Raw genomic sequence first — 230,686 nt, 5'->3', positions numbered from 1 at the left:
GCCCAAGGCCTGGAAGAGAAGAAACAGATCCTCTACCTGCTGGGCCCGGTGGGCGGCGGTAAATCGTCGCTGGCCGAGAAACTCAAGCAGCTGATGGAGAAGGTGCCGTTCTACGCCATCAAGGGCTCGCCGGTGTTCGAATCGCCCCTGGGCCTGTTCAACGCCGCCGAGGACGGCCAGATCCTCGAAGAGGAATACGGCATCTCGCGCCGCTACCTCAACACCATCATGTCGCCCTGGGCCACCAAGCGCCTGCAGGAATTCGGCGGCGACATCAGCAAGTTCAGGGTGGTCAAGCTCTACCCGTCCATCCTCAACCAGATCGCCATCGCCAAGACCGAGCCGGGCGACGAGAACAACCAGGACATCTCGGCCCTGGTGGGCAAGGTGGATATCCGCAAGCTCGAGGAATTCCCGCAGAACGACGCCGACGCCTACAGCTATTCGGGCGCGCTGTGCCGGGCCAACCAGGGCCTGATGGAATTCGTCGAGATGTTCAAGGCGCCGATCAAGGTCCTGCACCCGTTGCTCACCGCGACCCAGGAAGGCAACTACAACAGCACCGAGGGGTTGGGCGCGATCCCCTACTCCGGGATCCTGCTGGCCCACTCCAACGAATCGGAGTGGCATACCTTCCGCAACAACAAGAACAACGAGGCCTTCATCGACCGGATCTACATCGTCAAGGTGCCGTACTGCCTGCGTGTCAGTGACGAGATCAAGATCTACGACAAGCTGCTGGTCAACAGCTCCCTGGCCAAGGCCCATTGCGCGCCTGACACTTTGAAGATGCTGGCCCAGTTCACCGTGCTCTCGCGCCTGAAAGAGCCCGAGAACTCCAACATCTACTCGAAGATGCGCGTGTACGACGGCGAGAACCTCAAGGACACCGACCCGAAAGCCAAGTCGATCCAGGAGTACCGCGACGCCGCGGGCGTCGACGAGGGCATGAACGGCCTGTCGACCCGCTTCGCCTTCAAGATCCTCTCCAAGGTGTTCAACTTCGACCCTCACGAGGTGGCGGCCAACCCGGTGCACCTGCTGTATGTGCTGGAGCAGCAGATCGAGCAGGAACAGTTCCCGGCCGAGGTGCGCGAGCGCTACCTGCGCTACCTGAAGGAATACCTGGCGCCGCGCTACATCGAGTTCATCGGCAAGGAGATCCAGACCGCCTACCTGGAGTCCTACAGCGAATACGGCCAGAACATCTTCGACCGCTATGTGCTGTACGCCGACTTCTGGATCCAGGACCAGGAATACCGCGACCCGGAAACCGGCGAGATCCTCAACCGCATCGCCCTCAACGAGGAGCTGGAGAAGATCGAGAAGCCAGCTGGCATCAGCAATCCGAAGGACTTCCGCAACGAGATCGTCAACTTCGTGCTGCGCGCCCGGGCCAACAACAACGGCAAGAACCCCAGCTGGCTCAGCTACGAGAAGCTGCGGGTGGTGATCGAGAAGAAGATGTTCTCCAACACAGAGGACCTGCTGCCGGTCATCAGTTTCAACGCCAAGGCCAGCAAGGAGGATCAACAGAAGCACAACGACTTCGTCACCCGGATGGTGGAGCGTGGCTACACCGACAAGCAGGTTCGACTGCTGTCGGAATGGTACCTGCGGGTCAGGAAATCGCAATAAAGCGACACGCTACACGCCGTGCGTCCGAGGCTGGCCTTGCCAGCCCGGGCGGCGGCGGCTGCTTTTACGTGCAGCTCGTAGCTTGAAGCGTGCAGCTGTTCCCAGCTACCGGAGGGACCATGAGCTACGTAATCGACCGACGCCTGAACGGCAAGAACAAGAGCACGGTCAACCGCCAGCGCTTCCTGCGGCGTTACCGTGAACACATCAAGAAGGCCGTCGAAGAGGCCGTGAGTCGCCGCTCCATCATGGACATGGAGCATGGCGAACAGATCAGCATCCCGGGTCGCGACATCGATGAACCCGTGCTGCACCACGGTCGCGGCGGCAAGCAGACCATCGTCCATCCCGGCAACAAGGAATTCACCGCCGGCGAACACATCGCCCGGCCACAAGGTGGTGGCGGTGGCGGTGGCCGCGGCAAGGCGGGCAACTCCGGCGAAGGCATGGACGACTTCGTGTTCCAGATCACCCAGGAAGAATTCCTCGAATTCATGTTCGAGGACCTGGAGCTGCCCAACCTGGTCAAGCGTCACCTGACCGGGGCCGACACCTTCAAGACCGTGCGCGCAGGCATTGCCAACGAGGGCAACCCGTCGCGCATCAACATCGTGCGCACCCTGCGCTCTGCCCACGCCCGGCGCATAGCCCTGACCGGCAGCAGCCGTGCCCTGTTGCGCGAGGCGCAAAAGGAACTGGAGCGGCTCAAGGTCGAGGAACCGGACAACTTCACCGACATCCAGGACACCGAGAGCGAGATCGAACGCCTAAAGGCGCGCATCAACCGCCTGCCGTTTCTCGACACCTTCGACCTGAAGTACAACCTGCTGGTCAAGCAGCCCAACCCCAGCTCCAAGGCGGTGATGTTCTGCCTGATGGACGTGTCCGGCTCCATGACCCAGGCCACCAAGGACATCGCCAAGCGCTTCTTCATCCTGCTGTACCTGTTCCTCAAGCGGAACTACGACCGCATCGAGGTCGTGTTCATCCGCCATCACACCAGCGCCCGCGAAGTGGACGAGGAAGAGTTCTTCTATTCCCGCGAGACCGGCGGCACCATCGTCTCCAGCGCGCTCAAGCTGATGCAGGAAATCATGGCCGAGCGTTACCCGGCCAGTGACTGGAATATCTACGCCGCCCAGGCCTCGGACGGCGACAACTGGAACGACGACTCGCCGATCTGCCGCGACATTCTCGCCAATCAGATCATGCAGCACGTGCAGTACTACACTTACGTCGAGATCACCCCACGCGAACACCAGGCGCTGTGGTACGAATACGAGCGCATCGGCGAGGCGTTCCCCGACACCTTCGCCCAGCAGCAGTTGGTATCGGCCGGCGACATCTACCCGGTCTTCCGTGAACTCTTCCAGCGCAGGTTAGCCACATGACCGCCAGAGAGCAGAGACGCCAGCCCATTTCCACCGGTTCCGAATGGACGTTCGAGCTGATCCAGACCTACGACCGCGAGATCAGTCGCCTGGCCGCCCGCTACGCCCTGGACACCTACCCCAACCAGATCGAAGTGATCACCGCCGAGCAGATGATGGACGCCTACGCCTCGGTGGGCATGCCGCTGGGCTATCACCACTGGTCCTACGGCAAGCAGTTCCTCAGTACCGAGAAGTCCTACAGCCGTGGCCAGATGGGCTTGGCCTACGAGATCGTGATCAACTCCGATCCGTGCATCGCCTACCTGATGGAAGAGAACACCATGTGCATGCAGGCACTGGTGATCGCCCACGCCTGCTACGGCCACAACAGCTTCTTCAAGGGCAACTACCTGTTCCGCACCTGGACCGACGCCAGCTCGATCATCGATTACCTGGTGTTCGCCAAGCAGTACATCGCCCAATGCGAGGAGCGCCACGGCATCGATGCCGTCGAGGACCTGATCGACTCCTGCCATGCCCTGATGAACTACGGCGTGGACCGCTACAAGCGCCCCTACCCCATTTCCGCCGAGGAAGAACGCCGCCGGCAGAAGGAGCGCGAAGAGCACCTGCAACGGCAGATCAACGACCTCTGGCGCACCATCCCCAAGGGCGCCGAAAAGGGCGGCGAGAAAGACGACGCGCGCTTCCCGGCAGAACCCCAGGAGAACATCCTCTACTTCATCGAGAAGCACGCCCCGCTGCTGGAGCCCTGGCAGCGCGAAGTGGTGCGCATCGTGCGCAAGATCGCCCAGTATTTCTACCCGCAGCGCCAAACCCAGGTGATGAACGAAGGCTGGGCGACCTTCTGGCACTACACCCTGATGAACGACCTCTACGACGAGGGGCTGATCACCGAAGGCTTCATGATGGAGTTTCTGCAGTCGCACACCAGCGTGGTGTTCCAGCCAGGCTTCGACAGCCCGTATTACAGCGGTATCAACCCCTATGCCCTGGGCTTTGCCATGTACACCGACATCCGCCGCATGTGCGAGCACCCTACCGAGGAGGATCGCCGCTGGTTCCCGGACATCGCCGGCAGCGACTGGCTGTCGACGATCAAGTTCGCCATGAGCAGCTTCAAGGATGAGAGCTTCATCCTGCAGTACCTGTCACCCAAGGTGATGCGTGACCTCAAGCTGTTCAGCATCCTCGACGACGACCAGCGCGACGACCTGCTGGTGCCGGCGATCCATGACGAGGACGGCTACCGCACCATCCGCGAGCAGCTGGCCGCGCAGTACAACCTGGGCAACCGCGAGCCCAACGTGCAGATCTGGAGCATCGACCGGCGTGGCGACCGCTCGCTGACCTTGCGCCACCAGCAGCACAACCGCAAACCCCTGGGCGACTCCACCGAGGAGGTGCTCAAGCACCTGCACCGCCTGTGGGGCTTCGACATTCACCTGGAGACCGTGCAGGGCGATCAGGTGATGAAGACCCACCACATGCCACCGCGCAGCGAGCACAGCGAGGCCGGCGACTACGGACGCATGGACCTGGCCGTGGTACACCACCTCTAGCCATCACACACCTCCATTTCTGCCGACAGGGTATCCTGTCGGCAGAAAAGGAGGTTTCACATGCAGATCTACAAGGTTGGCGGCGCTGTACGTGACCGCCTGCTCGGCCGTCCGGTCAGCGACGTCGACTGGCTGGTGGTTGGCGCCAGCGTCGAACAGATGCAGGCCCTGGGCTACCGCCCGGTGGGCGCGGATTTTCCGGTTTTTCTTCACCCCAGGTCCGGTGAGGAGTACGCCCTGGCCCGCACCGAGCGCAAGAGCGGGCGCGGTTATGGCGGTTTCACCTTCCACGCAAGCCCCGACGTCACCCTCGAAGAAGACCTGATTCGCCGCGACCTAACCATCAACGCCATGGCCGAGGACGAACACGGCCAGCTGTACGACCCCTACCACGGCAAGGCAGACCTGGATAACCGAATCCTTCGCCATGTTTCCCCGGCATTCGCAGAAGATCCACTGCGAGTGTTGCGTGTTGCGCGCTTTGCGGCGCGCTATGCACCTCTGGGTTTCGAGGTGGCCGACGAAACCCTTGCCCTCATGCGGCAGATCGCCGAGTCGGGCGAACTGCAGGCGCTTACTGCCGAACGCAGCTGGAAGGAGATCGAACGGGCATTGATGGAAAACGAGCCACAGGTGTTCGTCGAGGTGCTGCGCAGTTGCGGCGCACTGAAAGAGCTGATGCCAGAGCTGGAGCACGGCACCGATACACTGACTGCACTGCACCAGGCGGCTAGGCACCAGCAATCCCTGCCTGTGCGTTGGGCTTGCCTGCTGCGCGGATTGGAATCAACGGCGATCAAAGCACTCAACCAGCGCTTCAAGGTCCCACGCGAATGCCAGGAACTGGCGATACTGGTGGGGGAGTTCGCCGAACAGGCCGATCAAGCTCTGGCACTTGAGCCGACAAGCCTGCTGGAAATGCTGCAGAAGTTTGATGTGTATCGTCGGCCGCAGCGTTTCGACGACTTCATTGCCGCGTGTGAAATGGCGGCAGTGGACTCGAGTTATCCACAAGGCAGGTATCTGCGCGATGCAGCTGCGGCGGCTCGGGCCGTGGATGTGAAGCCGCTTGTGCAACAGGGGCTGACCGGCCAAGCCTTGGGGGAGGCGCTGAAGGCGCAAAGGCTTGAGGCGCTGAAGGCCTACACGCAGCAGTGAGCCCATCGCAGGGAGCAAGTCCGATTGGTGGAAGAGGGCTTGCTCCGCGATCGCAAGTGCGGCTCAGACCTGCGTGAGTTGCAGCCCACGCCACTCGAACGGCACCGGCGCCAGTACCTGATCGATGCTCGCCTCTTCCCACAACTGCGCCATGGGCTTGCCGACCCCAGGGTGCACCCGTTGGGGCGCCAGCAAAGACAAGGGCCACAGCACGAACGCGTTCTTCAGGATCTCCGCCCGCGGCAGCACCAAGCCGTTGAAGGTGCCATGCAGATCGTCGTACAGCAGCACGTCGATATCCAGCGGAAGGCCCTTGCGGTCGGGTGCGTAGCGGCCATTTTCCGCTTCGATGAACTTCAGCCGGCGGTCCAGCTCCAGCAGCGGCAGGTCGGTCTTGCCGGTCACCACGAAGTTGATGAATGGCCCGCTCTTGATACCCACTGCCTGGCTTTCGAACGCCGGCGAGCAACGCATGTCGATGAGTATCGCAGCCAGGGCATCGAGCCCGGCGCACAGGTGCCGCTCGCGGTCGATGTTGCTACCCAGCCCGAGATATACGGTACTCAGAGACATCCGCGCTCGATCTCCACGCCAACGCCGCCCCGGGCCGCAGGCACCGCACCCGGCTTGGTCAGTTTCAGCCGCACCCACGGGATCTTGAACTCTTCCATCAGTACGGCCACCAGACGCTCGGCAAAGGTCTCCACCAGTTCGAAGCGCGCCTGCTCGGCGAAGGCCTGGACGCGCGCCGAGACACTGGCGTAGTCCAGGGCCAGCGACAGGTCGTCACCGGCCGCCGCCGGGCGGTTGTCCCAGGCGAAACTCAGGTCAAGGCGCAGGCATTGGCGAATATCCCGCTCCCAGTCATAGGCACCGATGACGGTATCGACTTCCAGGCCTTCGATGAACACTCTGTCCAAGCACTTCTCTCCACAGCACGACAAGGGCGACGGGCGCCGTTAGAATCAGGGCGTCCTCGCCCGGAATAGTTAGCATGTTTTGGTCACTGGCGCTGCTTGCCTACCTGCTCGGCTCTCTGTCCTTCGCCATCGTCCTGAGCCGCCTCAGCGGCAGCCCCGACCCGCGCTCCAGCGGCTCGGGCAATGCCGGCGCGACCAACATGCTACGCCTGGCCGGCCGCAAACTGGCGATCCTGACGCTGCTCGGCGACCTGTGCAAGGGCATGTTGCCAGTACTGCTGGCCCGCCTGGCCGGGCTCGACCAGCAGGAGCAGGCCTGGGTCGGCATCTGCGCGGTGCTCGGCCACCTGTTCCCGGTGTACTTCCGTTTCCAGGGCGGCAAGGGCGTGGCCACTGCCGCCGGCATGCTCATGGCGTTGTACTTTCCCGCCGCGCTGCTGGCCATCGGCGCCTGGCTGCTGACCTTCTACCTCACCCGCACCAGCTCGCTGGCGGCGTTGATCGCCACGCCATTGACGCTGCCGCTGCTGGCCTGGCGCGAACCCGAAGCGCTGCTGCCGATGACGGTACTGACGATCCTGATCGTCTGGCGCCACCGCAGCAACCTGCGCGACCTGTTCGCCGGGCGCGAGCGCCATTTCTGAGACGCCCGCACAAGCCGGCACCTTTCACACCGCCGGCAACTGCTCCATCGGCCAGCGCGCCTGCACGCTGATGGCCAGGTCCTGCCGCTGCCCGGCCAACAGGCGCTGGCAACCGGCATAGGCGATCATCGCGCCGTTGTCGGTACAGAACCGTGGACGGGCGTAATAGACGTTGCCCTTGATGCTGGCCAGCATTTCTTCCAGCGAAACGCGCAAGGCCTTGTTGGCGCTCACGCCACCGGCGATGACCAGGCGTTTGAGGCCAGTCTGCTTGAGCGCACGCTTGCACTTGATGGTCAGAGTCTCCACCACCGCCTGCTGGAACGCCAGCGACACGTCGCAACGGGTTTGCTCGTTGTCGTCCCCGGCGTCGCGGCATTGCTGCCAGGTGTTCAGGGCGAAGGTCTTGAGGCCGCTGAAGCTGAACTGCAGGCCCGGCCGATCGCACATCGGCCGCGGGAACACGAAGCGCCCGGGCGTGCCTTGCTCGGCCAGGCGGGCGATCTCGGGGCCGCCCGGATAATTGAGGCCGATCAGCTTGGCGGTCTTGTCGAAGGCTTCGCCAGCGGCGTCGTCCAGGCTCTCGCCCAACAGCTCGTACTGGCCGATGCCATCGACGCGCACCAGCTGGGTGTGGCCACCGGACACCAACAAAGCGACGAACGGAAATTCCGGCGGCTGCTCCTCGAGCATCGGCGCCAGCAGGTGGCCTTCCATATGGTGCACACCGATCGCCGGAATATCCCAGGCAAAGGCCAGCGCCTGGGCGCAGGAGGCGCCCACCAGCAGCGCGCCGACCAGGCCGGGACCTGCGGTGTAGGCGATGGCGTCGATCTCGGTGGCGACGCAGTCGGCTTCCTGCAGCACCTGGCGAATCAGCGGCAGCATGCGCTTGACGTGGTCGCGCGAGGCGAGCTCGGGCACCACGCCGCCATAGACGCGGTGCAGGTCGATCTGGCTGAACAGCGCGTCGGCCAGCAGGCCGCGCTCGCTGTCGTATAATGCGACGCCAGTTTCGTCGCAGGATGTTTCCAATCCCAGTACTAGCATGGGTCCGTGCCTTGTTGAGGCTGAATTCGAAGGCGCGCATGATAGTCCCCGTGTCCGGTGCCGACCAGCGGTTTTCGATCAGAGGCTTTGCATTCCGGCCAGCTAAGGGTTAACATCCGCAACCCTTGAAAACCGACGTTCTCCAGCACACCTTATGTTTTGCCAGGAGCACGTCTACCCCGGTAATGAATTAAGGTAGCCCTGGATGCCAGCCGTCAAAGTTAAAGAGAACGAACCCTTCGACGTAGCTCTGCGTCGTTTCAAGCGCTCCTGCGAAAAAGCCGGTGTACTGGCTGAAGTTCGTAGCCGCGAGTTTTACGAGAAGCCGACCGCCGAGCGCAAGCGCAAAGCCGCTGCCGCTGTAAAGCGTCACGCCAAGAAGGTTCAGCGCGAACAGCGCCGCGCCGTTCGTCTGTACTAAGTACAGCCGTTCTACGCAAAGCTTCTGCCATGCCCGGCCTCGTGCCGGGCTGATGGCAGCGGTCGCTTCAAACCCTTGGCCATGCGCCTTGGGCGCCCCGGCAAAAGCCATGGGCAACCCGCATCAACGCGTCAGAACTGGTCCTCGACCAGGCGTGCACGTCCTTTCTGACGAGCCCTTCATGGGCTGGTGACGAGCACACTCCTCTTCCTGCGAGATACCCCACGCCAAACCCGCGCACAAGCGTTTAGACTTGCCAGTTGCCAGATGACGAGACTGCCATGGCCGGGCTGATTCCCCAGAGCTTCATCGATGACCTTCTCAACCGCACCGACATCGTCGATGTGGTGAGTTCGCGCGTCCAGCTGAAGAAGACCGGCAAGAACCTGTCCGCCTGCTGCCCGTTCCACAAGGAAAAGAGCCCCTCCTTCACCGTCAGCCCCGACAAGCAGTTCTACTACTGCTTCGGCTGCGGCGCCGGCGGCAACGCGCTGGGCTTCATCATGGACCACGACAACCTGGACTTTCCCCAGGCGGTCGAGGAGCTGGCCCGCGCGGCCGGCATGGAGGTACCCCGGGAAGAGGGCCGCCGCGGACAGAAGCCGCGCCAGCCAACCGATTCACCGCTGTACCCGCTGCTGGAAGCAGCCAGCGAGTTCTATCGCCAGGCCCTGCGCGGCCATGCCACTCGCAAGGCGGCAGTGGACTACCTCAAGGGCCGCGGCCTGTCCGGCGAGATCGCCCGCGACTTCGGCCTGGGCTTCGCCCCGCCGGGCTGGGACAACCTGCTCAAGCACCTGGGCGCCGACGCGTTGCAGCAAAAGGTGATGATCGACGCAGGCCTGTTGATCGAGAACGCCGAGAGCGGCAAGCGCTACGACCGTTTCCGTGATCGGGTGATGTTCCCGATCCGTGACAGCCGTGGCCGGGTCATCGCCTTCGGCGGCCGGGTACTGGGCGACGACAAGCCCAAGTACCTGAACTCCCCGGAAACCCCGGTATTCCACAAGGGCCAGGAGCTGTATGGCCTGTACGAGGCGCGCAAGCACAACCGCAACCTCGACGAGATCATCGTGGTCGAGGGCTACATGGACGTCATCGCCCTGGCCCAACAAGGCCTGCGCAACGCGGTGGCCACCCTCGGCACCTCCACCAGCGAGGAGCACCTCAAGCGCCTGTTCCGCGTGGTGCCCAGCGTGCTGTTCTGCTTCGACGGCGACCAGGCCGGCCGCAAGGCCGCCTGGCGCGCCCTGGAGGCGACCCTGTCGAGCCTGCAAGACGGCCGCCGCGCGCGCTTCCTGTTCCTGCCCGAGGGTGAAGATCCGGACAGCCTGGTGCGCGCCGAAGGCACCGACGCCTTCCAGGCCCGCATCAACCAGCACGCCCAGCCTTTGGCCGACTACTTCTTCGAGCAGTTGAGCAACGAAGCCGACCCGCGCTCGCTGGAAGGCAAGGCGCACATGGTCACACTGGCCGCGCCGCTGATCGAGAAAGTGCCGGGCGCCAACCTGCGCCAATTGATGCGCAACCGCCTGAAGGACATCACCGGGCTTGACCCGCAGCAGATGGAGCAGCTGGCGCAGAGCGCGCCAACGCCAAGCGTGCCGGACTACGACCCCGGCTACGATTACGACGCCATGGCCAGCTACACGCCTGACCATGGCGACATGCACTACCCGCCCGACTATACGCCGCAGCAGCAGGAGCAACGTCCCTGGACGCCAAACAAAGGCGGTAGCAAGAAACAGTGGGACGGCAAGCCATGGGACAAGAAAGGCGGCAAGCCCTGGCAGCGCGACGGCCAGCGCGGCGAAGCCCCGCCACGGGTGCCAGCGCCGGTCGAACCGCCGACACTCTCGGCCCTGCGCACCTTGCTGCACCACCCGCTGCTGGCCGGCAAGGTCGAGGACGCCAGCCACTTCGCCGACGAAGAGCAGATGTACAGCCAGCTGCTGGTGGCGCTGATCGAGGCCGCGCAGAAAAATCCTAAGCTAAGCTCAATGCAGCTGATCGCACGCTGGCACGGCACCGAGCAGGGCCGCCTGCTGCGCGCCCTGGCGGAAAAGGAATGGTTGATCGATGCCGACAACCTTGAACAACAGTTTTTCGACACTATAACTAGTTTGTCAGCTCGCCAGCGCGAGCGCATCTTGGAACATTTGATCAGAAAATCGCGTCAAATCGAGTTGGACGGGGAAGAAACCGCCAAGCTTCGCGAACTGCTCAGACGCAATGTTCCAGCACAAAACCCGACCTCATCTGGCGCGTGAGGTCCAGGTTCGGGTATAATCCTCGGCTTGTTTTTTGCCCGCCAAGACCTTCAGTGGATAGGGTGTTATGTCCGGAAAAGCGCAACAGCAATCTCGTATCAAAGAGTTGATCACCCGCGGTCGTGAGCAGGGCTACCTGACTTACGCGGAGGTCAACGACCACCTGCCTGAGGATATTTCAGATCCGGAACAGGTGGAAGACATCATCCGCATGATCAACGACATGGGGATCAACGTATTCGAGAGTGCTCCGGATGCGGATGCCCTGTTGTTGGCGGAAGCCGACACCGACGAAGCCGCAGCCGAAGAAGCCGCAGCCGCGTTGGCGGCAGTTGAGACCGATATCGGCCGCACGACCGACCCGGTGCGCATGTACATGCGCGAGATGGGTACCGTCGAACTGCTGACCCGCGAAGGCGAGATCGAAATCGCCAAGCGTATCGAGGAAGGCATCCGTGAAGTCATGGGCGCCATTGCTCACTTCCCGGGCACCGTCGACTACATCCTCGGCGAATATGATCGCGTCACCAGCGAAGGTGGCCGTCTGTCTGACGTTCTCAGCGGTTACATCGACCCTGATGACAACATCGCCGCGCCGACCGAAGAAGTGCCGATTCCAGGTGCCAAGGCCGCTGCCGCGAAGGAAGAGGAAGACGAAGAAGACGAAGAAAACGCCGACGGCGATGACGAGGAAGAGGCCGAAAGCGGTCCGGATCCGGTCGTTGCCGCGCAGCGTTTCGGTGCGGTCAAGGATCAGCTGATCGACACCCTCAAGGTGCTGAAAAAGCACGGTCGAAGCCACAAGGACAGCATCGGCGCCATGCAGGCCCTTGCCGACCTGTTCATGCCGATCAAGCTGGTGCCGAAGCAGTTCGACGCACTGGTCGAGCGTGTACGCAGCGCCCTGGACCGTCTGCGCCAGCAGGAACGCGCCATCATGCAGCTGTGCGTGCGTGATGCCCGCATGCCGCGCGCCGACTTCCTGCGCCTGTTCCCGAGCAACGAGACCGACCAGACCTGGTCCGGTGACCTGGCCAAGCGCAACACCAAGTGGGCCGCCGCCCTGGGTGAGAAAGACGCCGCCATCGTCGCCTGCCAGCAAAAGCTGATCGACCTCGAGACCGAGACCGGCCTGACCGTCGCCGAGATCAAGGACATCAACCGTCGCATGTCCATCGGCGAAGCCAAGGCCCGCCGCGCCAAGAAGGAAATGGTCGAGGCGAACCTGCGTCTGGTGATCTCGATCGCCAAGAAGTACACCAACCGCGGCCTGCAGTTCCTCGACCTGATCCAGGAAGGCAACATCGGCCTGATGAAGGCGGTGGACAAGTTCGAATACCGTCGCGGCTACAAGTTCTCGACCTACGCCACCTGGTGGATCCGCCAGGCGATCACCCGCTCGATCGCCGACCAGGCGCGCACCATCCGTATCCCGGTGCACATGATCGAGACGATCAACAAGCTCAACCGCATTTCCCGGCAAATGCTGCAGGAAATGGGTCGCGAACCGACCCCGGAAGAGCTGGGCGAACGCATGGAGATGCCTGAGGACAAGATCCGCAAGGTCCTGAAGATCGCCAAGGAGCCGATCTCCATGGAAACCCCGATCGGTGACGACGAAGATTCGCACCTGGGCGACTTCATCGAGGACTCGACCATGCAGTCCCCGATCGACGTGGCCACGGTCGAAAGCCTCAAGGAAGCGACCCGTGACGTACTCTCGGGCCTGACCGCACGTGAAGCCAAGGTGCTGCGCATGCGTTTCGGCATCGACATGAACACCGACCACACCCTCGAAGAGGTAGGCAAGCAGTTCGACGTGACACGCGAGCGGATCCGTCAGATCGAAGCCAAGGCGCTGCGCAAGCTGCGCCACCCGACGCGAAGCGAGCATCTGCGCTCCTTCCTCGACGAGTAAAGACGAACCCCGGCCCAGGCCGGGGTTTTTCTTATGTGACAGAAGGTCGTTGCCACTGTCTACCCAGCGGGTGGAATGCCCGTCTACACTCGAATCAGACCCCCTGATCGAGAGGCCGCTATGCCCATGATGCCGGCCTTCCTGTTGCTGCTCCTGCTCACCTGGAACACAACGGCCGGCGCCCTGACCCTGACCGACGAGGAACAAGCCTGGCTCAGCGCCCACCCCGAGCTGCGCCTGGGCGTCGATGCTTCATGGCCGCCGTTCGAATTCCGCGACCAGGAAGGTCGCTACCAGGGATTGGCCGCCGATTACATCGCCGTGATCCAGGAACGTCTGGGGGTCACCCTCAAGCCGATCGAGCCCAGCAGCTGGACAGAAGTGCTCGAACAGGCGCGCAGCAATCGCCTCGACCTGCTCCCCGGTATCATGTCCACTCCGGAGCGCCAGAACTACCTGGCCTTCACCCGCCCCTACCTGGACTTCCCGATCGTCATCCTCGCCCACTCCGGCGGCGCGCAACCACGCAACCTCAAGGACCTCTACGGCCTGAAGATCGCCGTGGTGGAAAACTACGCCCCCCACGAGCTGCTGCGCACCCACCACCCCGACCTCAACCTGGTGGCCATGCCCAATGTCAGTTCGACCCTGCAGGCCCTGGCCACCGACGAAGTGGACGCGGTGGTCGGCGACCTTGCCTCGAGCATCTGGAGCCTGCGCCAGCTCAAGCTGGACGGCCTGTACGTCAGCGGCGAGACACCGTACCGCTACCAGCTGGCCATGGCCGTGCCCCGGCAGCAGAAGGTGCTGGTCGGCATCCTCGACAAGGTGATGGCCGACATGAGCAGCAGTGAAGTCAGCCGTATCCAGCAACGTTGGGTGGGCAACGTCGTCGATCAGCGGACCTTCTGGCACGATGTCCTGCTCTATGGCCTGCCGGCGGTGCTGGTGCTGATGGCCATACTGGCGGTGGTGATCCGCATCAACCGGCGCCTGAGCTCGGAGATTTCCCGGCGCATAGCCCTGGAGCAGGAACTACGCAGCAGCGAGTACCACTATCGCGGCCTGGTCGAGAGCCTGTCGGCGGTGGCCTGGGAAGCCGACGCCAACGACTTCAGCTACAGCTATGTCTCGCCCCATGCCGAAGACCTGCTCGGCTACCCCACGGCGCAATGGCTCAAGCCCGGCTTCTGGCGCAGCATCCTGCACCCGGAGGACGCCCTTTGGGCGCAGGCCTACTGCGACAGCGAAACGGCAGCCGGGCGCGACCACAGCCTCGACTACCGGGTGATCCGCGCCGACGGCCATACCCTGTGGGTACGCAATATCGTCAGCATGATCGAGCACGGCCACAAGCCGCTGATGCGCGGACTGATGATCGATATCAGCGAAACCAAGCACACCGAGGATGCCCTGCGCCTGTCAGAGCAGAAGTTCGCCTCGGTGTTCCAGCAGTGTCCGGACATCCTGGTCATAGCCCGGCACAGCGATGGCTGCCTGCTGGAGGTCAATGAAGCCTTCGAGGAGCTGATCGGTCTGAGCCCCACCCAGGTGATCGGTCGCACCGCCACCGAGCTCGGCCTGTGGGGCGTGGCCGGCACCGGCCCGGCGCTGCTCGAACGCCTGCACCGGGGCGGCATTCGCAACTTGGAAATGACATTCCGCCGCAGCAACGGCGAACTGTTCACCGGCCTGACCTCGGCCGAAACCTTCGAACTGGACAGTATGCCGGCACTGGTGGTAGCGATCCGCGACATCAGCCAGCTCAAGGAAACCCAGCAACAGTTGCAGACCTCCGAAGAGAAGTTCGCCAAGGCCTTCCACGCCTCCCCCGACGGCCTGCTGCTGTCGCGCCAGAGCGACGGCCTGCTGCTGGAGGTCAACGAAGGCTTCTGCCGCCTGACCGGCTACGACATCAGCACCACGGTCGAGCAGACCTCGCTGGACCTGGGCATCTGGGTCGACCTCAACGAGCGCCAGCGCCTGGTCGACCAACTGCAGCGCGACGGATTCGTGCGCGATTTCAGCTGCCATATCCGTCGCAGCGACGGGCAGATCCGTCTCTGCGAGCTGTCCGCCCGGCCACTGCCGATCGGCGGCGTCGACTGCATGCTGACCATCGCCCGCGACATCACCGAGCGCCACCTGATGCAGGAAAAGCTGCAACTGGCCGCCACGGTGTTCGAGAACACCGCCGAGGGGGTGCTGATCACCGACACCGACCAGCGTATCAGCGCGGTCAACCGCGCCTTCAGCGAGATCACCGGCTACAGCGAGATCGAAGCCCTCGGCCAGACCCCGCGCCTGCTCGCCTCCGGCCAGCACGACAGCGCCTTCTACGCCGCCATGTGGCACCAGCTGACCGCCGAGGGCCACTGGCAGGGCGAAATCTTCAACAAGCGCAAGAACGGCGAGCTGTACCCCGGCTGGCTGACCATCAGCGCCGTGCGTAACCACGAGCGCGAGATCACCCACTTCGTCGCCGTGTTCGCCGACATCTCAAGCCTCAAGCACGCCCAGGCCAAGCTCGACTACCAAGCCCACCACGACCCGCTCACCGGCCTGCCCAACCGCGCCCTGTTCGAAAGTCGCCTGCAGGGCGCGCTGACCTGCGCCCAGGTGTCCAACCGCCAGGGCGCGGTGCTGTTCCTCGACCTCGACCGCTTCAAGCACATCAACGACAGCCTCGGCCACCCGGTGGGCGACCTGCTGCTCAAGGGCATCGCCCAGCGCCTCAAGGAGCAGGTGCGCGACGTGGACACCGTGGCCCGCCTCGGCGGCGACGAGTTCATCATCCTCCTGCCCGGCCTGCACAAACCCAGCGATGCCAGCGCCATCGCCAACAAGCTGCTGGCCGGCTTCCATGCACCGTTCCAGGCCGGCGAGCACGAATTCTTCACCAGCGCCAGCATCGGCATAAGCCTGTACCCGCAGGACGGTACCGATGTCGCCAGTCTGATCCGCAACGCCGACGCCGCGATGTACCGTTCCAAGGCCAAGGGTCGCAACCGCGTCGAGGCCTACACCCGCGAGCTCACCACCCAGGCCAGCGAACGCATCGCCCTGGAGCACGAACTGCGCCGCGCCATCGAGCGCAACGAGCTGAGCCTGTGCTTCCAGCCCAAGTTCAGCCTCAAGACCCAGAGCCTGGTCGGCGCCGAGGCGCTGGTCCGCTGGACCCACCCCACATTCGGTGAGGTGCCGCCCGAGCAGTTCATCCACCTGGCCGAGGAGAACGGCACGATCCTGCAGCTCGGCGACTGGGTGCTGGAGCAGGCCTGCCGGCAGATGCACGCCTGGAAGAAGGCCTACCACGCCTTCGGCCCGCTCTCGATCAACCTGGCCGGCGCCCAGTTGCGCCAGCCCAACCTGGCCCGGCGCATCGAACAGCTGCTGCGCAGCTACCAGCTCAAGGCCGGCGACCTGCAGCTGGAGATCACCGAGAACTTCATCATGAGCCAGGCCGAGGAAGCGTTGAGCGTGCTGCACCAGCTCAAGCTGCTGGGCGTTCAGCTGGCCATCGACGACTTCGGCACCGGCTACTCGTCACTCAGCTACCTCAAGCGCCTGCCGCTGGACATCCTCAAGATCGACCAGTCGTTCATCCGCGGCCTGCCCGACGATCCCCACGACGCCGCCATCGCCCGCGCCATCATCGCCCTGGGCCGCAGCATGCAACTGACGATCATTGCCGAGGGCGTGGAAAACCAGGCGCAGCAGCGCTTCCTGGCCGCCGAAGGCTGCGAACAGATCCAGGGCTACATCGTCAGCCTGCCGCTGCCGCCGGACGAGTTCGCGGCGACCTTTCTTCGCATAGCACAAACGGATCTTTCGGATGGCACCCTATCGAAACCCTCGTTATAATCCAGCGCTCCTGCTGAGGGCCTATAGCTCAGTCGGTTAGAGCAGAGGACTCATAATCCTTTGGTCCACGGTTCGAGTCCGTGTGGGCCCACCAGAAATGAAAAAGCCGCGCAGTTGCGCGGTTTTTTTTGCATGACGTCCTGCAACTTGCCCGCTTGTGCAGGCGCAAATTTCGTACTTCTCCCATGGCAAGGCAGGCACCGGTGGCAGCGGCAAAATGCCTTTAGCACACCCGTTCTATTTCGCCGCCGATGCCACGTTTCTAGAATCCCTCCATCGCTTCGGCACCGAGTCGGAGCCCAGTGATCGAGGGAACGACACATGAATATCCAAGGAACGCTTGGAGCCCTGCTCATTGCACCCATGCTGGTAACACTTGCCGGTTGCGTGGCGCCGGGTTCCTACAACCAGGGCCAGCAGCCCAGCCAGATGGCCGGCGGCAATGCGCCCTGCACGCCCAGCGCTACCGACAACCTGATTTCCACCGGCCGCAGCCTGCTGAGCATCGCCAACTCGGTGCTGGAAACCAAGCACAGCATGAATGGCACCTCGGCCACCTATGACCAGCGCATGCAGTTGGCGGAGAACGCCCAGAAGGTCAACCAGGGCAACCAGATGCTCGACAACGTCGAGAGCATGACTGTCGGCCTGAAGTCGCCTTGTGCGACCACGGCGCAGACCAGCGCTGCGCGGTGACCATCGACGACCTTTACATTCTCGCAAACATGACAAAACCGCGCATTGGCGCGGCTTTGTCATGTTTGCGGGGATGACAAATGGACACAAGCACTACGCGATAGTCCTTGCTAGGATGACGCCGCCATCACGGCATCTCGCAATGAGGCCTGCCAACACATCGACCCAGACGAAGGAACCGTCATGCTCAACGCCGTACTAGCCGGCAAGAAACGGGGTACCGGCCTACTCGATCAGGCGCTTGCAATCGAACGTAGCGAAGGCGCCGAGGATGTGTTGACGTCCACGCTCTTCGAACGCTTGGCCTACCTGCCTGACGTACAGTTCTGCGCCATCTTCGAAGCGTTGCTTGGTGAGCCGTTCGGCCCACTGGAAAGCATTGCCTTCTGGCCCTCCTGGTACCTACCCGAGGCTAAACGCGTAGAGCCCGACGTGGTTATGAGCGACGGTAAGCGCACCCTTGTAATTGAGGCCAAGCGCTACGATCACTGCCGCCAGCAGGAGCCCGAGCAGTTGGCACGCGAGCTCAGAGCCGGCTGGCACGGCGGCCAGTTGGAAGCAGCCAGCATCCTGCTGACGCTGGGAGGGCTTGAGGATACGTCTACACAGACATGTCAGCTGTTGCTCGATGCACTGCACAATGAACTGAATGGCCAGCCCCAGAAAACATTCAATCTGGTTTGCCGCAGTTGGCAGCAGTTGTTCCAGGTGGTGGAAAACGAGCTGGCAGAAGGATCCACAGGCGGCCAGCGTTTGCTCGACGATCTTTCACGGTGCTATGCCTGGCACAACCTTAAAACCCATCCGGTGCAATGGCTCGACGCCTTGCGACCGGTTCACATTGAAACGCCACCTGGTGCTTTCGCGGCATGGAGCCTTGCATGACCGATCCTCTGAACAACGCACTGCTCGACGTGCGTCGCGCCTATAGATTGCTCGCCGATTATCAACAACGGATGTTCGAGTTGCTGGGCTATATCCGCGACCGTCTGGGCGCCAAGGACTATCACCAAGCGTACGTCCACTCGCTGCCACAAAGCGTGGCCGGCCTTGAAAATCGCACGGCCAGTGGCCTGCGTTACCTGCCGTTCTATGACCTTTCGGTGATCTGGTTACGCTGCCCGCAGAATCAGGCCGATAAACCACATACCCACCTCAAGGGTGACCTGATGTTCGGAGCGTGGGTGCGCAGCGATACGGGGTACAACAAATACACTGGCCAGTTCAGTGACACGCCGGTCGTCGCAACAGAGAGCGAGCTGCTGATTTCGGTAGTCATCTGTGATGTGCCAGCACCGGGCAACTGGTACTTGAACGTCTGGTCGGCTATCAGCTACCCAGCTGATGGAGAGGTCAACGACAAGGACAAGCCAGGCTATCGCTGCTTCGCCAAAGCAGTTCCCCTGGCGCAACTAGCGGACAAAGTAGCGATCGACTCAGCGCTGCACCGCTGGTGCCTGGAGGCCAGCCAGAAACTGGACGCAGAAATCACGCTCCACCCGGTACACTCTTGATCCGAGCAACGGGCCACCCTGTAGAAAGCGCGGCCAACTGGGCAATTCAAATCCGCACTGCCATCTAGTGTCTTGCCCTGCGCGGCCGGTGCTGGCTAGTCTAGCGGGCCCACTGCCGAGACTCGCCATGCCAGACGCCCGCGCCATCACCCTCGACGAAATCGACCGCCAGTTGATCGCCCTGTTGCAAATCAACGCCCGCGAAAGCGTCGCCACCCTCGCCCGCCAGCTGGGCATCGCCCGCACCACCGTGAATTCGCGCCTGGCGCGGCTGGAGAAGAGCAAGGTCATCACCGGCTATGGCGTGCGCCTGGGCCAGCGCCTACTGGGCGGCGGGCTGCAGGCTTACGTGGGGATCAAGGCGCAGCCGCGCTCGGGCAAGGACATCGTGCGTCGCCTGGGCGCCATGGGCCAGGTACAGCAACTGTGCGCGGTGAGTGGCGAGTTTGATTATGTGGCGTGGCTGAACAGTGATTCGCCAGAGCAACTGGACCAACTGCTCGACCAGATCGGCAGCCTGGATGGGGTGGAGAAGACCACCACGTCGATCATCCTCAGCAGCAAGGTAGACCGCGGCCAGCCGGGCTGACCACGGCCCCCGACCATCAAGCCTCCATCGCGTCGAGCAGCCCTTCCAGCAGCGCGCGTACCGTTTCCGCCGAATGCAGGATCGACCAGATCATCGCCCGCCCCGCCTCGGGGGCATGGTGCTGGGCGTAGTCGTCGGCGATTTCCTGGATGGCCCGGGCCAGCATGCTGGCGTGGACCAGGGCGTCGGCGGCATCGACGCCGGGGCGCACGGTGAAGATGGGGGGATGACTGGACTGGCAGGAGCAGAAGGACTGCTCGGTGGTCGGGTTCAGGGCGAGGGGTGGGTCGGGGACGATCTTCTTCATGGGTATTGCCTCCATTACCGGCTCAAGAAGGCCGCCACGCAACCTTCTCACGGGAATGGGTGGCAGCCATGCGCGGGGTGAGAACCGGCGAAGTTGGAGGCTACATTCCGGCCAGGCAGAACCTGCCCGCGCACAGCTGCCATGACAGCATGCCTCCAATTTGATCGCCGGGTTCTCACGCCCGATCACCGAATAGGCGGTGACCGGCCGAAGTTAACCGCGAAGGGTTCTCCCAAACTGCCAGACCGAGGCTACATGGCTCGTAGGATACTTCCTGTTATTACATGTCTCTGTAGGACCAAGCTGATTCTCTCCAGCGCGAAGCAGATTTTGTGGGAACGGGCTTGCCCCGCGATGCGGTGTATGGCACCGACTTCGCCGGTGATCGCGGGTCAAGCCCGCTCCCCCAAAGAGAGCAGCTGATACCGGGTCAAAATCGTCATTTTATGCAAAAAATAGAACACTATGACGAAACAAATCACATAACGACGCCAATCTGCACCTTAATAACGAACACCCCACTTCATAAAATGGCCACCAGGCATTCTCTATACTCAGGCTCCGCCCCCTGCGCAGCCCCTGGCAAGGTCATTACATGAACAAGAAAAACCGCCACCCCGCCGACGGCAAGAAACCCATCACCATCTTCGGCCCCGACTTCCCGTTCGCCTTCGACGACTGGCTGGAGCACCCGGCCGGCCTGGGCAGCATCCCCAAGGAGCGCCATGGCGAAGAGGTGGCGATCGTCGGTGGTGGCATCGCCGGGCTGGTGGCGGCCTACGAGCTGATGAAGCTGGGCCTCAAGCCCGTGGTGTACGAGGCCTCCAAGCTGGGTGGCCGGCTGCGCTCGCAGGCGTTCAACGGCACCGACGGCATCGTCGCCGAACTGGGCGGCATGCGCTTCCCGGTGTCGTCCACCGCGTTCTACCACTACGTCGACAAGCTTGGCCTTGAGACCAAGCCCTTCCCCAACCCGCTGACCCCGGCTTCGGGCAGCACGGTGATCGACCTGGAAGGCCAGACCTACTACGCCGAAAAATCCGCCGACCTGCCGCAGCTGTTCCACGAAGTGGCCGACGCCTGGGCCGACGCCCTGGAGAGCGGCGCGCAGTTCGGCGATATCCAGCAGGCCATCCGCGACCGCGACGTGCCGCGTCTCAAGGACCTGTGGAACAAGCTGGTGCCGCTGTGGGACGACCGCACCTTCTATGACTTCGTCGCCACCTCGCGCTCGTTCGCCAAACTGAGCTTCCAGCACCGCGAGGTGTTCGGCCAGGTCGGCTTCGGCACCGGCGGCTGGGACTCGGACTTCCCCAACTCGATGCTGGAAATCTTCCGCGTGGTGATGACCAACTGCGACGATCACCAGCACCTGGTGGTCGGCGGCGTCGAGCAGGTGCCGCAGGGCATCTGGCGCCATGTGCCGGAACGTTGCGCCCACTGGCCGGCCGGCACCAGCCTCAGCGGCCTGCACGGCGGCGCGCCACGCACCGGGGTCAAGCGCATCGCCCGGGCCAGCGACGGGCGCCTGGCGGTCACCGACAACTACGGCGACGTGCGCCACTACGCGGCGGTGCTCACCACCTGCCAGAGCTGGCTGCTGACCACCCAGATCGACTGCGAGGAGTCGCTGTTCTCGCAAAAGATGTGGATGGCCCTGGACCGCACCCGCTATATGCAGTCGTCGAAGACCTTCGTCATGGTCGACCGGCCGTTCTGGAAGGACAAGGACCCGGAAACTGGCCGCGACCTGATGAGCATGACCCTCACCGACCGCCTGACCCGTGGCACCTACCTGTTCGACAACGGCGACGACAAGCCTGGGGTGATCTGCCTGTCATACGCGTGGATGAGCGACGCCCTGAAGATGCTGCCGCACCCGACCGAAAAGCGCGTGCAGCTGGCCCTCGACGCGCTGAAGAAGATCTACCCCAAGACCGATATCGCCGGGCATATCATCGGCGACCCGATCACCATCTCGTGGGAGGCCGACCCGCACTTCCTCGGCGCCTTCAAGGGCGCGCTGCCGGGCCACTACCGCTACAACCAGCGCATGTACGCGCACTTCATGCAACAGGATATGCCCGCCGAACAGCGCGGCATCTTCATCGCCGGTGACGACGTGTCGTGGACCCCGGCCTGGGTGGAAGGCGCTGTGCAGACTTCGCTCAATGCCGTGTGGGGTATCATGAACCACTTCGGTGGCCAGACCCACCCGGACAACCCCGGCCCGGGCGATGTGTTCCACGAGATCGGCCCGATCGCCCTGGCCGACTGAGCGAAGGAGTAGCGCCATGCGCATCGCCCTGTTCCAGGGCACGCCCAAGCCGTTGGACGTGCCCGGCAATCTCGAGCGCCTGCAGCACCAGGCCCAGCAGGCTGCCGCCCAAGGTGCGCAGTTGCTGGTGTGCCCGGAAATGTTCCTCAGCGGCTACAACATCGGCCTGGACCAGGTGGAACGCCTGGCCGAGGCCGAGGACGGCCCCTCGGCCATGAGTGTCGTCGAGATCGCCCAGGCGCACCGGATCGCCATCGTCTACGGCTATCCGGAACGGGCCGAGGACGGGTCGATCCACAACAGTGTGCAACTGATCGACGCCCATGGCCGCAGCCTGTGCAACTACCGCAAGACCCACCTGTTCGGCGAGCTGGACCGCTCGATGTTCAGCCCGGGCGACGATCACTTTCCGGTGGTCGAGCTGGACGGCTGGAAGGTCGGGCTGCTGATCTGCTACGACATCGAATTCCCGGAGAACGCCCGACGCCTGGCGCTGAACGGCGCCGAGCTGATCCTGGTGCCGACGGCGAACATGGCGCCTTACGACTTCGTCTGCCAGGTGACCGTGCGCTCGCGGGCGCAGGAGAACCAGTGTTATCTGGTATACGCCAACTACTGCGGCAGCGAAGGCGAGATCCAATACTGCGGGCAGAGCAGCATCGTCGGGCCGGATGGTGATGTGCTGGCGATGGCCGGGGACGAAGAGGGGCTGTTGCTGGCGGATCTGCAACGCGAGCGGGTATTGAGAGGTCGGGAGGCGTTTCCCTACCTGGCGGACCTGCGTCGGGATCTGCATTAACAGCGACAGGGCCAGAACAGACAACCTCGGCATTGCACGCTAGCATGGCGTCATGTCCGACGCCATTCGCCACCTCACCCTCGCCAACGGCCTGCACCTGACCCTGCGCCACGCGCCACGCCTCAAGCGTGCGGCGACGGCGTTGCGGGTGCATGCCGGCAGCCATGACGCACCCGCGCGCTGGCCGGGCCTGGCGCACTTTCTCGAACACCTGTTATTCCTCGGCAACAGGCGTTTTCCGCTGGACGACGGCCTGATGCGCTACGTCCAGGGCCTGGGTGGCCAAGTCAACGCCAGTACCCGCGAACGCACCACCGACTTCTTCTTCGACGTGCCCCCCATAGCGTTGGCCGGTGGGCTGGAGCGTCTGTGCCAGATGCTCGCCGAGCCGGACTTCGCCATCGCGCGCCAGCGCCGCGAGCGCGAGGTGATCCATGCCGAGTTCATCGCCTGGTCGCGCAATCCCGACGCCCAGCGTCAGTTCGCCTTGTTGCAGTCGGTGTCGGCACGCCATCCGCTCACCGGCTTTCACGCCGGCAACCGGCACAGCCTGCCGCTGGAAAACGATGCCTTCCAGCAAGGGCTGAGGCAGTTCCACCACGACTTCTACCAAGGCGGGCAACTCACCCTGAGCCTGGCCGGCCCGCAGCCGCTGGATGAGCTGGCGCACCTGGGCAGGCAGTTCGGTGGTCTGTTCGCCAAGGGCGAAAGCGTCGCCCGGCAACGGCCACCCGCCTTGCTCGACACGCCGCTGCGCCAACCAGGCGGCTGGGGCAACCGCCACGACCTGCTGTTCGCCCATGATGGACTGCCGGATGGCGCAGAGCAGGCACTCGAGCTGTTGCTGGCCCAGCTCACCGACAGCCGACCCGGCGGTTGGCTGGATGCCTTGCGCCAGCGCGGCTGGCTGCAGGGCTGCAAGGCGCAACAACTTCACGCCCATGCCGGGCAGTTGCTCTGGCATGTCCAGTTGCAGCTGTCGGACCAGGCTTGTCTGGACAAGACCCGGGAGCTGCTGCACGGCTGGCTGGGTTTTCTGCGCCAACAGGACCACAAGCCGCTGAACGACCGCTTCGCCCGCCTGCAGCAACGCCACGAACAGGCCGCCAGCGCAATGGAACTGGCCCAGCGCGACAGTGCCGGCCGGCCTTTCGCAGGGCTGGGAACACAAGGCCTGGAAGCCTTCGCTGCACTGCTGTGGGACCTGCCTTCCGCGGATGCCGGAGACTGGCAATTGCCCCCCGATGAAGCGCTGCTGGCAACCGAACTTCCCATGATCGACACGCCGTTGCCAGCAGGACTTGGTCTCGGTGACTGCCTGCCGCCCTCTCGTCAGTTTGCGAGCCTCGACCTGCGTTGGCACATTCCTTCACCGCTGCGTCAGCGCATGCAGGTCGTTCTGCAACATAGTCTGCAACCCCTGCGCGAGCGTGCCGACCAGGCAGCGTTGCGACTGGGCTTCGAGGCCATTGGCGATTACTGGCAGTTGCGCCTCGCGGGGCACCCGCTGGCCGTGATCAATGCCACGCACGAGGCCCTGGCCTTGCTGCGCACGCCAGCCCAGGAGCATTGGTACTCGCCAGCGGCAGCCGCAGCGCCGCTGATACCGATCCGTGCGCTGCTGAAGGCACTGCCGGACGCTTTACTGATGGGTGAAGAGCAACCGCAGCCGGCCTGCACCCTGGACCAGCCGCGGCTCGACGCACTCTGGCAGCACGCCCGCTGGCAGGGTTTGGCGCAAGGGTTCGCCCCCGCCCAACAGGGCGCCTTGGGCACGGCACTGCAAGGCCTCATGGGACAACCGATCGCCCCCTCGCCAGCGCGCCCGATCCTCGGACGCCACTGGCGGCAGATACCGACTTCGGGCAGCGAGCCCGCGCTGTTGCTGTTCTGCCCGCTGCCGGCTGATCTGCAGGCCGCCGGCCGACTGCTCGCCCACGTGCTGCAAGGCCCGGTCTATCAGCGTCTGCGCGTCGAGCTGCAGCTGGGTTACGCCGTGTTCAGCGCCTTTCGTCAGTTCGAAGGCTACGGCGGACTGCTGTTCGGCGTGCAATCGCCGCACGCCAGCCACGCACAGATCCTGGGCCATCTGCTGGACCTGCTGCGCGAGGGCGTCGCGCTGGCCCCAGCGGCGCGAGCGCAGCTGGCCGATCAGTTCGACGAGACAGCGATGACCAACGCCGATGTCACGCAATGGGCCTGGCAGGCACATATCGCGACACACAATGCCGACCTGTCGCGCATGCGAAGGTCTATCCTCAATGTCGAACAAGGCCAGCTGGATGCGTTGCTCCAGCAGTTGCTCGATGCCAGGCACGGTTGGTTGTGCCTGGCCAATGCCAGTGCCCCGGACGCCAAATGGCTATGAAAAAACGGTGAGATTGTTACCGCAAATGCAATGGCGCTTTTCGAAGAATTAACCTTTCGGTACAAATTTTTCTTGTAAGATAGCGCAATCTCGGCCAATGGAACCTCTCTCTGCGGGGAGTACCCAATAATGAGCCGACCACCCCAAACCCCATCCGGAAGGAGCAAGCCCATGTGGACCAAACCTGCATACACTGACCTGCGTATCGGCTTCGAAGTGACCATGTACTTCGCCAACCGTTAAACGGCTGCGCAGTTAGACGCCCCGGCCCGCCGGGGCGTTTGTGTTTTTCCGATATGGCTTTCGGGCTAACCTTTCCGGCTAGAGAGTACCCATGTACATCCAGATCCTCGGTTCCGCCGCCGGTGGCGGGTTCCCCCAGTGGAACTGCAACTGCGTCAATTGCAAGGGCTACCGTGACGGTACCCTGCGCGCCACCGCGCGCACCCAGTCGTCCATCGCCCTGTCCGACGACGGCGAGCACTGGATCCTGTGCAATGCCTCGCCGGACATCCGCGCCCAGCTCCAGGCGTTCGCGCCGATGCAGCCGGCCCGCGCCCTGCGCGACACCGGTATCGACGCCATCGTCCTGCTCGACAGCCAGATCGACCACACCACCGGCCTGCTCAGCCTGCGCGAGGGCTGCCCGCACCAGGTGTGGTGCACCGACATGGTCCACCAGGACCTGACCACCGGTTTTCCGCTGTTCAACATGCTCAGCCACTGGAACGGCGGCCTGGTGTGGAACCGCATCGAGCTCGAAGGCAGCTTCGTCATCGACGCCTGCCCGAACCTGCGCTTCACCCCCTTCCCGCTGCGCAGCGCCGCGCCGCCTTATTCCCCGCACCGTTTCGATCCGCACCCGGGCGACAACCTCGGGCTGCTGGTGGAAGACACCCGCACCGGCGGCAAGCTGTTCTACGCACCGGGCCTGGGCCAGGTCGACGCCAAGTTGCTGGAGATGATGCACGGCGCCGACTGCCTGCTAGTCGACGGCACCCTGTGGGAGGATGATGAAATGCAGCGCCGCGGCGTCGGCACCCGCACCGGCCGCGAGATGGGCCACCTGGCGCAGAACGGCGCAGGCGGCATGCTTGAGGTGCTGGATGGCTTCCCGCGCCAGCGCAAGGTGCTTATCCACATCAACAACACCAACCCGATCCTCGACGAAGACTCGCCGGAACGCGCCGAAGTGCAGCGCCGGGGCGTGGAAGTCGCCTTCGATGGCATGAACATCGAGTTGTAAGGAGGCCCTGTGAGCGACGCAACGCCGATGTCCCCTGCCGAGTTCGAGCAGGCCCTGCGCGCCAAGGGCGCCTACTACCACATCCATCACCCCTACCATGTGGCGATGTATGAAGGCCGCGCCACCCGCGAGCAGATCCAGGGCTGGGTGGCCAACCGCTTCTACTACCAGGTCAACATCCCGATGAAGGATGCCGCGATCCTGGCCAACTGCCCGGACCGCGAAGTGCGCCGCGAGTGGATCCAGCGCCTGCTCGACCACGATGGCGCGCCCGGCGAGGACGGCGGCATCGAAGCCTGGCTGCGCCTCGGCCAGGCCGTGGGCCTGGATCCCGACCAACTGCGCAGCCAGGAGCTGGTGCTGCCCGGCGTGCGCTTCGCGGTCGACGCCTACGTCAACTTCGCCCGCCGCGCCAGCTGGCAGGAAGCCGCCAGCAGCTCGCTGACCGAACTGTTCGCCCCGCAGATCCACCAGTCGCGCCTGGACAGCTGGCCGCAGCACTATCCGTGGATCGACCCGACCGGCTACCAGTACTTCCGCACCCGCCTGGGCCAGGCCCGGCGCGATGTGGAGCACGGCCTGGCGATCACCCTGCAGCACTACACCACCCGCGAGGGGCAGGAACGCATGCTCGAGATCCTGCAGTTCAAGCTGGATATCCTGTGGAGCATGCTCGACGCCATGAGCATGGCCTATGAACTGAACCGCCCGCCGTATCACAGCGTCACAAGTGAGCGGGTCTGGCACAAGGGGATCGCCCTATGAGTTTCGACCGTCAACAGGTGCCCGCCTGGCGCCCCGGCTACCGTTTCCAGTACGAGCCGGCGCAGAAGGGCCATGTGCTGCTGTACCCCGAGGGGATGATCAAGCTCAACGACAGCGCCGGGCTGATCGGCGGGCTCATTGATGGCCAGCGCAGTGTCGCTTTGATCATCGCCGAACTCGAGCGGCAGTTCCCCGGTGTGCCCGAAGTCGCCGACGACATCGAGCAATTCATGGAGGTGGCCCGTGCCGAACACTGGATCACCCTCGCCTGAAGTACCGGTAGGACTGCCGCTGTGGCTGCTGGCCGAACTCACCTACCGCTGCCCGCTGCAGTGCCCGTACTGTTCCAACCCGCTGGACTTCGCCGAGCAGGGCAAGGAGCTGAGCACCGAGCAGTGGTTCAAGGTGATGGCCGAAGCCCGCGAGATGGGCGCCGCGCAAATCGGCTTCTCCGGTGGCGAGCCGCTGGTGCGCCAGGACCTCACCGAGCTGATCGGCGAAGCCCGTCGCCTGGGCTACTACACCAACCTGATCACCTCCGGCATCGGCCTGACCGAGCAGAAGATCGCCGCGTTCAAGCAGGCCGGGCTGGACCATATCCAGATCAGCTTCCAGGCCAGCGACGAGCAGGTGAACAACCTGCTGGCCGGCTCCAAGAAAGCCTTCGCGCAAAAGCTGGAGATGGCCCGGGCAGTGAAGGCCCATGGCTATCCGATGGTGCTCAACTTCGTCACCCACCGGCACAATATCGATAAGATCGACCGCATCATCGAGCTGTGCCTGGCCCTGGAGGCCGACTTCGTCGAACTGGCTACCTGCCAGTTCTACGGCTGGGCGCACCTCAACCGCCTGGGCCTGCTGCCGACCCGCGCCCAGCTGGAGCGGGCCGAGCGCATCACCAACGAGTACCGGGACAAGCTCAAGGCCGAAGGCAAGCCGTGCAAGCTGATCTTCGTCACCCCGGACTACTACGAAGAGCGCCCCAAGGCCTGCATGAACGGCTGGGGCAGCCTGTTCCTGACCATCACGCCGGATGGCACCGCGCTGCCGTGCCATGGCGCACGCCAGCTACCGGTGCAGTTCCCCAATGTGCGCGACCACGACCTGCGGCATATCTGGTACGACTCGTTCGGTTTCAACCGTTTCCGCGGCTATGACTGGATGCCCGAACCGTGCCGCTCGTGTGACGAGAAGGAGAAGGACTTCGGTGGCTGCCGTTGCCAGGCCTTCATGCTCACCGGCGATGCCAACAAGGCGGACCCGGTGTGCGGCAAGTCGCCGGACCATGGCATCATCCTCAAGGCCCGCGAGGAGGCCGAACACGCAACGCTGGAGATCGAACAGATGACCTTCCGCAACGAGCGCAATTCCCATGTCATCGCCCGTGGCTGAGTTCAGCGCCGCCCAGGCGGTGGCCGCTGGCACCGATTTCGCCGAGCTCAAGGTCGGCGCGCAAGGGGTGTTCTGGAACGAGTTCCGCCCCGCCGATGGCGCCTGCCGGGTCTGGCACTGGCGCGATCAGCAGGCCCGCTGCCTGACCCCGGACGGGTTCAGTGTGCGCAGCCGGGTCTATGAGTACGGTGGCGGCAGCTTCTGCCTGGGCGACGACGGGCTGGTGTTCGTCAACGAAAAGGACCAGCAGGTCTACCTGCAGGCCCTGGATGGCAGCCCACCGCGCCCGCTCACCCACGCCGACGACTGCCGCTATGGCGACGTGCAGTGGCAGGCCGGTCAGGTGCTGGCCGTCGAAGAGCAGCATGGCGAACAGGTTGTGCATCGCCTGGTGGGTCTCTCGACGCAGCATCGGCAAATCCTGGCCGAAGGGGCCGACTTCTACGCCTCACCCACGCTGAGCCCCGACGGCTGCCGACTGGCCTGGATCGAATGGAACCGACCTGCCCAACCTTGGACCGTCACCCGCCTGATGTGCCGGGAACGCGAACCCTCTGGCGCCTGGGGCCCGGCATGCTGCATCGCCGGGCAGGACGAATCGCTGCAACAGCCGCGCTTCGATGAGCAAGGCCGCTTGTACTGCCTGTCCGACCGCGACGGTTTCTGGCAGCCCTGGGGCGAACTCGACGGACACTGGCAACGCCTGCCCGCCGCGCCCGCCGATCATGCCGCCGCCCCCTGGCAACTGGGCGCCAGCACCTGGCTGGCCCTTGGCCCGTCCAACTACCTGGCCAGCTGGTTCGAGGACGGTTTCGGCCAACTGGGGCTGCGCCGCGCCGATGGCGAGGTGGAGCGTTATGCCAGTGCGTACACGCGTTTCCGTAGCCTGGCGCTGGATGACGGACAGCTCTATGCCGTAGCCGCTTCGCCGATCAGCCCACCGGCGGTGATCGCCATCGACCGGCGCAGCCATGAAGTCCAGGTGCTTGCGGGTGGCGCCGAGGTGCTGCCCGCCGAGGACATCAGTCTTCCACAACCGATTCGTTACGCCAGTGGCGAAGGCACCGCCCACGGATTCTTCTACCCCGCCATGCAAGGCACGGGCGCGCCATCGCCGCTGGTAGTGTTCATTCACGGCGGTCCGACTTCGGCCTGCTACCCGGTGCTCGACCCGCGCATCCAGTACTGGACCCAGCGCGGCTTTGCCGTCGCCGACCTCAACTACCGGGGCAGCAGCGGCTATGGTCGCGCCTACCGCCAGGCACTGCACCTGAACTGGGGAGCGAGTGATGTGGAAGATGCCTGCGCGGCTGTCGCCCACCTTGCCGGCCAGGGCCTGATCGACCCTGACCAAGCCTTCATTCGTGGCGGTAGCGCCGGCGGTTACACCACCCTGTGCGCCTTGGCCTTCCGGGACGTCTTCCGCGGCGGCGCCAGCCTGTACGGCGTCAGCGACCCCGAAGCGCTGGGGCGGGCCACCCACAAATTCGAAGGCGACTACCTGGACTGGCTGATCGGCGCCCCCCGGCGCGATGCCGAGCGTTATCGCCAGCGCACGCCGCTGCTGCACGCCGGGCGGATCAAGGTGCCGGTGATCTTCTTCCAGGGTGAGCTGGACGCGGTAGTGGTGCCGGAGCAGACCCGCAGCATGCTTGAGGCGCTCAAGGCCAATGGTATCGAGGCAGAGGGGCATTTTTACGCGGGCGAGCGGCATGGCTTGCGCCAGGCGGCGAACCTGACGCATGCGCTCGAGGAAGAGTGGAGGTTCTACTGCCGGTTGCTTGGCCGGTAGGGCAAACGTCGTTCCAGGCTTCAACCGGAACGGCGTGGGAGCGGGCTTGCAGAGCGGTCTTTGATCTCAGCGCTTGGCGATGATGTACACCGCATGCACGATCCCGGGGATATAGCCCAGCAAGGTCAGCAGGATATTCAGCCAGAACGCCCCGCCGAACCCCACCTGGAGGAACACGCCCAGCGGCGGCAGGATGATGGCGATGATGATGCGGATGAAGTCCATGTGCTGCGCTCCTTGAGGGTGTATCAACACAGACTAGCCGTGCCTCGCAGAGGTTCCACCAAGCAAAAAAAACGCCCCGGGCCATGTATTTCAGGCCAGGGGCGATGCGCAGGAACGCCAGACGGTTCGTTGAAATTCTGTATGCCGGAGCAATCGGTCAGGCCGGCACTTCGCGGCGGTTGTGCTGCTGGGCATGCAGGCGGGCGAACGCCCGGGCCAGGCGCAGGAGCATCTCGTCGATATTGCCCTTGCTCACGGTCAGCGCCGGCGAGAACCGCACCACGTCGGCCTGCGGCGCATTGAGCAGCAAGCCCTCCTGCAGCGCGGCCTCGACCAGCTGCGCCGCGCTGTCTTCACGCAGTTGCAGACCCCACATCAGCCCCTGGCCACGCACCTCGCCCTGGCCGTAGCGACCCGCCAGGCGGCTCAGGCCATCGCGCAGGTGCCGGCCACTGTCCAGCACCTGCTCGAAGAAGCCCGCCTCCAGCACGGTCTGCAACACGGCCAACCCGGCGGCGCTCATCAGCGCGTTGCCATGGTGGCTGCCCTCCAGCTCGCCCGGTTCGGCGCAGCAGGCACGGCCACGAGCCAGTAGCGCCGCCAGCGGCACGCCACCGCCCAGGCCCTTGCCGAGAGTGATGATGTCGGCACGCACTCCGTAGGATTCTTCTGCCAATAGGGTGCCGCAGCGTCCTACACCGGTCTGCACTTCATCGAGAATCAGCAGAATGCCCAGCTCACGGCATAGGCGCTCGACACCCTGGAGGTAATCACGGGTGGCCGGGATCACGCCGGCTTCGCCCTGGATCGGCTCGAGCATGATCGCCACGGTGCGCGAGTCGACCGCCGCGTGCAGCGCCGCCAAGTCGTTGAACGGCACCTTGCTGAAGCCCGGCAAGCCGGGCTCGCAGCGGTTGCACGGCAGCGGATCGGAAGCCGACAACGCCCCAAGGGTGCGCCCATGGCAACCCTGGCTGGCGGTGATGATGTGATAGGCGCCGTTGCGGTGTAGCTGGCCCCACTTGCGCGCCAGCTTGATCGCGCCCTCGCAGGCTTCGGCACCGCTGTTGAGCAGGTAGGCCTGGTCACTGCCAGTGCGCTGGCATAGTAGCTCGACCAGGCTCAGCAGACCGCGGCTGTGATAGCCCGTACCGGGGTTGATCAGCGCCTGGGCCTGGTTGCCCAGCGCCTTGACCAGCACGCTCGGGCTGTGCCCCAGGCTGTTGACCGCGCAACCCTGGGTGAAGTCCAGGTAGGCGTGCCCCTCGCTGTCCCACAACCAGGAACCCTGGCCACGCACGAACACCTGCGGCGCACGTTCGGTGCTGGGCATCAGCCGCTCGCGGGAGAGCTGCGCGCCGGCCGGCTCGATCACCGGAGCACGCTTGGGCTCGGCGACGGCGGGCGCCGAGCGGCGCAGGTTGAACAGGTTCATCGGGGCTCCGGCCAATCACGGGTGGGCGGTCAAGGTTCCGGTCTGGCGCCGGAATCGGATATTTTGCCTTGCCTATCAAAAGTGTTTTTCATTCGGGGTAACAATCGCCTTGAAGACCGCTGTAACCCGTTGGAATACGGCGATAGACTAGGCTTACGGCCAATTTGCGGCCATTTCGTTTTTCCAGCTTTTTCGATAAGTATCACTTATGGATTTCCGACAACTGCGTTACTTCGTCGCGGTCTACGAAGAGGGCCATGTGGGCCGCGCCGCCGAACGTCTGTCACTGTCGCAGCCGGCACTGTCGCAGCAGATCCGCCAGCTGGAACATAGCCTCGACCTGAGCCTGTTCGAACGCAGCAACAAGCGCCTGCTGCCCACGCTGGCCGCCCACACCCTGTACAACCACGCCGTGCCCCTGCTCGACGGTCTGCAACGGGCCCACGAAGCCATGGGCAACTTCAAGGGCCAGTCGCTGCGCACCCTGGCCATCGGCGTGCTGCAGACCGTGCGGCCAAGCCTGGTGCCACAGTTGCTGGAAAGGGTGCGCAAGGCCCAGCCGCATCTGGTGGTGCAGATCTATGAACTGTCAGGGTCGGAGATCGAGCGGCGCCTGCTCAATGGCAGCCTGGACATCGGCATCAGCTACCTGCCGCCACGCCAGCCGGGGCTGCATGGTTTACTGCTGTACGAGGATGAGCTGCAGCTGGTGATCCCCAGGACCCACCCGCTGAAAGACTTCAAGAAGGTCTCTATCCGCCAGGCGGCGGAGCTGCCGATGCTGATGCTCGGCGAGGAGTTCCAGATCCGCCAGATCTGGAAGGCGCAGCTGGCCAGTCAGGGTCGCAGGCCCCAGGTGCAGGCCGAGATGAACAACATGGCGGGGATCCTCGACAGCCTGGCGCACACGGCGCTGGCGACCATCCTGCCGGGCCGGGCCAAGGATGCCGCGCAGGACGATCAGGAACTGCTGTGGAAGCCCCTGAGCGAGCCGCGGGTGCCGCTCAAGGTCGGCCTGGTGTTCCGCGATGCCCAGCGCCAGCAGGCTTCGGTGGAGCTGCTGCGGACCTTGCTGGAAGAGGAAGCCGACCCACGTCAGCTGGGTGCCTCGCCATTGGATGTGCTCGGCTGAAAAATACGCGCACAAAGAAAACCCCGCCTAAGCGGGGTTTTCCAGACTGTTTCCCTTCGACATCCCTATCAACCCGCCGTCCTGGCAGGAAATCCTTCGTGTCCCTGTTCTATCTTTTCGCGCTTCCTGCGCTACTTCCGTGTAAGGCGTCCTGCTCTGTCCATTGCGCGTCCTGCGCTACGTCCATGTAAGAAAGAGTAACCGTGGATCCAATCTTAGGAAAGAGGCGAAACGTCACTACGTCGTGTAAGCCAAAGCTTACAAAAGCAGTCCTTGCACAAACACACCACCCTGACAATGCAAAAGGCCGCCCCTGCAGAAGGATTGCATCCCCCTGCAAGAGCGGCCTTGAGCCGCAACGGACTGCCATGCAGCCCAGCAATGGTTAGAACTGCGCGGCGTCCAGCAGATAGAGCGACTCGCTCCCCGCCTTCACCGATGCCACCAGCGAGTGAACCCGTGGCAGCAGGCGTGCGAAGTAGAACCGCGCCGTGCCCAACTTGGCACCGTAGAAGTCGGCATCCCCGTCACCGGCCTTGGCCGCCCGCGCCATCAATGCCCACATGTAGGCGTAGGCGACGTAGCCGAACGCGTGCAGGTACTCGACCGAGGCCGCGCCGATTTCGTTGGGGTTGCCCTTGGCCTGGTCCAGCACCCAGGCAGTCAGCTCATCGAGCTGATCAAGGGATGCCGCCAGCGGCTTGGTGAATTCACCCAGCTCGCCGCCGGCGGTGGCGATGAACTGGCGGATCTCGTCGGCGAACAGCGTGTAGTAGGCGCCGCCGCTGGCCACCACCTTGCGGCCGACCAGGTCCAGCGCCTGGATACCGTTGGTGCCTTCGTAGATCTGGGTGATGCGCACATCGCGCACCAGTTGCTCCTGGCCCCATTCGCGGATGTAGCCATGGCCGCCGAAGACCTGCTGGCCATGCACGGTGCACTCCAGGCCCAGGTCGGTGAGGAAGGCCTTGGCCACCGGGGTCAGCAGCGCCACCAGCTCCTCGCTGCGCTTGCGGACCGCGGCGTCTTCACTGTACTTGGCGCTGTCGAGCTGCATCGCCACATAGGTGGAGAACGCGCGACCGCCTTCGGTCAGCGCCTTCATGGTCAGCAGCATGCGGCGCACGTCCGGGTGGACGATGATCGGGTCGGCCACCTTGTCCTTGGCCTGTGGCCCGGTCGGAGCACGGCTCTGCAGACGGTCGCGGGCGTACTCCACGGCGTTCTGGTAGGAGCGCTCGGCCGAAGCCAGGCCCTGGATACCGACCCCCAGGCGCTCGTAATTCATCATGGTGAACATGGCCGCCAGGCCCTTGTTCGGCTCACCGACGATGTAGCCGACCGCCTCGTCGAAGTTCATCACGCAGGTGGCCGAGCCCTGGATGCCCATCTTGTGCTCGATCGAGCCGCAAGTGGCCGGGTTGCGCGCGCCGAGGCTGCCATCCTCATTGACCAGGAACTTGGGCACCAGGAACAGCGAGATGCCCTTCGGACCTGCCGGGGCGTCCGGCAGCTTGGCCAGCACCAGGTGGATGATGTTCTCGGTGAGGTCGTGCTCGCCGCCGGTGATGAAGATCTTCGTGCCGCTGATCTTGTAGCTGCCGTCGGCCTGAGGCTCGGCCTTGGTGCGGATGATGCCCAGGTCGGTACCGGCGTGGGGCTCGGTGAGGCACATGGAACCGGCCCAGACGCCGGCGTACATGTTCGGCAGGTACTTTTCCTTGAGCGCTTCACTGGCGTGGGCGTTGATCGACAGGCAGGCGCCGGCGGTCAGCATCGGGTACAGGCCGAAGGCCAGGCTCGAGGCGTTGACCATCTCCTCGACCTGCGCCGAGACGACCTTGGGCATGCCCATGCCACCGAAGAGCGGATCACCGCCAACGCCGACCCAACCCCCTTCGGCATAAGTCTGGTAGGCCTCGATGAAGCCCGCCGGGGTACGCACCGAACCGTTGTCCCAGTGGCAACCCTCTTCGTCGGCGGCGCGGCTCAGCGGCGCGATTGTCTTGCCGGTGACCTTGCCGGCCTCCTCCAGCACGGCCATGGCCGTGTCCGCATCGACCGCCTCGGCCAGGCCGGGCAGTTGCGACCAGAGCGTGGCCACGTCGAAGACTTCATTGAGGACGAAGCGCATATCGCGCAGGGGCGCTTTATATTCAGCCATGACAACCTCTCGCTATCGGAGTCGGGGCGGCCCGTCGGGGCCGCGGCACTGGGATGACCGCAGTGTAACCGAACAACTTTTACGAGACATAGGGTCATCATACGACCGAATAGTCTTACATAGTCACACAACAACTCACGCCATGCGCACGGCGCCGCGCCTCGATTGCTGGCCGAAGGTCATGACGCAGTTACGCCCCGCGCCCTTGGCGCTGTACAACGCCTGGTCGGCAGACTTGAGCACTTCGTCGGGATTGCGGTGCTCGACCTGGCGCTCGGCGACGCCGATGCTGATGGTCACCGACACCGTGGTGTTGGCCCCTGCGCCACGGCGCTGGCGCCCGGTGGAATCATCCTGCGGCCGGCTGTTCTGGTCGCGCAGCTGGATGGCGTAGTTGGCGATCATCTCGCGCACCGCCTCCAGGTGCGGCAGGCACTCTTCGGCGGTCTTGCCGGCGAACACCAGGGCGAACTCCTCGCCGCCGTAACGGTAGGCGCGCCCGCCGCCGGTCACCTTGGAAAGGCGGCTGGCGACCAGGCGCAATACCTGGTCACCGACGTCGTGGCCGTGGGTGTCGTTGAATTTCTTGAAGTGGTCGACGTCGGTCATGGCGATCACATAGTTGCGCCCCAGGCGCTGCATGCGCTCGTTGAGGGCCCGCCGCCCGGGCAGGCCGGTCAGCTCGTCGCGGAAGGCCATCTGGTAGGCCTCGTGGGACACCGCAGCGGCGATCATCAGCATCACCTGGCTGCACATGATGTTCAGGGTGAACGGCAGGATGAAGGTCTTGGGCAGCATCCAGAAGATGCCGATCAGGCCGATGATCTGCGCGGCATGCAACGGCCTTGGCTCGCGCAGGTACTGCACCACCAGCAGGATGAACACCGCCAGGAACAAGGGGTAGGCCAGCTGGATCAGGCTCATCCACTGGCCATGCAGCGCGGGCCAGCGGATCTCGGCCAGCCAGCCCAGCAGCGCCTCGGGAAAACTCTGCTCCAGCGCCACCGCCACGCTGCTCACGGCGAACAGCACGGCGAAGCGCGCCAGCAGGTCCTGGGCCAGGTGGGTACGCTCCTGCCACGCCCCGTACAGGCCGAACAGCGCCGGCAGCAGCAGGCACACCAGGTGGAAGATCACCGCCGCATCTTCGCGGACCCGGCCGTTGTCGCGGTAGAAATCGGTCTGGGTATCGAGCAGGAAATAGGCGATATACACCGTGACCATCAGGAACAGCTCACGCTGGCGGCGGTACACGGCGCAGTAGGCGCCACCCAGCAACAGCACCAAGGTGGGTAGAACGTTGAACAGCGATGTGAAGAAGACGCTGAGGTCCCTCACATAGGCTGCCGCAAGCCCTGCCAGCAACAGAATCAGCGAAGGCAGGAAGTGGCTCGCGCGTACAGCGGATAGACGAAACAAGGGTAATCTCCGACCCGGCAGATCAATAATGGCATTGTGCCCCTACTTCATCGGCAGTGCACATGAATAGATGAATACAGATGCCCGCTTTAACGGCAGATCAGGGGCCAAGCTTGAGACTTTCTCGTTACGGGATGCGACACCCGGTAGGATTTTTCCTGTTTACGCGTTCCCTGTGGGAGCGGCCTTGCGTCGCGAAAGGGCTGCAAAGCAGCCCCGGCGATCTTTGCATCAACGCTGGAATCCTGGGGCTGCTCTGCAGCCCTTTCGCGACGCAAGGCCGCTCCCACAGACGACCGCGTAAGTCGCAGCTGAAATCCAGGCGAAAAAAAACCGCCTGCCGGTAAGGGCAGGCGGTTTTTCGTACAACCAACTGGCTTAGATGGACAGACCGAAGTCTTCTTCCTTCATCGCCATCAGGTTGTCGGCGCCGGAGAGAATCGCCGCGACGTGGCTGCGGGTACGCGGCAGGATGCGCTGGAAGTAGAAGCGCGCAGTCTGCAGCTTGGCGGTGTAGAACGCCTCTTCGCTGGTGCCGGCCGCCAGTTTCTCGGCAGCCAGGCGGGCGATGTCGGCCCAGAAGTAGGCCAGGCACGCGTAGCCGGAATACATCAGGTAGTCCACCGAAGCGGCACCCACTTCCTCGCGGTCCTTCATCGCGGCCATGCCGATCTTCATGGTCAGCTCGCCCCACTCCTTGTTGATCGCAGCCAGCGGCTCGACGAACTCCTTGGTGGCTGCATTGCCTTCCTGACCCTGGCAGAACTTGTGGACGATCTTGGTGAAGCCCTTGAGTGCCTCGCCCTGGGTCATCAGCACTTTACGGCCGAGCAGGTCGAGGGCCTGGATGCCGGTGGTGCCTTCGTACAGCATGGAGATACGGCTATCGCGCACGTTCTGCTCCATGCCCCACTCGGCGATGAAGCCGTGGCCGCCGTAGATCTGTACGCCGTGGTTGGCGGCCTCGAAGCCGACTTCGGTCATGAATGCCTTGGCAATCGGGGTCAGGAAGGCCAGCAGGGCGTCGGCCTTCTTGCGCTCTTCCTCGTCCTGGCTGTACTTGACGATGTCCACCTGCTTGGCGGTGAAGTACACCATCGCGCGGTTGCCTTCGGCAAAGGCCTTCATGGTCAGCAGCATGCGACGCACGTCCGGGTGGACGATGATCGGGTCAGCGGCCTTGTCCGGCGCTTTCGGGCCGGTCAGCGAGCGCATCTGCAGGCGGTCACGGGCGTACTTCAGGCCACCCTGGAACGCCACCTCGGCGTGGGCCAGGCCTTGCAGCGCGGTACCCAGGCGAGCGGTGTTCATGAAGGTGAACATGCAGTTCAGGCCTTTGTTGGCCGGGCCGATCAGGTAGCCGGTAGCGCCGTCGAAGTTCATCACGCAGGTGGCGTTGCCGTGGATGCCCATCTTGTGCTCGAGGGAGCCGCAGCTCACGCCGTTGCGCTCGCCCGCACCGCCTTCGGCGTTGGGCAGGAACTTCGGCACGATGAACAGCGAGATGCCCTTGGTGCCAGCCGGGGCGTCGGGCAGGCGGGCCAGGACGATGTGGACGATGTTGTCGGCCATGTCGTGCTCACCGGCCGAGATGAAGATCTTGGTGCCGGAAACCTTGTAACTGCCGTCGGCCTGAGGTTCGGCCTTGGTGCGCAGCATCCCCAGGTCGGTGCCGCAGTGCGGCTCGGTCAGGCACATGGTGCCGGTCCACTCGCCGGACACCAGCTTGGTCAGGTAGGTGTGCTGCTGCTCGGGGGTGCCGTGGGCGGAGATGGTGTTCATCGCGCCATGGGACAGGCCCGGGTACATGCCCCACGACCAGTTCGACTCACCGACCATTTCGCTCAGGGCCAAGCCCAGCGACTCGGGCAGGCCCTGGCCGCCGTGCTCGACATCGTGGGCCAGGCTCGGCCAGCCGCCCTCGACGAACTGCTGGTAGGCTTCCTTGAAGCCGGTCGGGGTCTTCACGCCCGACTCGCTCCAGGTGCAGCCCTCGAGGTCGCCGACGCGGTTCAGCGGGGCCAGCACCTCTTCACAGAACTTCGCGCCTTCCTCCAGGATCGCGTCGACCATGTCAGGCGTGGCGTCCTGGCAGCCCGGCAGGCTCTGATAGTGCGCCTCATAGCCGAGCAGCTCGTCGCGGACGAAGCGGATATCACGCAAGGGGGCTTTGTAATCAGGCATTGCGATGAACCTCTGTGATGAGTTCGGTGGGGAGACCGCGGATACCGACCAGCTCTTGGCGGCTTTCGGTCAAACAGTTGTTTGAAACTTACGTTTAGGTGGCCTCGCTGTCAAGGTGGGCTAGCGACGGCATTTGTGCCGCCGAATATGCCATTTACGCCAACCGCCCTCAAACGCATCGCGGGGCAAGCCCGCTCCCACGGATGGAAGCGGGCTTGCCCCGCGATGTAAGCAAAAGTAATTCAGCGGGTCAGACGTAGGTGTCGATGAACCGACCGAGCATTTCATCGGAAGCCTTGGCGACTTTGGCACCGAGTTCGACTTCGTGCTTGCCCAAGGCCAGTTGCACGGTGCTGGTGGCCAGATCCAGCTGCTGGCTGCGGTCGACACCGCGCAGGCGCTCGGCCTGGTATTCGGTGGACTGCCCGCTGGCGCCACGCTCGACAGCGCCGCTGGCGATCTGCTGGGCAGCCTGGTCGACACGGTTCTGGCCGTTCTGGATGGCACCCAGGCCCGCGTAGAAGGCGGAGCTCGCATTGATTTCCATGTCAGGACTCCATGACGCTGGATGAGGAACAGGCCTTATTAAAGCAGCACAGCGGGAAAAAGGCCCGTTTAAATCCCTAATAGCCTAGTGCCAGCTAATAGGCAAAGGCCTAATCCAGCAGGTCCAGCTGCAAATGCGCAGCCACCGCGTCCGCACCAGCCTGCTTCAACCAGGGCACCCGCCCCAGGCAGGGCGCGGGCAGGCGCTCGGCCAGGCTGGATAGGTTTTCTTCCAGGCGCGATGTTCGCGGATCGACGATGTTCGCCACCCATCCCGCCAGTTGCAGGCCGTCCCGGGCAATGGCCTCGGCACTGAGCAAGGCGTGATTGATGCACCCAAGTCGTACCCCCACCACCAGGATCACCGGCAGCTTCAGGGCGATGGCCAGGTCCGACAGGTTGGCATGGTCGGACAGCGGCACGCGCCAGCCACCGGCGCCTTCGATCAAGGTGAAATCGGCGTGCTGCGCCAGTACCTGCTGCATGGCATCGCGCAACGCCGGCACGCTCAGCGCCACTCCGGCCTCGCGGGCTGCCACATGCGGAGCGATGGCCGGTTCGAAGGCGAAGGGATTGACCGCTTCATAGGGCAGTTTGACCGAACTTTCGTCGATCAGCGCCAGGGCGTCGCTGTTACGCAGCCCCTTGGCCGTCACCACGCACCCGGACGCCACCGGCTTGGCCGCCAGGGTGCTCAATCCCAGTTGCCGCGCCGCATGCAGCAAACCTGCGGCGATGGTGGTCTTGCCGACATCGGTGTCGGTGCCGGCAATGAAATAGGCCTGGCTCATGTCACAGCTCTCCGTCCGACGGCTTGCGCAAGACGCCGTAGACCACTTGGTAGGTGGCCGGCAGGCCTTGCACCTGGCGGTACTGTTCGTAGGCCTGCAACAGGCCCTGCATCCGCGCCCGACCGGTGAGCCCCGACGGACGCCCTGGGTTGAGGTTGTGCGCACCCAGCGCCTTGAGCTCATGGGTCAGGCTGCGCACATCGGGATAATGCAGCACGTGGGGACGCCGCTCCAGGTCGATCAGCTCCAGTCCGCTGTCACCGCACAGACGCTGGTAATCCTCGAAACGCCGGAAGCGATTGACGTGCACCATGCCATCCACGGCCTGCCAGCTGGCGCGCAATTCATCCAGCGTGCCCACGCACAGGCTGCTGAAGGCCAGCACGCCGCCGGGGCGCAGCACCCGCCTCGCCTCGCCCAGCACGCTGGCGAACTGACCGCACCACTGCACCGCCAGGCTGCTGAACAAAAGGTCAACGCAACCATCGCGCAACGGCAGGTGCTCGGCGTCCCCCGCCACATGATGCCGGGCGCCGCCCTGCTCGCGGGCATGGCGCAGCATGCCTTCGGCGATATCCACCGCCACGCCACTCGATTGCGCGAAGCGCTCGGCCAGCCCCCGGCTGAAGTGGCCGGTGCCGCTGCCCATGTCCAACCAGCGCGCAGGCGCAAGGTTGCTGGGCAGCTTTTCCAGCAGTGCCATGCCCACCGCGCGCTGCAAGGCCGCGACGCTGTCGTAGCTGGCCGCGGCGCGGGAAAACGAAGCCGCCACCTGACGCTTGTCCGGCAGGGTACCGGGCAGGGTGGGCTGGGAAAGGTCAGTCATCGCCACTCTCATGCAGGAAACTCTTGATGCCCGCCGCCAGCTCCTGGGGATACTCCAGCAGGAAAGCGTGGGAACTGTCTTCGACCAGGCCGACTTCCACGTCGGGCAGCAGGTCGCTCAGGGCCTTGGCCGCTTCCACCGGCACCAGCGCGTCACTGCCAGCGAACAGGTGCAGCTGCGGGCCGCCGTATTGCTCCAGGGCGGTGCGGGTATCGAGGCTGGCCAGCACTTCCAGGCCGGTTGCCAGGTACAGCGGATCGGTGTCGGGCACGCCCACGCCCAGCTGCCGCAGCAGGGTGCGCGGTTGCTGCGCGCCCTCGCTGCACAGGGTGCGGAAGCGCTTGAGGGTGACATGGGTATGGCTGCGGCAGCCGTCGAGGAAGGTGCCGAAAGTGTCGGCGGGCATGCCGTGCGGCCAGTCCGGCCGGGCCACGAAGCTGGGGTTGCTGGCCAGGGTGAGCAAGCCGCAGCAGTGGTCGCCCCGTTTGTGCGCCAGGGCGCTGGCGAGCATGCCACCCAGCGACCAGCCGCCCAGCCAGACGTCGGTCGGCAGCCTGCGGTCCAGATGGTCGACCCAGGCCTGGACATCGCTGTGAGCCAGTTCCGGCAGCGCCATCAACTCGACCTGCAGGCGTGGATCCTGGGCGCGCAGGCTGGCGGCCAGCGGCTCCAGTGAAGCGGTGCCCAGGCCCCAGCCGGGCAGGAGGATCAGTCGGTTACGCATCGGCGGACTCCAGTTGTGGATAACACTCGGCCAATGCATTCAACAATAGCTGCACCTGCGCCTCACTGTGGGCGGCGCTCAGGGTCACCCGCAGGCGGGCACTGCCGGCGGGCACGGTGGGCGGGCGAATCGCCGTGACCAGCAACCCGCGCTCGCGCAGCAGGTGGGACAATGCCAGCGCCCTCCCCGCATCGCCGATCAGGATCGGCTGGATTGCGGTGTGGCTGTCCATCAGGGTCAGGCCGATCTGCTCGGCACCCGTGCGGAACTGCCGGATCAGCGCCGCCAGGTGCTCGCGCCGCCAGTGTTCGCGGCGCAGCAAGTCCAGGGCCTTGAGCGTGGCGCAGGCCAGCGCCGGTGGCTGGCTGGTGGTGTAGATGTAGGGCCGGGCGAACTGCACCAGCGCCTCGATCAGCTCCTCGCTGCCGGCGACAAAAGCACCGGAAGTACCACAGGCCTTACCCAGCGTGCCGATCAACACCGGCACGTCCTCGACGCCGAGGCCGCAATGCTCGACCAGGCCACCACCCTTGGCGCCAAGGGTCCCCAGGCCATGGGCATCGTCGACCATCAACCAGGCGCCACGCTCGCGGGCCACCTTGGCCAGGGCCTGCAGGTCGGCGCAATCGCCGTCCATGCTGAACACACCGTCGGTGACCACCAGGGTATTGCCGGTCGCTTTGTCCAGGCGGCTGGCCAGGCTGGCCGGGTCGTTGTGTAGATAGCGGCTGAAGCGGGCGCCGCTGAGCAGCCCGCCGTCGAGCAGGGAGGCGTGGTTGAGGCGGTCCTGCAGCACCGTGTCGCCCTGCCCGACCAGCGCGGTGATCGCGCCGAGGTTGGCCATGTAGCCGGTGGAGAACAGCAGCGCACGCGGCCGGCCCGTCAGTTCGGCCAGCGCCTCCTCCACCTCGTGGTGCGGGGTGCTGTGGCCGATCACCAGGTGCGAGGCACCGCCGCCGACACCCCAGCGATCGGCGCCGTCGCGCCAGGCCTTGATCACCTCGGGGTGATTGGCCAGGCCCAGGTAGTCGTTACTGCAGAAGGCCAGCAGCGGCTGGCCGTCGACCACCACCTGCGGCCCCTGCGGGCTTTCAAGCAGTGGTCGCTGGCGGTACAGGTCGGCGGCACGCCGTTCGGCCAGCCGCGCGGCAAGATCGAAGGCCATGCTCAGGCCGAGGCTGCGTCGTAGAACAACTCGCTGCTGCGCTGCTCGACCAGCGCCTGCTCGATGGCGGCCTGGTGCACTTCGTCGGCGTGTTCTTCACGAGCTTCCGGCTGGATACCGAGGCGGGCGAACAGCTGCATGTCCTTGTCGGCCTGCGGGTTGCCGGTGGTCAGCAGTTTCTCGCCGTAGAAGATCGAGTTGGCGCCGGCCATGAACGCCAGGGCCTGCATCTGCTCGTTCATCTGCTCGCGACCGGCCGACAGGCGCACATGGGACTTGGGCATGAGGATCCGGGCCACAGCCAGCATGCGGATGAAATCGAACGGATCGACGTCCTCTTCATCGGCCAGCGGCGTGCCGGCGACCTTGACCAGCATGTTGATTGGCACCGACTCCGGGTGCTCGGGCAGGTTGGCCAGCTGGATCAAGAGGCCTGCGCGGTCGTCCAGCGACTCGCCCATGCCGAGGATGCCGCCGGAGCAGATCTTCATGCCGGCATCGCGCACGTAGGCCAGAGTCTGCAGGCGCTCGCTGTAGGTGCGGGTGGTGATGATGCTGGCGTAGAACTCCGGCGAGGTATCGAGATTGTGGTTGTAGTAGTCAAGGCCCGCCTGGGCCAGGGCCTGGGTCTGCTCCTGGTCGAGCTTGCCGAGGGTCATGCAGGTTTCCAGGCCCATGGCCTTGACCCCTTTGACCATCTCCAGCACGTAGGGCATGTCCTTGGCCGACGGGTGCTTCCACGCCGCGCCCATGCAGAAGCGGGTCGAGCCGATGGCCTTGGCCCGGGCGGCCTCCTCCAGCACTTTCTGCACTTCCATCAGCTTCTGTTTTTCCAGCCCGGTGTTGTAGTGACCGGACTGCGGACAATATTTGCAATCTTCCGGGCAGGCGCCGGTCTTGATCGACAGCAGCGTGGAAACCTGCACGCGATTGGGGTCGAAGTGCGCGCGGTGGACGGTCTGGGCCTGGAACAGCAGGTCGTTGAACGGCTGCAGGAACAGGGCCTTGACCTCGGCCAGGGACCAGTCGTGACGTGTGGTTGCAATTGCGCTGGCGCTCATTGGCGTTTCCTTATCTATGGTCTGACTGACGCCGGGACAGGAAAACCCTCCAGCGCATCACGGATAGCTCGCATAGTCACGGAAGGCTCCATGAACTGTCAACCAATCAAGAACATGCTGGTTTACATCTGTACAAATACCGATCAATTCTGTTTGCTCTGCGACGAGCCTAGCGAGCAGCTCTATCCTTTGTGCATTGCCTGCGAGCAGGCACTGCCCTGGCTGGATGAGCAGTGCCGCCGTTGCGCGCTGCCCCTGGCCATGGATGGCCTTCTCTGCGGTGGTTGCCGCCGTCGCCCACCGGCATTCAGCCGGGTAATCGCGCCCTGGCATTACGGTTTTCCCATCGACACCCTAGTCAGCCGTTTCAAGCACAGCAGCCAGTGGCCGCTGGGGCGGCTGTTGGCACAATTGCTCGGCCACAGCCTGACGCACCGCTACAACGAAGGCCTGCCACGGCCGGACCGTCTGTTGCCCGTGCCGCTGGCCAAGCGTCGACTGCGCCAGCGCGGCTTCAACCAGGCGGCGATGCTCGCCCGCTGGCTCGCCGGGCAACTGCGCCTGCCCTGTGACGAGCGCCTGCTCCAGCGTGTGCGCGATACCCCGGCGCAGCAGGCCCTTGGCGCCCGGGCCCGGCACCGCAACCTGCGCCAGGCCTTTGCCCTTGCTCCCGGCTGCGAGCTCGACGGCCTGCACCTGGCACTGGTCGATGACGTACTGACCACCGGGGCGACCGCACAGGCCATCGCCCGCCTGCTGCGCCAGGCCGGCGCCCGGCGGGTCGACATCTACTGCCTGGCGCGCACGCCCAGGCCGGGCCAGGCTTGACTTGCCCCGGTGACGGCGGCAACGTCGCGGGACCTACACCACACCCGATGCCCGCCCATGTCCCTGCCTGCCCTGCTCACCCAGCACATCGTCCGCCGCCCACAGCGCATCGCCCTGTTGCAGCATGTCGCCGAACAAGGCTCGATCACCCGCGCCGCCAAGGCTGCGGGCATCAGCTACAAGGCCGCCTGGGACGCCATCGACGAACTCAACAACCTGGCGGCGCAGCCCCTGGTGGAGCGCAGCACCGGCGGCCGCGGCGGCGGTGGCGCACGGCTGTCCGCAGAAGGCGAGCGGGTGCTGTGCCTGTACCAGCGCCTGCAGGCCCTGCAGGCGGAGATTCTCGAGTCCGCCGAGGACAGCAGCGACCTCGACCTGCTCGGCCGCCTGATGCTTCGTACCAGTGCGCGCAACCAGCTGCAGGGGCGGATCAGCGGGCTGCGCCGCGAAGGCCGGCATGATCGCATCAGCCTGGACCTGGGCGGCGGGCTGGAGATCGAGGCCTTGATCACCCGGGGCAGCACCGAGCGGCTGGAGCTGGCGTTGGGGGGGACGGTGGTGGCGCTGCTCAAGGCCGGCTGGGTACGGTTGCTGGACGCGGCTGAGACGCCGGAGCCAGGGAGCAACTGCCTGAAGGCCAAGGTCGAGGAGGTACTCATCGAAGAGGATGGGCCGGGTGAAGTGCGCCTGGCGCTGGGCAATGGCCAGACCTTGTGCGCCATCGCCGAGGCAGCCTGGCTGGCGCAACGGCAGGTCCAGCCAGGAAGCGCCCTGCGGGTACAGTTTCATCCGTCGTTCGTGTTGCTGGGAGTGCCGGTCTAACCTGGCCGCGAAGCCCAGGCCGGCTTGGCCCGGGGTTTGGGGTAACATGCAGGCCGCAGTCCCCGCGACCGGAGCCTTTCATGTCCCATCCCTTCGACACCCTCACCCCCGACCTCGTACTGGACGCCGTGGAAAGCCTCGGCTTTCTCAGCGACGCACGGGTGCTGGCGCTCAACAGCTACGAGAATCGCGTCTACCAGGTGGGCATCGAGGACGCGCAGCCGCTGATCGCCAAGTTCTATCGCCCTGGGCGCTGGAGCGACGCGGCGATCCTCGAGGAACACGCCTTCACCCGTGAGCTGGCCGAGTGCGAAGTGCCGGTGGTGGCGCCGTTGCTGCACGATGGGCGCTCCCTGTTCGAACACCAGGGATTCCGCTTTACCCTATTCCCACGCCGTGGCGGCCATGCCCCGGAGCCGGGCAACCTCGACCAGCTCTATCGCCTCGGGCAGTTGCTCGGGCGCCTGCACGCGGTAGGCGCGAGCAAACCCTTCGAGCACCGCGAAGCGCTGGCTGTGGACAACTTTGGCCACGCCTCGCTCAAGACCCTGCTCGACGGCGAGTTCGTGCCCCGCGAGCTGCTGCCGGCTTATGAATCGGTGGCCCGCGACCTGCTCAAGCGGGTCGAGGACATCTACGCCCGCACCTCGTACCAGACAATCCGCCTGCACGGCGACCTGCACCCCGGCAACCTGATGCACCGTGACGACGTCTACCACGTGGTCGACCTCGACGACTGCCGCATGGGCCCGGCCGTCCAGGACCTGTGGATGATGCTCGCCGGCAGCCGCGAAGAGCGGCTCGGCCAGCTGGCCGAACTGATCGACGGCTACAACGAATTCCACGACTTCGACCCGCGTGAGCTGGCCCTGATCGAACCGCTGCGCGCCCTGCGCCAGTTGCACTACAGCGCCTGGCTGGCGCGGCGCTGGGACGATCCGGCGTTCCCGCCGAGCTTCCCCTGGTTCGGCCAGCCGCGCTACTGGGGCGACCAGATCCTCGCCCTGCGCGAACAGATCGCCGCGCTCGATGAACAACCGTTGAAATTGTTCTAGGTCAACGCCGCGCTCTGTCTACAATAGGCGTCGCTTTATTTAGCTACCTAAGCAAGGATTCTGCATGCACGCCGCCAACCCGCGCCGCGGGTACCTCCTGGGCCTTGGCGCCTACATCATCTGGGGCCTGTTCCCCCTGTACTTCAAAGCGATCCAGAGCGTTCCGGCGGTGGAAATCATCGTCCACCGCGTGCTCTGGTCGGCCCTGTTCGGCTCGCTCCTGCTGCTGGTGTGGAAGCACCCCGGCTGGTGGCGCGAACTGCGCGACAACCCGCGGCGCCTGGCGATCCTCGCTCTCAGCGGCACGCTGATCGCCGGCAACTGGCTGACCTACGTGTGGGCGGTGAACAACGGGCGCATGCTCGAGGCCAGCCTGGGCTACTACATCAACCCGCTGATCAACGTGCTGCTGGGCATGCTGCTGCTCGGCGAGCGCCTGCGCCGCCTGCAATGGCTGGCGGTCGCCTTGGCAGCCTTGGGCGTCGCCCAACAGGTGTGGCAGGTGGCCAGCCTGCCCTGGGTGTCGCTGGCCCTGGCGCTGTCGTTTGGCTTCTATGGCTTGATCCGCAAGCAGGCACCAGTGGCGGCGCTGCCAGGGCTGGTGGTCGAAACCTGGATGCTGGTGCCCATTGCCATCGGCTGGTTGCTGCTGCACCCGACGGCCAGCAGCGCCAGCCCTGAGTTCTTCGGCAGCAGAGAAGCGCTGTGGCTGATCGCCGCCGGCCCGGTGACACTGGTACCGCTGGTGTGTTTCAACGCCGCCGCACGCCACCTGCCCTACACAACACTGGGCTTCCTGCAGTACCTGGCACCGACCCTGGTGCTGCTGCAGGCGGTGCTGCTGTTCGACGAACACCTGTCGTCGAGCACATTGATGGCGTTCGCCTTTATCTGGGCGGGGCTGGCTGTCTACAGCGTCGATGCCTGGCTGAGTTTGCGCAAGCGCGCCTGATCAAAAAATGATCAGACTGCTGCAAGCCACGGATAACGTGGCCTGCAGCAAGCGCTCCAAAGGTTATCCACACCCTCGTCCCCGCCGTTTGTGCACAAGCCACTGAATAGTGGACATTTTTTGCTCAAATCTCGCCAGGCCTTGCTGTAACTGGCCTCCAGCGTAGCGCCCCCAGCTTATCCACAGGGGCTTCCCCGCAAAATCGGGATAACCACCTCAGGGCCGCTTCGCGCCCCGGCGATCTCGAATCACTCCTCCGGCCGCAACCGCAACTCCACCATCAGATCATCCGCCAGGCTCTCCAGCCGCGCCTGCAGATCCTCCAGCGACAAGGTCAACGGCAACGCCAGCAATGCATCGGCATGAAACAGCGGCTCGCTGCTCATCGGCGCCGGCCGGACCTCGGTACTCAGGCGCTCGACGTTCACCCCTTGCTCGGCCAGCAAGCGGGTGATATCACGGACGATACCCGGCCGGTCGTTGCCCACCAGCTCCATGGCGATCGGTTTCCAGGTGCAGGACGGCTCGATCCCGCTTTCGGCAATGAGTACACGGATGCCGTGGTCACCCAGTTTCTGCAGCGACTCGACCAGTTCGGCATAGTTCTCCGCCGGCACCGCCACCCGCAGGATCCCGGCGAACTGCCCAGCCATGCGCGACATGCGGCTTTCCAGCCAGTTGCCATTATGATCGGCGATGCACTGGGCGATACGCTCGACCTGCCCGGCCTTGTCCGGGGCGATCACGGTGAGTACGAGATGGTCCACGGGCCACTCCTTCATTCGTCTGCGAAGGCCGCCCCAGGCGACCGGAATACGGGGATCGAATCAGTATAGGCAAGGCGCGGCAACCTGCCGCAGGACAGTCATGGCAATCAATCGTGTACTGTTTCAAGATTTATCTGGAACAATCCACCTGTTTTTTGCGAACATGTCGTCTCCCAGCGTGACCCCATGCGACCAACCGGTCGCAGAGCGACGCTTTTAGTCTGATGTTCACCTGCCTGCTGCTTCATGTAGTATGCGTCGACGCGGACTACAAAACGTCGTTTCGATGTCTGCCAAGGCGCCTGTGAAAATACGCCAACCGCCCGCCGGCCCGTCTGGCGAGCCGCACCCAGCCGCCCCCGGAGCACGTGGGCACGCACTGGTGCCGTGTTTAGAGAAGCGCTACAGGCTTAATACAGAAGAGCGAAAGCGAAATAGCTGAGCAGAGGTGAGGCAAGCAATGACTGGATACGTTCAAGTCGGTGGCCTTCAGGTCGCCAAGGTCCTGTTCGACTTCGTCAACAACGAAGCCATTCCGGGGACCGGCATCAACGCCGAGCAGTTCTGGGCCGGTGCCGAGAAGATCATCAACGACCTCGCTCCCAAGAACAAAGCCCTGCTCGCCAAGCGCGACGAGCTGCAAGCGAAGATCGACGCCTGGCACCAGGCCCGCAAGGGCCAGGCCCACGATGCCGTGGCGTACAAGGCGTTCCTCGGGGAAATCGGCTACCTGCTGCCACAGGCCGAGGACTTCCAGGCCACCACCCAGAACGTCGATGAAGAAATTGCCGTCATGGCCGGCCCGCAACTGGTGGTGCCGGTGATGAACGCCCGCTTCGCCCTGAACGCCGCCAATGCTCGCTGGGGTTCGCTGTACGATGCCCTCTACGGCACCGACGTCATCAGCGACGAGGGCGGCGCCGAGAAAGGCCAGGGTTACAACAAGCTGCGCGGCGACAAGGTCATCGCCTTCGCCCGTGCCTTCCTCGACGAAGCCGCGCCACTGGCCGCCGGCTCCCACGTCGACTCCACCGGCTACCGCATCGAAGGCGGCAAGCTTGTTGTGGCCCTCAAGGGCGGCAGCAACAGCGGCCTGCGCGACGACGCCCAGCTGATCGGCTTCCATGGCGACGCCAAGGCACCGACCGCCGTGTTGCTCAAACACAACGGCCTGCACTTCGAAATCCAGGTCGATGCCAGCACCCCGGTCGGCAGCACCGACGCCGCCGGCGTGAAGGACATCCTGATGGAATCGGCGCTGACCACCATCATGGACTGCGAGGACTCGGTCGCCGCAGTCGACGCCGATGACAAAGTCATCGTCTACCGCAACTGGCTGGGCCTGATGAAAGGCGACCTGGCCGAAAACGTCAGCAAGGGTGGCAAGACCTTCACCCGCACCATGAACCCGGACCGCGAGTACGCCGCCCCCAATGGTGGCAGCGTCACCTTGCACGGACGCTCGCTGCTGTTCGTGCGCAACGTCGGTCACCTGATGACCAACCCGGCGATCCTCGACGCCCAGGGCAACGAAATCCCCGAAGGCATCCAGGATGGCCTGTTCACCAACCTGATCGCCCTGCACAACCTCAACGGCAACACCAGCCGCAAGAACACCCGCAGCGGCAGCGTGTACATCGTCAAGCCGAAGATGCACGGCCCGGAAGAAGTGGCCTTCGCCGCCGAGATCTTCAGCCGCGTCGAAGACCTGCTGGGCATGCCGCGCAACACCGTCAAGGTCGGCATCATGGACGAGGAGCGCCGCACCACGGTCAACCTCAAGTCCTGCATCAAGGCTGCCGCCGAACGTGTGGTGTTCATCAACACCGGCTTCCTCGACCGCACCGGTGACGAGATCCACACCTCCATGGAAGCCGGCGCCGTGGTGCGCAAGGGCGCCATGAAGAACGAGAAGTGGATCGGCGCCTACGAGAACAACAACGTCGACGTGGGCCTGGCCACTGGCCTGCAGGGCCGCGCGCAGATTGGCAAGGGCATGTGGGCCATGCCCGACCTGATGGCCGCCATGCTCGAGCAGAAGATCGCCCACCCGCTGGCCGGCGCCAACACCGCCTGGGTACCGTCGCCGACCGCCGCCACCCTGCACGCCCTGCACTACCACAAGGTCGATGTGCAGGCGCGCCAGCGCGAGCTGGCTTCGCGCACCCCGGCTTCGGTCGACGACATCCTGACCATCCCGCTGGCCGCCGACACCAACTGGTCGGCCGACGAGATCCGCAACGAGCTGGACAACAATGCCCAGGGCATTCTCGGCTACGTGGTGCGCTGGATCGACCAGGGCGTGGGTTGCTCGAAGGTGCCGGACATCAACGATGTCGGTTTGATGGAAGACCGCGCCACCCTGCGTATCTCGGCCCAGCTGCTGGCCAACTGGCTGCGCCATGGAGTGGTCACCCAGGAGCAGGTGCTGGAAAGCCTCAAGCGCATGGCCGCGGTGGTCGACAAGCAGAACGCGGGGGACGCCCTGTACCGCCCGATGGCGCCGAACTTCGATGACAACATCGCGTTCCAGGCCGCCGTGGAGCTGGTGGTCGAAGGCGCCAAGCAGCCGAACGGCTACACCGAGCCGGTGCTGCACCGTCGTCGTCGCGAGTTCAAGGCGCGTAACGGGGTGTAAGCCACCTGCAACGCATCGCGGGGCCAGCCCGCTCCCACGCCAGTCCAGCGTGGGAGCGGGCTGGCCCCGCGATCGTTTTCAGCCCTGATCCATTCTCAACTCACGTCGCACCAGCTCCAGGAGCTTCCCCAGGTCCACGGGCTTGAGCAGGAAATCCACCACCCCCAGGTGCATCACGTCCACCGCCTCTTTCACATCGGTGTCGCCGGACACCACGATGATCGACAGCGCCGCCCGCTCCGATTCGCGAACCTGGCGGATCAGCTCCAGGCCGTCCTTGGGCTCCATGCGCAGGTCGGTGATCATCAGGGCGATACGCGGCTCATAGTGCAGCTTCAACATCGCCTCCTGCGCACCGTCGGCCGTCATGCAGGCGATACCCCGGCTCTTCAGGTACAGGCTCAGCGCTTCGCTGTTCACCGGGTTGTCGTCCACCACCAGTACCACGGGCCTGGGCGCGACGGGTGCACTCACCACGGCCAACGCCTCTCGCTCGGCGTCGCTCAGGATGTCGTCATGCTCTGCCATGGTCGTCTCGTCAAAAAAACCCCGTTATTCAAGTTCAGACCGCAAAACCCCCGCATGCAAACTGCCTTTCGTCGGCTATTTGACACCCGAGACAAGCAGCGAAAAGTCCGTCGCGCCTTATAGACTTACGTCCAATGGGCACCGCAGAGCCGTCGTCCGACCATGGAGCCCTAGAACAACAAGGTCTGCGCTACATATGCAGACATACTTATCGCGGTCGGTTCCATGAGCAAAAAGGACGCCTACAGCCAGGCGGGCAGAACAGCAGTGCTGCAAAACATCCAGGGCACCCTGCAATTCCTGCAGCGTTTCCCGCCGTTCAACCAGATGGAACACAACCACCTGGCCTACCTGGTGGAGCAGTGCCAGCTGCGTTTCCACGCGGCCGGCGAAAGCATCATCAAGCCTGCCGACGGCCCGGTCGAGCACTTCTACATCGTCAAGCAGGGCCGTGTGGTCGGCGAGCGCCACCATGTCACCAAGCCGGGCACCGAGACCACCTTCGAGATCACCAGCGGCGAATGCTTCCCGTTGGCGGCGTTGCTCGGCGAGCGGGCCACCCGCACCGAGCACCTGGCCGGCGAGGACACCTTCTGCCTGCAACTGGACAAGGCCGCGTTCATCCGCGTGTTCTCCATGTCCGAGGTGTTCCGCGACTTCGCCCTGCGCGGGGTCAGCAGCCTGCTCGACCAGGTCAACCAGCAGGTGCGCCAGCGCGCCGTGGAAACCCTGGGCACCCAGTATTCGCTGAACACCCCGCTGGGCGAACTGGCGCTGCGCCACCCGGTGGTGTGCGCGCCGGACACACCGCTGCGCGAGGCCGTGGGGCTGATGCACGAGCAGCAGGTCGGCAGCATCGTCATCGTCGACGACCAGCGCCATCCCATCGGCATCTTCACCCTGCGCGACCTGCGCCAGGTGGTGGCCGACGCCAGTGCCGAGCTGACCGCGCCGATCGAACGCTACATGACCGCCCGGCCGTTCCACCTGAGCCCCCAGGCCAGCGCCTTCGATGCCGCCATGGCCATGACCGAGCGGCACATCGCCCACGTCTGCCTAGTGGACAACCAGCGCCTGTGCGGGGTGATCTCCGAACGCGATCTGTTCTCCCTGCAGCGTGTCGACCTGGTGCACCTGGCGCGCACCATCCGCCATGCGCCACGCCTGGACAGCCTGGTGTCGCTGCGCGGCGAGATCGGCCAGCTGGTCGAGCGCATGCTCGCCCACGGCGCGTCCTCGACCCAGATCACCCAGATCATCACCCTGCTCAATGACCATACCGTGTGCCGGGTGATCGAACTGGTCATCGCCGAGCGCGGCGACCCGGGCGCGCCATTCAGCTGGCTGTGCTTCGGCAGCGAAGGCCGCCGCGAGCAGACGCTGCACACCGACCAGGACAACGGCATTCTCTTCGAGGCCCGCGACGCCGCCGAGGCCGAGGCCATCCGAGCCCGGCTGCTGCCGCTGGCCCAGCAGATAAACCACAACCTGGCCCAGTGTGGATTCACCCTGTGCAAGGGCAATGTGATGGCCGGCAACCCCGAGCTGTGCCTCTCGCGCAGCGAGTGGACACGGCGCTTCGCCGGTTTCGTGCGCGAGGCGAGCCCCGAGAACCTGCTGGGCTCGAGCATCTACTTCGACCTGCGCGTGGTCTGGGGCGACGAGCAAGGCTGCGAACAGCTGCGCCAGGGCCTGCTGGAGCAGGTCGCCGACAATCGCATCTTCCAGCGCATGATGGCCGACAATGCCCTGCGCCAACGACCACCGGTCGGGCGCCTGCGCGAGTTCGTGCTGACCCGTCAGGGGGACGACAAGGCCGCCACCCTCGACCTCAAGGTGCAAGGCCTGACCCCGTTCGTCGATGGCGCCAGGCTGCTGGCCCTGGCCCATGGCATCAGCGCCTGCAACACCTTGGAGCGCCTGCGCCAGCTGATCGCCAAGGGCATCATCGACCCGCTTGACGGCGCCGCCTATGAAGAGGCCTACCACTTCATCCAGCAGACCCGCATGCAGCAGCACCAGCGCCAGACCCGAGAGAACCAGCCCTACTCCAACCGGCTCGACCCGGACAGCCTGAACCACCTGGACCGGCGCATCCTGCGCGAGTCGCTGCGCCAGGCCCAGCGCCTGCAAAGCAGCCTGGCGCTGCGGTACCAGCTGTGAACCTGTTCCCCTGGTGGCGCCCCGCCGCCCCCGAACTCACCGCCCCGCTGCGTCGTCGTCTGGCCCTGCTGCCAGGGCCGGCGCCACTGGGCGTTTGCTCGTTGCGTGAACAGCGCTGGGTGGTGCTGGACCTGGAGACCAGCGGCCTGAACCTCAATCGCGACCAGGTGCTGTCGATAGGCGCGGTGGCCATCGAGGACGGCGCCATCGCCCTAGGTCGCCCGTTCGAGCGCACCCTGCACCGGCCCGCGCAGAAGACCAACGCCAGCGTGCTGATCCACGGCCTGGGCCCCAGCGCCCTGGCCGCCGGCTGCGACCCGGCCGAGGCGCTGCTCGACCTGATGGACTTCATTGGCGACAGCCCGGTGCTGGCGTTCCACGCCCCGTTCGACCAGCGCATGCTGGCCCGGGCGCTGAAGGACAGCCTAGGCCTGCGCCTGCAGCATCCGTTCCTCGATGTGGCGGAGCTGGCGCCGATGCTCAACCCCGACACCGTGTTGCGTGAAGCCGGGCTGGACGACTGGATCGCCCGCTTCGGCCTTGAAGTCCAGGCCCGCCACCATGCCAGCGCCGATGCCCAGGTGACCGCGGAGCTGGCGCTGATCCTGTTCAGCCAGGCCCGGCGCCAGCAACTGGACAGCCCGTTGCAGCTAGAGCAGCGGGTGCGCCAGTGGCGGCGGCGCAAGGCGCACCATCACGGCCTCTGATCCATGCACGCTCCTACAGGAATTGCACATCACCTGAAGAGAACCGCAAAACGTTTGCGATTGCTGCCGGCAATCCGATAAGCGTCAATTGCGCCATCACCCCCGCCTCTGCCACAATCGCGAATAATTATCGTTAGTTAACGCATTCTTCCTCGGGGATCGCTTCTTGACGCCTGCGCACAGTCCACATGCCGAGCTGGTCGGAGCGCTGTATCGCGACCATCGCACCTGGCTGTTGGCCTGGTTGCAGCGCAGCACCACCTGCCGTCAGCGCGCCGAAGACCTGAGCCAGGACACCTTCGTGCGCCTGCTCGGTCGCGAGCGCCTGGACGCCCCCCGCGAACCCCGCGCCTTCCTGGTCGCCGTGGCCAAGGGCCTGTTGCTCGACCACTTCCGCCGCGCCGCCCTCGAGCAGGCCTACCTTGCGGAGCTGGCCCTGCTGCCCGAGGCCGAACACCCGTCGCCCGAGCAACAGCACCTGATCCTCGAGGATCTCAAGGCTATCGACCGCCTGTTGGGCAAGCTGTCGAGCAAGGCCCGCGCGGCCTTCCTGTACAGCCGCCTGGACGGCCTGGGCCACGCCGAAATCGCCGAGCGCCTCGGGGTGTCGGTGTCCCGCGTGCGCCAGTACCTCGCCCAAGGCCTGCGCCAGTGCTATGTCGCCCTCTACGGAGAACCGACATGAACCACGCCCCGGTCTCCAGCCAGGTGCTGGAAACGGCCATCGCCTGGAAGCTGTGCCTGGACGAAGGTAGCGGTACCCCGGACGAACGCAACGAATTCATGCGCTGGCACGCCGCCAACGAGGAACACGCCCGCGCCTGGCTGCAACTGGGCATGCTCGACCGGCGCGTCAACGCCGCCGCCGGCCCGGTACGCCACACCCTGCTGCAATCAAGGGCCGGGTTGCGCCAGCGCCTTGGCGGCCTGGCCGGCATGCTGCTACTCGGCGGGCTGCTTGCCTGGGCCGCAGCGCCGACCCTGTCGCCGACCTACTGGCTGGCCGACCAGCGCACCGGCACCGGCGAGATGCGCACCCTGCGCCTGGAGGACGGCACCTTGCTGAGCTTGAACAGCCGCAGCGCGGTGGATATCGACTTCCGGGGCGAGCAGCGGCTGATCGTGCTGCACCGCGGCGAGATCTCGGTGGAGACCGGCCACAAGGACAGCCGTCCACTGCTGGTGCGCACCGAGGATGGCCGCCTGCGCCCGCTGGGCACGCGCTTCCTGGTCAAGCGCGAGGAGGCCGGCACGCGCCTGGAGGTACTGCAGGCCTCGGTGGCCGCCAAGCCGCAGAACAGTGGCGACGAGCAGGTGCTGCGCGAAGGCCAGCAGGTGCTGATGAACGCAGACGGCCTGGGCCGGGTCGGCTCCGTGGCGGTCGGCAGCGATGCCTGGACCCGCGGCATGCTGGTGGTGGACAACGTGCGCCTGGCCGACCTGGTGGCAGCGCTCGGACAGTACCGCAGCGGCCACCTGGGTGTCAGCGACGAAGTCGCCGACCTGCGCGTGAGCGGCAGCTTCCCGCTGACCGACACCGACCTGGCCCTCGCCTCGCTGCAACCGGCGCTGCCGGTGAAGATCGAGCGGCGTACGCCGTGGTGGGTCACCGTTAGCGCCAAATAGCTTCAGCCACACTGCCCTTTGTGAAAGCCGGCTTGCCGGCTTCCAAAGGCTTCTGCAAATCAGTCGAAATTTTTTCAAAGCCCCCTGTCACTTTCCCAATCTCGCTCGGCAAGGAAGCAGTCAGCACTATTTCGTCGAGGAGCCGCTGCATGTCCCGTGCCGTTGATGCTTTGCTTCGCCCCAGCCTGATGGCCCTGGCCATCGGCCTGGCCGCCCCGTTGGTCAGCACCACCCTGTTCGCCGCCGAACAGGCCGCCCCGCGTGCCTACGACCTGCCCAGCGCGCCGCTGGCCAGCACCCTGAACCAGATCGCCAGCCAGGCCGGGATCGCCCTGGCGCTGGATCCGGCACTGGTCAGCGGACGCAATTCGGCACCCGTCAGTGGCCAGTACGACGCTGTCGGTGCCCTGCAGGCCGCGCTGCGCGGTACCGGCCTGCAGCTGCAGCAGAGCAGCGCCGGCAGCTACAGCCTGGTGGCAGTGAACGAAGGCAGCCTGGCGCTGCCGGAGACCAACATCAACGCCAGCAGCAGCTTCGAGAGCGCCTGGGGCCCGGTGGAAGGCTACACCGCCAAGCGCACCGCCGCCGGCACTAAGACCGACACAGCGCTGGTCGAGGTCCCACGCTCCATTTCCGTCGCCACCCGCCAGCAGATGAGCGACCGCGGCGTGCAAAGCCTGGATGACGCGGTGAAGTACATGCCGGGCATCGTCTCGGCCAGTTTCGGCAGCGATACCCGCTATGACTGGATGCGCGTGCGCGGCTTCGAACCGACCCAGTTCCTCGACGGCCTGCCCCTACCCCGCGGCGTGTATGCCAACCCGAAAGCTGAAACCTGGAACCTCGACCGCCTTGCGCTGCTGCGGGGCCCAGCCTCATCCGTGTATGGCCAGACCCCGCCCGGCGGTCTGCTCGACATGGTCAGCCGCCGCCCCCAGACCGAGAGCAGCCACGAGATTCAACTGCAGTACGGCAGCGACAACCACCGCCAGATCAACTTCGCCAGCACCGGCAAGCTCGACGAGCAGGGCCAGTTCCTCTATGGCGTCAGCGGCGTGGTACGCGACAGCGGCACGCAGATCGACCATATCGACAACAAGCGCTACAACATCGCCCCGAGCCTGACCTGGAACATCGACGAAGACACCTCGCTGACCTTCCTCAGCCAGTTCACCCGCGACGATACCGGTGCCACCAGCCAGTTCTACCCGATTCAAGGCACCAAGATCGACATGCCGTTCGGCAAGGTCTCCCGCCACAAGAACCTGGGTGACCCGGATTACGACTACTACGACCGCACCTATTACGCGCTGGGCTATGCCTTCGAGCATCGTTTCAACGATGTCTGGCAGTTCCGCCAGAATCTGCGTTACACCAAGTCGGAGCTTTCGTTCCAGACAATCACGGTCAGCAGCTACAACAAAGACTTTCCCCCGGTCACCGATGATGGCATTGCCAATCGCATGTCCACCAACACCGAGGAAAATATCGGCCAGTTCGCGGTCGACAACAACTTCCAGGCCGACTTCGCCACCGGTTCCGTCAGCCATACCGTGTTGATTGGCCTGGATCACCAGCGCACCAATCACGACTACCTGGCGATCTATGGTTTCGACTTACCGCCGATCGACGTCAACAACCCGGCCCATGGCCTGCCGATCACCCGCCCCGCTCGCTCCTCTGCCTATTACGATTACAACCAGAAGACGGTGCAGACCGGCCTCTATATCCAGGACCAGATGGCACTCGACAACTGGCGCCTGACCCTGGGCGGGCGACAGGACTGGGTCCACACCGGCACCAAGTTCTTCAACAAGGGTGATGCCACCAACACCCAGCGCGATAGCAAGTTCAGTGGCAACGCGGCGATCAGCTACGTCTTCGACTCCGGCCTGGTGCCCTACCTGTCCTATGCAGAATCCTTCCAGCCGGCCAGCAGCGCAGACGCGGACCCGCAGAAGACGTTCAAGCCGACCGAAGGCGAGCAATGGGAGCTGGGCATCAAGTACCAGCCACCGGGCTCCAACACCCTGCTCTCTGCCGCGGTGTACGACCTGACCCAGAAGAACGTCCAGGTCACCAACAACATCGGTGGCACACCGGTCACCAGCCAGACTGGCGAAGTGAAAGTCCACGGCCTGGAGCTGGAAGCCGTCTCCGACGTCACCGACAACCTGAAAGTGATCGCCGCCTACACCCTGGCCAAATCCGAAGTCCAGAAAGGGCCGTACAAAGGCAACCGCCTGCAACAAATGCCCAACCAGCAGGCCTCCCTGTGGACCGACTACACCTGGCATACCGGTGTGCTTGACGGCTTCGGCATTGGCCTGGGCGCACGCTACACCGGCAACCGCTACGGTGACGAAGCCAACACCTGGCTTGGCAAGAGCAAGGCCTACACAGTGTTCGACGCCGCCGTGCACTACGAACTGGGCCGCCTGGACAACAGCCTCAAGGGCGCCTCGGTGGCGATCAACGCCAGCAACCTGCTGAACAAGGACTACCTGTCCACCTGCGACGGCTACTACTGCTACTACGGCGACCAACGCAGTGTCGTCGCCAGCGCCACCTACAAGTTCTGAGTGGCCATCACGGGTCAAGCCTGTTCCTGCGGAGCGTGGGAGCGGCTTGACCTGCGATCGTGTAAGGAACCGTGATGAAAAGCCAAACCATCCGCCGCTGGTCAGCGATCCACACCTGGAGCAGCCTGGTCTGCACGCTGTTCCTGCTGCTGCTCGCCCTTACCGGCCTGCCGCTGATCTTCCACCATGAGCTGGAGCACTTGCTGGGCGACGCGCCGCAGCTGCGCGAGATGCCCGCAGGCACCCCACACCTGGACCTGCAGCAGCTGGTGCTCAAGGCCGAACAGCACCGCCCCGGCGAGGTGATGCAGTACTTCGGCTACGAAGAGGACGAGCCCAACGGCGTGGTGGCGATCATGGCCGCCACCGCCGGCACCCACCCCGACGATTCGCACACCTTCATGCTCGACGCGCGCACCGGCGAGGCCGTGGCCATGCCGGCGGCCAACGGCGGCTTCATGATGCTGATGCTGCGCCTGCACGTGGATATGTTCGCCGGGTTGCCCGGCAAGCTGCTGTTGGCGTTCATGGGGGTGCTGTTCATTGTCGCCATCGTCTCCGGTACCGTGCTCTACGCGCCGTTCATGCGTCGCCTGCGCTTCGCCACGGTCCGCCACGACAAGTCGCGGCGCCTGCGCTGGCTGGACCTGCACAACCTGATCGGCGTGGTCACCCTGACCTGGGCCCTGGTGGTCGGCATCACCGGGGTGATCAGCGCCCTGTCCGACCTGGTGATCGCCGCCTGGCGCAACGACAGCCTGGCGGCGATGGTCGCGCCCTACCGCGACGCACCGCCGCTCACCGAACGCGCCCCGGCCACGCAGTTGCTGAAGATCGCCGAACAGGCCGCGCCCGGCATGCGTCCTGACTTCATCGCCTTCCCCGGCACGCGCTTCTCCAGCGAGCACCACTATGCGGTGTTCATGAATGGCGCCACGAACCTGACCTCGCACCTGTTCACGCCGATCCTGATCGACGCGCGCACCCTCGAGGTGACGGCCGTGGGTGATCGTCCTTGGTACATGGATGCAATGGGCCTGTCCCAACCCCTGCATTTCGGTGACTACGGCGGCCGGCCAATGCAGATACTCTGGGCCTTGCTCGATGCACTGACCATCATTGTGCTCGTCAGCGGCCTGTATCTCTGGTGGAGCAAGCAGCGCAAACCACAGAGGACCAAACCGTGAGCCACCAGTCGCAGACTACCGGGCGTATTTTCGCATGGCCAAGCGTGATCGCGGCACTGAGCGCGGCAGGGCTGTTCGCAGCCTTGCTTGGCGACGGCGCCTGGGACGTCCTTTCATGGCTGGGGTTGGGCGTACCGGCGCTGCTGGGGTTTCGTGCTCTCCTGCGCAGATGAGGTAATCGGCTAACACGTCCGTCGCCGCCACGCACGCCAAGCTTCACCGCTTCATCACCTCGGAGCGGACTGCATGAGCCTGCAACATTTCCAATCTTTCGACCAACAGCTAGGTACCCTGCTCGCCTCGCCACCCTACCCTGATGCCTCGCTGGGCTGGCTTAACGCCCGCCAGCGTTTTTTTGCCAGCCTTTCCGGCTACTGGCTCGAAACGGGCAGCGGTGCAGAGAGTCGCCAGACTCGGTTGGTCGCATTGCTTCGCCTGCAATTGCTTGCCCAGGTCACCTTGCGTCTAGATGACCACACACTCGGCTCGAACCATGCCGAATTGCTCGAAACGTGTGTGCAGATGCCGTTGCCCTGGCAACGCCAACACCTGCCTGAGGCTCAACGACCGCAGGTCTATCGCCCACTGCTGGATATCGCCACCCCCCACTGGCGCAAATACCTGCCCGGCGTATTCGTGATCGTCGAAGGCGGTCCCGAGGGGGGCACGCCCGATCCCCGGCAAACCAGCAACCACGCTCTATTGTGCAGCCTGTCGCATGGCATAGAAGCGTTCGAAGACCTGGGGCAATTGCATGCCGAGCTGTGCGAGCGGCTCGACGACCCGCAGCAGAGCCGCGCACTGTTGCGGCATATCACCAGCAAAAGAGATCGCGACCTGGCCCGTAACGCAGAGCGCTTACGCTATGAATGGTTCAACGACGACCTGGTGCAGGCCCAGGCGCAATCCCTCATCGACGGACAACACGCCCGTCTGGTCCTGGTCTGGGAGAATGCGGCGCTACAAAGCCCGGTCGACTGGCCAACCCTGCGCGCACGCGTCGCCGAGGCTGGTGACCTGTTGCCCTGGGCCGACAGCCGGTCAGCCCTGCAAACCCGCTATGGGCTGTTGCTGGAAAGAAACTCACCCGCCTGGCTGAAGAACGCGTCTACGCAAGGCCTGACGCATATCATGCAGACCCTGCAGGAGCTGGTGATAGCCATCGACCAGGCGGCCGCACCAGGGATTCTGAACCATGAGCAATTTCTCGACGAGCATGACTTGAACGCCTGGACCTGCGGGCAACTGCGCGCTGCAATGCGTCATCAATACCAGTTCGATACCGATCCACTTGAGATCTACGTCAGCGTGACGCTGGCCCGGCAACAGGGACCGATGCTGCATCCAGGGCTCACCACCGGCTACGTACCCGTAGCCAGTCGCCGGCAAGTGGGCGACACGGTGGAACTGGTATCACGGACCTACCGTCTCGACCAGTTGGCCAGGCTCAACATCGGCTGGATCGACGTGGACTATTGGCTCACAGCACGCGTGCACCGCAAAGACGGCAGCCAAGTGCCGCAGATCACGCCGCGCCAGATCAAGCACATAATACGCACCCTGAACGTGGGCGAACGCTACAGCCAGTATTTGCGCACGCACCTGCTCGATTCACCCGCCGGGCAGTGGCGCCAAGCGTGCTTTGTCGCCATAAGCAGGGCGCGCATGCGTGCCGAAGCGGCCAAGGCGCGCTATGCCGGCCACTTTCTGGAGGACCCTTTTGAGCGTGGTTACACATGGACGAAAACGGCAATCGACCATCCGGACAGTAGACAACGCCCGAGCGGCAGTGTCCGTCAGTGGTTGATAAACAGCCACACGGTCCACGGCGTTTTGCTGGTGACACCCGATACCCCTGGCGTGCATCGTTTAGTTGTGTACACCCCCGACGCGCCGGACCGAAGATCCTGGCGGGAATTTCGCAACGCCCGGCATCTGCTCAGGACACTGCGCGACCAGCCCGCTCTGCGCGAGTATGTGAAGGACCGCGTGCCACTGGCCGACCGCGATGCGATCGAGCGCTGGTTGCTCAAGGGCGGGCTGGCGGCGCGGGTGAACACACCTCGGATCGTCGGGGATTTCCAGCAGGCCCGCTATCGGGCCGAAGTGAGCGCCGCACTCAGCGCAGTGGATTCAGCCACCAACACCAAGCTTGAACTGTTGGGAGAGATGAGCCTGCATGTGCTGTGGATCACGCTCGACCTGCTCAGCCTGGTATTGCCCAACCCCGCGCTCACCGCCTTGTCGTTCGGGCGAGCAGTGCTCTCGGTGCTGGACCTGGAGAAGTCTTGCCGTGAAGCAGACCGCATCGGCGTGCTCAAGCATATGGTCGAGGCCTTTACCCACACCAGCGACGGCATCAACAGCATAAACGGGTCTTCCGTGGTGCGTCGGGCGATCCGTGGCATGCCACCGACACCCGTGCTTAAACTGCCCCTGGAACTGGCCAAGCCTGTAGATACCAGCACATTGCGTTACCGGGTCGATGGCATTCACAAAGAGGGCATCTATGAACAACCTTCGCCTTACCCAGGGCTGACGTTCTACTTCATAAAGAACAGCGAAGAACGCACCTACCAGGTCTCGTACGATGGCTATCGCTGGCGGGTGATCGATCCGCGCAAACCGGACGCCTACACCAAGGTGCCAGTGAAACGACGCAAGGACGGCGAATGGGTCGTCGACTCACCGTTAGTGTGGCATGACGGCCTGCCAGACCTGCAGGCGCTGCTCGACAATTGCCGGCTCAGCTCAATCCCCGCTGGTGTCAAGCATGGCGAGGCGCTTGGGTTGTACCAAGGCAGCAACGGCCTGTACCTGCGGCTGGGCAGTCACGCGCTGCCACTGCGTCTGCACCTGCTGGACAACCACTATCACTTGATAATCGCAGGCCAACGCGAGCTCGGCGGTAACCCCTGGGCAATCCTGCGCTGGCACGAGCGACGATGGCAGATCCGCGTGCGCCAGACCGGACGCAGCAGCGAATGGCTCGAGCTGCCCCCGGTTTACTCCCCAAGCCTTGGAAGCAACTGATCGAGGCGCTGGTGCAACGCGCTGCCACTCGGCCAGTTGCGCAGCAGCCGCGCCCGGTCCCGGGCGAAGGCCGGGGCGAAGCTGAGCTGGGTGGCGTGCTGGCACATGGCGTCGAGGTCGATCAGCGACCATTGGCCGTCCTGCCAGAACAGGTTGTGGCCCTTGAAGTCGCCATGGCTGATACGCTCGCGGATCAGCTGCTGCATCACCCGTATCAAGGCCTCGACCTGCTCGTCGGGCGCCTCGCCGCTTTCCACGTAGGGTGCGAAGCATTCGATCAGGTCCGGCCCATCGGCGTACTCGGTCACCAGGTAGGCCGTGCTGCGCAGCCCCATCACCCGCTGCTCCAGCACCGCCAGGGGGCGAGGCGTGGCGATGTCGAGAAACGTCAGGCGATGGCCTTCGATCCACGAATGCCAAGCCCGGCTCGGGCGCCAGAAGCGCTTGAACCAGTGGGCGGTGTTCTTGATGTTGTAGCGCTTGAGCACCAACGTGCGCCCGGCTACCTCGATACGCGCCACGCTGGCCGCGCCACCGGTCTTGTACAGATGGCCCTGGTCGATCAGCGCATCGGCCTGCTCCAGCACCGGGCGCATCGCTTCGAGCTCGTTGCGGCAAATCGCCCGCAGCCCGGACAGGTTGCGCTCGACGCTGAACAGCGTGCATTCGCGGCCGGCCTTGTCCAGGTAGTCCTTCAGGCGCCAGGCGCGCACCTTGTCCACCTGCTTGTGCAGCGCTTCCAGCGGCAGCGCGTGCTCGGCATTGGCCAGCACGTAGTGCACCAGCGCTTCCTCGATGAACGGCTCCAGGCGCTTGGGCAACTGGGCGAAGAACACCCCGAGGTTCTCCAGCACGCGCTGGCGCGACAGTTGCTGGCCGGGCGTCTCGGCCTTGATGCCCGCGCCGTCGATCAGGTACAGCTGGCCATCCTGGCGCAGCAAGTTGTCCAGGTGCAGGTCTTCCTGCCACAGGCCCTTGGCGTGCATCTGCGCCACGGCGGTGAGGGCCTCGCCCAGCACCAGGTGCTGCTCGTCGGCCAGCATCGGCAGTTGCTCCACCCGGGCCCAGGCGTCGCCCAGGCTTTCGGCATGGTCGAGGTATTCGAACAACAGCCAGCCGCCCTCGCCTTCCTTGAGACCATCGGCCAGCAGGCGTGGAGTGGTCAGGCCTTGCTCGGCCATCAGCAGGGCGCCATCGCGCTCACGCTGGAAATGCCGGGCGGCATTGCCACCGACCAGCAACTTGGCCAGCACCTTGGTGCCACGCCAGATACCCGCGCCGACATAACGCTGGCCCGGCAGCACGCGCAACAGGCTGAGCAACTGCAGGTCGGCGCTGCCCGCGGCGTCGGCGAGGGTGACGGTCAGCGGCAGGCTCGGGCTGCGCCCGGCCGCCTTCAATTCGGACAGGCGCATCAGCGGGCCTCTTTGTGACGACGGCGTTGGGTCAGGCGTTGCAGCCAGGTGGATACCGGGGCGCTGTCCGCCGGCTGCTCCAGATAAGCCGCCAGCAGCACGCGCACATCGGCCTCGTCCCAGGCCCGGGCGCGGCGCAGCAACGGCTCGAGGTCCTTGACCCGGTCACGCATGCCAAACAGCAACGGACGGGTCTTTTCCAGGTCGATCAGCTGGGCCTGCCAGCCCTCGCGGCGCTCACGCAGGAAGATGTGCTTGGGGTAGAAGCAGCCGTGCATCTGCCCGGCGGCGTGCAGGGTTCGGGCCAGCCGTCCACAGGCCTGGAGGATCGCCTGGCGCTGCGACGCGTCCATCTGCGCCCAGCGGCCGAGCAGTTGCTCAAGGTCGGTCCACTCGTCCAGCGCCCGGGTCATGAGGATCGCCCGGTGCTCGCCACCCTGCTTGCGCTCGCCATAGAAGACCGCCTGCAGCGCGGGAATCTCAAGCTTCTGGTAGCGGCTGATGTTGCGAAACTCCCGGGCGAAGGTCGGCTCGCCAAAGGGCCGCTGCAGGCTGCGGGTGAAGTAGTCGCTCTGGCGCTTGAGGTAGAAACCCTTGCCCTCGAGCTCCAGGCGGAACACGCTGCTCCAGCCGCCACGGCCGGTATTGGGTTCGTCCACGGCATCCAGCTGCAGGGCCCACAGCGCCTCGAAGTCGCTCAGCCCGTGGCGTTGCAGCAGCGCCTGGTCGGCACTGGCCAGGTAATCGGTCATTCCCTTCCCTCGAAAAAGCCCAGCACCTGGCGAATGCGCTTCTTGTCACGGGCGTTCAGACGCGCGTGTCCGCGGTACTGCAGGTAGAAGCGCAGACGCTGGGTCGCCGACAGGTGGTACTTGGCCACCTTGTCCAGGCACGCCAAGTCCTTTATCAACCGGTGGCGCAGCATGAAGCCGCGCCAGAAATCGCCGGTCGGGCAGTCGATGAAGAATAGCGTGCCCTGGTCGTCGACCAGCAGGTTGCGCCATTTAAGGTCGTTATGGGCGAAGTGGTGATCGTGCATCACCCGAGTGTGACGTGCCAGCTGGCGGCTGACGTGATCGACCCAGGCGGCGTCGCGCAGGCGCGGATCATTGCGTTCGGCCAACGCCGAGAGGTCTTCGGTGCGCGGCAGCTCGCGGGTGATCATCGCCCCGCGGCCAAAGGCCAGGCCCTGGCGCTCGAGCCCCCAGGCGACCACATCGGCGGTGGGGATGCCCCACTTGGCGAACTGCTTGAGGTTCTGCCATTCGGCCTTGACCCTGGGTCGGCCCAGGTAGCGGCGCATGTGCTTGCCGGCGCCGGTGTAGCGCTTGACGTAGTAGTTGACGCCATCGCGCTCGATGCGGATGACCTCGCTCAGCGGGTCGCGGGTCAGGCGCTCGCCCTGGAGGGCGAACACCGCGTCGATACTGCCGAAATCGGCCGCCAGGTGCGCATACTCGGGCGCCAGGTTCCAGCTCGCCATCAGAGTGCGTCCCCGTAACGTTGCTTGCGGTCGTAGAGTTTCTGCGCCTTGCGCTCCAGCCAGGCGAGCAGCGCGGCTTCGTCCTTGAGCACCTGGCGCAACGGGCGCTGGAAGTAGCCGCGCAGAAAGCGCAGCTTGTCGCGGCGGGTCAGGCCGATGTCCAGGGCCGAGAAATACAGGGCGGCCAGGTCCTTGTCGCGCCAGCGACGGGTGATCTTCGCCCGGGTCTGGGCGCGGTGCAGGTCGATCACCGACAGTTTGAAGTCTTCCGGCGTCACCGGGCGGTCGGTGTGCAGCAGGAAGTGGCAGATGTAACAGTCGCGGTGGTTGACCCCGGCGCGGTGCATGCCGCCGGTCATCTTCGCCACTTCGGCGATCAGCGCGCGCTTCAGGCGCGGCGCTGGCGGCTGCTTGACCCAGTCGATGCTGAAGTCTTCCAGGCTGACAGTGGGCGCCAGCTCCTCGGTAACGATGAACGAGTGCTGGGTGGCCGGATTGCTGCCACGCTCGCCGTAGGCCACCGCGGTCATGGTCGGCACACCGGCTTCATGCAGGCGCTGGATGGCCCGCCATTCCTGGCCGGCGCCGAGCACCGGCAGCTTGGCGCTGAACAGGTTCTTGAAGATCTCGCCCCAGCCGATGCCGCGGTGGATCTTGACGAAGAAGCCCGCGCCATCGACCTCGGTGCGCAGGGTGCGGCGACCTTCCAGCTCGCGGTACACCTCGCCCTGCAGGGCCTCAACGGCCTCGAAGGGATCGCGCCCGGCCCACAGGCGCTTGAACGGTTCGGCCAGTATCAGCTTCATGCGGTCTCCTGACCGAGGATCACATCGGCAGCATGCTGCGGCATGCTGTACAGGTCGGCGGTCTCGGCGAAGGCCACACCGTTGTCCGACCAGGCCGCGCGGGCCCCGGCGTCTTCGAGCATGCGTTGCAGGTAGCGGTTCAACTGCTCCTGCTCGAACGGCTCGTCCAGCACCAGGCCGCTATCGGCCTCGGCGATGTAATGGGCATAGCCACAGACCTTGGACACCAGCACCGGCAACCCGGCGACCAGCGCTTCGAGCAGCACGGTCCCGGTGTTCTCGTTGTAGGCCGGGTGGATCAGCAGGTCGGCACCGAGCAGAAAACGCGGAATGTCGCTGCGGCCCTTGAGGAACTGCACCTGCTCGCCCAGGCCGAGCGCCGCGCTTTGCACCTGGAACAGCTTGGGGTCGTCCTGGCCGATGACCATCAGCTTGGTACGCTTGCGCAGGGCCGACGGCAACGCCGCCAGGGCCTTGAGGCTGCGGTCCACCCCCTTGGTCTTGAAGCCCGAGCCGATCTGCACCAGCAGCAATTCATCGTCGGCCAGGCCGAACTCCTGGCGGAAGTCGGCGCGAATGGTCGCGGCGTCGGCCGGGCGGCGGCGGTCCTGGGAGATGCCCGGCGGCAGCAGGTGGAAGCGCGCCTCGGGGGTGCCGTAGTGCTTGATGAATAGCGGCTGCTGCACCTCGGAAATCATCAGGATCTCGGTATGCGCATCCTTGGCGAACACCGCCCGCTCGTATTCAGCGAAATGGCGGTAACGGCCCCAGCGGCGGTACAGGCCGCCGCGCAGGGTCTGGGCCTTGTCCTCGAAACAGCCGTCGGCGGCGTAGTAGACGTCCAGGCCGGGCATCTTGTTGAAGCCGATCAGGCGATCGACCGGACGCTTGGCCAGGTCGGCTTCCATCCAGGCGCTGAGCTTCTCGTTGCGGCGGTGGTTGAACAGCGCCTTGACCGGCGCCACCAGCACCTCGAAGCCCGGCGGAATGTCACCTTCCCAGATCAGCGTGTACACGCGGATCTGGTGACCCCGCTTCTGGCACTCGAGGGCGATGCGCATGAAGTCGCGCTGCAGCCCGCCAAAGGGGAAATACTTGTAGAGCACAAAAGCCAGTTGCATCAACGAACATCCTCAGCCAGCAGCAGCGCGCTCAAGCGGCCCGCCACATGCTCGGGATTCAGGCGAGTGAAGCACAGCGGCCACTCGCGTTTGAGATCGAACCGGCGCAGGTCCTCGGCGCTCGGTTTGTAGGTGCACTTCTTCTGCAGGCACGGGGCGCAGGGGAAGTCGCTCGCCTGGTGGATCTGGGCGCGTCCGTAGGCGCCAGTCAGACCAGGGTTGGTGGGGCCGAACAGCGAGATGGTCGGCACATCCAGCGCGGCGGCCAGGTGGCCGAGGCCGGTGTCCACCGCCACGCAGGCCTTGGCCGCCGCCAGCACGCGGGCGACGCCGGCCAGGTTCAACTTGGGGAGCACCTGGCAGTTGTTCAAGCCTTGGGCAATGCGCTCGGCGCGGGCCTTTTCCGCCGGGTTGCCCCACGGCAGCATCACCTGCAGCTTGCGCCGGCCCATGCGCTCGGCCAGCTCGCGCCAGTAGGCCTCCGGCCAGTGCTTGGTGGCCCAGGTGGTGCCGTGCAGGAACACCACGTAGGGCGCGGCCGGCGGCAGTTGCAGGCGGTTGAGGTCCAGGCCGTAGTCGCCCAGCCCTTCCGGCAGGTCGTAGGCCAGGGCCAGGGCGAACAGCTGGCGCACGCGCTCCACGGCGTGCTGGCCGACGGCGACCGACAGGCGCCGGTCGTAGAAGCGGCTGGCCCAGCCCTCGCGGGCCGAGTAACGGTCCAGGCCGGCCACCGGCGCTTTCACATAGCGCGTCAGCCAGGCCGACTTGACCAGGCCCTGGGCATCGATCACCAGGTCGTACTTGTGTTCGCGCAGGCGTTGCTTGAACGCCTTCCATTCGCCGCTCTTGAGCGTCTGCCAGAGATTCTTGCGCCAGCGGCGTATCGCCACCGGGATCACCCGGTCGACCGCCGGATGCCAGCTGGGGATCTCGGCGAAGCCTTCTTCCACCACCCAGTCGAAACGGATGCCTGGGATGGCGTGGGCGGCGTCGGTGAGGGCCGGCAGGGTGTGGATGACATCGCCCAGCGACGAGGTCTTGATGATCAGTACCCGCACTCAGTCGACCTCGGCCACGGTATCGATCAGGTTCGGCCCGCCCAGGCCCTGCAGCGCGGCGATCACCTTGGCCGGCTCCAGCAGGCGCAGGCAGTTGTAGTGGCCGAAGCGGCAGGTGCGTTCGAAGCAGGGGCTGCACTCGATGCCGGTGCGCACCACCTCCACCTGGTCGGCCAGCGGCGGGGTGAAGCCCGGCGAGGTCGAGCCGTACACCGCCACCAGAGGGCGGTTGAGGGCGGCGGCCACATGCATCAGGCCCGAATCGTTGGACACCACCGCATCGGCACAGGACATCAGGTCGATGGCCTCGGCCAGGGAGGTTTCCCCCGCCAGGTTGCAGGATTCCTCGCGCAGCCCGGGGATCAACCGGTCGCGAATCTGCTCGCCCACCGGATGATCGTTCTTCGAGCCGAACAGCCACACCTGCCAGCCCTGGCGAATCATCGCGTCAGCCACTTCGGCGTAATGCTCGGCCGGCCAGCGCTTGGCCTCGCCGAACTCGGCGCCCGGGCACAGCGCCAGCACCGGGCGGTCCAGCGCCAGGCCGAACTTGGCCAGGGCCGCTTCGCGGCTCGCGGCTTCGATCTGCAGGCTCGGACGCGGGTAAGGCTTGGGCAACTCGGCATCCGGCGCGTAGGCCAGGGCCATGAAGCGCTCGATCATCAGCGGGTAGCGGGCCTTGTCCAGCTTGCGCACGTCGTTGAGCAGCAGGTAGCGCATCTCGCCGCGCCAGCCGGTGCGCTTGGGGATACCGGCGAAATACGGCACCAGCGCCGACTTGAGCGAGTTGGGCAGCAGGATCGCCTGGTCGTACTGGCCGGCCAGCGACTTGCCGATGCGCCGGCGCGTGGCCAGCTCCAGCGCGCCGTGGCCGAGCGGGAAGCTCAAGGCCTGGCGCACCTCGGGCATGCGTTCGAGGATCGGTCGGCTCCACTCAGGGGCCAGGACGTCGATCACGCAGTCGGGGTGCTGCTGTTTGAGGCACTGGAACAGGGTCTGCGCCATCACCATGTCGCCGACCCAGCTGGGGCCAATGATCAGTATTCTCATGCTTTATCCAGAAACATTCGGGGAGGCTGCAGGCTGCGCTACAACCTGGCCTCCCCTCTTTATATTCAGGCTATGTGGCGGACAGTGTACCACCGGTGGTGAGGCATGAACCTTTGGGGCTGCTTTGCAGCCCTTTCGCGACACAAGGCCGCTCCTACAGGGAACGCAATCCCTTGTAGGAGCGGCCTTGTGTCGCGAAAGGGCCGCACAGCGGCCCCAACAACCTCAAGTCAGACCCAGCTCACTCCAGATCCGCCTTACCTCACGACGCTCATCGACAAACTGCGCCGCATCGATCACCCCTGCCTGCTTCTGCAGGGCCTGGCGGTGCGACGCCGAGCGGAACGCCTTGTACACCTCGCGCAGCAGCACGGCGTCGGCGGCGGGCATCAGCCCGGCCTGCTCCAGCTCTTCGAGGATGCGGATGTTGTCGGTCCAGCGCAGTATGGCCGGATGGTCGTGGGACCAGGCCAAAGCGGCGTATTGCACCATAAATTCGATATCCACGATACCGCCGGCATCCTGCTTGATATCGAACGGCTGACCGGCCTCGAAGGCATTGCCCGCGGTGCCGGCGGCAGTGAGCTTGGTGCCCAGGTTGTTGCGCATCTTGGCGCGCATCTCGCTGACGTCGACGCGCAGCTTGTCGAGGTCGCGTGGCTGGCCGAGGACCTGCGCCCGCACCGACTCGAAGGCCGTCGCCACCTGCTTGCAACCCACCAATACGCGGGCCCGCACCAGTGCCTGGTGCTCCCAGGTCCAGGCCTCGTTCTGCTGGTAGCGCTCGAAGGCGCCCAGCGAGCTGACCAGCAGCCCCGAGGCGCCGGAGGGACGCAGGCGCATGTCCACGTCGTAGAGCTGGCCGGAGTTGGTCTGGGTGGTCAGCAGGTGGATGATGCGCTGGCCCAGGCGGGTGTAGAACTGCGCGCTGTCGATGGGCTTGGCGCCGTCGGTTTCGGCATTCGGGTCGCCATCATGAATGAACACCAGGTCCAGGTCAGAACCATGGCCCAACTCCAGGCCGCCGACCTTGCCGTAGCCGACGATGATGAAGCCCGGGTCGCACAGGGTGCCGTCGCTGCGCTTGGGCTGACCATGACGCGCCACGGTCTGGCGCCAAGCCAGGGCCAACACCTGGTCAAGAATCGCCTCGGCCAGCCAGGTCAGGTAGTCGCTGACCTTCATCAAGGGCAGGTTACCGCTGATTTCCGAGGCGGCCACGCGCAGGTTGTGGGCCAGCTTGAAGTGGCGCAGGGCCTCCATCTGCTGTTCCAGGTCATCCTCGGGAATGCGCGTCAGGCGCTCGCGCAGCTCGGCGGCCAGCTCCGGCGCCAACGGCGGGCTGAACAACCGGCCCTCATTGAGCAGTTCGTCGAGCAGCAGCGGGTAACGGGCCATCTGCTCGGCAATCCACGGGCTGGCGGCGCACAGGGTCAGCAGGCGGCGCAGGGCGCCGGGGTTTTCGGTAAGCAGCACCAGGTAGGCCGAGCGCCGCGCCACGGCCTCGACCAATGGCAGCACCCGCTCCAGCACCAGGTCGGGGTTGTCGTGCTCGACCGCCTGGGCCAGCAGCCTCGGAATGAAGGCGTCCAGGCGCTCGCGACCGATGCGCTGCATCGAGCGCAGGGTCGGGCTGGCCCGCAACGCGGTCAGGCGGCGCAGGGCCTCGGCCGGCTGCCGGAAGCCCGCTTCCTCCAATTGGCGGGAGGCGGCGTCTTCATCCTGGGCCTGCTCCCACAGGGGCGACCACTCGCCGCCGACCACCAGTTCGCCTTCGGCCTCATCTTCATCCGGGTCGGCGATGACCTGGCGGAAATGCCAGTCGATACGCCCACGCCAGTGCATCAATTGGCCGTGGAAGCTGTCCCAGTCGGCGAAGCCGAGCATGTAGGCGATGCGCGCGCGGTCGGTCGGGTCGTCCGGCAGCATCTGGGTCTGGCGGTCGGCGATGGCCTGGATCGCGTGCTCGGTGTAACGCAGGAATTCATAGCCGTCGCGCAGCTCGGCGACCACGGCCGTAGGCAGGTAGCCCTGCCCTTCCAGGGTGGTCAGGACCTTGAGTAACGGCCGCTGCTGCAGGCTCAGGTCGCGACCGCCGTGAATCAGCTGGAACGCCTGGGCGATGAACTCCACTTCGCGAATGCCACCGGCACCGAGCTTGATGTTGTCGGCCATGCCTTTGCGCCGCACTTCCTGCTGGATCAGCTGCTTCATGGTGCGCAGCGCCTCGATGGCGGAGAAGTCCAGGTAGCGTCGGTAGACGAACGGCCGCAGCATCTCCTGCAACTGCGCGCCGGCCACCTGATCGCCAGCGACCACTCGCGCCTTGATCATGGCGTAGCGCTCCCAGTCGCGGCCCTGATCCTGGTAGTACTGCTCCAGGGCATTGAAGCTGAGCACCAGTGCACCAGCAGAGCCATAAGGGCGCAGGCGCATGTCGACGCGGAATACGAAGCCGTCGACGGTGACCGGATCGAGCGCCTTGATCAGGCGCTGGCCCAGGCGGGTGAAGAACTCCTGGTTGTCCAGCGAGCGCTTGACCCCTTCGGTTTCGCCGCCCTCGGGGAAGGCGAAGATCAAGTCGATGTCGGACGACAGGTTCAGCTCCACCGCGCCCAGCTTGCCCATGCCCAGCACCACCAGGTGCTGGGGCTGGCCGCTGCGGTTGCCGATGGGCGTGCCGAACTGCTGGCAGTGGCGCGGGTACAGCCATTGATAGGCTTCGTCGATGCTGGCGTCGGCCAGGTCGGACAGGTCGCGGCAGGTCTCGGGCAACGCGGCCTGGCGGGTAATGTCGCGCCAGATGATGCGCAGTTGCTGGCGGTTGCGCTCGCGGCGCAGGTTGCGCGCCAACTCGTCCTCATTCTGGGCGGCATCGGCCGCGGCGTTGATCTGCGCACGCAGCTGGCCCGGCGCGTAGGCCTGGCCCATCGTGCCGCTGGCCAGCAGTTCGAACAGCATCGCCGGATCACGCTGGGCCTGGGCCAGGACGAAATCGCTGGCGGCGGCGACCTGGTCGAACTGGCGTCGGTGCTCGGCGCTCAGGCTGTCCAGATCCAGCTCGGGGTGACCAATCAAGGCATCGCGCATGAATTGCTGGTTGCGAGCGACCAGCGGTTGGAGGAAAGCAGGCAGATCGAGCGGCAAAGGCAGGCGCATGGTCTATCCTTGATCGGCGTGAAAGAGAGCGGTTGCGCAGGGCAAACGGGGGTTGGACCACGGTTGGACTGTCGTACAAAAGTTGGAAATAGCTGAAATAGACGAAAAATTGGCAAAACCCATCAAGATCTACCTATCAGCGACACACCACCAACCAACATGAACGTTTTTCCTCACAACCCGGGATGCGACCAAACGTCGCATTTGTGTAGTTTTACTACTACTCATGACCTGCCAAAGCATGAAATGAGAAAGCATTTGTAGTAAAACTACACCGCGCCGGATGACTGTCCGGTAATCCAAGAATTCACGACGTCTGCCCATAAGGCCAGTCGCAAACTCAGGCCATCGATTCTGGTGGCCTTTCCGCCCTGGAGCAAGCCATGCAAGACCTCGATCCAATCGAAACCCAGGAATGGCTGGATGCCCTGGAGTCGGTCCTCGACAAAGAAGGCGAAGACCGCGCTCATTACCTGATGACCCGTATGGGCGAGCTGGCCACCCGCAGTGGCTCGCAGCTGCCGTATGCCATCACCACGCCGTACCGCAACACCATCCCTGTCACCCACGAAGCACGCATGCCTGGCGACCTGTTCATGGAACGCCGCATCCGCTCGATGGTGCGTTGGAACGCCCTGGCCATGGTCATGCGCACCAACCTGAAAGACTCGGACCTGGGCGGACACATCTCCAGCTTCGCCTCCAGCGCCACCCTCTACGACATCGGCTTCAACTACTTCTTCCAGGCCCCGACCGAAGAACACGGCGGCGACCTGATCTTCTTCCAGGGCCACGCCTCGCCAGGCGTCTACGCCCGTGCCTTCATGGAAGGCCGCATCAGCGAAGACCAGATGAACAACTTCCGTCAGGAAGTGGACGGCAACGGCCTGTCTTCGTACCCGCACCCATGGCTGATGCCTGACTTCTGGCAGTTCCCGACCGTATCGATGGGTCTGGGTCCGATCCAGGCCATCTACCAGGCGCGCTTCATGAAGTACCTGGAAGCCCGTGGCTTCATCCCGGCCGGCAAGCAGAAGGTCTGGTGCTTCATGGGCGACGGCGAGTGCGACGAGCCGGAATCCCTGGGCGCGATCGCCCTGGCCGGCCGCGAGAAGCTGGATAACCTGATTTTTGTCATCAACTGCAACCTGCAGCGCCTCGACGGCCCGGTTCGCGGCAACGGCAAGATCATCCAGGAACTCGAAGGCGTGTTCCGTGGCGGTGGCTGGAACGTCAACAAAGTCGTCTGGGGCCGCTTCTGGGACCCACTGCTGGCCAAGGACACCAACGGTGCCCTGCAGCGCCGCATGGACGAAGTCATCGACGGCGAGTACCAGAACTACAAAGCCAAAGACGGCGCGTACGTTCGTGAGCACTTCTTCAACACCCCAGAGCTCAAGGCCATGGTCGAGGACCTGTCCGACGACGAGATCTGGAAGCTCAACCGTGGCGGCCACGACCCGTACAAGGTCTACGCGGCGTACCACCAGGCTGTGAACCACAAAGAGCAGCCGACCGTCATCCTGGCCAAGACCATCAAGGGTTACGGTACCGGTGCCGGCGAAGCCAAGAACACCGCGCACAACACCAAGAAGGTCGACGTCGACAGCCTGCGTCACTTCCGTGACCGCTTCGACATCCCGGTCAAGGATGCCGACCTTGAGAACCTGCCGTTCTTCAAGCCCGAAGAAGGCTCCGCCGAAGCCAAGTACCTGGCCGAGCGCCGCGCTGCCCTGGGCGGTTTCGTGCCACAGCGCCGTGCCAAGAGCTTCAGCGTGCCGACCCCGCCACTAGAAACGCTGAAAGCGATCCTGGACGGCTCGGGCGACCGCGAAATCTCCACCACCATGGCCTTCGTGCGCATCCTGGCGCAGTTGGTCAAGGACAAGGACATCGGCCAGCGCATCGTCCCGATCATCCCGGACGAAGCCCGTACCTTCGGTATGGAAGGCATGTTCCGCCAGCTGGGCATCTACTCGTCGGTCGGCCAGCTCTACGAGCCGGTCGATAAAGACCAGGTGATGTTCTACCGCGAAGACAAGAAGGGCCAGATCCTCGAGGAAGGCATCAACGAAGCCGGCGCCATGTCGTCGTTCATCGCCGCCGGTACCTCGTACAGCTGCCACAACCAGCCGATGCTGCCGTTCTACATCTTCTACTCGATGTTCGGCTTCCAGCGTATCGGCGACCTGGCCTGGGCCGCCGGCGACAGCCGCACCCGTGGCTTCCTGATCGGCGGTACCGCCGGCCGTACCACCCTCAACGGTGAAGGCCTGCAGCACGAAGACGGTCACAGCCACATGATGGCGGGCACCATCCCGAACTGCCGCACCTACGATCCGACCTACGGCTACGAGCTGGCGGTGATCATCCAGGACGGCATGAAGAAGATGACCGAAGAGCAACAGGACATTTTCTACTACATCACCGTGATGAACGAATCGTACCAGCAGCCAGCCATGCCGGCCGGTGTCGAGGACGGCATCATCAAGGGCATGTACCTGCTCGAGGAAGACACCCGCGAAGCCGCGCACCACGTACAGCTGATGGGCTCCGGCACCATCCTGCGCGAAGTCCGCGAGGCCGCGAAGATCCTGCGCGAAGAGTTCAACGTCGGCGCCGACGTATGGAGCGTCACCAGCTTCAACGAACTGCGTCGCGACGGCCTGGCCGTGGAACGCGCCAACCGCCTCAAGCCTGGCCAGAAGCCTCAGAAGACCTACGTCGAAGAGTGCCTGGGCGGTCGCAAGGGCCCGGTCATCGCCTCCACCGACTACATGAAGCTGTTCGCCGAGCAGATTCGCCAGTGGGTGCCGAGCAAAGAGTTCAAGGTCCTGGGTACCGACGGTTACGGTCGCAGCGACAGCCGCAAGAAGCTGCGTCACTTCTTCGAAGTCGACCGCCACTTCGTGGTGCTGGCTGCCCTGGAAGCCCTGGCTGACCGTGGCGAGATCGAACCCAAGGTTGTGGCTGACGCCATCGTCAAGTTCGGCATCGATCCGGACAAGCGCAACCCACTGGACTGCTGAGGAGTATTTTTAAGTGAGCGAACTCATTCGCGTACCTGACATCGGCAGCGGTGAAGGTGAAATCATCGAGCTGTTCGTCAAGGTCGGTGACCGTATCGAGGCTGACCAGAGCCTGCTGACCCTGGAGTCCGACAAGGCCTCCATGGAGATCCCCGCGCCGAAGGCCGGTGTGGTCAAGGAACTGAAGGTCAAGCTGGGCGACCGCCTGAAAGAAGGCGACGAGCTGCTGGTCCTGGAAGTCGAGGGCGCCGCTGCGGCGCCTGAGGCTCCAGCCGCCGCGCCTGCCCAGGCTGCGGCTCCCGCGCCTGCCGCCGAAGCCGCCCCTGCTCCCGCTCCGGCCGCAGCCCCGGCTGCCGCCAGCGTGCAGGACATCCACGTGCCGGACATCGGCTCGTCGGGCAAGGCCAAGATCATCGAAGTGCTGGTCAAGGTCGGCGACACCGTCGAAGCCGACCAGTCGCTGATCACCCTGGAGTCCGACAAGGCCTCCATGGAGATCCCGTCGCCGGCTGCCGGCGTGGTCGAGGAAGTGCTGTGCAAGCTGGAAGATGAAGTCGGCACTGGCGACCTGATCTTCAAGCTGAAAGTCGCTGGCGCCGCGCCGGCTGCTGCTCCGGCCCCTGCTGCTGCCCCGGCTCCGGCCAAGGCTGAAGCGGCACCGGCCGCCGCGCCTGCCGCTGCCGCCCCTGCTCCGGTAGCCACCGCACCGGCCGCCGGCAGCAACGCCAAGGTTCATGCAGGCCCGGCCGTTCGTCAGCTGGCCCGTGAATTCGGCGTCGACCTGGGCGCGGTTGCCGCCACCGGTCCGCACGGCCGTATCCTCAAGGAAGACGTGCAGGTCTACGTCAAGGCCATGATGCAGAAGGCCAAGGAAGCTCCAGCCGCCGGTGCTACCGGTGGTGCAGGCATCCCGCCGATCCCGGCCGTGGACTTCAGCAAATTCGGTGAAGTGGAAGAAGTGGCCCTGACCCGCCTGATGCAGGTCGGTGCCGCCAACCTGCACCGCAGCTGGCTGAACGTGCCGCACGTGACCCAGTTCGACTCCGCCGACATCACCGAGCTGGAAGCCTTCCGCGTCGCGCAGAAGGCCGTGGCCGAGAAGGCTGGCGTCAAGCTGACCGTGCTGCCACTGCTGCTCAAGGCCTGCGCCTTCCTGCTCAAGGAACTGCCGGACTTCAACAGCTCGCTGGCGCCAAGCGGCAAGGCGATCATCCGCAAGAAGTACGTGCACATCGGCTTCGCCGTGGACACCCCGGACGGTCTGCTGGTCCCGGTGATCAAGAACGTCGACCAGAAGAGCCTGCTGCAACTGGCTGCCGAAGCTGCCGCGCTGGCCGAGAAAGCCCGCACCAAGAAGCTTTCGGCCGACGAGATGCAGGGCGCCTGCTTCACCATCTCCAGCCTCGGCCACATTGGCGGCACCGGCTTCACGCCGATCGTCAACGCGCCTGAGGTGGCGATCCTCGGTGTGTCCAAGGCAACCATGCAGCCGGTCTGGGACGGCAAGGCCTTCCAGCCGAAGCTGATGCTGCCGCTGTCGCTGTCCTACGATCACCGTGTGATCAATGGCGCCGCCGCCGCGCGCTTCACCAAGCGCCTGGGCGACGTGCTGGGCGACATCCGCACCATGCTGCTGTAACGCTGCACGCTGCCCCTCCCCCGGAGGGGCAGCCCCGTTTTCGAGCTGCCACGCTCGTACCTCAACCCCGCCAATTGGCGGGGCTTTTTTTGCCCGCATGAATGTCACGGCCTTGTAGAAACCAGCTTGCTGGCGAACAGGTGGATGGTTCGCCAGCAAGCTGGCGCCTACAGATTTCATGCAACTGGCCGACAACCTGTTCATAGCATCCCCCATGGCCGCTTGCCAGCCCCAGGGACATGATGCAACCTTGCCCGATGCGCCGTGCTCCAGGCCGCGCCCCAGTTCAAGCGAGTCTTCGATGAAAAGCCAACCCGATGCCGCCAGCCGTGTGGCGGCCGAGGTCGTGACGCAGCTTCCCGTGCCCTCGCGGCTCGGCATGCTGCGTTTCGAGCGGCTGAACGAAGCCAGCTGGGCCATGCTTTACCTCGACCCGGCCTGCGACCGCCAGTTCGGCCTGCACGCCGCCGAGCTCTGCGCCCTGATCGGTTCGCCCTACGCCAGCCTCATGGAGCCGGAAGCACGCTACAAGCTGCACGACGAGATCCAGCTGCAGCTGGCTCAGCGCGGCTACTACCGGGTTAGCTACACCCTGCACGCCTGCCCGGCGCCGCTGCGCCTGCTGGAGGTCGGGGAGAGCTACAAGCAGCACAACCGCCAGCTGCTGCGCGGCTACCTGACGGTGTGCGACGACCACCGCCAGGACACACCGGACCTCGACGCCAACGACCTGGAGTCGCGCAACAACCGCCTGCAACTGGCCCTGCAACTGAACCAGCGCGCCCAACAAGAGCAACTCGAACACCTGGAGCGGGTTCGCGCCCAGCAGGACCTGATCCTGCGCCTGGCGCGCCAGCGCTACAGCATCGGTAACTCGCTGCTCGAAGCCGCCGAGCTAATCACCCGCAGTGCCTGCGAGATCTACAAGGTCGACTGCGCCAGCATCTGGTACCTGAACGACCAGCGCTTGGAGCCGATCAGCGCCTGGTACAGCCGCGACCAACAGCACCGCATGCCCGAGGCGATCGACGCCAGCCGCTTTCCGGACTATCTGGAAGCCCTGCACGCCAGCCGCGCCATCGACGCCCACAACGCCAGCCACGACCCGCGCACCCGCGAGATGGCCGAATCGCTGTACAGCACCGACGACAACGCCATGCTCGATGCCAGTGTCCGCATCGACGGCCAAGTGGTCGGCGTGCTGTGCCTGGAGCAGACCGGCCAGCCACGGGCCTGGCAGTCGGACGAGATCGCCTTCGCCGGCGAGCTGGCCGACCAGTTCGCCCAAGTCATCAACAACCACAACCGGCGTACCGCCGCCAGCGCCCTGCACCTGTTCCAGCGCGCCGTGGAACAGAGCGCCAGCGCCTTCCTGCTGGTCAACCGCGACGGCGTGGTGGAATACGTCAACCCCAGCTTCACCGCGATCACCCAGTACAGCACCGAGGAGGTCCAGGGCCATCACCTGGCCGAACTGCCGGCGCTGGAAAACTTGAGCGAGCTGCTGTTCGACTCACCGTCCAGCCTGGCCATGGGCAACAGCTGGCAAGGCGAGTTCAAAAGCCGGCGCAAGAACCTCGAGCCCTACTGGGGCCAGCTATCGATCTCCAAGGTGTACGGCGACAACCGCGAGCTGACCCACTACATCGGCATCTACGAGGATGTGACCCAGACCAAGCTGGCCCAGCAGCGCATCGAGCGCCTGGCCTACACCGACAACCTGACCAACCTGGGCAACCGCCCGGCGTTCATCCGCAACCTCGACGAGCGCTTCGCCCGCGACAGCGCCAGCCCCATCTGCCTGCTGCTGGTGGACATCGACAACTTCAAGCGGATCAACGACAGCCTCGGCCACCAGACCGGCGACAAGCTGCTGATCAGCCTGGCCCGGCGCCTGCGCAACAGCCTGGCCAACGGCGGCAGCCTGGCGCGCTTCGCCAGCAACGAGTTCGCCGTGCTGCTGGACGACACCAGCCTGGAAGATGGCCAGGGCGTCGCCCACCAGTTGCTGCGCACCCTCGACAAACCAATGTTCGTCGACAACCAGCTGATCAACGTCACCGCCTCCGTGGGCCTGGCCTGCGCGCCGCTGCACGGCAGCGACCCGGCCACGTTGATGAAAAACGCGGGCCTGGCCCTGCACAAGGCCAAGGCCAACGGCAAGCACCAGGTCCAGGTGTTCACCGAAGTGCTCAACGCCGAGGCCAGCTACAAGCTGTTCGTCGAGAACAACCTGCGCCGCGCCCTGACCCAGAACGAACTGGAAGTGTTCTACCAGCCCAAGCTGTGCCTGCGCAGCGGCCGCCTGCTCGGCCTGGAGGCGCTGCTGCGCTGGAACCACCCCGAGCGCGGCATGATCCGCCCCGACCAGTTCATCAGCGTGGCCGAGGAAACCGGCCTGATCATCCCCATCGGCAAGTGGGTGGTGCGCCAATCCTGCCGCATGAGCCAGCAGTTGCGCGAAGCCGGCTTCGGCAACCTGCACGTGGCCATCAACCTGTCGCCCAAGCAGTTCTCCGATCCCGAGCTGGTCAGTTCGATCGGCAGAATCCTCAAGGAAGAAGCCCTGCCGCCGCACCTGCTGGAGCTGGAACTGACCGAAGGCCTGCTGCTGGAAGCCACCGAGGACACCCACCGCCAGCTCGACGAGCTCAAGGCCCTGGGCCTGACCCTGGCCATGGACGACTTCGGCACCGGCTACTCGTCGCTGAGCTACCTGAAGAAGTTCCCGATCGACATCATCAAGATCGACCGCAGCTTCATCAACGAGATCCCCGACAACCAGGACGACATGGAGATCACCTCGGCGGTGGTGGCCATGGCCCACAACCTCAAGCTCAAGGTGGTCGCCGAAGGAATCGAGACGCCCGAGCAGCTGGCGTTCCTGCGCCGGCACCGCTGCGACGTCGGCCAGGGCTACCTGTTCGACCGGCCGATTCCGGGGCGCGAGCTGAACGACAAGCTGCGACGCTACCCGCGTGGGCCGGTGGACTGACAGCGGCGCCAACCTCGGGCACTATAGGAACCATTCGGGCCTCACCGCCGGCAGGCCGGCTCCCACAGTCGAACGCATAACCCTGAGGGAGCCGGCTTGCCGGCGATTGGGCCAACACCTGTCCAACTGAAAAGACACAGAGGAACGGCCATGGTCCTGCGTTCGGAAATCCTGGTGAACAAAAACGTCCTGCCCACCGCGGAACAGGCCCTGCCCGGCCGCGAAACCCCGATGCCCCTGCCCGAGTTCCACTACGTGTTCGAAGGCACCCCGCTGCTCGGCCCGTTCTTCGAAGGCGACATCGACTTCGCCATCTTCGGCCTGGGCTGCTTCTGGGGCGCCGAGCGCCGTTTCTGGCAGCGCGAAGGCGTGGTCAGCACCGTGGTCGGCTACGCCGGCGGTTTCACCCCCAATCCCACCTACGAGGAAGTCTGCTCGGGCCTGACCGGCCACACCGAGGTGGTGCTGGTGGTGTTCGACAAGAACCGGGTCAGCTACCGCGAGCTGCTGGCGATGTTCTGGGAGTTGCACAACCCGACCCAGGGCATGCGCCAGGGCAACGATGTCGGCACCCAGTACCGCTCGGCGATCTACTGCACCTCGCCGCAGCAGCTCGATGAAGCAAACGCGAGCAAGGCCGCCTTCCAGGCCGAGCTGGGCAAGGCCGGCTTCGGTGAGATCACCACCGAGATCGCCCAGGCGCCGACCGTGTACTTCGCCGAGGCCTACCACCAGCAGTACCTGGCCAAGAACCCGGAAGGCTACTGCGGCATCGGCGGCACCGGCGTGTGCCTGCCGCCCAGCCTGCAGGGCAACTGAGCCATGATCCTGTTCCATTCGCCGCTGTCGCCATTCGTGCGCAAGGTGATGATCGTGCTGCACGAGACCGGCCAGTTGGACCGCGTCACCGTGCAGGGCGTGAACATCAGCCCGGTGAACGGCGACGCGCAGCTCAACCAGGGCAACCCGATCGGCAAGATCCCGGCCCTGCGCCTGGACGACGGCAGCGTGCTGCACGACAGCCGGGTGATCTGCGAGTACCTCGACAGCCAGCACGTTGGCCTGCCGCTGATCCCCCGCGAGGGCTCGGCACGCTGGCGGCGTCTGACCCTGGCCTCTCAGGCCGACGCGATCATGGATGCGGCAGTGGCCACCCGCTACGAGACCTTCCTGCGCCCGGTGGACAAGCAGTGGGACGGTTGGGTGCAGGCACAGGGCGAGAAGATCCGCCGCAGCCTGGCGAGCCTGGAGCGCGAGCACCTGGCTGAGATCGCCTCGGGGTTCGATATCGCCGCGATCGGGGCGGCCTGTGCGTTGGGGTATCTGGACCTGCGCCAGCCTGAGTTCGATTGGCGTGGGCTGTATCCAGGGCTGGCGGCGTGGTATGCCGAGGTGGCAAAGCGACCGTCGATGGTGGCTACAGCTCCGTTAGCCTGAGACTGCGCCAGCGAGGGCTTCGCCCTCGTTTCGCGACACAAGACCGCTCCTACAGGATTACGCGATCGTCTGTAGGAGCGGCCTTGCGTCGCGAAAGGGCTGCAGAGCAGCCCCAGAATTCACCTCGGTATCACAGGAAATAGCTGGCCAATCCTCACAGCCAACCAGCGCCCGATCTCTCTATCCTCCCTCATACGCCCCTCCCCACCCGCGACCAGTCCAGCCGACGGGTCAGCACCATGAACACACCCAGCAACCCGAAGCAAAGCAGCGAGCCCATCAGCAGGGCGTAGTCCTCGGCGCTGAGCAGCCCATAGAGCATCGCGTACAACGCCGCCAGTCCGGCCGCAAAGCCCACGCCACGCCCCTGGCTGCGCAGTACATGAACCAGATAGAAGCCGATCAGCAGCACGCATCCTGACGCCGACAGCCCGTAGGCCAGGCCAAACCCCAGGTGCTCGGACAGCGACAGCAACAGCAAGTAGAAGAACGCCAGGGCCACGCCCACCAGGATGTACTGCACCGGGTGCACGCTGAGGTTCTTGAGCACTTCGAACAGGAAGAAGCCGGCAAAAGTCAGGGCGATGAACAGCAGCGCATACTTGATCGCCCGTTCGCTCTTGAGGTACTGGTCCACCGGGTCGACAAAGCTGACGCCAAAAGCACGCTCGTTGAAATCACCGCACTTGCCGACGGTCGCGCAAAGGCGCATGGACTCTTCCAGGTTGGTGGCGAAGAACGAGGTCTGCCAGTGGGCGCTGAAGCCCTTCTCATCGATCGCCCGGCGGCTGGGCAAGTAGCTGCCGACGAAGCTCGGGTGCGGCCAGTTGGCGCGCATGTCTACCGTGGTGCTGCGGCCGACCGGCAGCACCGCCAGCTGGCCGGTGCCCAGCAGGGCCAGGTCGAAGGCGTAGTCGAACTCGCGGGCCTTCTGGTCGCTGAACTGCGGCAGGGCCACATGCACGCCACCGGGCAACCAGTCGACGCCGCTGCCGGCCTCGAACGGCAGGCGCTGGTCATCCAGGGTGAGCTCCAGGCTGTTCTCGATGCCGCGAATGTCGCTGATGCCGACCATCAGGAACGGCTTGTCGAAGCGGTAGTCGTCGTAGTCCTTCTCGATCCCCCAGCGCTCAGGCAGCTTGAAGCGACCGCTGACCTGCCCCTTGGCATGGAACAGGCGCGCCTGGTAGATGCCGCGGGCGCGCAGCTCGGTATCGACACCGACATCCATCGCGAAGGTTTCCGGCAGGAAGTAGAGATTGCCGTGCATCGTGGTGGTCTCCTGGACGCTCGTGCCGTCCTTGTCGATCCAGCGCCGCTCGAACTTGCGATAGGGCACCACCAGTACCGGGCCGCTGACCAGCTGGTCGTAGCTGGAGCTCGCGGCGATCTCGCCCAGCACGTTGTTGCGCAGTTGCTGGCGTTCGTCGATCAGGCCGCCAATCATCAGCAAGGGGATCAGCAGCAGCAGGATCAGCACGGCGATCAGGCCGAGCTTGAAACCTAGGGTCTTGTTCATGGGGTAAGGCTCCGTTTGCGATGGGGGCAGTGTCTGCCCGCCGCGTGGAGCCCTCGGGGAGGAAATGTGGAGATTGTGTGGAGATTGCCTGGATGGCCACGCACCGTGGGAGCGGGCTTGCCCCGCGATGAGGCCCGGTCAGGCAGTAATGTTGCCTGGGCTGGCCACATCGCGGGGCAAGCCCGCTCCCACAGGGTACCTGCCTCTCAGCTGAGTCGACGCGCAGGCAGCCACAACCTCACCCGCACCCCACCCTCGACGTTGTCCACCGCCAGCCCCCCGCCATGCAACTGCATCACCTCGGCCACGAAGTTCAGCCCCAGCCCGGTGCTCTTGCGCCCGGTCCCGGGCCTTGGCAGCGAATAGAACCGCTCGCTGACCCGCCCCAGGGCGTATTCGGGAATCGGCTGCCCCTGGTTGAACAGGCTCAAGGCCACCCGCTCGCCGTCACGCTCCAACTCGAAGGCCAGCGCGCCACGCTCGGGGGTGAAATCCAGCGCGTTGTCCAGCAGGTTGGCCAGGGCCTGACGCATCAGGAACGGATCGCACAGCAACCTGACGCCCGCCGGAATGCGCTGGCGCACCTGCAACGCGGCAGTGTCGATCCTCGCGCCATGGGCCAGCAGCAGCTCGTCGATCAGCGCTGCCACCGCCACCTGCTGCTCATCTTCCAATGCCTGCATCTGCTCGACCCGCGCCAGGTTGAGCAGGCGCTCGATCATCTGCTGCAGACGCTCGCTCTCGCGCTCGATGTTGCCGGCAAAGCGCGCTCGCTGCTCGTGCGGCATATCGCCCTGCAGTAGCTCCGAAGCACCTCGGATCGCCGCCAGCGGGCTCTTGAGCTCATGGGTGAGCGTGTGCACGTAGCGCTCGACATAGGCCTTGCCCTCCAGCTGGGTGCGCATGCGCTCCACCGCCGTCGCCAGCTGTAACAGCTCGCCGCCCTTGTAGTGCGGCAGCGCGGCGCGCTCGCCCTCGCTGACCGCCTGGGCGTAATGGGTGAGCCGGCGCAGCGAGCGGGTCAGCCACCACGACAAGGCCGCGCCGACCAGCAGCCCCAGCACGATCAATCCCAGCCCGAGAATGAGCAGGCGCCGCTCGGAGCGGTCGATGTAGGGCTGCAATGAGCTGTTCGGCTTGGCCACGGTGACCACGCCGATGATCTGGCCCTGGTCGAGGATCGGCGCCGCTACATGCATCACCGAAGTGCTTTCGTCGTCCGGATCGCTGCGGGTCGAACGGGCGCCGTACTGGCCGCGCAGGGTCAGGTAGACATCATTCCAGCGTGAATAGTCCTTGCCCAGGTCCTGGCCGCTGGAGTCGAGCAGGACGATGCCCTTGGCGTCGGTCACGTAGATCCGGTGGCTGACCTGGTTCTTCGCCAGCCCCCAGATCTGCGCGCTGGGTCGCCGCTCGCCATAGGAGGCGAGCACCTGCGACAGGTGGCTCTGGTTCAGGGTGCCGTGCTTCACATCGTCGTGAAGGATCTCGGCCAGCAGGTTGGCGGTGTCCACCAGGGTTTCTTCCGATGATTGCCGCACCACCGGCCGTATCTGCTCGCGCACCGTGTTGAGCAGAAAGTAGCCCGCCAGGCCGACGAACAGGAAGTACACCAGGAAGATGCGGATGCCCAGGCGCATCAGGCGTGCTCAGGGCTGTAGCTGTAGCCCAGGCCGCGGTGGGTCTGGATCGCCTCGGCGTCGGGCGCGACCTGGCGCAGCTTGGCGCGCAGGCTCTTGATATGGCTGTCGATGGTGCGCTCGTAGCCGACGTCCGAAGCCACGCCGAGGCCGTCGAGCAGCTGTTCACGGCTGAATACCCGCCGTGGTTGTTCGAGCAGGCTCTGCAGCAGACGGAACTCGTGGCGGGTTAGTGTCAGCGCCTGGCCACGGTAGCTGATGCGCATGGCCAGGGTGTCGAGCTGGAACGGCATGCTTTCGCTGGCCGCGTCCGACCTGGGCGCCATGCGCTTGAGGATGGCCCGCACCCGCGCCGCCACCTCACGGGGGCTGAAGGGTTTGACCACGTAGTCGTCGGCACCGATCTCCAGGCCCAGCACCCGATCGATCTCGGCGTCGCGGGCGCTGAGGAACATCACCGGCACCTCGCTGAAGCGGCGCAACTGGCGGCAGGTCTCGAAACCGTTGATGTCGGGCAGGCCGATGTCGAGGATCACCAGGTCGGCCGGACGCTGGCGCTGCTGCTCAACGGCGGCGCTGCCGAGGGTCACCCACTCGGTGCTGTGGCCGTCGGCCTGCAGGGCGTAGACCAGGGTGTCGGCGATGGCGGATTCGTCTTCGACGATAAGGATGTGGGGCATCTGAGCGGCAAGCCTCAAGCTGCAAGCTTCAAGTGAAAGCGGATCGCGGCAACTTACACCGATCCGCCGTTTCTTGCAGCTTGTCCCTTGTGGCTTGCCGCTGCCGTATCAGCAGTCCGGCTTGCCCGCCGTGAACTTCTTCGCCGGGTTCACCGCCGCCTTGAACTCGCGCAGGGCCTTGGCGCCCACCAGCAGCGGGTAGTTGAAGCTGCTGCGGTCGACCAGGTTGACCTCCACGGTTCGCTTCACATCGCCCAGGCACAGTTCCAGGTCGACCACCGGGCGGCGCGACAACTCGGGCGCGTCGCCTTCGTCTTCCTCGTCGGCGCGGTTCTTGATCTTGCTGATGCGCGCCAGCCTGTGTTCATAGACCTTTCCGTCAGCATCCTTGGTGGCCAGGCGGAAACGCACCCAATCCTCGCCGTCACGGGTGAACTGCTCGATGTCCTTGGCCGACAGCGACGCAGTGTAGGCACCGGTGTCCATCTTGGCCTTCAGGGTTTCACCGATCTCCGGCAAGGCGATGTTCTCGTAGCGGCCATACAGGGTGGGCTCGGCGGCCATCGCCGGCAGCGCCAGAAGGGACAGCAGGGCAAGCAGGGGTTTCACGGGGCAGGCTTCCTTGAGAGGGGTCAGTGCTTAGACTGCGCAGGCAGGATAGGTTCTTTGCAACAGGGTAAACAACACAATGTGAAACATTTGTCCCAGTTAATGGCCGTACGACGTTTGGCTAAGGGCCAGACCCTGCTTATCATTGCCAACCGTTCACCTTACACAACAAGAGTCCCTTTATGCGTCGCCTGCTGACCGGCATCCTCACCCTCACCCTGCTGCTGCTCAACACCCTGGTGCTGATCGGCCCGTTGCTGGTCTTCGCCCTGCTCAAGCTGGTACTGCCCGGCCGTGGCCGCGACTACGCGTCAGCTGCGGTGATGTGGATCGCCGAGACCTGGTCGGAAATCGACAAGGCCATCTTCGCCCTGTGCATCCCCACCCAGTGGGACATCCGCGGCGTGGAAACCCTGCGCCAGGACACCTCGTACCTGTGCATCAGCAACCACCAGACCTGGGTCGATATCCCGGCGCTGATCGAAAGCCTCAACCGCCGCGTGCCGTTCTTCAAGTTTTTCCTCAAGAAGGAGCTGATCTGGGTACCGCTGCTGGGCCTGGCCTGGTGGGGCCTGGACTACCCGTTCATGAAGCGCTACAGCAAGGCCTTCCTCGACAAGCATCCCGAACTCAAAGGCAAGGACCTGGAGATCACCAAGGCCGCCTGCGAGCTGTTCAAGCGCCAGCCGGTGACCGTGGTCAACTACCTAGAAGGCACCCGTTTCACCGAGGCCAAGCGCGAGCAGCAGCAGTCGCCCTATCGCCACCTGCTCAAGCCCAAGGCCGGCGGCGTGGCCTTCGTGCTGGCGGCGCTGGGCGAGCAGCTGGACGCCCTGCTCGACGTGACCATCGTCTACCCGGGCGACAAGGCACCGGGGTTCTGGGACCTGCTCAACGGCAGCATCAGCCGGGTGATCATCGACATACGCGTGCGCGAGCTGGACCCGACGTTGAGTGCAGGCGACTACGAGAACGACCCGGCCTTCCGCCAGACCGTGCAGGCCTGGGTGAACCAGCTGTGGGTGGAGAAGGACCAGCGGATCGAGCAATTGCGCGCCGAGATGCGCTGATGCCTATGGCACGCGCCCGTGAACAGGGCTTGTGCCACGAAAGGGCTGCAAGGCAGCCCATCGTCGCCGATCAGTTGATGATCTCGACAATATCTACATCCACTTCGCGACTCATCAGGTGTTTCTCCACCTCGCCGGTCAGCTTGACCTTGGTCTTGTCGTTGAACGGCGTCGGCGGCAGGTCTTCGTCGTCGATCTCGACGGTGATGGTGCCAGTGTTGTCCTTGAACTCGTACTTGTCGTCGTTGTTGATCTTCTTGGTCACGAAGCCCTGCAGCACCACCGGGGTGTCGTCGGCGGCATCGTTGGCGGCAGCGACCGTGGTCACGGCCTGGGCGCCAGGGCCGGTGTAGCCGGCGGCCAGGGCGGCGGTGCTGAACAGTGGGGCGAGGATCAGGGGCAGGTAACGAGCTTTCATGGTGATCGGGTCCTGTTTGCGTTTTGATGGCCCCAGATTACCGACGATCGCTGAATTGAAACTTAATACAACAAAAAGCCCGGCACTTGGCCGGGCTTCTCGCGTTGCACACCGATTACCGGTGGTACTGCGCCGACAACTCATGCACGGCGTTAATGAACACACCAGCGTGCTCAGGATCGACCTCGGGGGTGATGCCATGACCCAGGTTGAACACATGGCCGCTGCCCTTGCCGTAGCTGGCGAGGATGCGCGCCACTTCCTTGCGGATCGCCTCGGGCTTGGCGTACAGCACGGTCGGGTCCATGTTGCCCTGCAGCGCCACCTTGTCACCGACGCGGCGGCGGGCGTCGCCGATCTCGCAGGTCCAGTCCAGGCCCAGGGCGTCGGCACCGGCCTCGGCGATGCTTTCCAGCCACAAGCCGCCGTTCTTGGTGAACAGGATCACCGGTATCTTGCGCCCTTCGTGCTCGCGGATCAGGCCGCTGACGATCTTGCGCATGTAGGCCAGGGAGAACTCCTGGTAGGCCGCCGCCGACAGGTTGCCGCCCCAGGTGTCGAAGATCTGCACGGCCTGCGCCCCAGCCAGGATCTGGCCATTGAGGTAGCTGGTGACCGACTGCGCCAGCTTGTCCAGCAGCAGGTGCAGGGCCTCGGGATTGTCGTAGGCCATGGCCTTGGTCTTGCGGAAGTCCTTCGACGAGCCGCCCTCGACCATGTAGGTGGCCAGGGTCCACGGGCTGCCGGAGAAGCCGATCAGTGGCACGCGGCCGTTGAGTTCGCGACGGATGGTGCTGACCGCGTCCATCACATAGCCCAGGTCCTTCTGCGGGTCGGGAATCGGCAGTGCCTCGATGTCGGCCAGGGTACTGATGACTTTCTTGAAACGCGGGCCTTCGCCGGTCTCGAAGTACAGGCCCTGGCCCATGGCGTCGGGGATGGTGAGGATGTCCGAGAAGAGGATCGCCGCGTCCAGCGGGTAGCGGTCCAGCGGCTGCAGGGTGACCTCGCAGGCGAACTGCGGGTTCATGCACAGGCTCATGAAGTCGCCGGCCTTGGCGCGGCTGGCGCGGTACTCCGGCAGGTAGCGGCCGGCCTGGCGCATCATCCATACCGGGGTGACGTCTACGGGTTGCTTGAGCAGTGCACGCAGGAAACGATCGTTCTTCAGGGCAGTCATGTCGGCATCCGGAAAAAAAGTGCGGGCATTTTCTCAGACGCGGGCACAAAAGGCACGGCCACGGCCATGCGTTTTGTCTATTGGGTGCCTTGGATCAAGCGTTTTTGTATACAAAATACCCTTGGGGCCGCTTTGCAGCCCATCACGACACAAGGCCGCTCCGCCATGAGGAATGCATTTCCCTGTGGGAGCGGCCTTGTGTCGCGAAGGGGCCGCAAAGCGGCCCCAACGATCGATCAGACTTCGAGGTAATCCAGGATGCCCTCGGCAGCGGTGCGGCCTTCGAAAATGGCGGTCACCACCAAGTCCGAGCCCCGCACCATATCACCACCGGCAAACACTTTCGGATTGCTGGTCTGGTGCTTGAACTTGCCCTTCTCCGGCGCCACCACGCGGCCCTGGCTGTCCAGCTGGATGCCATGCTGCTCGAACCACGGCGCCGGGCTCGGGCGGAAACCAAAGGCGATCACCACGGCGTCGGCCGGCAGGATCTCCTCGGAGCCCGGGATCGGCTCGGGGCTGCGGCGGCCACGGGCATCCGGCTCGCCGAGACGGGTCTCGACCACCTTCACACCCTCGACCTTGTCTTCGCCAACGATGGCGATGGGCTGGCGGTTGTAGAGGAACTTCACGCCCTCTTCCTTGGCGTTCTTCACCTCTTTGCGCGAACCCGGCATGTTGGCCTCGTCACGGCGATAGGCGCAGGTTACCGACTTGGCGCCCTGGCGGATCGAGGTGCGGTTGCAGTCCATCGCGGTGTCGCCCCCCCCCAGGACCACGACCTTCTTGCCCTGCATGTCGACAAAGTCTTCCGGCGACTTCTCGAAACCGAGGTTGCGGTTGACGTTGGCGATCAGGAAGTCCAGCGCGTCATGCACGCCCGGCAGGTCCTCACCCGGGAAGCCGCCCTTCATGTAGGTATAGGTACCCATGCCCATGAACACCGCATCGTACTCGGCGAGCAGCTGTTCCATGCTGATGTCCTTGCCCACCTCGGTGTTCAGCCGGAACTCGATGCCCATGCCGGTGAAGACTTCGCGGCGATTGCTCAGCACGGTCTTTTCCAGCTTGAACTCGGGGATGCCGAAGGTCAGCAGGCCACCGATCTCGGGGTTCTTGTCGAACACCACCGGGGTCACGCCCGCGCGCACCAGCACGTCGGCGCAGCCCAGGCCAGCAGGGCCGGCACCGATGATGGCGACGCGCTTGCCGGTGGGCTTGACCTTGGACATGTCCGGGCGCCAGCCCATGGCGAAGGCGGTGTCGGTGATGTACTTCTCCACCGAGCCGATGGTCACCGCGCCAAAGCCGTCGTTCAGGGTGCACGCCCCTTCGCACAGACGGTCCTGCGGGCACACACGGCCGCACACTTCCGGCAGGGTGTTGGTTTGGTGCGACAGCTCGGCCGCGGCCAGGATGTTGCCTTCGGAGACCAGCTTCAACCAGTTGGGGATGAAGTTGTGCACCGGGCACTTCCATTCGCAATACGGGTTGCCGCAGCCCAGGCAGCGGTGCGCCTGCTCCACGGACTGCTGCGGCTTGAAGGGTTCGTAGATCTCGACGAACTCCTTCTTGCGCTGGCGCAGCAGCTTTTTCTTCGGGTCCTTGCGGCCCACTTCGATGAACTGGAAGTCGTTGCTCAGACGTTCAGCCATTTTTCAAAACCTCTTTACCGCAGTTGCCGGCCTTAGGCCGCAAGCTGCAAGACAATCACTTGAGCAGGACGGGCCCCGCAAACGGGGCCGTCACTTGCAGCTGTTCTTACTGCGGGTTGGCACGGGTGCTGGACAGCAGTTGCTTGAGGTTGGCCGCCTTCGGCTTGACCAGCCAGAAGCGCCGCACGTAGTCGTCCAGGTTCTCGGAGAGCTCACGCCCCCACTCGCTGCCGGTTTCTTCCACGTACTCGCCCAGGACCCGTGCCAGGTGGCTGCGGTAAGCCTCCATCGCCTCACCACTGATGCGCTGGATTTCCACCAGCTCGTGGTTGAGTTTGTCGACGAAGCTATTGTCCATGTCGAGCACATAGGCGAAGCCGCCCGTCATGCCAGAACCGAAGTTGTAACCGGTCTTGCCCAGGACGCAGACAAAGCCGCCGGTCATGTATTCACAGCAGTGATCGCCGGTGCCCTCGACCACAGCGTGGGCGCCGGAGTTACGCACAGCGAAGCGCTCGCCCGCGGTGCCGGCGGCGAACAGCTTGCCGCCGGTGGCACCGTACAGGCAGGTGTTGCCGACGATGGCGCTGTGCTGGGTTTCGAACGGGCTGCCGGCTGGCGGCACGATGGTCAGTTTGCCACCGGTCATGCCCTTGCCGACGTAGTCGTTGGCGTCGCCTTCCAGGTGCAGGTTCAGGCCACCGGCGTTCCAAACGCCGAAGCTCTGGCCAGCGGTGCCCTTGAAGCGGAAGGTGATCGGCGCCGCGGCCATGCCCTGGTTGCCGTGCAGCCTGGCGATCTCGCCGGAGATGCGCGCACCGATGGAGCGGTCGCAGTTGCAGATGTCGAGGCTGAACTCGCCACCGGCCTGGTCGCGGATCGCCGGCAGGGCCATGGCGACCATCTTCTCGGCCAGCTCGCCCTTGTCGAACGGCGGGTTCTTGTCGACTTCGCAGAACTGCGGCTTGTCGGCCGGAATGTGCGAGCTGCCCAGCAGCGGCGACAGGTCGAGGTGATGCTGGCGCTCGGTGTCGCCCGGCAGCACGTCGAGCAGGTCGGTGCGGCCGATCAGCTCACCCAAGCTGCGCACGCCCAGCTTGGCCAGCCACTCGCGGGTCTCTTCGGCGACGAAGGTGAAGAAGTTGATCACCATGTCGACGGTGCCGATGTAGTGATCCTTGCGCAGCTTGTCGTTCTGCGTGGCCACGCCGGTGGCGCAGTTGTTCAGGTGGCAGATGCGCAGGTACTTGCAGCCCAGGGCGATCATCGGCGCGGTGCCGAAGCCGAAGCTCTCGGCGCCGAGGATGGCGGCCTTGATCACGTCCAGGCCGGTTTTCAGGCCGCCGTCGGTCTGCACCCGCACCTTGCCGCGCAGGTCGTTGCCGCGCAGGGTCTGGTGGGTTTCGGCCAGGCCCAGTTCCCATGGCGCGCCAGCGTACTTGATCGAGGTCAGCGGCGAGGCGCCGGTGCCACCGTCGTAGCCGGAGATGGTGATCAGGTCGGCATAGGCCTTGGCCACGCCCGCGGCGATGGTGCCGACGCCGGCCTCTGCCACCAACTTGACCGACACCAGCGCCTGCGGATTGACCTGCTTGAGGTCGTAGATCAGCTGGGCCAGGTCTTCGATCGAGTAGATATCGTGGTGCGGCGGCGGCGAGATCAGGGTCACGCCCGGCACCGCGTAGCGCAGCCGGGCGATCAGGCCGTTGACCTTGCCGCCCGGCAGCTGGCCGCCCTCGCCGGGCTTGGCGCCCTGGGCCACCTTGATCTGCAGCACCTCGGCATTGACCAGGTACTCAGGGGTCACGCCGAAGCGGCCGGTGGCCACCTGCTTGATCTTCGAGCTCTTGATGGTGCCGTAGCGGGCCGGGTCTTCACCGCCCTCGCCGGAATTGGAGCGCGCGCCCAGGCGGTTCATCGCCTCGGCCAAGGCCTCGTGGGCCTCCGGCGACAGCGCGCCCAGGGAGATGCCAGCGGAGTCGAAACGCTTGAGGATGTCCTCCAGCGGCTCGACCTGGTCCAGCGCCAGCGGCTGCTCGGCGACCTTGACCTTGAGCAGGTCGCGGATCATCGACACCGGACGCTGGTCGACCAGCGTGGTGTACTCCTTGAACTTGGCATAGTCGCCCTGCTGCACGGCGGCCTGCAGGGTGTTGACCACATCCGGGTTGTAGGCGTGGTATTCACCGCCGTGGACGAACTTGAGCAGACCACCCTGCTGGATCGGCTTGCGCGCGCTCCAGGCCTCGGCGGCCAGCAGCTTCTGGTCGCTCTCGAGGTCGACGAAACGTGCGCCCTTGATGCGGCTCGACACGCCCTTGAAGCTCAGGCCGACCACTTCCTCGGCCAGGCCCACGGCTTCGAACAGCTGGGCGCCACGGTACGAGGCGATGGTGGAGATACCCATCTTCGACAGGATCTTCAGCAGGCCCTTGGAAATGCCCTTGCGGTAGTACTTGAAGACTTCGTCCAGGTCGCCCAGCACCTCGCCGGTGCGGATCAGGTCGGCCAGCACTTCGTAGGCCAGGTACGGGTAGACGGCCGAGGCGCCGAAGCCCAGCAGCACGGCAAAGTGATGCGGGTCACGGGCGGTGGCGGTCTCGACCAGGATGTTGCTGTCGCAGCGCAGGCCCTGTTCGGTCAAGCGGTGGTGCACCGAGCCAACGGCCAGCGAGGCGTGGACCGGCAGCTTGCCCGGGGCGATGTAGCGGTCGCTCAGCACCAGCTGGGTCTTGCCGCCACGCACGGCCTCCTCGGCCTGGTCGGCGATGTTGCGGATGGCCGCTTCGAGGCCGACGCTCTCTTCATAGTTGAGGTCGATCAGCTGGCGGTCGAAGCCTTCACGCTCCAGGTTCATCAGCGAACGCCACTTGGCGGGCGAGATGACCGGCGAGCTGAGGATCACCCGCGAGGCGTGCTCGGGGGACTCCTGGAAGATGTTGCGTTCGGCGCCCAGGCAGATTTCCAGGGACATCACGATCGCCTCGCGCAGCGGGTCGATCGGCGGATTGGTCACCTGGGCGAACTGCTGGCGGAAGAAGTCGTACGGCGAGCGCACGCGCTGCGACAGCACGGCCATCGGCGTATCGTCGCCCATCGAGCCGACCGCTTCCTGGCCTTGCTCGCCGAGCGGACGCAGCACCTGGTCACGCTCCTCGAAGGTGACCTGGAACATCTTCATGTATTGCTTGAGCTGGTCGGCGTCGTAGCTGGCCACGCCCTGGTCGTCGCTCAGCGTCGCCTGGATGCGCGTGGCGTGCTGGCGCAGCCAGCGCTTGTACGGATGGCGCGACTTCAGGCGGTTGTCGATGGCGTCGGTGTCGAGGATCTGCCCGGTCTCGGTGTCCACGGCAAGGATCTGGCCCGGGCCGACACGGCCCTTGGCCAGGACTTCCTCGGGCTGGTAGCCCCATACGCCGATTTCCGAGGCGATGGTGATGTAGCCGTTGGTGGTGGTCACCCAGCGCGCCGGGCGCAGGCCGTTGCGGTCGAGCAGGCACACCGCGTGGCGGCCCTCGGTCATGACGATGCCGGCCGGGCCATCCCACGGCTCCATGTGCATGGAGTTGTATTCGTAGAAGGCGCGCAGGTCGGCGTCCATGGTCTCGACGTTCTGCCAGGCCGGCGGCACCAGCATGCGCACGCCGCGGAACAGGTCGATACCGCCGGTGACCATCAGCTCGAGCATGTTGTCCATGCTCGAGGAGTCGGAGCCGACGCGGTTGACCAGCGGGCCGAGCTCTTCGAGATCGGGGATCAGGTCGTTGGCGAACTTGGTGCGACGGGCCATGGCCCAGTTGCGGTTGCCGGTGATGGTGTTGATCTCGCCGTTGTGGGCGAGGAAGCGGAAGGGCTGGGCCAGCGGCCACTTCGGCAGGGTGTTGGTGGAGAAGCGCTGGTGGAACACGCAGATCGCGGTCTGCAGGCGCTCGTCGCCCAGGTCCGGATAGAACGCCGCGAGATCGCGCGGCATCATCAGGCCTTTGTAGATGATGGTCTTGTGCGAGAAGCTGCAGATGTAGTGGTCGGCGTCGTGGGCATTGGCCACGGACGAACGGCGACGGGCACTGAACAGCTTGATGGCGAACTCCTGGTCGCTCAGACCTTCGCCACCGATGAACACCTGCTCGATCTGCGGCAGGCGCTCCAGAGCCAGGCGGCCGAGGACGCTGGTATCGATCGGCACCTTGCGCCAGCCGACCAGCTTGAGGCCGGCGTTGACGATCTCGCGGTCCATGTTGGCGCGGGCGGCCTGGGCTTTGACCGGGTCCTGGTTGAAGAACACCATGCCGACGGCGTACTGCCTGGGCAGCTCGACGGCAAAGTGTTCCTGGGCCACGGCACGCAGGAATTGATCGGGCTTCTGCATGAGCAGACCGCAACCGTCGCCGGTCTTGCCGTCGGCGTTGATGCCGCCGCGGTGGGTCATGCAGGTCAGCGCCTGCATGGCGGTTTGCAGAAGGTGGTGACTCGGCTGCCCCGTCATATGGGCGATCAGGCCGAAACCACAGTTGTCCTTGAATTCTTCGGGATGGTACAGACCTGTTTTCATAGACACTTTCTCACCAGGTTCACCTCTCAACCGGAGGCAAATCTCTTTTTTAACAACCACTTACCATCCACGCCGATCAAACGCCAGCTTTTTTGCGGTGGTCATGGAAAACCATTGTTGCACAGCGACAGCGACGCCCACAAATTTTCATGTCTCACCATTGAAAATTTATGTCGCAATTTTGAATGTTTTGGGCCATGCACCGTGGTAACGGCTTAGCTAGAGTCTGAAGCGTTTCAGCCATGACTGCAACACAGGGCTTGTGGCCGGCAGTCTGGGACAGAAAAGCCTGCCGCGCTCGGGCGCAGCAGGCTGATCGAAAGCTAGAAGTCGCTCAGCAACTGGGCGGCGGGGTGGTGCCGCCCGGAAGGTATCAGCGGGCCGTGGCCAGCTCTTGTTGGACGCTGCCGACGGTACGTGGCCAAGGTTTACCAGCCTGGACCTTGGCTGGCAAGTTCTTGATTGCCGCAGCAGCGGCGTCGCGGCTGGCGAAGTTGCCGTAGGTGACGACAAACAGCGGCTTGCCCTGCAGGTTTTTCTTGAAGTAGCGATAGTCGCCACCCTGCGCCTTGACGAACGACTGGGCCGACGCCTCGGAGCTGGTGCCGAAGATCTGCACTACGTAATTGCCCGGCTTCTGGCCGGCATACCAGCTGCTGTTGCCGGCGCCGCCCGTGGCGGTTTTCTCGGCAGGCTTGCTGGCGGGCTTGGCGCTGGCAACCTGGGTTGGGGCCGGGGCGGGCTTGGCAGGTGCAACCGGTTTTACTGGCTGGGTTGCGACAGGCTTCGGCGCAGGCGCAACCGACTGTACCGGAGCGGTGGTTACCGGTTGGGCAGGAGCTGGTGCCGGGCTGGCGGTGGCACCTTGCGGCGGCGCGATGGTGGTCACGGTCGGCGGCACGGCGGCCGACGGCGCGGCAGGCTGCAAAGCGGTATCACCCGCAGGCCCACCCTCTTCGCCCTCGCCCATGCCGGCGGCCTGGGCCAGGGGCTCGCGCATCACCGGCTGCGACTGGCCGACCAGCGGCAGCGGCATCGGTTGCGAGGAACCGGAGAACTCGATGGCGGGCGCGCCGTTGCTGCCCTGCCCCAGTGGCAATTGAGCCTGGGCGGCCGGCGCCTCGGTCGGGGCCTTGTCGCCCTTCTTGGGCATCAGGACCGCCGCGCCAACGGCGACCACGACCACAGCGGACAACGCGAGCACGTGTTTCTTAGGCATTTTGAACCCCATGGATGGTCGCTTGACCGTGGTACGGCTGGCGATCATGGCTTCGATCAAGGTATCGCGGGCGACCTGGTTGATGTTCCCAGGCCAACCGTCGGAGTTTTCGTGGATGTCGACGATCTGCTCGGCGCTGAACACCTCGATGCCCCGGCCGGCGCCTTCCAGGCGCTGTTCCAGGTACTCGCGAGTCTCTTCCTCGCTGTACGGGGCCAGCTCGATGACATGGAAGCGCTCGCCATCGGCATTGAGCTCTTCCAGCCCGGCAATCAGCGAAGGCTCGCCGAACAGGAACACATGCGGGCGCCCTTCGGCCACGCCTGCCGCCAACTCCAGCAACGCTTGGAGTGCCGACTCGTCGAGTTGTTCCGCATCGTCCACCAGCAGATAGACTTCCTGGCCGGTCAGCGCCAGCTGAACCACCTGCGACAGGATCGCCTGCACCTCCGGCTGCGCCACGTTCAGCGACTGCGCCACCTGGCCCAGCACGCTGGCAGCGTCACTGGCGCCACGGGCGGACACCACCACGCTCTGCACCGACTGCTTGTTGGTACTGGCCACCAGGGCCTGGCGCAGCAGGGTCTTGCCGCTGCCCACCGGGCCGCTGACCACCAGCATCAGCTGGCTGTAGCGCGCCAGGTGATGCAACTGGCCCAGCACCGGCTTGCGCTGGGCGGGGAAGAACTTGAAGCCGGGCACCCGCGGTGCGAACGGATCGTGGCTCAACTGGTAATGGTCGAGGAACGCCTCATCGGCATGCAGACTGGTCATTGCGTTGTCACAACCTCAAAGCTGGGCCACGATCGCGCGGTAATCCGCCGCCAGGGTGGCCTGAAGAATCTCTGTCGAATAGTCGTCGGTGACGACGGCCTCGCCCAGCTGGCGCAGCAGCACCAGGCGCAGGCGCCCGTCGAGCACTTTCTTGTCGACCGCCATGTGCTCCATGAAATGCGCCGGGGTCATTTCCTGTGGTGGCACCACCGGCAATCCTGCGTCCTGCAGCAGGCGAATTCCGCGATCGCGCGCCGGCTGGTCGATCCAGCCCAGGCGCATGGACATTTCCAGGGCCATCACCGTGCCCGCCGCCACGGCTTCGCCGTGCAGCCAGACGCCATAGCCCATGTGTGTTTCGATGGCATGGCCGAAGGTGTGGCCAAGGTTGAGCGTGGCACGCACGCCCGATTCGCGCTCGTCGGCACCGACCACGGCGGCCTTGGCCGCGCAGGAGCGGCGGATGGCTTCGGTCAGGGCGGCGGAGTCCAGGGCGCGCAACGCCTGCATATTGTCTTCAAGCCAGGCGAGGAACGGCTTGTCGCAGATCAGGCCGTACTTGATGACTTCGGCCAGGCCTGCGGAGAGCTCGCGCTCGGGCAGGGTCTTCAGGCTGGTGGTGTCGATCAGCACCGCGTTGGGCTGATAGAAAGCGCCGACCATGTTCTTGCCCAACGGGTGGTTGATGCCGGTCTTGCCGCCCACCGAAGAGTCCACCTGGGACAGCAGCGTGGTCGGCACCTGGATGAAGTCGACGCCGCGCTGGTAGCAGGCCGCGGCAAAGCCGGCCATGTCGCCGATCACGCCGCCACCGAGGGCAACCACGGTGGTGCGACGATCATGGCGGGCGGTGAGCAGGGCGTCGAAGATCAGCTGCAGGGTTTCCCAGTTCTTGTGGGCCTCGCCGTCAGGCAACACCACGGGCAGCACCGAATACGCGCCCAGGGTCTTGCTGAGGCGTTCGAGGTACAGAGGCGCGACGGTCTCGTTGGAGACGATGGCAACCTGCCGCCCGGCAATGTGCGGCGCCAGCAGCTCGGGCTGGTCCAGCAGGCCTTCGCCAATGTAGATCGGGTAGCTACGTTCGCCCAGGTCGACCTTTAGTGTCTGCATGTATCCCCACAATGTGCTTGGACGCGGTGGCGGTTCGGCCCCGCGCGGTGACGTTCAGCCCCGTCTCGGCGTTGGTCGCCGAGGATAGACCCCGCTCAGCGGGGCGGCAACTTCTGCAGGCGCTCGAGGATGTCGAGCACCACCATGCGTGGTGGCCGCTCGTCGGTTTCCACCACCAGGTCGGCGATTTCGCGATACAGCGGGTCGCGCGCCTCCAGCAGGGCGCGCAACGTGGCCTCCGGGTTGGCGGTACGCAACAGCGGTCGGTTGCGGTCACGGGAGGTGCGTCCCACCTGCTGCTCCACCGAGGCGTGCAGGTAGACCACCCGTCCGCCGGCGCGCAGCGCCGCACGGTTGGCGTCGCGCATCACCGCGCCTCCGCCGGTGGCCAGGACCACGCCGTCGAGCGCGCTGAGCTCGGCGATCATCGCCTGCTCGCGGTCACGAAAGCCCGGCTCGCCTTCCTTGTCGAAGATCCACGGGATGTTGGCGCCGGTTCGCAGTTCGATTTCCTTGTCGGAATCCTTGAACAGCAGGCGCAGCTCTTTGGCCAACAGGCGCCCGATGGTGCTTTTACCAGCGCCCATGGGCCCCACAAGTATCAAATTTCGCACAGAATCAACGACTCACAGCAATCGCCTGGTCACTCATGATACGCGGAGTCAGGAAGACCAGCAGCTCGGATTTTTTCTCTTGTAATGCATCGCGTCGAAACAGCCGCCCAACATACGGCAGATCGCCAAAAAATGGCACCTTGTCGACCACTTTGTTCTGCGACGTCGAGTACACGCCACCAATCACAATGGTCTGCCCATCGGTGACCCGCACCTTGGCGTTGACCTCGTTCTTGCGGATCGGCGGCACATCGTTGAGGGCATTGATGAAGTCCGGCTCGTCCTTGGTCACCCGCACCGCCATGATCACCTTGCCGTCCGGCGTGATCTGCGGCGTCACCTCCAGCGACAGGGACGCCTCTCGGAAGGAGACCGAAGTGGCGCCACTGCGGGTGGTTTCCTGGTAGGGCACTTCGGTGCCCTTGAGTATGCGCGCGGTTTCCTTGTCGGCCGTGACCACCTTGGGTTGGGAGATGATCTCGCCATTGCCGCTTTTTTCCATGGCGCTGAGCTCCAGATCGAGCAGGATATCGCTGCGCAGCAGCCCCACTCCCAACGCGGCACCTCCCCGCTCGACGCCAAGATCGACGAAAAGGTCGCTGCCCAGCCGGCGGTCCGAGCCATACAGCGGTCCACCCCAGCGCACGCCCAGGGCCTTTTCGTAATCGACATTGGCCTCGACGATCCGTGCCTCGATCATGACCTGGCGCACCGGCACATCCAGCTGAGTGACCAGCCTGCGCAGTTCGGCGAGCCGCGCGGCAGGCTGGGTGGCTACCAGGGTATTGGTGCGAGCGTCCACACTGAGGCTGCCACGCCCGGCCAGGGCACCGTCGTCCGCCAGGCTCGCCAGCAGCAGCTCCGCCAGCTCGCCGGCCTTGGCATGGAAGACAGGGATCAATTCACGCTGCAGTGGCTCGATGCCCTGGACCTGCCCAGCGAGCTCTGCCACAGGAGCAACCAGCAGCACATTCCCCTCCCGGCGCCTGCCCAAGCCCTTGCTGCGCAGCACCAGATCAAGCGCCTGCTCCCAGGGCACGTCTTCCAGGCGCAGGGTAATCCGTCCCTGCACCGAGTCGCCGACCACCAGGTTGACGCCCGCGTGATCGGCCATGACCTGAAGCACCGAACGCAGCTCGACGTCCTGGAGGTTGAGCGACATCGGCTCACCCTGAAACGTCTTGGCCTGCGTCGCCTGAAGCCCCAGGATCAATAGCACGCCGCTCAACCATTGCCTCGGTCCCATCCCTGACCTCTCCCTGTTCATGCGTCCCAAGAACCAGATACCTGGGACGCGCTTGCCAGCGCCCATCGATGCAGATCCGCTCCTGGACCTCCACCCGGTCAACCTCAATGGCCACCACGACACTTCCTTCGAGCCCCAGTCGATCGCCTTCCGCGACCCGGTACAGGCGACCTGCGAAGCGCAGCAATGCCTGTCGCCGCCCCGCCTGGGAGAGGCTGCCGACCATCTCCAACCGTGCCAATGGAACATGCGCCAGCCCACTGTCCTCACTCGGGGGCAACCAAGCCCGGAAAGGGTCGAATGCCGTCTTCGACAAGACCGCCTGGGCCGGCTCGTCCGCCAATGACGCCGGGACCGGCAGCTCTTCCCCAGGGTGGTAGGCATGCAATCGCAACTGGGCGGCGATTTGCCCGATGCCCCCATCCTTCAGGGCCAGCCTGAGCCGGTCCACATTCAACAGACGCAACTGCCGCAGCGATTGCTCCAGCCACAGGCGCAGCGCCGGATACTGTCCCGACACCGCGATCTCCAGCGGTTGCACTCGATACGCTGGCGCCTGCTTTGCCTCCTGCACCTCGACTCGCTCGAATACCAGGCCATGTTCCTGCCCCGATAGCGCCAACTGATCGAGTAGCTCGCTCATGCCCTCTCCCGCGGCCAGCCGCCATCGTGTCGCCTGCAAAAGCGTCCGGGCATGTTCAAGCGCCCGCTGCTCCACACCCAGTTCGACGAGGCGCGCCCTGCGCTGCGCCAGTTCATCCTGTAGCTGGAGCTGTTGCCGGACAGACTCGAAATGCCCCTGAACCGGATCACGCAGACGTACCAGGTAGCCCACACAAGCAACCATGAGCGCGAGCGACAGGCACACCACGGACCTCACCAATCCCGACCGACCTGCCAGCGCCTGCCAGTCAAGGAGCCACAGGCGGGTCACGACTCGCCCGCCAGCAATCGCGCCGCCAGCAGGAACGCGTCACCCTCGTCATGACGCCTGAGCTGAACGAGCTCGAGGTCCCGCACCACGCCAACGTGCTCCAGGTCGCGCATGAACTGGGCGACCACCGTCGCAGAGGCAGCCAGACCGCCCAGGCGCAAGCGTCCCGCCTCGACATCCACCTCCGTCAAGCGAGCACCTTCTGGCAGGGCCTGCTCAAGGGCGAGGAACAAATCAGGCATCTGCGACCGCCCTGTGCCGAGTGCAGACAACGCGGCATGCTCGGCCTGTAACGCCTCCCGCCTGCCGCGCAGTTGATCGACCTGCCTCAGCGAGATATCGAGCCGCTCGAGCTCCGCCTGATGCGAGACGACTATCAGTGCTTGTCGGGCCAGGCGCGACCGCGCCATCTGATCGAGCCATGTGACCGCGCCCAGGGCCACCACCAGGGTGACTACGAGCCTGATCTGAAATTGCCGCACAGCCCTGGCCCTGCGCTGCTCGCGCCAGGGCATCAAGTTCAGTCTCACCCTCATGCCCGGCCTCCCATGGCCAAGCCGCAGGCCAGGACCATCGAAGCTGCACAAAGGCCATCATGCTCCCGGAGACCTGCCAGCGGGAGCGGGCAACCCACCTGGCATTTCACATCCAGGCGTTCTCGCAAATGCGCCGCCCGGGCTTCATCGGCAGCGGAGCCGAACAGGACAACGTCGGCGATGGGCGCCTGCTCATCCAACCGCCAGAGGCTATCGACAGCGACATCCCAGTGCGCCGGCGAGTCCAGGGCGAGCCGCTGGCGCTGCGCAATGGGGTCGCCGTGCCAGCGGTGCATGACCACTTCGCCCGGCTCCAACTGCAGCAGCACAGCTGAGCGAGCCTGCGCCTCAGACAGCAACGCTCGCCGTAGCGCGAAGCTGTCCACCTCCACGGCTTCAAGTTGCAATCCGGCCTTGGCAAACACCCGCTCCCACGGATCGAGCTGGCTTTGCCGGCAGGCCACCACCAGCACTTCGAATTGCCCGGGATCATCGACGCATGCACCCTGCACCCAGTAGTCAAGGGCCAGATCCTCAAGCGGGAAGGGAAACAACTGCTCGGCCTGAGCCAACACGGCCGCCTCGATACCAAGGTCGGCCAGCCCGGCAGGCAACCGGCAACGCTTGCAGATGACCTGAGAAGCGGGCAATGCCAGGGCGACGCGCAACTGCCTGGTTCGACATTGAACATGGGCCCGCCGCAACCCCATCACCAACCCCTGCGCCTCGTCGGATGCCACCCAGCCAGGCGTCGCCGGCTCGAAGCGCTCCTGCGCCCACCCCTGCACACGCCAACCGCCGCGCTGGCGATGCAGGTGCAGCATTCTTATGGAACCGGAGGCAATTTCCACCCCCAGCAGTGAACCGGCGTCCCTGCCAAAGCATCCAAGCATGGCTGTTCCTTTCTGGTCATCGGCAGCCCGCGCCGTAGTGGCGCGAGCGGTCGTCCTACGCCCCGGGCGGTCACCCGGTGGGACGAAAAATGCTTATAATGGCCAGCGTTTTCCTGTCCGCCGGCCCCGCGCGCAATCCACTCCTCAACCTGGACACCCAAAAGCCTTGATACGTCTGCTGAAGTTCTTCTGGTGGTCTCTCGTCGCCGTCATCTGCGCGCTCGTGCTCGGTCTGAGCGGTGCGTTTCTGTATCTTAGCCCCAGCCTGCCCTCGGTCGAATCGCTCAGAAGCGTCCAGTTGCAAATCCCCCTGAGGGTGTACAGTAGCGACGGCAAGCTGATTGCCGAGTTCGGCGAGATGCGGCGCTCGCCGATCAAGTTCCAGGAAATTCCCCCACAGTTCATCCAGGCGCTTCTGTCCGCCGAAGACGACAATTTCCTCAACCACTACGGGGTAGATCCCAGCAGCCTGATGCGCGCGGCATCGCAGTTGCTCAAGTCCGGGCATATCCAGACCGGCGGCAGCACCATCACCATGCAGGTGGCGAAGAACTTCTTCCTCACCAGCGAGCGCAGCTTCTCGCGCAAGACCAACGAGATCCTGCTGGCCCTGCAGATCGAGCGCGAGCTGACCAAGGACGAGATCCTCGAGCTCTACGTCAACAAGATCTACCTGGGCAACCGCGCCTACGGCATCGATGCCGCTGCGCAGGTGTACTACGGCAAGTCGATTCGCGACGTAAGCCTGGCGCAGATGGCGATGATCGCCGGCCTGCCCAAGGCGCCCTCGCGCTTCAACCCCCTGGCCAACCCGGTACGCGCCAAGGAGCGCCGTGACTGGATCCTCGGACGCATGTACAAGCTCGGCAAGATCGACGAAGCCAGCTACCAGGCGGCCCTGGCCGAACCGCTGAACGCCAGCTACCACGTGCCGACTCCGGAAGTGAACGCCCCCTATGTCGCCGAGATGGCCCGCGCCGAGATGGTCGGCCGCTACGGCAGCGACGCCTACACCGAAGGTTTCCGCGTCACCACCACGGTGCCGAGCGACATGCAGCAGATGGCCAACAGCGCGGTGCTCAACGGCCTCAGCGAGTATGACGAACGCCACGGTTACCGCGGCCCCGAGGCACGCTTCCCGGGCAAGACCCGTGCGTCCTGGCTGCAGGAACTGGGCAAGCAGCGCACCCTCGGCGGCCTGGAGCCGGCCATCGTCACCCAGGTCGAGAAGACGGGCCTGAAGGTGATGACCCGCAGCGGGCTGGAAGAGAATGTGGCCTGGGATACCATGAAGTGGGCCCGCCCATACCTCAGCAGCAACTCGCAGGGACGTTCGCCACAATCGCCCGGCGACGTCGCCCAGGTCGGCGACCTGGTCCGCCTGCAGCGCCTGGAGGACGGCAAGCTCAAGTTCAGCCAGGTACCCGGGGCCCAGAGCGCCCTGGTCACCCTCGACCCTTACAACGGCGCCATCCGCGCCCTGGTCGGCGGATTCTCCTTCGAGCAGAGCAACTACAACCGCGCCATGCAGGCCAAGCGCCAGCCGGGCTCGAGCTTCAAGCCCTTTGTCTACAGCGCCGCGCTGGACAACGGCTACACCGCCGCCAGCCTGGTCAACGACGCGCCGATCGTGTTCGTCGATGAGTACCTGGACAAGGTCTGGCGCCCGAAGAACGACACCAATACCTTCCTTGGCCCGATCCGCATGCGCGAGGCGCTGTACAAGTCGCGCAACCTGGTTTCGATCCGCCTGCTGCAGGCCATGGGCGTGGACCGCACCATCGACTACATCGCCAAGTTCGGCTTCAACAAGCAGGACCTGCCGCGCAACCTGTCGCTGGCACTGGGCACCGCGACCCTGACGCCGATGGAGATCGCCACCGGCTGGAGCACCTTCGCCAACGGCGGCTACAAGATCAGCCCCTACCTGATCGAGCGCGTCGAAAGCCGCAACGGCGAAACCCTGTTCACCGCCAACCCGGCACGGGTGCCCCAGGGCAGCCAGGACCAGGCCGGCCTCGCCGCCCCCGAGCAGGCGATCAGTGTCGCGCCGATGCCGGGCGAAGCACCGTCGGCCCTCGGCCAGACCGCCCCGGCGCCGCAGGTACCCGCCGTGGCCGAGCAGATCATCGACGGGCGCACCTCGTACATTCTCACCAGCATGCTGCAGGATGTGATCAAGCGCGGCACCGGCCGCCGCGCCCTGGCCCTCGGCCGCACGGACCTGGCAGGCAAGACCGGTACCACCAACGAGTCCAAGGATGCCTGGTTCTCCGGCTACAACGCCGACTACGTCACCACCGTCTGGGTAGGCTTCGACCAGCCGGAAACCCTGGGCAGACGCGAGTACGGCGGCACCGTGGCGTTGCCGATCTGGATGAGCTTCATGGGCGCGGCGCTCAAGGGCAAGCCTGAGCACGCACCGGCCGAGCCGGAAGGCATTCTCAGCCTGCGTGTCGACCCGGTCAGCGGCCGCGCCGCCACACCAGGCACACCGAATGCCTACTTTGAGCTGTTCAAGGCCGAGGACTCGCCACCTTCGGTAGACGAGCTGGGCAATGGCGCCGTCCCCGGCAGCCCGCTGCCGGCGGATGAAGCGGCGCCGATGGATCTGTTCTGACCACAGCGCGGGACAGCTGCGCGATGCTTTGACAGCGGCAAGCAAAAAGCCCCGACTCTCACGAGCCGGGGCTTTTTCATGACGCTACGACCGGATCAGCCGTTGAACACGTCATCCACGCTTTTCAGCGGGTAGTGCTTCGGATACGGCAGGGTGGCCACGCCGGATTCGATGGCGGCCTTGGCCACGGCATCGGAAACCACGGTGATCAGACGGGCATCCAGCGGCTTCGGAATGATGTATTCGCGGCCGAATTCCAGGGCCTGTACGCCGTAGGCTTCGCAGACTTCCTTCGGCACTGGCTGCTTGGCCAGGTCCTTCAGGGCGATGGCGGCGGCGATCTTCATTTCTTCGTTGATGCGCTTGGCGCGAACGTCCAGGGCACCGCGGAAGATGAATGGGAAGCCCAGTACGTTGTTGACCTGGTTCGGGTAGTCGGAACGACCGGTGGCCATGATCACGTCGCTGCGGGTGGCGTGAGCCAGCTCCGGAGCGATTTCCGGATCCGGGTTCGAGCAGGCGAACACGATCGGGTTGGCGGCCATCGACTTCAGGCCCTCCGGGCTCAGCAGGTTCGGACCGGACAGGCCGACGAACACATCGGCGCCGTTCAGGGCATCAGCCAGGGTGCGCTTGTCGGTGGCGTGGGCGAACTGGGCCTTGTACTGGTTCAGGTCGTCGCGGCCGGCGTGGATCACGCCGCTGCGGTCGATCATGAAGATGTTCTCGACCTTGGCGCCCATGCTTACCAGCAGCTTCATGCAGGAGATGGCGGCGGCACCGGCGCCCAGGCAGACGATCTTCGCCTCCTCGAGCTTCTTGCCGGCGATTTCCAGGGCGTTGATCATGCCGGCGGCGGTAACGATGGCGGTACCGTGCTGGTCATCGTGGAAGACGGGAATGTCGCACTGTTCGATCAGGGTGCGCTCGATCTCGAAGCACTCAGGTGCCTTGATGTCTTCCAGGTTGATGCCGCCGAAGGTGATGGAGATGCGGCGAACGGTGTCGATGAAGGCCTGCGGGCTCTCCGACTCGACTTCGATATCGAACACGTCGATACCGGCGAAACGCTTGAACAGAACACCCTTGCCTTCCATTACCGGCTTGGAGGCCAGCGGGCCGAGGTCGCCCAGACCGAGGATGGCGGTGCCATCGGAGATCACCGCAACCAGGTTGCCCTTGCCGGTGTACTTGTAGGCCAGCTCCGGATCACGGCCGATCTCGCGCACAGGCTCGGCGACGCCAGGGCTGTAGGCCAGGGCGAGGTCACGGGCGGTGGCGGTGGGCTTGGAGAGCTCGACGCTCAGCTTCCCCGGACGGGGCTGGGCGTGGTATTCGAGAGCGGCGGTTTTCAGGTCTGACATGATGGGCATTCCGCTGTTTACTGTTCTGACGGACCGCCGAGGATACGCAAAGAGCCGGGGGGCGACAAGACTGCCCGGTCACTATGTGTCAAGGCCTTTGGCCTACGACTTTACGCTATAACCCACGGGGCTTACGGGACCCAGTGTGTACAATCCAATAGCAAAATGTCTACAACTATTTACCCTGGAACAGCCGCCAACATGCTCGGATCGGTCAATGGCAACAGCCAGCGTCGCTGCCCGGGCTTGAGCCCTCCCTTGCGGGATCGGTCCAACACCCAGCCACGCGCCTCGACCTGGCGTCCCTTGAGGTTAGCGAAGAAGCTGGCGGGGAAGCGCTGCTGCAGACGAGCGGGGACCTGCAGCACCACGGCATCGTCGAGCTCCAGCCAGATACCGCCACGGTTGCGCTCGATACCCTTGATCTTGCCGCCGATCACGGCAAAACCGGACTGCCTGACTTCCCTCGCACGCACCACCGGCGACTGGCGCCACAACCCGGCCCCGGCATTGCGCGCCTGCTGCTCGGCCTGTTGCTGGCAGCCCGACAAGGCCACATTGGGGGCGATGGCGACTCGGTAGCCGAGGCCCTCGCTGAGCAATTGTGCTTCGAGATTGTCGCCAGTACGGTTATAGATGTGCGCCAGGGTACGACCGTACTTGTCCTTGGGTTCCACGCCCGGGACCAGGCCGACGCGACCATTGCTGGCCTCGACCAGCGCCTGCAGGCGCCGTTTCGCAGCCTCGGCGTAGGGCTCGCTGGTGCGGCCCTTGCGGCCGATCTCGGGCGCATTGATGCCGATCAGCCGCACGTTGCGCCCGTCAGTCAGGCGCAAGGTGTCGCCGTCGACTACCTGGCGCACCGTCACCTGCTGCGGCTGCTCGGGCAACGGACAGAAGGCCAGGGCCGGAAAATGCCAGATCGCGCCCACAAAAAAGGCGCCCGCAAGGGGCGCCTTCTTTTGCAGCAACGCGAACCTCGAGAGATTCGCCATGCGCATGATTACTTCTTGGTACCGAACATACCGAAGCGATCGGCGAACTTCTGTACGCGACCACCGGTGTCCAGGACTTTCTGCTTACCGGTGTAGAACGGGTGGCACAGGTTGCAAACGTCGATCGCCAGGACGCTGCCCAGGGTCGAACGGGTTTCAAACTTGTTGCCGCAGCTGCAGGTGACTGCAACTACTTCGTAGTTCGGATGAATATCTGCTTTCATGGTCACTTCCTCGAGCTGCGTGCCGCCACCCAACACCTATTGTTGAATACCGCACGTAATTAGGCGGCGAATAATACCAGAGCGCGGCCGCAGCGCAAGTTGTCGCTTGCACCGACCGTCGTCTGCTAGGCTCGCCTGATTTGTGAAACGCCCTCCAGAGACCTTCCGCGTGTCCGACGTCATCCTGCGCCTTGCCCTGCCCTCGCCCCTGCGTCGCCTGTTCGACTACCGGGCGCCCGCGAGCATGGCGCGCCAGGCACTGACGCCCGGCATGCGCATCCGCGTGCCATTCGGCCGGCGCGAGATGATCGGCGTGCTGGTGGAGATCGCCACGCACAGCGAAGTCCCCGCCGACAAGCTCAAGCCGGCCAGCGCCCTGCTCGACCCGGTTTCGCCCGTGCCACCCGCACTGTTCAAGCTGTGCCTGTGGACGGCGCAGTACTACCAGCACAGCCTGGGCGACACCTTGAGCTGGGCCCTGCCGACCCTGCTGCGCCAAGGCGAGCCGGCCGAGGCGCGCCAGGAGCGTTTCTGGCACGTCGCCCCCGGGGCACGCCTGGAGGATCCGCGCATCGCCCGCGCCCCGCGCCAGCGCGATGCCCTCAAGACCCTGTCGCAGCACCCCCACGGCGTAGCCCACAGCCTGTTGAGCAAGCTGGGCCTGAACAAGGACAGCCTCGACCTGCTGCTGGCCAAGGAGCTGGTGAGCGTCGAAGTCCGCCGCCACCTGCCCGCCGCGCGCCACGAGCACTGGCTGGCCCAACCGGAGCTGCCGCTCAACGAGGAGCAGCGCGCGGCGTTCGAGGCGGTGCGCGCGGGCTTCGGCGCCTTCCACGCCTACCTGCTGGCCGGGGTCACCGGCAGCGGCAAGACCGAGGTGTACCTGCAGCTTATTCGCGAAACCCTCGAAGCCGGCAAGCAGGCGCTGATCCTGATCCCCGAGATCAACCTCGGCCCGCAGACCCTGCAACGCTTCGAGCAGCGCTTCAACGCCCGCATCGCCCTGCTGCACTCGGCGGTGGGCGACCGCGAACGCCTGGACGCCTGGCTGGCGGCCCGCGATGGTGACGCCGACATCATCATCGGCACCCGCTCGGCGCTGTTCACGCCGATGAAGAACCCGGGCCTGATCATCATCGACGAGGAACACGACGGTTCCTATAAACAGCAGGAAGGCCTGCGCTATCACGCCCGCGACCTGGCCGTGGTCCGCGCCCACCAGGAGAACATCCCGATCCTGCTGGGCTCGGCCACGCCGTCGCTGGAAAGCCTGCACAACGCCCACAGCGGCCGCTACGGCCTGCTGCGCATGAACCAGCGCGCCGGTGGCGCCAAGGCACCACGTTTCCTGCGCCTGGACGTACGCAGCCTGCCATTGGACAGCGGCATCAGCGGCCCGCTGCAACAGGCCATCCGCCAGACCCTGGAGGCTGGCCAGCAGGTGCTGGTGTTCCTCAACCGCCGCGGCTTCGCTCCGACGCTACTGTGCCACGACTGCGGCTGGCTCTCCGAGTGCCCGCGCTGCGATGCGCGCATGACCGTGCACCAGCGTTCCGCCGTGCTGCGCTGCCACCACTGCGGCTATGACGAACGCCTGCCGTTGCAGTGCCCGCAGTGCGCCCACGTCGACCTGCGTCCGGTGGGGGCCGGCACCGAGCGCGCCGAAGAGCGGCTCAAGGTGCTGTTCCCCGACTACCCGATCCTGCGCGTGGACCGCGACAGCACCTCGCGCAAGGACGCCATGCACAACCTGTTCGCCACCATCCAGCGCGGTCAACCGAGCATCCTGGTTGGCACCCAGATGCTGGCCAAGGGGCACCACTTCCCTCGCGTCACCCTGGTGGCGATTCTTGATGCCGATGGCGGGCTGTTCTCCGGCGACTTCCGCGCCAGCGAGCGCATGGCCCAGCTGATCGTCCAGGTTGCCGGTCGCGCCGGACGCGCCGAAGAGCCGGGCAAGGTCATCGTGCAGACCCACCTGGCCGACCATCCGCTGCTGGTCCAACTGACCGAGCAGGGCTACTTCGCTTTCGCCGAGCAGGCCCTGAGCGAACGTCGCGCCGCCGGTCTGCCGCCGTTCGCCCACCTGGCCCTGCTGCGTGCGGATGCGCACAAGCCGGGCCAGGCCGAGGGCTTCCTCGACGAAGCCTGCGCCGCCGCCGAGCGGGTCATGGCCGAACAAGGCCTGCATGGCATCGAGCTGCTCGGCCCGGTCCCGGCGCCCATGGAACGACGGGCGGGCCGCTTCCGCGCGCAACTATTGCTCCAGGCCAATGCCCGGGCTCAGCTGCATCGACTGATCAGTGCCTGGTTGCTAGTGTTGGAGCAGATGCCATCGGGGCGGCAGGTGCGCTGGTCGCTGGATGTGGATCCGGTGGACCTGTACTGACTGCTTCAAGGTTACCGTGGGAGCTGGCTTGCCCCGCTATGACAGTGGCCTGGCCCCAAAAGGTTGGCAACCCGTCCCCGGCAACGGATAATGCCCAGTTTTTCCACCTGCGCATCGAAGCGCTCACCGCGCTTGCGGTCGAAAAGAGAATCCCATGAAAGACACCATTCGCCAGCTGATCCAGCAAGCCCTCACCCAACTCGTCACCGACGGTGTGCTGCCTGAAGGGCTGACGCCGGCGATCCAGGTGGAAAACGCCCGGGACAAGACCCACGGCGACTTCGCCAGCAACATCGCCATGATGCTGGCCAAGCCGGCCGGCATGAAGCCGCGCGACCTGGCCGAAAAACTCATCGCCAGGCTGCCGGCCAGCCCCGACATCACCAAGGTCGAGATCGCCGGCCCCGGTTTCCTGAACTTCTTCCAGAACACCGACGCCCTGGCCAGCCGCCTCGACGCCGCCCTGGCCGACGAGCACCTGGGCGTGCGCAAGGCCGGCCCGGCCGAGAAGGTGGTGATCGACATGTCGGCGCCGAACCTGGCCAAGGAAATGCACGTCGGCCACCTGCGCTCGACCATCATCGGTGACAGCGTCGCGCGCGTGCTGGAATTCCTCGGCGATGACGTCATCCGCCAGAACCACGTGGGCGACTGGGGCACCCAGTTCGGCATGCTGCTGGCCTACCTGGAAGAAAACCCGATCACCAGCGACGAGCTGTCGGACCTGGAGAACTTCTACCGCGCCGCCAAGAAGCGCTTCGACGAGTCCGAGGCGTTCGCCACCCGCGCCCGCGGCCTGGTGGTCAAGCTGCAGGCCGGCGACCCTGAGTGCATGGCCCTGTGGACGCGCTTCAAGGACATCTCGCTGTCGCACTGCCAGAAGACCTACGAGCTGCTCAACGTCAAGCTGACCATGGCCGACGTCATGGGCGAGAGCGCCTACAACGCCGACCTGGCCAACGTGGTCGCCGACCTCAAGGCCAAGGGCCTGCTGGTCGAGGACCAGGGCGCCCAGTGCGTGTTCCTCGAGGAGTTCAAGAACGCCGAGGGCGAGCCGCTGCCGGTGATCGTGCAGAAGGCCGACGGCGGCTACCTGTACGCCACCACCGACCTGGCCGCCGTGCGCTACCGCAGCAACACGCTGAACGCCGACCGCGCCCTGTACTTCGTCGACCAGCGCCAGGCCCTGCACTTCAACCAGGTGTTCGAAGTGGCTCGCCGCGCCGGTTTCGTCGGCCATCCGATGAAGATGGAGCACATGGGCTTCGGCACCATGAACGGCGCCGATGGCCGCCCGTTCAAGACCCGTGATGGCGGCACCGTCAAGCTGATCGACCTGCTCACCGAGGCCAAGGACCGCGCCTACGCGCTGGTCAAGGAGAAGAATCCTTCGCTGGCCGAGGACGAACTGCGCCACATCGGCGAGGTGGTCGGCATCGGCGCGGTCAAGTACGCCGACCTGTCCAAGCACCGCACCAGCGACTACAGCTTCAACTTCGAGCTGATGCTCAACTTCGAAGGCAACACCGCGCCGTACCTGCTGTACGCCTACACCCGAGTGGCTGGCGTGTTCCGCAAGCTCGGCAAGGGCTTCGATGAAGTCGACGGCAGCATCGTCCTGCAGGCCGCGCACGAGCAGGACCTGGCCGCGCGCCTGGCGCAGTTCGGCGAGATCCTGAACAGCGTCGCCGAAAAAGGCACGCCGCACGTGCTGTGCAGCTACCTGTACGACCTCGCCGGCCTGTTCTCCAGCTTCTACGAGAACTGCCCGATCCTTTCCGCCGAAACCGCCGAACAGCAGCAGAGCCGCCTGCGCCTGGCTGCCCTGACCGGCCGCACCCTCAAGCAGGGCCTGGAACTGCTCGGCCTGGAAACCCTGGAGCGCATGTAAGTTGGCTGCAAAGAAGAAACCCGCACCCAAGCGCGGCGCCAGCCGCTCCCAGCCGCCTGCCAGCAAGCAGCCGATCCCGGGCTGGGTGTGGCTGGCGGTCGGCCTGACGGTCGGCGCCTTCATCGTCTTCCTGATGAAACTCGAGCCCGGCGGCGGCGACATCAAGCGCACCAAGCCCGAGCAGCAGAAGCCGGAGAAGGTCGCCGAGGCGAGCAAGACCACCACGCCGACGCCACAGCAGCCGGTGAAGCCGAAGTACGACTTCTACACTCTGCTGCCGGAGTCGGAAGTGATCGTGCCGCCCGAGGCGGTGCCGGAGAAGACCCCGCCGGTCCCGGCGCAGCCGCCTGTGCCGAGCACGCCGGTTACGCCGGCAGAAGCGGCGAAGATCGACACCGCCCGCGCCCAGGCCGCGCTGCTGGGGCAGACACCGCCACCAGCGCCACCGGTGATCAAACCGGCGGCCACCACCCAGTTCTTCCTGCAGGCTGGCTCGTTCCGCAAGCAGGCGGATGCCGACAAGGTCCGTGCGCAGATCATCCTGCTTGGCCAGGCGGTCAAGGTGGAGTCGGGCACGGTCAAGGAAGAGACCTGGTACCGCGTGATGGTCGGCCCGTTCAGCAACCGTGAACAGCTGACCGTGGCACAGAAGCAACTGGCCGGGGCAGGCTTCAGCAACCTGCTGCTGCAACAGCGGCGCCAGTAACGAAAAAGGCCTTGCCGCATTCAGCGACGAGGCCTTTTTTTCATACCCGGCGACGCTCGGCGTTAACCTGGGAGATCTGGCTGTTGAGCGTCCAGAAGTCATACAGCACGCCCAGCAGGAACAGACCGCCGGTGAACAGGTAGATCAAGGCACTGATCCACTTGCCCTGATACAGCCGGTGCACGCCGAAAATGCCCAGGAAGGTCAGCAGGATCCACGCCAGGTTGTAATCCACCCCGCCCGATTCGAAGCGCATGTCCGCCTCACGGTCCATCGACGGGATCAGGAACAGGTCGATCAGCCAACCGATACCCAGCAACCCGAGGGTGAAGAACCAGATCGTCCCGGTGATCGGCTTGCCGTAGTAGAAACGGTGTGAGCCGGTGAAACCGAAAATCCACAGCAGATAGCCGAGGACCTTGCTGTGGGTGTCGTGCGAAGGGACACCCTGTTGATAACCATTCATTCGAAACCCTCGTGGGATAGCCGAAAATTTTCTAACGGAAAATGTGACTTTTCCGTTTTTACCCGACATATGGTACGTGGCAGAGCGACCAACGGATCAAAGTTTGATCAAAAAGCTGTTATAAAGTTGCGCGCCAACACTTATAAGAGCTTCATCTATGCCACCTTTCTTCAAGACATGGCTGACCCTCTGCCTTCTGTTGCCCCTGGCCGCCCACGCCACCAACCGTGAGCAACGTCTTCCCAGCGGATTCACCGGTTACACGACCAACGCCGACGCCACGGTGAAACGCGCCCCGATCCAGTACCGCAGCACCACCAGCCTGCGCACGCGTCCGGCCAATGCCGCCAAGCAGCATGCCGTGGGCATGCAGGCGGTGGCGATGTCGCCGAAGCAGAGCAGCGAAGTGCTCAGCCGTGCGGTGAACGTGCTTGGCACCCCCTATCGCTGGGGCGGCAGCAGCCCGAAGAAGGGCTTCGACTGCAGCGGCCTGGTCAAGTATGCGTTCAACGACGTGGCGGATGTCGACTTGCCGCGCACCTCCAACGCCATGGCCCAAGGCCAGGGCGTCAAGGTGGCCAAGGGCGACCTCAAGCCAGGCGACCTGATCTTCTTCAACATCAAGAGCCGTCGGGTCAACCACGTCGCCATCTACCTGGGCAACGACCGCTTCATCCACGCGCCACGCACCGGCAAGCGGGTGAGCATCGACAGCCTGGAGAAACCTTACTGGCAGAAGCACTACGTGGTGGCCAAGCGCGTGCTGCCCAAGCAGCAGCAACAGGCGCTGAGCCTGGCCAAACGCTGAATCGCCGATCGCGGTGCGCCGGCGCGACTTGCCCCGCGATCAGTTTGAGGCCCTGTCGATAATCCCCCGCGCTTCCAGCGCCTGCAGCGCACCCTCCATCGTGCACATCCCCACAGCCGCACCAGCCTGCATCAGCGAATGAATCTGCGCCAGACGCCCCTCGCGGATCAGGTTGCGCACCGCCGGCGTCGCCACCAGCACCTCCCGCGCCGCGACCCGACCGCCGCCTGATCGCCGAACCAGCACCTGCGCGACCACCAGCCGCAGGGAGTCGGCCAGCATGCTGCGCACCAGCGGCTTTTCCTCCGGCGCGAACACCTCCACCAGCCGGTCGATACTGCTTACCGCCGATCGCGTATGCACGGTGGCCAGTACCAGGTGCCCGGTCTCCGCGGCGCGCATCGCCAGGCGAATGCTGTGCAGATCGCGCAGCTCACCGATCATGATCACGTCCGGGTCCTGACGCAGGGCGCTGCGCAGGGCCTGGGCAAAGTCACGGCTATGCAGGCCGACCTCACGCTGGTTGACCAGGCTGCGCTGGCTGGCGTGGATGAACTCGATCGGGTCCTCGAGCGTGACAATATGCAATGCGTATTCGCGGTTGAGCCGATCGATCAGCGCCGCCAGGGTGCTCGACTTGCCACTGCCGGTGGCCCCGCCCACCAAGATGAAGCCATCCCGGTACTGGGAGATGATTTGAAATACATCTACCAGTTCAAGCACCTCCAGACAGGGCACGCTCGCGGGGATCAAACGCACGCTGGCACTCGGGCCATTGCGCTGGCGGAACAGGTTCAGCCGAAAGCGCCCCAGCCCATCCAGGCTCACCGCCAGGTCCAACTCTTCGCCGGCAGCCCACTGTCGCCGCTGCTCGTCATCAAGCACGGCAGCCATCCCGTCTTCCAGCGTTCCTGCCGTCAGCACCGGCAGGTCCAGGCGCTGCAACACCCCATCCACGCGCAGCAGCGGCCGCTCGCCCGCGGCCAGGTGCAGGTCGCTGGCAGCGGCAACCAGGGCCCTGCGCAACAGGTCGGTCACATCCATGAGACTCCCCAACGGCGATCAAGCAGGTAGAATGCCGCAGACCCCAAAGCCGTCGGCGACGAATCATGTCCACCCTAGCAGACAACATTGACGCCATTGCCACCCGCATCGACAGCGCGGCCAAGGCCGCCGGACGCGACCCGGCCAGCATCCAGCTGCTGGCGGTGAGCAAGACCAAGCCCGCCAGCGCGATTCGCGAGGCCTACGCCGCCGGGTTGCGCGATATGGGCGAGAACTACCTTCAGGAAGCCCTGACAAAACAACAGGCACTTTCCGACCTGCCCTTGATCTGGCACTTCATCGGCCCCATCCAATCGAACAAGACCAAGGCCATCGCCGAGCATTTCGACTGGGTACATTCCGTGGACCGCCTGAAGATCGCCCAACGCCTCTCCGAGCAGCGCCCTGCCGGCCTGGCGCCACTGAACGTCTGCCTGCAGGTCAACGTCAGCGGCGAGGACAGCAAGTCCGGTTGCGCGCCTGCCGAGTTGCCGGCCCTGGCCCAAGCGGTGAACGCCCTGCCCGGCCTGCGCCTGCGCGGCCTGATGGCGATTCCGGAGCCGACCGAGGACCGCACCGAGCAGGAGGCCGCCTTTGCCATCCTGCGCCAGCTCCAGGCGCAATTGGGCCTCGGCCTGGACACCCTGTCGATGGGCATGAGCCACGACCTGGAAGCCGCCATCGCCCAAGGTGCGACCTGGGTCCGCATCGGCACCGCCCTGTTCGGCGCCCGCGACTACGGGCAGCCCTGAATCCATGCTTAACTCACTCTTTCCCTCAAGGACCTGACATGAGCAAGACTCGTATTGCCTTTATCGGCGCCGGCAACATGGCCGCCAGCCTGATCGGCGGCCTGCGTGCCCAGGGCCTGGACGCCGCGCAGATTCGTGCCAGCGACCCGGGTGCCGAGACCCGCGCGCGGATCCAGGCCGAGCACGGCATCGAAGCCTTCGAAAGCAACGCCCAGGCCATCGATGGCGTCGACGTGATCGTGCTGGCGGTCAAACCGCAAGTCATGAAGGCCGTCTGCGAAACGCTGAAGCCGAACCTCAAGTCCGGTCAGCTGGTGGTGTCCATCGCCGCCGGCATCACCTGCGCCAGCCTGCAGGCCTGGCTAGGCGCGATCCCGGTGGTGCGCTGCATGCCCAACACCCCGGCGCTGCTGCGCCAGGGCGTCAGCGGCCTGTACGCCACCGCAGAAGTGTCCACCGAGCAGCGCCAGCAGGCCGAGCAGCTGCTGTCGGCTGTCGGCACCGCCTTGTGGCTGGACGAAGAACAACAGCTGGATGCCGTCACCGCCGTCTCCGGCAGCGGCCCGGCCTATTTCTTCCTGCTGATCGAAGCGATGACCGCCGCCGGCGAGAAACTCGGCCTGCCGCGCGAAACCGCCTCGCAACTCACCCTGCAGACCGCTCTGGGCGCCGCCCGCATGGCGGTTGCCAGCGATGTCGACGCCGCCGAGCTGCGCCGCCGTGTGACCTCGCCGGCCGGTACCACGGAAGCGGCGATCAAGTCGTTCCAGGCCAGCGGTTTCGAGGCGATCGTCGAGCAGGCACTTCAGGCCGCGGCGAAACGTTCCGCCGAACTGGCCGAACAACTGGGCAAATAAGGAGCCATTGATGAATGCATTGTCCGGCGCCGCGATCTTCGTGGTGCAAACACTGGTCAGCCTGTACCTGGTGATCGTCCTGCTGCGCTTCGTGCTGCAACTGGTCAAGGCCGACTTCTACAACCCGCTGAGCCAGTTCGCCGTACGCGCCACCCAGCCGCTGCTCAAGCCGCTGCGCCGGGTGATCCCCAGCATCGCCGGCCTGGACACCTCCTCGCTGCTGCTGTCGATCCTTATCCAGGCGCTGCTGATGGCCTTTGTGCTGATGGTCACCTACGGCACCTTCGGCGATATCCTGCACCTGCTGATGTGGTCGATCCTGGGCATCACCTCGCTGTTCCTGAAAATCTTCTGGGTGGCGATGATCGTCATGGTCATCGTCTCGTGGGTCGCGCCGAACAGCCACAACCCGGCCGCCGAGCTGGCCTACCAGATCAGCGAGCCGGTACTGGCGCCGTTCCGTCGCCTGGTGCCGAACCTCGGTGGCATGGACATTTCGCCGATCTTCGCCTTCATCGCCATCCAGGTGATCCAGTCGTTCCTGATGCCTCAGCTGGCGGCCTACGCTGGCATGCCGCAAGAACTGTGGCGGATGATCTGACCCACACTGCATCCAGCGGCAAGCCTTTGCTTGCCGCTGGGGGTAGCGCTCTTTAGACTTACGCCTCCGTCAAGCGTGAGCAGGGTCGATGTCCACTGTCCTTCCCGAAGATTCCGTCGGTCTGGTAACACCACAGATTGCCCGGTTCGATGAACCGCTGGCCCTGGCTTGTGGCCGCTCCCTGACCTCGTACGAACTCATCTACGAAACCTATGGCACCCTCAACGCCGCCGCCAGCAATGCCGTGCTGATCTGCCATGCGTTGTCAGGCCATCACCATGCCGCCGGCTACCATGCCGCCACCGACCGCAAGCCAGGCTGGTGGGACAGCTGCATCGGCCCCGGCAAGCCGATCGACACCAACCGCTTCTTCGTGGTCAGCCTGAACAACCTGGGTGGCTGCAATGGCAGCACCGGCCCCAGCAGCCTCAATCCGGCCACCGGCAAGCCCTATGGCGCCGACTTCCCGGTGCTGACCGTGGAGGACTGGGTGCACAGCCAGGCGCGCCTGGCCGACCGCCTGGGGATCCAGACCTGGGCCGCCATCGTTGGCGGCAGCCTCGGCGGCATGCAGGCCCTGCAGTGGACCATCACCTACCCGGACCGCGTGCGTCACTGCGTGGACATCGCCTCGGCGCCCAAGCTGTCGGCGCAGAACATCGCCTTCAACGAGGTGGCGCGCCAGGCCATTCTCACCGACCCCGAGTTCCACGGCGGCTCGTTCCAGGACCAGGGCGTGATTCCCAAGCGCGGCCTGATGCTGGCGCGCATGGTCGGCCACATCACCTACCTGTCCGACGACTCGATGGGCGAGAAATTCGGCCGCGAACTCAAGAGCGACAAGCTCAACTACGACTTCCACAGCGTCGAGTTTCAGGTCGAGAGCTACCTGCGCTACCAGGGCGAGGAGTTCTCCGGCCGCTTCGACGCCAACACCTACCTGCTGATGACCAAGGCGCTGGACTACTTCGACCCGGCCGCGGCCCATGGCGGCGACCTGGCCGCGACCCTGGCTCACGTCACGGCGGACTACTGCATCATGTCGTTCACCACCGACTGGCGCTTCTCGCCAGCACGCTCGCGGGAGATCGTCGACGCCCTGATGGCCGCGCGCAAGAACGTTTGCTACCTGGACATCGACTCGCCCTACGGCCACGACGCCTTCCTCATCCCGACGCCCCGCTACATGCAGGGCTTCGCGAACTACATGAACCGCATCGCCCTCTGAGGACCGCATGAGAGCCGACCTGGAAATCATCCAAGACTGGATCCCCGCCGGCAGCCGGGTCCTCGACCTGGGCTGCGGCAACGGCGAACTGCTGGCCTCCTTGCGCGAGCGCAAGAACGTCACCGGCTATGGCCTGGAGATCGACGCCGACAACATCGCCGCCTGCGTGGCCAAAGGCGTCAACGTCATCGAGCAGGACCTGGACAAGGGCCTGGGCAACTTCGCCAGCAACAGTTTCGACGTGGTGGTCATGACCCAGGCCCTGCAGGCCGTGGAGTACCCCGACCGGATCCTCGACGAGATGCTGCGGGTGGGTCGCCAGTGCATCATCACCTTCCCCAACTTCGGCCACTGGCGCTGCCGCTGGTACCTGGCGACCAAGGGTCGCATGCCGGTTTCGGACTTCATGCCGTATACCTGGTACAACACGCCGAACATCCACTTCTGCACCTTCGAGGACTTCGAGAACCTGTGCCACGAGCGTCATGCCAAGGTCCTCGACCGCCTGGCCGTCGACCGTCTACACCGTAACGGGTTGGGCGGGCGGCTTTGGCCTAATCTTCTAGGAGAGATCGGTATCTATCGGGTCAGCAGCCCGGGCCTGCAGGAGCATCAGCTCGCGGTCTGACCCTCGCGAACGGAGGAATGGGATCATGCGTCGACTAGCACTGTTTCTGATCAGCCTATGCCTGGCCTTGCCGGTACTGGCTGCCGATGCCGCCAAGCCGGAGCGCAAGGAAGTGTTCGGCGACGTGACGGTCCACTACAGCGCCTTCACCTCGAGCATGCTGCAACCGGACATCGCCGCCGCCACGGGCCTGACCCGCAGCAAGAACCAGGGCGTGCTCAACATCGCCGTGCTCAAGGCCGAAAAGCCTTCGACAGCGGTCGTCAGCGGCACGGTGAAGGACCTGACCGGGCGCAGCAACCCGCTGTCGTTCAAGCAGATCACCGACCAGGGCGCGGTCTACTACATCGCCCAGTTCAAGATCGACCAGGCCGAGACTGTCACCTTCGATATCAACGTCGAAACGGGTGGCGTCAGCCATAAACTCAGCTTCAACCAGGAAGTATTCCCAGGCGAATGATGAATCTTACGCAACTCGTATTGGCCAGCCACAACGCCGGCAAGCTCAAGGAACTGCAGGCCATGCTCGGCGAGTCCGTGCACCTGCGTTCGATCGGCGAATTCAGCCAGGTGGAGCCGGAAGAGACCGGCCTGTCGTTCGTCGAAAACGCCATCCTCAAGGCGCGCAACGCCGCACGCATCTCCGGCCTGCCGGCCCTGGCCGACGACTCGGGCCTGGCGGTGGACTTCCTCGGCGGCGCGCCGGGCATCTACTCGGCGCGCTACGCCGACGGCAAGGGCGACGCGGCAAACAACGCCAAGCTGCTCGAAGCGCTCAAGGACGTGCCTGAAGAACAGCGCGGCGCGCAGTTCGTCTGCGTCCTGGCCCTGGTGCGCCATGCCGACGATCCGCTGCCAATCCTCTGCGAAGGCCTGTGGCACGGTAGCATCCTGTTCGAGGCCAGCGGCGAGCATGGCTTCGGCTATGACCCGCTGTTCTGGGTCCCGGAGCGCAACTGCTCCAGCGCCGACCTCGCTCCGGTCGACAAGAACCAGCTCAGCCACCGCGCCCGCGCCATGGCCCTGCTGCGTCAACGTCTGGGCCTGGCATGACCGAAAAGCTGTTCGTGCAACCGGCGGGCCTGATCCTTCCCGAGCTACCGCCGCTGTCGCTGTACATCCATATACCCTGGTGCGTGCGCAAATGCCCGTACTGCGACTTCAACTCGCACCAGGCAGGCCCCACGCTACCAGAAGCCGAATACATCGACGCCCTGCTGGCCGATCTCGACCAGGAACTGCCTGCCGTCCAGGGTCGTTCCATCAGCACGATCTTCTTCGGCGGCGGCACCCCCAGCCTGTTCAGCGCTGATGCGCTGGGTCGCCTGCTGCGCGGAGTCGAGCAACGCATCCCGTTCGCCCCGGACATCGAGATCACCCTCGAGGCCAACCCAGGCACCTTCGAGCAGGAGAAGTTCAAGGCCTACCGGCAGACCGGCATCAACCGCCTGTCCATCGGCGTGCAGAGTTTCCAGCCTGCCAAGCTCGAGAAGCTCGGGCGCATCCACAATGGTGCCGAAGCGGTACGCGCCGCCGACATGGCCCGTGCGGCAGGCTTCGACAACTTCAACATGGACCTGATGCACGGCTTGCCGGACCAGTCGCTCGACGACGCCCTGGGCGACCTGCGTCAGGCCATCGAACTGGCGCCGACGCACCTGTCCTGGTACCAGTTGACGGTAGAGCCGAACACGGTGTTCTGGAACCAGCCGCCCGAGCTGCCCGAGGACGACATCCTCTGGGATATCCAGGAAGCCGGCCAGGCGCTGATGGCCGAGCACGGTTACCGCCAGTACGAAGTCTCGGCCTACGCCCAGGCCGACCGTGCCGCGCGGCACAACCTGAACTACTGGCGCTTCGGCGACTTCATCGGCATCGGTGCCGGCGCCCATGGCAAACTGTCGTTCCCCGACGGACGCATCCTGCGCACCTGGAAGACCCGCCTGCCCAAGGACTACCTGAACCCGGCCAAGCCGTTCAAGGCCGGCGAGAAGCTGTTGCCGGCCGATGAGCTACCCTTCGAGTTCCTGATGAACGCCCTGCGCCTCACCGACGGGGTGGAAGCCGAACTGTTCAGCCTGCGCACCGGCCTGCCCCTGGCGCAGCTGGCCGAAGCCCGCCGCGAAGCCGAACAAAAAGGCCTTTTGCGGGTCGAACCGGATCGGCTGGCAGCCACGCCGCGCGGCCAGCTGTTCCTCAACGACCTGCTGCAGTACTTCTTGAATTAAGGATGACCCATGGACCTGGTACTTGACCTGCTCTCGACCGTTTCCCGCTGGAGCCGCAGCAACCTGTCGGAAATCTCGCTGGCCCTGGTGGGCTGCCTGCTGGTGCTGTTCGGCACCGATATCAAGGGTTGGGTGGAAGGCCGCCTGGGTGGTCTGGCCGGCGCCCTGCGGGTGCCGTTCATGGCGCTGCTGGTGATGATCGGCAGCGGCGCGGCACTGATCTATGCGACGCCGTGGATCGTGAAGGGGCTGGGGCAGTTCAACAACTATGCGCTGGCACCGGTGCTGCTGGTGGTGCTGGTATTGATTGGGGTCGTCGCTGATCGGCGGGGCTGACTGCTTGCTAAAAGCCGCCCTGGCGAGCCAGGACGGCTTCTCACCCGACTAACCCTTAGCGGGCATCGTCAAAGTGATCGCGCAGGAAGTCCCTGGCGGTCCTGAAAACGATCAGGATCCGAACCAGCGTCCAGACGCGGCTCAGCGTATTCAGCAAACGCGTCCTGTATTCGAGGCCATCCTAAGATCCAGTTGTGACTGTCTCCAGTGGTGTTCGTGGGATAGGCTTCGTAACCCGAGGCCCGCATAAAAAAACCGCCCTTCTCAAGGCGGTTTTTTTGTACCTGCAATCTCGCAGGCTTGAAGGACAGCGCCGAACGAATCCGGCTCAGCTCACCTTCTCGAACTTCAAGTCCCACACCCCATGCCCAAGGCGCTCCCCACGGCGCTCGAACTTGGTGATCGGCCGTTCTTCCGGGCGCGGTACATAGGCGCCATCAGCCGCCTGGTTGCGATAGCCTGGCGCTGCGCTCATCACTTCCAGCATGTATTCGGCATAGGGCTCCCAGTCGGTCGCCATGTGGAATACGCCACCGGGCTTGAGCTTGCGGCGCACCAGCTCGGCGAACTCCAGTTGAACGATCCGGCGCTTGTGGTGACGGGCCTTATGCCACGGATCCGGGAAGAACAGCATCAGGCGGTCGAGGCTGTTGTCAGCCACGCAGCGGTTAAGCACTTCGATGGCATCGCAATCGTAAACCCGCAGGTTCTTCAAGCCCTGGGTCAGCACGCCATTTAGCAACGCACCGACACCCGGACGGTGCACTTCGACGCCGATAAAGTCCAGCTCCGGCGAGGCGGCTGCCATCTCCAGCAGCGAGTGCCCCATACCGAAGCCGATCTCCAGGGTGCGCGGCGCCGAACGGCCGAACACCTGGTCGTAGTCCACCGGGCTGTCGGTCAGCGGCAGGATGAACAGCGGACCACCCTGCTCCAGGCCGCGTTGCTGGCCTTCGGTCATGCGCCCGGCGCGCATCACGAAGCTCTTGATGCGGCGGTGCGGGCGGGCTTCGCCGTCTTCGGTGATCGGCGTTTCTTGCGATTCAGTCATCTGGGGCTCTTACTTGATCAGACCTTCCAGCGGCGAGGACGCGCTGGCATAGAGTTTCTTCGGCATGCGCCCGGCGAGATACGCCATGCGGCCGGCAAGGATGGCGTGCTTCATGGCCTCGGCCATCAGCACTGGCTGCTGGGCGTGGGCAATGGCCGAGTTCATCAGCACTGCCTCGCACCCCATCTCCATGGCGATGGTGGCGTCGGAAGCAGTACCCACGCCAGCATCGACCAGCACCGGCACCTTGGATTCCTCGAGGATGATCTGCAGGTTGTAGGGGTTGCAAATACCCAGGCCGGTGCCGATCAGGCCGGCCAGCGGCATGACGGCAATGCAGCCGGCTTCGGCCAGCTGGCGGGCGATGATCGGGTCATCGCTGGTGTAGACCATCACGTCGAAGCCGTCCTTGACCAGCACTTCGGCGGCCTTGAGGGTTTCGATCACATTGGGGAACAGGGTCTTCTGGTCGGCCAGCACTTCCAGCTTCACCAGTGTCCGCTCCTCGTGGGACTTGTGCCCGTCGAGCAGCTCACGGGCCAGGCGGCAGGTACGCACCGCCTCGACCGCATCGAAGCAACCCGCGGTGTTCGGCAGGATGGTGTACTTGTCGGGCGACAGCACATCGAGCAGGTTCGGTTCGCCCGCGTTCTGGCCGAGGTTGGTGCGACGCACGGCCACGGTGACGATCTCGGCACCCGAGGCCTCGGTGGCCAGGCGGGTTTCTTCCATGTCACGGTACTTGCCGGTGCCGACCAGCAGGCGCGACTGGAAAGTGCGCCCGGCCAGGACGAAAGGCTTGTCGCTGCGAACGTTGCTCATCGATGTTCCTCTGGAAAGGTTACGGGGCTTCTGGATGAATCGGCGAGACGTGCTCAACCACCGCCAATGGCATGAACCACTTCGACCTGGTCGCCTTCGCTCAATCGCGTGCTCTCGTGCTGGCTGCGCGGCACGATGTCCAGGTTCAGTTCAACCGCCACCCGGCGACCAGCCAGCTCCAGCCGGCCCAGCAGCGCCGCGACGCTCTCGCCGTCGGGCAGTTCGTAAGGCTCACCGTTCAATTGAATGCGCATGCGCACGGCCACCATTGTTCTTTGGGGCCCGCATTCTAGCCCCGATCCACCTCGCAACCCAAGGGCGATGCGCGCCATTAGTCGCGATTGTGGACCGTTCGGTCAGCCCAGGCGCCAGGCGGCCAGGCCCAGGCACAGCCAGCCGGCGAGCAAGCACAGGCCGCCCAGCGGAGTGATCATGCCGAGCTTGCTCAGACCGCTCAGGGTCAGTACGTAGAGGCTACCGGAGAACAGCAGGATACCCACCGCGAACAGACCGCCGGCCCAGCCGACCAGGCGCCCCGGCAGGTGCGCCGACAGCACCGCCACCGCGAGGATCGCCAGTGCGTGCACCAGTTGGTAGCTCACGCCGGTATGGAAGATCGCCAGGTAGTCGGCGCTGAGACGGCTCTTCAGGCCATGGGCGGCGAAGGCGCCGAGGGCCACGCCGGTAAAACCGAAGAACGCGGCGAGCATCAGGAAGCTGCGAAGCATGGGACGACTCCTCGGGAGGGGTCTGTATAATGGCCCGTTCCAACGGTCCGGCCAAGCCATCACCATGCTCTCATCTCTCCTGCGCCGCCTCTCCCGCGCCCTGCTCTGGTTCGCCGCCGGCAGCGCCGCCGTGGTCCTGGTGCTGCGCTGGGTTCCACCGCCCGGCACCGCGCTGATGGTCGAGCGCAAGGTGGAGTCATGGTTCAGCGGCGAGCCCATCGACCTGCAACGCGACTGGACGCCCTGGGAGGACATCTCCGACGAACTCAAGGTCGCGGTCATCGCCGGCGAGGACCAGAAGTTCGCCAGCCACTGGGGCTTCGACATCCCGGCGATCCAGGCGGCGCTGGCCTACAACGAGCGTGGCGGCAAGGTGCGTGGCGCCAGCACGCTGACCCAGCAGGTGGCCAAGAACCTGTTCCTGTGGTCCGGACGCAGTTGGCTGCGCAAGGGGCTGGAGGCCTGGTTCACCGCGCTGATCGAGCTGTTCTGGTCGAAGGAACGGATTCTCGAGGTCTACCTGAACAGCGCCGAATGGGGCAAGGGCGTGTTCGGTGCCCAGGCCGCAGCACGCTACCACTTCGGCGTGGACGCCAGCCGCCTGACGCGACAACAGGCCGCACAACTCGCCGCGGTGCTGCCTAGCCCGATCAAATGGAGTGCCAGCCGGCCAAGTGCCTATGTGGCGAGCCGCGCGGGGTGGATTCGCCGGCAGATGAGCCAGCTGGGTGGGCCGAGCTACCTGATGCAACTGGATACTTCGCGCAGGCTTTGAGGCACGCTCCCACGCGCCACAACACACGAAAAAGCCGCTGTCTCTTGCGAGAACAGCGGCTTTTTCACTCCAGCCAGGCGCCGATCAGATCGTGATCAATGCCTTGACCTTGTTCATCGCGTTCTTCTCCAGCTGGCGAATACGCTCGGCCGAAACGCTGTATTTCTCCGCCAGCTCATGCAGCGTGGCCTTTTCCTCGGCCAGCCAGCGCTGATAAAGGATATCGCGACTGCGATCGTCCAGGCCTTGCAGCGCTTCATGCAGGTTGCTGGTGGAGTTATCGCTCCAATCGGCGTCCTCCAGCTGCACGGCCGGGTCGTAGCGGTGATCTTCCAGGTAATGCGCGGGCGACTGGAAGGCACTGTCGTCGTCGGCTTCGGCCGCCGGGTCAAAGGCCATGTCCTGGCCGCTCAGGCGGCTTTCCATCTCGCGTACTTCACGGGGCTCGACACCAAGGCTTTCGGCCACGCGATGCACTTCGTCGTTGTTCAACCAGGCCAGACGTTTCTTCTGGCTGCGCAGGTTGAAGAACAGCTTGCGCTGGGCCTTGGTGGTGGCCACCTTGACGATGCGCCAGTTGCGCAGGATGAACTCGTGGATCTCGGCTTTGATCCAGTGCACCGCGAAGGACACCAGACGCACGCCCATTTCCGGGTTGAAACGCTTTACCGCCTTCATCAGGCCGACGTTGCCTTCCTGGATCAGGTCGGCCTGGGCCAGCCCGTAGCCTGCATAGCTACGGGCGATGTGTACGACGAAACGCAGGTGGGCCATCACCATTTGCCGAGCGGCCTCGAGATCCTGCTCGTAATAGAGACGCTCGGCCAGATCACGCTCCTGCTCCGGCGACAGCAATGGGATGCTGTTGACCGTGTGCACATAGGCTTCCAGGTTTGCACCGGGAACCAGGGCATAGGCAGGTTGCAACGATGTGGTCATTCAAGTACCTCCAGCTTACAGACTCGTGCCTTGTGGGCACTGCCAGCATAGACAAGGAACCGTTGTACAAGTTCCAGGATGAAAAATTTGTCAATACTGGCCATGAAACATTTATCGCGGTGCCAGCTCGTTCAAGTGACGAGCGACGGCGATCCATGCACCGATATACCCCAACAACACCGCCCCGATCAAGAGTGAAAGGCCATCCGAGGCCGGTACGCCACCCAGGGCGAAATCACTGCCATACAGCCCGGACAGCCCGACCACCGCGTCGTTCAGCCAGTTCAGGCCGAACGCCAGGATGCCCCAGGCCAGCACGCCCGCACCCAGGCCGTACAGGGCGCCCATGTACAGGAAAGGCCGGCGTACGTAGCTGTCGGTGCCGCCGACGAGCTTGATCACTTCGATCTCGACCCGGCGGTTTTCGATATGTAGACGAATTGTGTTACCGATTACTAACAGCAGAGCGGAAATCAGCATTACCGCCAGGCCGAAGACGAACCGGTCTCCCAGCTTGAGAATCGCCGCCAGGCGCTCGACCCACACCAGGTCCAGCTGCGCCGCTTCCACCCGCGGCAGCTCGGACAGACGCTGACGCAAGGCTTCCAGGGCCGGCTTGTCGACCTCGGTCGGGGTCACCACCACCACGCCGGGCAGTGGATTGTCCGGCAACTCGCGCAGCGCCTCGCCCAGGCCTGACTGCTGCTGGAACTCTTCCAGCGCCTGCTCGCGACTGACGTACTGGGCCTCGGCGACGCCCGGCATGCCCTTGATCTCGTCACGCAAGGCCTCGCCATCACGGCTGCTGGCATCAAGCTTGAGATACAACGAAATCTGTGCCGCGCGCTGCCAGGAACCGCCGAGTTTCTCGACGTTCTTCAGCAGCAGCGACAGGCCCATGGGCATGCTCAGCGCCACAGCCATCACCAGGCAGGTGAAGAAACTGCCGATCGGCTGCTTGCCCAGCCGGCGCAGGCTGTCGGCCAGGCTGGCGCGGTGGCTTTCCAGCCAGGCGTGCAGCAGGGTGCTGAAGTCCGGGCCGTCATCGTCGTGGTCGCCACGCTTCTTCTTCGCCGGTTGCGGGTCGGCGGCTTTCGGCGCCACGCGCTCGGAAACCTTTGGTGTACGTGTGGTGCTCATTGCCCGGCCTCCCCATCGCCGATCAAGCGGCCGCGTTGCAGCGTCAGCATGCGGTGGCGCATGCGCGCGATCAGCGCCAGGTCGTGACTGGCGATCAATACCGTGGTGCCCAGGCGGTTGATGTCCTCGAACACGCCCATGATCTCGGCGGCCAGGCGCGGGTCGAGGTTACCGGTAGGTTCGTCCGCCAGCAGCAGGGCCGGCTGGTGGACGATGGCGCGGGCAATGCCCACGCGCTGCTGTTGGCCGGTGGACAGGTCGGCCGGGAACAGCTCGCCTTTGTCGCTCAGCGACACGCGCTCCAGCGCCGAATCCACGCGCTTGGCGATCTCGGCCTTGGACAGCCCGAGGATCTGCAGCGGCAGGGCGATGTTGTTGAACACCGTGCGGTCGAACAGCAGTTGGTGGTTCTGGAACACCACGCCGATCTGCCGGCGCAGGAACGGAATCTGCGCGTTGCTGATCTGGCCCAGGTCCTGCCCGGCCAGCAGCAGCTTGCCGCTGGTCGGACGCTCCATGGCCAGCAGCAGGCGCAGCAGGGTGCTCTTGCCGGCGCCGGAGTGGCCGGTGACGAACAGGAACTCGCCACGACGCGCCCGGAAGCTCAGTTCGTGCAGGCCGACATGGCCGTTGGGATAGCGCTTGGCTACCTGTTCGAATCGGATCATGAAGGTTCCCGCTCGGCGAACAGCGCCTTGACGAAGGGTTCGGCCTCGAAGGTGCGCAGGTCATCGATACCCTCGCCCACACCGATGAAGCGAATCGGGATGTTGAACTGCTTGGCCAGGGCGAAGATGACGCCGCCCTTGGCGGTGCCGTCCAGCTTGGTCAGGGCCAGGCCGGTCAGCTCGACGCTCTGGTTGAAGTACTTGGCCTGGCTGATGGCGTTCTGCCCGGTACCGGCGTCGAGCACCAGCAGCACCTCGTGGGGCGCCTCGGCGTCGAGCTTGCCGATTACCCGACGGACCTTCTTCAGCTCTTCCATCAGGTTGTCCTTGGTGTGCAGGCGACCGGCGGTGTCGGCGATCAGCACATCGACGCCACGGGCCTTGGCGGCCTGCACCGCGTCGAAGATTACCGAGGCCGAGTCGGCGCCGGTGTGCTGGGCGATGACCGGGATCTGGTTGCGCTCGCCCCAGACCTGCAACTGCTCCACCGCCGCGGCGCGGAAGGTGTCGCCGGCAGCCAGCATGACCTTCTTGCCTTCCAACTGCAGCTTCTTGGCCAGCTTGCCGATGGTGGTGGTCTTGCCGGCGCCGTTCACGCCGACCACCAGGATCACGTAGGGCTTGCTCTGCGCCTCGATCTTAAGCGGCTGCTCGACCGGGCGCAGCAGGGCGGCCAGTTCGTCCTGCAGCGACTTGTACAGGGCGTCGGCGTCGGCCAGTTGCTTGCGGGCGACCTTCTGCGTCAGGTTCTGGACGATGGTCGAGGTGGCCTCGACACCGACGTCGGCGGTCAGCAGACGGGTCTCGATCTCGTCGAGCAGGTCGTCGTCGATGACCTTCTTGCCCAGGAACAGGCTGGCCATGCCCTCGCCGATGCTGGCGCTGGTCTTCGACAGGCCCTGCTTGAGGCGGGCGAAAAAGCCCTGCTTGGCAGGCTCGGCGGCGACTGGCGCAGGTTCGACGGCAGCCGGAGCGACAGGCACTTCGGGTTCAGGCTCAACCACAGGGGCAACCACCACCGGGGCGGGCTCGGATACCACCACCTCAGGGGCCGGGCGCTCGGGAATGACCGGCGGCGCCTTGGGTTCGAGGTCCGGTACCAATGCAACCGGCTCTTCCGCGACCGGCAGCACCAGGTTGCTCACGGGTGCAGGTGGCGCTGGCTCAACCATGACCGTCGGCAGGTCCGCCGCATTCGCGGGCGAGCCCTCAGTCACAGGAGCCTGCGGCGCGTGTACCTGAACAACAGGCTCAGCCTCGACCACCAGGGCAGTCTCGACCGGGACGTCCACCGGCACGGGCTGGGCGGGTTCAACCACCTGGGTGGATTGCACCACCCTTGGAGCAACCGGTTCAGGCTCGGCCGGCACGCTGACTGGCGCAGGCTGGGGGGCCTCGGCCAGCGGAGCAGGCTGCTCGGCGGGAGGTTGCTGTACCACCGGCGCCTCGACAGGCGGTTGGGGGGCTTGCGGCTGTTCGGCGACAGGTTGCTCCGGCTTCTTGCGGAACCAGCTGAACAGGCCTTTCTTCTCGCCAGCCGCGGCCGGCGCTTTTTTGTCGTCGTTGGAACCAAACATGGAAGACGGCTATCTCAGGGTAGCGATGCGCCAGCAGTGGCGCACCGGGAATTCTTAACTCACGCAGAACAGACTACTGTGAAGCCAGCGGGTTCATGCGCAACGTTTTGTCGTAAGGGCCTGTGGGCCAGAACGGCGACAGGCATGGTCGCCAGGCAACCGGATCAGTATCCTAGCACCTCCTGGCCCGCCGACGCTAAACCCAAGCGGGCCGCCGAACAGGTTGAACACCGTATGAATGCTCTAGCCCGCCGCGCCGCTGGCCTGTTGCTCGGCACGCTGTGCCTGCCGCTGGCGGCCTTCGCCGCCGATGTGCAACCCACCCACGAATTCATTCTCGACAACGGCCTGAAAGTGGTCGTGCGCGAGGACCACCGTGCGCCGGTGGTGGTTTCGCAGATCTGGTACAAGGTCGGCTCCAGCTATGAGACGCCGGGTCAGACCGGCCTGTCCCATGCCCTTGAGCACATGATGTTCAAAGGCAGCGCCAAGCTCGCCCCCGGCGAAGCCTCGCGCATCCTGCGCGATCTCGGCGCCGAGGAGAACGCCTTCACCAGCGACGACTACACCGCCTACTACCAGGTGCTGGCCCGTGACCGCCTGCCGGTGGCCTTCGAGCTGGAAGCCGACCGCCTGGCCAGCCTGCGGCTGCCAGCCGACGAGTTCAGCCGCGAGATCGAGGTGATCAAGGAAGAGCGCCGCCTGCGCACCGACGACCAGCCCAACGCCAAGGCCTTCGAGCTGTTCCGCGCCATGGCGTACCCGGCCAGCGGCTACCACACCCCGACCATCGGCTGGATGGCCGACCTCGAGCGCATGAAGGTCGAGGAACTGCGCCACTGGTACGAGTCCTGGTACGCGCCGAACAACGCCACCCTGGTGGTGGTCGGCGACGTCAAGCCCGACGAGGTGAAAGCCCTCGCGCAGAAGTACTTCGGCCCGATCCCCAAGCGCGCCGTACCACCCAGCAAGCTGCCGCTGGAACTGGCCGAGCCAGGCCTGCGCCAGCTCACTCTGCACCTGCGCACGCAACTGCCCAGCCTTGTCTACGGCTTCAATGTGCCCGCCCTGGCCACGGCCAAGGACCCGCGCAGCGTCAACGCCCTGCGCCTGATCTCGGCCCTGCTCGACGGCGGCTACAGTGCCCGCATGCCGGCGCGCCTGGAGCGCGGCCAGGAACTGGTGGCCGGTGCCTCGTCCAGCTACAACGCCTTCACCCGCGGTGACAGCCTGTTCATGATCTCGGCCACGCCCAACGTGCAGAAGCACAAGACCCTGGCCGAGGTGGAAAAAGGCATCTGGCAGCTGCTCGACGAGCTCAAGACCACGCCGCCGACCGCCGAGGAACTCGAGCGCGTGCGCGCCCAGGTAATCGCCGGCCTGGTCTACGACCGCGATTCCATCAGCAGCCAGGCCACCACCATCGGCCAGCTGGAGACCGTCGGCCTCTCCTGGAAGCTGATCGACAGCGAGCTCGACGACCTCAAGCGCGTAACCCCGGAAGACATCCAGGCCGCCGCCCGCACCTATTTCACCCGCGAACGCCTGAGCGTTGCCCATGTACTGCCCGAGGAGTCCGCCCATGAGTGATCGCAGCGCACCGCGCTACACCCTGTTCGGCTTGGCGATCATCGTGCTGGTGGTGGCTGTCGCCGCGCTGCTGGCGCGCCCGGCCCAGTCCGACAGCCAAGGCAAGGCAGACACCGCGGCCCGCCCGGCCAACACCCTGCAATCGCTGGCCGAACTGGACAGCAAGGCCCCCAGCCGGCGCCAGCTGAACATCCAGCACTGGTCCACTGCCGAAGGCGCCCGCGTGCTGTTCGTCGAGGCCCGCGAGCTGCCGATGTTCGACCTGCGCGTGACCTTCGCCGCCGGCAGCAGTCAGGACGGCGACACCCCCGGCTTGGCCACCCTGACCAACGCCATGCTCAACGAGGGCGTGGCCGGCAAGGACGTCACCGCCATCGCCGAAGGCTTCGAAGGCCTGGGCGCCGACTTCGGCAACGGTTCGTACCGCGACATGGCCGTGGCGTCGCTGCGCAGTCTCAGCGCCAGCGACAAGCGCGAGCCGGCGCTGAAGCTGTTCACCGAGGTGGTGGGCCAGCCGACCTTCCCCGAGGACGCCCTCAAGCGCATCAAGAACCAGCTGCTGGCCGGTTTCGAATACGAAAAGCAGAACCCGGGCAAGATCGCCGGCAAGACCCTGTTCGCCAACCTCTACGGTAAACACCCCTACGCCAGCCCCAGCGACGGCACCGCCGAAACCATCCCCGGCATTACCCTGGAACAGCTGCGCGGCTTCCACGCCAAGGCCTACGCGGCCGGCAACGCGGTGATCGCCCTGGTCGGCGATCTCAGCCGCGGCGAAGCCGAAGCCATTGCCGCCCAAGTCTCCGCCGGCCTGCCCAAGGGCCCGGCCCTGGCCAAGCCCGAGCAACCGGTCGAGCCCACGCCGGGCGCGACCCATATCGATTTCCCGTCCAAACAGACCCACCTGATGCTGGCCGAGCTGGGCATCGACCGTAACGATCCGGACTGGCCGGCCCTGTCGCTGGGCAACCAGATCCTCGGTGGCGGCGCCTTCGGTACCCGCCTGATGAGCGAAGTGCGCGAAAAACGCGGCCTGACCTACGGCGTGTACTCGGTGTTCAGCCCGATGCAGGTGCGCGGCCCGTTCATGATCAACCTGCAGACCCGTGCCGAGCTCAGCGAGGGCACGCTCAAGCTGGTCCGGGATATCCTTGCCGACTACCTCAAGAGCGGCCCGACCCAGCAGGAGCTGGACGACGCCAAGCGCGAACTGGCCGGCAGCTTCCCGCTGTCCAACGCCAGCAATGCCAGCATCGTCGGCCAACTGGGCGCGATCGGCTTCTACAACTTGCCGCTGAGCTGGCTGGAAGATTTCATGCAGCAATCCCAGGCGCTGACCGTCGAACAGGTCAAGGCCGCCATGAACAAGCATCTGGCGGCGGACAAGCTGGTGATCGTCACCGTCGGCCCGAAGGTGGCCCAGCAGCCCCTGCCGGCCCCCACTGACAAACCCGCCGAGCAGCCGCTCGGCGTACCGGAGCACTAATGGCAAGACCCAACACCCCAGCGCGCCCGGCACCGGGCGCCAGCAAGGGCCCCGGCCAGCTGCGCATCATCGCCGGCGAGTGGCGCAGCCGCCGTCTGGCCGTGCCGGAAGGCGAAGGCCTGCGGCCGACGCCTGACCGCGTGCGCGAGACCCTGTTCAACTGGCTGGCGCCGCATATCGAAGGCGCCCTGGTGCTCGACGCCTTCACCGGCAGCGGCGCGCTGGTGCTGGAGGCCTTGTCTCGCGGCGCCGAAAACGCCGTGGCGCTGGACAGCAACCCGGCGGCCATCGTCAATCTCAAGAACAACCTCGAGCTGCTGCGCTGCCCGCGCGGGCAGATCCTGCAGACCGACGCCCTGCGCTACCTGCAAGGCCCGGCCAAACAGCAGTTCGATGTGGTATTCCTCGACCCGCCGTTCCACCAGGACCTGCTGGCCAACACCTGCAACCTGCTGGAGCAGGGCCAGTGGCTGCGCGAGCAGGCGTGGATCTACACCGAAAGCGAAGCCGTGCCCTCCTCGCTGCCGATGCCGGGCAACTGGCGCCTGCACCGCGAGAAGAAGACCGGCCAGGTGCACTACGCGTTGTGGCAACGAGCGGGCACCGACCAATAGCGCAGGTACAGTGGCGGTGTTTCATGGCACTCTAGGCAGGCACACCACGAGTCGCCCAGCATGCCCAGCCTCACCGCCACCTTCCGTCCGGCCACCGGCCTGTCCAACCCTCACCTGCAGACACTGTGGGGGCCTCTCTGGCGCAAGCTCCCGGACCTGCCGCGCAACCGCGAGCGCCTGTGGCTGGCCGACGGCGACTTCCTCGACCTCGACTGGCACGGACCGCACCAACCCGACGCGCCGTTGGTGCTGGTGCTCCATGGCCTCACCGGCTCGTCCAATTCGCCCTACGTCAAAGGCCTGCAACTGGCCTTGCAGGGGCGTGGCTGGGCCAGCGTCGCGGTGAACTGGCGCGGCTGCTCGGGCGAGCCCAACCTGCTGGCGCGCAGCTACCACTCCGGGGCCAGCGAAGACCTGGCCGAGACCATCCGCCACCTGCGGGCGCAGCGGCCGCTGGCACCGCTGTATGCCGTGGGCTATTCGCTGGGCGGCAATGTGCTGCTCAAGTACCTGGGAGAAAGTGGCTCGTCCAGCCAACTGGAAGCGGCGGTGGCGGTGTCGGTACCGTTTCGCCTGGACCATTGCGCCGACCGCATCGGCCTGGGATTTTCGAAGATCTACCAGGCGCATTTCATGCGCGCGATGATGGCGTACGTGAAGGACAAGCAGCGGCACTTTCGCAATCAAGGTCACCATGAAGGGTTGGCAACCCTCGAGCGCCTTGGCCCATTGCGCAACCTGCGCACCTTCTGGGACTTCGACGGCAAGGTGACCGCGCCACTCAATGGCTTCAGCGATGCCCATGACTACTACCGCCGGGCGTCCAGCCGCTATTACCTGGGAGAAAACCGCACGCCGACGCTGATCATCCATGCCAGCGATGATCCGTTCGTGTTCGGTCACAGCCTGCCGACTGCCGACGAACTGGCGCCACTGACGCAGTTCGAACTGCACAATCGCGGTGGCCATGTGGGGTTCGTCGAGGGCAGCCTGCGCAATCCGGGGTATTACCTGGAACGGCGGATTCCGCAGTGGCTGATGGAAGAGCGATAGTCTCCATCCAGGAATATGGCTGAGGGAAGGCTTCGTGGGAGCGGGCTTGCCCCGCGATAGCATCACCGAGCCCACTCCCACCTCACGAATTACTCACCAGTGGCCACGCCGCGCTGCGGATCGTTGATCCACTCACTCCACGACCCGGCATACAGCCGCCCCAGCGGATATCCCGCGAGCGCCAGGGCAAACAGGTTGTGGCAGGCGGTCACGCCAGAGCCGCAATAGGCCACCAGGTCCTGCGGCGAACGGCCGGCCAGCTTTTCGGCAAAACGCTGCTTCAGCGTGTCGGCCGGCAGGAAACGCCCGTCGGCGCCAAGGTTGTCGGTGAACGCCGCGCACTGGGCGCCCGGAATGTGCCCGGCCACCGGGTCGATCGGCTCCACCTCGCCACGAAAACGCGGCAACCCGCGGGCATCGATCAGGGTCAGCGTCGGATCGTTCAGGCGCTTGCCCAGGTGTGTGGCGTCGATCAGCAGCTTCATGTCCGGCTCGCCACTGAACGTCCCCTCGCGACGCGCGGGCGGGTCGAGGCTCAACGGCAGGTGGGCGGCGTGCCAGGCCTTGAGGCCGCCGTCGAGAATGAACACCGCATCGCGCTTGCCCAGCCAGGCCAGCAGCCACCACGCACGGGCAGCGAAGGCGCCGGGGCCATCGTCGTAGAGCACCACCTGGCTATCGTTGTCCACGCCCCACTCGCGCAGGCGCTCCACCAGCCGCTGCGGATCGGGCAGCGGGTGACGACCGGTGCGACCCTTGACCACCGGCCCGCTCAGATCACGCTCGAGGTCGGCGAAATGCGCCCCGGCGATATGCCCCTCGGCATAACTACGTTGGCCGTAGTCGACATCTTCCAGGGCAAAGCGGCAATCGAGGATCACCAGGCCGGGCGCTTCCAGGCGTTCGGCCAGCTGTTGCGGGGTGATCAGTTGCGCAAGGGGCATGACAATCTCCTGATGAATGGCTCGAAGACCCCGGGTCACTGCTCCAGGGCCTGGTTGAACGGAACGTGGAACTCATCGCACAACGCCTGCACCGCGGCACGCGAGTCTGGAGTGACATACCCCAGTTCCAGCACCACCACCTGATAGACGCCACGCATGAACGCTTCTTCACCCAGGTGCGCGCAATGCTCGCGGGTGGTGCTGAGAAAACGCACCCAGGAGGTCAGCACGATCCATGCGTTGATAGTCAGCGACTCGATCTGCGGGCCGTCCATGCTCAGGATGCCGGCCTCGACGAAGCCCCGGTAGATCGCCTGCCCCTGCAGCAGGCAGCGCCGCGAAAAGCGCCGATAACGGGCCGCCAGCTCCGGGTCGCTGTCGAGCAGGTGCTCCAGGTCGCGGTGCAGGAAACGGTAGTTCCACATCGCCGCCAGCAACGCCTTGAGGTAGAAGCGCTTGTCCTCGACGGTGGCAATGCGGCCCTGGGGCGGGCGCAGGAAACTGTCGACCAGCTCTTCGTACTGGTTGAACAGCACGGCGATGATCGCCTGCTTGTTGGGGAAGTGGTAGTACAGGTTGCCGGGCGAGATCTCCATGTGCGCGGCAATGTGGTTGGTGCTGACGCAACGCTCGCCCTGCTGGTTGAACAGCTCCAGGCTGCTCTGCACGATGCGCTCTCGGGTCTTCATGCGCGGGGCCATGCTCAGCTCCAGTCTCCAGCTTGATTGATCGAGCCCATCTTACGGCTTCCCGCAGGTCGGGTGCACCGCCGGCCAGGTGAAAATAGTGCACCATCGTACCAATTAGAGTATATGCTCTATTCACTTACCACCCCGGAGCCGCCATGACCTCGCCCGCCGTTCTCCCTCCTGTGCAATCCGACCTCGACCTGCAAGCGACGTTCGACGTCCTGCGTCGGGCCTTCGCCGCTAACCCGATGCCCGCCGCCGCGCAGCGTCGGCAGTGGCTGAAAAGCCTGCGCGAGGCGCTGCTGGCCGAGCAGGAGACGCTGATTGCGACCATCGACGCCGACTTCAGCGGCCGCAGCCGCGACGAGACCCTGATCGCCGAGCTGATGCCGTCGGTGCTCGGCCTGCGCGATGCGGAAAAACAGCTGGGGCGCTGGATGCGCGCCTCGCGGCGCAAGGTCGGCCTGGCCTTCCAGCCCGCCAGCGCGCGGGTGGAGTACCAGCCACTGGGAGTGGTGGGGATCATCGTGCCGTGGAACTACCCGCTGTTCCTCGCCATCGGCCCGTTGACCGGCGCCCTGGCCGCCGGCAACCGGGTGATGCTCAAACTCAGCGAATCCACGCCCGCCAGCGGACAGGCCATCAAGGACCTGTTCGAACGGGTGTTCCCCAATGACCTGGTCAGTGTAGTACTGGGCGAGGTGGAAGTCGGCCAGGCCTTTGCCCGCCTGCCGTTCGACCACCTGCTGTTCACCGGGGCCACCAGCGTCGGCCGTCATGTGATGCTGGCCGCCGCGCAGAACCTCACCCCAGTGACCCTTGAGCTGGGCGGCAAGTCACCGGCCATCGTCTCAACCGATGTGTCGTTGGACACCGCCGCCGAACGCATCGCCTTCGGCAAGACCCTCAATGCCGGCCAGACCTGCGTCGCCCCCGACTACGTGCTGGTGCCCCGCGAGCGCCTGGACGCCTTCGCCGAGGCTTACCGGCGCGCCGTGCACCGCTTCTATCCGCGCCTGACTGATAACCCCGACTACAGTGCGATCATCAACGAGCGCCAGCTCGCTCGCCTCAACCGCCTGCTCGACGATGCCCGCGAGCAAGGCGCCCAAGTGATCGATCTCTACCCCGACGAGCCCCGCCAAGGCCGCCATCTGCCGCCACACCTGTTGTTGCAGGTGAACGACGGCATGCAGGTAATGCAGGACGAGATCTTCGGCCCGTTGCTGCCCCTGGTGCCCTACGACCGTCTGGATGACGCCCTGGCCTACATCAACCAGCGTCCCCGACCCCTGGCGCTCTACTATTTCGGCTACGACAAGGGCGAACAGGCACGGGTACTGCGCGACACCCACTCCGGTGGCGTCTGCCTCAACGACACCCTGCTGCACGTGGCCCAGGACGACCTGCCGTTCGGCGGCGTCGGCCCGTCCGGCATGGGCCACTACCATGGCCACGACGGTTTCCTGACCTTCAGCAAGGCCAAGGCCGTGCTGGCCAAGCAGCGCATCAATGCCGCCAAGACGATCTACCCGCCCTATGGCAAGGCCTTGCAGCGCCTGGTCTACAAGCTGTTCATCCGCTGAGCGCCGGCGCACATGCATCGTCGCGACCTGCTCAGGTTCAGCTTCGGCGCCAGCCTGTTTCTGGGTGCCACCAGCCTGGTCGGCTGTGCGCCACAGGCGGCCTCGCCCGGTTATCAGGTCCTGCGCGATGACGACCTGCCTCTGCTGCAGGCCCTGGTACCCGTCGTGCTGGCGGGTACCCAGGCTTCCACCGAATGGGTGCTGCAAAGCCTCGACCACAAGCTGGCGGCGCTGTCGCCCGCCATGCTCAAGCTGACCCGGCAACTGTTCGACGTGCTCACCCTGCCCCTGACCCGAGGACCGCTGACCGGTATCTGGGGCGGCTGGGCCAGCGCCACGGATAGCGAGCTGGAGCGCTTTCTCGAACGCTGGCGGGACAGTTCGCTGAACCTGCTGCGCCAGGGCCATGCCTCGCTGCTGCAACTGCTGCTCATGGCCTGGTATGAGCGCCCCGAGGCCTGGGCGGCATGCGGCTACCCAGGGCCGCCGAAGATCTGACCCACCGACAAGAGCATCGCCAAATGCCCGTCCCCGACCCGTTTCGCCAAGGCCTCGCCCGAGGCTGGATCACCCACGATGGCTCGCGCCTGGAGCAGGACCTGAGCCTGGAAGCCGACGTCGCCGTGATCGGCAGTGGCGCGGGCGGCGCCACAACCGCCGAACGGCTGAGCGCGGCCGGCCTGAAGGTACTGCTGATCGAGGAGGGCCCGCTGAAGACCAGCAGCGACTTCCACCTGCTGGAGCACGAAGCCTATGCCGATCTCTACCAGGAGGGCCTGGGCCGCCTGAGCAAGGACGGCGCCATTACCATCCTGCAGGGTCGGGCGGTGGGCGGCACCACCCTGGTCAACTGGACCTCGAGTTTCCGCACGCCGCCGCAGACCCTGGAGCACTGGGCCCGTGAACATGGGGTCAAGGGCCTGGACAGCGACAGCCTGAAACCCTGGTTCGAACGCATGGAGCAGCACCTGGGCATCAGCCCCTGGATGATGCCGCCCAATGCCAACAACGATGTGCTGCGTCGCGGCTGCGAGGCGCTCGGCCTGCGCTGGGCGGTGATACCGCGCAACGTGCGCGGTTGCTGGAACCTGGGTTACTGCGGCATGGGCTGCCCGGTCAACGCCAAGCAGTCGATGCTGGTCACCAGCATTCCGGCCACTCTCGAGCAAGGCGGCGAACTGCTCTACCTGGCCCGCGCCGAGCGCTTCAGCCACGATGGCCAACGTATCGACCACCTGCAATGCCAGGCCCTGGACGCCCAGGGGATCGAGCCCACGGGGCGCCAGGTGCGGGTGCGCGCCCGGCATTACGTACTGGCCGGAGGCGGCATCAATAGCCCAGCGCTGCTGCTGCGCTCCGAAGCGCCCGACCCCCACCAGCGCCTGGGCAAACGCACCTTCCTGCACCTGGTCAACTTCAGCGCCGCGCAGTTCGAGGCGAAGATCGACCCGTACTACGGCGCGCCGCAGTCGATCTACAGCGACCAGTTCCAATGGCAGGACGGCGTCGCCGGCCCGGTCGGCTACAAGCTCGAAGTCCCGCCGCTGCACCCGGCCCTGGCCAGCACCCTGCTCGGTGGCCATGGCCAGGACAATGCCCTGCGCATGGCCGAGCTGCCCCATACCCACGTGATGCTGGCGCTGCTGCGCGATGGTTTCCACCCGGACAGCCCCGGCGGCCAGGTGGAGTTGCGTGGCGATGGCTCGCCGGTGCTCGACTACCCAGTCACCGACTACCTTCACGACGGGCTGCGCCGGGCCTGGCACAGCATGGCACAGATCCAGTTCGCCGCCGGTGCCCGCCGGGTGCTGCCGGTGCATGGCGATGCCCGGTATGTCGATAACCCGGAACAGGCCAAGGCGTTGATCGACAGCCTGCCCCTGGAACTGTTTCGCATGCGCCTGGGCAGCGCCCACGTCATGGGCGGCTGCGCCCTGGGCGAGGATCCGCGCCAGGCGGTGTGCGACAGCCTGGGCCGGCATCACCAGCTGGAAAACCTGTCGGTCCACGACGGTTCGCTGTTCCCCACCAGCATAGGCGCCAACCCGCAGCTTTCGGTCTACGCCTTGACCGCCCTGCTTAGCGAAGCGCTGGCTGGCCGCCTGGCACCCAGCGCATGACAGCCAATAGCCATGCTGTCTATAGTGCCATCGACCGGCCACGCGACTTGGCCGGGCGCAGTCGCTGCGCTACCATCCGACTCCCCAACGCACTCCAGCCAGGATGACGCGATGAACCGAGTGTTGTACCCGGGTACTTTCGACCCCATTACCAAAGGCCATGGCGACTTGGTCGAGCGCGCCTCGCGCCTGTTCGACCATGTGATCATCGCCGTGGCGGCCAGCCCCAAGAAAAACCCCCTGTTCCCCTTGGAGCAACGGGTAGCGCTGGCCCGCGAGGTCACCAAGCACCTGCCCAATGTCGAAGTCATCGGCTTTTCCTCGCTGCTGGCGCATTTCGCCAAGGAGCAGAGCGCCAACGTGTTCCTGCGCGGCCTGCGCGCGGTATCCGACTTCGAGTACGAGTTCCAACTGGCCAACATGAACCGCCAGCTGGCGCCGGACGTCGAGAGCCTGTTCCTTACGCCCTCCGAGCGCTATTCGTTCATTTCTTCGACATTGGTTCGGGAAATCGCCGCGTTGGGCGGTGATATCAGCAAGTTCGTCCACCCTGCCGTTGCCGACGCGCTGACCGAGCGCTTTCGCAAGTAAGCCGCGCGGTCACGATGTCGCGCCCGCGTGCACTGCGGGCGCGAATCCGGCACAATTGTGCCCATCGCTTTGAACCATGCCCGGGCCCAACGCCCCGGCCGGAGTCCCCATGTCCCTGATCATCACCGACGATTGCATCAACTGCGACGTCTGCGAACCCGAGTGCCCGAACGCCGCCATCTCGCAAGGCGAAGAGATCTACGTGATCGACCCGAACCTGTGCACCCAGTGTGTCGGCCACTATGACGAGCCCCAGTGCCAGCAGGTCTGCCCGGTGGACTGCATCCCCCTCGATGAAGCCCACCCGGAAACCGAAGACGAACTGATGGCCAAGTACCGCCGGATCACCGGCAAGGCCTGATGCCGTTCGTCGCCGCGCTTCGCCACGCAGCCCTCGGCGCCCTCCTGGCGCTGCTGGCCCATGGCGCCCTGGCCGCCGGGCCAGGCCAGGCGGCGATCGCCAGCCCGCACGGTGAAGCCACCGCGGCGGCAAGGCAGATCCTGCAGCAAGGCGGCAATGCCTTCGATGCCGCCGTGGCCATCGGCGCCACGCTAGCCGTTGTCGAACCCTACGGCTCCGGCCTTGGCGGCGGCGGGTTCTTCCTGCTGCGCGAGAGCGCTGACAGCCCACGCTATGCCTTCCTCGACGCCCGCGAGCGCGCCCCGGCCGCCGCCCGGGCCGACATGTACCTGAAGAATGGCAAGGTCCAACCAGGATTGTCGATCAACGGCCCATTGGCCGCTGCCATCCCTGGCTTGCCCCAGGCACTGGCCGACCTGGCCGCGACCCACGGCAAGCTGCCGCTCAAGGACAGCCTGGCCCCGGCCATCCGCCTGGCCAACCAGGGCTTTGTCGTCGACCGCATTTACCGCGACCGCGCGACCATGCGTCTGAGCGCCCTGCGCGACAATGCCGAAAGCGCCCGGTTGTTCCTCGCCGGCAACGACGTACCGGCACTCGGCACGGTGATTCGCCAACCGGAACTGGCCGCGACCCTGCAGGCCATGGCCGAGCACGGCCGCGACGGCTTCTACCGTGGCCCGACGGCCCATCGCCTGGTCGACGGCGTACGTCAGGCCGGCGGTGTCTGGACCCTCGATGACCTCGCCGGCTACCACACCGCCTGGCGCGAGCCGCTGCGCTATCCACTGGCCGACCAGCGCGAGCTGATCAGCAGTCCACCGCCCTCGGCCGGTGGCGTGGCCCTGGCCCAGAGCCTGGCCCTGCTCCAGCGCCTGCCCTGGCAGAGCGCCGAACCGGTGCAGCGCAGCCATTATGTTATCGAAGTGCTGCGCCGCGCCTACCGCGACCGTGGCCTGCTGGGCGACCCGGACTACGTGGCCAACCCCATCAACCGCCTGCTGGCGCGCCAGTACCTGACCGGCCTGGCCGACAGCATCGACGTGCGCCAGGCCACCCCCAGCAGCGCCCTGCCCCCTTCACCGGCCTGGCGCGAAGGCGACCACACCACCCACTTCACGGTGATCGACGCCGACGGCAATGCCGTGTCCGCCACGCTGTCGGTCAACCTGCCATTCGGCGCGGCGTTCAGCGTGCCCGGCACCGGCGTGGTGCTGAACAACGAGATGGACGACTTCGCCGCCGACCCCACCGGCAGCAACAGCTATGGGTTGGCCGGCAGCCAGGCCAACGCGGTGGCGGCGGGCAAGCGGCCCTTGTCGAGCATGAGCCCGACCTTCATCGAAAGCCCCAGCCAGTTCGCCAGCTTCGGCACGCCGGGCGGCAGCCGGATTCCGAGCATGGTGCTGCTGTCGGTGATGGGGTTCCTCGAAGGACGGCCGGTGGCCGAGTGGCCGGCGACGCCGCGCTATCACCATCAGTACCTGCCGGATGTGGTGGAGCATGAGCCGGGGACGTTCAGTTCTGGGCAGATGGCCCAGCTCGAGGAGCGTGGATATCGGCTGAAGGATGTCGGGCGCCAATACGGGAATCAGCAGGTACTGTACTGGGACAAGGCTGGCGGGACCGTGGAGGCGGCCAGTGACCCCAGGGGTGTAGGGCAGGCGGCGATAGTCGACTGATCCGGCCCTGTCGCGGGGCAAGCCCGCTCCCACGAGAGCGAGCCAACAAAGCCTGCGGCATCAACGCTGGCATTTCGGGCAGAACACGCTCGCCCGCTGCCCCAGCTTCACTTCACGCAACTCGGTGCCACACACCTTGCACGGCTGACCACCGCGTCCATAGACGAACAGTTCCTGCTGGAAGTACCCCGGCTGCCCATCGCCTCCGATGAAGTCGCGCAAGGTGGTCCCGCCCTGCTCGATGGCCGCCGCCAGCACCCGCTTGATCTCGATCGCCAGCTTCAGGTAGCGCGCCCGGGAGATTCCACCTGCCTCGCGGCGCGGGTCGATCCCGGCGGCGAACAGTGCTTCGGTGGCGTAGATGTTGCCCACGCCCACCACCACGGCGTTGTCCATGATGAACGGCTTGACCGCCATCGAGCGCCCCCGGGACAGCTGGAACAGCCGCTCGCCGTCGAACAGGTCGGTCAGCGGCTCCGGCCCCAGGCGAATCAGCAGTTCATGGTTGAGCGGATCGACGCTCCAGAGCATGGCCCCGAAACGGCGCGGGTCGGTATAGCGCAGCATCAGCCCTGACTCGAGCTCAATATCCACATGCTCGTGCTTGGCCGCCGGCAAGCCCAGTTCGACCAGGCGCAGGTTGCCCGACATACCCAGGTGACTGATCAAGGTGCCGACCTCAGCGTTGATCAGCAGGTACTTGGCGCGGCGCTCGACGCTGACGATACGCTGCCCCGACAGGCGCACGTCGAGGTCTTCCGGGATCGGCCAGCGCAGGCGCCGGTCGCGCACCACCACGCGGCTGACCCGCTGCCCTTCCAGGTGGGGCGCGATGCCGCGCCGCGTCGTCTCGACCTCTGGCAGTTCCGGCATGACTCAGTGCCCGCCCATTTCGCGGATGTTCTGCTTGAGCTGCTCGAAGTCGTATTCGGTCAGGCCGATGTAATCCAGCACCAGCGGGCCAACCATGTTCCACTCGTGATCGACGCTCTGGTTGCCCAGCACGCGGTAGGAGGCGCAAATGTGCTCGGACATCTTCAGCACCGCCAGCAAGTTCTTCAGCTGGGTCTGGGTATTGCGCGAGGATTCGTCGCGGAACACCGCCAGGGCGTTGTGGTGGTTGGCGATGGCGGCGCTGATGTGCTCCGGTAGGCGCCAGGACTTGGCGGTGAAATAGCCGACCACCGAGTGGTTGGTGTTGAACACGCGGTTCTCGGTGTCCACCACGCGGACCTCGTCATTGGTCTTGGCGTAGGACTCCTCCAGCACTTCCATGTAGTTGGGGAAACGCTTGTGCATCAACGGCACGCCGCAGTCGTGGAACAGGCCCAGGGTGTAGGCCTCGTCCACCGCCTGGATGCCGGTGCGCTTGGCCAGGGTCAGGCAGGTCATGGCCACGTCCTGGGCGGTGTCCCAGAACGGGTTGAGGGTGACGATGGTCTCGTCGGTCATTTCACCCCTGATCGACTGGGCGTTGATCAGGTTGATGATCGAACGGCTGCCCAGCAGGTTCACGGCGCGCTGGATCGAACCGATCTTGTTCGCCAGGCCGAACTGCGCCGAGTTGACCAGTTTCAGCAAGGCGCCGGAAAGGCCCGGGTCCTGGCTGATCAGCTTGGCGATGGTCTCAAGGTCCGGGTCGGGCATGTACTGCTCGAACTGCAGGTCGACCATGATCTGCGGCTGCGGCGGGATGGTGATGCCCTGCAGGGCTTGCTGGATCTGTTCGGCGGTAAGTTCCTGGGACATTCGTGCATTCTCGCTGGGGACGGGGGATTCTAACCCTGTACGCCGGCAGGGTAACTATCAGTGGATCGTTGGATCCCAAAATTTCTTTAGCCATGGGCGCGGACCACTTGGTCGAACCCATCAGCGAACCTGAGGCCAACACGGTATACTCCCGCTCTTTTTTCCCGGAGCGACGTCATGTCCCTGCCCAGCCTTCGCCTCAAAGCCAATGCCGACCGCCGCCTGCGCGCCGGCCACCTGTGGGTTTACAGCAATGAAGTCGACGTCGCCGCGACCCCGCTGCAGGGCCTGAAGGCCGGCCAGCAGGCCATCCTCGAGGCCGCCAACGGCAAGCCCCTGGGCGTAGTGGCGATGAGCCCGAACAACCTGATCTGCGCCCGTCTGCTGTCGCGCGACATCAAGCTGCCGCTGGACAAGTCGCTGCTGGTGCACCGCCTGAACGTCGCCCTGTCGCTGCGCGAGCGCCTGTTCGACAAGCCGTGCTACCGCCTGGTCTACGGCGATTCCGACCTGCTGCCGGGCCTGGTGGTCGACCGCTTCTTCGACATCCTCGTGGTACAGCTGGCCTCAGCTACCATGGAAGCGCACAAAGACGACGTCATCGCCGCCCTGGTCCAGGTGCTGAAGCCGAGCGGCATCCTGTTCAAGAACGACTCCGCCGCCCGTGACGCCGAAGGCCTCGGCCGCTATGTCGAGACCGTCTACGGCGAAGTGCCAGACTGGGTCGCGCTGGAAGAGAACGGCGTGAAGTTCGAGGCTCCGGTACGCGAAGGCCAGAAGACCGGCTGGTTCTACGACCACCGCATGAACCGCGCCCGCCTGGCCCCCTATGTCAAGGGCAAGCGTGTGCTCGACCTGTTCAGCTATATCGGTGGCTGGGGCGTGCAGGCCGGTGCGTTCGGCGCCAGCGAAGTCTTCTGCGTGGATGCTTCCGGCTTTGCCCTCGATGGCGTTGAGCGTAACGCCGCGCTGAACGGCATCAGCGAAAAACTGACCTGCATCGAAGGTGACGTATTCGAGGCCCTGCGCGAGCTGAAGGCCGCCGAAGAGCGTTTCGACGTGATCATTGCCGACCCGCCCGCCTTCATCAAGCGCAAGAAGGACCTGAAGAACGGCGAGGCCGCCTACCGCCGCCTCAACGAACAGGCCATGCGCATGCTCACCAAGGACGGCATCCTGGTCAGCGCCTCGTGCTCGATGCACCTGCCCGAGGACGACCTGAACAACATCCTGCTGACCAGCGCCCGCCACCTGGACCGCAACCTGCAAATGCTCGAGCGCGGCGGCCAGGGCCCGGACCACCCGGTGCACCCGGCGATTGCCGAGACCCGCTACATCAAGAGCATCACCTGCAGGTTGCTGCCCAACAGCTAAGTGGTGCTTGTTCCGGGGCCGCTCTGCGGCCCCAGCTCCCTCAAACGCTCACGCCCATGCGCGCCAACCGCTACCGCCTGAAGTCCGGCACCAGTTCCTGGCCATCGATGCTGAGCGTCTTGTAACGCGGCGCCACCAGTTTCACCGCGCCCTCGCGAATGCCTTTGGCCAGGCCCTCGAGGTTTTCCATGCTGCCGCTCAGGCTGCCCACTTCACGCCACTCGCGCTCCTCCCAGGTGAACACGAACACACTCGATGCATAGGTGTGCCGGGGGATCATCAACACTTCATTGTGCCCATCACCATCCAGATCGACCGCCCACAAGTAGCATCCCTTGCCACCGCACTGGCTTTGAGCAAGCGTCGAATCGGCCAGTGACTCGCTAGTGGACTGCACCGGCCCCAGCCACTCGAACGTCGGACCCTGCGTTTCGACCACTTCCGGCCGACGCACCTGCGCCATCATCCCCAGCAATTGCTCGCGGCGGCCCGCATCGAACAGCTCATCCGTTTCCAGCCGCTTCTCCAGTTGCTCGAAGGCGGCACGCCCAGGCTGACCGAGGTCGCGGTACAAGGTCCCGGCATCGAACTCGGTAATCGGCGTGCGCCCACCGAGCAGGCGCTCGACCTGACTCTTCGCACTCAACACCTGCGGGTCGAGCAACGGTGTATAGAACAGCACTATCAGCACCGCGCTGAGCAGAGCGATCCACGGATTGCTCACGCGCAGACTGTTCAGCCATCCCTGGCGCGAAGCCACCACCGCCCAGACCGCCGCCAAGCCATGTACCAGCATCACGCCCACCAGCAACACCGCCATGATCCGTGAGGGTGTCAAACCGTACTGATCGATGCGTAGCCAACTTGCGTAGGCCGCCAGGCCCACCAGCACCGGCAGGCACACCAGGCTGGCCTCCACCAGGCGCTTGAGCGGCGCAGGGTAGACGCTGGGTTGTCGGCCGTCCTGGAACACCCCGTTGACCAGGAACAGGTTGATGCCTGCCAGTACCAGCAGGAGGCTGGTCGAGTAACCGGTGTCCCACACAGGCTGCAGGCCGGAAAGCGGCAACGTCAGGGTGAACAGCACGGCGATCAGCGCGCTGAGCGGCAACAGGAAGCGGCACAGCGTCAACAGGATGCCGCGCAGCAGGCCGATGATCTTTTCGTTCTCCCGCCCCATGCGCATCCCCAGGGAGAACACCACCGGCAGTACCAGCCAGAGAAACACCGCAGACTCCACCACATCCGTGACCTGCGGTATGCCAAGCATGCCGAACAGCAGCGCGCACAACCACAGCAACTGCCAGAACAGGCCAGTCAGCATTTGCGCCAGGAACAGGATGAACACGTTGTTCCAGGCATGCCGGAACAGGTCCTCATAGCGCGGCGCCACCCCTTCGCGGGTCGGCCAGGCAAGAATGAACGCGGTGCCTATGTAGCCCAGCACGACGGCGGCCAGGAACCAGGTCTGCTGCAGCCAGCCCATACGCTCGCTACCCAGGACCCCGGCACTGATCCCGCTGATCAGCAGGGTCAGGCCCAACACCAGCCAGCCGGTGCCACGCTGGCGCACCGCGCTGCCGAGCAGTTGCAGGTTCACGCCGGCCACGACCACCGCGGCGCACAGGGCTACCGACAGGTTGAAGCCAAGCAGCTCGCCTTGCCCCTTCACGGTGGTGAGCAGCACCAGGCCCTGGATCAGGCCGATGACGACGTAGAACAATAAGGAGCGACTTGGCGCTGGCATTGCAAATCCTTTTGGCCAGTGGAACAGGAAGCGCGCAAGTCTACCCAAACCCGCCCGGACCACGCCAAGGCCTTTACCTTGCGGGCTGGGGACAGCCAATTGTCACAACGCCATTCCCTAGCGGGCGTGGCGGTGTAGAATCGAGCCATTCATCGCCAGACATCCCCGGCGGGTTTATGAGCTCTGGTCGAGCCTGCGGCGATCCCGCGAGGTCTTCGGCCCCCATCCTTGCCAGCGGCAACCGGCCTTCGGCGTTTCAGGACAAGAGAAGCTCACTCCCTATTTACGTGACGTGATTTAGCCGCCAGGAGCGCTCCATGCCTGATTATCGTTCCAAGACTTCCACCCAAGGCCGCAACATGGCCGGTGCCCGTGCCCTGTGGCGCGCCACCGGGATGAAGGACGAAGACTTCAAGAAACCGATCATCGCCATCGCCAACTCGTTCACCCAGTTCGTCCCGGGTCATGTGCACCTGAAGGACCTGGGTCAACTGGTCGCCCGCGAGATCGAACGCGCCGGTGGCGTGGCGAAAGAGTTCAACACCATCGCCGTGGACGACGGCATCGCCATGGGCCATGACGGCATGCTCTACTCGCTGCCCAGCCGCGAGATCATCGCCGACGCGGTCGAGTACATGGTCAACGCCCACTGCGCCGACGCCATCGTCTGCATCTCCAACTGCGACAAGATCACCCCCGGCATGCTGATGGCCGCCCTGCGCCTGAACATCCCGGTGATCTTCGTCTCCGGCGGTCCGATGGAAGCCGGCAAGACCAAGCTGGCCAGCCACGGCCTGGACCTGGTCGACGCCATGGTGATCGCCGCCGACTCCACCGCCAGCGACGAGAAAGTCGCCGAGTACGAGCGTAGCGCCTGCCCGACCTGTGGTTCATGCTCCGGTATGTTCACCGCCAACTCGATGAACTGCCTGACCGAGGCCCTGGGTCTGGCCTTGCCGGGCAACGGTTCGACCCTGGCCACCCACTCGGACCGCGAGCAGCTGTTCCTCACCGCCGGCCGCACCATCGTCGAGCTGTGCAAACGCTACTACGGCGAGAACGATGCGTCGGTACTGCCGCGCAGCATCGCCAACTTCAAGGCGTTCGAGAACGCCATGATGCTCGACATCGCCATGGGCGGCTCAACCAACACCATCCTGCACCTGCTGGCCGCAGCGCAGGAGGCCGAGGTGGACTTCGACCTGCGCGACATCGATCGCCTGTCGCGCAAGGTACCGCAGCTGTGCAAGGTGGCGCCGAACATCCAGAAGTACCACATGGAAGACGTGCACCGCGCCGGCGGCATTTTCAGCATCCTCGGCTCGCTGGCCCGTGGCGGCCTGCTGCACACCGACCTGCCGACCGTGCACAGCCCAAGCATGGAAGAGGCCATCGCCAAGTGGGACATTACCCAGACCGATGACGAAGCCGTGCACACCTTCTTCAAGGCAGGCCCGGCCGGTATCCCGACGCAAACCGCGTTCAGCCAGTCGACCCGCTGGGAAACCCTGGACGACGACCGCGAAAACGGCTGCATTCGCAGCATCGAGCACGCCTACTCGCAAGAGGGCGGCCTGGCCGTGCTGTATGGCAACATCGCCCTGGACGGCTGTGTGGTGAAGACCGCCGGTGTCGATGAGTCGATCCACGTGTTCGAAGGCACCGCGAAGATCTTCGAGAGCCAGGACAGCGCGGTACGCGGCATCCTCGCCGACGAAGTGAAGGCTGGCGACATCGTCATCATCCGCTACGAAGGCCCGAAAGGCGGCCCGGGCATGCAGGAGATGCTCTACCCGACCTCGTACCTGAAGTCCAAGGGCCTGGGCAAGGCGTGCGCGCTGCTCACCGATGGCCGCTTCTCCGGCGGGACCTCGGGCCTGTCCATCGGCCACGCCTCGCCGGAAGCGGCAGCGGGCGGCGCCATCGGCCTGGTGCGTGATGGCGACAAGGTGCTGATCGACATCCCGAACCGTTCGATCAACCTGCTGGTCAGCGATGAAGAACTGGCCGAGCGTCGTATCGAGCAGGACAAGAAAGGCTGGAAGCCGGCCGAAGTGCGCCCACGCAAGGTGACCACCGCACTGAAGGCCTACGCCCTGCTGGCGACCAGCGCCGACAAGGGCGCTGTGCGCAACAAGGCGATGCTCGACGGGCTGTGAGGCTCTGAAGGTAAAAAAACCGGCGCCCTGAGCGCCGGTTTTTTATTCCGCCGAGCCCCTGCGGGAGCGGCGTCGGCTACTGGATCTGCTCCGGCGTCACGATCACCCAGTTCTTGTCCGCCGTCACCGGCAGCCCTTCCCTGGCCTGGGCCGCCGCGTTCTTGGCGATCATGCCGTTCAACTGATCCATGTACTTGGCCTTGCGGTTTATCCACAGGTGGATACCGCCCTTGCCCACATCCACACCGTGGAACTGCATGTAGCCATCGCTGGTTGGGGTGTCGCCGCCCACCAGCACCGGTTTCTTCCACTCATCGATGTAGGTGAGGATGGCCGCTTGCTTGCCGGCCATCCAGGTGGCCGGGGTCCACAGGTAAGGCGTCAGCTCCAGGCCTTCATTGGCCTTGGGATCGTAGTGCCCGGCGGTAATTTGCTTGCGCGCCGTGGTCAGCTGGCCACTGGCGCGGTCCTTGAGCAGCAGGCTCACGCCGATCACGTTCTGCGGTTTGACGTTGTAGCCGTACTTGGGATCGGAGGCGACCATGCGCACCAGCTCTTCGGAGGCCGCGGAAATGACATAAACCTCGATGCCGTTCTCCATCAGCTTGTTGTACAGCTCGGCCTGGCCGGTGAATACCTTGGGCGGCTGCACCTCGATGGTCTTGACCTGATCCCCCTCGAAATAGGTACTGGGGATCGGCTTGCCCGAGGCCATCAGCTCATCGACCTGCTGCTTCAGCTCCTTGAGGGTGAAGCCCGAGAACACTTGGGCTACCCAGGGGTAGCAGACCATGTCGTCGAGCTCGCACAGGCGATAGTAGTAGCTGAACAGGCTCTCCTTGTGCTCGGCGGTGTCCTTGAACGGGATCAGCTTGAGCGAGGGGTCGAGCTTGTCGCGGGTCAGAAGGCCCTTGTTTTCCATGAACGGCAACAGCGCTTCCTCAAGGTCGAAGCGGTAGCTGGTGTTGTCCATGTCGAACACCGCGTAGTTACCCTTGTTGGCGTTGGCGGCAATCATCGCGTCGAGCTTCTGCGCGGCCTCGGCCGGCCAGTGCTTGAGCTCGGTGGCTGCCCAGCTGCTGGCGCTCAGCAACAGGGCCAGGCTGCCGGCAAGGATTCTCGGAGCAGACATCATGTGCGGTTCTCCCAAAGACGTGGCCGCTCAACCCTAGTCCCGAACTGTGACAAACAGCCACGCGTGAGCGACCCCGAGACAACTGCAAACGTCATGTTCATTGCCAAAAGCGACCAGCCGTTATTCCATAAGCGACTATGCAAATTACCTTTAGGTATAAATTCGTTTGTTTTCAGGCTGTTAGCATTTCCGTTCGTAATCGCTCACAGAGGCGATGCCTCTTCCGCCTTTTCCTGGAGCTTCAATGAACCTGCCGCTGTCACTTAACCTGCTGGCGTTCCTGGCCCTGCTGCTGGGCCTGGCGCAAACCCGCCGCACCGACTGGAGCCTGGCCAAGAAAGTGCTGTTGGGCCTGGTGCTGGGCGTGGTGTTCGGTCTGGTCCTGCACACGATCTACGGCGCCGGCCACCCGGTGCTCAAGGCCACCCTCGGTTGGCTCGACCTGGTCGGCAACGGCTATGTCGGCTTGCTGCAAATGATCGTCATGCCGCTGATCTTCGCCTCCATCCTCAGCGCCGTCGCGCGCTTGCACAACGCCTCGAGCCTGGGCCGGATCAGCGTGCTGAGCATCGGCACCCTGCTGCTGACCACCGCCATCGCGGCGCTGATCGGCATTGCCCTGACCAACCTGTTCGGCCTGACCGCCGAGGGGCTGGTGGCCGGCGCCCAGGAAAGCGCCCGCCTGCAGGCCATCCACAACGACTACGCGGGCAAGGTCGCCGACCTCAACATCCCGCAACTGCTGCTCTCTTTCATCCCGACCAACCCGGTGGGCGACCTGGCCCGGGCCAAGCCAACCTCGATCATCAGCGTGGTGATCTTCGCCGTGTTCCTGGGCCTGGCCGCGCTGCAGCTGATCAAGGACGACAAGGACAAGGGCGAGCGCGCCCTGTCTGCCATCGACGTGCTGCAGGCCTGGGTGATGCGCCTGGTACGCCTGGTGATGAAACTCACCCCCTATGGCGTGCTGGCCTTGATGACCAAGGTGGTGGCCAGCTCCAACCTCGAGGACATCCTCAAGCTGGGCAGCTTCGTGGTGGTGTCATACATCGGCCTGGGCCTGATGTTCGTGGTCCATGGGGTGATCCTGGCGCTGACCGGCGTCAGTCCGCTGCGCTTCCTGCGCAAGGTGTGGCCGGTGCTGACCTTCGCCTTCACCAGCCGCTCCAGCGCCGCCAGCATTCCGCTGAACATCGAGGCGCAGACGCAGCGCCTGGGCGTGCCACAGTCGATCGCCAGTTTCAGCGCCTCGTTCGGTGCGACCATCGGCCAGAACGGCTGCGCTGGGCTCTACCCTGCCATGCTCGCAGTGATGGTGGCTCCGGCGGTGGGCATCGACACCTTTGACCCGCTGTGGATCGCCACCCTGGTGGCCATCGTCACCCTGAGCTCGGCCGGTGTGGCCGGCGTGGGTGGCGGCGCAACCTTCGCCGCGCTGATCGTGCTGCCGGCCATGGGCTTGCCGGTGGAACTGGTAGCCTTGCTGATCTCGGTGGAGCCGCTGATCGACATGGGGCGTACGGCGTTGAACGTGAATGGTTCGATGACCGCGGGGGTGGTTACCAGCCAGTTGCTCAAGCAGACTGATCAGCAGGTGCTGAGCGGGGATGAGCATGCTGAGTTGAGTCATTCCTGATAGATCGCTGGGGCTGCTGCGCAGCCCCAGGTTTTCAGACCTTGTCCCAGACTTCGAAGTGATAAACCGGCCCGTGTCCTTCGGCAGGTTGCGGCTCACTCGCGCTCAGTTGCCACTGTCCGCGATCGAACTCTGGGAACCAGGCATCACCCTCGGGAGACAGCTCCACTCGGGTCAGGTACATCCGGCTCACCAGCCCTTTGTCCAGCGCCTGCCCATACAGCTGCGCGCCACCGATCAGCATCAGCTCGCCGACGCCCTGCTCCCGCGCCCACTGCTCGGCGCGCACCAGTGCCTCTTCCAGCGAAGCGAACACCTCGGCCCCGGCCAGTTGCAGGCCCGGCTGACGGCTGACGACGATATTCAACCGCCCCGGCAGTGGCCGCCCCAGTGAATCCCAGGTCTTGCGCCCCATGATGATCGGCTTGCCCAGGGTGGTGGCCTTGAAGTACTTGAAATCCCCCGGCAGGTGCCAGGGCATGGAGTTGTCGATGCCGATCACACGGTTCTCGGCGAGCGCCGCGATCAGGCTGAGGGGGAGTGATGTGTTCATGCCGGCGAGGATAGCACCGGGCACGTGGGTTATGCTTGCGCACTGACCTGTGCAATGGAAGAGCTTGTGACGGCACCGACTCCACTCGACAAGCGCTGGCTAACCGAAGCGATACGCCTGCGCGAGGAACACGCCGGTCCCCTGGAGGACCAGGAAGCCAACCGTCGCGCCCGCCAGCAAGGCGGCGACCTCGCTACGCGCATCGAGGCCCGCGCCTTGTGGCTGGCCGAGCGCGACGGCATGGACACGGCACTGCGCCACTGGAAGCAGGGCGCGCGCCTGGCGCTGCTGGCGCTGATGCTCCTGGCCGTGCTCAGCGGCGCCGGCCTGGGGCTGGCGGCCCTGGGCGACGGCCAGCGGCCGGTGAATGTGTTCTGGGCCCTGGGCAGCCTGCTCGGGCTCAACCTTCTGCTACTGCTCGGCTGGGCCGTGGGCTTCTTTCTTGCCGGCGAGCAGGGCGCGACGCTGGGCCGCCTCTGGCTGTGGCTGAGCGAGCGCCTGGCCCGCGACGCCAAGGCCGCGCAGCTGGCCCCGGCGTTGCTGGTGCTGCTGCAGCGCCAGCGCCTGAACCGCTGGTTGCTCGGCCTGCTGGTGCATGGCCTGTGGCTGCTGGCGATGCTCGCCGCGCTGGGCATGCTCCTGGCCCTGCTGGCGACCCGGCGCTACGGGTTCGTCTGGGAAACCACGCTGCTCGCCGCGCAACCTTTCATCACCCTGACCCAGGCCCTTGGCGCCCTGCCCTCGCTGCTCGGCTTCGCCGTGCCGGACGAAACCATGATCCGCGCCAGCGGCGCCACCCTGCCCGCGCTCGACCTGGCGCGCCAGGCCTGGGCCAGCTGGCTGCTCGGCGTGGTGCTGGTCTACGGCCTGCTGCCGCGCCTGGCGCTGGCCGCATTGTGCCTGTGGCGCTGGCGCCAGGGTCGCGAGCGCCTGACGCTGGACCTCGACCTGCCCGGCTACGCCCAGCTGCGCGAAGCGCTGATGCCGCGCAGCGAACGCATTGGCGTGCAGGACCCTGCCCCCGACACCCTGCCGCGCTTCGAAGCCGGCCAGCTGGAGAGCGGCAGCAGCGGCGCCTTGCTGGTCGGCCTGGAGCTGGACGACCAGCACCCCTGGCCACCCGCCCTGCCCAAGTCGATCACCCACGCCGGCGTGCTCGACAGCCGGGAGTCGCGCAACAAGCTGCTCGAACAACTGAGCCGCTTCCCCCCGGCACGCCTGGCCATCGCCTGCGACCCACGCCGCTCGCCGGACCGCGGCAGCCTGGCGTTGCTCGCCGAGCTGGCGCGCAATGCCGGCGCCACCCGTATCTGGCTGCTGCAGGCACAACCGGGCCAGGTCCTGGACGCGGCACGCCTGGGCGATTGGCACGAGGCCCTCGACCGGCTGGGCCTGGCCCACGCCGACACTTCGCCCGTGACCTGGCTGGAGCATGGCCATGACTGAGCCGCTGAAACTGGCCGTGGTCGGCCACACCAACGTCGGCAAGACCTCGCTGCTGCGCACCCTGACCCGCGACGTCGGCTTCGGCGAGGTCTCCCACCGCCCCAGCACCACCCGCCATGTGGAAGGCGCGCGCCTGTCGGTGGACGGCGAGCCGCTGCTGGAGCTGTACGACACCCCAGGCCTGGAAGACGCCATCGCCCTGCTCGACTACCTGGAGCGCCTCGAACGTCCGGGCGAACGCCTGGACGGCCCCGCCCGCCTGGAGCGTTTCCTCCAGGGCAGCGAGGCGCGCCAGCGCTTCGAACAGGAAGCCAAGGTGCTGCGCCAACTGCTGGCGAGCAACGCCGGCCTCTATGTGATCGACGCCCGCGAACCGGTGCTGGCCAAGTACCGCGACGAACTGGAAGTACTGGCCGGTTGTGGCAAGCCGCTGCTGCCGGTGCTCAACTTCGTCGCCAGCAGCCAGCACCGCGAGCCGGAATGGCGTGAGGCCCTGGCGCGCCTGGGCTTGCATGCGCTGGTGCGCTTCGACAGCGTAGCCCCACCCGAGGACGGCGAGCGCCGCCTCTACGAAAGCCTGGCACTGCTGCTGGAAGATGCCCGCCCGGCGCTGCAACGGCTGATCGACGACCAGCAGGCCCAGCGCCAGGCCCGCCGGCACAGCGGCAAACGCCTGATCGCCGAGCTGCTGCTCGATTGCGCCGCCTGCCGACGCAGCGTCGAGGCAGAGCCTGCCGCCGAGGCACGGGCCATCGAAGCCCTGCGCCAGGATGTACGCCAGCGCGAGCAACGCTGTGTCGAGTCGCTGCTCAAGCTCTATGCGTTCCGCCGCGAGGATGCCAATGCCGGTGACCTGCCGCTGCTCGACGGCCGCTGGGGCGACGACCTGTTCAACCCGGAAACCCTGAAGCTGCTCGGTGTGCGCCTGGGCAGCGGCGTGGCGGCGGGCGCGGCGGCAGGCGCGGGCGTCGACCTGCTGGTGGGCGGCCTGACCCTGGGCGCCGCCGCGCTCGCGGGCGCCATCGCCGGCGGCGCCTTGCAGACCGCGCGCAACTACGGCTCGCGCCTGATGGGCAAGCTCAAGGGCCAGCGCGAATTGACGGTGGATGACGCCGTGCTGCGCCTGCTGGCGTTGCGTCAGCAGCAGTTGGTCACGGCCCTGGAAGGACGCGGGCACGCGGCGCAGGACAGCATTCGCCTGGCCCCTGCCGACGACAAGGGCTGGCGCGAGGGCAAGCTGCCCGAGGCACTGCGCAGGGCACGGGCGCATCCGCAGTGGTCCACGCTCAATAGCGGGGCGCGGGTCAGCCAGGCCGAGCGGCAGGAGCAGGTGGAAGCCCTGGTGGCAGAGCTGTAGCGCCGTTCGCTAACGCCGCACCTTGCGCAGTTCCACCAACCGCCGGCGCATTTCCCGATGCCGCTGGCTGTTGAAAACCAGCAGCGCGAGCAATGGCAGCGCCAGCAAAATTGCCAGCAACACAGCATTCACACCGCTACCGAGCAAGCTCAACGCCATCAGCAAGGCCACTGTGGGTACAGGGAGCACCACCCATGCTGCCCATGTGAAGCCGCGGACCATCGCGAAATGCCCGGAACATAGCAGCAAGACCAGCACAGCGCTGGACATCATGGTGAACAAGGGGTTGTCCGGGTGATTACGCCAGTGACTGTCGATCCACAGTGTTGCTGACAACGCCGCCGACAGGAGGCAAATGAAAAACCCCAGCAAGAACGTCGGGAAGTAACGGCGCATGAAAGTCTGGAATTGCGCAGGCTTCATCATCACTCGATCTCTTCGTATAGCCCTACGGCGATGCTCTGCACCGTTGCACTCCCGGCCAACCCGAAGGTGGCACCGAGCGAGTCGCGCATCAGGGTCTGCGTGGCGTGGCTGATCTCGGTCGGGGTGTAGCGCTTGGTCATGGTCCCTGCCGCCTGCTGCAACTTGATCTGCTTGGCCGTCAGACTCGGGTGCTTGATCGACAGCAGCTCGTCGGTCAGCGCCTTGCGCTGCTGGCGGCTGAGGCTCTTGGACAACTCCAGCCAGCTCCGCCCCGTGGCGGCCTTGTGTACTTGCAGGTACTTCAACGTACTCAGGCCCGACGCGCCGACCCCCAGCAACGAGACGCCATCGAGCACCATCGAGGCGGCCTGGTACCACTGGTTCTCATCGAGGGCATCGTTGGCCGCTGGGTTGGTCACTTCACGCACCGTGCGCATTACACCAATGCCGCACTGGATGCTGCTGGCGGTGGCGGCGGCGCCACCGATATAGGTCAGTACCAGGCTGGTACCGCCGGAAAAAGGTGCGGCAATGGTGCCACTGAACACCACGAACCAGCCGATCACAGCGCCTGCGCAGGAAAGGGTCGTGTTGACCGCCTCCTTGACCACCCGCGACTCGCGCGGATTGTGCTGCAGCTGCTGGGTGTACTGGTCAGGTGTCTGGTACTTCTTGATCTCGCGCAGGATCACGCGCTTGGGGCGGATGCTGCAGATCGGCTGAAACTCACGCAGGGTGACAATGTTGTATTCGGCGTCGATGTACACCACACCGGCACCGACGATACGCGGGTCGGCGTCGATGGCGGCGAACATCTGCGGCAGGTTGATCCGCGCCTGGATGCGCTGGCGTGCCAGGAACTGGGAGTTGTTGGCCAGGGAGTTGACCAGAAGATCTGTCACGGGGTGGTTTCCTTACACAGATAGCAGCACACCCGTGGGAACAGGTTCACCCGATCCCACAGGCGCTCAAGGCATCACACGTTCGGGCACGGCACCGGCGCCCAGTCACCCATGTCCGGGTTGCGGCACATGGCGTTGACCTGGTCGGTACCCGCCTTGGCCACTTGCTGGGCCTCGGCTTTCTTGCCGTTGGCGTTCTGCAGGGTCTTCTCGGTGGCCACCGCTTCCTGTGGCACCTTGGTGTTGGTCTTGGCCGGCTGGACCTTCTTCACGTTCTTCTTCTTGCCGGTGGTCGCCACTTTCGGCGGCTCGGCCACGGCGACCACGTCGGTGCGCGCGACGCCGACCTGCTTGAGGTCCTGCTCGTAGGCCTGGGTGTAGTTGTTCAGGTTCTCACCCAGGCGGCCGTTGACGGTGGTCAGCAGGTTGTTCGACTCCTGCAGGCCGGCAACGATCTCGGCCAGGCGCTTGCGACCTTCGGTGTCGTTGATGCGGCCGGCCTTGCGGTTCTGGATCAGGCTGGCGAACTCGCGCTGGTAGCAGGACTGCGACGACTTGGCGTAGGCGGTGGTGCGGTCCAGGTCGGCGGCGCTCTTGTCGATATCGGTGGCGTACGAGGCGATACGCTGCTTGTCGTCGCTGATCTGCTTCTGACGCTCGGTGTAGTAGCCGGCCGCGCCGCCGACCAGGGCGCCACCGGCGGCACCGATGGCGGCATTGCGGCCACGGTTTTCCTTGTCGACCAGGGCGCCGGTCAGGGCGCCGCCGACCGCGCCGAGCAGCGCGCCGGTGGCGACCGAGCGGGTCATGTCACCGTCGGTGGAGCGCAGGTGCTGCACCGGCTCGTAGCAGTTGGGGTAGTACTCGACCTTGGTCGTGGCGCCGACCTTGGACACGGGCGAGCTGGCGCAACCGCTCAACAGCACGGTGCTGAAACCGGCTGCCAGCAGCAGCGCGGTACGGGCCTGGGATGCAGTGATCAGGGGTTTGCGGGTGAACATGGTCTGGTTTCTCTTCTGGGGTTTCTCGGTATCCGGAGGCTTCGTGCCACCCGGGAGTCCTTTCTGTCGAAGCTGTCCTTAGGGTCGCGGGGCGGCCGATGCCAGCAGCTCCTTGAGGATCGTCGCCGGATCGGCCCGCCGGTTCTGGCGGTACTCCCCGACGTGGCGGACGAACAGGGTGGCGCGGGTCACCAGGCTGTTGCCCAGGACCGGCTTGCGATTGAGCTCTTCCTTGACCCGCTGGAACTGCGCCTGGATCACCGCGTCGGTGTAGCGCGTGCCACTGGCCAGGTTGTCGATGTAGATCGCCACGGCGCCGTCGAGGGCGGCGCGGCCATTGGCGATGGCGGCGCCGTACATGCGCGCGCTGGTCTGGTCGCCCGAGGCCTCGGCCTTGGCCTGGGTGGCCTGCAGGTTGGTCAGGCGGATGTTGTAGTTGTTGACAGTCTCGGCCACCAGGGCGGCGGACTGGATCAGGTTGCCGGCGGCCTCTTCACGCTGGCGGGCGATCAACGAGACGTTGCGCTTGAGCTCTTCGTTGACCAGGCCGAGCTCGGCTTGCTGGCGCGGGTCGGTGGCGGCGGCGATGATGCTGTCCAGGCGCTTGGTCGGGTCCTGGGCGGCGTCGATGTCGTCGGTCAGGCCGGCCAGCCGGCCTTCCTTCTGCCACTGCTCGAACAGTTCCTGGTAGCGTGAGCGCGGGGCCGACAGGGCACCGATGGCTACGCGAAAACCGGTGGTCTCGTTGCGCTGCTCGGTGCCGTCGGCGCCGAACAGCGGATACTCGCGGCGCATGCCGGTGAAGAGGGTGCCCTCGCCCTCGAGGTAGTTGCCGCCCTTGACCACGAAGCCACCATAGGCGCCCTGCAGGCGCCCGGCGTTGACCAGCTGGAACGACTCCTGGACCATCTCGGCGGCGTTGCCGATCACGTCGAACAAGCCCAGCGGGTTGGGCTGCTTGGTACCGATCGGCATCAGCCGCGCCGCCTGCCCGGTGCCGCCGGCGACCTGGTTGAACACCGCGAAGTCGGCCAGCGGTCCTTCACTGTCGGCGCCTTCGACCTTGCGCGGGAACAACCGTCCTTCCAGTTCCTGGCGGCTGACCGCCGAACCACCACGGGCGGCGAACTCCCACTCGACTTCGGTGGGCAGGCGCACGAAACCGGTGCCACCGTCCTCGGCCTTGCTGCCACGGCCACTGACCGGCAGCAGGTCGCGATGGTGCTTCATCAGCCAAGCACTGTAGACGGCGGCGAAACGTTCGGCCTCGAAGCGCGACAGCTTGACCTTGGGCAGGCGCCCCGCCGCGTCGTTGTTCGCCTCGCAGGCCGGCGCCGCGTCGCCGCCGGCCAGCGACGGCGCCTGGGCCATCACCTGGGCGTACTGGCGGGCGGTCACTTCGTACTTGCCGATGAAGTACATCATCGGCGTGAGCGGGCTGCCTTTCTCGACCTTTGGCAGGCTCGGGCCGACCGCCTTCTGCCACTGCGGCGCCAAGTCCTGCAGGCTGAACTGGCCGTTGATGAAGTCGCGTCGGTAACCGGAGATGAACGACTGTTTGTAGCCGGCCTCGCCTTCGCTGAACGGGTAGCCGAGGTTGACCTCGCGGTCGTCGAGGCTGCCCTGGGCCAGCACATAGACGCTGCGCAGCACCAGTTCGCCGCCACAGGGCAGCGGCAGGCTGACATCGCCCGGCAACGGCTTGGGGTTGTCGAACTTGCTGTCGGCCGCGGCCTGCGACTGCACGGCCGGCTTGGCCTTGTCGTCGCCATCGGCCGGGGAGCAGGCACCCAGGCTCAGCGCGGTGAGGATCAGGGCGGCAGCCCCGAGACGGCGATCAGACATCACGTATTCCTTGGCAAGCCTCGATGCGCGCTACCCGCCAGCCGCCCAGGGCGGCGGCGGCAGTGCTGGCCAGCAGCACGGCACACAACGCAACGAGGTAGTGCATGGGCAGCAGGTGGCTGGCGAACTCGCCGGGCACTTGCATGAAAAGCCGGTTCAGGCCGTGTTCGGCCAGCAGGTACAACAGTCCCGCCACGGCGGCGGCCAGAAGGCCGCTGTAGAGCGCCTGGAGCACCACGAACAACAGCAGCGCGGCGGTGCCGAAGCCCAGCAGGCGCAGCACCGCCAGCTCGCGCTGCTTGCGCTCCACCGCCGCCACCGCGCCCGCGGCGATGGCCGCCACGGCGCCGGCCACGGCCAGGCTGGCGATGATCCAGAACACCAGGTCGAGGTTGCGGCTGAGCGATTGCACCTGGGCGATCTGTGCGGCCTGGGTCGAGACCAGCAGCTTGCGCTCGGCGAAGAACTGGCGCAGTGGCTCGACATCGGCCAGCTCGCGGGCATACAGGCGAAACGCCGGGTATACCCGCTGCGCCAGGGGGCCTTGCGCCTCGCCTTGCCACTCCAGTGCCGGCACCGCGCGGCCATCGCGGTAGTCCTCGACGGCTTCGAGCAACTGCAACGACGCGAAAAGACCATCGCGCTCGAACGCGGCCAGGGGCAACACGCTGATGACCTGAAGGCGCGTCTGCCGCCATTGCATCTGCCCGGCCTGCTGGCGGCTGAAGCTGGCCTGCAGCTCGTCCCCGGCCCTGGCACCGAGCTTTTCCGCGGCGGTAAAGCTCAGCACCACCTGTTGCAGCCCCGATGGGGCAGCGACCTGGGCCAGCAAGGGATCGCCCTCGGCGGTAGGCAGCATTTCAACCGTCAGGCCACGCCCGTGGGCGGGCAACAGCAGTTCGGCGGTGGCGGCGATCTGGCGGGTGCGCGGGATGGCGAAGGCCACTCCCGGACGCTGTGCCAGTTCGTCGAGGAACTCGGCGCGAAAGCGCCCGCCGCCCAAGGGAATGATCTCGCGCACGCCCGGGTCGCGCTGCAGGCGCTCGGTGAGGCTGCCGACCAGGCCGAACTTCAGGCCGAACAGCACCAGCAACGGCGCGATGACCGCCACCAGCGCCAACACGCCACACGCCGACAGCCGCGCATCGTTGCGGTAGTCCTGCCAGGCCAGCCCGGCGATCAGCAGCGGGCGCATCAGACGGCCCGCTCCAGCGTTGCCGTGACGCCGCCGTCGGCCTCGCGCCGGCAAGCCATGCGCAGCACCGTCAGCCCGGCCTGGCGGGCCAGGGCCTCGTCGTGAGTGGCGACCACGCAGGTCACCTGGCGCGCCTCGGCCTCGCGCAGCAACAGTTGCATCACCCGCTCGGCGTTGACCGGGTCCAGCGCGGCGGTCGGTTCATCGGCCAGCAGCAGCGTCGGGGCATGGGCCAGGGCGCGGGCGCAGCTGACCCGCTGACGCTGGCCGAGGGACAGGGCGGCAGGTTTCTTGCCCAGCTGGTCGTGCACATCCAGCGCTTCGGCCAGACGCTCGACGCTGCCGTCATCCCCAAGCCCCAGCAACTGGCGTGGCAGGCGGATGTTGCCGCGCACATCGAGAAAACCCAGCAGCCCACCCGCCTGCAGCACGTAGCCAAGGTGACGGCTGCGCCAGCTGGCCAGGCGGTCGAGCTGACGGCCGCGCCACAGCCCGGCGACATCCTCGCCACCGAGGACGAAGCCCTGCGCCGCATCCGGCGCCAGCACCAGCGCCAGCAGGTCGAGCAAGGTGCTCTTGCCGCAACCGCTGGGGCCGACCAGCGCCACCCGCTCGCCGACGGCCAGGTGCAGCCGGTCGACTTGCAGGCTGTAGCGCTGGGCATCTTGTCCGCGCGTCTTGCGCACCCCGTCCAGGCGGATCATCACGGCAGCGTCGACAGCGGGACACGGTACAGGGCGTCACCCGGCTCGGCGTTGCCGAAGCGCACCCAGTTGGCCATGTCGTTGTGGAAGGTCTCGTAAAGGCGGATCTTCGAGTCCAGCTCGTCGATGAAGTCCTCCTGCTCGGCCACCGACAGCGACAGCCACAAGTCCTGGGTCATGCTCAGGGATTTGCTGCGGTACGGCAGGCCATCGAGGTACTCGCCGAGCACCCCGCCCTGGGCCAGGTTGGCGCCCTTGCGCAGGGCGCCAGGGTCGCGGCTCATATAGGCGCTGGCGCTGGCGATCTCGTTGAAGAAGTCGCCCGGCGAGCTGCGGGTCTTGCGCGCGGCATCGACGATCAGCTTGAGCGACTGCTGCAAGTCGTTGAGTTGCAGCTTGGTGAGCATCACGCACACCTGCAGGGTGGGCAGCGTCGGGTTGGTCAGGTCGCGGTCGGCGGTCCAGGCACTGACCAGCTGCGGCGCCTGGCTCGCGCCATGGCGGCCGAGGAAGTCCATGTGCATGGCATAGCCGATGGCCTGGGACTTGGCGGCCAGCCCCGAGGCCGAGGTCAGCAGCGGCACCGGCTGTGGTTGCTGGTTGCGCACTTGGTGCACCAGCTCGGCGAAGGTCGAGCCGATCTCGCGCACGCGCTCGCCGAACACGCCGACCTCGCCCCCCGGCACGCCGACGTAGAGGTCGCCAATCTGCGGGTTGCTGTCGGCAGTGAGCACGCGGTACTGGCTTTCGGCCGCACCGTGGTTCTTTACCCCGGCCGGGGTGCGCAGGTGCAGGGCGTAGATCTTGATCTGCTTGCTCAGCGCGGCCTGGCGCACCTCGGCCTCGTTCATCTGGGTGCTGCTGAACGGGTCGCTCTTGCGCAGTGCGCCGGCATCGCTGACCAGCAGGATGAGGCGCCCGCCGTAGCCGGACCAGTCCATGCCCTCGACAGCCTGCATCACCCCGGCGAAGGCATCTTCGTTGAACGAATGGCTGGAAACGCTGGTGGCCTTGACCTGCGAGGCGGCCTTGAGGAAACGCGCCGGATCCCGGCCCTCTTCCAGGCTGACCAGCGTCTTGCTCAGGTACTCGAGGCCCGGGGTGCGCTTGATGTTGTTGCGGAAACCCACCAGGCCGAAGCTGACGCTGTCCAGCTCGCCCCGGGCCGCCAGTTGCTGCTGCAGCTCGCTGACCACCTGGCGTACGCGGTCGATATAGGGCTGCATGGACACCGAGGTGTCCACCACCAGGACGATGCCGGTACGGAAGCTGTTGTCACCGACCGCCGCCACGCCGGCCGCCTTGGGCGCGCTGTCGCGGGCACTGGCGCCGGGGTCGATGGAGGCGATGTTGAGCAACTGCACCGGCTGGCCGCCGGCGTCGAAGCTTTCGCGGTAGTCGAAGATCGGCATCAGGTAGAACTGGTTCTGCGGCACGGCGCTGGCCGCCGGCTCCAGGGCCATCACCTGCGGCACCTGATCGGGGTGGTTCTGCGCCTTGAGCAGGCTGTCGCGGGCCTGGGCGGTGTCGTCGAGCAGGTGCTGCACATCGTCCACCTGACGCATGAACATCACCGGCGAACGGCCCGAGCGCTCGGTGAACTTGAGCACCAGGCTCTGTTTCCAGTCGCTGGTCTGCGCGGCCGGCAGCCAGCCATCGCGCTGGCCGTCGCTGGCGGCGCCGACCTGGACCCAGGCCTGGCCGCCGACATCCTTGCGCTGGTAGACGTAGAGTACGGAGAAGGCCGGCAGTTTCTCGCCCGAGGCATCGCCGGGCTGGGCCACCAGCTGGGCATCGGGCTTGGTCAGCACACGCTGGAACAGGGTCTTCTTGCCGGGCATCAGCAATGGGCGGCCATCGTCCGAGGCGGCGACAGGCGTGATCTTGGGTTCGGCGGGAGCCACGCTGTCGGCGGGCGTCTGCGCCACCGGTGTTTCTGGCGCGGGCGCGTCACTGCCGCCGAGCAGCCAGAAGAACGCGCCACCCAATCCCAGCGCCGCCGCGATCGCCACCGCCAGCACGGCCTTGGCCGGTTTGTTCGATCCGGACTTCACGGCGGGAGCAGGCTTGGGTTCGGGCCGCCGTACAGGCTCGGCCACAGGAAGGGCTTGCGGAATGTCGATGGACACCGGTTGCGGGGTGGTGGCCGGCGGCGGGATCGGCAGCGGGCGCACCAATGTGCTGTCGTTGTCCTCGACCGGCGCCTGGACCGTCAGGCGGTCCAGCGCGGCCAGCAACGCCGCCGCATCGGCGAAACGCTCATTGGGGTCCTTGGCCAGCAGGCCACGCAGGATGTCCTGGTAGCGGCCGTGCTCGATGGGCAACTCCGGCAGCGGCTCGGTCAGGTGCGCCAACGCCGTGGACAGCGCGTCGGTGCCGCTATACGGAAGCTTGCCGACCAGGATCTCGTAGAGCACCACGCCCAGCGCATACAGGTCGGCGCGGCCGTCGATCTCCAAGCCGCGCGCCTGCTCCGGGCTCATGTAGCTCGGCGTGCCGACGGCGAAGCCAGCCTGGGTGAACTGGGTACGGTCATCCAACGACTTGGCGATGCCGAAGTCCGACAGCACCGCGGTGCCGTCGGCGCGGAACAGGATGTTGGCCGGCTTGACGTCGCGGTGCACCAGGCCCTCGGCATGGGCATAACCCAGCGCCTGGGCGATCTGGCGCACGTAGGCGAGGCCTTGCCCGGGCGTCAGCCCATCGGCGATGCGCTCCTTGAGCGTGCCGCTGGGCAGGTACTCCATGGCCATGTAGTACAGCTCGCCGACATTGCCGATGTCGTGGATGGTGGCGATGTTCGGGTGCGCCAGCCGCGCCAGGGTGCGTCCTTCACGCAGGAAGCGCTCGCAGAAGGTCGGGTCGGCGGCCAGGCTCGCCGCCATGATCTTCAGCGCCACCTTGCGCTGCAGGGAACGCTGGGTGGCGAGGTACACGCTGGCCATGGCGCCTTGGCCAAGCTCGCGCTCGATATCGAATCCGGGGATCTGCATGTCCATGATGTCTTCAGTTCACCTTGACGACCACTGCGGTGATGTTGTCCGGCGCGCCCCGGGTCAGCCCCAGGTGCACCAGGCTGCGGACCACCTCGTAGGGGTCGGCGTGGCCGAGCACCTCGGCGATCTCGTGGTCCTCGGCGGTCTTGTTCAGGCCATCGCTGCACAGCAGGTAGGTGTCGCCAGGCCGCACCTGCAGGGCCACGGCCTGCAGGTCGAGGTCATCCTCGACGCCGATGGCGCGGGTGACGATGTTGCCGCGCGGATGCACCCGCGCCTCGGCCTCGCTGAGCAGGCCGCTGTCCTGCAGCTCCTGGACGTAGCTGTGGTCGTGGCTGAGGCGCTCGATGCGCCCGTCGCGCAAGCGGTACAGACGACTGTCGCCGGCCCACAGGCCGATGGCCTGGTCGCCACGCGCCGCCAGCACCACCACGGTGCTGCCCATCATCGCCACGCCACGGCGCACGGTTTCCTCGCGCACCATGCCGTTGACCCAGGCCAGGCCGTCGCGCACCTCGCCGCTGAAGTCGTCGAGCGAGTCGAGCCTCGGCAGGCTGCGCAGGCTGTCCATGGCCAGGCTGCTGACATAGTCGCCCGCCGCATGGCCGCCCATGCCGTCGGCCACTGCCCACAGGCCTGCCCAGGTCAACTCCAGGCAGGCATCCTCGTTGATCTTGCGCACCATGCCGACATGGCTGTAGCTGGCTGCGGTGTACTGCAGGTCGGTCATTCGCTGCGCGCCTCGCTACCCAAGAGAAACCCGGCGAAGTCTTCGCTGCGCGGCAGGCCCGCGCAGCGCATCAGACCCGGGGCGATACGTTCGGAACCCCGGCCCCACCACAGGCTCATGCCCTCGCAGGCGCATTCGGCCAAGGCCAGTGCGCGCCCCTGCGGCGTGGTCGCATCCAAGCGCTGCAACCCACCGACAGTCACTTGAGGTCCCTGTAGGAGCGGCCTTGCGTCGCGAAAAGGCTGCAAAACAGCCTCGAACTCTTCAAAGGCAGCACTCGGCTCAAGCGTCGCCAGCAATGCCTCCTCGACCGCCTCGAACCACTCCTCGGCCCCGGCCACCACAGGCGCCAACGGCTGTCCCGGCTCCAGCACCTGGGCCACGGTCAGCGGGAAATACCGCCCGACCCGGTCGATGCTCGGCATCAGCACGCCGATGACCGCCTCGGGCCCGCACAATCCCGGCGCCAAGGCGAAACGCCACAACGGGCTGACCAGGTAGGCCTCGAGCCATCGCTCGGCCAGCGCCTGCTGGCTGGCCTGCATCCCCGCCGCCAGCCACTGGTCCCAGGGCTGGATGAAGCTGTTTGGAAGGCCGCGGCTGACGAAGTCGCCTCGGCTGGCCAGTTTTCCGTAGAAACCCACGTCGTTCACAGGTGCTCCGGCAGGCTGAAACCGCTGAGCACTCGGCTGCGGAACGGGTTGAAGGCGCTGCTGGCACGCAGCTCGTAGGACACGCTGGCGCCATCGACGCGCAGGCGCAGGTTGAAGCGTTCCGGCGAGCTGCCGGCCACCAGGTCGGACTGGTCGAGCAGGCGGAACCAGGCCCAGGGGCCTTCCACGGTCAGGCCGGAACGGCCGGTGGCCGAGGGCGGCGAGATCGACAGGCGCACCACGCCGATGCTGTTGGGGTTCGGCCACTGCAACGCCACCGGCCGGCTCGGACCGTGGTCGTAGCTGACCTGCTGGCCATCGAGGTCGAGCAGGAACTGGGTGATGGTCGCGTCCATCGCCACCGGCTTGAGTTCGAAGCGCACGCCCGGCTGCACGCCGTTGCTGTTGCGGAAGAACGCATCACGAATGCTCGCCGCGCGCTGGAAGGTGTACAGCACATTGCTGTTGATCCCCAGCTTCTGCGCCGCGCCCGGCTGCCAGCTCCACGGCGTGCTCGAGGTGTTGACGTAGGGTTGCAGGTACTTGCGGAAGTAGTTGTCCATCACCCCGCCGACGCCGAAGAACAGGCCGAAGTCCTCCAGGGTGGCGTCCCGCGTGCTGCCGGCCACCAGCGGGTAGCGGCCGCTGAGGGACTGGCGGTAGACGTTCACCACCTCGCTGGTCCAGGCGGCATTGAGCTGGTTGCGCACGCCGCCCATGACGATGTTGTGGGTCGACCCAAGCACCGACCCCACCAGGTTCTGCACCACCTTGGGCTGGCGCGCCGCCCCCAGGGCGACACGCTGCGCGGCGGCCTGGGCCTGGTTCTTGGCCTCGCCCAACAGCGCGTCACCGCTGGCGCCGACCATGGCGCTGACCTGCACGTACAGGGCATTGAGGTCGGTGAGCAGGCCATCGATGGCCGCAGGTTGTCCTTCGCCGGTTTCCACCAGCGCGGCCAGCTCGGCGAAGTGCGCGGTCACCGGGTCCACCTCACGGGCAGCCGGATTGTCGCTGGGCAGCGGCGCATCACCGAGCAGGCCGCCGAGGCGCTGGCGCAGCTGGTCGACACCGGCCTGCTCGGCCTTGGCCTGGACCTTGTCGAGGGTGCTCGGCTGCGCCAGGTTGGTCTCCTTGGCGACCGCCTGCAGCAGTTTCTTCATCGGCGAGGTCGGCCCGGACAGCACCCGCAGCACATCGGCGGCCTGGCCGACGCTGGTGATCGGCACGAAGTCCAGGTCGGTCAGCAGCGCATCCCAATGGCGGATGTAGTCCTGGTAGTACAGTTGCAGCACATCGTCGGCCAGGCGCTTGGCATCGCCCGATTCGCTGGCCTCGCGGCCCAGCACCCAGCGCTCCTCGGCCAAGGTCTCGCTGTGGGCCAGGCTGGCGGCGAGGAATGCCTTGCGGTAGCCCTCGACGGTGAAGATGCCCGGCAGCGGCTCGCTCAGCGGCTTGCCATTCTTGAAGCGGAACACCAGCGCGGCATCGCGGCCGGCGGCGTCGCTGACCCGGAAGTCGCCGACCCCGGTCGGCAGTTTCTGGCGTTTGACCCGGTCGTAGACGCGCTGGGCCACCGGCAGCTGTTGCAGCTGGCGACGGGTGTCGTCGATCAGGCGCTGGTCGAGACGGGCATTGGGCGGGCGCTTGTCGAACAGCGCCGCCAGGTGCTGCTCCAGGGCCTGGCGCAGGTCCGGCGCCAGGTCGCGGGGCAGGCTGCGTTCCCAGTCGAGGGTGACCCAGGCCTTGATGAACTCGGCGTCGTAGTGTTCGCCGTCGGCCAGCATCAGGTAGGCCTTGAGCCCCTCGTAGAGGTAGTCGGACGGGCCGCCGGCATACAGCTGCTCTTCGATGCGGGTGACCAGGCGCGGGGCGAAGATAGCGATCAGCAGCTTGCGGTAGACGCTGTTCGACTCACCTTCGAGCATGTCGCCCTGGTACAGACCGAAGCCTTCGGCCCAGCCGGGCGGATCCTCGGCCAGGCGGCGCACGCCGTTGAGCAACGGCAGGACGTCGACCACGTTGCGCTGGGCCGGGCTCAGTTCCTGCACGCTCTTGCCCAGTGGCTTGAGGCGGCCGTCGACCTCGGCGATGTATTGCTGGTTGGCGCGGTAGCTCAGGGTCCACAAGGTGCCGACCACCAACACCAGGGCCACGCTCAGGGCCAGGGCACCGCGGGCGATCCACTTGCGCCGCTGCTCGACCTTGGGGTTGCTGCCAACCAGGCCGCGTTCGGCGAAGGCCACGGCGCTGAACAGCTTCTCGATGAAGTAGCTGCGCCCGGTGCCGTTCTGCCGCGCCAGGTGGGCACGGTCCAGGCCCATGCTCTGGGCCATGCTGCCGATCAGACGGTCGATGGGGCTGCCTTCCTGGGTGCCGCTGGTGAAGTACACGCCGCGCAGCAGCGCGCGTGCTTCGAAGGCGTTGGGCTTGAAGATGCCGTCGAGGAAGGTCTTGAGATTGCCGCGCAAGGCAGCGAACTGCTGGACGAAGCCGTAGACCAGATCGCGCCGCGCCGGGTCGCGTTCCTGCTGCAGGCGTTCGACCAAGCGCTGGTTGAGGCGCTGTTCCAACAGGGCGAACTCGCTGCCGAACTGGGCCAGCGGGCCATCGCCGTGCTGGCCGTCATCCAGGGGGAAGGTCATGCCCCACACCTGGGCGCGCTCTTCCTTGCTCAGGTTGTCGAAGAACTCCATGAAGCCCGGCACCAGATCGAGCTTGGTCAGCATCAGGTAGATCGGGAAACGCACGCCCAGCTGGCTGTACAACTCCTGGATGCGGGTGCGGATCGCCGCCGCGTGGGCGGCGCGCTCGGCGTCGCTGCCCAGCAGCAGGTCGGACAGGCTGATGGCGATGAAGGCGCCGTCGATGGGCCGGCGTGAACGCTGGCTCTTGAGCAGGTCGAGGAAGCCCAGCCAGGCCGCCTTGTCCACCTGGGCATGGCTGTCCTGGGTGGTGTAGCGGCCGGCGGTGTCCAGCAGCACGGCCTGGTCGGTGAACCACCAGTCGCAGTTGCGCGTGCCGCCCACGCCACGGATGGCGCCCTCGCCCAGCTGCGCCGCCAGCGGGAAGTGCAGGCCGGAGTTGACCAGCGCGGTGGTCTTGCCCGAGCCGGGTGGGCCGATGATCACGTACCACGGCAATTCGTACAGGTTGCGTCGCTCGTCACCGCCCAGGCGCGCCTTCTTCAGCAGCACCAGGGCCTCGTCCATGCGCTGGCGCAGGGTCGCCAGCTCTTCGGCGGTGGCAACGCCGGCAGGGTCCGGCGCGGTCTCGGCAGCCAGGCTCTGCATCACCTTGGCCGCCTGGCGCCGGGCCTGGACGATGCGCCACACGCGGTAGGCGATCCACACCGCGAACAGCAGGACGATCAGCACCAGGCGCGGCGCGGCCGGCACCAGCGCATCGAGCAGCGGACCGAGGAACCAGATGATCAGGCTGAGGGCGAGCAGGCCCAGCACCGGGACCACCCAGCGAATGACAAAACTGAAAAACGCCTTCACTCGACGCCCTCCGCCAGAACGGTGATTTCAACCCGGCGATTCTTCGCCCGGCCATGCGCGCTGTCGTTCGACGCCAGCGGCTCGGTGTCGCTCAGGCCCTGGGCACTGAAACGCCCAGGCTGGCCGGTGCGGGCGGCGAGCAGGTTCTTCACCTCCTCGGCACGGGCCTGGGACAACGCCCAGTTGGACGGGAAGCGCAGCGTGGCGATGCGCTGGTTGTCGCTGTGGCCAGTGACTTTGACGTTGCCCTTGACCTTGGCGACGGCGTCGGCAATGCGCAGCATCAACGGCTCGAAGTCACCCTTGATGCTGGCGCTGGCCGAGGCGAACAGCTCGTCGCCGCGGATGGTCACCACCGAGCGGTCCACCGCGTCCTCCACGGCGACCCGCCCGGCCTTGATGTCCTCGGCCAGGAAACCGGCCAGGCGCGGTCGCTCGACAGGTTTGGGCTGCACCACCGGACGGTCCATGGCCTGCACCGGGATCTCGCCCAGGGCATGGATGCCACGGAACACCGGCTCGGCGTCGGCGGCCAGCTTCAGGCGCAGGCCGAACAGCACCAGCAACAGCAGCGCCAGGGCCAGGGCCAGGCCGACCCAGGGCGGCACGAACTGCGCCAGGCGGTCACGGGTCACGGTGACGCCGCGCCAGTGCGGCGACAGCTCGCGCTCGATATCGCCACGGGCGCTGCGGATGGTCGCGGCGGTGCGCTCGCGCAGGGCCTCGAGCTGAGCTCGGCCACCGTTCATCACCCGGTAGCGGCCTTCGAAACCAAGGCTGGTGCACAGGTACAACAGCTCCAGCAGGTGCAAGCGCTCACGCGGACTCTGCAGGCAGTGCTCCATAAGCTGGAACACCTTCTCGCCGCCCCAGGCCTCGTTGTGCACGGTGATCAGCAGGCTCTGCTTGCCCCAGTCGCTGGCGCTGCCCCACGGCGTGCTGAGCACGGCCTCGTCGAGCGCGGTGCACAGGGCGTAGCGCGCCAGCAGCACCTCGTTGCGCGCGACCCCGGCGGCCTCGGCGCGCTCCTCGAACTGACGCAGGTAGGCCAGCAGCTGCGCTCGCAGGCTGGCAGGTGCCGGGTGGGCGATGGTGTTGCGCAAGCGGGTGAGCAACGCCAGCAGCGGGCCGGCCGCCTGCTCCAGCGGGTTCATGCCCACCGCCTGGCCCGGCGCCAGTGGTTCGGCCGGCACGTTCAGTGGCGGCGCTGGCGGCGCCGATGCTGGCGTTGCCGGCTGCGGGCCACGGCCACCGGGGCGCGGCATGAACTGAGTGCGGTCATTGGCCAACGGATCGTCCGATTGCATCGCGGCTTATCCTCGAATGGCCCAGAAGGCCAGGTTCAGGCCGGGGAACTCGCCGGCGACGTAGAAGGCGAAACCACCGGAATGCTGCAGCTGCTTCCAGTGTTCGCTGCCTCGGTCGAGCTCGAAATAGGTGGAGCCGGCATGGAACGGAATCTGCCGTGGCGCCACCGGCAGCGGCAACAGGCCGATGCCCGGCAACTGCAGGTTGACCAGGTCGCGGATGTGCTCCACCGCGCCGATCTTGCTTTGCTGGCCGAAGCGGCTGCGCAGGGTCTCGCTGGGCACATCGGCGCGCACTACCAGGACGAAGCTGGCGCTGTCGAGCAGGCTGCGGTCGGCCAGCATGCCGACATGGATGCCGTAGGCCTTCTCGACCAGCGGGATGGCCACGGCCTTGCTGTCGATCAGCATCGACAGGGCCTCGCGCAGGGCGGCCAGCACGGGTGCAAAGGTGGCCGCCAGGTCGTCGTGTTGATACACCGGGTATGCCTCGGGCCGACGACCTTCGCGGGTGAAGGTGGCGAACTCGCCGGCCAGGGCCACCAGCTCGCTGTACAACCGCTCGGGGTGCAGCGGCGTCAGCTGGTTAAGGTGCTCGACCAGCGGTTGGGCGCGGTTGACCAGTTGCAGCAGCATGAAATCGGCGATCTCCGAGGCACCGCCGTTGGCCGAGGCCACCACGCGCCCGGCCAGGGCCTCGCCGCGCTGGTGCAGCAGGCCGAGCAGCTCGCCACGGAACCCCGACAGCAGGTTGCTGGCGGTTACGTCGAGCAGCGGCGGGATGTAGCCGTCATCCAGCACCAGGGCGCGGTCGGCGCGCTTTTCCCGGATGCGCACCACACCCAACGCGGCATAGTCGCTCAGGCCGTCCTCGGCGCGCAGCAGGCGCAGGGCGCGGCTGCCCAGGGCCAACGGCGCGCGGTTCTCGAACGGGGCGTTGTCGTCGCGGACCTCACTGATACGGCTGACATAGCGCGCACCGTCAGGCGCTTCACCGTCGTCGACGGTATCGCGGGCACCGGCGCGCTTGAGCGGCAGGCCCAGGTAGATCACGCCATTGCGCAGGTCATCGGGTATCTCCAGCGGCGCGGGCGGCAGGTCGTCACGCGGGATGTCGAACGGCGTACCGTCCGGCAGCAGGCCACGGGCGCTGAGGATCGCCAGCTTGCCCTGGGCCAGCAGGCCTTGGTCGACCAGCAGCTCGGAAAAGCCCCAGGCGGCGGCGTGGAGCGGCCGGCTGCGAGCATCGACGAAGTTCTCCAGGTAGCGGTCGTGTTGCTGGAAGTGCTGGGTGGTGATGAACATCCCTTCCGACCAGACCACGCGATTGTTCCAGGACATGGGTTCTCCGATTGCCTAGCGGGCAGGCTCAGGTTGTGGGGTGGCCACGGCGCTGCGCACGGCGCGCACATCGAGGCTGATCTGATAGTCGCGGGGCGGCACCGGCAGCACGCTGCGCCACTGGGCCTGGTCAACCTCGCGGTAGCCGACCACCAGGCCGACCTGGCGCGTGGCCGGGTCGAGCGGACGCTCAAGGCGCAGTTGCTCGCCCGGCTGGAGCAGGACCTCGTCCTGGTCGATCAGGTCGGCGGCCAGGGTCGCCTGGGCGCGTTCTGCCAATGCGAAATAGTCGGCGCGGGCGAAGGCGGCGCTGTTCTTCAACTCGTAGATGCGCACCCGCACCGGCGCGGGCGTGCCGCTGGCGCCGGGGTTGAGCCCGGCCGCGGCGCTGAAGTACAGGGTGATCCCCGTGGCCGGCGGCGCCGCGTCGGTAACGGCGGGCTCGACCGGGCTGTCCTTGCTGCAGGCACTGAGCAGCACCATGGCCAGGGCTGCGATCAGTCTCGTTGCACTCATCCTCGTCCTCATGACGTTCTGTGTTCTTCCTGTGCTCCGGGCGTTGGCCTCAGGAGCGTTGCATGCGTTGGCTATGGGCCTCGTAGGCGCGGCTGAACTCGCGGCCGAACAGGTCCTGGAAGTCGTCTTCGGCTTCCCGGGAAATCTGGCTATAGAGCTCGGTGAACTGCTGCCAGCAGTGGGCCTGGCGCGAGCCGCCGAACAGCTTGGCCAGCCCGGCGGCGGGCGCCAGGCGCTGCTCCAGGCGAGCGGGTTCGAAGCGTTTGAGCAAGTGCTTGATGGCCGCCTCGACACCCGCCATCACCGCCAGCTGGTGGGCGCGCAGGTCGTCGAAACTGTCGCGTACCGCCTGGTCCGGGGCCATGAACGCCTGGTTGCCCTCGCGCAGCAGCAACAGCAGCGCTTCGTCGGCGTTGGGGGCGAATTTCAGCGGGTTGTTGCGCACCGGGGCGATGGTGGTCTGCTGCATGCGGAACTCGCCCTTCAGGCTGCTGCGCGCGCGCAGCACATCGATCAGGCCTTCGACCATCAGGCGGTAGCTACGCCCGACCGCCTCCATCTGCGCGGCGGCATCGGCCGCATCAATGCGCAGGTGCTCGATACCTGCGCCACGCAGGAAGGCCTGCAGCAACGCATCGCTGGCGTCAGCCGGGCCAGGCGCAGGTGCCGACACGGCAGTGGGCGGCGCAGGCGTGACGACCGGTGCCACCTGCGCTACCGGCTCTGGCAGGGGCGGCGCGATGACAGGCGCAGGCTGGGGAGCAACGGCGGGCGTTTCGTCGAGCAGGTTCCAGTCGTCGGGGATCATGCCCGGCGCGGCGGGCATGGCGGCCGGCACCGGCGCGGGCGGCGGCGCCACTGGCGTGGGCGGGCGAAAGTCATGCTGCTGGGCGGGGACATGATCCGGCTGGCTGGCCGGCGGCACGCTGGAAGGGCCGAGAAAGTCGAACAGGTCCGGCAGGGTGTCGTGGCTCGAGGCCCCCTGCAGAAACGCGGCCGGCGCGCCGACGATGGGCGCGCTCGGGGCGGCCGCCTGGTTGGCCATCAAGGCTTCGAAACTATGGGCCTGCGGCTGCCCGGCAACCGGGATCGACAGGCCGGCATCGATGCGCGCCTGGATCTCGTAATCGCCAATTCGAATAACTTCACCGTCCATCAACGGTTCGCTGTTACCGCGACGCAGGCGAATACCGGCATGCACCAGTTCCACGCCGTTGGTGCTGTTATCGGTCAAGTAGTAGCGGCCGTCCTTGAACTGGATCACACAATGTTTCGAAGAAACTAGGCGTTCGGGATCGGGCAGTACCCAGTCATTATCCGCCGCACGACCTACGCTGATGGCACCGTTTTCCAGCAACTTCTCCGGGCATTGCCCAGGGGTTATCTTGTGATAACTGGTAATGGTCAGGCAAAGTGCCATCACGCCTCCTTGCATATATATGAAACACTCACACATCCATTTGAGTGGATTCGCGAGCCCGACCCCGCTTTCCGGCTAAACCCTTGTAAATACTGGGCATCACACCGAAATTCGCTTCCCGGAAAGGTCGTATTAAACCCTATCGGCAAGGCACTTTGATGGCACCTGACCAATGGACACGACTACCTGCCAACTGGTTCACAGTCACCCTTCGCGGCGCGTAGCTTACCTTGACAGCAATTTGGAAATAAACCATAAATGCGCAACTTAAGAGTGCCAAAGTGATATCACAGTGATATCAACTTCGCATTCTTTGACAAGTTTGTGCGCCACTTCACATTTGCAACTTGTCGCGAACAAAGCCCTCACCAAGGGCCGATATGGAGATCGATTTCTGGTGAACTCACCGCAGCTGCTCGCCGCTGTTTCCGCAGACTTCCCGTGCGGCGACGACCTCGAATACGATGCCGATTTCCTGCAACTGGAACGTGATGCCCAGGGGCGCCCCGAGCGCGTGATGGGCGACGCCGTGCAGCCGGCCGAGCCGCCGCAGTGGCGTGACATCGAACAGGCCTGCACCGGCCTGCTGCAACGCAGCAAGGATCTGCGCATCACCCACTTCCTGGTTCAGGCCAACCTGGCCCTGCACGGCTTGCCGGGCCTGGCCGCGAGTCTTGAACTGATCCGCGACCTGCTGGGCGAATACTGGTTGCACCTGCACCCGCAACTGGATGCCGCCGACGACAACGACCCCACCGTGCGCGTCAACGCCCTGGCCGGCCTCACCTGCGACACCAACATCGCCCTGCTGCGCGACGCCGTGCTTGTGCGTTCGCGCGCCTTCGGCCCGGTCACCCTGCGCGCCGCCCTGCATGCGGCAGGCGTGCAGCACTTCGCCAGTGAGCAGTTGAGCGCCGAGGAACTGGCCGCCGCCCTGCGCGACGCCGACCCCGAGCAGCTTGCGCAATGCCGCCAGGCCCTACAGCTGGCCCGCGAAGCCCTGGACACCATCGAGAGCCGGGTCAACGACCAGGTCGGTTCGGCCAGCGGCGTCGACCTATCCGCCCTGCGCCAGCCGCTGCGTCAGGTCCAGCAGGTGCTGGCCGACTACAGCCCGGAAGGCTCGGCGCCCGTCAGCGCGAGCCTGGACGAAGCGACAGCGCCCGGCGCCCATGACAACCCACAGCCCGTCGCCGCGCCACGCCCCGCAGCACGCCCCGGCGAGGTGAACAGCCGCGACGACGTGCTGCAGAGCCTCGAGCGCCTGCTCCAGTACTACGCCCGCCACGAGCCCTCCAGCCCGCTGCCGGTGCTGCTGCGCCGGGCGAAGAACCTGGTCAATGCCGACTTCGCGACCATCGTCCGCGACCTGATCCCCGATGGCATGTCGCAATTCGAGAACCTGCGTGGTCCGGAACACGACTGACGTCGTTCCGGCCGCCTAAACACCGACGCCCGCAACAAGCAGAGCCGCCGTACCGGCGACCAGGAGGAACAACGTGGCGAAAGACAGCTCCCAGAAATTCATCGCGCGCAACCGTGCGCCGCGGGTACAGATCGAATATGACGTCGAGCTGTACGGCGCCGAGAAGAAGGTCCAGCTGCCCTTCGTCATGGGCGTGCTCTCGGACCTCGCCGGCAAGCCCGCCGAGCCGCTGCCGGCCGTGGCAGACCGCAAGTTCCTGGAGATCGACGTCGACAACTTCGACTCGCGCCTGAAGGCCATGAAGCCCCGCGTGGCGTTCAATGTGCCCAACGAGCTGACCGGTGAAGGCAACCTGAGCCTGGACATCACCTTCGAGAGCATGGACGACTTCAGCCCCGCCGCCGTGGCACGCAAGGTCGATGCCCTGAACCAGCTGCTCGAGGCCCGCACCCAGCTGGCCAACCTGCTGACCTACATGGACGGCAAGACCGGCGCCGAGGACATCATCCTCAAGGCCATTAAGGACCCGGCCCTGCTCCAGGCCCTGGCCAGCGCGCCGAAACCTGCCGACACCGAGCCGAAGGCCTGAGGAGACCGACCATGAACGATCCGTTGCGCGACAGCCAGGCCCCCCAGGCGGCCACCCAGGACCCGAGCGAGTTCGCCAGCCTGCTGCTGCAGGAATTCAAGCCCAAGACCGAGCGGGCCAAGGAAGCCGTCGAGAGCGCCGTGCGCACCCTCGCCGAACAGGCCCTGGCGCAGACCAGCCTGGTGTCCAACGATGCCATCGGTTCGATCGAGCAGATCATCGCCGCCATCGACGCCAAGCTCACCGCCCAGGTCAACCAGATCATCCACCACGATGACTTCCAGAAGCTGGAAAGCGCCTGGCGCGGCTTGCACTATCTGGTCAACAACACCGAGAGCGACGAGCAGCTGAAGATCCGCGTGCTCAACATCTCGAAGAACGACCTGCACAAGACCCTGAAAAAATTCAAGGGCACCGCCTGGGACCAGAGCCCGATCTTCAAGAAGCTCTACGAAGAGGAATACGGCCAGTTCGGTGGCGAACCCTACGGCTGCCTGGTGGGCGACTACTACTTCGACCAGTCGCCACCCGATGTCGAGCTACTGGGCGAGGTATCCAAAGTTTGCGCCTCGATGCACGCGCCATTCATCTCCGCCGCTTCGCCGACGGTGATGGGCATGGGCTCGTGGCAGGAGCTGTCCAACCCGCGCGACCTGACCAAGATCTTCACCACCCCGGAATACGCCGGCTGGCGTTCGCTGCGTGAATCGGAAGACTCGCGCTACATCGGCCTGACCATGCCGCGCTTCCTGGCGCGCCTGCCCTACGGCGCCAAGACCGACCCGGTGGAAGCGTTCGCCTTCGAGGAAGACACCGACGGCGCCGACAGCAGCAAGTACACCTGGGCCAACGCCGCCTATGCCATGGCGGTGAACATCAACCGCTCGTTCAAGTACTACGGCTGGTGCTCGCGCATCCGCGGCGTGGAATCCGGCGGCGAAGTCGAAGGCCTGCCGGCGCACACCTTCCCCACCGACGACGGTGGCGTGGACATGAAGTGCCCGACCGAGATCGCCATCTCCGATCGCCGCGAGGCGGAGCTGGCCAAGAACGGCTTCATGCCGCTGCTGCACAAGAAGAACACCGACTTCGCCGCCTTCATCGGCGCGCAGTCGCTGCAGAAGCCGGCCGAATACGACGACCCGGACGCCACCGCCAACGCCAACCTGGCCGCGCGCCTGCCGTACCTGTTCGCCACCTGCCGCTTCGCCCATTACCTGAAGTGCATCGTTCGCGACAAGATCGGCTCGTTCAAGGAAAAGGACGAGATGCAGCGCTGGCTGCAGGACTGGATCCTCAACTACGTCGACGGCGACCCGGCGCACTCCACCGAGACCACCAAGGCCCAGCACCCGCTGGCGGCCGCCGAAGTGGTGGTCGAGGAAGTCGAAGGCAACCCGGGTTACTACAACTCGCGCTTCTACCTGCGCCCGCACTACCAGCTCGAAGGGCTGACCGTGTCGCTGCGCCTGGTGTCGAAGCTGCCTTCGGCCAAAGGGGCCTGATCATCGCGGGCAAGCCCGCTCCCACAGTGGGAGAGGGCTTGCCCGCGATTAGCCACTACTACCGCTAACCGACGCGAAATCCCGAGGACATCATGGCTGTAGATATTTTCATCAAGATCGGCGACATCAAGGGCGAGTCCCACGACAAGGCCCACAAGGACGAAATCGACGTCCTGAACTGGAGCTGGGGCATGTCCCAGTCCGGCAACATGCACATGGGCAGCGGCGGCGGTTCGGGCAAGGTCAACATCCAGGACCTGTCGATCACCAAGTACATCGACAAGTCCAGCCCCAACCTGATGGCCCACTGCTCCAGCGGCAAGCACATCGACAAGGTCAAGCTGACCGTGCGCAAGGCCGGCGGTGAAAGCCAGGTCGAGTACCTGATCATCAACCTCGAAGAGGTGATCGTCAGCTCGCTGAGCACCGGCGGCTCGGGCAGCGACGACCGCCTGACCGAGAACGTGACCCTGAACTTCGCCAAGGTCACCGTCGACTATCAGCCGCAGAAGGCCGACGGCACCAAGGAAGGCGGCCCGATCAAGTACGGCTGGAACATCCGCTCCAACGTCAAGATCTGACCGACCGCGCCCGTGCCGCCCCAGGCGGCGCGGGGGCCCTTCCCCACGCCTCACCCGCCCACGGTGAACATCATGGCCAAGCCTTCTTTCATCAACTTGTGGAATGCCTATCCGAAGGTGTCCTCGCCCTGCGATGGCCCGTGGGACAATCAGTGCGCCATCCGCATGAGCATCGCGCTCAACGGCGAGATGAGCCTCAAGGTCAACAAATCGACTTATACCGAACCCAAGTGCGCCCATGGCCATGCCCGTGGCGCCGAATCCCTGGCCAACTGGCTGGAGCGCCAGCTGGGACGCCCGCAGCGCATCGGCGGCAGCGCCCAGGAGCGCGACAAGCTCAAAGCCAAGACCGGGATCATCTTCTACAAGGACTGCTTCGCCCGCACCGGGCAAAGCCAGGAAAACCGCACGGGCGACCATATCGACCTGTGGAACCGCGGCCTGACCAAGGGCTTCTCCGATCAGAACTACCAGTCGAAACAGGTCTGGTTCTGGGAGCTGACATGAAGCGCGTGGCCCTGGTCGGTGCCTTGCTGCTGGCCCTGAGCGCCTGCGCCGACGCCGAACTGCTGAGCCAGGCGAACCTGGGCGGGCAGACCGTGAAGCTGACAGATAACGCCGGCCAGTGCGTGCTCGATCGCGGCGAACAACGCCTGGCGCTGGACATGCCATGGCCCTGCGGCCTGAGCCCCGACCGCGCCGGCAAGGCCCGGGTCGAGCAGTTCGACGGCGTGCCGATCGTGCTGGTGACCCACGTGCAACCCCACCCGACGCTCAAGGGCGAATGCCTTAAAACCTCGCGCGCCGTGCGCCTGACCCCGGCCGGCCTGGAAGCCTCAACGCCCACGCCGAGCGCGTCCTGCGACACCGGCTTCGAAGACCAGAAAATGTTCACAGGGATGTTCCAGTGGTAGCCGAGATCGCCACCCGCGACCGCCTGCAGCCCTCGCTGCTGGATCGCCTGACCGACGACGAGCCGGGCAACCCGCAGGAAGCCCCCGACAAGCGCGTGCTCAGCCTGCAGCAGCTCAAGGCCTCGGTGCTGCGCGACCTGGCCTGGCTGCTCAACACCACCTCGCTGCTCGACACCGGCGCCACGCTGAATTCCCCGGCAGGCGCCTCGGTGATCAACTACGGCCTGCCGGCCCTGGCCGGCAACAGCGCGTCGAACATCGACCTCAACGCGCTCGAACGTATCATCCACCAAGCCATCGCCACCTACGAGCCGCGTATCCTCGCCCACACCCTGAAGGTGCGCGCTCAGGCCGCCCCCGGCGAGATGAACGCCAACGCCCTGAGCTTCGAAATCGAAGGCGACCTGTGGGCCCAGCCGGCGGCCCTGCCGCTGCTGTTGCAGACCGACGTGGACCTGGAGTCCGGGCACGTGCGCGTGGCCCCCGCCGACCGCCGGAGACGCGCATGAACCCGCGCCTGCTCGAACTGTACAACCAGGAACTGCAGCATATCCGCGAGGGTGCCGCCGAGTTCGCCAAGGAATACCCGAAGATCGCCGGGCGCCTGACGCTGTCCGGGATCGAATGCGCCGACCCCTATGTCGAGCGCCTGCTGGAAGGCTTCGCCTACCTCACCGCGCGGGTGCAGCTCAAGCTCGACGCCGAGTACCCGACCTTCACCCACAACCTGCTGGAAATCGCCTACCCGCATTACCTGGCGCCGACCCCGTCGATGACCGTGGTGCAACTGCAGACCGCCCCCGACGAGGGCTCGCTGGCCGCCGGTTTCCAGCTGCCCCGCGACAGCGTGCTGCGCGCCAACCTCGGCCGCAACTCGCAGACGCCGTGCGAATTCCGCAGCACCCAGGACGTGACCCTGTGGCCGCTGCAGGTGGCCCGCGCCGAATACTTCGGCAACCCCGGCGCCGTGCTCGGGCGCCTGGCCGCCAGCGAGCCGAAGGCCCGTGCCGGCCTGCGCCTGAGCTTGCGCAGCGGCGCGGAAATCCCCTTCAACAGCCTGCCACTGACGCACCTGCCGCTGTACCTCAACGGCGCCGACGAAACCCCCTTCCGCCTGTACGAGCAACTGCTGGGCAACGCCTGCGCGGTGTTCGTGCGCCAGCCGGGGGCTGACTGGGTCGAGCGCATCCCGGTCGAGCAGGCCTTGCTGCCGTGCGGCTTCGACGATCGCGAAGCGGCGTTGCCGGTGGTGCCCCAGGCGTTCCAGGGCTATCGCCTGTTGCAGGAATACTTCGCCCTGCCGCAGCGTTTCCTGTTCGTCGATTTCGCCGGACTGGAGCGCGCGGTCAAACGTTGTGACGGCCAGGAACTGGAGCTGCTGGTCCTGTTCGAGCGCTTCGACCCCACGCTGGAGAGCAGCGTGGGCAGCGCGCAGTTTGTGCCGTTCTGCACCCCGGCGATCAACCTTTTCCCGCGCCGGGTCGACCGCATCCACCTGACCGACCGGGTCCACGAGCACCATGTGATCGCCGACCGCACCCGGCCCACTGATTTCGAGATCCACTCGCTGCAGCAGGTCGCCGGCCACGGCACCGGGCCGGACCAGGCGTTTTTGCCGTTCTACGCCGTGCGCGACCCGTCGCGCTACGGCCGTGACCAGGCCTACTACATCGTCCGTCGCGAGCCTCGGGTGCTGTCCAGCGAGCAGCGACGCAACGGCACGCGCTCCAGCTACATGGGCAGCGAGACCTTCGTCAGCCTGGTCGACGGCCACCAGGCACCGTACCGCCACGACCTGCGCCAGCTGGGCATCAGCGCGCTGTGCAGCAACCGCGACCTGCCGCTGTTCATGAACGTCGGCGACGGCCGCAGCGACTTCAGCCTGGCCGACAGCGCCCCGGTGTCCGCCGTGCGCTGCCTGGCCGGCCCCAGCCGACCGAAGGCCAGCCATGCCCACGACAACCGGGCCTGGCGCCTGATCAGCCAACTGTCGCTGAACTACCTGTCCCTGGCCGAACAGGGCCAGGGCGCCGCCGCCCTGCGCGAACTGCTGCGCCTGTACGGCGACCAGCAGGACAGTGCCCTGCAACTGCAGATCGACGGCCTGCGCGAGGTCAGTTGCAAGCCCTGCACCCGGCGCCTGCCGATGCCCGGGCCGATCGTCTTCGGCCGCGGCCTGGAGATCACCCTGACGTTCGACGAAAACGCCTTCCGCGGCACCGGCGTGTTCCTCCTGGGCGCGGTGTTCGAGCGCTTCCTGACTCGCTACGTGTCGATCAACAGTTTCACCGAAACCGTGCTGCGCACCAGCGAACGTGGCGAGATCATGCGCTGGAACGCCAAGCCCGGGCGCAGGCCGACCCTGTGAGCACGCTACAGGCCATGCAGGCGCAGCCCTGGGAGTACGACTTCTTCCAGGCCTTGCGTCGCCTCGAGGCGGAAAACCCCGAGCTGCCGCGCTTCGGCCATTCGCTGCGCCTGGCCGACGAGCCGGTGCGCCTGGGGCAGCGCCTGGACTGCGGCTTCGCCCCGGCGACGCTGGCCTCGGTCACGGCCAACGACGATCAGCCGGCGCGCCTGGAGCAGTTCTTCTTCGGCCTCGGCGGCCCCAACGGCCCGTTGCCGCTGCACCTGACCGAGTACATGCGCGAACGCCAGCGCAACCACGCCGACCCGACCAGCAAACGCTTCCTCGACATCTTCCACCACCGCTTGCTGAGCCTGTTCTACCGCGCCTGGGCCGAGGCCCGGCCGACCGTCAGCCACGACCGCCCCGGTGACGACTACTGGGCCGCGCGCCTGGCCGCCCTCAGCGGCCGCGGCCAGCCGGAACTGCAAGACCAGGGGCCGCTGGCCGACACCGCCAAGCTGCACTGGTCCGGCCACCTGGCGGCGCAGACCCGCTACCCGGACGGCCTGTGCAGCATCCTGTCGAGCTATTTCGGCGTGCCGGTGCAGCTCGAGGAGTACGTCGGCCAGTGGCTGGAGCTGCCCGAACGCAGCCAGCTCGGCGTGCGCGCCAACCGCCTGGGCATGGACCTGTGCCTGGGCCGCTACGTCTGGGACCGCCAGCACAAGTTCCGCCTGTGCCTGGGCCCGCTGACCCTCGACCAGTACCACGCGCTGCTCCCCGGTGGGCAGGCGTTCGTCGAGCTGGCGGCCTGGGTCGCCGAGTATCTGGGCCAGGAACTGGACTGGGACCTCAACCTCATCCTCGCGCAGGGCCAGGTGCCCGCGCTGCAACTCAATGCCGGTCAGCGCCTGGGGTTCGACACCTGGCTCGGCCGCCCCTCGCACGATGCACGCGACCTGAAGCTGGCCCGGTACTACGCCGACCAGCCGGTCGCCGCGCCCCTCACAAGGAGTCAGGACCATGGGTGAAATCAGCCGCGCCGCGCTGTTCGGCAAACTCAACAGCGTCGCCTACAAGGCCATCGAGGCCGCCACGGTGTTCTGCAAGCTGCGGGGCAACCCCTATGTCGAGCTGGCGCACTGGCTGCACCAGCTGCTGCAGCTGCAGGACAGCGACCTGCACCGCATCATCCGCCAGTTCAACGTCGAGCCGGCACGCCTGGCCCGCGACCTGACCGATGCCCTGGACCGCCTGCCACGGGGCTCGACCTCGATCACCGACCTGTCCTCCCAGGTGGAAGAGGCCGTCGAGCGCGGCTGGGTCTACGGCAGCCTGATGTTCGGCGAAAGCCAGGTGCGCACCGGCTACCTGCTGGTCGGCATCCTCAAGACCCCGAGCCTGCGCAATGCGCTGCTGGGGCTGTCCAGCGAGTTCTCCAAACTGAAGGTCGAGGCGCTGAGCGAGCGTTTCGACGAGTACGTCGGCGACTCGCCGGAAAACAACCTGGCCGCCAGCGACGGCTTCAGCGCCGCGGCGCCGGGCGAGGCCAGCGGCGCCGTGGCCCCGGCGGCGATGGGCAAGCAGGAGGCGCTCAAGCGCTTCACCGTCGACCTCACCGAGCAGGCCCGCAGCGGCAAGCTCGACCCCATCGTCGGCCGTGACGAGGAGATCCGCCAGCTGGTCGACATCCTCATGCGCCGCCGCCAGAACAACCCGATCCTCACCGGCGAGGCCGGCGTCGGCAAGACCGCCGTGGTCGAAGGCTTCGCCCTGCGCATCGTCGCCGGCGACGTGCCGCCGGCACTGAAGGACGTCGAGCTGCGCAGCCTGGACGTCGGCCTGCTGCAGGCCGGCGCCAGCATGAAGGGCGAGTTCGAACAGCGCCTGCGCCAGGTGATCGAGGACGTGCAGGCCTCGCCCAAGCCGATCATCCTGTTCATCGACGAAGCCCATACCCTGGTCGGTGCCGGCGGCGCGGCCGGCACCGGTGATGCCGCCAATCTGCTCAAGCCGGCCCTGGCCCGTGGCAGCCTGCGCACCGTGGCCGCGACCACCTGGGCCGAATACAAAAAGCATATCGAGAAGGACCCGGCCTTGACCCGGCGTTTCCAGGTGGTCCAGGTGGACGAGCCGAGCGAAGCCAAGGCGCTGCTGATGATGCGCGGCGTGGCCTCGACCATGGAGAAGCACCATCAGGTGCAGATCCTCGACGAAGCGCTGGAAGCCGCCGTGAAGCTGTCGCACCGCTACATTCCGGCACGCCAGCTGCCGGACAAGTCGGTGAGCCTGCTCGACACCGCCTGCGCCCGCGTCGCCATCAGCCTGCACGCGGTGCCGGCCGAGGTGGACGACAGCCGCCGGCGCATCGAGGCGCTGGAGGTGGAACTGCAGATCATTGCCCGCGAAGCCGCCATCGGCGTCAGCACCGAGCAGCGCCAAGCCCAGGCCGACAGCCTGCTGGCCGAGGAGCGCGAGCGCCTGGCCGCCCTGGAAAGCCGCTGGGCGGAGGAGAAAGCCCTGGTTGACGAGCTGCTGGCCACCCGCGCGCAACTACGTGAACAGGTCGGCGTGGTCGATCAGGAAGTGGACGTGCAGGGCAGCCATGAACTGCGCGAAAAACTCGTCGACCTGCAGCAGCGTCTGAGCCAGCTGCAAGGCGAGAGCCCGCTGATCCTGCCGACCGTGGACTACCAGGCGGTGGCCTCGGTGGTCGCCGACTGGACCGGCATCCCGGTGGGCCGCATGGCGCGCAACGAGATCGAGACCGTGCTCAACCTCGACAGCCACCTGGCCAAGCGCATCATCGGCCAGGACCACGCGCTGAAGATGATCGCCAAGCGCATCCAGACCTCCCGCGCCGGCCTCGACAACCCGAACAAGCCCATCGGCGTGTTCATGCTCGCCGGCACCTCCGGGGTGGGCAAGACCGAGACCGCGCTGGCCCTGGCCGAGGCCATGTACGGCGGCGAGCAGAACCTGATCACCATCAACATGAGCGAGTTCCAGGAGGCCCACACCGTCTCCACCCTCAAGGGCGCCCCACCCGGCTATGTCGGCTACGGCGAGGGCGGCGTGCTGACCGAGGCGGTGCGCCGTCGCCCGTACAGCGTGGTGCTGCTGGACGAGGTGGAGAAAGCCCACCCCGACGTGCACGAGATCTTCTTCCAGGTGTTCGACAAGGGCGTGATGGAAGACGGCGAAGGCCGCCAGATCGATTTTCGCAACACCCTGATCCTGCTCACCACCAACGCTGGCACCGAGCTGATCGCCAACATCTGCAAGGACCCACAGGCCCTGCCCGACCCGGAGGCCGTGGCCACCTCGCTGCGCAAGCCGCTGCTGGAGATCTTCCCGCCGGCGCTGCTCGGCCGCCTGGTGACCATCCCCTACTACCCACTCAGCGACGCCATGCTCAAGGCCATCACCCGCCTGCAGCTGGAGCGCATCCGCAAGCGCGTGGAAGGCACCCACAAGGTCGGCTTCGCCTACGACGACGGCGTGGTCGAGCTGATCGTCTCGCGCTGCACCGAGACCGAAAGCGGAGGCCGCATGATCGACGCCATCCTCACCAACGGCCTGCTGCCGGACATGAGCCGCGAGTTCCTAACCCGCCTGCTCGAGGGCAAGCCGCTGGCCAGCGTCAGCATCAGCCGTCGTGACAACGACTTGCACTATGACTTCGGCGCCGCCGACTGACAGGACCGACCATGCTGTTCAAGCAGTTCACGCGCCTGGCGCAGATCAACAGCCCCCTGGGGCCGGACAAGCTGATCCTTGCCGAAATGGGCGGCAGCGAGGAACTCGGCCGCCTGTTCGACTTCGAGCTGCAGCTGACCAGCGACGACCCGGCCATCGACCTCAACCAGCTGCTGGGCAAGCCCATGAGCCTGAGCGTGCAGCAGAGCGTCGGCAGCTCGCGGCATTTCCACGGCATCGTCGCCCGTTGCAGCCAGTCGGTGGACCAGGGCCAGTTCGCCAGCTACCGCGTCACCTTGCGTCCGTGGCTGTGGCTGCTGACACGCACCAGCGACTGCCGGATCTTCCAGCACCTGAGCGCGCCGCAGATCATCAAGCAGGTGTTCCGCGACCTGGGCTTCTCGGATTTCGAGGACCTGCTCAGCCGCAACTACCGCGAGCGCGAGTACTGCGTGCAGTACCGCGAGACCAGCTTCGACTTCGTCAGCCGCCTGATGGAGGAGGAAGGCATCTACTACTTCTTCCGCCACGAGCAGGAACGCCACGTGCTGGTGCTGGCCGACGCCTACGGCGCGCACCAGAAGGCCCCCGGCTACGAGACCGTGCCCTACTACCCGCCGGACGGCCAGCACCGCGAGCGCGACCATATCAACGACTGGCACCTGGCCCAGGAGGTCCAGCCCGGCTCCCTGGAGCTCAACGACTACGACTTCCAGCGCCCCAGCGCGCGCATCGACGTGCGCTCGGCGATGCCGCGCCCGCACCAGGCCGGCGACTACCCGTTGTACGACTACCCCGGCGCCTACGAGCAGACCCAGGACGGCGAGCACTACGCCCGCACCCGCCTGGAGTCGCTGCAGAGCCTGCACGAGCGGGTCGAGCTGCGCGGCAATGCCCGGGGCCTGGGCAGCGGCCATCTGTTCAGCCTGAGCAACTTCAGCCGCCAGGACCAGAACCGCGAGTACCTGATCGTCGCCGCCCGCTACTACGTGCATCAGGAGCGCCTGGAAAGCGGTGGCGGCAGCGGTGCAGCGCAGTTCGAGAGCAACCTCAGCTGCATCGACGCGCAGCAAAGCTACCGCCCGGTGGGCAGCACCCTGCGGCCGATCGTCAAGGGCCCGCAGACGGCCGTGGTGGTCGGCCCTGCCGGCGAGGAGATCTGGACCGACCAGTATGGCCGGGTCAAGGTGCACTTCCACTGGGACCGCCACGATCAGTCCAACGAGAACAGCTCGTGCTGGATCCGCGTGTCGCAAGCCACGGCGGGCAAGAACTGGGGCTCGATCCAGGTGCCGCGGATCGGCCAGGAGGTGATCGTCAGTTTTCTCGAAGGCGACCCCGACCGGCCGATCATCACCGGGCGGGTCTACAACGCCGAGCAGACGGTGCCCTACGACCTGCCCGGCAGCGCCACGCAAAGCGGCATGAAGAGCCGTTCGAGCAAGGGCGGCAGCCCGGCCAACTTCAATGAAATCCGCATGGAGGACAAGAAGGGCGCCGAGCAGTTGTACGTGCATGCCGAACGCAACATGGACACGGTGGTGGAGCAGAACCAGACGTTGTCGGTGGGCATCAGCCGGGTCAAGACCGTGGGCATGATCGAGACCGTGACCATCGGCCAGGACCGCCTGCGCTCGGTGCGCCATCGCGACGTCCTGCTGGTCGGTGGCGACAAGCGCGACAGTGTGCACGGCAACTATGTGATGGATGCCGGCGACCAGATCCGCCTGGTCTGTGGCGACAGCGTGTTCGAATTGAAGTCCGACGGCACCATCAATATCAGCTGCGCCAAGTTCAATATCCATGCAACGGCGGACGGGATCATCAATACCGATGGCAAGCTCGACCTGAACCTGGGCGGCGGTCCGCAGGCCAAGGCTTCGGGCCAGGGCGACAAGGGCGAAATCGACGGCCGGGTGAAGCAGGTGTTCAAACAGTAACACCGAGGGCCTCATCGCGGAGTTGCCCCGCGATGGGCCCGAAACCGACAAGCTTTTGGTCCCACCCAGGTAATAGTGTTTTACCAATCGCCCTGGTTTTCCGCTGCTGCGCTTTGCCTATCCTAGGCCGGTCACCCTGTCTGCGATGGACCCATGAAAGACGCACTCCCCAGCCGCTACGCCTGCCTGACCCTGTGCCTGCTGTTCACCCTCGCCAGCCTACCCTTCCTCGCCCGGCACGACGGGCTCTGGCCCTTCACCGTCATCAGCGCCCTGCTCAGCCTGGTCGGCCTCAACGACCTGCGCCAACGCCACCACGCGGTGCGCCGCAACTATCCGATCCTGGGCAACATCCGCTACCTGATCGAAACCGTCCGCCCGGAGATCCGCCAGTACCTGATCGAAGGCGACGACGACAAGCTGCCGTTCTCCCGCGCCCAGCGTTCGCTGGTCTACGCCCGGGCCAAGAACGAAAGCGCCGAGAAAGCCTTCGGCACCCTCAACGACGCCTATAAACCAGGCTTCGAGTTCATCAGCCATTCGATGCTGCCAGTGCCGATGCCCGACCCGGCCTCGTTCCGCATCCGCATCGGCGGCCCGCAGTGCCGTCAGCCGTACTCGGCGTCGATCTTCAATATCTCGGCCATGAGCTTCGGCGCCCTCAGCGCCAACGCCATCGCCGCGCTGAACAAGGGCGCGCGCCTGGGCCGCTTCGCCCATGACACCGGTGAGGGCAGCATCAGCCCCTACCACCGCGAACACGGCGGCGACCTGATCTGGGAAATCGGCAGCGGTTATTTCGGCTGCCGTACCGAAGACGGCCACTTCGACCCTGATCGCTTCGCCGAACAGGCACGCTCGCCTCAGGTGAAGATGATCGAGATCAAGCTCAGCCAGGGCGCAAAGCCGGGCCATGGCGGGATCCTGCCGGGGCACAAGGTCAGCGCCGAGATCGCCGCCACCCGGGGCGTGCGCGAAGGCGAGGACTGCATCTCGCCGGCCGCCCACAGTGCCTTCAGCACGCCACGGGAGTTGCTGCAGTTCGTCGCCCGGCTGCGCGAGCTGTCTGGCGGCAAGCCGGTGGGTTTCAAGTTCTGCCTGGGCCACCCGTGGGAATTCATGGGCATCGCCAAGGCCATGCTGGCCACCGGCATCACCCCGGACTTCATCGTCGTCGACGGCAAGGAGGGCGGCACCGGCGCGGCGCCCCGGGAGTTCTCCGACAACATGGGCGTGCCCCTGCGCGAGGGCCTGATGTTCGTGCACAACACCCTGGTGGGGCTGAACCTGCGCGAGCGCATCCGCATCGGTGCGGCGGGCAAACTGGTCAGCGCCTTCGACATCGCCAGCGTGCTGGCCATCGGCGCGGACTGGGTGAACTCGGCGCGGGGCTTCATGTTCGCCATCGGCTGCATCCAGTCGCAGAGCTGCCACACCAACAAGTGCCCGACCGGGGTGGCGACCCAGGACCCGCTGCGCCAGCGCGCGCTAGTGGTGCCGGAGAAAGCCGAGCGGGTCGCCAGCTTCCACCGTAATACCTTGCATGCCCTGGCCGAGATGCTTGCCGCCGCTGGCCTGGACCATCCCTCTGAACTCAAGCCCAAGCACCTGGCGCGGCGTATCAGCGCCAGCGAGATCAGCCTGTTTTCGCAGTTGCACACTTTCCTCAAGCCGGGCGAACTGCTCAGCGGCGCGATCGACAGCGAGTTCTATGCACGGATGTGGCGGATGGCGCGCAGCGACAGCTTCGCGCCGCAGACGGGTGAAATCGAGGTGGCGGCGGCGGTCAACGTGCGCCGGAAAGAAACAGCCCCGGCATAGGCCGGGGCTGCGGGTGACGCGGGATCAGGATCAGAAGATGCTGATCGGGTACTCGACGAATACGCGGACTTCGTTGCCGTCATCCATGTAGAAGTCGGCGACGTTGCGCGAAGTACGCAGGAAGGAGCTACGCAGCTTGACCGACAGGTCCTTGGCCGGGCCTTCTTGTACGACGTAACGCAGCTGGTTGAAGATTTCGCGCTCTTTACCTTCACCATTGCCGTGGGTGTTGATGTTGTCACCACGCACGTAGGCAACTTTGTAGGTCAGGCCAGGGACGCCGAATGCGCCAAAGTCCAGGCCGTAGCCGATCTGCCAGGAGCGCTCGTCTTCTGCGTTGAAGTCGGACCAGTAGGAGTTGGCCAGGTAAATGGTCGAACCACCATCGCCGAAGCCGCCATCACGCTGGTAACCGCCGTAGTTGTAGCCGGTATCGCCAGTACTGCGTTGGTGCGCGATGGTTACCGAGTGAGGACCGTACGCATAGGTAGCCGCCAGACTCCAGATAGTGTTGTCCTGATCGCCCTCACGCATGCCCCATTTTTCGATGAACTTCTTGTCGAGCTTGGACTTATAGCCATTGAAGTCCAAGGTCAGGGACTGGTCTGCCGCGATCGGGTAGACGTAGTTCATGCCCAGGTAGTGCTTTTTCATCACGTCTTCGTTGTCGGCGGTGTACAGCGACGCGGTGAAGTTGTCAGTGAACTTGTAGCTACCGCCCAGTACGTTGATTGCCTTCAAACGACCACTGTCGTGACCTTGGGCGCTCTTTTGCACTTCGCTGGTGAAACGCCCAGCGTTCAGCTCCAGGCCTTTGATCTCTTTGGAGGTGATCGAAGTCCCGCTGAAGCTTTCTGGCAACAGGCGCGAATCGTCGTACTGCAGGACCGGCAGGGCCGGCATCTGGTCACCGTACTTGAGCACGGTGTTGGAGACGCGGAATTTGATCGCCGCACCGGCGCGGGCGAGGTCATTGGCAGCATCGCTGCGTTCACGCTCGTTGACCGTGTTTTCACGCTTGAAGAAATCGATACCGCCACCGCCGTTACGGCCTTTGCCGCCATCCAGGCGCAGGGCGTACAGACCGAAGGCGTCGACACCCACGCCAACGGTGCCCTGGGTGAAGCCGGAGGAGAAGTTGGCGATGACGCCCTGGCCCCACTGGGACTGGTCGTTGGTGTGGTGCTTCTTGTCACGGTTGATGAACGCGTTGCGCAGCAGGACGTTGGCGTGGCTGTCCTCGATGAAGCCCTTGCTTTCGGCCTGCTCATTGGCCTGTGCCTGGGTCGCGGCGATCATCGCCAGGGCGACCAGGCTGATCCTGGTTTTCAACATGTTGTTTTCCTTATTTCGTATTCAAAAACGCTCTGCATTAGAACGCCAGGAACCAACGCCCCTTCGTAGGTTCGACGCTATGCGGATCCAAGCCGAAAGGCCCGCCAATGCTCTGCAACGGGCCTTGCAGCCGCATGGCCAGATCATGGCCAGCAGGCGTAGAGCCCGAATCCTAGCCCTGCCTGCTTAGACATGTCAAAAAAACGTGAAATGCAGGTTGGTATAACCAAAAACAAGGTCGGCGCTGGTGCATTTCCATGCATATATGCCGTGGGTCAGCGCAAATTTGTCTCTTTTGTGGAAAGCGGGCGAAATCCATAAAAACGTCATACGGCCATGCCCCTTCCCGCTTCCCGTCACCTGACACATCCGTACGACAGCCGATCCAGAAGTCAACACACTCAAATGAATGGCAACACTTTGAAACACTTGTAAAGACAACCCCTTACAAATGTCGATGCAATAGCAAATAGCAAGCATTACCATTCGCGCCCAATTTCTCACTCCATTCATTGGACGCCTTCGATGCCTGCCCCCTGCCGCCTTTCCCCCCTGACCCTGGGCCTGTCGCTGCTGTTCAGCGTCGGCCTGGCCAGTGCCACTACCACGACCCTGCCGGAAACCTCGGTGACCGCCGACAGCACCCGCGAAGAGGACAATCCGCGGGTCAAGGACGTGACCACCGCGACCCGTACCTCGACCCCGGCGCGCTATGTGCCGCAGGCCATCGACTCGGTGAAGACCCGCAACGTGCTGGACTACGGCAGCAGCAACCTGGGCAAGGCGTTGGAAGGCATCCCCAACGTCAGCAGCGGCGCCGACACCCGCTTCGACAGCCTGCGCATCCGCGGCTTCGACGCCAGCAACGACTTCTACCTGGACGGCATCCGCGACGACAGCCAGTACACCCGCGACCTGCACAACATCGAGCGGGTCGAGGTGCTCAAGGGCCCGGCGGCGGTGCTCTATGGCCGTGGCAGCCAGGGCGGCATCGTCAACCGGGTGAGCAAGGCGCCGGAGCACGGCCGCCGCTCGACCATCGAGGCCCAGGGCGGCAGCCAGGACCTGCGCAGTCTGTACGCCGACCTCAGCGCCGACCCCAGCGACACCCTCAGCCTGCGCCTGAACCTGGGCAACGAGGACAAGAACAGCTTCCGCGACGGCATCGACGGCAACCACCGCCAACTGTTCGCCCCGTCCATGAGCTGGCAGATCACCCCCGAACTGAACTGGCTGGTGCAGTACGAGTACAGCCGCTATGACCGCACCCCCGATCGCGGCATCCCCGGCAACCCGCTCACCGGACGCCCGACCGACGTCAGCCGCAAGACCACTTATGGCGACACCCAGCGCGACTACATCAACGACCGCGCCGAATCGCTGCGCTCGCGCCTGAACTACGAGCTGAACGACCAGTGGCAACTGCGCCACACCATCAGTCTGTTCACCCTGGAAAGCGACTTCGACAACACCTACCTGACCGCCTACCGCCCCGCCACGGGGTTGGTGGACCGCCAGCGCTGGCAACAGGACCTGAGCACCCGCAACCTGTACAACACCGTCGAACTGGAAGGCCATGTAGAGACCTTCGGCCTTGAGCACACCCTGCTGGTTGGCCTGGAAATGGGCGAACAGCGCCGCAACTCGCTGCTGCACCAGGGCGTTGGTGTGCCTTCGGTGCCCCTGCAGGGCGCAACGGCCCGCCAGCAGCACAATGGCACCATGCGGGTGTCCAGCAACAACCACACCGATGTCGAGAGCACCGGGATCTACCTGCAGGACCAGATCCGCCTCAACGACCAGTGGCAACTGCTGGCAGGCGTACGCTTCGACCAGTTCGAGGTGGATACCACCAACAAGCTGCGCAACCTCTCGGAAAAACAGAAGGACAACAGCTTCAGTCCACGCATCGGCGTGGTGTACACGCCCTGGCAAGATCACTCCTTCTATGCCTCCTGGAGCAAGACGTACTCCCCTGTCGGTGGTGGCCTGATCGGCATCACCCCAGGCGCTGCCGGCAACACCAACCAGACCGACCCGGAACAGACCCGGCAGAAGGAGATCGGGGTCAAGAGCGAATGGTTCGACCAGCGCCTGAGCACCACCCTCGCGATCTACGAACTGGAGCTGTATAACCGCCGTACACGCGACCCGATCATCCCGGACCTGATCCAGCTCAGCGGCCTGCAACGCTCGCGCGGCATCGAGCTGACCGCCACCGGCAACGTCGTGGGCAACTGGTATGTGCGCGGCGGCATCGGCCTGCAGGACGCGACCATCGTCAAGGACAACAACGGCCAGCAAGGCAACCGCATCAACGATGTGGCCAAGCGCAACGCCAGCCTGTTCGTCACCTGGAAGCCGGAGCTTGGCTGGTACGCCGAAACCGGCCTGACCCTGGTCGGCGACCGCTACGCCGACAACCAGAACACCGTGATCCTGCCGGGCTACGGCCGTTGGGACGCGCTGGCGGGCTATCGCACCCACGACTGGGACGTGCGTGCGGCGCTGAGCAACATCACCGACAAGACCTACTACAGCTCGGCCACGAGCGCGGCGCAGATCCAGGTGGGCGATCCGCGCAGCCTGGTGGTGACCGGGACCTACAGTTTCTGATCGTCAGCGCCCATCAGGCCATTCGGGCCCCAAAACGAAAACGCCACCGCAAAAGCGGTGGCGTTTTTTTCTGCGGCGGGTTCCTTCCCGATCAATGCCAGACAGCCAGCAGAGCTTCGAGCTCTTCCTCGCTGATCAGACCTTGAGGGTATCGCCCATCCAGCAGGCGTCGTGGGTCGGTCGTCCTGACCCGATTGTCTCCATGACGTTTCAACCACTGAGCCAGGATTCTGAGCGATTGGTGACAGGCTGCCGTTGCGGGCAAAGCCGACTCACTTGCTGCGTTCATTTCCTCACGTACTCCCCGGGCCTAGTGAGCGGCTAAGTTACTTCAGACGCGTTACAGATTGGCGTAGGCCCATTCGTCTGAAGCACGAGGAAAAATCAATACAATTGCTGTGCCATGCCGCACGACCGACTATCGCGAGCATAAAAAAACCCGTCGCTCGACGGGTTTTTCATTCATTGGCCGGTCAACGTTTTACCGGCGCCGGCTGCTGCTGGGTCAGGCAGTGGATATTGCCACCGCCAAGCAGCAGCTCACGCCCCGGGATCATCACCACTTCGTGATCCGGGAAGACCTTGGCCAGGATCGCTCTGGCCTGCGCATCGGCCGGGTCGTCGAAGCTCGGGGCGATGATGCCGCCGTTGACGATCAGGAAGTTCACATAGGAACCGGCCAGGCGTACCGAAGGATCGCGCTCCTGGCTGCCCACCACGTGATCGACGCCGTCGCATTCTGCCTGGGTGGCATACAGCGGGCCCGGGATCGGCATCTTGTGCACCACGAACTCGCGCCCCTTGGCGTCACGGGTGTTTTTCAGCACCTCGTAGGCGGCGTGGCAACGCGCGTAGTTGGGGTCATTGGAATCATCGGTCCAGGCCAGTAACACTTCGCCGGGGCTGACGTAACAGCAGAAGTTGTCGACGTGGCCATCGGTTTCGTCGTTGTACAGGCCATCCGGCAGCCAGACGATGGTCTCCACCGCCAGGTGCTCGCGCAGGATCTCCTCGATCTGCTCGCGGTTCAGGTGCGGGTTGCGGTTGCGGTTGAGCAGGCATTCCTCGGTGGTGATCAGGGTGCCTTCGCCGTCGACATGGATCGAACCGCCCTCGAGCACGAAGCCCTCGGTGTGGTAGCGCTGCACACGCTCCATTTCCATGACCTTGGCAGCCAACTCCTCGTCGCGGTTCCAGGGGGCGTACAGGCCACCGTCGAAGCCGCCCCAGGCGTTGAAGCCCCAGTCCACGCCACGCACTTCGCCGTGGTCGTTGATGACGAAGGTCGGACCGGTGTCACGCACCCAAGCATCGTCGTTGCTGATCTCGACCACACGGATGTTCGGCAGGTCGAGCTGGCGACGGGCGTTCGCGTACTGGCCGGCGGACACCGCCACGGTAACCGGCTCGAAACGGGCGATAGCCTTGGCCAGGGTCACGTGCGCGGCCTGCGCCGGCTTGCCACCCAGGCGCCAGTTGTCCGGGCGCTCCGGCCAGACCATCCACACCTGGGTTTGCGGGGCCCACTCGGCGGGCATGTGGAAACCGTCGGCGCGGGGGGTCGAGTTGAGCGTTTTCATCGATGACCTCTAATGGCAACTGTCGGTGGTCCGGGGCCCGCTACGCGCGCCTTTCGCGACGCAAGGCCGCTCCCACAGGTCGAACGCTATCCCTGTAGAAGCGGCCTTGCGTCGCGAAAGGACCGCAAAGCGGTCCCGGCTGTTCAATGGCGAACACTTATATCCGATAAATATCGACTTTTAAAGCAAGTCACGAGACCGTTTTCGCATAAGGCGCCATTGAAAATCGATAAGAATCGATTTTATAAGCCCTCACCTAGAATCCGCTCCACGCAGTCGACAAAGTAGTCCACGCTCGCCCGCGTGGTGCACATCGGCGGCTTGATCTTGAGGATGTTCAGGTAGTCGCCGGTCGGCTGCATGAAGATCCCCAGCTCGCGCAGGCGATCGCACAGGATCATGGTCTCCTCGGTCGCCGGCTCCAGGGTCTGGCGATCGCGCACCAGTTCCAGCCCCAGGTAGAACCCGGAACCGTGGGCGGCGCCAGCTAGCGGATATTTATCGACCAACGCCTGCAGGCGTGCCTTGAAGTGGCGGCCGACGTCACGGGCGTTGTCCCACAGTCCTTCGTCGCGCATCACATCCAGCACCGCCATGCCGATGCGGCAACTGACCGGGCTGCCCCCGGCCGAGGAGAAGAAGTAGCCCTCGGCCTCCAACGCCTCGGCGATCTCGCGCCGGGTGATCACCGCGCCCAGCGGCTGGCCGTTGCCCATGCCCTTGGCCATGGTGATGATATCCGGTACCACGCCCTGCTCCTCGAAACCCCAGAAGTACTCACCCAGGCGCCCATAGCCGACCTGCACCTCGTCGGCGATGCACACCCCGCCGCGCTGTCGCACTTTGGCATAGGCCTCGCGCAAGTAGCCCGGCGGCAACGAGATGCCCCCGGCGTTACCGTACACCGGCTCGCAGATCATCCCGGCCAGCTGGCGGCCACGGGTGTCGAGGTCGGCCAGCTTGGCATCGACATCGCGCAAGTAGTCGGCGGCACTGTCAGCGCCCCGGTAACGCCCGCGGAAGGTGTTCGGCGCCTCCACCGGGTGCACCCAGTCCGGGCGGGTCTCCAGGGCCTGGGGGTTGTCGGCGATGGAGGTGGAGATCGCGTCGGTGGCCACCGACCAGCCGTGGTAGGCCTCCAGCACGCTGAGCAGGTCGCGCCCGCCGCTGTAGGCCCAGGCCAGGCGGATCGCCAAGTCGTTGGCTTCGGTGCCGCTGTTGACCAGGAATACCCGGTCGAAGCCTTCCGGAGCCACTTCCAGCAGACGCTCGGAGAACTCGGCAATGGCCGCGTAGTGGAAGCGCGAGTTGGTGTTGACCAGCGACCACTGGCGCGCCGACTCGGCGACCATGCGCGGATGGCCATGGCCGAGCACCGCGACGTTGTTGAGCATGTCCAGGTACGAACGGCCCTGCATGTCGATCAGGTAGTTGCGCCAGCCGCGCTCGATGTGCGGCGGCTGGGCGTAGTAATGCTTCTGCGAGCGGGCGAAACTGGCATCGCGTCGGGCCAGCAGGGCCTGTGGGTCGGCCAGTGGTTCGGCATCGCAGTCAAAGCCCAGCAGGGAGCGCGGTGACGGGCACAAGGCCAGCCAGGCTGCGGCGTGGGACGGCGTGGCAAAGAACGGTGGGCGGGTATCGGCATCCAGGCACAGCTGCACACTGAGGAAGCCGCAGGTCGCACCCAGCGCCTGCCCCTTGAGCAGCGCCTGGCCATCGGCCGGCGCCTCTTCCAGGCCGGCGAGCCACAGGCTCCAGTGCGCGGTCCGCAGGCAACCGCGGCCATCTCCGATGCGTTGCCAGACACCGGCCTCGGGAGCTTGCAGCGGGCTGCCGGGCAACAGGTTCAGCTCCACGCCCAGGGCACAGGTGGCCGGCTCTTCAGGCTGATCGATATGGGTTTGAGACAGGCGGTACTGTCCATGGAGGCTGCACGCAGGGCCCGGCTGGGCGGCGAGCATACGCTGGTCGAAGCCCGGTTGCTCCCAGTTGCCCGCTTCGCAGAGGGGGCTGAGCACGCCCAGGTCGACCCGGGCGACCGGCTGCCCGGCAAGGCTCGGCAGCAACGCGACGCAACCGCTCATGTCCGGCATCACGGGCACCTGGCCCGCCGCGTTCAGGATCGCCGCCTCCATCAACGCGGCGGGTACGGAGCAGGCGGTATCGAAGATCTCCCATTCATGGGCGATGTTGTCGCGGGTGTACTGGTTGTCCGGATCGACCGCCAGCTGCTGTTCGCTGCTGAGCACCAGCACCGCGGCGCGGTTCAGCACCAGCGGCCACAAGGCACGCAGCTCCGCCTCCTGCAGCGGATTCGCCGCGTGGTAGGCGCTGATCGCCGGCAGGATGCGCAACGGGTCGCCCTCGGCGTGGTGCAGCAGGGCCGCGCAGGTCACCGACAGATCGGCGATACGCCAGGTCCGCAGCAGGTCGCCGAAGTCGATGACACCCTGCACCTGCCATTGGCGCTGGTCGTCGCGGGCCCAGACCACGTTGTCGTCGGTGATGTCCAAGTGCACGGCCTGGACCGGCAATTGCCCGACCAGCGGTTGCAGGCGAGCGGCCGCCAACCGTGCGACCTGTACCACCTGCTCGCGACGCTGGATATCCTGCAACACCGGCAACAGGTGCTCGATCAGCACCGAGGCGTGCCGTGGATCCCACTGCAGGGTACGCTCAAGGCCCGGGTGGTCGAAGCCGGCCAGCGCCTTGTCGACCTCGGCGCAGAGCGTGCCGAGCTCGGCCATCACCCGCGCCGGCAGGTGTCCCAGGCGGGTCAGAGGCTGACCATCGATATAATCGAGCAGACGGGCGCGCAATGGCTGGCCATCGATCTCGAGTTCCAGCAGCAGCTCGCCCGTGTTCGCCGGGCGCACCACCGGCACCGGCACGCCTTGCCCGCGCAGAAAAGCCAGGGCCGCATGCTGCGCCTGCAGTTCGATCGCCGCATAGCTGCCATGACAGACCTTGAGCACAAACCGCCCCTGAACGCTGTCCACGCGAAAATTGAGGTCCTGCTGGCTGCCTAGCGCCTGCAGGCTGCCTTGCAGATCGTAATGCGAGCGCAACAAGGCATGAGCATGGGCCTCGCCGAGGGAGGGGCCGGGCTGGCTGGAACGCTGGATCAGGGTACTCAGGGGCATGGACGGGAACCTCGTTTTTTGTCGCCTATATCGCCATCGCGGCTGCCGATAAGCAAGTGGCATCCCTGCACAGACGACAGGCCGTCCTGCATTCACGACTTGCCACAAGCGATGCCAGCCAACAAGCTACGCTCCTGGCAATACGCTTTCCAAACAGGCACCCGCACATGCGCATTCTCGTCACCGGCGGCGCCGGTTTCATCGGCTCGGCCCTGGTTCGTCACCTGATCGATCACACCGATCATGAGGTGCTCAACCTCGACAAGTTGACCTACGCGGGCAACTTGCAATCGCTGCTGCGAGTCGCCGGCAACAGCCGCTATGAATTCGTCCAGGCCGATATCGCCGACCAGGCCGGCGTCAGCGCCGTGCTTGCCAGGTTCCAGCCGGACGCCATCATGCACCTGGCCGCGGAGTCGCATGTCGACCGCTCCATCGACGGCCCGGCGGACTTCATCCAGACCAACATTGTCGGTACCTACAGCCTGCTGGAAGCCACCCGAGGCTACTGGAGCACGCTGAACGAGCCCGCCCGTGGAGCATTCCGCTTCCATCACGTTTCCACCGACGAGGTCTTCGGCGATCTGCAGGACACCGGTGACCTGTTCAATGAAAACAGCTCATACGCGCCCAGTTCCCCCTACTCGGCCAGCAAGGCGGCAGCCGATCACCTGGTCCGCGCCTGGCACCGCACCTATGGCCTGCCGACAGTGATCAGCAACTGTTCCAACAACTACGGTCCATATCACTTCCCAGAGAAACTGATCCCGCTGACCATCCTCAACGCCCTGGCCGGCAAGCCGCTTGCGGTCTATGGCAATGGACAGCAGGTCCGCGACTGGCTGTATGTCGAGGATCACGTGCGCGCCCTGCTTCAGGTCGTGACCCTGGGTGAAGTCGGCCAGACCTACACCCTCGGCGGCCACAACGAGCAGCGCAACATCGACGTGGTGCATGCCCTGTGCACCCTCCTGGAAGAGTTGGCGCCCGACCATCCGGCCGGCGTGACCCGCTACGCCGACCTGATCACCCACGTCCGCGATCGCCCGGGCCATGACCTGCGCTACGCCATCGATGCCGGCAGGATCGAGCGCGATCTCGGCTGGATGCCCCAAGAGACTTTCGCTTCGGGTCTGCGCAAGACCGTGCAGTGGTACCTGGCCAACCTCGAGTGGTGCCGCCAGGTCCAGGACGGCAGCTATCGGGGCCAGCGCCTGGGCAACGTCGACTTCAAGGGCCTGATCGCATGACCAAGGGTATCGTCCTGGCCGGCGGCACCGGCACCCGCCTGCACCCCATCACCCTCGGCGTCTCCAAGCAGCTGCTGCCAATCTACGACAAGCCGATGATCTACTACCCGATCTCTGTGCTGATGCTCGCAGGCATCCGCGACATCCTGCTGATCTCCACGCCTCAGGACCTGCCGCAGTACCGCCAGTTGTTCGGCGACGGCAACCCGTTCGGGATCCGCATCAGCTATGCCGAACAACCCTCACCCGACGGGCTGGCACAGGCGTTCCTGATCGGTGAATCGTTCATCGGCGACGATGCCGTGTGCCTGATCCTCGGTGACAACATCTTCCACGGCCAGGGCTTCAGCGAACAATTGCAGCGCGCGGTGCAACAGCCCTCGGGCGCCACGGTGTTCGGCTATTGGGTCAAGGACCCGGAGCGCTTCGGCGTGATTGAGTTCGACGCCGATGGCCGAGCGCTGTCGATCGAGGAGAAACCCCTACACCCCAAGTCCAGCTACGTCGTGACCGGCCTGTACTTCTATGACAACGACGTGGTGAACATCGCCAAGGGCATTCGTCCATCAGCCCGCGGCGAACTGGAGATCACCGACATCAACAATGCCTACCTGGCACGCGGCGACCTGCGCGTCGAACGCTTTGGTCGTGGCTTCGCCTGGCTCGACACCGGCACCCACGACAGCCTGCTTGAGGCCTCGCAGTATGTGCAGACCCTCGAACATCGCCAAGGGCTGAAGGTGGCCTGCCTCGAAGAAATCGCTTTCCAGAAGGGCTGGATCAGCCGCGAGCAGGTGCTGGCCAAGGCCTGCGAACTACAAAAAACCGGCTACGGCCAATACCTGAGCCAGCTGGCCGAAGAGTACCCATGAACATCATTGCCACCGCGCTCCCGGAGGTCCTGATCATCGAACCCAAGGTGTTCGGTGACAGCCGAGGGTTCTTCTGCGAAAGCTACAACGCCCGCGACTTCGCCCTGCAAACCGGCATCGACACGCCGTTCGTCCAGGACAACCACTCCCGCTCAGGTCAAGGTGTGCTGCGCGGCCTGCACTACCAGTTGCAAAATGCCCAGGGCAAGCTGGTCCGCGTGCTGCAGGGCGAGATCCTGGACGTTGCGGTGGACATCCGCAGCCGCTCGCCGACCCTAGGGCAGTGGGTAGCGGTGAGGCTGTCCGCCGACAACCACCGCCAGCTGTGGCTGCCACCCGGTTTCGCCCATGGCTTCCGGGTTCTGGGCGAGTCGGCCGAGGTGCTCTACAAGACCACCGACTACTACAACCCCGACGCCGAGCAGAGCATTCGCTGGGACGACCCTCAACTGGCCATCGACTGGCAGCTGGACGGCCTGCAACCATTGCTGTCGGCCAAGGACCAGGCCGCCACATCATTTGCCGATGCGCAGCTGTTCCCATGAGGATCCTCGTCTGTGGCCGCCATGGCCAGGTCGCGCTGGCACTCCAGGACGCCCTGAGCGGCCTGGGTGATGTGCAGCGGGTCGGTCGCGACGGGCTCGACCTGGCTCACCCGGAACAACTGCGCGCCACGCTGCGCCAGATTGCCCCGGAGCTGATCATCAACGCCGCCGCCTACACCGCGGTCGACCAGGCTGAAAGCGAGACGCGGCAAGCCTACACCATCAACGCCGAAGCACCCCGGGTGCTGGCCGAAGAAGCCGCACGGCTCGGCGCACCGCTAATCCACTACTCCACCGACTATGTCTTCGACGGCAGCAAGTCAGCCCCCTACGACGAAGACGACACCCCCAGCCCGCTGAGTGTCTATGGCCGCAGCAAGCTGGCAGGTGAACTGGCCATCACCGCTGTCGCCGGGGAGCACCTGATCCTGCGCACCAGCTGGGTCTATTCGCATCATGGACGCAACTTCCTGCTGACCATGCAGCGCCTGCTTCAGCAACGCGCTCAACTGAAAGTGGTGGACGACCAGATCGGCGCCCCGACCTGGGCAGCCACCATTGCCGCAAGTACGCGTGCATTGATCGAGCGCTGGCAGAGCGGCCAGGCCGGCGCCTGGGGCACTTACCACCTGACCGCCCAGGGTGAAACCTCCTGGTTCGGCTTCGCCCAGGCCATCGGCGAACAGCTCAAGGCCCGCGACCTGCCCTGCGCCGAACTGCTGCCGATCCCTTCCCGCGACTACCCTACACCGGCAAAGCGACCGCTCAACTCACGCCTGGACTGTTCGCGTCTGGCCCGCGAATGGCAGGTCAGCCAACCGCACTGGCACGATGCACTCATCGACTGCCTCAAGTAGCGCATAATTGCGCCAGACCCTACTGGCGCCCTTATCGTAATGATCCCAAGACCCACGCCTCCCCGCCGCCCCCGCTGGCGCAGCCTGGCCCTGCTGGCGCTGTGCCTGGCCCCGCTGCTGTGGCCATTGCACCACCTGGCCGAGCGCTACTACCAGGACGAACTGGCGTCGCAGAACCGCCAGACCCTCGACCTCTACGTCGCCAACCTGCTGGGCACCCTGCACCGCTACGAGACCCTGCCGCAAATCCTCGGTGACCTGCCAGCGCTGCGTGGCGTGCTGGCCGACCCGTTTCGTCTCGAGGCGGTGACCAACGCCAACCGCCTGCTCAAACACATCACCCAGCAGACCGGCGCCGAGGTGATGTACCTGATGGATGTCAGCGGCAACACCCTGGCCGCCTCCAACTGGGACAAGCAGGACAGTTTCGTCGGCCGCAATTTCTCGTTCCGCCCCTACTTCATCGAAGCAATGGAAGGCCACCTGGGGCGCTTCTTCGGCCAGGGCACCACCTCGGCCAAGCGCGGCTACTTCTTCGCTGCCGCCGTGCACGACCGCGACAAGGTGATCGGCGTGCTGGTGGTCAAGGTCGACCTCGACCACACCGAGACCCTCTGGGGCCGCACCCCGGAACAATTGCTGCTGACCGACCAGAACGGCGTGGTGGTGCTCACCTCGCGCCCGGACTGGCGGTTCCGCGCCACACGCGAGCTGACCGCGGCCGAGCGCCAGGCCATCGTCGCCATCCAGCCCTACCCGACCCAGGCGCCACAGCCGCTGACCCTCGACCAGGCCGCCTGGCTGATCCAGACCCGCGACATCAAGGAAACCGGCTGGCAGGTGAGCATCCTTGCCCCGCGCCTGCTGGTCGATCGCTCGGTGCAGACGGTCATGGCCATCGGCGGCGGCGCGCTGCTGGTGACCATGCTCCTGGCCGGCCTGGTGATGCAGCGCCGCCGCCACTACATCGACCGCATCGACTTCGAGGCCCGTGCCCGCCAGGAACTGGAGCACCGCGTGATCGAACGTACCGCCGACCTCGAAGGCCTCAACACCCGGCTCAAGAGCGCGGTGCTCGAACGCGAAAACGCCCAGCAGGAGCTGGTACGCGCCCAGGACGAGCTGGTCCAGGCCGGCAAGCTGTCGGTGCTCGGCACCATGTCGGCGAGCATCAGTCACGAGCTCAACCAGCCGCTGGCGGCCATCCGCAGCTACGCCGAGAACGCCGAGATCCTCCTCGATCATCAGCGCACCGAGGACGTACGCGGCAACCTCAAGCTGATCGGCGAGCTGACCGGGCGCATGGCCTCGATCATCGCCCACCTGCGCGCCTTCGCCCGCCGCGACCAACACGCCCCGGAAAGCGTGGCCCTGCAACCGGCCCTGGACGACGCCCTCGCGCTGCTGGCCAAGCGCCGCCGGGCCATGGCCGTCGAGCTGGTGCGCGACCTGCCGGAAGCCACTCTGTGGGTGCAAGCGGGCGAAACACGCCTGCGCCAGGTGCTGGGCAACCTGCTGGCCAACGCCCTCGATGCCCTCACCGAGAAGGCCAACCCACGCCGGCTGTGGCTGAGTGCCGAACGCCAGGATGACTGCGTCTACCTGTACATCCGCGACAATGGCCCCGGTTTCAGCCGCCAGGCCCTGGAGCATGCCAAGGAGCCGTTCTTCACCACCAAGACCCGCACCCAGGGCCTTGGGCTGGGGCTGGCCATCTGCGAAAGCCTGATGCATGCACTGGGCGGTGAGCTGCTGCTGGGCAACCACCCGGAAGGCGGTGCCCTGCTGACGCTGAAACTGCGCGTGGCCAAGCCTGGCGCCAATCTGCAATCTTCGGAGGACACCTCGGCATGACCGAGACACTGATCGACAGCCGCGCCCAGGTGCTCCTGGTCGACGACGACCCGCACCTGCGCCAGGCGCTGAGCCAAACCCTGGACCTGGCCGGGCTCAAGGTGGTGGCCCTGGCCGACGCCCAGGGCCTGGCCGGGCGCATTGAGGAAGACTGGCCGGGAGTGGTGGTCAGCGATATCCGCATGCCCGGCATCGATGGCCTGCAACTGCTGGAACAACTGCATGCCCGCGACAGCGAACTGCCGGTGCTGCTGATCACCGGCCACGGCGATGTGCCGCTGGCGGTGCAGGCCATGCGCGCCGGGGCCTACGACTTCCTCGAAAAACCCTTCGCCAGCGACGCCCTGCTCGACAGCGTGCGCCGCGCCCTGGCCCTGCGCCGCCTGGTGCTGGACAACCGCAGCCTGCGCCTGGCCCTGAGCGACCGCCAGCAATTGGCCACGCGCCTGGTCGGCCAGTCGCCGGGCATGCAGCGCCTGCGCGAGCAGATCGGCGCCCTCGCCGGCACCCGCGCCGACGTGTTGATCCTCGGTGAGACCGGCGCCGGCAAGGAAGTGGTGGCCCGTGCCCTGCACGACCTGTCGAGCCGCCGCGACGGCCCGTTCGTGGCAATCAACGCCGGCGCCCTGGCCGAGTCTGTGGTCGAGAGCGAGCTGTTCGGCCACGAGCCCGGGGCGTTCACCGGCGCGCAGAAACGCCGGATCGGCAAGTTCGAGTTCGCCAACGGCGGCACGCTGTTCCTCGACGAGATAGAGAGCATGAGCCTGGACGTGCAGGTCAAGCTGCTGCGCCTGCTGCAGGAACGGGTGGTCGAACGCCTGGGCGGCAACCAACTGATCCCGCTGGATATCCGCATCATCGCCGCGACCAAGGAAGACCTGCGCCAGGCCGCCGACCAGGGCCGCTTCCGCGCCGACCTGTACTACCGCCTCAATGTCGCGCCGCTGCGCATCCCCGCGTTGCGCGAGCGCGGCGACGACATTCTCGTGCTGTTCCAGCACTTCGCCGACGCCGCCAGCGAGCGCCACGGCCTGCCGCCCCACAGCCTGCAACCTGCGCAGCGCGCCATGCTCCTGCGCCACGACTGGCCGGGCAATGTGCGCGAACTGCAGAACGCCGCCGAACGCTTCGCCCTGGGCCTGGAGCTGGCCCTCGATGGCCAGGTGCCCATGGCGCCCCCTGACATCCAGGTGGCCGTGCCGACCGGCAATCTCAGCGAACAGGTCGAGCAGTTCGAACGCTCGCTGATCGCCGCCGAACTGGGCCAACCGCACAACTCGATGCGCAGCCTCGCCGAGGCCCTCGGCATCCCGCGCAAGACCCTGCATGACAAACTACGCAAGCACGGCCTGAGCTTCGACGGCGGTGGCGGGCACGACGACCAGGAGGAAAACCGTCCATGAGCACCGACAGCCAGTACCTGCAAACGGTATTGCACAGTGATATTCCGTTGACCCGCGACATGGGGATGGAAGTCCTCGATTGGCAACAGCATTGCCTGCGCCTGAAGCTGCCGCTGGCGCCCAACGTCAACCACAAGAGCACCATGTTCGGCGGCAGCTTGTACTGCGGCGCGGTGCTGGTCGGCTGGGGCTGGCTGCACCTGCGCCTGCGCGAGATGGGGATCGATGACGGGCATATCGTCATCCAGGAAGGGCAGATCAGTTATCCGCTGCCGGTGACCGGCACAGCGGTGGCACAGTGCCCGGCGCCGGACGAGAGAACCTGGGCGCGGTTCCTGACGATGTACCAGCGTCGCGGGCGGGCGCGGCTGACACTGGAGACGGTGGTGAGCAACGAGGGGAACGACGAGCCTGCCGTGAAATTCAGTGGCCAGTACGTTTTGCATCGCTGAAGGCTTGGGAGCGCTTCACACCCCTTTCCGACCGGTCCGACGCCTCGGCAAGGCCGCTCGTACAGGGAAACGTGATCTCCTGTGGAGCGGCCTTGTGTCGCGATGGGCTGCAAAGCAGCCCGCGGCTATCTCAAACTCGGATCGCGCCTGCCAGCTCGACCAGCGCCTGCCGCCAGCCGGCAGCCTTGGGCAACGCCAGGAAAAACGGATTGAGCAACGACTCCCGCGCCGGATACCGGAACGGCAACCCATCCAGCCCGATCACCTCGCCCCCGGCCCCTTCCAGCACGCCCTGCGCAGCTGCGGTATCCCACTGAGAAGTCGGCGCCAAGCGCGGATAACAGTCGGCGCTGCCTTCGGCCAGCAGGCAGAACTTCAGTGAACTGCCGATATTGGCCAGTTCCAGCTCACCCACTGCGCCACTCAGCCCGGCCAGCAGGGCCTCCTGTTGCGGGCTGGAATGCCGGCGGCTGGCGACGACTGTGAACTTCGCCCCCTGCGCCGGCGCGTTGCGCACCTGGATCGGCTGCGCGACACCCTCAGGCTCCATACGCCAGGCCCCCAGGTCGCGGCCACCGAAATAGCAGCGGCCATTGGTCGGCATTGCCACCACCCCGAATACCACCTCACCGTTCTCGATCAACGCGATATTGACGGTGAACTCCTCGCTCCCGGCGATGAACTCCTTGGTGCCATCCAGCGGGTCGACCAGCCACCAGCGCTGCCAGCCTTGGCGGGTGGCCAGCGGGATCTCGCAGTCTTCCTCGGACAGCACCGGTATCTGCGGTGCCAGCGCTTGCAAACCATCCGCGATCACTCGATGAGCCGCCAGGTCGGCAGCAGTCACCGGCGAATCGTCGGCCTTGCTGGTTACCGCCACATCGGCGCGCCAGAACGGCAGGATCGCCTCGCCGGCCAAGCGGGCGAGCGCCACCACGTCCTGCATCAACTGCCGATCGTTCATACGCTCAATACCCCACGCTGGATCAGCAGGTCGCGGGCCAGGTACAACGCCGCCAGCGCCCGACCTTCGGTGAACTGCGGGTGCATGGCCAACGCCGAAAGCTCACGCAGGTTGACCTTGTCGACCCGCATCGGCTCGGGCTCGTCGCCCTCCAGGCGCTCTTCGTACAGGTCCGAGGCCAGCACCACCTGGATCTTCTGGCTCATGTAGCCGGGCGACAGCGACAGCTCGGTGAGGTGCTCCAGCTGGCGCGCGCCGAACCCAGCCTCTTCCTTGAGCTCCCGGTCGGCGGCAGCCAGCACGTCCTCGCCCGGCTCGATCAGGCCCTTGGGCAGGGACAGCTCGTACTCATCGGTGCCGCCGCAATATTCCTCGACCAGCACCGCGTGCTCGGTATCGAGCATGGCCACGATCATCACCGCGCCATAACCGTTGCCACGGCCGACCAATCGCTCGTAGGTGCGCTCGGTGCCGTTGGAAAAGCGCAACTGCACGGCTTCGACCCGGAACAGGCGGCTGCTGGCGACGATCTCGCGGCTGAGAACGGTGGGTTTCTGGCGCATGGGGCGGCTCCTTGGCGTGAACGGGTTACTATACCGTGGCTAGCCGACTGATCGAGAATTTCCCATGCCCGTTCTTCCCTGGTCCGCCATCGATACCGTCCTGCTGGACATGGACGGTACTCTGCTCGACCTGCACTACGACAACCGCTTTTGGCTGGACCACCTGCCCCAGCGCTACGCCGAGGTGCACGGCGTGAGCCGGGCCATGGCCGAGCTCGAGCTGCACCCGCTGTTCGAGCGGCATGCCGGCACGCTCAACTGGTACTGCCTGGATTTCTGGAGCCGTGAACTGCGCCTGCCGATCCGCGAGCTGAAACAGGAGATCGCCGACCTCATCGCCCTCAAGCCGGATGCCGACACTTTCCTGGCAGCCGTGCGCAAGGCGGGCAAGCGGGTGGTGATGATCACCAATGCGCACCGCGACTCGCTGTCGCTGAAACTGGAGCGGGTGGAACTGGCGCCGTATTTCGAACGGCTGATCAGCTCACATGACTACGGCTATCCGAAGGAGAGTCCGCAGTTCTGGGATGCCTTGCAGGCGGACATCGGTTTTGAACCGGCGCGCAGCCTGTTCATCGATGACACTTTGGCGATTCTGCGCAGTGCCCGGCGATTTGGTGTTGGGCACCTGCTGGCTGTACGCCAGCCTGACAGTCAGGCAGGGCCGAGGGACACACAGGAGTTTGCCGCTGTTGAGGACTATCGGGCGTTGCTGGCGGGGCTATAGGCCCGCGCCCACCAGCGTGGGAGCGGGCTTGCCCCAAGATGTGATCAATCAGGAATACGCAGCACCTGCCCCGGATAGATCTTGTTGGGGTCCTTCAGCATCGGTTTGTTCGCCTCGAAGATCTTCTGGTACTTGTTGGCATCACCATAGACCCGCTTGGAAATGGCACTGAGGGTGTCACCTTTCTCGACCTCAACGAACCGGGCAGCCTGGGCCACCGGGCCGGTGACGGTGATCTGGTCATCCACCGAGGCCACCCCTGCGATATTGCCGGCAGCCAGGATGATCTTCTCCTTCTCCTCCTGGCTGGCAACCTCACCCTTGAGAATGACCTTGTCACCCTCTACAGTGGCCGAGATGTTCGGGTTGCCCAGACCCACGTCCTGGACGTGCTTCTTCAACTGTTCCTCGGCATTGGCATTGCCCGGCGTCAGCAGGTCGATCAACTTCTCGCCGGCTTCCTTCACGAAACTGAACAGGCTCATGTGGCGCTCCTTTGATGGTGAATCCATGGAAGCAGGAGTCTAGGCCAGGATCATCCATCCCGCCCCGCTGCGACCAATCGACGCGCTCTATCACGACATAGACGCTAGCGATTAGACGCCATCGGCACAGGGGCCTAGGCTTGTGGGGTCAAACTGCCAGCCGGTATTCGCCCCGATGAACAGCAAGCCACCGTTCTGCGCGGCGTCCACGCCTCTTGCCCTGCCCGCCGCCAGCAACACCTATGACTACGTCCAGCTAACCGACACGGCCCACGACAGCACCCCGCTGGCCGAGGAAGTAGCGCTGGCCATCGTCTACAACGGCCTGAACCAGGCGGTGATGCTGGTCAGCCCGACCGACCTGGAAGACTTCGCCGTCGGTTTCAGCGTGGGCAGCGGCATCGTCGCCGGTACCGAGGAAATCTACGATGTGAAGCTCTCCGGCAGCGGTTCAGCGCTGTATGCCGACCTGGAGATCTCCAGCCGTGCCTTCTGGAACCTGAAGAACCAGCGCCGTCAACTGGCCGGCACCAGCGGCTGCGGCCTGTGCGGCGTCGAGGCCCTGGAGCAGGCTTTGCCCGAGCTGGACGTGCTGCCCGGGGCGTCGCTGCCGCCCGCGCACTGGCTGAAAGACTTGCGCCAGCGCATCGATGCCTTCCAGCCCCTTGGCCAGCATTGTGGCGCGGTACACGCTGCGCTGTTCATGGACCGCGAAGGCCAGTTGCTGCTGGGCCGCGAAGACATCGGCCGGCACAACGCCCTGGACAAGCTGATCGGCGCGCTGCTGCGCCAGCGCATCGACACCGCAGGCGGCCTGGCCATCGTCACCAGCCGCTGCAGCCTGGAGCTGATCCAGAAAGTCCTTCGCGCCGGCATCCAGACCCTGGTCAGCCTCTCGGCACCCACGGGCCTGGCCCTGCAATGGGCGCGCAAGCACAACCTCAACCTCATCCATCTGCCCAAACATAGCGCACCGCGGGTGTTCAGCCCAGCGGCGGAGTAGCAACAGCCGTGACCTCCTACGAAAAACTGCCAGACAACGCCCCCGCCTCCACCCCTCGCTACAAGCCCTACCCCGGCCCCGCCGGCGGTTGGGGGGCGCTGCGCAGCGTGGCCAAGGCCTGGGTGGGCAGCGACAACGCCCTGAAGAACATCCGCGCCCTGCTCAAGACCAACCAGAACGGCGGTTTCGACTGCCCTGGGTGCGCCTGGGGTGACTCGCCCGAGAGCGGCATGGTCAAGTTCTGCGAGAACGGCGCCAAGGCGGTCAACTGGGAGGCCACCAAGCGCCGCGTCGATGCGGCGTTCTTCGCCCGCTACAGCGTCAGCGCGCTGCTCGAACAGAGCGACTACTGGCTCGAATTCCAGGGCCGCCTGACCGAGCCGATGGTCTACGACCCGGTCACCGACCGTTACCGCCCGATCGACTGGGACGCGGCATTCGCCCTGATCGCCCGGCACCTGAACAACCTGTCCAGCCCTGACCAGGCGGAATTCTATACCTCCGGCCGGGCCAGCAACGAGGCGGCGTACCTGTACCAGCTGTTCGTGCGCGCCTACGGCACCAACAACTTCCCCGACTGCTCGAACATGTGCCACGAAGCCAGCGGCGTGGCCCTGGGCCAGAGCGTCGGCGTGGGCAAGGGCACGGTCACCTACGACGACTTCGAGCACGCCGACGCGATCTTCGTCTGGGGCCAGAACCCTGGCACCAACCACCCGCGCATGCTCGACCCGCTGCGTGACGCGGTCAAGCGCGGCGCCCAGGTGGTCTGTGTCAACCCGCTCAAGGAGCGTGGCCTGGAGCGCTTCCAGCATCCGCAGAACCCGCTGGAAATGCTGACCAACACTGACCGCCCGACCAACACGGCATTCTTCCGACCGGCCCTGGGCGGCGACATGGCGCTGCTGCGCGGCATGGCCAAGTTCCTGCTGCAGTGGGAGCGTGAAGCCCAGGCCAAGGGCGAGCCGGCGATCTTCGACCACGCCTTCATCGCCGAGCACGGCCATGGCGTGGACGAGTACCTGGCGGTGGTCGATGCCACTTCGTGGGAGCAGATTCAGGCGCAATCGGGCCTGACCCTCGCCGACATAGAACTGTCGGCGCGCATGTACTGCAAGGGCAAACGGGTGATCATGTGCTGGGCCATGGGCATCACCCAGCACCGCCATTCGGTGCCGACCATCCAGGAAATCGTCAACCTGATGCTGCTGCGCGGCAACCTCGGCGTGCCGGGCGCCGGCCTGTGCCCGGTGCGCGGCCACAGCAACGTGCAGGGCGACCGCACCATGGGCATCAACGAACGCCCGCCGGTGTTCCTGCTCGACGCCCTCGAAAAGCGCTTCGGCTTCCCGGTGCCGCGCCACAACGGCCACAACACCGTCGAGGCGATCCACGCCATGCTCGACGGCCGAGCCAAGGTGTTCATCGGTCTGGGCGGCAACTTCGCCCAGGCCACGCCGGACAGCGAACGCACCGCGCAGGCGCTGCGCAATTGCGAATTGACCGTGCACATCAGCACCAAGCTCAACCGCAGCCACCTGGTCCACGGCAAGCAGGCGCTGATCCTGCCGTGCCTGGGCCGTACCGATATCGACCTGCAGGGCGAAGGCCCGCAGGCGGTAACGGTGGAGGACTCGTTCAGCATGGTCCACGCCTCCAACGGCCAGCTCAAGCCGCTGTCGCGGCAGATGCGCTCGGAGCCGGCCGTGGTCGCCGGTATCGCCGCCGCCACCCTGGGCAAGCAACCGGTGGACTGGCACTGGTTGGTGGCCGACTACGACCGCATCCGCGACCTGATCGCCGACACCATTCCCGGCTTTGCCAACTTCAATGAACGCCTGCGCCTGCCCGGCGGCTTCTACCTGGGCAACAGCGCCGGCAGCCGCCAGTGGAAGACCGCCAGCGGCCGTGCCAACTTCAAGGCCAACCTGCTGCCCGACAGCCTGCTCGACGAACGCGTGCGCGCCAGCGGCCAGGTGCCGGACCTGATCATGCAGTCGATGCGTTCGCACGATCAGTACAACACCACCATCTATGGCATGGACGACCGCTACCGCGGCGTGCGCGGCCAGCGCGACGTGCTGTTCGTCAACGAAGCCGACATCATCCGCCTGGGCTTCCAACCGGGGCAGAAAGTCGACATCGTGTCGCTGTGGGGCGATGACCATGTACGCCGGGTGCAGGGCTTCACCCTGCTGGCGTTCGATATTCCCGCCGGCCAGGCGGCGGCCTACTACCCCGAGGTAAACCCGCTGGTGCCGCTGGAAAGCATCGGCGACGGCAGCCATACGCCGACGTCGAAGTTCATCGCCATCAAGCTGGAACGAGCGCGGGACGACGGGCGCATCATCTGAGCAAGATTGGGCTAGGCGCGCTCCTACAGGGGGCAAGCGCAGATCCCGAGCACCTGCCCACAAAAAAGCCCTGTTCCGCAATGGTTCAGGGCTTCGTCATAAATAGCTCAGACAGCCGAAATTCGCAAAAGTTTCATACATAATTCAATAACTTAGAGAATTGTGTACAACTCGTGCTACTCGTCGGATTCCGATTGCCAGCCGCCTCGGCGAGCCTCAAATTCCGCTTCGTCATCCCTCTGAGGCTCTCTTGATGAAGAAGTACTCCTCGATTCTGTTGTTGTCTTTTGGTCTGCTCAGCGGCGTTGCCATGGCAGGCGGCACCACCGAAGCCGGCATTGGCGGCGCATTGGGTGGGGTACTGGGCTCCGTGGTGGGCAACTCCATCGGCGGTAGCACCGGCGGCGCCATCGGTGCCGGCCTGGGCGGCGCGGCCGGCGGTGCGCTGGGCGCCGACAAGCGCCAGCGCGGCGAGGCCGCCATCGGTGGCGCGCTGGGTGCAGCAGGCGGCAACGTGGTGGGTCGCTCCATGGGCGGCACCACCGGCAGCTACATCGGCGCGGCCGCCGGTGGTGGCGCCGGTGGCGCACTGGGCAACTACATGGGCAACAAGGCCGACGAAGACGAACGCCACGAGCGTCGCTACCGTCGCGACTACGACGATCGCCGCTACTACGACCGTGGCCACCACTATGGCCATCGCAAGCACAAGCGCCACTGGCGCCACGACTGATCGCCAGGCTTACGCCTGAAACCTAAGGCCCTGCCCTCATCGGCAGGGCCTTTTCGTTTGTATACCCGCCAGAGGATTAGGGGCTGCCCCGATATGGAGGCCACTTGCCACTAGTTATCATCGTCGTTTCGATCAAGCACAGGACGCAGGGAATGCGCACGATCATTACCGCCCCCATCTGTCTGCCACGGGCCAGGAGAGGCTGAAGGATGCCAGGCCGCCGCCCGCCACTGCTCGGCGAAGCCAGCTTTGCGTCGATTCGCCAACGGGTCGTGCAGGCCACCGGCGTGCAACTGGCCGACGACCGCCGTGCCGTGGTCGCGGCACGCCTGCACAAGCGCCTCAAGGCCTTGGGCCTTCCCGACTTCGAACACTATCTCGCCCTGCTCGACGGCCCCCACGGCGCGGGCGAACGCGAGCACCTGCTGCGCCTGCTGGTCGCCCATGACAGCTACTTCTTTCGCGAGCATCGTCATTTCGAATGCCTGGCCCGCTGGCTGGCCGAGCTCGACCACCCCGCACGCCTGTGGAGCGCCGCCTGCGCCACCGGGGAAGAAGCCTGGAGCCTGGCCATGGTCGCCGCCGAAAACGCCCGCCATCCCGACTGGCAGGTGCTGGCGAGCGACTTCAACGCGCAACTGCTGGAAACCGCCGCTGCCGGCATCTACGACATCGCCCAGGCACGCTACTTTCCCGAAGGCTGGCTGGCCCGCCACGGCCTGTGCGGGGTAGGCGAGATGACCGGTCGACTGCGGGTCTCGGCGGCCCTGCGCAAGCAGGTGCGCTTCGAAGCGCTCAACCTGATCCGGCCCCTGCCCAAACAGCTCGGCAGCTTCGACGTCATCCTGTTGCGCAACCTGTTGTCGAACCTGGCGCCACGGTACAAGAACGAGGTACTCCAGCGCCTGCTGGCACACCTGCGCCCCGGTGGCCTGATGATCATCGGTCACAGCGAGAGCGTCCATGCCCTGGGCCTGCCCCTGCGTCCACTACTGCCGTCGGTGTTCGAACGCCTATGATAAGAGGCACTGCCGTGCCCATCGGCAGACAAGGACTGATCGCGCAACCGCGCGGCAGTGCGCTTCCGGATCGAGCAGGCCTGCCGCCCCCCTTCCCTTGCGAAACAGGCCCTTATTCATGCCTTGCCGAATCCTGCTTGCCGATCACTCGCCGCTCTTCCGCGCCGGCCTGCGTGCCCTGCTTGAACAGAAGAAAGATTTCGTCGTGGTGGGCGACACCGGCGATGCCATGACAGCCGTGAGCCTCGCGGAAAAACTCAAGCCGGACATCGTGGTGCTCGACATGAGCGGCGAGCTGGACAGCCAGCAGGCCCTGCAGGAGCTGTTCATCCGCGCGCCTGCCTGCCGGGTACTGATGTTTTCGCCACGCTCGGAGCTCGAGCATGTGATGAGCTGCCTGCAGCTGGGCGCCCATGGCTTCCTGCTCAAGAGCGCCACGGTGAGCGAGCTGGAACAAGCCCTGCAGACCCTGCGCGGAGGCGGCCAGTACCTGTCGTCGGCGGTACTGCCGATGGTCATCGGCCAAGCCCTGAAACACAGCCGCAAGCGCGTCGTCAGCCAGGTGCAGACTCCGCCGCTGACCAACCGCCAGCTGGAGATCCTGCGCCTGATCGCCCGTGGCGAGACCACCCGCTCCATCGCCGACGGCCTGGGCCTTAGCATCAAGACCGTCGAGGCCCATCGCTCGCAGATCATGCACCGCCTGCAGATCCACGACGTGCCCGGCCTGGTGCTGTTCGCCGTGCGCGAGGGGATCATTCGCCTCAACGATTGAGCGACAGCCCGGCGAGGATCAGCTGCAGCGTCTCCGACAGCGCCACCGGACGTCCCGAGGCCCGCTCGACGAATACCTGCACCACGCTCCCCGCCGCGCAGGCTTCGGCCTCGCCCGGGCGGAACAGCGCCAGGCGGAACTCCACGGTGCTGCCTGCCAGGCGCGTCACGCCCAGGCCCACCTCGAGCACGTCGGGAAATCCCGGCAAGGCGAAGAAGTCCGCCGCCGAACTCACGACGAAGCCGGCCAGCTCACCGTCGCGCAGGTCCAGTTCGGCCTGTTCGACCAGGAAGGCCTGGATGGCGGTTTCGAAGAAGGCATGCACGGTGGCGCCGGCGAGGTGACCGTTGTGGTCGTTATCCTGCGGACGGGTGAGGATGGGGTGGAAATGGGAGAAGGCGGAGCGTTGGGGGGATTCTGTCATAAGACATCTGCTTTCTGGTGGGTGCCCTGCAAGTGAAACAGATTCTGGCCTTGCTGTATTGATGCAGCAATCCAGCAGACCTTCAGGAACGGCGTATAAATCCTATAGAAGCTGGCTTTCCTTGCGATAGCCTCAGTAGACACAGCACCCAAAGCAGGCTTTCAAGTACGAAAAAGCCGCCCCGAAGGGCGGCTTTTCATCCGAACCGGCTGCAGCTTACAGCTGCGGACCAGCGGCCTTGATGGCGTCGGAAACGTCGAACTTCTTGAAGTTCTCGGTGAACAGCGTGGCCAGGCCCTTGGCGGCTTCGTCATAGGCAGCCTTGTCAGCCCAGGTGTTGCGCGGGTTGAGCAGCTCGGTCTCGACGCCGGGAACAGCCTTCGGCACGTCCAGATTGATGATGTCCAGGTGCTCGGTCTCGGCACCGACCAGGGCGCCGCTCTGGATGGCAGCGATCACGCCACGGGTGGTCGGGATGCTGAAGCGCTTGCCGACGCCGTAGCCACCACCGGTCCAGCCGGTATTGACCAGGTAGACCTTCGAACCGAACGCCTTGATGCGCTTGATCAGCAGCTCGGCGTAGACACCGGCTGGGCGCGGGAAGAACGGTGCGCCGAAGCAGGTAGAGAAGGTCGACTTGATGCCGCCGCCCGAACCCATTTCGGTGGAACCGACCAGCGCGGTGTAGCCGGACAGGAAGTGGTAGGCCGCCTGCTCGTTGTTCAGGATCGACACCGGAGGCAGTACGCCGGTCAGGTCGCAGGTCAGGAAGATGACCGCGTTCGGCTCGCCGCCCAGGTTCTCTGCCGAGACCTTCTCGACGTGCGCCAGCGGGTAGGCGGCACGGCTGTTCTGGGTCAGGCTCACGTCGGCGTAGTCGGCGTGCTTGTTGGCGTCGATCACGACGTTTTCCAGTACCGCGCCGTGCTTGATGGCTTTCCAGATGACCGGCTCGTTCTTCTCGGAGAGGTCGATGCACTTGGCATAGCAACCACCTTCGATGTTGAAGACCACGCCCTCGCCCCAGCCGTGCTCGTCGTCACCGATCAGGTAACGGCTTTCGTCGGCCGACAGGGTGGTCTTGCCGGTGCCGGACAGACCGAAGAACAGGGTGACGTCACCCGCTTCGCCGATGTTGGCGGCGCAGTGCATCGGCAGCACGTCGGCGGCCGGCAGCAGGAAGTTCTGCACCGAGAACATGGCCTTCTTCATTTCGCCGGCGTAACGCATGCCGGCGATCAGCACCTTCTTCTGGGCGAAGTTGATGATCACGCAGCCATCGGAGTTGGTGCCGTCACGCTCAGGTACGCACTCGAAGTTGGCGACGTTGAGGATCTGCCATTCGCCACGGCCAGCCGGGTTGTACTGCTCGGGGTTGATGAACAGGCAACGGCCGAACAGGTTCTGCCAGGCGGTCTGGGTAGTCATCTTGACCGGCAGGTAGTGTTCGGCCGCAGCGCCTACGTGAACGTAGGAAACGAAGTGATCCTGGGCGTTGTTGAACGCCTCGACGCGGTCCCACAGGGCATCGAACTTGTCGGCCGGGAACTTGCGGTTGATCGGGCCCCAGCCAATCTGGTCCTGGGTGGAAGGTTCTTCGACGATGAAACGGTCAGCCGGCGAACGGCCGGTGCGGTGACCGGTTTCCACCACCAGCGCGCCAGTATCGGCCAGCACGCCTTCACCGCGGGACAGCGCTTCTTTTACCAGCTCATCGACGCTCAGGTCGGTGTACACGGTGTTGTTGGCTTGCGTCATGAGATACCCCATCCGGCCCGAGGCCGAGTGCTCCAAACGTTTTGTAGTCGTCTCGAAAAAACTACTACAGCGAAAAAAGTGGCCGGATTATGCCAGAAACGCCCAAAAAAAGTAGGCCCCTCCTGTCAGAACTGCGTTTTTGCGCAATTCGACAGGAGATTATCCTGTAGTGAACCGTTTCAGTGCTGAGTTTCTGATGGGGCCTCGGTGCCGCCACCGGCAAACAATTGCGCCACATCGCTTGCATCGAAGAGATAGCGTTCGTTGCAGAACTGGCAATCGATCTCGACCCGGCCGCCGCATTCGGCCACCAGCGCCTTGGCATCCTGCTCGCCGAGGCTGACCAGGGCGTTGCCGGAACGCTCGCGCGAGCAACTGCAACGGAAGCGTAGCGGCTGGATATCGAACAGGCGAACCGCGTCCTCGTGGTACAGGCGGTGCAACACGGTTTCGTTGTCCAGGCCGAGCAGTTCATCGACCTTCACGGTGTTGGCCAGGGCCTTGACATGGGCCCAGCTTTCCTCGCGCTCCTCGCTGTCCTTGTGGATCTCGGCCGGCAGCTGCTGCACCAGCAGACCACGGGCGCGGGCGCCATCGGCGGCCAGGGAGATGCAGGTGTTCACTTGCTGCGACATGACGAAGTAATTGGTGAAGCACTCCGACAGGTCCTTGCCGTCCAGCTCGACAGTGCCCTGGTAACGCTGGCCGTTGACCGGAATGATGGTCAACACCAGGTGACCACCCGGCATCAGGTCGGCAAGGCCGGCATCCGCCTTGATCTGATCGGCCTCGTAGCGCGCCAGGCCACGGATGTCGTGCTCGCTGGTGTACTCGATGGCCAGCAGCGGCACCGGGCCCTGGGACTGCGCCTGGAGTACCAGCAACCCGTCGAACTTCAGGGTGCCGACCAACAGCGCGGCGGCGGCCATCAGTTCACCGAGCAGATGCTTTACCGGCTGCGGGTAGTCGTGCTTGGCCAACACCTCGGCGTAGCTGCGTTCCAGCGCGACCATCTCGCCGCGCACATCGCGGTCGTCGAACAGGAAGCGTTGGGTGAAATCGGTATCTGGCAAGTCGCTCATGGTTGTCTGGCTTTCTAAAAATGATTACAAAATAATTACAGGAGACTGAAAGGTCCGCCGCAGAGCGCTCAGAAAGCACTCATAACCCGCTGGATATCGAGGTATTTTATGGATAATCGACCACTGTTCCAAGCAAGGTGGTCTTGGGGACCGTTGGCAGCCTGCACCCTGTTGCCCGTCGCACTACTGTGTTTCTGGTTGTGGCCCGTTGGCCAGATCCTGTGCCTGACTTTCGACGAGTGGCTGTTCCACAGCCTCAATGCGCCACTGGCCGACAACCTGATCTGGCGGTCGATCTGGGCAGTCGGCAGCCTACGCCCGTTCGACATCCTGGTCGGGCTGATCATGTTGTCGCTGCTGATTCGCGGTGATTGGGTATTCAAGGCCACCCAGGTGCGCCAGGCGTTTTTCGGCTTCCTGGTCACCCTACTCCTCTTAGTGGTGATTCGCGCGCTGTTTTCCAAGTGGGTCAGCGCAATGGGCTGGCAACACAACAGCCCATCGATGGTGTTCGACAACGCCGTGCACCTGAGCGACTTCTACCCGCACCTGGAAGCGAAGTGGGAATTGAAGGACCGCTCCAGCCAGAGCTTCCCGGGTGACCACGCCTCGGTGCTGCTGATCTGGGCGCTGTTCATGAGCCTGTTCAGCCGCCGCCTGGCGCAGCACCTGGTGATCTGGGCGCTGGCCTTGCTGTTCATGCTGCCGCGCCTGGTGGCCGGCGCCCATTGGGGGCAGGACGACTACATCGGCGGTTTGTTGATGGCGGTCCTGGCGCTGGGCTGGAGCTGCCACACGCCCCTGGCGGCCATGGCCAGCGCGGCGCTGGTGCGGTGGACGTCGCCACTGTTCGGTTGGCTCGGCAAGCTGCCGCTGGTCGGACGGATGAGCGTGGTTCGCGCTGCCTGATTGATCACAGGGGCCGCTTTGCGGTCCCTTTCATTCGAAGCTGCCATGCAGTTGATGAATCTGCCGCCGCTGCTTCTTGTTCGGTCGCCCGTCGGTGGTCATGCCCAGGGCGCCGGCCTTGCGCATCTCGGCCGCCTGCTCGCGGCGCTTCACGCTTTCAGCCGTCTCCTCGTAGAGCAGCTGCGCCTCCGGCGCCCCGCGCCGCACCAACGACAGCGCCTTGACCACCACGGTGCGCTCGTCGAAACCGGTGCGCAGCACGAACTCGTCGCCCACCCGTGGCTCCTTGCCCGGCTTGCAGCGCTCACCCCGGCAGTGCACCTTGCCGCTTTCGATCGCCGCCTTGGCCAGGGCGCGGGTCTTGTAGAAGCGCGCCGCCCACAGCCATTTGTCCAGGCGTACCTTGTCATCGTCTTCAGGCTTTTGTGCCATGGTTTTTCCTCGAATTCTGTCTTTCACGGAACTGTACTACCGTGACTGACGGATGCAAAAAATCCGTGCCGTCATTACAGTTCATCTCCATATCCCCAGGGCACGCTTCGTGAAGACATTTGACCACCTGACTGTGATCGGCCTGCGCGAGTGGGTCGCCCTGCCCGAGCTGGGTGTCGCCGGCCTGCGCGCCAAGATCGACACCGGCGCCAGCACTTCTAGCCTGCACGCCACCGAGGTCGAACCGTTCGAGCGCGATGGCCAGCCATGGGTGCGCTTCACCGCGCACCTGGGCTCGGTGGTGCAGTTGCGCCACCGGCGTTGCGAGGCGCCACTGGTGACCATGAAGACCATCAAGAGCTCCAACGGCCAGGCCCAGATCCGCTACGTGATCCGTACGGCCCTGGCGCTCGGCGACCGGGTCTGGGAGGTCGAGTTCACCCTGGCCTGCCGCAAGAGCATGCGCTATCGGCTGCTGCTCGGCTCGAAGGCGCTCATCCATGGCCAGTTGGTGGTCAACCCAGGCCTTAAGTACGTCCAGGACAAACCGGCCTTCCCGGCCACCCTTTCCCCTGTCACAGGTGCTGCATGAAGATCGCTGTGCTGTCGCGCAATCCGCGTCTGTATTCCACCCGCCGCCTGGTCGAGGCCGGTACCCAGCGGGGCCACGAAGTGGTGGTGATCGACACGCTCCGGGCCTATATGAACATCGCCAGCCACAAGCCGCAGATCCATTACCGCGGCAAGCCGCTGGAGGGGTTCGATGCGGTGATCCCGCGCATTGGCGCATCGGTCACCTTCTATGGCTGCGCGGTGCTGCGCCAGTTCGAGATGATGGGCGTGTACCCGCTCAACGAGTCGGTGGCCATCGCCCGCTCCCGCGACAAGCTGCGCTCCCTGCAGCTGCTGTCTCGGCGCGGTATCGGCCTACCGATCACCGGTTTCGCCCACTCGCCGGACGACATCCCCGACCTGATCCAGATGGTCAACGGCGCGCCGCTGGTGATCAAGGTGCTCGAAGGCACCCAGGGCATCGGCGTGGTGCTGTGCGAGACCACCAAGGCCGCCGAGTCGGTGATCGAGGCGTTCATGGGCCTGAAGCAGAACATCATGGTCCAGGAATACATCAAGGAGGCCGGGGGCGCCGATATCCGTTGCTTCGTGGTGGGCGACAAGGTGATCGCCTCGATGAAGCGCCAGGCCAAGCCGGGCGAATTTCGCTCAAACCTGCACCGCGGTGGCGTGGCCAGCCTGATCAAGATCACACCCGAAGAGCGCATGACCGCGATTCGCGCGGCGAAGGTCATGGGCCTGAGCGTGGCGGGCGTGGATATCCTGCGTTCCAATCACGGGCCGCTGGTGATGGAGGTGAACTCATCGCCTGGGCTGGAGGGTATCGAGGTGACCACCGGCAAGGACGTGGCCGGGATGATCATCGAGCACCTTGAGAAGAACAGCGGGCCGAATCAGACGCGGACCAAAGGCAAGGGCTGAGAGCGACATGATGTCGCGAAAGGGCCGCACAGCGGCCCCGGAAATCACACGGCGTTACGCGGCAGCAGCAACCCCAACGGCAACCTCACCCGTGCTTCAATGCCACCGCCAGAGCGGTTGCGCAATTCCACATTGCCGCCATGCTGCGCGGCGATACGCTTGACGATCGCCAGCCCAAGGCCGGTGCCCTTGCCGCCCCGCGCCCGGTCGCCACGGATGAACGGGTTGAAGATGGTCTCCAGTTCCGACTCATCGATACCCGCGCCACGGTCCAGCACGCTGAGCACCACATACGGCGCGCTCTGGTCGCCCGACACATAGGCCGCCACCTCGACGCCCTTGCCAGCGTGATGCAGGGCGTTGCCAATCAGGTTGCCCAGCATGCGCTTGAGCGATACCCGACGCAGCGGGAACGGCGGAATCGGCTCCAGGCACAGCCGCACCTGCTCCTTGTGCTGGTTGTAGGGCGCCACCACCTCGTAGATCAGGTCGTTGAGGTCGACCTCCTCCACCGGTTCGTCGCGCCCGTCCCGAATGAACGCCAGGAACTGGTCGAGAATCGCGTCCATGTCCTCGATGTCGCGGACCATGTCCTCGCTGAGGTCGCTGTCGTTGCCTATCAGCGACAGCGAAAGGCGCAGCCGGGTCAGCGGTGTGCGCAGGTCATGGGACACCCCGGCCAGCATCAGCTCGCGCTCACGCCCGGCCTGCTCGACATCCTCGGCCATCTGGTTGAACGCGCGGTACACCTCGGTCATTTCGCTCGGGGTGTCGCTGATCGGCAGGCGCACGCTGCGCCCCTGGCCCAGTTGGCGGGCGGCGAACACCAGGCGCTTGAGCGGCTGGTTGAGCTGACGCACGAAGATCCAGGCCGATGCCGTGGACAACAGGCCGATAGCCAGGAACCAACCGAGCACGTTCCAGATCTTCTGCCCACGCAGCGGGTGCGGATACAGCGGCACCTTGAGCCAGCCCGGGCCCAGGCTGGGGGCATTGACCCACAGCGCGGGCGGCGCGTGGATGCGCAGGCGCACCTCGGTGTCATCGCCCAGTTCGGCCTGCATCTGGCGCTGGTAGATCTCGCTGTAAGGCCAGTGCTGCTCGCCCTCCGGCACGCCGGCGCCGGTCACGCGGATCAGGCCGGCCGCCTCGGCGATCTGGTCACGGTTCTCTTCATCCGCGGCCCAGTAGGCGCGCAGCGTCAGGGCCACGCCGTGGCTGTACTGGCGGTCGACCAGCACGTCTTCGTTCATCAGCAGGTACACGAGCGTCAATGCCTTGGAGAACAACACGACGATCAGCACCAGCCAGAGGGTGCGGGCGAAGAAGCTTTGTGGGAACCAGAGAGGCGTTTTCATCGATCAACTACTGTGCTGAAAAGGCCGGCCGTCACAGACGAAAACAGGGCGACCCGCGTGGGTCGCCCTGCTGCACCCTGACGAGCCGACAGGCTCATTTGCCGGCGTTTCCGTCCGGCACGAAGACGTAGCCCACACCCCATACGGTCTGAATGTAGCGTGGCTTGGACGGGTCGGGCTCGATCATCCGGCGCAGGCGCGAAATCTGCACATCGATGGAGCGCTCCAGGGCGTCCCACTCGCGGCCGCGGGCCAGGTTCATCAGCTTGTCGCGGGTCAGCGGCTCGCGGGCATGCATGACCAGGGCCTTGAGCACGGCAAACTCACCGGTGGTGAGCATGTGCGTTTCCTCGCCGCGCTTGAGTTCGCGGGTGGCCAGCGACAGCTCGTAGTCGCCGAAGGTGACGGTCTCTTCCTCGCTGCCCGGCGCGCCTGGCACGCTCGGGGACTGGCGGCGCAGCACGGCCTTGACCCGGGCCACCAGTTCGTCGGGGTTGAACGGCTTGGCCAGGTAGTCGTCGGCGCCCAGTTCCAGGCCCTTGATGCGGCTGAGCTCATCGCCCTTGGCGGTGAGCATGATAATCGGGATCTGGTTGTTCGACGCGCGCAGGCGCTTGCACGCGGACAGACCGTCCTCGCCCGGCAACATCAGGTCGAGGACCACCAGGTTGAACACTTCACGGGCCAGCAGGCGGTCCATCTGTTCGACGTTGGGCACGGTGCGGACACGGAAGCCCTTGCTGGTGAAGAAACGGTCCAGCAGGCTGCTCAGGCCCGGGTCGTCGTCGACGATGAGAATCTTGTCGCCTTCGGCGGCGTTTGCGGTGCTGGTCATGAATAACTCCTCTGATATCGCCGCGCATTATGGCGTAGCCACTGCAGTGCGTGCCGTGTGCATTGTTAGCAGATTTTTCCCGGCATGCCACTGTCGCCCCGTCGTCGGCTGGCGCCGCGCCATCACCGCAAGCCAGGCGCGATGGGTATAATGCGCGGCTTTCACCCAGCGCCGCCGGGCCAGATCGCCCACCCGCGGCCTTGCATTCACTATTTGTCAGGTGGTTTTCATGGACAGCATCAACAGCCGTATCGCCGAGGAACTGGGCGTGCGCCCACAACAGGTCGAAGCGGCCGTGGGCCTGTTGGACGAAGGATCGACCGTGCCCTTCATCGCCCGTTACCGCAAGGAAGTGACCGGCAGCCTGGATGACACCCAACTGCGCCACCTGGAAGAGCGCCTGCGCTACCTGCGCGAGCTCGACGAGCGCCGCGCCAGCATCCTGGCCAGCATCGAGGAGCAGGGCAAGCTGACCCCGGAGCTGGCCCGCGAGATCAAGCTGGCCGACACCAAGACCCGCCTCGAAGACCTGTACCTGCCGTACAAGCAGAAGCGCCGCACCAAGGGCCAGATCGCCCTGGAAGCGGGCCTGGGCGAGTTGGCCGACGGCCTGTTCAACGACCCTCAGCTGGACCCGGAAAGCGAAGCGGCACGTTTCGTCGACGCCGAAAAAGGCGTGGCCGACGTCAAGGCCGCCCTGGAAGGGGCCAAGTACATCCTCATGGAGCGCTTCGCCGAGGACGCCGCCCTGCTCGACAAGCTGCGCGGTTTCCTCAAGCAGGAAGCGGTGCTGACTGCCCGCGTGATCACTGGCAAGGAAGAGGAAGGCGCCAAGTTCCGCGACTACTTCGCCCACGACGAACTGCTGCGCACCGCGCCATCGCACCGTGCCCTGGCAATCTTCCGCGGGCGCAACGAAGGCGTGTTGAGCGCCTCGCTGAAAGTCGGCGAAGAGCTGCCGGGCACCCTGCACCCGTGCGAGCTGATGATTGGCAACCATGTCGGCATCGAAAACCGCAACCGCCCGGCCGACAAATGGCTGGGTGAGGTGGTGCGCTGGACCTGGAAGGTCAAGCTGTACACCCACCTGGAAACCGACCTGTTCGGCGAACTGCGCGACAACGCCGAAGGCGAGGCGATCAACGTCTTCGCCCACAACCTGCACGACCTGCTGCTGGCCGCCCCGGCCGGTCCGCGCGCAACGCTGGGCTTCGACCCGGGCCTGCGCACCGGCTGCAAGATCGCCGTGGTCGATGCCACCGGCAAGCTGCTGGACCACACCACGGTCTACCCGCATGCGCCGAAGAACGACTGGGATCGCACCATTTCCATCATGGCCGCGCTGTGCGCCAAGCACTCGGTCGAGCTGATCGCCATCGGCAACGGTACCGCCAGCCGCGAGAGCGACAAGCTGGTGGCCGAGCTGGTCAAGAAATACCCAGCGTTGAAGATCACCAAGATCATGGTCTCCGAGGCCGGTGCCTCGGTGTACTCGGCTTCCGAACTGGCCGCTCGCGAGTTCCCGGACCTGGACGTGTCGATCCGTGGCGCGGTGTCCATCGCCCGCCGCCTGCAGGACCCGCTGGCCGAGCTCGTGAAGATCGACCCGAAATCCATCGGCGTCGGCCAGTATCAGCACGACGTGTCGCAGGTGAAGCTCGCTCGCGGCCTGGACGCCGTGGTCGAGGACTGCGTGAACGCCGTGGGTGTGGATGTCAACACCGCTTCCGTGGCGCTGCTGACGCGCATCTCCGGCCTCAACGCGACCCTGGCACAGAACATCGTCGCCCACCGCGACGCCAACGGCCCGTTCGCCACCCGCGCCGCGCTGAAGAAAGTCAGCCGCCTGGGCGAGAAGACTTTCGAACAGGCGGCCGGCTTCCTGCGCGTGATGAACGGCGACAACCCGCTGGACGCCTCGGCAGTGCACCCGGAAGCCTACCCGCTGGTGCAGCGCATCGCCGCCGACACCGACCGCGACATTCGCTCGCTGATCGGCGACAGCGGTTTCCTCAAACGCCTGGACCCGAAGAAGTTCACCGACGAGACCTTCGGCCTGCCGACCGTCACCGACATCCTTCAGGAGCTCGACAAGCCTGGCCGCGACCCGCGTCCGGAGTTCAAGACCGCCACCTTCCAGGATGGCGTCGAGGACCTCAAGGACCTGGAGCCGGGCATGATCCTCGAAGGCGTGGTGACCAACGTCACCAACTTTGGTGCCTTCGTCGATATCGGCGTGCACCAGGACGGCCTGGTACACATCTCGGCGCTGTCGGAGAAGTTCGTCAAGGACCCGCGTGAAGCAGTCAAGGCCGGTGACGTGGTCAAGGTCAAGGTCATGGAAGTGGACATCCCGCGCAAACGCATCGGCCTGTCCATGCGCATGAGCGACACCCCAGGCGAGAAGGTCGAGGGTAACCGCGGTGGCAACCGTGGCAATGGCGGCAGCCGCCAGCATCAGGCGCCGCGCCAGCGCGAGACCAGCACCGCCGCGCCGGCCAACAACGCCATGGCGTCGCTGTTCGCCAACGCCAAGCAGCTGAAGAAGAAGTGATGGACGTACCGAAAGCGTACGTCGAGAGCGCCTTCAGCCAGCTCCTGGGCTGCCGCCTGCAACGCCTGGAAACGGGTGTTGCAGAGGTGGCCCTGGCGCTTGAGCCGCACCTGCGCAACCGTGGCCAGAAGCTGCACGGCGGGGCGATCTTCAGCCTGGTGGACATCGCCATGGGCCTGGCCTGCTCGGCCAGCCATGGCTTCGATCAGCAGAGCGTGACCATCGAGTGCAAAATCAACTACATGCGCGCCGTCAGCGAAGGCGAGGTGCTGTGCACCGCCCGGGTGCTGCACGCCGGTCGGCGCACGCTGGTGGTCGACGCCGACGTGCTTCAGGACGACAAGCTGGTGGCCAAGGCCCAGGGAACCTTCGCGATTCTCTAGCTGACAGGCCCCCATCTGCGGTATTTTCGGCGTAATGCTGTACACCTGATCGCAGGGCAAGCCCGCTCCCACGCACGCTCACAGGCTCCGTGGGAGCGGCTTGCCCCGCGATCAGGCGCATACAGGCCAGCGCCGGAACCGCGTAAACCAGGCGACAACGCCAGTTCCTTTCCCAACTACCCTTGTAGACCGTCATCCCTACCCCCATATTGGGGCGACTGACGCGTGAAGGAATCCATCTTGAGCGACCTCCTCAACCGCCGCCTGAGCCTGCTCGGCGACAATATCGACCTGCTCAAGCAGTGCCTGCACGGCATTGAGCGCGAATGCCTGCGCGTGACCAACGACGGTCGCCTGGCCCAGACCCCGCACCCCGAGGCCCTGGGTTCGGCGCTGACCAACGAGCAGATCACTACCGACTATTCCGAGTCGCTGCTGGAATTCATCACCCCGGCCCTGGCCGACCCTGCCAAGGTGCTCGAGAGCCTCGACCAGATCCACCGCTTCGTCTACACCAAGCTGGGCGACGAATACCTGTGGAGCCCGTCAATGCCCTGCACGCTGCCGGCCGAGGAAGACATCCCGATCGCCGAATACGGCAGCTCGAACATCGGCAAGCTCAAGCACGTCTATCGCAAGGGCCTGGCCCTGCGTTACGGCCGCACCATGCAGTGCATCGCCGGCATCCACTACAACTTCTCCCTGCCCGAGGCGCTGTGGCCGTTGCTGCGCGATGCCGAAGGCGGCGAGCAGGACGACCGCGACTACCAGTCCTCGGCCTATATCGCACTGATCCGCAACTTCCGCCGCTACAGCTGGCTATTGATGTATCTGTTCGGCGCCTCCCCGGCCCTGGACAAAGGATTCCTGCGTGGCCGCCCGCACCAGCTCGAAGAGCTGGATGCCGAGACCCTCTACCTGCCCTACGCCACCAGCCTGCGCATGAGCGACCTGGGCTACCAGAGCAACGCCCAGGCGGGCCTGACGCCCTGCTACAACAACCTGGCCAGCTACACCGACAGCCTGCGCAAGGCCGTCGGCACGCCCTACCCGCCCTACGTCGAGGTCGGCACCCACAAGGATGGCGAGTGGGTACAGCTGAACACTAACATCCTGCAGATCGAGAACGAGTACTACTCGAACATCCGCCCCAAGCGCGTCACCTATACCGGCGAGCGGCCAATCCAGGCCCTGACCTCCCGTGGCGTGCAGTACGTGGAAGTACGCTGCCTGGACATCAACCCATTCCTGCCGGTGGGTATCGACCTGACCGAAGCGCGCTTCCTCGACGCCTTCCTGCTGTTCTGCGCCCTGGAAGAAAGCCCGCAGCTGGACAACGGCGAGTGCGGCCAGTGCACCGACAACTTCCTCACCGTGGTCAAGGAGGGCCGGCGCCCTGGCCTTGAGCTACGCCGTGACGGCCAGCCGGTCGCGCTGAAGACATGGGCGAGCGAACTGATCGAACGCATCGGCCAGCTGGCCGGGCTGCTTGACCGCGCCCAGGGCGGCAACGCACACGCAAAGGCCCTGGAAGCGCAGCAGGCCAAGGTCGACGACCCCGAGCTGACGCCTTCGGCCCAGGTGCTGGCGCGCATGACCGAACACGACGAGAGCTTCGTCAAGTTCTCCCTGCGCCAAAGCCGCCTGCACGCCGAGAGCTTCCGCGAGCAGCCGCTGCCCGCCGAGCGCCAGCAGGCCTTCGAAACCCTCGCCCGTGAATCCCTGGCCGAGCAGTCGCGCCTGGAGCAGCAGGAAGTGGGTGATTTCGACCTGTTCGTCGGGGCCTACCAAGCCAGCATCCTGGCGATCAGCAACTGATGACCCGACCCGCCTCCCCGCGCAAGCCACGCGCCAGCAGCCAGGCCAGGATCGAAACGATCCAGGCCGCGGCCCGCGAGCTGCTGGCCGAGCACGGGGTGGCAGGCCTGTCGATCTACAGCGTGGCCGAGCGGGCGCAGATTCCGCCGTCGTCGGTGTATCACTTCTTCGCCAGTGTGCCGGCCTTGCTGGAGGCGCTGACCGCCGACGTGCACCGGGCTTTTCGCGAGGCCCTGAGCGCGCCCATCGACAGCGCAGCGTTCAGTACCTGGCCGCAACTGTCGCGGCTGATCGAGCAGCGCATGCTCGACATCTACCACGAGGACGCCGCCGCCCGGCAGCTGATCCTCGCCCAGCACGGGTTGAGCGAAGTGGTCCAGGCCGACCGTCAGCATGACCTGGAACTGGGCAAACTGATGCACACGCTGTTCGACCAGCATTTCCAACTCCCGCCGATGCCCACCGAGGTGGACGTGTTCGCCTTGGCCATGGAGCTCAGCGACCGTGTCTATGCCCGCTCGATGCAGTTGCACGAGCAAATCACCGCGCGCATGGCCGAGGAAGGCATGCGGGTGTTCGAGGCGTACCTGGGGCTGTACTTGCCGCCGTTCTTGGCAAAACGCCACAGCAGCAACATGTAACGCAGACCATCCGAGGTCGGACGTTGAAATGAGCGCCTCTATCAGCACTCAGGCCAACGTGGACCACGACCATGACGCAAGCCACTGCTTTCCTTCATACCAACCCAGGCGAATTCGCCGAGTCCGTTACGCCGCCCAGCACCTGGATCGCCGCCGGGCGAGGTAACGCCCTGACCGAGTCGGATCAACGCCGACGCCAGGCCGCCAAGGCATTGCAGAGCCTGTTCGAGCAAGCCCCTTCGACAGGTGCACAGTCGCTCCAGCAGCATTGGGACAGCCGCATGCCCGGCCAGTCGATCGCGCGCCGGGCGTTCGCGCAGCGGCAACTGCGCGTGCATTTCCAGAGCGCGCTCGAGCTCAACCACGGCCTCGATCGCCTCCAGGCCAAGGCACTGGAGCAGTGCCAACTGAGTGACAGCACCCAGTACGCCCAACTGCACTGGCAGCAGCCGGGTCCACCGATCGGCGCCTGCCCAGGGGCCTTGCTGATCCGCCCGACGGCGCCAGGCAACCCCTGGGTTCTCTACCGCCCCGATGCCAACAACCCCATTCGCGCCTTCCAGGACGAAGCGTCGCTCAAGCAATGGGCGCACGAGCACCGCCAGCGCCTGTGGCGCAACCCACCCGTGGCACTGATGGACGACAGCGGCAGCATCGAGGTGATCGCCGGGTCCGCAGACGGCTTTACCGATCTGCTGGACAGCCTGTTGGCCGTTCAGGCACACCCGCTTGAGTTCAAGGCGGAACTCCCGGTGGCATTGAGCCAGGACCTGACGCAACGGGTCAGCGACGACGACGCCCTGGCGCTCGAAGAGGTTCATTTCGACGTGCTGGACGAACGCTTGCCGCTCGGCTGGCGCAAGCAGCGAATCGACCGTCAGGAACAGTTGCTGGCCTTCTACCTGGGGGGCGACACCGAGCCCAAGTCCCCACGCATGGCGACCTTGCGCACGCACCAGGCCAAGCTGGACGAACTGGACAACGCCCTGCAAAAACTGCTGGCCAAGCTCCCAGAGACACAGACGGAACAAACCTGGGGCGAGGCCAACCGCTTCGAGCACCTCAGCCAGCACTTCGCCAACCTCTTATTGCAGGAAGCCGAGTTTCAGCACACGCTGGGCGAGCTTGGCACGCCGCACCTGGCGTGGGTTCACGCATTGCTGGAGCGGCCTGAACCCAGCCTGCAGCGCCCCATCGTGCCAGGCGCCTTGAAGCTGGTGGTGGGCGACCGTACATGGCACCTGACCGGCTACCTCACCCTCAGGGCCCGCGCCGAAGACAACGCAAGCGAGCCCGACACCTCGGTGCTGCTCTACAAGCCGGGCCACGAGGGCGGCCTGATGCGCTTCGAGGATGAGGCGCAACTGTTCCGCCAACTGCTGAACACCGCCCAAGGCGCCTGGCCTGAAACGCTGCTGGAAAGCGCCTGGCCGCAAGACACCAACGCGTTGGTCCAGCGCTTGGACGACCCCGACCTGACGCCGAAGCTGGTCAACCCACCCATCACCAACCATGCCTTCGACTACCTGGTGCAAACCCACCTGGTCCTGCTCACCCAGGCCGATACCACCACGCAATTGCAATTGCGCTGGAAGCTCGGTGCCAGCCGCAATACCGCCAGGACGCAAGCGTTCGAACGGCTCGCCGAACGCAACCGCACCGCCCACCTGAACGCACGCCTGCAAACCCTGAAGCACCTCGATGCCCCCCAACGCGCCGCGCTGGCGGCAGTGTTGGACGCCCTGCGCACCGCCATGCGCGCCTCCAGTGCGCTGCTGGCCAAGGACCTGCCCGAGCGCGAGCGGTTCGCGCATGACCGACTGTACGCCCACCTGCGCACGACCTGCGCACTCACCATCGTCCCCAAGATCACCCTGAACATCGCCGATCGCACAGGCATACAGCGTGTGCCGCTGCCCGAGTCCGGCTTCAGCAACGCCTACAAGGAAGTCGTCACCTTCAGCGCCGAGCGCAGCGACGTCGCGCTGGAGCGCTTCCTGCTCTGGGCACTGGATGAAGACCTGCGCCTGCGCCTGGGCAACGCCAGGATCGTGTTCGCCCCCCCTGCCCTCGCCCCCACTCTGCAAGCGCTGACCCACACCGACATCGCCGACCTGGTGAAGACCCTGGACCTGGCCGGCGCCTACGAAAAGCAGATACTCCGCGCCTTCAAGGGTGACCAGCAGCAGTCTGACTGGGAAGCGCAGTGGCGTCAGGAAACCCTGCGCGCACCGTTCGAGCACCAATTGCAGATCCTGGCCCTCAGCCAGCCTGCGGCCCTCGATGAAGAAGGCGCAGACATGTTCCAGCGCTTCTGCCGGGAACAGCTCGACGCTACCGTGACCAAAACGGTCAGCCACCTGGGCTTGGACCTGCGGCCAGGCGTTGCGGCCGACGGCAGCGCCCGCAACGTGCCGCTGGCCGGTCTGTTCCTCCTCGAAGCGGCCAGTGGGCCCGTGCTGTTGCTGATGCCGGATGCCCCGAACGGCAGGGTCGTCAGCCAGCACGCCAGCCGTGAGGCTGCGTGCCTGGCCCTGGAAGAGCTGGCCATCGACGATGCCATGCGCAACTTCCTCGCCAGCCGCCCCCTCGACGGGGACAGCCAAACCCACCTGTCCTACATCAACCAGGCCCTGCTCAAGTCGTTCTCCGGGTTCATCGCGGCGGGCACCGTGCGCTCCGAACCCATCGCCGAGGTGCAGGCCAGCCTGTTGATGGGCCGCCTGATCATGGAGCATCGCGCCTCATCCCGCAGCCAAACGGACCTGTTCCTGGAAAACGCAGCCATTAGCCACGGGCGAGTCTACGACTACATCAAGCTGGCCCTGGGCTTCCTGCCTGGGGTCGGTGCGCTGGTGGCCCTGTACGACGGCTGGCACGCCGCCAATGCCAGCGTGGAGGCGTTCCTGCGAGGTGACCCTGGCGAGGGTGTCGAACACCTGAACAGCGTGTTCCAGTCACTGATCGATGCCGTTTTCGACCTCACGCCCACCGTCCTGGCCAGCAACCCCCAGGTCCTGGCACGCACGCGCAGTCGCCAGCAGCTTGCCGGCCTGCGCGCCACGACCGTGACCCGCCAAGGGCGCCCCCAGCCCTTCCAGGGATACGCCAGCGAAGCCCCTGTCGGGCGCTGGACAACTCACCCTGATGCCCACGGCCGAGGCGTGTACCGGCATGTCGAGAGCGGGTACGACTATATCCTGCACCAAGGTGCGCATTACCCCGTGGAATGGGACACCACCTACCTGACCTGGCGTCTCAAGGGCAGCGCATCGCGGACCTACAAACAGCCCGTGCGGCTCGACGAGCTGGGGGGCTGGCAGCCTCATGGGGGCTTGAGCGGGCGCCTGGTGGACGGCGGCCTGGCCGGTGGCGGCGCCTTCCTCGGCCGCCTCTACCAGCAGGG

The 230,686-nt window shown here is 65.4% G+C and carries 192 protein-coding genes and 1 tRNA gene (2 of these 193 only partly in view); 107 read left to right on the top strand and 86 right to left on the bottom strand.

What is annotated here, in order from left to right; genetic code table 11:
* The 4 genes from AC25ND_RS15165 to AC25ND_RS15150 form a co-directional block, all read left to right on the top strand.
* Positions 1-1,638 carry the 3' portion of a PrkA family serine protein kinase gene (locus AC25ND_RS15165; RefSeq protein WP_028689036.1) on the top strand. 285 nt of this gene lie to the left of the window's left edge, so the window shows 1,638 of its 1,923 coding nt (coding positions 286-1,923); its start codon lies off the left edge, out of view; the stop codon is at positions 1,636-1,638.
* 119 nt (positions 1,639-1,757) lie between these two features.
* Positions 1,758-3,029 (top strand): YeaH/YhbH family protein, encoded by a 1,272-nt coding sequence (locus tag AC25ND_RS15160; RefSeq protein ID WP_028689037.1) that lies wholly within the window; start codon positions 1,758-1,760, stop codon positions 3,027-3,029.
* The gene (locus AC25ND_RS15155; RefSeq protein ID WP_062362962.1) at positions 3,026-4,594 is read left to right on the top strand and encodes a SpoVR family protein; all 1,569 of its coding nucleotides are present in this window, start codon (positions 3,026-3,028) and stop codon (positions 4,592-4,594) included. The genes AC25ND_RS15160 and AC25ND_RS15155 overlap by 4 nt, the downstream gene beginning before the upstream one ends.
* A 60-nt stretch (positions 4,595-4,654) precedes the next feature.
* Positions 4,655-5,752 carry a tRNA nucleotidyltransferase/poly(A) polymerase-related protein gene (locus AC25ND_RS15150; RefSeq protein WP_241411518.1) on the top strand — a complete coding sequence of 366 codons (1,098 nt, stop codon included), beginning with the start codon at positions 4,655-4,657 and terminating at the stop codon, positions 5,750-5,752.
* Positions 5,753-5,815: 63 nt separating this feature from the next.
* On the opposite strand, the gene folK is transcribed toward AC25ND_RS15150, so the two are convergent.
* Together folK and folB are read right to left on the bottom strand one after the other, a co-directional pair.
* A complete protein-coding gene (gene folK / locus AC25ND_RS15145) occupies positions 5,816-6,325 on the bottom strand; it encodes a 2-amino-4-hydroxy-6-hydroxymethyldihydropteridine diphosphokinase (RefSeq protein ID WP_028689040.1) in 510 nt (169 codons plus the stop codon).
* A complete protein-coding gene (gene folB / locus AC25ND_RS15140; RefSeq protein WP_028689041.1) occupies positions 6,316-6,672 on the bottom strand; it encodes a dihydroneopterin aldolase in 357 nt (118 codons plus the stop codon). The genes folK and folB overlap by 10 nt, the downstream gene beginning before the upstream one ends.
* A gap of 74 nt (positions 6,673-6,746) precedes the next feature.
* On the opposite strand from folB, the gene plsY reads away from it, so the two are divergent.
* Positions 6,747-7,316, top strand: coding sequence for a glycerol-3-phosphate 1-O-acyltransferase PlsY (plsY, locus tag AC25ND_RS15135; protein WP_028689042.1), 570 nt, complete (start codon positions 6,747-6,749; stop codon positions 7,314-7,316).
* Between the two features lie 24 nt (positions 7,317-7,340).
* On the opposite strand, the gene tsaD is transcribed toward plsY, so the two are convergent.
* Positions 7,341-8,366 (bottom strand): tRNA (adenosine(37)-N6)-threonylcarbamoyltransferase complex transferase subunit TsaD, encoded by a 1,026-nt coding sequence (gene tsaD / locus AC25ND_RS15130; RefSeq protein ID WP_028689043.1) that lies wholly within the window; start codon positions 8,364-8,366, stop codon positions 7,341-7,343.
* A gap of 205 nt (positions 8,367-8,571) precedes the next feature.
* Between tsaD and rpsU the strand changes: the two genes are divergently transcribed.
* The 9 genes from rpsU (at position 8,572) to AC25ND_RS15085 (ending at position 19,638) form a co-directional block, all read left to right on the top strand.
* Entirely contained in the window at positions 8,572-8,787 is a 216-nt protein-coding gene (gene rpsU / locus AC25ND_RS15125; RefSeq protein WP_003255575.1) for a 30S ribosomal protein S21, read from the top strand.
* 281 nt (positions 8,788-9,068) lie between these two features.
* Positions 9,069-11,057: a DNA primase gene (gene dnaG / locus AC25ND_RS15120; RefSeq protein ID WP_028689044.1), complete on the top strand. Its 1,989-nt coding sequence runs from the start codon at positions 9,069-9,071 to the stop codon at positions 11,055-11,057.
* Positions 11,058-11,124: 67 nt separating this feature from the next.
* A complete protein-coding gene (gene rpoD, locus AC25ND_RS15115) occupies positions 11,125-12,975 on the top strand; it encodes an RNA polymerase sigma factor RpoD (RefSeq protein WP_028689045.1) in 1,851 nt (616 codons plus the stop codon).
* Positions 12,976-13,095: 120 nt separating this feature from the next.
* Positions 13,096-16,839 (top strand): bifunctional diguanylate cyclase/phosphodiesterase, encoded by a 3,744-nt coding sequence (locus tag AC25ND_RS15110; RefSeq protein WP_062362954.1) that lies wholly within the window; start codon positions 13,096-13,098, stop codon positions 16,837-16,839.
* A 17-nt stretch (positions 16,840-16,856) separates the two neighbouring features.
* A tRNA-Ile gene (locus AC25ND_RS15105) sits at positions 16,857-16,933 on the top strand.
* A 227-nt stretch (positions 16,934-17,160) separates the two neighbouring features.
* Positions 17,161-17,535 carry a hypothetical protein gene (locus AC25ND_RS15100; RefSeq protein ID WP_028689047.1) on the top strand — a complete coding sequence of 125 codons (375 nt, stop codon included), beginning with the start codon at positions 17,161-17,163 and terminating at the stop codon, positions 17,533-17,535.
* Between the two features lie 183 nt (positions 17,536-17,718).
* A complete protein-coding gene (locus AC25ND_RS15095) occupies positions 17,719-18,420 on the top strand; it encodes a hypothetical protein (protein ID WP_028689048.1) in 702 nt (233 codons plus the stop codon).
* Complete coding sequence (locus AC25ND_RS15090) at positions 18,417-19,049, top strand: hypothetical protein (RefSeq protein ID WP_236248435.1); 633 nt, start codon at positions 18,417-18,419, stop codon at positions 19,047-19,049. The genes AC25ND_RS15095 and AC25ND_RS15090 overlap by 4 nt, the downstream gene beginning before the upstream one ends.
* 127 nt (positions 19,050-19,176) lie before the next feature.
* On the top strand, positions 19,177-19,638 hold the full coding sequence (locus AC25ND_RS15085) for an Lrp/AsnC family transcriptional regulator (RefSeq protein ID WP_028689050.1): 462 nt from the start codon (positions 19,177-19,179) through the stop codon (positions 19,636-19,638).
* A gap of 16 nt (positions 19,639-19,654) precedes the next feature.
* Here AC25ND_RS15085 and AC25ND_RS15080 read toward each other — a convergent pair whose 3' ends face one another.
* Positions 19,655-19,945, bottom strand: a complete 291-nt coding sequence (locus tag AC25ND_RS15080; RefSeq protein ID WP_028689051.1) for a DUF3077 domain-containing protein — start codon at positions 19,943-19,945, stop codon at positions 19,655-19,657.
* A 595-nt stretch (positions 19,946-20,540) separates the two neighbouring features.
* On the opposite strand from AC25ND_RS15080, the gene AC25ND_RS15075 reads away from it, so the two are divergent.
* From AC25ND_RS15075 to AC25ND_RS15035, 9 genes are all read left to right on the top strand, one after another.
* Positions 20,541-22,223 (top strand): flavin monoamine oxidase family protein, encoded by a 1,683-nt coding sequence (locus tag AC25ND_RS15075; RefSeq protein ID WP_050703494.1) that lies wholly within the window; start codon positions 20,541-20,543, stop codon positions 22,221-22,223.
* A 16-nt stretch (positions 22,224-22,239) separates the two neighbouring features.
* On the top strand, positions 22,240-23,022 hold the full coding sequence (locus AC25ND_RS15070) for a carbon-nitrogen hydrolase family protein (RefSeq protein ID WP_062362948.1): 783 nt from the start codon (positions 22,240-22,242) through the stop codon (positions 23,020-23,022).
* A gap of 52 nt (positions 23,023-23,074) precedes the next feature.
* Positions 23,075-25,390: a pyrroloquinoline quinone biosynthesis protein PqqF gene (gene pqqF, locus AC25ND_RS15065; protein ID WP_486976415.1), complete on the top strand. Its 2,316-nt coding sequence runs from the start codon at positions 23,075-23,077 to the stop codon at positions 25,388-25,390.
* Positions 25,391-25,561: 171 nt separating this feature from the next.
* A complete protein-coding gene (gene pqqA / locus AC25ND_RS15060; protein WP_003243383.1) occupies positions 25,562-25,633 on the top strand; it encodes a pyrroloquinoline quinone precursor peptide PqqA in 72 nt (23 codons plus the stop codon).
* Positions 25,634-25,724: 91 nt separating this feature from the next.
* Positions 25,725-26,636: a pyrroloquinoline quinone biosynthesis protein PqqB gene (pqqB, locus tag AC25ND_RS15055; protein ID WP_028689055.1), complete on the top strand. Its 912-nt coding sequence runs from the start codon at positions 25,725-25,727 to the stop codon at positions 26,634-26,636.
* Between the two features lie 27 nt (positions 26,637-26,663).
* A complete protein-coding gene (gene pqqC, locus AC25ND_RS15050; protein ID WP_175406172.1) occupies positions 26,664-27,401 on the top strand; it encodes a pyrroloquinoline-quinone synthase PqqC in 738 nt (245 codons plus the stop codon).
* A complete protein-coding gene (gene pqqD, locus AC25ND_RS15045) occupies positions 27,398-27,673 on the top strand; it encodes a pyrroloquinoline quinone biosynthesis peptide chaperone PqqD (RefSeq protein ID WP_028689057.1) in 276 nt (91 codons plus the stop codon). The genes pqqC and pqqD overlap by 4 nt, the downstream gene beginning before the upstream one ends.
* Complete coding sequence (gene pqqE / locus AC25ND_RS15040; RefSeq protein ID WP_486976414.1) at positions 27,645-28,793, top strand: pyrroloquinoline quinone biosynthesis protein PqqE; 1,149 nt, start codon at positions 27,645-27,647, stop codon at positions 28,791-28,793. Before pqqD ends, pqqE begins: the two co-directional genes overlap by 29 nt.
* Positions 28,774-30,585 carry a S9 family peptidase gene (locus AC25ND_RS15035; protein WP_207852252.1) on the top strand — a complete coding sequence of 604 codons (1,812 nt, stop codon included), beginning with the start codon at positions 28,774-28,776 and terminating at the stop codon, positions 30,583-30,585. Before pqqE ends, AC25ND_RS15035 begins: the two co-directional genes overlap by 20 nt.
* A gap of 66 nt (positions 30,586-30,651) precedes the next feature.
* Here the strand turns inward: AC25ND_RS15035 and AC25ND_RS15030 are convergent, their stop codons facing one another.
* On the bottom strand, positions 30,652-30,810 hold the full coding sequence (locus AC25ND_RS15030; protein ID WP_009681539.1) for a YqaE/Pmp3 family membrane protein: 159 nt from the start codon (positions 30,808-30,810) through the stop codon (positions 30,652-30,654).
* Positions 30,811-30,967: 157 nt separating this feature from the next.
* Positions 30,968-32,245 (bottom strand): aspartate aminotransferase family protein, encoded by a 1,278-nt coding sequence (locus AC25ND_RS15025; RefSeq protein ID WP_213882747.1) that lies wholly within the window; start codon positions 32,243-32,245, stop codon positions 30,968-30,970.
* 208 nt (positions 32,246-32,453) lie between these two features.
* Between AC25ND_RS15025 and AC25ND_RS15020 the strand changes: the two genes are divergently transcribed.
* Positions 32,454-33,377, top strand: coding sequence for a LysR family transcriptional regulator (locus AC25ND_RS15020; protein WP_062362936.1), 924 nt, complete (start codon positions 32,454-32,456; stop codon positions 33,375-33,377).
* A 385-nt stretch (positions 33,378-33,762) separates the two neighbouring features.
* Here the strand turns inward: AC25ND_RS15020 and AC25ND_RS15015 are convergent, their stop codons facing one another.
* The 9 genes from AC25ND_RS15015 to bioB form a co-directional block, all read right to left on the bottom strand.
* Positions 33,763-35,541 (bottom strand): acyl-CoA dehydrogenase C-terminal domain-containing protein, encoded by a 1,779-nt coding sequence (locus AC25ND_RS15015; RefSeq protein WP_062362933.1) that lies wholly within the window; start codon positions 35,539-35,541, stop codon positions 33,763-33,765.
* Between the two features lie 135 nt (positions 35,542-35,676).
* Positions 35,677-36,960 carry a GGDEF domain-containing protein gene (locus tag AC25ND_RS15010; protein ID WP_028689063.1) on the bottom strand — a complete coding sequence of 428 codons (1,284 nt, stop codon included), beginning with the start codon at positions 36,958-36,960 and terminating at the stop codon, positions 35,677-35,679.
* 378 nt (positions 36,961-37,338) lie between these two features.
* On the bottom strand, positions 37,339-39,144 hold the full coding sequence (locus AC25ND_RS15005; RefSeq protein WP_028689064.1) for a phenylacyl-CoA dehydrogenase: 1,806 nt from the start codon (positions 39,142-39,144) through the stop codon (positions 37,339-37,341).
* Positions 39,145-39,394: 250 nt separating this feature from the next.
* Positions 39,395-39,691, bottom strand: coding sequence for a hypothetical protein (locus AC25ND_RS15000; protein ID WP_028689065.1), 297 nt, complete (start codon positions 39,689-39,691; stop codon positions 39,395-39,397).
* A 109-nt stretch (positions 39,692-39,800) separates the two neighbouring features.
* Positions 39,801-40,481, bottom strand: a complete 681-nt coding sequence (gene bioD / locus AC25ND_RS14995) for a dethiobiotin synthase (RefSeq protein ID WP_028689066.1) — start codon at positions 40,479-40,481, stop codon at positions 39,801-39,803.
* A 1-nt stretch (position 40,482) separates the two neighbouring features.
* The gene (gene bioC, locus AC25ND_RS14990) at positions 40,483-41,307 is read right to left on the bottom strand and encodes a malonyl-ACP O-methyltransferase BioC (RefSeq protein ID WP_486976413.1); all 825 of its coding nucleotides are present in this window, start codon (positions 41,305-41,307) and stop codon (positions 40,483-40,485) included.
* Positions 41,300-42,031 carry an alpha/beta fold hydrolase gene (locus AC25ND_RS14985; RefSeq protein WP_028689068.1) on the bottom strand — a complete coding sequence of 244 codons (732 nt, stop codon included), beginning with the start codon at positions 42,029-42,031 and terminating at the stop codon, positions 41,300-41,302. The genes bioC and AC25ND_RS14985 overlap by 8 nt, the downstream gene beginning before the upstream one ends.
* On the bottom strand, positions 42,024-43,196 hold the full coding sequence (gene bioF, locus AC25ND_RS14980; RefSeq protein ID WP_463401909.1) for an 8-amino-7-oxononanoate synthase: 1,173 nt from the start codon (positions 43,194-43,196) through the stop codon (positions 42,024-42,026). The genes AC25ND_RS14985 and bioF overlap by 8 nt, the downstream gene beginning before the upstream one ends.
* 2 nt (positions 43,197-43,198) lie before the next feature.
* The gene (gene bioB, locus AC25ND_RS14975; RefSeq protein ID WP_028689070.1) at positions 43,199-44,257 is read right to left on the bottom strand and encodes a biotin synthase BioB; all 1,059 of its coding nucleotides are present in this window, start codon (positions 44,255-44,257) and stop codon (positions 43,199-43,201) included.
* 90 nt (positions 44,258-44,347) lie between these two features.
* Between bioB and AC25ND_RS14970 the strand changes: the two genes are divergently transcribed.
* The 4 genes from AC25ND_RS14970 to rarD all read left to right on the top strand — a co-directional run bounded on the left by AC25ND_RS14970 (position 44,348) and on the right by rarD (position 47,914).
* Positions 44,348-45,085 (top strand): ComFC family protein, encoded by a 738-nt coding sequence (locus tag AC25ND_RS14970; RefSeq protein WP_028689071.1) that lies wholly within the window; start codon positions 44,348-44,350, stop codon positions 45,083-45,085.
* Positions 45,086-45,142: 57 nt separating this feature from the next.
* The gene (locus AC25ND_RS14965; RefSeq protein ID WP_062362918.1) at positions 45,143-45,907 is read left to right on the top strand and encodes a TOBE domain-containing protein; all 765 of its coding nucleotides are present in this window, start codon (positions 45,143-45,145) and stop codon (positions 45,905-45,907) included.
* Positions 45,908-45,987: 80 nt separating this feature from the next.
* Entirely contained in the window at positions 45,988-46,962 is a 975-nt protein-coding gene (locus AC25ND_RS14960) for a serine/threonine protein kinase (protein ID WP_028689073.1), read from the top strand.
* 64 nt (positions 46,963-47,026) lie between these two features.
* The gene (gene rarD, locus AC25ND_RS14955; protein ID WP_486976412.1) at positions 47,027-47,914 is read left to right on the top strand and encodes an EamA family transporter RarD; all 888 of its coding nucleotides are present in this window, start codon (positions 47,027-47,029) and stop codon (positions 47,912-47,914) included.
* A 248-nt stretch (positions 47,915-48,162) separates the two neighbouring features.
* Here the strand turns inward: rarD and AC25ND_RS14950 are convergent, their stop codons facing one another.
* The gene (locus AC25ND_RS14950; protein WP_028689075.1) at positions 48,163-48,681 is read right to left on the bottom strand and encodes a glycine cleavage system transcriptional repressor; all 519 of its coding nucleotides are present in this window, start codon (positions 48,679-48,681) and stop codon (positions 48,163-48,165) included.
* A 460-nt stretch (positions 48,682-49,141) separates the two neighbouring features.
* Here AC25ND_RS14950 and AC25ND_RS14945 point away from each other — a divergent pair, with 460 nt between their 5' ends.
* On the top strand, positions 49,142-51,319 hold the full coding sequence (locus AC25ND_RS14945) for a malate synthase G (RefSeq protein ID WP_182322267.1): 2,178 nt from the start codon (positions 49,142-49,144) through the stop codon (positions 51,317-51,319).
* Positions 51,320-51,397: 78 nt separating this feature from the next.
* Here the strand turns inward: AC25ND_RS14945 and AC25ND_RS14940 are convergent, their stop codons facing one another.
* Positions 51,398-51,847 (bottom strand): response regulator, encoded by a 450-nt coding sequence (locus AC25ND_RS14940; RefSeq protein ID WP_028689077.1) that lies wholly within the window; start codon positions 51,845-51,847, stop codon positions 51,398-51,400.
* A 225-nt stretch (positions 51,848-52,072) separates the two neighbouring features.
* Here AC25ND_RS14940 and AC25ND_RS14935 point away from each other — a divergent pair, with 225 nt between their 5' ends.
* The 8 genes from AC25ND_RS14935 to AC25ND_RS14900 all read left to right on the top strand — a co-directional run bounded on the left by AC25ND_RS14935 (position 52,073) and on the right by AC25ND_RS14900 (position 63,145).
* Positions 52,073-54,010 carry a putative nucleotidyltransferase substrate binding domain-containing protein gene (locus AC25ND_RS14935; RefSeq protein WP_486976411.1) on the top strand — a complete coding sequence of 646 codons (1,938 nt, stop codon included), beginning with the start codon at positions 52,073-52,075 and terminating at the stop codon, positions 54,008-54,010.
* A complete protein-coding gene (locus AC25ND_RS14930; protein ID WP_028689079.1) occupies positions 54,007-54,717 on the top strand; it encodes a 3'-5' exonuclease in 711 nt (236 codons plus the stop codon). The genes AC25ND_RS14935 and AC25ND_RS14930 overlap by 4 nt, the downstream gene beginning before the upstream one ends.
* Positions 54,718-54,883: 166 nt before the next feature.
* Complete coding sequence (locus tag AC25ND_RS14925; RefSeq protein ID WP_486976410.1) at positions 54,884-55,402, top strand: RNA polymerase sigma factor; 519 nt, start codon at positions 54,884-54,886, stop codon at positions 55,400-55,402.
* Positions 55,399-56,343 carry a FecR domain-containing protein gene (locus AC25ND_RS14920; protein WP_486971933.1) on the top strand — a complete coding sequence of 315 codons (945 nt, stop codon included), beginning with the start codon at positions 55,399-55,401 and terminating at the stop codon, positions 56,341-56,343. Before AC25ND_RS14925 ends, AC25ND_RS14920 begins: the two co-directional genes overlap by 4 nt.
* Before the next feature lie 149 nt (positions 56,344-56,492).
* Positions 56,493-58,925 (top strand): TonB-dependent siderophore receptor, encoded by a 2,433-nt coding sequence (locus AC25ND_RS14915; protein WP_486976409.1) that lies wholly within the window; start codon positions 56,493-56,495, stop codon positions 58,923-58,925.
* A 74-nt stretch (positions 58,926-58,999) separates the two neighbouring features.
* Positions 59,000-60,112: a PepSY-associated TM helix domain-containing protein gene (locus tag AC25ND_RS14910; protein ID WP_028689083.1), complete on the top strand. Its 1,113-nt coding sequence runs from the start codon at positions 59,000-59,002 to the stop codon at positions 60,110-60,112.
* On the top strand, positions 60,109-60,285 hold the full coding sequence (locus tag AC25ND_RS14905; protein WP_139121049.1) for a DUF4175 domain-containing protein: 177 nt from the start codon (positions 60,109-60,111) through the stop codon (positions 60,283-60,285). Before AC25ND_RS14910 ends, AC25ND_RS14905 begins: the two co-directional genes overlap by 4 nt.
* Positions 60,286-60,358: 73 nt before the next feature.
* Positions 60,359-63,145, top strand: a complete 2,787-nt coding sequence (locus tag AC25ND_RS14900; protein ID WP_186594719.1) for a dermonecrotic toxin domain-containing protein — start codon at positions 60,359-60,361, stop codon at positions 63,143-63,145.
* Here the strand turns inward: AC25ND_RS14900 and AC25ND_RS14895 are convergent.
* The 8 genes from AC25ND_RS14895 to glnE form a co-directional block, all read right to left on the bottom strand.
* Entirely contained in the window at positions 63,118-64,560 is a 1,443-nt protein-coding gene (locus tag AC25ND_RS14895; protein WP_069016549.1) for a lipopolysaccharide kinase InaA family protein, read from the bottom strand. The two genes, AC25ND_RS14900 and AC25ND_RS14895, sit on opposite strands and share 28 nt — an antisense overlap.
* A complete protein-coding gene (locus AC25ND_RS14890) occupies positions 64,560-65,312 on the bottom strand; it encodes a lipopolysaccharide kinase InaA family protein (protein ID WP_062575445.1) in 753 nt (250 codons plus the stop codon). The genes AC25ND_RS14895 and AC25ND_RS14890 overlap by 1 nt, the downstream gene beginning before the upstream one ends.
* Positions 65,309-66,043: a lipopolysaccharide kinase InaA family protein gene (locus tag AC25ND_RS14885; protein ID WP_028689087.1), complete on the bottom strand. Its 735-nt coding sequence runs from the start codon at positions 66,041-66,043 to the stop codon at positions 65,309-65,311. Before AC25ND_RS14885 ends, AC25ND_RS14890 begins: the two co-directional genes overlap by 4 nt.
* The gene (rfaP, locus tag AC25ND_RS14880; RefSeq protein WP_050703461.1) at positions 66,043-66,849 is read right to left on the bottom strand and encodes a lipopolysaccharide core heptose(I) kinase RfaP; all 807 of its coding nucleotides are present in this window, start codon (positions 66,847-66,849) and stop codon (positions 66,043-66,045) included. The genes AC25ND_RS14885 and rfaP overlap by 1 nt, the downstream gene beginning before the upstream one ends.
* Entirely contained in the window at positions 66,846-67,970 is a 1,125-nt protein-coding gene (locus AC25ND_RS14875) for a glycosyltransferase family 4 protein (protein ID WP_062362882.1), read from the bottom strand. The genes rfaP and AC25ND_RS14875 overlap by 4 nt, the downstream gene beginning before the upstream one ends.
* Complete coding sequence (waaC, locus tag AC25ND_RS14870; RefSeq protein WP_028689090.1) at positions 67,970-69,028, bottom strand: lipopolysaccharide heptosyltransferase I; 1,059 nt, start codon at positions 69,026-69,028, stop codon at positions 67,970-67,972. Before waaC ends, AC25ND_RS14875 begins: the two co-directional genes overlap by 1 nt.
* The gene (waaF, locus tag AC25ND_RS14865; RefSeq protein ID WP_028689091.1) at positions 69,029-70,078 is read right to left on the bottom strand and encodes a lipopolysaccharide heptosyltransferase II; all 1,050 of its coding nucleotides are present in this window, start codon (positions 70,076-70,078) and stop codon (positions 69,029-69,031) included.
* Positions 70,079-70,303: 225 nt separating this feature from the next.
* On the bottom strand, positions 70,304-73,237 hold the full coding sequence (glnE, locus tag AC25ND_RS14860) for a bifunctional [glutamate--ammonia ligase]-adenylyl-L-tyrosine phosphorylase/[glutamate--ammonia-ligase] adenylyltransferase (protein ID WP_486976408.1): 2,934 nt from the start codon (positions 73,235-73,237) through the stop codon (positions 70,304-70,306).
* A gap of 383 nt (positions 73,238-73,620) precedes the next feature.
* On the opposite strand from glnE, the gene aceE reads away from it, so the two are divergent.
* From aceE to AC25ND_RS14835, 5 genes are all read left to right on the top strand, one after another.
* Complete coding sequence (aceE, locus tag AC25ND_RS14855) at positions 73,621-76,266, top strand: pyruvate dehydrogenase (acetyl-transferring), homodimeric type (protein WP_028689093.1); 2,646 nt, start codon at positions 73,621-73,623, stop codon at positions 76,264-76,266.
* Positions 76,267-76,279: 13 nt separating this feature from the next.
* The gene (gene aceF, locus AC25ND_RS14850; RefSeq protein ID WP_028689094.1) at positions 76,280-77,905 is read left to right on the top strand and encodes a dihydrolipoyllysine-residue acetyltransferase; all 1,626 of its coding nucleotides are present in this window, start codon (positions 76,280-76,282) and stop codon (positions 77,903-77,905) included.
* Between the two features lie 301 nt (positions 77,906-78,206).
* Positions 78,207-80,900 carry a putative bifunctional diguanylate cyclase/phosphodiesterase gene (locus AC25ND_RS14845; protein WP_486976407.1) on the top strand — a complete coding sequence of 898 codons (2,694 nt, stop codon included), beginning with the start codon at positions 78,207-78,209 and terminating at the stop codon, positions 80,898-80,900.
* Positions 80,901-81,050: 150 nt separating this feature from the next.
* Positions 81,051-81,719 carry a peptide-methionine (S)-S-oxide reductase MsrA gene (gene msrA, locus AC25ND_RS14840; protein WP_186594726.1) on the top strand — a complete coding sequence of 223 codons (669 nt, stop codon included), beginning with the start codon at positions 81,051-81,053 and terminating at the stop codon, positions 81,717-81,719.
* Positions 81,720-81,722: 3 nt separating this feature from the next.
* Positions 81,723-82,337 (top strand): glutathione S-transferase, encoded by a 615-nt coding sequence (locus AC25ND_RS14835; protein WP_088851392.1) that lies wholly within the window; start codon positions 81,723-81,725, stop codon positions 82,335-82,337.
* Between the two features lie 190 nt (positions 82,338-82,527).
* On the opposite strand, the gene creD is transcribed toward AC25ND_RS14835, so the two are convergent.
* The 4 genes from creD to rloA2 all read right to left on the bottom strand — a co-directional run bounded on the left by creD (position 82,528) and on the right by rloA2 (position 86,785).
* Positions 82,528-83,856 carry a cell envelope integrity protein CreD gene (gene creD, locus AC25ND_RS14830; RefSeq protein ID WP_028689098.1) on the bottom strand — a complete coding sequence of 443 codons (1,329 nt, stop codon included), beginning with the start codon at positions 83,854-83,856 and terminating at the stop codon, positions 82,528-82,530.
* 206 nt (positions 83,857-84,062) lie between these two features.
* On the bottom strand, positions 84,063-85,496 hold the full coding sequence (creC, locus tag AC25ND_RS14825; RefSeq protein ID WP_062362863.1) for a two-component system sensor histidine kinase CreC: 1,434 nt from the start codon (positions 85,494-85,496) through the stop codon (positions 84,063-84,065).
* Positions 85,496-86,176: a two-component system response regulator CreB gene (gene creB, locus AC25ND_RS14820; RefSeq protein ID WP_062362860.1), complete on the bottom strand. Its 681-nt coding sequence runs from the start codon at positions 86,174-86,176 to the stop codon at positions 85,496-85,498. Before creB ends, creC begins: the two co-directional genes overlap by 1 nt.
* A 108-nt stretch (positions 86,177-86,284) precedes the next feature.
* Positions 86,285-86,785: a retropepsin-like aspartic peptidase RloA2 gene (gene rloA2, locus AC25ND_RS14815; protein WP_028689101.1), complete on the bottom strand. Its 501-nt coding sequence runs from the start codon at positions 86,783-86,785 to the stop codon at positions 86,285-86,287.
* A 182-nt stretch (positions 86,786-86,967) separates the two neighbouring features.
* Between rloA2 and AC25ND_RS14810 the strand changes: the two genes are divergently transcribed.
* Positions 86,968-87,855, top strand: coding sequence for a 1-acylglycerol-3-phosphate O-acyltransferase, YihG family (locus AC25ND_RS14810; RefSeq protein ID WP_062362857.1), 888 nt, complete (start codon positions 86,968-86,970; stop codon positions 87,853-87,855).
* A gap of 70 nt (positions 87,856-87,925) precedes the next feature.
* On the opposite strand, the gene AC25ND_RS14805 is transcribed toward AC25ND_RS14810, so the two are convergent.
* The 11 genes from AC25ND_RS14805 to pilM all read right to left on the bottom strand — a co-directional run bounded on the left by AC25ND_RS14805 (position 87,926) and on the right by pilM (position 102,989).
* Positions 87,926-88,273, bottom strand: coding sequence for a YgiW/YdeI family stress tolerance OB fold protein (locus AC25ND_RS14805; RefSeq protein ID WP_028689103.1), 348 nt, complete (start codon positions 88,271-88,273; stop codon positions 87,926-87,928).
* A 115-nt stretch (positions 88,274-88,388) separates the two neighbouring features.
* Positions 88,389-89,453, bottom strand: coding sequence for a uroporphyrinogen decarboxylase (hemE, locus tag AC25ND_RS14800; protein ID WP_062362854.1), 1,065 nt, complete (start codon positions 89,451-89,453; stop codon positions 88,389-88,391).
* Positions 89,454-89,689: 236 nt separating this feature from the next.
* Positions 89,690-91,108, bottom strand: a complete 1,419-nt coding sequence (locus tag AC25ND_RS14795) for an FAD-dependent oxidoreductase (RefSeq protein ID WP_028689105.1) — start codon at positions 91,106-91,108, stop codon at positions 89,690-89,692.
* 106 nt (positions 91,109-91,214) lie between these two features.
* Positions 91,215-95,660 carry a glutamate synthase large subunit gene (gltB, locus tag AC25ND_RS14790; protein WP_486976406.1) on the bottom strand — a complete coding sequence of 1,482 codons (4,446 nt, stop codon included), beginning with the start codon at positions 95,658-95,660 and terminating at the stop codon, positions 91,215-91,217.
* Between the two features lie 373 nt (positions 95,661-96,033).
* Positions 96,034-97,653 (bottom strand): AAA family ATPase, encoded by a 1,620-nt coding sequence (locus tag AC25ND_RS14785; protein WP_028689107.1) that lies wholly within the window; start codon positions 97,651-97,653, stop codon positions 96,034-96,036.
* A gap of 15 nt (positions 97,654-97,668) precedes the next feature.
* Positions 97,669-98,766, bottom strand: coding sequence for a 3-dehydroquinate synthase (gene aroB, locus AC25ND_RS14780; protein WP_028689108.1), 1,098 nt, complete (start codon positions 98,764-98,766; stop codon positions 97,669-97,671).
* 95 nt (positions 98,767-98,861) lie between these two features.
* Positions 98,862-99,380, bottom strand: coding sequence for a shikimate kinase AroK (gene aroK / locus AC25ND_RS14775; RefSeq protein WP_028689109.1), 519 nt, complete (start codon positions 99,378-99,380; stop codon positions 98,862-98,864).
* A 4-nt stretch (positions 99,381-99,384) separates the two neighbouring features.
* Positions 99,385-100,542: a type IV pilus secretin PilQ gene (locus tag AC25ND_RS14770; RefSeq protein ID WP_486976405.1), complete on the bottom strand. Its 1,158-nt coding sequence runs from the start codon at positions 100,540-100,542 to the stop codon at positions 99,385-99,387.
* A 4-nt stretch (positions 100,543-100,546) separates the two neighbouring features.
* Positions 100,547-101,461, bottom strand: coding sequence for a pilus assembly protein PilP (locus tag AC25ND_RS14765; RefSeq protein ID WP_158509998.1), 915 nt, complete (start codon positions 101,459-101,461; stop codon positions 100,547-100,549).
* Between the two features lie 95 nt (positions 101,462-101,556).
* A complete protein-coding gene (locus AC25ND_RS14760) occupies positions 101,557-102,096 on the bottom strand; it encodes a PilN domain-containing protein (RefSeq protein WP_062362842.1) in 540 nt (179 codons plus the stop codon).
* On the bottom strand, positions 102,093-102,989 hold the full coding sequence (pilM, locus tag AC25ND_RS14755; protein WP_062362838.1) for a type IV pilus biogenesis protein PilM: 897 nt from the start codon (positions 102,987-102,989) through the stop codon (positions 102,093-102,095). The genes AC25ND_RS14760 and pilM overlap by 4 nt, the downstream gene beginning before the upstream one ends.
* A gap of 169 nt (positions 102,990-103,158) precedes the next feature.
* Between pilM and AC25ND_RS14750 the strand changes: the two genes are divergently transcribed.
* Positions 103,159-105,609: a penicillin-binding protein 1A gene (locus AC25ND_RS14750; RefSeq protein WP_486976421.1), complete on the top strand. Its 2,451-nt coding sequence runs from the start codon at positions 103,159-103,161 to the stop codon at positions 105,607-105,609.
* Positions 105,610-105,704: 95 nt separating this feature from the next.
* Here AC25ND_RS14750 and AC25ND_RS14745 read toward each other — a convergent pair whose 3' ends face one another.
* From AC25ND_RS14745 to rpmE, 3 genes are all read right to left on the bottom strand, one after another.
* A complete protein-coding gene (locus AC25ND_RS14745) occupies positions 105,705-106,973 on the bottom strand; it encodes a malic enzyme-like NAD(P)-binding protein (RefSeq protein WP_028689114.1) in 1,269 nt (422 codons plus the stop codon).
* Positions 106,974-107,152: 179 nt separating this feature from the next.
* Positions 107,153-107,974, bottom strand: a complete 822-nt coding sequence (locus AC25ND_RS14740) for a thermonuclease family protein (RefSeq protein WP_288521190.1) — start codon at positions 107,972-107,974, stop codon at positions 107,153-107,155.
* 2 nt (positions 107,975-107,976) lie between these two features.
* Positions 107,977-108,192 (bottom strand): 50S ribosomal protein L31, encoded by a 216-nt coding sequence (rpmE, locus tag AC25ND_RS14735; protein ID WP_011531746.1) that lies wholly within the window; start codon positions 108,190-108,192, stop codon positions 107,977-107,979.
* 169 nt (positions 108,193-108,361) lie between these two features.
* Between rpmE and AC25ND_RS14730 the strand changes: the two genes are divergently transcribed.
* The 3 genes from AC25ND_RS14730 (at position 108,362) to AC25ND_RS14720 (ending at position 113,178) form a co-directional block, all read left to right on the top strand.
* Complete coding sequence (locus AC25ND_RS14730) at positions 108,362-110,581, top strand: primosomal protein N' (RefSeq protein WP_062362830.1); 2,220 nt, start codon at positions 108,362-108,364, stop codon at positions 110,579-110,581.
* A gap of 154 nt (positions 110,582-110,735) precedes the next feature.
* Complete coding sequence (gene argS, locus AC25ND_RS14725; RefSeq protein ID WP_028689117.1) at positions 110,736-112,472, top strand: arginine--tRNA ligase; 1,737 nt, start codon at positions 110,736-110,738, stop codon at positions 112,470-112,472.
* A 1-nt stretch (position 112,473) separates the two neighbouring features.
* Positions 112,474-113,178, top strand: coding sequence for an SPOR domain-containing protein (locus tag AC25ND_RS14720; protein WP_062362824.1), 705 nt, complete (start codon positions 112,474-112,476; stop codon positions 113,176-113,178).
* A 40-nt stretch (positions 113,179-113,218) separates the two neighbouring features.
* Here the strand turns inward: AC25ND_RS14720 and AC25ND_RS14715 are convergent, their stop codons facing one another.
* Positions 113,219-113,644, bottom strand: a complete 426-nt coding sequence (locus tag AC25ND_RS14715) for an NINE protein (protein ID WP_028689119.1) — start codon at positions 113,642-113,644, stop codon at positions 113,219-113,221.
* A 157-nt stretch (positions 113,645-113,801) separates the two neighbouring features.
* Here AC25ND_RS14715 and AC25ND_RS14710 point away from each other — a divergent pair, with 157 nt between their 5' ends.
* Positions 113,802-114,452, top strand: coding sequence for a C40 family peptidase (locus tag AC25ND_RS14710; RefSeq protein ID WP_028689120.1), 651 nt, complete (start codon positions 113,802-113,804; stop codon positions 114,450-114,452).
* Positions 114,453-114,491: 39 nt separating this feature from the next.
* Here AC25ND_RS14710 and AC25ND_RS14705 read toward each other — a convergent pair whose 3' ends face one another.
* Positions 114,492-115,496 (bottom strand): type IV pilus twitching motility protein PilT, encoded by a 1,005-nt coding sequence (locus tag AC25ND_RS14705; protein WP_486976404.1) that lies wholly within the window; start codon positions 115,494-115,496, stop codon positions 114,492-114,494.
* A 65-nt stretch (positions 115,497-115,561) separates the two neighbouring features.
* Here AC25ND_RS14705 and AC25ND_RS14700 point away from each other — a divergent pair, with 65 nt between their 5' ends.
* From AC25ND_RS14700 to AC25ND_RS14660, 9 genes are all read left to right on the top strand, one after another.
* Positions 115,562-116,248: a YggS family pyridoxal phosphate-dependent enzyme gene (locus AC25ND_RS14700; protein ID WP_069016534.1), complete on the top strand. Its 687-nt coding sequence runs from the start codon at positions 115,562-115,564 to the stop codon at positions 116,246-116,248.
* Between the two features lie 38 nt (positions 116,249-116,286).
* The gene (gene proC, locus AC25ND_RS14695) at positions 116,287-117,105 is read left to right on the top strand and encodes a pyrroline-5-carboxylate reductase (protein WP_182322307.1); all 819 of its coding nucleotides are present in this window, start codon (positions 116,287-116,289) and stop codon (positions 117,103-117,105) included.
* A gap of 10 nt (positions 117,106-117,115) precedes the next feature.
* Positions 117,116-117,706, top strand: coding sequence for a YggT family protein (locus tag AC25ND_RS14690; RefSeq protein WP_028689124.1), 591 nt, complete (start codon positions 117,116-117,118; stop codon positions 117,704-117,706).
* Positions 117,707-117,794: 88 nt separating this feature from the next.
* Positions 117,795-118,934 (top strand): homoserine O-succinyltransferase MetX, encoded by a 1,140-nt coding sequence (gene metX / locus AC25ND_RS14685; RefSeq protein ID WP_182322309.1) that lies wholly within the window; start codon positions 117,795-117,797, stop codon positions 118,932-118,934.
* Between the two features lie 7 nt (positions 118,935-118,941).
* Positions 118,942-119,562 carry a methionine biosynthesis protein MetW gene (metW, locus tag AC25ND_RS14680; RefSeq protein WP_011531735.1) on the top strand — a complete coding sequence of 207 codons (621 nt, stop codon included), beginning with the start codon at positions 118,942-118,944 and terminating at the stop codon, positions 119,560-119,562.
* A gap of 25 nt (positions 119,563-119,587) precedes the next feature.
* Positions 119,588-120,022, top strand: a complete 435-nt coding sequence (locus AC25ND_RS14675; RefSeq protein WP_028689126.1) for a DUF4426 domain-containing protein — start codon at positions 119,588-119,590, stop codon at positions 120,020-120,022.
* On the top strand, positions 120,019-120,615 hold the full coding sequence (gene rdgB, locus AC25ND_RS14670) for an RdgB/HAM1 family non-canonical purine NTP pyrophosphatase (protein ID WP_028689127.1): 597 nt from the start codon (positions 120,019-120,021) through the stop codon (positions 120,613-120,615). Before AC25ND_RS14675 ends, rdgB begins: the two co-directional genes overlap by 4 nt.
* Positions 120,612-121,790, top strand: coding sequence for a radical SAM family heme chaperone HemW (hemW, locus tag AC25ND_RS14665; RefSeq protein WP_062362815.1), 1,179 nt, complete (start codon positions 120,612-120,614; stop codon positions 121,788-121,790). Before rdgB ends, hemW begins: the two co-directional genes overlap by 4 nt.
* A 9-nt stretch (positions 121,791-121,799) precedes the next feature.
* Complete coding sequence (locus AC25ND_RS14660; protein WP_011531731.1) at positions 121,800-122,126, top strand: DUF3392 family protein; 327 nt, start codon at positions 121,800-121,802, stop codon at positions 122,124-122,126.
* 328 nt (positions 122,127-122,454) lie between these two features.
* Here the strand turns inward: AC25ND_RS14660 and trmB are convergent, their stop codons facing one another.
* From trmB to AC25ND_RS14640, 4 genes are all read right to left on the bottom strand, one after another.
* The gene (gene trmB / locus AC25ND_RS14655; protein WP_028689129.1) at positions 122,455-123,177 is read right to left on the bottom strand and encodes a tRNA (guanosine(46)-N7)-methyltransferase TrmB; all 723 of its coding nucleotides are present in this window, start codon (positions 123,175-123,177) and stop codon (positions 122,455-122,457) included.
* 9 nt (positions 123,178-123,186) lie between these two features.
* Positions 123,187-123,999, bottom strand: a complete 813-nt coding sequence (locus AC25ND_RS14650) for a thiazole synthase (RefSeq protein WP_028689130.1) — start codon at positions 123,997-123,999, stop codon at positions 123,187-123,189.
* A 53-nt stretch (positions 124,000-124,052) separates the two neighbouring features.
* Positions 124,053-124,253, bottom strand: a complete 201-nt coding sequence (gene thiS, locus AC25ND_RS14645) for a sulfur carrier protein ThiS (protein ID WP_028689131.1) — start codon at positions 124,251-124,253, stop codon at positions 124,053-124,055.
* Between the two features lie 102 nt (positions 124,254-124,355).
* Positions 124,356-124,727, bottom strand: a complete 372-nt coding sequence (locus AC25ND_RS14640) for a DUF423 domain-containing protein (protein WP_028689132.1) — start codon at positions 124,725-124,727, stop codon at positions 124,356-124,358.
* Positions 124,728-124,791: 64 nt separating this feature from the next.
* Between AC25ND_RS14640 and mtgA the strand changes: the two genes are divergently transcribed.
* Complete coding sequence (gene mtgA, locus AC25ND_RS14635; RefSeq protein WP_028689133.1) at positions 124,792-125,502, top strand: monofunctional biosynthetic peptidoglycan transglycosylase; 711 nt, start codon at positions 124,792-124,794, stop codon at positions 125,500-125,502.
* Positions 125,503-125,586: 84 nt separating this feature from the next.
* Here the strand turns inward: mtgA and rpoH are convergent, their stop codons facing one another.
* From rpoH to ftsY, 4 genes are all read right to left on the bottom strand, one after another.
* Positions 125,587-126,441, bottom strand: coding sequence for an RNA polymerase sigma factor RpoH (rpoH, locus tag AC25ND_RS14630; protein ID WP_028689134.1), 855 nt, complete (start codon positions 126,439-126,441; stop codon positions 125,587-125,589).
* Between the two features lie 111 nt (positions 126,442-126,552).
* Positions 126,553-127,581, bottom strand: coding sequence for a permease-like cell division protein FtsX (gene ftsX / locus AC25ND_RS14625; RefSeq protein ID WP_028689135.1), 1,029 nt, complete (start codon positions 127,579-127,581; stop codon positions 126,553-126,555).
* Entirely contained in the window at positions 127,578-128,249 is a 672-nt protein-coding gene (gene ftsE / locus AC25ND_RS14620) for a cell division ATP-binding protein FtsE (protein ID WP_011531723.1), read from the bottom strand. Before ftsE ends, ftsX begins: the two co-directional genes overlap by 4 nt.
* Positions 128,246-129,826, bottom strand: coding sequence for a signal recognition particle-docking protein FtsY (gene ftsY, locus AC25ND_RS14615; protein WP_182322311.1), 1,581 nt, complete (start codon positions 129,824-129,826; stop codon positions 128,246-128,248). Before ftsY ends, ftsE begins: the two co-directional genes overlap by 4 nt.
* A 234-nt stretch (positions 129,827-130,060) precedes the next feature.
* Between ftsY and AC25ND_RS14610 the strand changes: the two genes are divergently transcribed.
* Genes AC25ND_RS14610 through AC25ND_RS14595 form a run of 4 tightly spaced genes read left to right on the top strand, consistent with a single transcriptional unit; the run spans position 130,061 to position 134,569 of the window.
* A complete protein-coding gene (locus tag AC25ND_RS14610) occupies positions 130,061-131,416 on the top strand; it encodes a M16 family metallopeptidase (RefSeq protein ID WP_028689137.1) in 1,356 nt (451 codons plus the stop codon).
* Complete coding sequence (locus AC25ND_RS14605; protein WP_236179334.1) at positions 131,409-132,902, top strand: M16 family metallopeptidase; 1,494 nt, start codon at positions 131,409-131,411, stop codon at positions 132,900-132,902. The genes AC25ND_RS14610 and AC25ND_RS14605 overlap by 8 nt, the downstream gene beginning before the upstream one ends.
* Positions 132,902-133,516, top strand: coding sequence for a 16S rRNA (guanine(966)-N(2))-methyltransferase RsmD (gene rsmD / locus AC25ND_RS14600; RefSeq protein WP_062362807.1), 615 nt, complete (start codon positions 132,902-132,904; stop codon positions 133,514-133,516). The genes AC25ND_RS14605 and rsmD overlap by 1 nt, the downstream gene beginning before the upstream one ends.
* A 60-nt stretch (positions 133,517-133,576) precedes the next feature.
* On the top strand, positions 133,577-134,569 hold the full coding sequence (locus AC25ND_RS14595) for a hydrolase (RefSeq protein ID WP_486976403.1): 993 nt from the start codon (positions 133,577-133,579) through the stop codon (positions 134,567-134,569).
* Positions 134,570-134,658: 89 nt separating this feature from the next.
* Here the strand turns inward: AC25ND_RS14595 and AC25ND_RS14590 are convergent, their stop codons facing one another.
* Together AC25ND_RS14590 and AC25ND_RS14585 are read right to left on the bottom strand one after the other, a co-directional pair.
* Complete coding sequence (locus AC25ND_RS14590; protein WP_028689141.1) at positions 134,659-135,513, bottom strand: sulfurtransferase; 855 nt, start codon at positions 135,511-135,513, stop codon at positions 134,659-134,661.
* A gap of 35 nt (positions 135,514-135,548) precedes the next feature.
* Complete coding sequence (locus AC25ND_RS14585; RefSeq protein ID WP_028689142.1) at positions 135,549-136,214, bottom strand: TetR/AcrR family transcriptional regulator; 666 nt, start codon at positions 136,212-136,214, stop codon at positions 135,549-135,551.
* Positions 136,215-136,357: 143 nt separating this feature from the next.
* On the opposite strand from AC25ND_RS14585, the gene AC25ND_RS14580 reads away from it, so the two are divergent.
* From AC25ND_RS14580 to ggt, 6 genes are all read left to right on the top strand, one after another.
* A complete protein-coding gene (locus AC25ND_RS14580; RefSeq protein ID WP_486976402.1) occupies positions 136,358-137,788 on the top strand; it encodes a coniferyl aldehyde dehydrogenase in 1,431 nt (476 codons plus the stop codon).
* 12 nt (positions 137,789-137,800) lie between these two features.
* Positions 137,801-138,286, top strand: a complete 486-nt coding sequence (locus tag AC25ND_RS14575) for a hypothetical protein (RefSeq protein WP_028689144.1) — start codon at positions 137,801-137,803, stop codon at positions 138,284-138,286.
* A gap of 23 nt (positions 138,287-138,309) precedes the next feature.
* Positions 138,310-139,908: a GMC family oxidoreductase gene (locus AC25ND_RS14570; RefSeq protein ID WP_062362802.1), complete on the top strand. Its 1,599-nt coding sequence runs from the start codon at positions 138,310-138,312 to the stop codon at positions 139,906-139,908.
* Positions 139,909-140,019: 111 nt separating this feature from the next.
* Positions 140,020-140,499: a pantetheine-phosphate adenylyltransferase gene (coaD, locus tag AC25ND_RS14565; RefSeq protein WP_486976401.1), complete on the top strand. Its 480-nt coding sequence runs from the start codon at positions 140,020-140,022 to the stop codon at positions 140,497-140,499.
* A 109-nt stretch (positions 140,500-140,608) separates the two neighbouring features.
* Entirely contained in the window at positions 140,609-140,860 is a 252-nt protein-coding gene (locus tag AC25ND_RS14560; protein ID WP_011531711.1) for a YfhL family 4Fe-4S dicluster ferredoxin, read from the top strand.
* Positions 140,860-142,542 (top strand): gamma-glutamyltransferase, encoded by a 1,683-nt coding sequence (ggt, locus tag AC25ND_RS14555; RefSeq protein WP_486976400.1) that lies wholly within the window; start codon positions 140,860-140,862, stop codon positions 142,540-142,542. The genes AC25ND_RS14560 and ggt overlap by 1 nt, the downstream gene beginning before the upstream one ends.
* A gap of 60 nt (positions 142,543-142,602) precedes the next feature.
* Here the strand turns inward: ggt and mutM are convergent, their stop codons facing one another.
* Both mutM and AC25ND_RS14545 read right to left on the bottom strand, forming a co-directional pair.
* The gene (gene mutM / locus AC25ND_RS14550; RefSeq protein ID WP_028689148.1) at positions 142,603-143,415 is read right to left on the bottom strand and encodes a bifunctional DNA-formamidopyrimidine glycosylase/DNA-(apurinic or apyrimidinic site) lyase; all 813 of its coding nucleotides are present in this window, start codon (positions 143,413-143,415) and stop codon (positions 142,603-142,605) included.
* Between the two features lie 3 nt (positions 143,416-143,418).
* Positions 143,419-144,237, bottom strand: coding sequence for an HDOD domain-containing protein (locus AC25ND_RS14545; RefSeq protein WP_172402408.1), 819 nt, complete (start codon positions 144,235-144,237; stop codon positions 143,419-143,421).
* Positions 144,238-144,468: 231 nt separating this feature from the next.
* Between AC25ND_RS14545 and AC25ND_RS14540 the strand changes: the two genes are divergently transcribed.
* Entirely contained in the window at positions 144,469-145,665 is a 1,197-nt protein-coding gene (locus tag AC25ND_RS14540) for a class I SAM-dependent rRNA methyltransferase (protein ID WP_062362795.1), read from the top strand.
* Positions 145,666-145,735: 70 nt separating this feature from the next.
* On the opposite strand, the gene AC25ND_RS14535 is transcribed toward AC25ND_RS14540, so the two are convergent.
* Entirely contained in the window at positions 145,736-147,412 is a 1,677-nt protein-coding gene (locus AC25ND_RS14535) for a DUF4153 domain-containing protein (RefSeq protein ID WP_028689151.1), read from the bottom strand.
* Between the two features lie 317 nt (positions 147,413-147,729).
* Between AC25ND_RS14535 and ilvD the strand changes: the two genes are divergently transcribed.
* Positions 147,730-149,571, top strand: a complete 1,842-nt coding sequence (ilvD, locus tag AC25ND_RS14530) for a dihydroxy-acid dehydratase (RefSeq protein WP_028689152.1) — start codon at positions 147,730-147,732, stop codon at positions 149,569-149,571.
* Between the two features lie 76 nt (positions 149,572-149,647).
* Here the strand turns inward: ilvD and AC25ND_RS14525 are convergent, their stop codons facing one another.
* The gene (locus AC25ND_RS14525; protein ID WP_197866524.1) at positions 149,648-150,703 is read right to left on the bottom strand and encodes an HAD family hydrolase; all 1,056 of its coding nucleotides are present in this window, start codon (positions 150,701-150,703) and stop codon (positions 149,648-149,650) included.
* Between the two features lie 247 nt (positions 150,704-150,950).
* Between AC25ND_RS14525 and AC25ND_RS14520 the strand changes: the two genes are divergently transcribed.
* A complete protein-coding gene (locus AC25ND_RS14520; protein WP_028689154.1) occupies positions 150,951-152,342 on the top strand; it encodes an L-cystine transporter in 1,392 nt (463 codons plus the stop codon).
* A gap of 34 nt (positions 152,343-152,376) precedes the next feature.
* On the opposite strand, the gene AC25ND_RS14515 is transcribed toward AC25ND_RS14520, so the two are convergent.
* On the bottom strand, positions 152,377-152,895 hold the full coding sequence (locus tag AC25ND_RS14515) for a dihydrofolate reductase (protein WP_182322327.1): 519 nt from the start codon (positions 152,893-152,895) through the stop codon (positions 152,377-152,379).
* 54 nt (positions 152,896-152,949) lie between these two features.
* Here AC25ND_RS14515 and AC25ND_RS14510 point away from each other — a divergent pair, with 54 nt between their 5' ends.
* Both AC25ND_RS14510 and AC25ND_RS14505 read left to right on the top strand, forming a co-directional pair.
* Entirely contained in the window at positions 152,950-154,341 is a 1,392-nt protein-coding gene (locus AC25ND_RS14510) for a DUF2868 domain-containing protein (RefSeq protein WP_186594757.1), read from the top strand.
* The gene (locus tag AC25ND_RS14505) at positions 154,334-155,698 is read left to right on the top strand and encodes a GTPase/DUF3482 domain-containing protein (RefSeq protein WP_069016516.1); all 1,365 of its coding nucleotides are present in this window, start codon (positions 154,334-154,336) and stop codon (positions 155,696-155,698) included. Before AC25ND_RS14510 ends, AC25ND_RS14505 begins: the two co-directional genes overlap by 8 nt.
* Before the next feature lie 9 nt (positions 155,699-155,707).
* Here the strand turns inward: AC25ND_RS14505 and AC25ND_RS14500 are convergent, their stop codons facing one another.
* The 14 genes from AC25ND_RS14500 to tagH all read right to left on the bottom strand — a co-directional run bounded on the left by AC25ND_RS14500 (position 155,708) and on the right by tagH (position 174,237).
* A complete protein-coding gene (locus tag AC25ND_RS14500) occupies positions 155,708-156,124 on the bottom strand; it encodes a hypothetical protein (RefSeq protein WP_051555623.1) in 417 nt (138 codons plus the stop codon).
* Positions 156,124-157,026: an Ssp4 family T6SS effector gene (gene ssp4 / locus AC25ND_RS14495; protein ID WP_051555624.1), complete on the bottom strand. Its 903-nt coding sequence runs from the start codon at positions 157,024-157,026 to the stop codon at positions 156,124-156,126. The genes AC25ND_RS14500 and ssp4 overlap by 1 nt, the downstream gene beginning before the upstream one ends.
* A gap of 74 nt (positions 157,027-157,100) precedes the next feature.
* On the bottom strand, positions 157,101-158,027 hold the full coding sequence (gene tagQ, locus AC25ND_RS14490) for a type VI secretion system-associated lipoprotein TagQ (RefSeq protein ID WP_062362776.1): 927 nt from the start codon (positions 158,025-158,027) through the stop codon (positions 157,101-157,103).
* A 78-nt stretch (positions 158,028-158,105) separates the two neighbouring features.
* Positions 158,106-159,872 carry a formylglycine-generating enzyme family protein gene (locus AC25ND_RS14485; protein ID WP_028689160.1) on the bottom strand — a complete coding sequence of 589 codons (1,767 nt, stop codon included), beginning with the start codon at positions 159,870-159,872 and terminating at the stop codon, positions 158,106-158,108.
* On the bottom strand, positions 159,865-161,067 hold the full coding sequence (locus AC25ND_RS14480) for an FtsX-like permease family protein (protein ID WP_062362773.1): 1,203 nt from the start codon (positions 161,065-161,067) through the stop codon (positions 159,865-159,867). Before AC25ND_RS14480 ends, AC25ND_RS14485 begins: the two co-directional genes overlap by 8 nt.
* A complete protein-coding gene (locus AC25ND_RS14475; protein ID WP_486976399.1) occupies positions 161,067-161,771 on the bottom strand; it encodes an ABC transporter ATP-binding protein in 705 nt (234 codons plus the stop codon). The genes AC25ND_RS14480 and AC25ND_RS14475 overlap by 1 nt, the downstream gene beginning before the upstream one ends.
* Positions 161,771-164,770: a serine/threonine-protein kinase gene (locus AC25ND_RS14470; protein WP_062362770.1), complete on the bottom strand. Its 3,000-nt coding sequence runs from the start codon at positions 164,768-164,770 to the stop codon at positions 161,771-161,773. Before AC25ND_RS14470 ends, AC25ND_RS14475 begins: the two co-directional genes overlap by 1 nt.
* A 7-nt stretch (positions 164,771-164,777) precedes the next feature.
* Positions 164,778-165,497 carry a PP2C family protein-serine/threonine phosphatase gene (locus tag AC25ND_RS14465; protein ID WP_028689164.1) on the bottom strand — a complete coding sequence of 240 codons (720 nt, stop codon included), beginning with the start codon at positions 165,495-165,497 and terminating at the stop codon, positions 164,778-164,780.
* Positions 165,494-166,150, bottom strand: coding sequence for a type VI secretion system-associated protein TagF (gene tagF / locus AC25ND_RS14460; RefSeq protein WP_028689165.1), 657 nt, complete (start codon positions 166,148-166,150; stop codon positions 165,494-165,496). The genes AC25ND_RS14465 and tagF overlap by 4 nt, the downstream gene beginning before the upstream one ends.
* Positions 166,147-169,653 carry a type VI secretion system membrane subunit TssM gene (tssM, locus tag AC25ND_RS14455; RefSeq protein ID WP_182322334.1) on the bottom strand — a complete coding sequence of 1,169 codons (3,507 nt, stop codon included), beginning with the start codon at positions 169,651-169,653 and terminating at the stop codon, positions 166,147-166,149. The genes tagF and tssM overlap by 4 nt, the downstream gene beginning before the upstream one ends.
* Entirely contained in the window at positions 169,650-170,960 is a 1,311-nt protein-coding gene (locus AC25ND_RS14450; RefSeq protein ID WP_486976398.1) for a DotU family type VI secretion system protein, read from the bottom strand. Before AC25ND_RS14450 ends, tssM begins: the two co-directional genes overlap by 4 nt.
* A 6-nt stretch (positions 170,961-170,966) precedes the next feature.
* Complete coding sequence (gene tssK, locus AC25ND_RS14445; protein WP_028689168.1) at positions 170,967-172,301, bottom strand: type VI secretion system baseplate subunit TssK; 1,335 nt, start codon at positions 172,299-172,301, stop codon at positions 170,967-170,969.
* Positions 172,302-172,316: 15 nt separating this feature from the next.
* On the bottom strand, positions 172,317-172,817 hold the full coding sequence (gene tssJ, locus AC25ND_RS14440; RefSeq protein WP_028689169.1) for a type VI secretion system lipoprotein TssJ: 501 nt from the start codon (positions 172,815-172,817) through the stop codon (positions 172,317-172,319).
* A gap of 49 nt (positions 172,818-172,866) precedes the next feature.
* Complete coding sequence (gene tagH, locus AC25ND_RS14435) at positions 172,867-174,237, bottom strand: type VI secretion system-associated FHA domain protein TagH (RefSeq protein WP_062362757.1); 1,371 nt, start codon at positions 174,235-174,237, stop codon at positions 172,867-172,869.
* A 397-nt stretch (positions 174,238-174,634) separates the two neighbouring features.
* Here tagH and tssA point away from each other — a divergent pair, with 397 nt between their 5' ends.
* From tssA to AC25ND_RS14375, 12 genes are all read left to right on the top strand, one after another.
* The gene (tssA, locus tag AC25ND_RS14430) at positions 174,635-175,663 is read left to right on the top strand and encodes a type VI secretion system protein TssA (protein WP_062362754.1); all 1,029 of its coding nucleotides are present in this window, start codon (positions 174,635-174,637) and stop codon (positions 175,661-175,663) included.
* Between the two features lie 73 nt (positions 175,664-175,736).
* Positions 175,737-176,252 (top strand): type VI secretion system contractile sheath small subunit, encoded by a 516-nt coding sequence (tssB, locus tag AC25ND_RS14425; RefSeq protein ID WP_023632506.1) that lies wholly within the window; start codon positions 175,737-175,739, stop codon positions 176,250-176,252.
* Between the two features lie 11 nt (positions 176,253-176,263).
* Positions 176,264-177,757, top strand: coding sequence for a type VI secretion system contractile sheath large subunit (tssC, locus tag AC25ND_RS14420; protein WP_028689172.1), 1,494 nt, complete (start codon positions 176,264-176,266; stop codon positions 177,755-177,757).
* Between the two features lie 92 nt (positions 177,758-177,849).
* Entirely contained in the window at positions 177,850-178,338 is a 489-nt protein-coding gene (locus AC25ND_RS14415) for an Hcp family type VI secretion system effector (RefSeq protein WP_028689173.1), read from the top strand.
* A gap of 72 nt (positions 178,339-178,410) precedes the next feature.
* Positions 178,411-178,845 carry a type VI secretion system amidase effector protein Tae4 gene (locus tag AC25ND_RS14410; protein WP_028689174.1) on the top strand — a complete coding sequence of 145 codons (435 nt, stop codon included), beginning with the start codon at positions 178,411-178,413 and terminating at the stop codon, positions 178,843-178,845.
* The gene (locus AC25ND_RS14405; protein WP_028689175.1) at positions 178,842-179,252 is read left to right on the top strand and encodes a hypothetical protein; all 411 of its coding nucleotides are present in this window, start codon (positions 178,842-178,844) and stop codon (positions 179,250-179,252) included. The genes AC25ND_RS14410 and AC25ND_RS14405 overlap by 4 nt, the downstream gene beginning before the upstream one ends.
* Positions 179,246-179,761, top strand: coding sequence for a type VI secretion system baseplate subunit TssE (tssE, locus tag AC25ND_RS14400; RefSeq protein WP_028689176.1), 516 nt, complete (start codon positions 179,246-179,248; stop codon positions 179,759-179,761). The genes AC25ND_RS14405 and tssE overlap by 7 nt, the downstream gene beginning before the upstream one ends.
* Entirely contained in the window at positions 179,758-181,620 is a 1,863-nt protein-coding gene (tssF, locus tag AC25ND_RS14395) for a type VI secretion system baseplate subunit TssF (RefSeq protein WP_486976397.1), read from the top strand. The genes tssE and tssF overlap by 4 nt, the downstream gene beginning before the upstream one ends.
* The gene (tssG, locus tag AC25ND_RS14390; protein WP_051555627.1) at positions 181,584-182,633 is read left to right on the top strand and encodes a type VI secretion system baseplate subunit TssG; all 1,050 of its coding nucleotides are present in this window, start codon (positions 181,584-181,586) and stop codon (positions 182,631-182,633) included. Before tssF ends, tssG begins: the two co-directional genes overlap by 37 nt.
* On the top strand, positions 182,626-185,301 hold the full coding sequence (gene tssH, locus AC25ND_RS14385; RefSeq protein ID WP_062362749.1) for a type VI secretion system ATPase TssH: 2,676 nt from the start codon (positions 182,626-182,628) through the stop codon (positions 185,299-185,301). Before tssG ends, tssH begins: the two co-directional genes overlap by 8 nt.
* A gap of 11 nt (positions 185,302-185,312) precedes the next feature.
* Positions 185,313-187,241: a type VI secretion system Vgr family protein gene (locus tag AC25ND_RS14380; RefSeq protein ID WP_486976396.1), complete on the top strand. Its 1,929-nt coding sequence runs from the start codon at positions 185,313-185,315 to the stop codon at positions 187,239-187,241.
* 153 nt (positions 187,242-187,394) lie between these two features.
* Positions 187,395-189,062: an FMN-binding glutamate synthase family protein gene (locus AC25ND_RS14375; RefSeq protein WP_069016507.1), complete on the top strand. Its 1,668-nt coding sequence runs from the start codon at positions 187,395-187,397 to the stop codon at positions 189,060-189,062.
* A gap of 30 nt (positions 189,063-189,092) precedes the next feature.
* Here AC25ND_RS14375 and AC25ND_RS14370 read toward each other — a convergent pair whose 3' ends face one another.
* Positions 189,093-190,397, bottom strand: coding sequence for an OprD family porin (locus AC25ND_RS14370; protein WP_050703354.1), 1,305 nt, complete (start codon positions 190,395-190,397; stop codon positions 189,093-189,095).
* 525 nt (positions 190,398-190,922) lie between these two features.
* Between AC25ND_RS14370 and AC25ND_RS14365 the strand changes: the two genes are divergently transcribed.
* Positions 190,923-193,013, top strand: coding sequence for a TonB-dependent receptor (locus AC25ND_RS14365; protein ID WP_486976395.1), 2,091 nt, complete (start codon positions 190,923-190,925; stop codon positions 193,011-193,013).
* A gap of 473 nt (positions 193,014-193,486) precedes the next feature.
* On the opposite strand, the gene aguA is transcribed toward AC25ND_RS14365, so the two are convergent.
* Positions 193,487-194,593: an agmatine deiminase gene (gene aguA, locus AC25ND_RS14360; RefSeq protein ID WP_028689184.1), complete on the bottom strand. Its 1,107-nt coding sequence runs from the start codon at positions 194,591-194,593 to the stop codon at positions 193,487-193,489.
* 242 nt (positions 194,594-194,835) lie between these two features.
* Entirely contained in the window at positions 194,836-197,736 is a 2,901-nt protein-coding gene (locus tag AC25ND_RS14355) for an aminotransferase (protein ID WP_062362734.1), read from the bottom strand.
* A gap of 167 nt (positions 197,737-197,903) precedes the next feature.
* Between AC25ND_RS14355 and rfbB the strand changes: the two genes are divergently transcribed.
* From rfbB to AC25ND_RS14320, 7 genes are read left to right on the top strand one after another with little or no spacing between them, the layout of a single operon-like run.
* Entirely contained in the window at positions 197,904-198,986 is a 1,083-nt protein-coding gene (gene rfbB, locus AC25ND_RS14350) for a dTDP-glucose 4,6-dehydratase (RefSeq protein WP_186594796.1), read from the top strand.
* Positions 198,983-199,858, top strand: coding sequence for a glucose-1-phosphate thymidylyltransferase RfbA (gene rfbA, locus AC25ND_RS14345; protein ID WP_028689187.1), 876 nt, complete (start codon positions 198,983-198,985; stop codon positions 199,856-199,858). The genes rfbB and rfbA overlap by 4 nt, the downstream gene beginning before the upstream one ends.
* A complete protein-coding gene (rfbC, locus tag AC25ND_RS14340; RefSeq protein WP_186594797.1) occupies positions 199,855-200,403 on the top strand; it encodes a dTDP-4-dehydrorhamnose 3,5-epimerase in 549 nt (182 codons plus the stop codon). The genes rfbA and rfbC overlap by 4 nt, the downstream gene beginning before the upstream one ends.
* Positions 200,400-201,260 carry a dTDP-4-dehydrorhamnose reductase gene (gene rfbD, locus AC25ND_RS14335; RefSeq protein WP_186594798.1) on the top strand — a complete coding sequence of 287 codons (861 nt, stop codon included), beginning with the start codon at positions 200,400-200,402 and terminating at the stop codon, positions 201,258-201,260. The genes rfbC and rfbD overlap by 4 nt, the downstream gene beginning before the upstream one ends.
* 39 nt (positions 201,261-201,299) lie before the next feature.
* Complete coding sequence (locus AC25ND_RS14330) at positions 201,300-203,114, top strand: sensor histidine kinase (protein ID WP_062362721.1); 1,815 nt, start codon at positions 201,300-201,302, stop codon at positions 203,112-203,114.
* On the top strand, positions 203,111-204,517 hold the full coding sequence (locus AC25ND_RS14325; RefSeq protein WP_028689191.1) for a sigma-54-dependent transcriptional regulator: 1,407 nt from the start codon (positions 203,111-203,113) through the stop codon (positions 204,515-204,517). The genes AC25ND_RS14330 and AC25ND_RS14325 overlap by 4 nt, the downstream gene beginning before the upstream one ends.
* A complete protein-coding gene (locus AC25ND_RS14320) occupies positions 204,514-204,969 on the top strand; it encodes a thioesterase domain-containing protein (RefSeq protein WP_062362717.1) in 456 nt (151 codons plus the stop codon). Before AC25ND_RS14325 ends, AC25ND_RS14320 begins: the two co-directional genes overlap by 4 nt.
* 130 nt (positions 204,970-205,099) lie before the next feature.
* On the opposite strand, the gene cysQ is transcribed toward AC25ND_RS14320, so the two are convergent.
* Both cysQ and nudE read right to left on the bottom strand, forming a co-directional pair.
* A complete protein-coding gene (gene cysQ, locus AC25ND_RS14315) occupies positions 205,100-205,933 on the bottom strand; it encodes a 3'(2'),5'-bisphosphate nucleotidase CysQ (RefSeq protein WP_186594799.1) in 834 nt (277 codons plus the stop codon).
* On the bottom strand, positions 205,930-206,496 hold the full coding sequence (nudE, locus tag AC25ND_RS14310; protein WP_028689194.1) for an ADP compounds hydrolase NudE: 567 nt from the start codon (positions 206,494-206,496) through the stop codon (positions 205,930-205,932). Before nudE ends, cysQ begins: the two co-directional genes overlap by 4 nt.
* Positions 206,497-206,560: 64 nt before the next feature.
* Between nudE and yrfG the strand changes: the two genes are divergently transcribed.
* Positions 206,561-207,223, top strand: coding sequence for a GMP/IMP nucleotidase (gene yrfG, locus AC25ND_RS14305; RefSeq protein ID WP_186594801.1), 663 nt, complete (start codon positions 206,561-206,563; stop codon positions 207,221-207,223).
* Between the two features lie 44 nt (positions 207,224-207,267).
* Here yrfG and lysM read toward each other — a convergent pair whose 3' ends face one another.
* Positions 207,268-207,708 carry a peptidoglycan-binding protein LysM gene (gene lysM, locus AC25ND_RS14300; RefSeq protein ID WP_028689196.1) on the bottom strand — a complete coding sequence of 147 codons (441 nt, stop codon included), beginning with the start codon at positions 207,706-207,708 and terminating at the stop codon, positions 207,268-207,270.
* A 175-nt stretch (positions 207,709-207,883) separates the two neighbouring features.
* Here lysM and fdhD point away from each other — a divergent pair, with 175 nt between their 5' ends.
* The 5 genes from fdhD to AC25ND_RS14275 all read left to right on the top strand — a co-directional run bounded on the left by fdhD (position 207,884) and on the right by AC25ND_RS14275 (position 213,592).
* Positions 207,884-208,711: a formate dehydrogenase accessory sulfurtransferase FdhD gene (fdhD, locus tag AC25ND_RS14295; RefSeq protein WP_186594803.1), complete on the top strand. Its 828-nt coding sequence runs from the start codon at positions 207,884-207,886 to the stop codon at positions 208,709-208,711.
* Between the two features lie 8 nt (positions 208,712-208,719).
* Positions 208,720-211,065, top strand: a complete 2,346-nt coding sequence (locus AC25ND_RS14290) for an FdhF/YdeP family oxidoreductase (RefSeq protein ID WP_186594818.1) — start codon at positions 208,720-208,722, stop codon at positions 211,063-211,065.
* A gap of 253 nt (positions 211,066-211,318) precedes the next feature.
* Positions 211,319-211,798: a glycine zipper domain-containing protein gene (locus AC25ND_RS14285; RefSeq protein WP_028689199.1), complete on the top strand. Its 480-nt coding sequence runs from the start codon at positions 211,319-211,321 to the stop codon at positions 211,796-211,798.
* Positions 211,799-212,007: 209 nt separating this feature from the next.
* Positions 212,008-212,817, top strand: a complete 810-nt coding sequence (locus tag AC25ND_RS14280) for a CheR family methyltransferase (protein WP_186594820.1) — start codon at positions 212,008-212,010, stop codon at positions 212,815-212,817.
* Between the two features lie 118 nt (positions 212,818-212,935).
* Positions 212,936-213,592: a response regulator gene (locus tag AC25ND_RS14275; RefSeq protein ID WP_028689201.1), complete on the top strand. Its 657-nt coding sequence runs from the start codon at positions 212,936-212,938 to the stop codon at positions 213,590-213,592.
* Here AC25ND_RS14275 and AC25ND_RS14270 read toward each other — a convergent pair.
* The 3 genes from AC25ND_RS14270 to hslO form a co-directional block, all read right to left on the bottom strand.
* Positions 213,582-214,016, bottom strand: coding sequence for an acyl-CoA thioesterase (locus tag AC25ND_RS14270; protein ID WP_028689202.1), 435 nt, complete (start codon positions 214,014-214,016; stop codon positions 213,582-213,584). The genes AC25ND_RS14275 and AC25ND_RS14270 overlap by 11 nt on opposite strands.
* A 216-nt stretch (positions 214,017-214,232) precedes the next feature.
* A complete protein-coding gene (locus tag AC25ND_RS14265; RefSeq protein ID WP_050703331.1) occupies positions 214,233-215,774 on the bottom strand; it encodes a phosphoenolpyruvate carboxykinase in 1,542 nt (513 codons plus the stop codon).
* Positions 215,775-215,953: 179 nt separating this feature from the next.
* Positions 215,954-216,856 carry an Hsp33 family molecular chaperone HslO gene (gene hslO, locus AC25ND_RS14260; protein WP_028689204.1) on the bottom strand — a complete coding sequence of 301 codons (903 nt, stop codon included), beginning with the start codon at positions 216,854-216,856 and terminating at the stop codon, positions 215,954-215,956.
* 108 nt (positions 216,857-216,964) lie between these two features.
* On the opposite strand from hslO, the gene AC25ND_RS14255 reads away from it, so the two are divergent.
* A complete protein-coding gene (locus AC25ND_RS14255) occupies positions 216,965-217,765 on the top strand; it encodes a phosphatase PAP2 family protein (RefSeq protein WP_182322361.1) in 801 nt (266 codons plus the stop codon).
* 30 nt (positions 217,766-217,795) lie between these two features.
* Here AC25ND_RS14255 and AC25ND_RS14250 read toward each other — a convergent pair whose 3' ends face one another.
* Complete coding sequence (locus AC25ND_RS14250) at positions 217,796-218,197, bottom strand: RNA-binding S4 domain-containing protein (protein ID WP_028689206.1); 402 nt, start codon at positions 218,195-218,197, stop codon at positions 217,796-217,798.
* A 109-nt stretch (positions 218,198-218,306) separates the two neighbouring features.
* Here AC25ND_RS14250 and rimB point away from each other — a divergent pair, with 109 nt between their 5' ends.
* Positions 218,307-218,789, top strand: a complete 483-nt coding sequence (gene rimB, locus AC25ND_RS14245) for a retropepsin-like aspartic endopeptidase RimB (protein WP_028689207.1) — start codon at positions 218,307-218,309, stop codon at positions 218,787-218,789.
* The gene (gene rimK / locus AC25ND_RS14240; RefSeq protein WP_011531656.1) at positions 218,786-219,691 is read left to right on the top strand and encodes a 30S ribosomal protein S6--L-glutamate ligase; all 906 of its coding nucleotides are present in this window, start codon (positions 218,786-218,788) and stop codon (positions 219,689-219,691) included. Before rimB ends, rimK begins: the two co-directional genes overlap by 4 nt.
* Before the next feature lie 44 nt (positions 219,692-219,735).
* On the opposite strand, the gene AC25ND_RS14235 is transcribed toward rimK, so the two are convergent.
* Together AC25ND_RS14235 and ompR are read right to left on the bottom strand one after the other, a co-directional pair.
* Positions 219,736-221,049, bottom strand: coding sequence for an ATP-binding protein (locus AC25ND_RS14235; RefSeq protein WP_028689208.1), 1,314 nt, complete (start codon positions 221,047-221,049; stop codon positions 219,736-219,738).
* Between the two features lie 94 nt (positions 221,050-221,143).
* The gene (gene ompR / locus AC25ND_RS14230) at positions 221,144-221,884 is read right to left on the bottom strand and encodes an osmolarity response regulator transcription factor OmpR (protein WP_028689209.1); all 741 of its coding nucleotides are present in this window, start codon (positions 221,882-221,884) and stop codon (positions 221,144-221,146) included.
* Positions 221,885-222,113: 229 nt separating this feature from the next.
* Between ompR and AC25ND_RS14225 the strand changes: the two genes are divergently transcribed.
* From AC25ND_RS14225 to AC25ND_RS14205, 5 genes are all read left to right on the top strand, one after another.
* Complete coding sequence (locus AC25ND_RS14225; RefSeq protein ID WP_486976394.1) at positions 222,114-224,438, top strand: Tex family protein; 2,325 nt, start codon at positions 222,114-222,116, stop codon at positions 224,436-224,438.
* Positions 224,438-224,821, top strand: coding sequence for a PaaI family thioesterase (locus AC25ND_RS14220; protein ID WP_186594824.1), 384 nt, complete (start codon positions 224,438-224,440; stop codon positions 224,819-224,821). Before AC25ND_RS14225 ends, AC25ND_RS14220 begins: the two co-directional genes overlap by 1 nt.
* A 240-nt stretch (positions 224,822-225,061) precedes the next feature.
* Positions 225,062-226,639 carry a glutamate--cysteine ligase gene (gene gshA, locus AC25ND_RS14215; protein ID WP_162175249.1) on the top strand — a complete coding sequence of 526 codons (1,578 nt, stop codon included), beginning with the start codon at positions 225,062-225,064 and terminating at the stop codon, positions 226,637-226,639.
* Positions 226,639-227,280, top strand: a complete 642-nt coding sequence (locus AC25ND_RS14210; RefSeq protein ID WP_028689212.1) for a TetR/AcrR family transcriptional regulator — start codon at positions 226,639-226,641, stop codon at positions 227,278-227,280. Before gshA ends, AC25ND_RS14210 begins: the two co-directional genes overlap by 1 nt.
* Before the next feature lie 71 nt (positions 227,281-227,351).
* On the top strand, positions 227,352-230,686 hold the 5' portion of the coding sequence (locus AC25ND_RS14205; RefSeq protein ID WP_197866072.1) for a dermonecrotic toxin domain-containing protein. Its footprint extends 1,792 nt past the window's final position; 3,335 of the gene's 5,127 nt are visible here — the first part of the coding sequence; the start codon lies at positions 227,352-227,354; the stop codon falls past the right edge of the window.

The sequence above is a fragment of the Pseudomonas sp. P110(2024) genome (genome assembly GCF_057480795.1).
This window is presented reverse-complemented; position numbering and strand designations above follow the sequence as displayed.

Excerpts from the sequence above, each read along its gene's own strand:
- AC25ND_RS14380 (WP_486976396.1), top strand. The coding sequence starts at position 185,313 with ATGCTGTTCAAGCAGTTCACGCGCCTGGCGCAGATCAACAGCCCCCTG.
- AC25ND_RS14915 (WP_486976409.1), top strand. The coding sequence starts at position 56,493 with ATGTCCCGTGCCGTTGATGCTTTGCTTCGCCCCAGCCTGATGGCCCTG.
- AC25ND_RS14465 (WP_028689164.1), bottom strand. The coding sequence starts at position 165,497 with ATGACCGACCTGCAGTACACCGCAGCCAGCTACAGCCATGTCGGCATG.
- rpoD (WP_028689045.1), top strand. The coding sequence starts at position 11,125 with ATGTCCGGAAAAGCGCAACAGCAATCTCGTATCAAAGAGTTGATCACC.
- AC25ND_RS15015 (WP_062362933.1), bottom strand. The coding sequence starts at position 35,541 with ATGGCTGAATATAAAGCGCCCCTGCGCGATATGCGCTTCGTCCTCAAT.
- cysQ (WP_186594799.1), bottom strand. The coding sequence starts at position 205,933 with ATGAACGATCGGCAGTTGATGCAGGACGTGGTGGCGCTCGCCCGCTTG.
- rfbC (WP_186594797.1), top strand. The coding sequence starts at position 199,855 with ATGAACATCATTGCCACCGCGCTCCCGGAGGTCCTGATCATCGAACCC.
- AC25ND_RS14475 (WP_486976399.1), bottom strand. The coding sequence starts at position 161,771 with ATGATCCGCCTGGACGGGGTGCGCAAGACGCGCGGACAAGATGCCCAG.
- AC25ND_RS14650 (WP_028689130.1), bottom strand. The coding sequence starts at position 123,999 with ATGAGCAACGTTCGCAGCGACAAGCCTTTCGTCCTGGCCGGGCGCACT.
- AC25ND_RS14470 (WP_062362770.1), bottom strand. The coding sequence starts at position 164,770 with ATGGACATGCAGATCCCCGGATTCGATATCGAGCGCGAGCTTGGCCAA.
- rarD (WP_486976412.1), top strand. The coding sequence starts at position 47,027 with ATGCACGCCGCCAACCCGCGCCGCGGGTACCTCCTGGGCCTTGGCGCC.
- AC25ND_RS14375 (WP_069016507.1), top strand. The coding sequence starts at position 187,395 with ATGAAAGACGCACTCCCCAGCCGCTACGCCTGCCTGACCCTGTGCCTG.
- AC25ND_RS15035 (WP_207852252.1), top strand. The coding sequence starts at position 28,774 with ATGTCATCGCCCGTGGCTGAGTTCAGCGCCGCCCAGGCGGTGGCCGCT.
- AC25ND_RS14535 (WP_028689151.1), bottom strand. The coding sequence starts at position 147,412 with ATGCCAGCGCCAAGTCGCTCCTTATTGTTCTACGTCGTCATCGGCCTG.
- AC25ND_RS14900 (WP_186594719.1), top strand. The coding sequence starts at position 60,359 with ATGAGCCTGCAACATTTCCAATCTTTCGACCAACAGCTAGGTACCCTG.
- dnaG (WP_028689044.1), top strand. The coding sequence starts at position 9,069 with ATGGCCGGGCTGATTCCCCAGAGCTTCATCGATGACCTTCTCAACCGC.
- AC25ND_RS15155 (WP_062362962.1), top strand. The coding sequence starts at position 3,026 with ATGACCGCCAGAGAGCAGAGACGCCAGCCCATTTCCACCGGTTCCGAA.
- AC25ND_RS14760 (WP_062362842.1), bottom strand. The coding sequence starts at position 102,096 with ATGAGGGTGAGACTGAACTTGATGCCCTGGCGCGAGCAGCGCAGGGCC.
- bioC (WP_486976413.1), bottom strand. The coding sequence starts at position 41,307 with ATGACTGACCTTTCCCAGCCCACCCTGCCCGGTACCCTGCCGGACAAG.
- aguA (WP_028689184.1), bottom strand. The coding sequence starts at position 194,593 with ATGAAAACGCTCAACTCGACCCCCCGCGCCGACGGTTTCCACATGCCC.
- tssJ (WP_028689169.1), bottom strand. The coding sequence starts at position 172,817 with ATGAGTGCAACGAGACTGATCGCAGCCCTGGCCATGGTGCTGCTCAGT.
- rfaP (WP_050703461.1), bottom strand. The coding sequence starts at position 66,849 with ATGAAGCTGATACTGGCCGAACCGTTCAAGCGCCTGTGGGCCGGGCGC.
- AC25ND_RS14285 (WP_028689199.1), top strand. The coding sequence starts at position 211,319 with ATGAAGAAGTACTCCTCGATTCTGTTGTTGTCTTTTGGTCTGCTCAGC.
- AC25ND_RS14690 (WP_028689124.1), top strand. The coding sequence starts at position 117,116 with ATGAATGCATTGTCCGGCGCCGCGATCTTCGTGGTGCAAACACTGGTC.
- AC25ND_RS14985 (WP_028689068.1), bottom strand. The coding sequence starts at position 42,031 with ATGCGTAACCGACTGATCCTCCTGCCCGGCTGGGGCCTGGGCACCGCT.
- AC25ND_RS14520 (WP_028689154.1), top strand. The coding sequence starts at position 150,951 with ATGAACCTGCCGCTGTCACTTAACCTGCTGGCGTTCCTGGCCCTGCTG.
- AC25ND_RS14945 (WP_182322267.1), top strand. The coding sequence starts at position 49,142 with ATGACTGGATACGTTCAAGTCGGTGGCCTTCAGGTCGCCAAGGTCCTG.
- AC25ND_RS14910 (WP_028689083.1), top strand. The coding sequence starts at position 59,000 with ATGAAAAGCCAAACCATCCGCCGCTGGTCAGCGATCCACACCTGGAGC.
- AC25ND_RS14275 (WP_028689201.1), top strand. The coding sequence starts at position 212,936 with ATGCCTTGCCGAATCCTGCTTGCCGATCACTCGCCGCTCTTCCGCGCC.
- AC25ND_RS14480 (WP_062362773.1), bottom strand. The coding sequence starts at position 161,067 with ATGCGCCCGCTGCTGATCGCCGGGCTGGCCTGGCAGGACTACCGCAAC.
- AC25ND_RS14320 (WP_062362717.1), top strand. The coding sequence starts at position 204,514 with ATGAGCACCGACAGCCAGTACCTGCAAACGGTATTGCACAGTGATATT.
- AC25ND_RS14920 (WP_486971933.1), top strand. The coding sequence starts at position 55,399 with ATGAACCACGCCCCGGTCTCCAGCCAGGTGCTGGAAACGGCCATCGCC.
- AC25ND_RS14515 (WP_182322327.1), bottom strand. The coding sequence starts at position 152,895 with ATGAACACATCACTCCCCCTCAGCCTGATCGCGGCGCTCGCCGAGAAC.
- AC25ND_RS14580 (WP_486976402.1), top strand. The coding sequence starts at position 136,358 with ATGACCTCGCCCGCCGTTCTCCCTCCTGTGCAATCCGACCTCGACCTG.
- glnE (WP_486976408.1), bottom strand. The coding sequence starts at position 73,237 with ATGCGCCTGCCTTTGCCGCTCGATCTGCCTGCTTTCCTCCAACCGCTG.
- trmB (WP_028689129.1), bottom strand. The coding sequence starts at position 123,177 with ATGACTGAATCGCAAGAAACGCCGATCACCGAAGACGGCGAAGCCCGC.
- AC25ND_RS15020 (WP_062362936.1), top strand. The coding sequence starts at position 32,454 with ATGGATTTCCGACAACTGCGTTACTTCGTCGCGGTCTACGAAGAGGGC.
- tssF (WP_486976397.1), top strand. The coding sequence starts at position 179,758 with ATGAACCCGCGCCTGCTCGAACTGTACAACCAGGAACTGCAGCATATC.
- AC25ND_RS14705 (WP_486976404.1), bottom strand. The coding sequence starts at position 115,496 with ATGGATGTGACCGACCTGTTGCGCAGGGCCCTGGTTGCCGCTGCCAGC.
- AC25ND_RS14745 (WP_028689114.1), bottom strand. The coding sequence starts at position 106,973 with ATGTCAGACCTGAAAACCGCCGCTCTCGAATACCACGCCCAGCCCCGT.
- pqqF (WP_486976415.1), top strand. The coding sequence starts at position 23,075 with ATGTCCGACGCCATTCGCCACCTCACCCTCGCCAACGGCCTGCACCTG.
- bioD (WP_028689066.1), bottom strand. The coding sequence starts at position 40,481 with ATGAGCCAGGCCTATTTCATTGCCGGCACCGACACCGATGTCGGCAAG.
- nudE (WP_028689194.1), bottom strand. The coding sequence starts at position 206,496 with ATGCGCCAGAAACCCACCGTTCTCAGCCGCGAGATCGTCGCCAGCAGC.
- tssH (WP_062362749.1), top strand. The coding sequence starts at position 182,626 with ATGGGTGAAATCAGCCGCGCCGCGCTGTTCGGCAAACTCAACAGCGTC.
- AC25ND_RS14410 (WP_028689174.1), top strand. The coding sequence starts at position 178,411 with ATGGCCAAGCCTTCTTTCATCAACTTGTGGAATGCCTATCCGAAGGTG.
- AC25ND_RS14250 (WP_028689206.1), bottom strand. The coding sequence starts at position 218,197 with ATGGCACAAAAGCCTGAAGACGATGACAAGGTACGCCTGGACAAATGG.
- AC25ND_RS14540 (WP_062362795.1), top strand. The coding sequence starts at position 144,469 with ATGTCCCTGCCCAGCCTTCGCCTCAAAGCCAATGCCGACCGCCGCCTG.
- AC25ND_RS14885 (WP_028689087.1), bottom strand. The coding sequence starts at position 66,043 with ATGGCGAGCTGGAACCTGGCGCCCGAGTATGCGCACCTGGCGGCCGAT.
- gltB (WP_486976406.1), bottom strand. The coding sequence starts at position 95,660 with ATGAAAACAGGTCTGTACCATCCCGAAGAATTCAAGGACAACTGTGGT.
- pqqC (WP_175406172.1), top strand. The coding sequence starts at position 26,664 with ATGTCCCCTGCCGAGTTCGAGCAGGCCCTGCGCGCCAAGGGCGCCTAC.
- proC (WP_182322307.1), top strand. The coding sequence starts at position 116,287 with ATGAGCAAGACTCGTATTGCCTTTATCGGCGCCGGCAACATGGCCGCC.
- creD (WP_028689098.1), bottom strand. The coding sequence starts at position 83,856 with ATGAACAAGACCCTAGGTTTCAAGCTCGGCCTGATCGCCGTGCTGATC.
- AC25ND_RS14510 (WP_186594757.1), top strand. The coding sequence starts at position 152,950 with ATGGAAGAGCTTGTGACGGCACCGACTCCACTCGACAAGCGCTGGCTA.
- bioF (WP_463401909.1), bottom strand. The coding sequence starts at position 43,196 with ATGGCCTTCGATCTTGCCGCGCGGCTGGCCGAACGGCGTGCCGCCGAC.
- plsY (WP_028689042.1), top strand. The coding sequence starts at position 6,747 with ATGTTTTGGTCACTGGCGCTGCTTGCCTACCTGCTCGGCTCTCTGTCC.
- tagH (WP_062362757.1), bottom strand. The coding sequence starts at position 174,237 with ATGGCACTTTGCCTGACCATTACCAGTTATCACAAGATAACCCCTGGG.
- AC25ND_RS14935 (WP_486976411.1), top strand. The coding sequence starts at position 52,073 with ATGAGCAAAAAGGACGCCTACAGCCAGGCGGGCAGAACAGCAGTGCTG.
- rsmD (WP_062362807.1), top strand. The coding sequence starts at position 132,902 with ATGGCAAGACCCAACACCCCAGCGCGCCCGGCACCGGGCGCCAGCAAG.
- AC25ND_RS14355 (WP_062362734.1), bottom strand. The coding sequence starts at position 197,736 with ATGCCCCTGAGTACCCTGATCCAGCGTTCCAGCCAGCCCGGCCCCTCC.
- AC25ND_RS15000 (WP_028689065.1), bottom strand. The coding sequence starts at position 39,691 with ATGGAAATCAATGCGAGCTCCGCCTTCTACGCGGGCCTGGGTGCCATC.
- AC25ND_RS14505 (WP_069016516.1), top strand. The coding sequence starts at position 154,334 with ATGACTGAGCCGCTGAAACTGGCCGTGGTCGGCCACACCAACGTCGGC.
- metX (WP_182322309.1), top strand. The coding sequence starts at position 117,795 with ATGTCCACTGTCCTTCCCGAAGATTCCGTCGGTCTGGTAACACCACAG.
- tsaD (WP_028689043.1), bottom strand. The coding sequence starts at position 8,366 with ATGCTAGTACTGGGATTGGAAACATCCTGCGACGAAACTGGCGTCGCA.
- AC25ND_RS15080 (WP_028689051.1), bottom strand. The coding sequence starts at position 19,945 with ATGAAGAAGATCGTCCCCGACCCACCCCTCGCCCTGAACCCGACCACC.
- AC25ND_RS15005 (WP_028689064.1), bottom strand. The coding sequence starts at position 39,144 with ATGCCTGATTACAAAGCCCCCTTGCGTGATATCCGCTTCGTCCGCGAC.
- AC25ND_RS14770 (WP_486976405.1), bottom strand. The coding sequence starts at position 100,542 with ATGTCGCTCAACCTCCAGGACGTCGAGCTGCGTTCGGTGCTTCAGGTC.
- AC25ND_RS14560 (WP_011531711.1), top strand. The coding sequence starts at position 140,609 with ATGTCCCTGATCATCACCGACGATTGCATCAACTGCGACGTCTGCGAA.
- AC25ND_RS15160 (WP_028689037.1), top strand. The coding sequence starts at position 1,758 with ATGAGCTACGTAATCGACCGACGCCTGAACGGCAAGAACAAGAGCACG.
- AC25ND_RS14970 (WP_028689071.1), top strand. The coding sequence starts at position 44,348 with ATGAACTGTCAACCAATCAAGAACATGCTGGTTTACATCTGTACAAAT.
- AC25ND_RS14325 (WP_028689191.1), top strand. The coding sequence starts at position 203,111 with ATGACCGAGACACTGATCGACAGCCGCGCCCAGGTGCTCCTGGTCGAC.
- AC25ND_RS14795 (WP_028689105.1), bottom strand. The coding sequence starts at position 91,108 with ATGGCTGAACGTCTGAGCAACGACTTCCAGTTCATCGAAGTGGGCCGC.
- AC25ND_RS14365 (WP_486976395.1), top strand. The coding sequence starts at position 190,923 with ATGCCTGCCCCCTGCCGCCTTTCCCCCCTGACCCTGGGCCTGTCGCTG.
- lysM (WP_028689196.1), bottom strand. The coding sequence starts at position 207,708 with ATGAGCCTGTTCAGTTTCGTGAAGGAAGCCGGCGAGAAGTTGATCGAC.
- AC25ND_RS14450 (WP_486976398.1), bottom strand. The coding sequence starts at position 170,960 with ATGCAATCGGACGATCCGTTGGCCAATGACCGCACTCAGTTCATGCCG.
- AC25ND_RS14405 (WP_028689175.1), top strand. The coding sequence starts at position 178,842 with ATGAAGCGCGTGGCCCTGGTCGGTGCCTTGCTGCTGGCCCTGAGCGCC.
- ggt (WP_486976400.1), top strand. The coding sequence starts at position 140,860 with ATGCCGTTCGTCGCCGCGCTTCGCCACGCAGCCCTCGGCGCCCTCCTG.
- AC25ND_RS15085 (WP_028689050.1), top strand. The coding sequence starts at position 19,177 with ATGCCAGACGCCCGCGCCATCACCCTCGACGAAATCGACCGCCAGTTG.
- creC (WP_062362863.1), bottom strand. The coding sequence starts at position 85,496 with ATGCGCCTGGGCATCCGCATCTTCCTGGTGTACTTCCTGTTCGTCGGC.
- waaF (WP_028689091.1), bottom strand. The coding sequence starts at position 70,078 with ATGAGAATACTGATCATTGGCCCCAGCTGGGTCGGCGACATGGTGATG.
- hemE (WP_062362854.1), bottom strand. The coding sequence starts at position 89,453 with ATGACTGCCCTGAAGAACGATCGTTTCCTGCGTGCACTGCTCAAGCAA.
- AC25ND_RS14330 (WP_062362721.1), top strand. The coding sequence starts at position 201,300 with ATGATCCCAAGACCCACGCCTCCCCGCCGCCCCCGCTGGCGCAGCCTG.
- AC25ND_RS15095 (WP_028689048.1), top strand. The coding sequence starts at position 17,719 with ATGCTCAACGCCGTACTAGCCGGCAAGAAACGGGGTACCGGCCTACTC.
- AC25ND_RS14835 (WP_088851392.1), top strand. The coding sequence starts at position 81,723 with ATGATCCTGTTCCATTCGCCGCTGTCGCCATTCGTGCGCAAGGTGATG.
- ompR (WP_028689209.1), bottom strand. The coding sequence starts at position 221,884 with ATGACCAGCACCGCAAACGCCGCCGAAGGCGACAAGATTCTCATCGTC.
- pilM (WP_062362838.1), bottom strand. The coding sequence starts at position 102,989 with ATGCTTGGATGCTTTGGCAGGGACGCCGGTTCACTGCTGGGGGTGGAA.
- ilvD (WP_028689152.1), top strand. The coding sequence starts at position 147,730 with ATGCCTGATTATCGTTCCAAGACTTCCACCCAAGGCCGCAACATGGCC.
- AC25ND_RS14500 (WP_051555623.1), bottom strand. The coding sequence starts at position 156,124 with ATGATGAAGCCTGCGCAATTCCAGACTTTCATGCGCCGTTACTTCCCG.
- tagQ (WP_062362776.1), bottom strand. The coding sequence starts at position 158,027 with ATGTTCACCCGCAAACCCCTGATCACTGCATCCCAGGCCCGTACCGCG.
- AC25ND_RS14895 (WP_069016549.1), bottom strand. The coding sequence starts at position 64,560 with ATGCGCCTGTCCGAATTGAAGGCGGCCGGGCGCAGCCCGAGCCTGCCG.
- fdhD (WP_186594803.1), top strand. The coding sequence starts at position 207,884 with ATGAACAGCAAGCCACCGTTCTGCGCGGCGTCCACGCCTCTTGCCCTG.
- AC25ND_RS14605 (WP_236179334.1), top strand. The coding sequence starts at position 131,409 with ATGAGTGATCGCAGCGCACCGCGCTACACCCTGTTCGGCTTGGCGATC.
- pqqD (WP_028689057.1), top strand. The coding sequence starts at position 27,398 with ATGAGTTTCGACCGTCAACAGGTGCCCGCCTGGCGCCCCGGCTACCGT.
- AC25ND_RS14370 (WP_050703354.1), bottom strand. The coding sequence starts at position 190,397 with ATGTTGAAAACCAGGATCAGCCTGGTCGCCCTGGCGATGATCGCCGCG.
- AC25ND_RS15075 (WP_050703494.1), top strand. The coding sequence starts at position 20,541 with ATGAACAAGAAAAACCGCCACCCCGCCGACGGCAAGAAACCCATCACC.
- yrfG (WP_186594801.1), top strand. The coding sequence starts at position 206,561 with ATGCCCGTTCTTCCCTGGTCCGCCATCGATACCGTCCTGCTGGACATG.
- AC25ND_RS14640 (WP_028689132.1), bottom strand. The coding sequence starts at position 124,727 with ATGCTTCGCAGCTTCCTGATGCTCGCCGCGTTCTTCGGTTTTACCGGC.
- mutM (WP_028689148.1), bottom strand. The coding sequence starts at position 143,415 with ATGCCGGAACTGCCAGAGGTCGAGACGACGCGGCGCGGCATCGCGCCC.
- aroB (WP_028689108.1), bottom strand. The coding sequence starts at position 98,766 with ATGCAGACACTAAAGGTCGACCTGGGCGAACGTAGCTACCCGATCTAC.
- AC25ND_RS15100 (WP_028689047.1), top strand. The coding sequence starts at position 17,161 with ATGAATATCCAAGGAACGCTTGGAGCCCTGCTCATTGCACCCATGCTG.
- coaD (WP_486976401.1), top strand. The coding sequence starts at position 140,020 with ATGAACCGAGTGTTGTACCCGGGTACTTTCGACCCCATTACCAAAGGC.
- ftsX (WP_028689135.1), bottom strand. The coding sequence starts at position 127,581 with ATGAGCACCACACGTACACCAAAGGTTTCCGAGCGCGTGGCGCCGAAA.
- ftsE (WP_011531723.1), bottom strand. The coding sequence starts at position 128,249 with ATGATCCGATTCGAACAGGTAGCCAAGCGCTATCCCAACGGCCATGTC.
- AC25ND_RS14525 (WP_197866524.1), bottom strand. The coding sequence starts at position 150,703 with ATGTCTGCTCCGAGAATCCTTGCCGGCAGCCTGGCCCTGTTGCTGAGC.
- bioB (WP_028689070.1), bottom strand. The coding sequence starts at position 44,257 with ATGAGCGCCAGCGCAATTGCAACCACACGTCACGACTGGTCCCTGGCC.
- rfbB (WP_186594796.1), top strand. The coding sequence starts at position 197,904 with ATGCGCATTCTCGTCACCGGCGGCGCCGGTTTCATCGGCTCGGCCCTG.
- AC25ND_RS14210 (WP_028689212.1), top strand. The coding sequence starts at position 226,639 with ATGACCCGACCCGCCTCCCCGCGCAAGCCACGCGCCAGCAGCCAGGCC.
- AC25ND_RS14785 (WP_028689107.1), bottom strand. The coding sequence starts at position 97,653 with ATGACCAGTCTGCATGCCGATGAGGCGTTCCTCGACCATTACCAGTTG.
- AC25ND_RS14715 (WP_028689119.1), bottom strand. The coding sequence starts at position 113,644 with ATGAATGGTTATCAACAGGGTGTCCCTTCGCACGACACCCACAGCAAG.
- AC25ND_RS14570 (WP_062362802.1), top strand. The coding sequence starts at position 138,310 with ATGCCCGTCCCCGACCCGTTTCGCCAAGGCCTCGCCCGAGGCTGGATC.
- hemW (WP_062362815.1), top strand. The coding sequence starts at position 120,612 with ATGACCGAAAAGCTGTTCGTGCAACCGGCGGGCCTGATCCTTCCCGAG.
- AC25ND_RS14235 (WP_028689208.1), bottom strand. The coding sequence starts at position 221,049 with ATGAAAACGCCTCTCTGGTTCCCACAAAGCTTCTTCGCCCGCACCCTC.
- AC25ND_RS14255 (WP_182322361.1), top strand. The coding sequence starts at position 216,965 with ATGGATAATCGACCACTGTTCCAAGCAAGGTGGTCTTGGGGACCGTTG.
- msrA (WP_186594726.1), top strand. The coding sequence starts at position 81,051 with ATGGTCCTGCGTTCGGAAATCCTGGTGAACAAAAACGTCCTGCCCACC.
- AC25ND_RS14220 (WP_186594824.1), top strand. The coding sequence starts at position 224,438 with ATGGACGTACCGAAAGCGTACGTCGAGAGCGCCTTCAGCCAGCTCCTG.
- AC25ND_RS14875 (WP_062362882.1), bottom strand. The coding sequence starts at position 67,970 with ATGCAACTGGCTTTTGTGCTCTACAAGTATTTCCCCTTTGGCGGGCTG.
- AC25ND_RS14710 (WP_028689120.1), top strand. The coding sequence starts at position 113,802 with ATGCCACCTTTCTTCAAGACATGGCTGACCCTCTGCCTTCTGTTGCCC.
- AC25ND_RS14415 (WP_028689173.1), top strand. The coding sequence starts at position 177,850 with ATGGCTGTAGATATTTTCATCAAGATCGGCGACATCAAGGGCGAGTCC.
- metW (WP_011531735.1), top strand. The coding sequence starts at position 118,942 with ATGAGAGCCGACCTGGAAATCATCCAAGACTGGATCCCCGCCGGCAGC.
- AC25ND_RS14280 (WP_186594820.1), top strand. The coding sequence starts at position 212,008 with ATGCCAGGCCGCCGCCCGCCACTGCTCGGCGAAGCCAGCTTTGCGTCG.
- creB (WP_062362860.1), bottom strand. The coding sequence starts at position 86,176 with ATGCCCCACATCCTTATCGTCGAAGACGAATCCGCCATCGCCGACACC.
- argS (WP_028689117.1), top strand. The coding sequence starts at position 110,736 with ATGAAAGACACCATTCGCCAGCTGATCCAGCAAGCCCTCACCCAACTC.
- AC25ND_RS14265 (WP_050703331.1), bottom strand. The coding sequence starts at position 215,774 with ATGACGCAAGCCAACAACACCGTGTACACCGACCTGAGCGTCGATGAG.
- AC25ND_RS14225 (WP_486976394.1), top strand. The coding sequence starts at position 222,114 with ATGGACAGCATCAACAGCCGTATCGCCGAGGAACTGGGCGTGCGCCCA.
- AC25ND_RS14610 (WP_028689137.1), top strand. The coding sequence starts at position 130,061 with ATGAATGCTCTAGCCCGCCGCGCCGCTGGCCTGTTGCTCGGCACGCTG.
- AC25ND_RS14960 (WP_028689073.1), top strand. The coding sequence starts at position 45,988 with ATGTCCCATCCCTTCGACACCCTCACCCCCGACCTCGTACTGGACGCC.
- AC25ND_RS14485 (WP_028689160.1), bottom strand. The coding sequence starts at position 159,872 with ATGTCTGATCGCCGTCTCGGGGCTGCCGCCCTGATCCTCACCGCGCTG.
- AC25ND_RS14675 (WP_028689126.1), top strand. The coding sequence starts at position 119,588 with ATGCGTCGACTAGCACTGTTTCTGATCAGCCTATGCCTGGCCTTGCCG.
- aceE (WP_028689093.1), top strand. The coding sequence starts at position 73,621 with ATGCAAGACCTCGATCCAATCGAAACCCAGGAATGGCTGGATGCCCTG.
- AC25ND_RS14585 (WP_028689142.1), bottom strand. The coding sequence starts at position 136,214 with ATGGCCCCGCGCATGAAGACCCGAGAGCGCATCGTGCAGAGCAGCCTG.
- AC25ND_RS15070 (WP_062362948.1), top strand. The coding sequence starts at position 22,240 with ATGCGCATCGCCCTGTTCCAGGGCACGCCCAAGCCGTTGGACGTGCCC.
- rimK (WP_011531656.1), top strand. The coding sequence starts at position 218,786 with ATGAAGATCGCTGTGCTGTCGCGCAATCCGCGTCTGTATTCCACCCGC.
- mtgA (WP_028689133.1), top strand. The coding sequence starts at position 124,792 with ATGCTCTCATCTCTCCTGCGCCGCCTCTCCCGCGCCCTGCTCTGGTTC.
- AC25ND_RS14740 (WP_288521190.1), bottom strand. The coding sequence starts at position 107,974 with ATGCGCATGGCGAATCTCTCGAGGTTCGCGTTGCTGCAAAAGAAGGCG.
- tssK (WP_028689168.1), bottom strand. The coding sequence starts at position 172,301 with ATGTCCTGGAACAATCGCGTGGTCTGGTCGGAAGGGATGTTCATCACC.
- folK (WP_028689040.1), bottom strand. The coding sequence starts at position 6,325 with ATGTCTCTGAGTACCGTATATCTCGGGCTGGGTAGCAACATCGACCGC.
- AC25ND_RS15025 (WP_213882747.1), bottom strand. The coding sequence starts at position 32,245 with ATGAACCTGTTCAACCTGCGCCGCTCGGCGCCCGCCGTCGCCGAGCCC.
- AC25ND_RS15090 (WP_236248435.1), top strand. The coding sequence starts at position 18,417 with ATGACCGATCCTCTGAACAACGCACTGCTCGACGTGCGTCGCGCCTAT.
- AC25ND_RS14575 (WP_028689144.1), top strand. The coding sequence starts at position 137,801 with ATGCATCGTCGCGACCTGCTCAGGTTCAGCTTCGGCGCCAGCCTGTTT.
- AC25ND_RS14595 (WP_486976403.1), top strand. The coding sequence starts at position 133,577 with ATGCCCAGCCTCACCGCCACCTTCCGTCCGGCCACCGGCCTGTCCAAC.
- rdgB (WP_028689127.1), top strand. The coding sequence starts at position 120,019 with ATGATGAATCTTACGCAACTCGTATTGGCCAGCCACAACGCCGGCAAG.
- pqqB (WP_028689055.1), top strand. The coding sequence starts at position 25,725 with ATGTACATCCAGATCCTCGGTTCCGCCGCCGGTGGCGGGTTCCCCCAG.
- AC25ND_RS15030 (WP_009681539.1), bottom strand. The coding sequence starts at position 30,810 with ATGGACTTCATCCGCATCATCATCGCCATCATCCTGCCGCCGCTGGGC.
- tssC (WP_028689172.1), top strand. The coding sequence starts at position 176,264 with ATGAACGATCCGTTGCGCGACAGCCAGGCCCCCCAGGCGGCCACCCAG.
- AC25ND_RS14845 (WP_486976407.1), top strand. The coding sequence starts at position 78,207 with ATGAAAAGCCAACCCGATGCCGCCAGCCGTGTGGCGGCCGAGGTCGTG.
- AC25ND_RS14660 (WP_011531731.1), top strand. The coding sequence starts at position 121,800 with ATGGACCTGGTACTTGACCTGCTCTCGACCGTTTCCCGCTGGAGCCGC.
- AC25ND_RS14805 (WP_028689103.1), bottom strand. The coding sequence starts at position 88,273 with ATGAAAGCTCGTTACCTGCCCCTGATCCTCGCCCCACTGTTCAGCACC.
- AC25ND_RS14890 (WP_062575445.1), bottom strand. The coding sequence starts at position 65,312 with ATGACCGATTACCTGGCCAGTGCCGACCAGGCGCTGCTGCAACGCCAC.
- hslO (WP_028689204.1), bottom strand. The coding sequence starts at position 216,856 with ATGAGCGACTTGCCAGATACCGATTTCACCCAACGCTTCCTGTTCGAC.
- rpmE (WP_011531746.1), bottom strand. The coding sequence starts at position 108,192 with ATGAAAGCAGATATTCATCCGAACTACGAAGTAGTTGCAGTCACCTGC.
- rfbA (WP_028689187.1), top strand. The coding sequence starts at position 198,983 with ATGACCAAGGGTATCGTCCTGGCCGGCGGCACCGGCACCCGCCTGCAC.
- thiS (WP_028689131.1), bottom strand. The coding sequence starts at position 124,253 with ATGCGCATTCAATTGAACGGTGAGCCTTACGAACTGCCCGACGGCGAG.
- rfbD (WP_186594798.1), top strand. The coding sequence starts at position 200,400 with ATGAGGATCCTCGTCTGTGGCCGCCATGGCCAGGTCGCGCTGGCACTC.
- AC25ND_RS14700 (WP_069016534.1), top strand. The coding sequence starts at position 115,562 with ATGTCCACCCTAGCAGACAACATTGACGCCATTGCCACCCGCATCGAC.
- AC25ND_RS14940 (WP_028689077.1), bottom strand. The coding sequence starts at position 51,847 with ATGGCAGAGCATGACGACATCCTGAGCGACGCCGAGCGAGAGGCGTTG.
- AC25ND_RS15110 (WP_062362954.1), top strand. The coding sequence starts at position 13,096 with ATGCCCATGATGCCGGCCTTCCTGTTGCTGCTCCTGCTCACCTGGAAC.
- rpoH (WP_028689134.1), bottom strand. The coding sequence starts at position 126,441 with ATGACCACATCGTTGCAACCTGCCTATGCCCTGGTTCCCGGTGCAAAC.
- ftsY (WP_182322311.1), bottom strand. The coding sequence starts at position 129,826 with ATGTTTGGTTCCAACGACGACAAAAAAGCGCCGGCCGCGGCTGGCGAG.
- AC25ND_RS14810 (WP_062362857.1), top strand. The coding sequence starts at position 86,968 with ATGCGTCGCCTGCTGACCGGCATCCTCACCCTCACCCTGCTGCTGCTC.
- AC25ND_RS14965 (WP_062362918.1), top strand. The coding sequence starts at position 45,143 with ATGTCCCTGCCTGCCCTGCTCACCCAGCACATCGTCCGCCGCCCACAG.
- rpsU (WP_003255575.1), top strand. The coding sequence starts at position 8,572 with ATGCCAGCCGTCAAAGTTAAAGAGAACGAACCCTTCGACGTAGCTCTG.
- AC25ND_RS14590 (WP_028689141.1), bottom strand. The coding sequence starts at position 135,513 with ATGCCCCTTGCGCAACTGATCACCCCGCAACAGCTGGCCGAACGCCTG.
- AC25ND_RS14270 (WP_028689202.1), bottom strand. The coding sequence starts at position 214,016 with ATGACAGAATCCCCCCAACGCTCCGCCTTCTCCCATTTCCACCCCATC.
- AC25ND_RS15150 (WP_241411518.1), top strand. The coding sequence starts at position 4,655 with ATGCAGATCTACAAGGTTGGCGGCGCTGTACGTGACCGCCTGCTCGGC.